This is a genomic window from Halovenus aranensis, from assembly GCF_900100385.1.
Taxonomy (GTDB): domain Archaea; phylum Halobacteriota; class Halobacteria; order Halobacteriales; family Haloarculaceae; genus Halovenus; species Halovenus aranensis.
Genome location: NZ_FNFC01000003.1, coordinates 55,445 through 245,199 on the forward strand (window position 1 = coordinate 55,445; position 189,755 = coordinate 245,199).

204 protein-coding genes, 5 tRNA genes and 2 pseudogenes (1 of these 211 cut by a window edge) are annotated in these 189,755 nt (G+C 61.7%); 101 read left to right on the forward strand and 110 right to left on the reverse strand.

The genetic code is table 11. From position 1 onward, the window contains the following. Positions 1–42: the 3' end of a helix-turn-helix domain-containing protein gene (locus BLR34_RS03765; RefSeq protein WP_092699597.1), read on the forward strand. It extends 666 nt beyond the left edge of the window; the window shows 42 of its 708 coding nt (coding positions 667–708); its start codon lies off the left edge, out of view; its stop codon occupies positions 40–42. A 5-nt stretch (positions 43–47) separates the two neighbouring features. Here BLR34_RS03765 and BLR34_RS03770 read toward each other — a convergent pair. Continuing rightward, a tRNA-Thr gene (locus BLR34_RS03770) sits at positions 48–121 on the reverse strand. Between the two features lie 233 nt (positions 122–354). Between BLR34_RS03770 and BLR34_RS03775 the strand changes: the two genes are divergently transcribed. After that, positions 355–1,293, forward strand: a complete 939-nt coding sequence (locus BLR34_RS03775; RefSeq protein ID WP_092699599.1) for an ABC transporter permease — start codon at positions 355–357, stop codon at positions 1,291–1,293. A gap of 2 nt (positions 1,294–1,295) precedes the next feature. Here BLR34_RS03775 and BLR34_RS03780 read toward each other — a convergent pair whose 3' ends face one another. The 7 genes from BLR34_RS03780 to BLR34_RS03810 all read right to left on the reverse strand — a co-directional run bounded on the left by BLR34_RS03780 (position 1,296) and on the right by BLR34_RS03810 (position 7,754). Then, positions 1,296–2,528 (reverse strand): ABC transporter permease, encoded by a 1,233-nt coding sequence (locus tag BLR34_RS03780; protein WP_092699601.1) that lies wholly within the window; start codon positions 2,526–2,528, stop codon positions 1,296–1,298. Between the two features lie 85 nt (positions 2,529–2,613). Further along, positions 2,614–3,078 (reverse strand): GNAT family N-acetyltransferase, encoded by a 465-nt coding sequence (locus tag BLR34_RS03785; RefSeq protein WP_092699603.1) that lies wholly within the window; start codon positions 3,076–3,078, stop codon positions 2,614–2,616. A gap of 32 nt (positions 3,079–3,110) precedes the next feature. Then, complete coding sequence (locus BLR34_RS03790) at positions 3,111–3,671, reverse strand: CBS domain-containing protein (protein WP_092699605.1); 561 nt, start codon at positions 3,669–3,671, stop codon at positions 3,111–3,113. Between the two features lie 107 nt (positions 3,672–3,778). Next, positions 3,779–4,540 (reverse strand): GTP cyclohydrolase III, encoded by a 762-nt coding sequence (locus BLR34_RS03795; protein WP_092699607.1) that lies wholly within the window; start codon positions 4,538–4,540, stop codon positions 3,779–3,781. Between the two features lie 149 nt (positions 4,541–4,689). Continuing rightward, entirely contained in the window at positions 4,690–5,388 is a 699-nt protein-coding gene (locus BLR34_RS03800) for an LppM family (lipo)protein (protein ID WP_092699609.1), read from the reverse strand. 67 nt (positions 5,389–5,455) lie between these two features. Then, complete coding sequence (locus tag BLR34_RS03805) at positions 5,456–6,532, reverse strand: archaeosine biosynthesis radical SAM protein RaSEA (protein ID WP_092699611.1); 1,077 nt, start codon at positions 6,530–6,532, stop codon at positions 5,456–5,458. 112 nt (positions 6,533–6,644) lie between these two features. Then, positions 6,645–7,754: a methyltransferase gene (locus BLR34_RS03810; RefSeq protein ID WP_092699613.1), complete on the reverse strand. Its 1,110-nt coding sequence runs from the start codon at positions 7,752–7,754 to the stop codon at positions 6,645–6,647. Between the two features lie 439 nt (positions 7,755–8,193). Here BLR34_RS03810 and rpl18a point away from each other — a divergent pair, with 439 nt between their 5' ends. The 8 genes from rpl18a (at position 8,194) to hisE (ending at position 14,688) form a co-directional block, all read left to right on the forward strand. After that, on the forward strand, positions 8,194–8,367 hold the full coding sequence (gene rpl18a, locus BLR34_RS03815) for a 50S ribosomal protein L18Ae (protein ID WP_092699615.1): 174 nt from the start codon (positions 8,194–8,196) through the stop codon (positions 8,365–8,367). Beyond that, positions 8,364–8,822, forward strand: coding sequence for a prefoldin subunit alpha (gene pfdA / locus BLR34_RS03820; RefSeq protein ID WP_092699617.1), 459 nt, complete (start codon positions 8,364–8,366; stop codon positions 8,820–8,822). Before rpl18a ends, pfdA begins: the two co-directional genes overlap by 4 nt. A gap of 9 nt (positions 8,823–8,831) precedes the next feature. Further along, positions 8,832–9,944: a signal recognition particle-docking protein FtsY gene (ftsY, locus tag BLR34_RS03825; protein ID WP_092699619.1), complete on the forward strand. Its 1,113-nt coding sequence runs from the start codon at positions 8,832–8,834 to the stop codon at positions 9,942–9,944. 50 nt (positions 9,945–9,994) lie between these two features. Continuing rightward, positions 9,995–11,191, forward strand: a complete 1,197-nt coding sequence (gene aroC, locus BLR34_RS03830; protein WP_092699621.1) for a chorismate synthase — start codon at positions 9,995–9,997, stop codon at positions 11,189–11,191. Between the two features lie 102 nt (positions 11,192–11,293). Continuing rightward, complete coding sequence (locus BLR34_RS03835; RefSeq protein WP_092699623.1) at positions 11,294–12,580, forward strand: halocyanin domain-containing protein; 1,287 nt, start codon at positions 11,294–11,296, stop codon at positions 12,578–12,580. A gap of 68 nt (positions 12,581–12,648) precedes the next feature. After that, complete coding sequence (locus BLR34_RS03840; protein WP_092699625.1) at positions 12,649–13,479, forward strand: proline dehydrogenase family protein; 831 nt, start codon at positions 12,649–12,651, stop codon at positions 13,477–13,479. A 276-nt stretch (positions 13,480–13,755) separates the two neighbouring features. After that, positions 13,756–14,361, forward strand: coding sequence for a pyridoxal 5'-phosphate synthase glutaminase subunit PdxT (gene pdxT / locus BLR34_RS03845; RefSeq protein ID WP_092699627.1), 606 nt, complete (start codon positions 13,756–13,758; stop codon positions 14,359–14,361). A 39-nt stretch (positions 14,362–14,400) separates the two neighbouring features. Then, positions 14,401–14,688: a phosphoribosyl-ATP diphosphatase gene (gene hisE / locus BLR34_RS03850; RefSeq protein ID WP_092699629.1), complete on the forward strand. Its 288-nt coding sequence runs from the start codon at positions 14,401–14,403 to the stop codon at positions 14,686–14,688. Here hisE and BLR34_RS03855 read toward each other — a convergent pair whose 3' ends face one another. From BLR34_RS03855 to BLR34_RS03865, 3 genes are all read right to left on the reverse strand, one after another. Then, positions 14,689–15,642 carry an electron transfer flavoprotein subunit alpha/FixB family protein gene (locus BLR34_RS03855; RefSeq protein ID WP_092699631.1) on the reverse strand — a complete coding sequence of 318 codons (954 nt, stop codon included), beginning with the start codon at positions 15,640–15,642 and terminating at the stop codon, positions 14,689–14,691. It abuts the gene before it with no gap. Continuing rightward, entirely contained in the window at positions 15,639–16,418 is a 780-nt protein-coding gene (locus BLR34_RS03860) for an electron transfer flavoprotein subunit beta/FixA family protein (protein WP_092699633.1), read from the reverse strand. The genes BLR34_RS03855 and BLR34_RS03860 overlap by 4 nt, the downstream gene beginning before the upstream one ends. A gap of 147 nt (positions 16,419–16,565) precedes the next feature. Then, positions 16,566–17,807 (reverse strand): helix-turn-helix transcriptional regulator, encoded by a 1,242-nt coding sequence (locus BLR34_RS03865; protein ID WP_092699635.1) that lies wholly within the window; start codon positions 17,805–17,807, stop codon positions 16,566–16,568. A gap of 189 nt (positions 17,808–17,996) precedes the next feature. Between BLR34_RS03865 and BLR34_RS03870 the strand changes: the two genes are divergently transcribed. After that, positions 17,997–19,214, forward strand: coding sequence for a DUF7094 domain-containing protein (locus BLR34_RS03870; protein ID WP_092699637.1), 1,218 nt, complete (start codon positions 17,997–17,999; stop codon positions 19,212–19,214). Positions 19,215–19,287: 73 nt separating this feature from the next. Then, the gene (locus tag BLR34_RS03875) at positions 19,288–19,746 is read left to right on the forward strand and encodes a type IV pilin domain-containing protein (RefSeq protein ID WP_092699639.1); all 459 of its coding nucleotides are present in this window, start codon (positions 19,288–19,290) and stop codon (positions 19,744–19,746) included. 5 nt (positions 19,747–19,751) lie between these two features. Here the strand turns inward: BLR34_RS03875 and BLR34_RS03880 are convergent, their stop codons facing one another. Then, the gene (locus BLR34_RS03880; protein ID WP_092699640.1) at positions 19,752–20,375 is read right to left on the reverse strand and encodes a methyltransferase domain-containing protein; all 624 of its coding nucleotides are present in this window, start codon (positions 20,373–20,375) and stop codon (positions 19,752–19,754) included. Between the two features lie 145 nt (positions 20,376–20,520). Here BLR34_RS03880 and ahaH point away from each other — a divergent pair, with 145 nt between their 5' ends. From ahaH to BLR34_RS03920, 8 genes are read left to right on the forward strand one after another with little or no spacing between them, the layout of a single operon-like run. Next, positions 20,521–20,853, forward strand: a complete 333-nt coding sequence (ahaH, locus tag BLR34_RS03885) for an ATP synthase archaeal subunit H (protein ID WP_092699642.1) — start codon at positions 20,521–20,523, stop codon at positions 20,851–20,853. Then, positions 20,840–23,008 carry a V-type ATP synthase subunit I gene (locus BLR34_RS03890; RefSeq protein WP_092699644.1) on the forward strand — a complete coding sequence of 723 codons (2,169 nt, stop codon included), beginning with the start codon at positions 20,840–20,842 and terminating at the stop codon, positions 23,006–23,008. Before ahaH ends, BLR34_RS03890 begins: the two co-directional genes overlap by 14 nt. Before the next feature lie 8 nt (positions 23,009–23,016). Beyond that, positions 23,017–23,265, forward strand: a complete 249-nt coding sequence (locus BLR34_RS03895; protein WP_092699646.1) for a hypothetical protein — start codon at positions 23,017–23,019, stop codon at positions 23,263–23,265. An 18-nt stretch (positions 23,266–23,283) separates the two neighbouring features. After that, entirely contained in the window at positions 23,284–23,865 is a 582-nt protein-coding gene (locus tag BLR34_RS03900; RefSeq protein WP_092699648.1) for a V-type ATP synthase subunit E, read from the forward strand. Continuing rightward, positions 23,862–24,923 carry a V-type ATP synthase subunit C gene (locus tag BLR34_RS03905; RefSeq protein ID WP_092699650.1) on the forward strand — a complete coding sequence of 354 codons (1,062 nt, stop codon included), beginning with the start codon at positions 23,862–23,864 and terminating at the stop codon, positions 24,921–24,923. The genes BLR34_RS03900 and BLR34_RS03905 overlap by 4 nt, the downstream gene beginning before the upstream one ends. Then, a complete protein-coding gene (locus BLR34_RS03910) occupies positions 24,920–25,255 on the forward strand; it encodes a V-type ATP synthase subunit F (protein ID WP_092699652.1) in 336 nt (111 codons plus the stop codon). Before BLR34_RS03905 ends, BLR34_RS03910 begins: the two co-directional genes overlap by 4 nt. A gap of 1 nt (position 25,256) precedes the next feature. Further along, positions 25,257–27,035: an ATP synthase subunit A gene (locus BLR34_RS03915; protein WP_092699654.1), complete on the forward strand. Its 1,779-nt coding sequence runs from the start codon at positions 25,257–25,259 to the stop codon at positions 27,033–27,035. 2 nt (positions 27,036–27,037) lie between these two features. Then, a complete protein-coding gene (locus tag BLR34_RS03920) occupies positions 27,038–28,453 on the forward strand; it encodes a V-type ATP synthase subunit B (protein ID WP_092699656.1) in 1,416 nt (471 codons plus the stop codon). 52 nt (positions 28,454–28,505) lie between these two features. On the opposite strand, the gene BLR34_RS03925 is transcribed toward BLR34_RS03920, so the two are convergent. Further along, entirely contained in the window at positions 28,506–28,685 is a 180-nt protein-coding gene (locus tag BLR34_RS03925; RefSeq protein ID WP_092699658.1) for a hypothetical protein, read from the reverse strand. Positions 28,686–28,803: 118 nt separating this feature from the next. Between BLR34_RS03925 and BLR34_RS03930 the strand changes: the two genes are divergently transcribed. Then, positions 28,804–29,022 (forward strand): hypothetical protein, encoded by a 219-nt coding sequence (locus tag BLR34_RS03930; RefSeq protein ID WP_092699659.1) that lies wholly within the window; start codon positions 28,804–28,806, stop codon positions 29,020–29,022. Between the two features lie 37 nt (positions 29,023–29,059). Continuing rightward, positions 29,060–29,734: a V-type ATP synthase subunit D gene (locus BLR34_RS03935; protein WP_092699661.1), complete on the forward strand. Its 675-nt coding sequence runs from the start codon at positions 29,060–29,062 to the stop codon at positions 29,732–29,734. Positions 29,735–29,780: 46 nt separating this feature from the next. Here BLR34_RS03935 and BLR34_RS03940 read toward each other — a convergent pair whose 3' ends face one another. Next, the gene (locus tag BLR34_RS03940; RefSeq protein ID WP_092699663.1) at positions 29,781–30,293 is read right to left on the reverse strand and encodes a DUF5817 domain-containing protein; all 513 of its coding nucleotides are present in this window, start codon (positions 30,291–30,293) and stop codon (positions 29,781–29,783) included. Positions 30,294–30,397: 104 nt separating this feature from the next. Between BLR34_RS03940 and BLR34_RS03945 the strand changes: the two genes are divergently transcribed. Beyond that, entirely contained in the window at positions 30,398–31,579 is a 1,182-nt protein-coding gene (locus BLR34_RS03945; protein ID WP_092699665.1) for an inorganic phosphate transporter, read from the forward strand. Between the two features lies 1 nt (position 31,580). Here BLR34_RS03945 and BLR34_RS03950 read toward each other — a convergent pair whose 3' ends face one another. After that, the gene (locus BLR34_RS03950) at positions 31,581–32,918 is read right to left on the reverse strand and encodes a hemolysin family protein (protein WP_092699991.1); all 1,338 of its coding nucleotides are present in this window, start codon (positions 32,916–32,918) and stop codon (positions 31,581–31,583) included. Positions 32,919–33,114: 196 nt separating this feature from the next. Here BLR34_RS03950 and BLR34_RS03955 point away from each other — a divergent pair, with 196 nt between their 5' ends. Genes BLR34_RS03955 through BLR34_RS03965 form a run of 3 tightly spaced genes read left to right on the forward strand, consistent with a single transcriptional unit; the run spans position 33,115 to position 34,536 of the window. Continuing rightward, on the forward strand, positions 33,115–33,423 hold the full coding sequence (locus tag BLR34_RS03955; RefSeq protein ID WP_092699667.1) for a glutathione S-transferase N-terminal domain-containing protein: 309 nt from the start codon (positions 33,115–33,117) through the stop codon (positions 33,421–33,423). A 3-nt stretch (positions 33,424–33,426) separates the two neighbouring features. Continuing rightward, on the forward strand, positions 33,427–33,948 hold the full coding sequence (locus BLR34_RS03960) for a redoxin domain-containing protein (protein ID WP_092699669.1): 522 nt from the start codon (positions 33,427–33,429) through the stop codon (positions 33,946–33,948). Then, positions 33,949–34,536 (forward strand): L-threonylcarbamoyladenylate synthase, encoded by a 588-nt coding sequence (locus BLR34_RS03965; RefSeq protein ID WP_092699671.1) that lies wholly within the window; start codon positions 33,949–33,951, stop codon positions 34,534–34,536. Positions 34,537–34,541: 5 nt separating this feature from the next. On the opposite strand, the gene BLR34_RS03970 is transcribed toward BLR34_RS03965, so the two are convergent. The 4 genes from BLR34_RS03970 to BLR34_RS03985 all read right to left on the reverse strand — a co-directional run bounded on the left by BLR34_RS03970 (position 34,542) and on the right by BLR34_RS03985 (position 41,332). After that, entirely contained in the window at positions 34,542–35,201 is a 660-nt protein-coding gene (locus BLR34_RS03970; RefSeq protein WP_092699673.1) for a CRISPR-associated protein Cas4, read from the reverse strand. Between the two features lie 42 nt (positions 35,202–35,243). After that, positions 35,244–35,516, reverse strand: a complete 273-nt coding sequence (locus BLR34_RS03975) for a DUF7854 family protein (protein WP_092699675.1) — start codon at positions 35,514–35,516, stop codon at positions 35,244–35,246. Between the two features lies 1 nt (position 35,517). Beyond that, complete coding sequence (locus tag BLR34_RS03980) at positions 35,518–40,767, reverse strand: LAGLIDADG family homing endonuclease (RefSeq protein WP_092699677.1); 5,250 nt, start codon at positions 40,765–40,767, stop codon at positions 35,518–35,520. Between the two features lie 64 nt (positions 40,768–40,831). Then, positions 40,832–41,332, reverse strand: coding sequence for a FlaD/FlaE family flagellar protein (locus BLR34_RS03985; protein WP_092699679.1), 501 nt, complete (start codon positions 41,330–41,332; stop codon positions 40,832–40,834). Positions 41,333–41,472: 140 nt separating this feature from the next. Here BLR34_RS03985 and BLR34_RS03990 point away from each other — a divergent pair, with 140 nt between their 5' ends. From BLR34_RS03990 to BLR34_RS04000, 3 genes are read left to right on the forward strand one after another with little or no spacing between them, the layout of a single operon-like run. After that, positions 41,473–42,366: a ParA family protein gene (locus BLR34_RS03990; RefSeq protein WP_092699681.1), complete on the forward strand. Its 894-nt coding sequence runs from the start codon at positions 41,473–41,475 to the stop codon at positions 42,364–42,366. Then, positions 42,363–43,268, forward strand: coding sequence for a chemotaxis protein CheW (locus BLR34_RS03995; RefSeq protein ID WP_092699683.1), 906 nt, complete (start codon positions 42,363–42,365; stop codon positions 43,266–43,268). Before BLR34_RS03990 ends, BLR34_RS03995 begins: the two co-directional genes overlap by 4 nt. A 39-nt stretch (positions 43,269–43,307) precedes the next feature. Continuing rightward, a complete protein-coding gene (locus BLR34_RS04000; RefSeq protein WP_092699685.1) occupies positions 43,308–43,724 on the forward strand; it encodes a hypothetical protein in 417 nt (138 codons plus the stop codon). Here BLR34_RS04000 and BLR34_RS04005 read toward each other — a convergent pair whose 3' ends face one another. Together BLR34_RS04005 and BLR34_RS16865 are read right to left on the reverse strand one after the other, a co-directional pair. Further along, entirely contained in the window at positions 43,725–44,048 is a 324-nt protein-coding gene (locus BLR34_RS04005) for a hypothetical protein (protein WP_092699687.1), read from the reverse strand. A 112-nt stretch (positions 44,049–44,160) separates the two neighbouring features. Beyond that, positions 44,161–44,319 carry a hypothetical protein gene (locus tag BLR34_RS16865; protein ID WP_176765233.1) on the reverse strand — a complete coding sequence of 53 codons (159 nt, stop codon included), beginning with the start codon at positions 44,317–44,319 and terminating at the stop codon, positions 44,161–44,163. A 119-nt stretch (positions 44,320–44,438) separates the two neighbouring features. On the opposite strand from BLR34_RS16865, the gene BLR34_RS04010 reads away from it, so the two are divergent. The 10 genes and pseudogenes from BLR34_RS04010 (at position 44,439) to BLR34_RS04055 (ending at position 55,462) form a co-directional block, all read left to right on the forward strand. Beyond that, positions 44,439–45,755 (forward strand): NAD(P)/FAD-dependent oxidoreductase, encoded by a 1,317-nt coding sequence (locus BLR34_RS04010; protein WP_092699689.1) that lies wholly within the window; start codon positions 44,439–44,441, stop codon positions 45,753–45,755. Between the two features lie 84 nt (positions 45,756–45,839). Beyond that, positions 45,840–47,084, forward strand: coding sequence for an NAD(P)/FAD-dependent oxidoreductase (locus tag BLR34_RS04015; RefSeq protein WP_092699691.1), 1,245 nt, complete (start codon positions 45,840–45,842; stop codon positions 47,082–47,084). A 47-nt stretch (positions 47,085–47,131) separates the two neighbouring features. Continuing rightward, the gene (locus BLR34_RS04020; protein WP_092699693.1) at positions 47,132–47,542 is read left to right on the forward strand and encodes a DUF7124 domain-containing protein; all 411 of its coding nucleotides are present in this window, start codon (positions 47,132–47,134) and stop codon (positions 47,540–47,542) included. 2 nt (positions 47,543–47,544) lie between these two features. After that, on the forward strand, positions 47,545–48,075 hold the full coding sequence (locus BLR34_RS04025; RefSeq protein ID WP_092699695.1) for a DUF5815 family protein: 531 nt from the start codon (positions 47,545–47,547) through the stop codon (positions 48,073–48,075). A gap of 59 nt (positions 48,076–48,134) precedes the next feature. Continuing rightward, positions 48,135–48,569 (forward strand): hypothetical protein, encoded by a 435-nt coding sequence (locus BLR34_RS16870; protein WP_092699697.1) that lies wholly within the window; start codon positions 48,135–48,137, stop codon positions 48,567–48,569. A 245-nt stretch (positions 48,570–48,814) separates the two neighbouring features. After that, positions 48,815–50,815: an ABC transporter substrate-binding protein gene (locus BLR34_RS04035; RefSeq protein WP_092699699.1), complete on the forward strand. Its 2,001-nt coding sequence runs from the start codon at positions 48,815–48,817 to the stop codon at positions 50,813–50,815. Positions 50,816–50,875: 60 nt separating this feature from the next. Next, positions 50,876–51,850, forward strand: a complete 975-nt coding sequence (locus BLR34_RS04040) for an ABC transporter permease (protein ID WP_092699701.1) — start codon at positions 50,876–50,878, stop codon at positions 51,848–51,850. Positions 51,851–51,852: 2 nt separating this feature from the next. Continuing rightward, positions 51,853–53,079: pseudogene (locus BLR34_RS04045) on the forward strand (ABC transporter permease). Positions 53,080–53,082: 3 nt separating this feature from the next. Then, the gene (locus tag BLR34_RS04050) at positions 53,083–54,123 is read left to right on the forward strand and encodes an ABC transporter ATP-binding protein (protein WP_092699703.1); all 1,041 of its coding nucleotides are present in this window, start codon (positions 53,083–53,085) and stop codon (positions 54,121–54,123) included. Further along, positions 54,116–55,462 carry an ABC transporter ATP-binding protein gene (locus BLR34_RS04055; RefSeq protein ID WP_092699705.1) on the forward strand — a complete coding sequence of 449 codons (1,347 nt, stop codon included), beginning with the start codon at positions 54,116–54,118 and terminating at the stop codon, positions 55,460–55,462. Before BLR34_RS04050 ends, BLR34_RS04055 begins: the two co-directional genes overlap by 8 nt. Before the next feature lie 22 nt (positions 55,463–55,484). Here the strand turns inward: BLR34_RS04055 and BLR34_RS04060 are convergent, their stop codons facing one another. Then, entirely contained in the window at positions 55,485–55,715 is a 231-nt protein-coding gene (locus BLR34_RS04060) for an Lrp/AsnC ligand binding domain-containing protein (RefSeq protein WP_092699707.1), read from the reverse strand. Positions 55,716–55,816: 101 nt separating this feature from the next. On the opposite strand from BLR34_RS04060, the gene BLR34_RS04065 reads away from it, so the two are divergent. Further along, the gene (locus BLR34_RS04065; protein WP_092699709.1) at positions 55,817–56,500 is read left to right on the forward strand and encodes a potassium channel family protein; all 684 of its coding nucleotides are present in this window, start codon (positions 55,817–55,819) and stop codon (positions 56,498–56,500) included. 2 nt (positions 56,501–56,502) lie between these two features. Continuing rightward, positions 56,503–56,733, forward strand: coding sequence for an Lrp/AsnC ligand binding domain-containing protein (locus BLR34_RS04070; RefSeq protein WP_092699711.1), 231 nt, complete (start codon positions 56,503–56,505; stop codon positions 56,731–56,733). On the opposite strand, the gene BLR34_RS04075 is transcribed toward BLR34_RS04070, so the two are convergent. The 4 genes from BLR34_RS04075 to twy1 form a co-directional block, all read right to left on the reverse strand. Beyond that, on the reverse strand, positions 56,730–57,242 hold the full coding sequence (locus BLR34_RS04075) for a DUF5813 family protein (protein ID WP_092699713.1): 513 nt from the start codon (positions 57,240–57,242) through the stop codon (positions 56,730–56,732). The genes BLR34_RS04070 and BLR34_RS04075 overlap by 4 nt on opposite strands. A gap of 182 nt (positions 57,243–57,424) precedes the next feature. Further along, positions 57,425–57,509 (reverse strand) — tRNA-Leu (locus tag BLR34_RS04080). Between the two features lie 60 nt (positions 57,510–57,569). Continuing rightward, positions 57,570–58,085 (reverse strand): peptidylprolyl isomerase, encoded by a 516-nt coding sequence (locus BLR34_RS04085; RefSeq protein ID WP_092699715.1) that lies wholly within the window; start codon positions 58,083–58,085, stop codon positions 57,570–57,572. Between the two features lie 105 nt (positions 58,086–58,190). Next, on the reverse strand, positions 58,191–59,165 hold the full coding sequence (twy1, locus tag BLR34_RS04090; RefSeq protein ID WP_092699717.1) for a 4-demethylwyosine synthase TYW1: 975 nt from the start codon (positions 59,163–59,165) through the stop codon (positions 58,191–58,193). A 97-nt stretch (positions 59,166–59,262) separates the two neighbouring features. Here twy1 and BLR34_RS04095 point away from each other — a divergent pair, with 97 nt between their 5' ends. Together BLR34_RS04095 and argS are read left to right on the forward strand one after the other, a co-directional pair. Further along, positions 59,263–60,354 (forward strand): aminopeptidase, encoded by a 1,092-nt coding sequence (locus BLR34_RS04095; protein ID WP_092699719.1) that lies wholly within the window; start codon positions 59,263–59,265, stop codon positions 60,352–60,354. A gap of 58 nt (positions 60,355–60,412) precedes the next feature. Next, on the forward strand, positions 60,413–62,164 hold the full coding sequence (gene argS, locus BLR34_RS04100) for an arginine--tRNA ligase (protein ID WP_092699721.1): 1,752 nt from the start codon (positions 60,413–60,415) through the stop codon (positions 62,162–62,164). A 71-nt stretch (positions 62,165–62,235) separates the two neighbouring features. Here argS and BLR34_RS04105 read toward each other — a convergent pair whose 3' ends face one another. Continuing rightward, a complete protein-coding gene (locus tag BLR34_RS04105; protein ID WP_092699723.1) occupies positions 62,236–62,403 on the reverse strand; it encodes a DUF1931 family protein in 168 nt (55 codons plus the stop codon). 292 nt (positions 62,404–62,695) lie between these two features. On the opposite strand from BLR34_RS04105, the gene BLR34_RS04110 reads away from it, so the two are divergent. From BLR34_RS04110 to BLR34_RS04130, 5 genes are all read left to right on the forward strand, one after another. Then, a complete protein-coding gene (locus BLR34_RS04110; RefSeq protein WP_092699725.1) occupies positions 62,696–63,769 on the forward strand; it encodes a metal ABC transporter substrate-binding protein in 1,074 nt (357 codons plus the stop codon). Then, entirely contained in the window at positions 63,769–64,506 is a 738-nt protein-coding gene (locus tag BLR34_RS04115) for a metal ABC transporter ATP-binding protein (protein ID WP_092699727.1), read from the forward strand. Before BLR34_RS04110 ends, BLR34_RS04115 begins: the two co-directional genes overlap by 1 nt. 101 nt (positions 64,507–64,607) lie before the next feature. Continuing rightward, positions 64,608–65,525 carry a metal ABC transporter permease gene (locus BLR34_RS04120; protein ID WP_368086069.1) on the forward strand — a complete coding sequence of 306 codons (918 nt, stop codon included), beginning with the start codon at positions 64,608–64,610 and terminating at the stop codon, positions 65,523–65,525. 78 nt (positions 65,526–65,603) lie between these two features. Then, complete coding sequence (locus tag BLR34_RS04125) at positions 65,604–66,437, forward strand: inositol monophosphatase family protein (protein ID WP_092699731.1); 834 nt, start codon at positions 65,604–65,606, stop codon at positions 66,435–66,437. A gap of 64 nt (positions 66,438–66,501) precedes the next feature. Further along, a complete protein-coding gene (locus tag BLR34_RS04130) occupies positions 66,502–67,650 on the forward strand; it encodes a DUF63 family protein (protein ID WP_092699733.1) in 1,149 nt (382 codons plus the stop codon). Here the strand turns inward: BLR34_RS04130 and BLR34_RS04135 are convergent, their stop codons facing one another. Continuing rightward, on the reverse strand, positions 67,651–69,348 hold the full coding sequence (locus BLR34_RS04135) for a YcaO-like family protein (protein ID WP_092699735.1): 1,698 nt from the start codon (positions 69,346–69,348) through the stop codon (positions 67,651–67,653). It abuts the gene before it with no gap. Positions 69,349–69,479: 131 nt separating this feature from the next. Here BLR34_RS04135 and BLR34_RS04140 point away from each other — a divergent pair, with 131 nt between their 5' ends. Beyond that, on the forward strand, positions 69,480–69,866 hold the full coding sequence (locus BLR34_RS04140; RefSeq protein WP_092699737.1) for a hypothetical protein: 387 nt from the start codon (positions 69,480–69,482) through the stop codon (positions 69,864–69,866). A gap of 149 nt (positions 69,867–70,015) precedes the next feature. On the opposite strand, the gene BLR34_RS04145 is transcribed toward BLR34_RS04140, so the two are convergent. From BLR34_RS04145 to BLR34_RS04160, 4 genes are all read right to left on the reverse strand, one after another. After that, positions 70,016–70,210, reverse strand: coding sequence for a hypothetical protein (locus tag BLR34_RS04145; protein WP_092699739.1), 195 nt, complete (start codon positions 70,208–70,210; stop codon positions 70,016–70,018). A 45-nt stretch (positions 70,211–70,255) separates the two neighbouring features. After that, the gene (locus tag BLR34_RS04150; RefSeq protein ID WP_092699741.1) at positions 70,256–71,305 is read right to left on the reverse strand and encodes an NAD(P)/FAD-dependent oxidoreductase; all 1,050 of its coding nucleotides are present in this window, start codon (positions 71,303–71,305) and stop codon (positions 70,256–70,258) included. Between the two features lie 70 nt (positions 71,306–71,375). Then, complete coding sequence (locus BLR34_RS04155) at positions 71,376–73,067, reverse strand: NAD(+)/NADH kinase (RefSeq protein WP_092699743.1); 1,692 nt, start codon at positions 73,065–73,067, stop codon at positions 71,376–71,378. Between the two features lie 47 nt (positions 73,068–73,114). Beyond that, on the reverse strand, positions 73,115–73,564 hold the full coding sequence (locus BLR34_RS04160; RefSeq protein ID WP_092699745.1) for a CBS domain-containing protein: 450 nt from the start codon (positions 73,562–73,564) through the stop codon (positions 73,115–73,117). A gap of 91 nt (positions 73,565–73,655) precedes the next feature. Between BLR34_RS04160 and BLR34_RS04165 the strand changes: the two genes are divergently transcribed. Together BLR34_RS04165 and BLR34_RS04170 are read left to right on the forward strand one after the other, a co-directional pair. After that, positions 73,656–74,996 carry a DUF92 domain-containing protein gene (locus BLR34_RS04165; protein ID WP_092699747.1) on the forward strand — a complete coding sequence of 447 codons (1,341 nt, stop codon included), beginning with the start codon at positions 73,656–73,658 and terminating at the stop codon, positions 74,994–74,996. Position 74,997: 1 nt separating this feature from the next. Continuing rightward, positions 74,998–75,411, forward strand: a complete 414-nt coding sequence (locus BLR34_RS04170; protein ID WP_092699749.1) for a GNAT family N-acetyltransferase — start codon at positions 74,998–75,000, stop codon at positions 75,409–75,411. Between the two features lies 1 nt (position 75,412). On the opposite strand, the gene BLR34_RS04175 is transcribed toward BLR34_RS04170, so the two are convergent. Further along, positions 75,413–75,676, reverse strand: coding sequence for a hypothetical protein (locus tag BLR34_RS04175; protein WP_092699751.1), 264 nt, complete (start codon positions 75,674–75,676; stop codon positions 75,413–75,415). 60 nt (positions 75,677–75,736) lie between these two features. Beyond that, positions 75,737–76,168: a cupredoxin domain-containing protein gene (locus BLR34_RS04180; RefSeq protein WP_092699753.1), complete on the reverse strand. Its 432-nt coding sequence runs from the start codon at positions 76,166–76,168 to the stop codon at positions 75,737–75,739. A 97-nt stretch (positions 76,169–76,265) separates the two neighbouring features. Here BLR34_RS04180 and BLR34_RS04185 point away from each other — a divergent pair, with 97 nt between their 5' ends. Beyond that, on the forward strand, positions 76,266–77,537 hold the full coding sequence (locus BLR34_RS04185; protein WP_092699993.1) for a HEAT repeat domain-containing protein: 1,272 nt from the start codon (positions 76,266–76,268) through the stop codon (positions 77,535–77,537). On the opposite strand, the gene BLR34_RS04190 is transcribed toward BLR34_RS04185, so the two are convergent. Together BLR34_RS04190 and BLR34_RS04195 are read right to left on the reverse strand one after the other, a co-directional pair. Next, the gene (locus BLR34_RS04190) at positions 77,538–78,680 is read right to left on the reverse strand and encodes a CBS domain-containing protein (RefSeq protein WP_092699755.1); all 1,143 of its coding nucleotides are present in this window, start codon (positions 78,678–78,680) and stop codon (positions 77,538–77,540) included. A 218-nt stretch (positions 78,681–78,898) separates the two neighbouring features. Beyond that, on the reverse strand, positions 78,899–79,384 hold the full coding sequence (locus BLR34_RS04195) for a DUF309 domain-containing protein (RefSeq protein WP_092699757.1): 486 nt from the start codon (positions 79,382–79,384) through the stop codon (positions 78,899–78,901). A gap of 98 nt (positions 79,385–79,482) precedes the next feature. Here BLR34_RS04195 and BLR34_RS04200 point away from each other — a divergent pair, with 98 nt between their 5' ends. From BLR34_RS04200 to BLR34_RS04210, 3 genes are all read left to right on the forward strand, one after another. Beyond that, positions 79,483–79,665 carry a hypothetical protein gene (locus BLR34_RS04200; protein WP_092699759.1) on the forward strand — a complete coding sequence of 61 codons (183 nt, stop codon included), beginning with the start codon at positions 79,483–79,485 and terminating at the stop codon, positions 79,663–79,665. Between the two features lie 174 nt (positions 79,666–79,839). After that, entirely contained in the window at positions 79,840–80,544 is a 705-nt protein-coding gene (locus BLR34_RS04205) for a glycerophosphodiester phosphodiesterase family protein (RefSeq protein ID WP_092699761.1), read from the forward strand. Between the two features lie 96 nt (positions 80,545–80,640). Continuing rightward, complete coding sequence (locus BLR34_RS04210) at positions 80,641–81,513, forward strand: universal stress protein (protein WP_092699763.1); 873 nt, start codon at positions 80,641–80,643, stop codon at positions 81,511–81,513. Positions 81,514–81,530: 17 nt separating this feature from the next. On the opposite strand, the gene BLR34_RS04215 is transcribed toward BLR34_RS04210, so the two are convergent. Further along, a complete protein-coding gene (locus BLR34_RS04215) occupies positions 81,531–84,542 on the reverse strand; it encodes a PAS domain S-box protein (protein ID WP_092699765.1) in 3,012 nt (1,003 codons plus the stop codon). A gap of 107 nt (positions 84,543–84,649) precedes the next feature. On the opposite strand from BLR34_RS04215, the gene BLR34_RS04220 reads away from it, so the two are divergent. Further along, positions 84,650–85,039 (forward strand): DUF6276 family protein, encoded by a 390-nt coding sequence (locus BLR34_RS04220; RefSeq protein WP_092699767.1) that lies wholly within the window; start codon positions 84,650–84,652, stop codon positions 85,037–85,039. Here BLR34_RS04220 and prf1 read toward each other — a convergent pair. Next, positions 85,036–86,274: a peptide chain release factor aRF-1 gene (gene prf1 / locus BLR34_RS04225; RefSeq protein ID WP_092699769.1), complete on the reverse strand. Its 1,239-nt coding sequence runs from the start codon at positions 86,272–86,274 to the stop codon at positions 85,036–85,038. The two genes, BLR34_RS04220 and prf1, sit on opposite strands and share 4 nt — an antisense overlap. 149 nt (positions 86,275–86,423) lie before the next feature. Between prf1 and BLR34_RS04230 the strand changes: the two genes are divergently transcribed. Beyond that, the gene (locus BLR34_RS04230) at positions 86,424–87,254 is read left to right on the forward strand and encodes a MinD/ParA family ATP-binding protein (RefSeq protein WP_092699771.1); all 831 of its coding nucleotides are present in this window, start codon (positions 86,424–86,426) and stop codon (positions 87,252–87,254) included. Between the two features lie 4 nt (positions 87,255–87,258). Here BLR34_RS04230 and BLR34_RS04235 read toward each other — a convergent pair whose 3' ends face one another. Beyond that, entirely contained in the window at positions 87,259–88,695 is a 1,437-nt protein-coding gene (locus tag BLR34_RS04235; protein ID WP_218120838.1) for a hybrid sensor histidine kinase/response regulator, read from the reverse strand. Between the two features lie 156 nt (positions 88,696–88,851). On the opposite strand from BLR34_RS04235, the gene BLR34_RS04240 reads away from it, so the two are divergent. Then, entirely contained in the window at positions 88,852–89,601 is a 750-nt protein-coding gene (locus BLR34_RS04240) for a ribonuclease H-like domain-containing protein (protein WP_092699773.1), read from the forward strand. Here the strand turns inward: BLR34_RS04240 and BLR34_RS04245 are convergent, their stop codons facing one another. Continuing rightward, the gene (locus BLR34_RS04245) at positions 89,602–90,597 is read right to left on the reverse strand and encodes an MBL fold metallo-hydrolase (RefSeq protein ID WP_092699775.1); all 996 of its coding nucleotides are present in this window, start codon (positions 90,595–90,597) and stop codon (positions 89,602–89,604) included. It lies immediately after the preceding gene. 247 nt (positions 90,598–90,844) lie between these two features. Between BLR34_RS04245 and BLR34_RS04250 the strand changes: the two genes are divergently transcribed. Next, a complete protein-coding gene (locus BLR34_RS04250) occupies positions 90,845–91,423 on the forward strand; it encodes an NADPH-dependent FMN reductase (protein ID WP_092699777.1) in 579 nt (192 codons plus the stop codon). Here the strand turns inward: BLR34_RS04250 and BLR34_RS04255 are convergent, their stop codons facing one another. Continuing rightward, on the reverse strand, positions 91,424–93,994 hold the full coding sequence (locus BLR34_RS04255) for an efflux RND transporter permease subunit (protein ID WP_092699779.1): 2,571 nt from the start codon (positions 93,992–93,994) through the stop codon (positions 91,424–91,426). 175 nt (positions 93,995–94,169) lie between these two features. Between BLR34_RS04255 and BLR34_RS04260 the strand changes: the two genes are divergently transcribed. Then, complete coding sequence (locus BLR34_RS04260; protein WP_218120839.1) at positions 94,170–94,808, forward strand: PH domain-containing protein; 639 nt, start codon at positions 94,170–94,172, stop codon at positions 94,806–94,808. A 16-nt stretch (positions 94,809–94,824) separates the two neighbouring features. On the opposite strand, the gene aroA is transcribed toward BLR34_RS04260, so the two are convergent. Further along, positions 94,825–96,120 carry a 3-phosphoshikimate 1-carboxyvinyltransferase gene (gene aroA, locus BLR34_RS04265; RefSeq protein ID WP_092699781.1) on the reverse strand — a complete coding sequence of 432 codons (1,296 nt, stop codon included), beginning with the start codon at positions 96,118–96,120 and terminating at the stop codon, positions 94,825–94,827. Positions 96,121–96,205: 85 nt separating this feature from the next. Here aroA and BLR34_RS04270 point away from each other — a divergent pair, with 85 nt between their 5' ends. Continuing rightward, on the forward strand, positions 96,206–96,706 hold the full coding sequence (locus tag BLR34_RS04270; RefSeq protein WP_092699783.1) for a CinA family protein: 501 nt from the start codon (positions 96,206–96,208) through the stop codon (positions 96,704–96,706). Here BLR34_RS04270 and BLR34_RS04275 read toward each other — a convergent pair whose 3' ends face one another. Beyond that, positions 96,707–97,222, reverse strand: a complete 516-nt coding sequence (locus tag BLR34_RS04275) for a nicotinamide-nucleotide adenylyltransferase (protein ID WP_092699785.1) — start codon at positions 97,220–97,222, stop codon at positions 96,707–96,709. It abuts the gene before it with no gap. Between the two features lie 171 nt (positions 97,223–97,393). Here BLR34_RS04275 and lonB point away from each other — a divergent pair, with 171 nt between their 5' ends. The 3 genes from lonB to BLR34_RS04290 are packed head-to-tail and all read left to right on the forward strand — an operon-like array spanning position 97,394 to position 101,763. Further along, positions 97,394–99,619, forward strand: a complete 2,226-nt coding sequence (gene lonB, locus BLR34_RS04280; RefSeq protein ID WP_245683174.1) for an ATP-dependent protease LonB — start codon at positions 97,394–97,396, stop codon at positions 99,617–99,619. Positions 99,620–99,621: 2 nt separating this feature from the next. Next, positions 99,622–100,431, forward strand: a complete 810-nt coding sequence (locus BLR34_RS04285; RefSeq protein WP_092699787.1) for a CPBP family intramembrane glutamic endopeptidase — start codon at positions 99,622–99,624, stop codon at positions 100,429–100,431. A 39-nt stretch (positions 100,432–100,470) separates the two neighbouring features. Further along, on the forward strand, positions 100,471–101,763 hold the full coding sequence (locus BLR34_RS04290) for a TIGR00341 family protein (RefSeq protein ID WP_092699789.1): 1,293 nt from the start codon (positions 100,471–100,473) through the stop codon (positions 101,761–101,763). On the opposite strand, the gene BLR34_RS04295 is transcribed toward BLR34_RS04290, so the two are convergent. The 4 genes from BLR34_RS04295 to BLR34_RS04310 all read right to left on the reverse strand — a co-directional run bounded on the left by BLR34_RS04295 (position 101,764) and on the right by BLR34_RS04310 (position 107,840). Continuing rightward, positions 101,764–102,741 (reverse strand): NOG1 family protein, encoded by a 978-nt coding sequence (locus BLR34_RS04295; protein ID WP_092699791.1) that lies wholly within the window; start codon positions 102,739–102,741, stop codon positions 101,764–101,766. It abuts the gene before it with no gap. A gap of 68 nt (positions 102,742–102,809) precedes the next feature. Further along, on the reverse strand, positions 102,810–104,678 hold the full coding sequence (locus BLR34_RS04300; RefSeq protein WP_092699793.1) for a heme-binding protein: 1,869 nt from the start codon (positions 104,676–104,678) through the stop codon (positions 102,810–102,812). A gap of 49 nt (positions 104,679–104,727) precedes the next feature. Beyond that, positions 104,728–106,503: a site-2 protease family protein gene (locus BLR34_RS04305; RefSeq protein ID WP_092699795.1), complete on the reverse strand. Its 1,776-nt coding sequence runs from the start codon at positions 106,501–106,503 to the stop codon at positions 104,728–104,730. A 77-nt stretch (positions 106,504–106,580) separates the two neighbouring features. After that, positions 106,581–107,840 carry an RNA-guided endonuclease InsQ/TnpB family protein gene (locus BLR34_RS04310; RefSeq protein WP_092699797.1) on the reverse strand — a complete coding sequence of 420 codons (1,260 nt, stop codon included), beginning with the start codon at positions 107,838–107,840 and terminating at the stop codon, positions 106,581–106,583. A 155-nt stretch (positions 107,841–107,995) separates the two neighbouring features. Here BLR34_RS04310 and BLR34_RS04315 point away from each other — a divergent pair, with 155 nt between their 5' ends. Both BLR34_RS04315 and asd read left to right on the forward strand, forming a co-directional pair. Next, a complete protein-coding gene (locus tag BLR34_RS04315) occupies positions 107,996–108,388 on the forward strand; it encodes a pyridoxamine 5'-phosphate oxidase family protein (RefSeq protein WP_092699799.1) in 393 nt (130 codons plus the stop codon). A gap of 111 nt (positions 108,389–108,499) precedes the next feature. Next, positions 108,500–109,537, forward strand: a complete 1,038-nt coding sequence (asd, locus tag BLR34_RS04320) for an aspartate-semialdehyde dehydrogenase (protein WP_092699801.1) — start codon at positions 108,500–108,502, stop codon at positions 109,535–109,537. Between the two features lie 32 nt (positions 109,538–109,569). On the opposite strand, the gene BLR34_RS04325 is transcribed toward asd, so the two are convergent. Next, the gene (locus tag BLR34_RS04325) at positions 109,570–110,481 is read right to left on the reverse strand and encodes a response regulator (RefSeq protein ID WP_092699803.1); all 912 of its coding nucleotides are present in this window, start codon (positions 110,479–110,481) and stop codon (positions 109,570–109,572) included. Positions 110,482–110,661: 180 nt separating this feature from the next. Here BLR34_RS04325 and BLR34_RS04330 point away from each other — a divergent pair, with 180 nt between their 5' ends. Next, positions 110,662–112,020 carry an NAD(P)/FAD-dependent oxidoreductase gene (locus BLR34_RS04330; protein ID WP_092699805.1) on the forward strand — a complete coding sequence of 453 codons (1,359 nt, stop codon included), beginning with the start codon at positions 110,662–110,664 and terminating at the stop codon, positions 112,018–112,020. Positions 112,021–112,029: 9 nt separating this feature from the next. Here BLR34_RS04330 and BLR34_RS04335 read toward each other — a convergent pair whose 3' ends face one another. Further along, entirely contained in the window at positions 112,030–112,566 is a 537-nt protein-coding gene (locus BLR34_RS04335) for a phosphopantetheine adenylyltransferase (protein ID WP_092699807.1), read from the reverse strand. A 331-nt stretch (positions 112,567–112,897) separates the two neighbouring features. Here BLR34_RS04335 and BLR34_RS04340 point away from each other — a divergent pair, with 331 nt between their 5' ends. Continuing rightward, the gene (locus BLR34_RS04340) at positions 112,898–113,104 is read left to right on the forward strand and encodes a hypothetical protein (protein ID WP_092699809.1); all 207 of its coding nucleotides are present in this window, start codon (positions 112,898–112,900) and stop codon (positions 113,102–113,104) included. A gap of 31 nt (positions 113,105–113,135) precedes the next feature. Here the strand turns inward: BLR34_RS04340 and BLR34_RS04345 are convergent, their stop codons facing one another. Further along, positions 113,136–113,570 carry a DUF6141 family protein gene (locus BLR34_RS04345; protein WP_092699811.1) on the reverse strand — a complete coding sequence of 145 codons (435 nt, stop codon included), beginning with the start codon at positions 113,568–113,570 and terminating at the stop codon, positions 113,136–113,138. Positions 113,571–113,732: 162 nt separating this feature from the next. Further along, positions 113,733–114,143, reverse strand: a complete 411-nt coding sequence (locus tag BLR34_RS04350; RefSeq protein ID WP_176765234.1) for a DoxX family protein — start codon at positions 114,141–114,143, stop codon at positions 113,733–113,735. Positions 114,144–114,302: 159 nt separating this feature from the next. On the opposite strand from BLR34_RS04350, the gene BLR34_RS04355 reads away from it, so the two are divergent. The 3 genes from BLR34_RS04355 (at position 114,303) to BLR34_RS04365 (ending at position 116,994) form a co-directional block, all read left to right on the forward strand. After that, positions 114,303–114,977 (forward strand): helix-turn-helix domain-containing protein, encoded by a 675-nt coding sequence (locus BLR34_RS04355; protein WP_092699815.1) that lies wholly within the window; start codon positions 114,303–114,305, stop codon positions 114,975–114,977. 89 nt (positions 114,978–115,066) lie between these two features. Continuing rightward, positions 115,067–116,101, forward strand: coding sequence for an ABC transporter ATP-binding protein (locus tag BLR34_RS04360; RefSeq protein WP_092699817.1), 1,035 nt, complete (start codon positions 115,067–115,069; stop codon positions 116,099–116,101). Further along, a complete protein-coding gene (locus tag BLR34_RS04365) occupies positions 116,098–116,994 on the forward strand; it encodes an ABC transporter permease (protein WP_092699819.1) in 897 nt (298 codons plus the stop codon). Before BLR34_RS04360 ends, BLR34_RS04365 begins: the two co-directional genes overlap by 4 nt. Here BLR34_RS04365 and BLR34_RS04370 read toward each other — a convergent pair. From BLR34_RS04370 to BLR34_RS04380, 3 genes are all read right to left on the reverse strand, one after another. After that, the gene (locus BLR34_RS04370) at positions 116,975–117,676 is read right to left on the reverse strand and encodes a phosphatase PAP2 family protein (RefSeq protein WP_092699821.1); all 702 of its coding nucleotides are present in this window, start codon (positions 117,674–117,676) and stop codon (positions 116,975–116,977) included. The two genes, BLR34_RS04365 and BLR34_RS04370, sit on opposite strands and share 20 nt — an antisense overlap. 49 nt (positions 117,677–117,725) lie before the next feature. Then, the gene (locus tag BLR34_RS04375; RefSeq protein ID WP_092699823.1) at positions 117,726–118,436 is read right to left on the reverse strand and encodes a DUF502 domain-containing protein; all 711 of its coding nucleotides are present in this window, start codon (positions 118,434–118,436) and stop codon (positions 117,726–117,728) included. Between the two features lie 66 nt (positions 118,437–118,502). Beyond that, the gene (locus BLR34_RS04380) at positions 118,503–119,975 is read right to left on the reverse strand and encodes a sulfatase-like hydrolase/transferase (protein WP_176765235.1); all 1,473 of its coding nucleotides are present in this window, start codon (positions 119,973–119,975) and stop codon (positions 118,503–118,505) included. A gap of 123 nt (positions 119,976–120,098) precedes the next feature. Between BLR34_RS04380 and BLR34_RS04385 the strand changes: the two genes are divergently transcribed. Further along, positions 120,099–121,454: a PQQ-dependent sugar dehydrogenase gene (locus BLR34_RS04385; RefSeq protein WP_092699999.1), complete on the forward strand. Its 1,356-nt coding sequence runs from the start codon at positions 120,099–120,101 to the stop codon at positions 121,452–121,454. A gap of 2 nt (positions 121,455–121,456) precedes the next feature. Here BLR34_RS04385 and BLR34_RS04390 read toward each other — a convergent pair whose 3' ends face one another. Further along, positions 121,457–121,900, reverse strand: a complete 444-nt coding sequence (locus BLR34_RS04390) for a hypothetical protein (protein WP_092699826.1) — start codon at positions 121,898–121,900, stop codon at positions 121,457–121,459. A 72-nt stretch (positions 121,901–121,972) separates the two neighbouring features. Further along, a complete protein-coding gene (locus BLR34_RS04395; RefSeq protein ID WP_092699828.1) occupies positions 121,973–122,947 on the reverse strand; it encodes an aldo/keto reductase in 975 nt (324 codons plus the stop codon). A gap of 87 nt (positions 122,948–123,034) precedes the next feature. Between BLR34_RS04395 and BLR34_RS04400 the strand changes: the two genes are divergently transcribed. Further along, entirely contained in the window at positions 123,035–123,232 is a 198-nt protein-coding gene (locus tag BLR34_RS04400; protein WP_092699830.1) for a DUF5800 family protein, read from the forward strand. Positions 123,233–123,235: 3 nt separating this feature from the next. On the opposite strand, the gene BLR34_RS04405 is transcribed toward BLR34_RS04400, so the two are convergent. Both BLR34_RS04405 and BLR34_RS04410 read right to left on the reverse strand, forming a co-directional pair. After that, on the reverse strand, positions 123,236–123,913 hold the full coding sequence (locus tag BLR34_RS04405; RefSeq protein ID WP_176765236.1) for a cytochrome c biogenesis CcdA family protein: 678 nt from the start codon (positions 123,911–123,913) through the stop codon (positions 123,236–123,238). Beyond that, complete coding sequence (locus BLR34_RS04410) at positions 123,910–124,479, reverse strand: TlpA family protein disulfide reductase (RefSeq protein WP_092699834.1); 570 nt, start codon at positions 124,477–124,479, stop codon at positions 123,910–123,912. The genes BLR34_RS04405 and BLR34_RS04410 overlap by 4 nt, the downstream gene beginning before the upstream one ends. Positions 124,480–124,619: 140 nt before the next feature. Here BLR34_RS04410 and mutS point away from each other — a divergent pair, with 140 nt between their 5' ends. Further along, complete coding sequence (gene mutS, locus BLR34_RS04415) at positions 124,620–127,286, forward strand: DNA mismatch repair protein MutS (RefSeq protein ID WP_092699836.1); 2,667 nt, start codon at positions 124,620–124,622, stop codon at positions 127,284–127,286. A 2-nt stretch (positions 127,287–127,288) separates the two neighbouring features. Here the strand turns inward: mutS and BLR34_RS04420 are convergent, their stop codons facing one another. The 7 genes from BLR34_RS04420 to BLR34_RS04450 form a co-directional block, all read right to left on the reverse strand. After that, on the reverse strand, positions 127,289–127,717 hold the full coding sequence (locus BLR34_RS04420) for a DUF5796 family protein (protein WP_092699838.1): 429 nt from the start codon (positions 127,715–127,717) through the stop codon (positions 127,289–127,291). Between the two features lie 57 nt (positions 127,718–127,774). After that, positions 127,775–128,074 carry a hypothetical protein gene (locus BLR34_RS04425; RefSeq protein WP_092699840.1) on the reverse strand — a complete coding sequence of 100 codons (300 nt, stop codon included), beginning with the start codon at positions 128,072–128,074 and terminating at the stop codon, positions 127,775–127,777. Positions 128,075–128,095: 21 nt separating this feature from the next. Beyond that, positions 128,096–128,800 carry a 7-cyano-7-deazaguanine synthase QueC gene (queC, locus tag BLR34_RS04430; protein WP_092699842.1) on the reverse strand — a complete coding sequence of 235 codons (705 nt, stop codon included), beginning with the start codon at positions 128,798–128,800 and terminating at the stop codon, positions 128,096–128,098. Next, a complete protein-coding gene (locus tag BLR34_RS04435; protein WP_092699844.1) occupies positions 128,797–129,522 on the reverse strand; it encodes a ribosome assembly factor SBDS in 726 nt (241 codons plus the stop codon). The genes queC and BLR34_RS04435 overlap by 4 nt, the downstream gene beginning before the upstream one ends. 150 nt (positions 129,523–129,672) lie before the next feature. Further along, complete coding sequence (psmA, locus tag BLR34_RS04440) at positions 129,673–130,437, reverse strand: archaeal proteasome endopeptidase complex subunit alpha (RefSeq protein ID WP_092699846.1); 765 nt, start codon at positions 130,435–130,437, stop codon at positions 129,673–129,675. A 2-nt stretch (positions 130,438–130,439) separates the two neighbouring features. Continuing rightward, positions 130,440–130,919, reverse strand: coding sequence for an Rpp14/Pop5 family protein (locus tag BLR34_RS04445; RefSeq protein WP_092699848.1), 480 nt, complete (start codon positions 130,917–130,919; stop codon positions 130,440–130,442). Position 130,920: 1 nt separating this feature from the next. Beyond that, a complete protein-coding gene (locus BLR34_RS04450; RefSeq protein ID WP_092699850.1) occupies positions 130,921–131,532 on the reverse strand; it encodes a class I SAM-dependent methyltransferase in 612 nt (203 codons plus the stop codon). A gap of 115 nt (positions 131,533–131,647) precedes the next feature. Between BLR34_RS04450 and BLR34_RS04455 the strand changes: the two genes are divergently transcribed. Then, positions 131,648–132,538, forward strand: a complete 891-nt coding sequence (locus BLR34_RS04455; protein ID WP_092699852.1) for a hypothetical protein — start codon at positions 131,648–131,650, stop codon at positions 132,536–132,538. 147 nt (positions 132,539–132,685) lie between these two features. Here BLR34_RS04455 and BLR34_RS04460 read toward each other — a convergent pair whose 3' ends face one another. The 8 genes from BLR34_RS04460 to nadA all read right to left on the reverse strand — a co-directional run bounded on the left by BLR34_RS04460 (position 132,686) and on the right by nadA (position 140,081). Beyond that, on the reverse strand, positions 132,686–133,771 hold the full coding sequence (locus BLR34_RS04460; RefSeq protein WP_092699854.1) for a glutamate--cysteine ligase: 1,086 nt from the start codon (positions 133,769–133,771) through the stop codon (positions 132,686–132,688). 103 nt (positions 133,772–133,874) lie between these two features. Then, entirely contained in the window at positions 133,875–134,570 is a 696-nt protein-coding gene (locus BLR34_RS04465) for an RNase P subunit p30 family protein (protein ID WP_092699856.1), read from the reverse strand. A gap of 1 nt (position 134,571) precedes the next feature. Further along, complete coding sequence (locus tag BLR34_RS04470; RefSeq protein ID WP_092699858.1) at positions 134,572–135,003, reverse strand: RNA-binding protein; 432 nt, start codon at positions 135,001–135,003, stop codon at positions 134,572–134,574. A gap of 6 nt (positions 135,004–135,009) precedes the next feature. Beyond that, complete coding sequence (locus BLR34_RS04475) at positions 135,010–135,198, reverse strand: DUF1918 domain-containing protein (RefSeq protein WP_092699860.1); 189 nt, start codon at positions 135,196–135,198, stop codon at positions 135,010–135,012. A 237-nt stretch (positions 135,199–135,435) separates the two neighbouring features. After that, a complete protein-coding gene (locus BLR34_RS04480) occupies positions 135,436–136,569 on the reverse strand; it encodes a citrate/2-methylcitrate synthase (RefSeq protein WP_092699862.1) in 1,134 nt (377 codons plus the stop codon). Between the two features lie 73 nt (positions 136,570–136,642). Then, positions 136,643–137,452: a carboxylating nicotinate-nucleotide diphosphorylase gene (nadC, locus tag BLR34_RS04485; RefSeq protein WP_092699864.1), complete on the reverse strand. Its 810-nt coding sequence runs from the start codon at positions 137,450–137,452 to the stop codon at positions 136,643–136,645. A 2-nt stretch (positions 137,453–137,454) separates the two neighbouring features. Continuing rightward, the gene (locus BLR34_RS04490; protein WP_092699866.1) at positions 137,455–138,966 is read right to left on the reverse strand and encodes an L-aspartate oxidase; all 1,512 of its coding nucleotides are present in this window, start codon (positions 138,964–138,966) and stop codon (positions 137,455–137,457) included. Continuing rightward, entirely contained in the window at positions 138,963–140,081 is a 1,119-nt protein-coding gene (nadA, locus tag BLR34_RS04495) for a quinolinate synthase NadA (protein WP_176765239.1), read from the reverse strand. Before nadA ends, BLR34_RS04490 begins: the two co-directional genes overlap by 4 nt. Before the next feature lie 177 nt (positions 140,082–140,258). Here nadA and BLR34_RS04500 point away from each other — a divergent pair, with 177 nt between their 5' ends. Next, positions 140,259–141,098: an MBL fold metallo-hydrolase gene (locus BLR34_RS04500; RefSeq protein ID WP_092699870.1), complete on the forward strand. Its 840-nt coding sequence runs from the start codon at positions 140,259–140,261 to the stop codon at positions 141,096–141,098. Positions 141,099–141,169: 71 nt separating this feature from the next. Next, positions 141,170–142,378 carry a coiled-coil domain-containing protein gene (locus BLR34_RS04505; protein WP_092699872.1) on the forward strand — a complete coding sequence of 403 codons (1,209 nt, stop codon included), beginning with the start codon at positions 141,170–141,172 and terminating at the stop codon, positions 142,376–142,378. 16 nt (positions 142,379–142,394) lie between these two features. On the opposite strand, the gene BLR34_RS04510 is transcribed toward BLR34_RS04505, so the two are convergent. The 7 genes from BLR34_RS04510 to BLR34_RS04540 all read right to left on the reverse strand — a co-directional run bounded on the left by BLR34_RS04510 (position 142,395) and on the right by BLR34_RS04540 (position 146,733). Then, on the reverse strand, positions 142,395–143,300 hold the full coding sequence (locus BLR34_RS04510; protein ID WP_092699874.1) for a DMT family transporter: 906 nt from the start codon (positions 143,298–143,300) through the stop codon (positions 142,395–142,397). A gap of 42 nt (positions 143,301–143,342) precedes the next feature. After that, a complete protein-coding gene (locus BLR34_RS04515; protein ID WP_092699876.1) occupies positions 143,343–144,053 on the reverse strand; it encodes an SDR family oxidoreductase in 711 nt (236 codons plus the stop codon). 45 nt (positions 144,054–144,098) lie between these two features. Further along, a complete protein-coding gene (locus tag BLR34_RS04520; RefSeq protein WP_092699878.1) occupies positions 144,099–144,554 on the reverse strand; it encodes a DUF5799 family protein in 456 nt (151 codons plus the stop codon). A 44-nt stretch (positions 144,555–144,598) separates the two neighbouring features. Continuing rightward, positions 144,599–144,997: an OsmC family protein gene (locus BLR34_RS04525; protein ID WP_092699880.1), complete on the reverse strand. Its 399-nt coding sequence runs from the start codon at positions 144,995–144,997 to the stop codon at positions 144,599–144,601. Between the two features lie 65 nt (positions 144,998–145,062). Then, positions 145,063–145,773, reverse strand: a complete 711-nt coding sequence (locus BLR34_RS04530) for a metal-dependent hydrolase (protein WP_092699882.1) — start codon at positions 145,771–145,773, stop codon at positions 145,063–145,065. Positions 145,774–145,849: 76 nt separating this feature from the next. Further along, positions 145,850–146,407, reverse strand: a complete 558-nt coding sequence (locus BLR34_RS04535; RefSeq protein ID WP_143414126.1) for a hypothetical protein — start codon at positions 146,405–146,407, stop codon at positions 145,850–145,852. Between the two features lie 95 nt (positions 146,408–146,502). After that, positions 146,503–146,733: a hypothetical protein gene (locus tag BLR34_RS04540; protein ID WP_092699886.1), complete on the reverse strand. Its 231-nt coding sequence runs from the start codon at positions 146,731–146,733 to the stop codon at positions 146,503–146,505. Positions 146,734–146,843: 110 nt separating this feature from the next. Here BLR34_RS04540 and BLR34_RS04545 point away from each other — a divergent pair, with 110 nt between their 5' ends. Next, positions 146,844–147,989, forward strand: a complete 1,146-nt coding sequence (locus tag BLR34_RS04545; protein WP_092699888.1) for a S1C family serine protease — start codon at positions 146,844–146,846, stop codon at positions 147,987–147,989. Between the two features lie 94 nt (positions 147,990–148,083). Here the strand turns inward: BLR34_RS04545 and rpsB are convergent, their stop codons facing one another. The 13 genes from rpsB to BLR34_RS04610 form a co-directional block, all read right to left on the reverse strand. Then, entirely contained in the window at positions 148,084–148,851 is a 768-nt protein-coding gene (gene rpsB, locus BLR34_RS04550; RefSeq protein ID WP_092699890.1) for a 30S ribosomal protein S2, read from the reverse strand. Further along, positions 148,848–150,050: a phosphopyruvate hydratase gene (gene eno, locus BLR34_RS04555; RefSeq protein ID WP_092699892.1), complete on the reverse strand. Its 1,203-nt coding sequence runs from the start codon at positions 150,048–150,050 to the stop codon at positions 148,848–148,850. Before eno ends, rpsB begins: the two co-directional genes overlap by 4 nt. Further along, positions 150,047–150,226, reverse strand: a complete 180-nt coding sequence (locus tag BLR34_RS04560) for a DNA-directed RNA polymerase subunit K (protein WP_092699894.1) — start codon at positions 150,224–150,226, stop codon at positions 150,047–150,049. Before BLR34_RS04560 ends, eno begins: the two co-directional genes overlap by 4 nt. After that, positions 150,226–150,426 carry a DNA-directed RNA polymerase subunit N gene (locus BLR34_RS04565; protein ID WP_092699896.1) on the reverse strand — a complete coding sequence of 67 codons (201 nt, stop codon included), beginning with the start codon at positions 150,424–150,426 and terminating at the stop codon, positions 150,226–150,228. Before BLR34_RS04565 ends, BLR34_RS04560 begins: the two co-directional genes overlap by 1 nt. 7 nt (positions 150,427–150,433) lie before the next feature. Beyond that, positions 150,434–150,832: a 30S ribosomal protein S9 gene (locus BLR34_RS04570; RefSeq protein ID WP_092699898.1), complete on the reverse strand. Its 399-nt coding sequence runs from the start codon at positions 150,830–150,832 to the stop codon at positions 150,434–150,436. Next, positions 150,826–151,260 carry a 50S ribosomal protein L13 gene (locus tag BLR34_RS04575; RefSeq protein ID WP_092699900.1) on the reverse strand — a complete coding sequence of 145 codons (435 nt, stop codon included), beginning with the start codon at positions 151,258–151,260 and terminating at the stop codon, positions 150,826–150,828. Before BLR34_RS04575 ends, BLR34_RS04570 begins: the two co-directional genes overlap by 7 nt. Further along, positions 151,257–151,607, reverse strand: coding sequence for a 50S ribosomal protein L18e (locus BLR34_RS04580; RefSeq protein WP_092699902.1), 351 nt, complete (start codon positions 151,605–151,607; stop codon positions 151,257–151,259). The genes BLR34_RS04575 and BLR34_RS04580 overlap by 4 nt, the downstream gene beginning before the upstream one ends. An 18-nt stretch (positions 151,608–151,625) precedes the next feature. Continuing rightward, positions 151,626–151,710, reverse strand: a tRNA-Leu gene (locus BLR34_RS04585). Positions 151,711–151,830: 120 nt separating this feature from the next. Then, complete coding sequence (locus BLR34_RS04590; protein WP_092699904.1) at positions 151,831–152,610, reverse strand: DNA-directed RNA polymerase subunit D; 780 nt, start codon at positions 152,608–152,610, stop codon at positions 151,831–151,833. Then, complete coding sequence (locus tag BLR34_RS04595) at positions 152,610–152,996, reverse strand: 30S ribosomal protein S11 (RefSeq protein ID WP_092699906.1); 387 nt, start codon at positions 152,994–152,996, stop codon at positions 152,610–152,612. The genes BLR34_RS04590 and BLR34_RS04595 overlap by 1 nt, the downstream gene beginning before the upstream one ends. Continuing rightward, positions 152,997–153,521, reverse strand: coding sequence for a 30S ribosomal protein S4 (locus tag BLR34_RS04600; protein WP_092699908.1), 525 nt, complete (start codon positions 153,519–153,521; stop codon positions 152,997–152,999). Then, a complete protein-coding gene (locus BLR34_RS04605; protein ID WP_092699910.1) occupies positions 153,521–154,030 on the reverse strand; it encodes a 30S ribosomal protein S13 in 510 nt (169 codons plus the stop codon). Before BLR34_RS04605 ends, BLR34_RS04600 begins: the two co-directional genes overlap by 1 nt. A gap of 20 nt (positions 154,031–154,050) precedes the next feature. Continuing rightward, a tRNA-Ser gene (locus BLR34_RS04610) sits at positions 154,051–154,133 on the reverse strand. 237 nt (positions 154,134–154,370) lie between these two features. On the opposite strand from BLR34_RS04610, the gene BLR34_RS04615 reads away from it, so the two are divergent. The 14 genes from BLR34_RS04615 to fen all read left to right on the forward strand — a co-directional run bounded on the left by BLR34_RS04615 (position 154,371) and on the right by fen (position 167,212). After that, positions 154,371–156,260: a response regulator gene (locus tag BLR34_RS04615; RefSeq protein WP_092699912.1), complete on the forward strand. Its 1,890-nt coding sequence runs from the start codon at positions 154,371–154,373 to the stop codon at positions 156,258–156,260. A 43-nt stretch (positions 156,261–156,303) separates the two neighbouring features. Then, positions 156,304–157,347, forward strand: coding sequence for an Mrp/NBP35 family ATP-binding protein (locus tag BLR34_RS04620; protein ID WP_092700001.1), 1,044 nt, complete (start codon positions 156,304–156,306; stop codon positions 157,345–157,347). Between the two features lie 100 nt (positions 157,348–157,447). Beyond that, entirely contained in the window at positions 157,448–158,548 is a 1,101-nt protein-coding gene (locus BLR34_RS04625) for a monovalent cation/H+ antiporter subunit E (RefSeq protein ID WP_092699914.1), read from the forward strand. Between the two features lie 56 nt (positions 158,549–158,604). Then, complete coding sequence (locus BLR34_RS04630; RefSeq protein ID WP_218120844.1) at positions 158,605–158,835, forward strand: cation:proton antiporter; 231 nt, start codon at positions 158,605–158,607, stop codon at positions 158,833–158,835. Beyond that, positions 158,835–159,206, forward strand: a complete 372-nt coding sequence (gene mnhG, locus BLR34_RS04635; RefSeq protein WP_092699918.1) for a monovalent cation/H(+) antiporter subunit G — start codon at positions 158,835–158,837, stop codon at positions 159,204–159,206. The genes BLR34_RS04630 and mnhG overlap by 1 nt, the downstream gene beginning before the upstream one ends. After that, positions 159,203–159,748: a DUF4040 domain-containing protein gene (locus BLR34_RS04640; RefSeq protein ID WP_092699920.1), complete on the forward strand. Its 546-nt coding sequence runs from the start codon at positions 159,203–159,205 to the stop codon at positions 159,746–159,748. The genes mnhG and BLR34_RS04640 overlap by 4 nt, the downstream gene beginning before the upstream one ends. Next, a complete protein-coding gene (locus tag BLR34_RS04645; protein WP_092699923.1) occupies positions 159,741–160,241 on the forward strand; it encodes an MnhB domain-containing protein in 501 nt (166 codons plus the stop codon). Before BLR34_RS04640 ends, BLR34_RS04645 begins: the two co-directional genes overlap by 8 nt. Continuing rightward, positions 160,234–160,665: a cation:proton antiporter subunit C gene (locus BLR34_RS04650; protein WP_218120842.1), complete on the forward strand. Its 432-nt coding sequence runs from the start codon at positions 160,234–160,236 to the stop codon at positions 160,663–160,665. Before BLR34_RS04645 ends, BLR34_RS04650 begins: the two co-directional genes overlap by 8 nt. Beyond that, positions 160,658–162,268, forward strand: coding sequence for a proton-conducting transporter transmembrane domain-containing protein (locus BLR34_RS04655; RefSeq protein WP_092699925.1), 1,611 nt, complete (start codon positions 160,658–160,660; stop codon positions 162,266–162,268). The genes BLR34_RS04650 and BLR34_RS04655 overlap by 8 nt, the downstream gene beginning before the upstream one ends. After that, the gene (locus BLR34_RS04660) at positions 162,265–163,914 is read left to right on the forward strand and encodes a proton-conducting transporter transmembrane domain-containing protein (RefSeq protein WP_092699927.1); all 1,650 of its coding nucleotides are present in this window, start codon (positions 162,265–162,267) and stop codon (positions 163,912–163,914) included. The genes BLR34_RS04655 and BLR34_RS04660 overlap by 4 nt, the downstream gene beginning before the upstream one ends. Beyond that, on the forward strand, positions 163,914–165,722 hold the full coding sequence (locus BLR34_RS04665) for a Na(+)/H(+) antiporter subunit D (protein ID WP_092699929.1): 1,809 nt from the start codon (positions 163,914–163,916) through the stop codon (positions 165,720–165,722). Before BLR34_RS04660 ends, BLR34_RS04665 begins: the two co-directional genes overlap by 1 nt. Before the next feature lie 62 nt (positions 165,723–165,784). Then, positions 165,785–165,997: a zinc ribbon domain-containing protein gene (locus BLR34_RS04670; RefSeq protein WP_092699931.1), complete on the forward strand. Its 213-nt coding sequence runs from the start codon at positions 165,785–165,787 to the stop codon at positions 165,995–165,997. Continuing rightward, positions 165,994–166,152 carry a DUF8143 family protein gene (locus tag BLR34_RS16875; protein ID WP_176765237.1) on the forward strand — a complete coding sequence of 53 codons (159 nt, stop codon included), beginning with the start codon at positions 165,994–165,996 and terminating at the stop codon, positions 166,150–166,152. Before BLR34_RS04670 ends, BLR34_RS16875 begins: the two co-directional genes overlap by 4 nt. An 82-nt stretch (positions 166,153–166,234) precedes the next feature. After that, the gene (fen, locus tag BLR34_RS04675; protein ID WP_092699934.1) at positions 166,235–167,212 is read left to right on the forward strand and encodes a flap endonuclease-1; all 978 of its coding nucleotides are present in this window, start codon (positions 166,235–166,237) and stop codon (positions 167,210–167,212) included. Here the strand turns inward: fen and BLR34_RS04680 are convergent. Genes BLR34_RS04680 through BLR34_RS04700 form a run of 5 tightly spaced genes read right to left on the reverse strand, consistent with a single transcriptional unit; the run spans position 167,177 to position 170,491 of the window. Next, complete coding sequence (locus BLR34_RS04680) at positions 167,177–167,866, reverse strand: DUF7546 family protein (RefSeq protein WP_092699936.1); 690 nt, start codon at positions 167,864–167,866, stop codon at positions 167,177–167,179. The genes fen and BLR34_RS04680 overlap by 36 nt on opposite strands. 12 nt (positions 167,867–167,878) lie before the next feature. After that, positions 167,879–168,085 carry a hypothetical protein gene (locus BLR34_RS04685; protein WP_092699939.1) on the reverse strand — a complete coding sequence of 69 codons (207 nt, stop codon included), beginning with the start codon at positions 168,083–168,085 and terminating at the stop codon, positions 167,879–167,881. Further along, entirely contained in the window at positions 168,082–169,803 is a 1,722-nt protein-coding gene (locus BLR34_RS04690) for a b(o/a)3-type cytochrome-c oxidase subunit 1 (RefSeq protein ID WP_092699942.1), read from the reverse strand. Before BLR34_RS04690 ends, BLR34_RS04685 begins: the two co-directional genes overlap by 4 nt. Continuing rightward, entirely contained in the window at positions 169,800–170,300 is a 501-nt protein-coding gene (locus tag BLR34_RS04695) for a cytochrome c oxidase subunit II (RefSeq protein ID WP_092699944.1), read from the reverse strand. The genes BLR34_RS04690 and BLR34_RS04695 overlap by 4 nt, the downstream gene beginning before the upstream one ends. Before the next feature lie 2 nt (positions 170,301–170,302). Further along, the gene (locus BLR34_RS04700; protein WP_092699946.1) at positions 170,303–170,491 is read right to left on the reverse strand and encodes a hypothetical protein; all 189 of its coding nucleotides are present in this window, start codon (positions 170,489–170,491) and stop codon (positions 170,303–170,305) included. A 111-nt stretch (positions 170,492–170,602) separates the two neighbouring features. On the opposite strand from BLR34_RS04700, the gene BLR34_RS04705 reads away from it, so the two are divergent. The 3 genes from BLR34_RS04705 (at position 170,603) to BLR34_RS04715 (ending at position 173,898) form a co-directional block, all read left to right on the forward strand. Beyond that, on the forward strand, positions 170,603–170,803 hold the full coding sequence (locus tag BLR34_RS04705; protein ID WP_092699948.1) for a DUF8131 family protein: 201 nt from the start codon (positions 170,603–170,605) through the stop codon (positions 170,801–170,803). 65 nt (positions 170,804–170,868) lie between these two features. After that, positions 170,869–173,286, forward strand: a complete 2,418-nt coding sequence (locus BLR34_RS04710) for a heavy metal translocating P-type ATPase (protein WP_092699950.1) — start codon at positions 170,869–170,871, stop codon at positions 173,284–173,286. 51 nt (positions 173,287–173,337) lie between these two features. Further along, positions 173,338–173,898, forward strand: coding sequence for a response regulator (locus BLR34_RS04715; protein WP_092699952.1), 561 nt, complete (start codon positions 173,338–173,340; stop codon positions 173,896–173,898). On the opposite strand, the gene BLR34_RS04720 is transcribed toward BLR34_RS04715, so the two are convergent. Beyond that, positions 173,899–174,429, reverse strand: a complete 531-nt coding sequence (locus BLR34_RS04720) for a multiprotein bridging factor aMBF1 (RefSeq protein ID WP_092699954.1) — start codon at positions 174,427–174,429, stop codon at positions 173,899–173,901. A gap of 87 nt (positions 174,430–174,516) precedes the next feature. Here BLR34_RS04720 and BLR34_RS04725 point away from each other — a divergent pair, with 87 nt between their 5' ends. Next, on the forward strand, positions 174,517–175,113 hold the full coding sequence (locus BLR34_RS04725) for a DJ-1/PfpI family protein (protein ID WP_092699956.1): 597 nt from the start codon (positions 174,517–174,519) through the stop codon (positions 175,111–175,113). On the opposite strand, the gene BLR34_RS04730 is transcribed toward BLR34_RS04725, so the two are convergent. From BLR34_RS04730 to hisC, 3 genes are read right to left on the reverse strand one after another with little or no spacing between them, the layout of a single operon-like run. Beyond that, positions 175,089–175,697 (reverse strand): CDP-alcohol phosphatidyltransferase family protein, encoded by a 609-nt coding sequence (locus tag BLR34_RS04730; protein ID WP_092699958.1) that lies wholly within the window; start codon positions 175,695–175,697, stop codon positions 175,089–175,091. The genes BLR34_RS04725 and BLR34_RS04730 overlap by 25 nt on opposite strands. Then, positions 175,694–176,218, reverse strand: a complete 525-nt coding sequence (locus BLR34_RS04735; protein ID WP_092699960.1) for an adenylate kinase family protein — start codon at positions 176,216–176,218, stop codon at positions 175,694–175,696. Before BLR34_RS04735 ends, BLR34_RS04730 begins: the two co-directional genes overlap by 4 nt. After that, entirely contained in the window at positions 176,215–177,288 is a 1,074-nt protein-coding gene (gene hisC / locus BLR34_RS04740) for a histidinol-phosphate transaminase (protein WP_092699962.1), read from the reverse strand. The genes BLR34_RS04735 and hisC overlap by 4 nt, the downstream gene beginning before the upstream one ends. A gap of 85 nt (positions 177,289–177,373) precedes the next feature. On the opposite strand from hisC, the gene BLR34_RS04745 reads away from it, so the two are divergent. Further along, a tRNA-Arg gene (locus tag BLR34_RS04745) sits at positions 177,374–177,446 on the forward strand. Positions 177,447–177,609: 163 nt separating this feature from the next. Here the strand turns inward: BLR34_RS04745 and BLR34_RS04750 are convergent. Beyond that, complete coding sequence (locus tag BLR34_RS04750) at positions 177,610–178,230, reverse strand: TetR/AcrR family transcriptional regulator (protein ID WP_092699964.1); 621 nt, start codon at positions 178,228–178,230, stop codon at positions 177,610–177,612. 318 nt (positions 178,231–178,548) lie between these two features. Here BLR34_RS04750 and BLR34_RS04755 point away from each other — a divergent pair, with 318 nt between their 5' ends. After that, positions 178,549–181,560, forward strand: a complete 3,012-nt coding sequence (locus BLR34_RS04755; RefSeq protein ID WP_092699966.1) for an MMPL family transporter — start codon at positions 178,549–178,551, stop codon at positions 181,558–181,560. Positions 181,561–181,574: 14 nt separating this feature from the next. Here the strand turns inward: BLR34_RS04755 and BLR34_RS04760 are convergent, their stop codons facing one another. Further along, positions 181,575–182,069 (reverse strand): cupin domain-containing protein, encoded by a 495-nt coding sequence (locus BLR34_RS04760; protein WP_092699968.1) that lies wholly within the window; start codon positions 182,067–182,069, stop codon positions 181,575–181,577. Positions 182,070–182,177: 108 nt separating this feature from the next. Here BLR34_RS04760 and BLR34_RS17495 point away from each other — a divergent pair, with 108 nt between their 5' ends. Then, positions 182,178–182,312 (forward strand): hypothetical protein, encoded by a 135-nt coding sequence (locus tag BLR34_RS17495; protein WP_281240901.1) that lies wholly within the window; start codon positions 182,178–182,180, stop codon positions 182,310–182,312. 188 nt (positions 182,313–182,500) lie between these two features. Further along, positions 182,501–183,919 (forward strand): FAD-binding oxidoreductase, encoded by a 1,419-nt coding sequence (locus BLR34_RS04765; RefSeq protein WP_092699970.1) that lies wholly within the window; start codon positions 182,501–182,503, stop codon positions 183,917–183,919. Here BLR34_RS04765 and BLR34_RS04770 read toward each other — a convergent pair. Genes BLR34_RS04770 through BLR34_RS04785 form a run of 4 tightly spaced genes read right to left on the reverse strand, consistent with a single transcriptional unit; the run spans position 183,916 to position 187,429 of the window. After that, the gene (locus BLR34_RS04770; RefSeq protein WP_245683175.1) at positions 183,916–184,431 is read right to left on the reverse strand and encodes a P-loop nucleotide/nucleoside kinase family protein; all 516 of its coding nucleotides are present in this window, start codon (positions 184,429–184,431) and stop codon (positions 183,916–183,918) included. The genes BLR34_RS04765 and BLR34_RS04770 overlap by 4 nt on opposite strands. Next, entirely contained in the window at positions 184,431–185,528 is a 1,098-nt protein-coding gene (locus BLR34_RS04775; protein WP_092699974.1) for a PhnE/PtxC family ABC transporter permease, read from the reverse strand. The genes BLR34_RS04770 and BLR34_RS04775 overlap by 1 nt, the downstream gene beginning before the upstream one ends. Continuing rightward, positions 185,525–186,313 carry a phosphonate ABC transporter ATP-binding protein gene (locus BLR34_RS04780; RefSeq protein ID WP_092699976.1) on the reverse strand — a complete coding sequence of 263 codons (789 nt, stop codon included), beginning with the start codon at positions 186,311–186,313 and terminating at the stop codon, positions 185,525–185,527. The genes BLR34_RS04775 and BLR34_RS04780 overlap by 4 nt, the downstream gene beginning before the upstream one ends. A gap of 27 nt (positions 186,314–186,340) precedes the next feature. Next, complete coding sequence (locus BLR34_RS04785; RefSeq protein WP_092699978.1) at positions 186,341–187,429, reverse strand: PhnD/SsuA/transferrin family substrate-binding protein; 1,089 nt, start codon at positions 187,427–187,429, stop codon at positions 186,341–186,343. A gap of 402 nt (positions 187,430–187,831) precedes the next feature. On the opposite strand from BLR34_RS04785, the gene BLR34_RS04790 reads away from it, so the two are divergent. Continuing rightward, the gene (locus BLR34_RS04790; protein ID WP_092699981.1) at positions 187,832–188,440 is read left to right on the forward strand and encodes an undecaprenyl diphosphate synthase family protein; all 609 of its coding nucleotides are present in this window, start codon (positions 187,832–187,834) and stop codon (positions 188,438–188,440) included. A gap of 3 nt (positions 188,441–188,443) precedes the next feature. Here the strand turns inward: BLR34_RS04790 and uppS are convergent, their stop codons facing one another. Continuing rightward, positions 188,444–189,364 (reverse strand): polyprenyl diphosphate synthase, encoded by a 921-nt coding sequence (gene uppS, locus BLR34_RS04795; RefSeq protein ID WP_092699983.1) that lies wholly within the window; start codon positions 189,362–189,364, stop codon positions 188,444–188,446. A gap of 55 nt (positions 189,365–189,419) precedes the next feature. Next, a pseudogene (locus tag BLR34_RS04800) lies at positions 189,420–189,755 on the reverse strand (IS4 family transposase); the annotation flags it as partial.

The following is a 189,755-nucleotide window of genomic DNA, read 5'->3' on the forward strand; positions in this document are numbered from 1 at the left end:
GACCAGGAGGAACTACTCGACGGACACAGAAACCTGCCCTGAAAAGAAGCCAGGGGAGGGATTTGAACCCCCGAACTCCCGATTACAAGTCGGGTGCTTGAACCGCCCAAGCTCCCCTGGCACATCTCACCTTTGCAGGGGCCCCTTTGAGTGTGTATCGCTTTTCCCTGACCGTGGTACTTGGTGTCGAACAGCACTGACGCACCGCTCGCCAGACTGTAGACCGCGAGGCCGGCGTCGTTGAGTGTCGTGTACACAAGGAACACAATTTTTATACCCGGACGAGGACACCCCGTGATAGGAGTCGGACATGTCGATTCCCTATCCGGCACACTACAGCACGGAGCCCTCCACATGAGTCGAACGCGATACATCCTCTACCGAACCGCATGGACCGCACTCGCGAGTATCGTTGTCACCGGGATTCTGTTTCTGGTCGCGCGAGCCGCACCAGACGTAAGCGAGGTCGAAAGTACCGGACTTCCGGCGCTGGAAATCGACAACGCCTTCTGGGACCCTGCCGACCCGCTGTATCTCCAGTATCTCGACTGGGTGAAGTCGTTGCTCACGCTCGACTGGGGGCGTTCGCTTCGGTTTGGCGACCCTGTAGGCGGGCTAATTGTCGAGCGCGCCGTCGTCACTGCCGCGTATCTCCTGCCGGCGCTCGTGTTCGGCATCACACTGGCCACCCTGCTGGGATATACGGCCGCCGCTACCCAGGGGCGGTGGTCTGACGGGCTGATACGGGGCCTTAGTTACGTGGTGTTTGCGGTGCCGAATTTCGTTCTCGGCATCGCGGTCTTCCGGTACATCACGCGCCAGGCCTACCAGATTGACGCGCAGTTTTACACTATCGAGGCAGGATTCAGTAACCGGTGGAACCTGTTTTGGCTTGCCGCGGCGGGAGTGATTCTTGGAACGCACGTGGCCGCGGCACAGATTCGCTACGTCCGGGCACAGAGCAGCGAACTCCTCTCCAAGAAGTTCATCAAGACACTGCGAGCAAAGGGCAGAGGGACAGTTGGCATCGCCAGACACGTCTTCAAAGCCGGCGCCGCCTCGTTTGCGTCGCTGTTCGTGGCCGAGGTGCTTGGCCTGTTGCTCGTGTCTGTGTTCGTCGTCGAGGCAGTCCTGGCGATACCCGGGCTCGGAGCGTTACTCTGGCAGGCAGCAGCGGTCAACGACGTTCCGGTGTTACTGGTGACGACCTGGCTGGTCGCGATGATTGTCATCCTCGCTAATCTCGCAGAAGACCTGCTTGCAGTCGCGCTGGACCCACGAATCGGGGACTGACGCTACGTTCGTGGGTCCAGTGCGTCACGGAGCGAGTCGCCCAGAATACTCACAGAGAGTAACAGCAAACACACCACGGATGCAGGGACGAGCACGATATGCAGGTGCAGAAACCAGTCCCAGGGTACCGAAGTTTGTCCCGCAGCGAACGGGTCTGCACTCGTCATGCCGGTAGCGCGGGCGAGTTCGTTCCCCAGTGATGGGATGACGGGATTGGTCAGAGAGAGGAAACTCAGCGAGGTTTCGTAGAGAACGAACTTCGCAAACAGAACAACAGCACCAGTGATGACGGTGTTCGACACGTTCGGGATGAGGTGACGGATGATTACTCGGGGTGTCCCAGCGCCAGAGATTTCCACTGCCTGCATGTACGGGTCTTCCCGGCGTTGAACGACCTCACTACGGACGGTACGAGAGATACCACCCCACGAGAGCAACCCGAAGACGAGCACCAGAAACGGGTATCCTCGCCCGACGACGAGCAACAGCAGGATGTATACGAAAAAGAACGGCACCGACCGCTGGATATCGACATAGCGCATCAGCAACTCGTCGGTCCGGCCGCCGACATAGCCTGCCGTGACGCCGACCACGATACCGAGCGTCGCGGCGATGACAGTCGCTGACACTGCGACCTTGAGACTCGTGTTTAGTCCCAGTAGCGTCGAGGTCACGAGGTCCTGTCCCCGGGGGTTCGTTCCCAGCGGAAACCGCATCGTCCCATGGCAGACGCCATCGACGATGTCGGCCTGACACCCGGGGAGATATATCTCACTTGTTTCGCCCCAGACCGGCGGCTGTAAGGGGAGGATTGGGCGGCTTTCGGCCTCGGACGTGATGAACGGAAACAGCGACCCGGCCGCGACGAGGAAACTGACGGCGCCGAGACTGACGACGGCGGCAGGCCGGTCTCGAAGCCGGCTGGCCACCCGAATAAGGCGTTCGGGGGCCGAGACGAGTCCCGGCAACAGGACTACGCCGAGAAATGCGAGCGAGAGGCCGTACAGCCAGCTAAGCACACCGGCATCGACACCGGCAACGACCAGACGTTCCTGTTCACGAACTACTGCGTGGACGGCCACGCCGATAAGCAGACAAAACAGGAGTACAGCAGTGGCTGGCTGGAGAAACTGCCGTACCTGCCATCCCTCGCCCGAGAGATGGGACGAGTCTGCGAGATAAGGCGTCGACTCCTGTGACTCATCGTCTGTCGAGGTGGTCGGTGGAGGGCTCATAGCTGAAGACGGGGATGTGTCCACTACCGGTGAGAGTTACCACGGTGTTAAATCTTGGTGGCTGGTCACAGCCGGCGAGGTCGTCTCACTCCTCGCGTTCGGAGATATCCTTTTCGAGTTCCAATCGATGTGGCTCGTAGCCGTGCCGCCGGTAGAACCGACGACCGGCCTCGTTTGCCGCCATCACGTCGAGTGTGACTACGTCGGCACCCTGTGTTTGCAGTTCTGTCTCTGCGTTACCCAGCAGTCGCGAGCCGACGCCGTCGTTACGGTAGTCTGGGTCGACATAGAGGTTCTCGATGAGTCCGCGGGTTACATCCTGCTCGTAGCCACCGACTTCGATGGTGAACATAATAAACCCGCGAATAGCCTCATCCCGTGCAACCAGTAACCGCCCGGTGGCGATGTGGTTACAGATAGACTCCCGAATCCGAGTCCGGTTTTCGGACACCAGGAGGTGTGACTCGAACCGCCGCTGGCTCTCCGCGAGGGAGAGCCACTGCTCGACGAGCCGTTCTGCAGCCGACAGAGAGGGCGTCAGTATCTCCATTGCGAGTACGCACCGCTACGGCGCGCGGACAGTTACATCGCCCGACAGTCAGAGCACAACAGCTGTCCGTTGAACGAGGAGAGGTCGCTGGCGAAGGTGCCACAGGCCTCACAGATGCTCTGGTCCTCGAAGCCGGTCCGCGTACTATCAGCTTCCATCTCGGCGCCGGCATCCGTGACAGCGCCCCCGCCGTCGCGGGATTCGACTGGTCCACCGAGGTCGCGGCCGGCGAGCAGGTCACGCTCTGAGAGGATACCCATCGGCTCGGGACCGGCGGTGACGACGAGCCGACGCGATTCGCGGGCAGACATCATATCGGCAGCAGCGTCCAGTCCTGTCTCGGGTGACACTGTGGGGACGCTCTCGGTCATCGCATCGCTGACGGCCGCTGTCCCGGGCTCGGGTCCGTCGACGACTAACGCGAGGACATCCTCCTGAGTCACCACTCCGACGAGTTCGTTCCCGCGCTGGACGACGGCCGTGTCGGCGTCGTTTCGCAGAAGCAACTCGACGGTATCGACGAGTTCGTCCGATTCACTTACACCGACGTACTCTCGGTCCATCACGTCCTGCACGGTTACGTCCCTGTTCATATGTGGTACTATTTAGCATACTCGGGGAAAAAGATACCTACAGCACGTTTATGTACACCACACACATAGCTGGTAGATTAGCGTGTCTATCCGGAGAGATGACCGTCTCAGAGGTCGAGTTCGACCGTCTTGCTGGCGGCACGACACTCTTCGAGTGCGTGTTTCGCGTCCATGCCGGCGTCGGAGGCGCTGGCCCCTCGACCGACGCCGACCTTGAGCTGGACGTCGACAGCCTCTTTGACGTGGTCGACGGCATCGCGGTAGGCGTCTCGGTCGAGGTCCGGACAGAGTGCGATAATATTGTCGCCGCCGACGAAAAACGACAGTGAATCGTGGGCTCGGCGCATATACTGCATCAGCTCCGCGTACCCTTGCTCGATGTTGATGAACGTATCGAACTCGTTAAGCTGGTCGGTGTATTTTTCGGTGGCGTTATCGACGTCAAAGTGTGCAACCTGCACATCCTCGTCAGTACGGAATTCATCGTCGATGGGACGGCCTTTGAGAATCTCTCGGCGGTGTTTGTCCTGTGCGCTGCCAGCCTCCTGGAGGAGTTCGGTCGCAGTGCCGAGCGCGTTCACTGGACTGCGCCCGGTCGCGACACCGAGACTCATCGTCACCGGATAGCGGTTCGAAATCGATTCCTGAATGCATTCGTGGGCCTCGATACCGATACCGTTCGAGATGGCGACCATGTTGTCGAACCGGGTGAAGAAAACGTAGCCGTCTCGATTACCGAACAGTTGCGAGAGGTCGGCATACAGCCGCGATTGAAGCGTCTGAAGGTCGACTTCCCGACGCGGTTCTGGTGTCACGGTCCAGGGACCGTAGTTGTCTATCTGAATGTGGGTGACCTGGGTGTTTGTCACGGGTACCTTCCCGTTTGGAACGCTCGGGTATCTTTCTTGGGAAACGTCTCTTTCTTGTGAAACGCTCGTTTTAGGCGTATAGAACCGTCAAGACTGGTATTTCACCGTCGACTAAATCACCGCACCACGCGAGAAGCGGGACCAGCCGACTATCGGCGCGTTCGCCTGGCAACTCCCAGGCCGAGAACGACAGCCAGACCGACGAGGCCGGTCAGGAGTCCGAATCCGGGGCCGGAGCCGTCGCTGTCGCCGGTCTGTTCGCTTGTTACCCGCAGTTCGGTCACGTTCTCGTGTTCGTCGCTGGTCCACGTCACGCTCGCTCCGTCGGCGTTCCCGTTGGTATCGGTAACCTCGCCGGGCATGTTCACGGTGTACTCCCACTGTACCTCGCCGAAGTCGGCAGACGCGCTACCGGTGTCCGTCTCGACACCTTCGGTGTCGACGTACGTGACTTCGCTGGCCTCCTCGTCGACGGTAATGGTCACGTTTTCGAGGCCGTCGGCGGTGCCACCCTCCGCAGTGTAGCCGACTGTGCTCTCTCCGTCGTCGCTAATCTCTACCGAGTCCCACGCACTCTCGTCTATCTCGTTGTTACCCTCGCCGTCGAAGAGGTACTGGCCGACGCTGTCGTACCCCTCCTGTTGGGCCTGTGCCTGTGCGCTCTGGTATAATTCTTCGCCCATGTCGATTTCGACGGAGAGCTGGTCGATACTCCCGTCAGACGCGATGTCCGCCTCGTAGGTGACTGTACAGCCTGCCAGCAACACGACGAACGCGAGCATGACGAGGGCCGCGACCGTTCGTGAACTGTCCTCAGTGTCCTCTCTGCATTGCTGTTTGTTTGTCATTTACACCCACAGAGTCACGTAGCAGATATATAATAGTTCCGCGGCGAGCGAGGAGGCAGGAGCGATATTATCGCGTGAGCGGCATCGAGTAGCTCTGTTCGCGGTCACGAACCGTCTCCCATGTCAGTTCACAGTCACAGGAGACTTGCTCGAAGACTGCCGGGTCCTGTCGGAGATTGAAATCTTTGATTGCCCGCTGGACACGGTCGTCGCACTCGCCACAGTTGTGCGGGCCACGGTCGCTGCCGTGGCCGACTGGGTCCGAAACGACGATAACGTCTTCATCGGCAGTCCCTTCGAGGACTGCGGCGACACTCCAGAGCCACGGCGGCCGGTAGCCGTCACCGAAATAGAGGTCTTCGACCATCGTATGCCGCTGAACGTTACAGGGATTCATCGAGACAGTGTGACAGCCCTCGACGCCAGCACACCGCTCGACCGAGCGCACCATATCCTCAATGGCCTCCGCCTCCGAGAGGAACGCGGGCTTCATGAGGAGGTATGCTTTGATACCGGCGTCACAGTCGACAGCGGCCTCGGCCGCCCGCTCGAACTCTGAGAAATCGAAGTACTTGTTGACACAGTCGTGGCGCACCCGGTCGGTCGCCGTCTCCAGTCCGATGGCGATGTCGGTTTCGATACCGTGGTCGGTGAAGTCGGTTATTTTCTCGCGGTCGACGAAGTCGGGAAGTGACTCGACAACCATGCGGTCGCGGTCGGCGAACGTCTCGGCGATGGCTTTCCGTGTCTCGGCGGGCACCTCGCGTTCGTCGAGGAACGAGCCGGACGTGTAGATCTTTACCTGTCCGGCGGGCTCGTCGGCGCTCTCTGCCTCGTGGTCGAGACATTTCTCGACCTGTGTCATCAGGTCCTCGTGGGCGACCGTGCCGCCGTCGACGCTCTCTGCGACGTAGCCACACATCGTACAGCCGCCGGCGCGGGCCCACCGACAGCCGCCGGTGTTGAGGATGATAGTCAGCGAGTCGTAGACGCCGTCTGGCGTGTTGTCCTCGTCGAGCCAGACCCGGGTCGGCTCGGTAGGGTCGTAGGTTTCGTCTTTCCGGGAGCGTATCTCCCGCATCGCCTGATTGTGGGCGTCCATCCCCTTGCCCTCCTCGTAGACCTCTGGGCTCGGCTTGCTCATTACCGACCGATAGCGGCCCAGGAACTAAACGCCCTGCGATTGAGTGCCCGCCATACCATCGACACCAACGGCGCGTGTTCGAACGGTACCGATTCCTGCGTCCGTCGTGACGCTACTCTGACTGAACCGTCACGACGGTGTGGTCCGTGCCGGTCTTTCGGCCGACGACTTGGCCGACCTGTTCGAGGTACGTGTCGAGGTTCAGCGTCCGGTGGTGGACGACCGAAAGCTCGCCGTCGGAACCGAGGACTCGCCCGACACCGGAGAACAGCTCCGAAAGGACGCCGCTTCCGGCGTGGGTCGGCGGGTTACACAGAACGCGGTCGACCGTGGTATCGACCCCCCGAAGACAGTCCGCAGTGAGGACTCGCCCGTCGACGCCGGTGGCGTCCAGTGTGGCCCTCGCGCAGGCGGTCGCACGGACGTTGTCGTCGGTCAGGATTACCTCGGCGTCGGCACTCGCCGCGGCGTATGCCCCGACTGGCCCGTATCCGCAGGCGAGATCGAGAACCGTCTCGCCGTCCTCGACGGTCGCTGTTTCGAGCAGGAGTCGCGTTCCGTCGTCGAGGTCGCCCGGGGAGAACAGCCCCGGCTCGGTGACCATCGTCAAGTCGACGCTGTCGACGCAGGCGGTTACCGTCCGGCGGGTAACGAACTCGGAGGCGTCGACGTTCTTGCCCCGGGTCGCTTCGAGGACTCGGCAACCGCCGTCTCGACGTACTGTTTCGACCGCCGTGGCGTGGTCCGCGAGACAGCGTTCGTATCGTTCCACTCCGGCAGTGCTGTCCCCGGCGACGTAGAGCCGTCCCCCATCGCGGAGTACAGAGAGCGCGTCGACGAGTCGCTGTTTTCCGACTGCAAGGGGAGTGTATGGATTCGGCGCGTAACAGACGGTATCGAACGTCTCTTCAAGGGCGGCTGGCCCGGCCAGAGCGATGTCGGCCGACGCGCCGTTTCGGTCGTGGTTCTCCCGAGCGATGCGGGCTGCTCGGGCACTGGTCTCGGTCATCCTGACAGTTCCCGCCGCGGCGTCGAGCACAGTCGGAACGACGCCGTAGTTCCCCTGAACGACGAGTACGTCGCCAAGTGACAGGTCCCACAGCGTGTCGAGTAACAGGAGTTCGGACGTGCGGAACGCATCGGAGGAGTGCAGTCCGTCGGCGGTACCGAAGCGATATGTGTCGGGGCCGTCGGTGACCTGTGCTTCCAGAGAGAGCGTCATGACCGACCACCTCCCTGCAGCCGGCAAGCGGACGGCCGTTCAGCGTGGGTCGGCCGGTTCGTGATTCGCGAGCGGTACGGTCGTGGTCGTTGCGTGAGTCGCATTGATGATGGGCATCGGTGGCTGGCAGTCTGCGTGCTGGACCTGCACACCCCAACGGAAGCGACTCGTCTCTGTCGTGAAAGGAGCGGCTCGCGGCAAAACAGCTACCGAAGGGTGCGCGAGCCAGTGGCCGAAAGCGTAACGCCACCCAGTCCGCGTCGGACGGCCCGGGTAACGCCCACAGCCGGCCAGCCGGTCGTCACCGCTTAGATGCGGAGAGACGACCTGGAGGCCCTGTTCAATGTGGATGAGTGTTTACGGGAGTGAAATTTATAGATTGTGGTCGGGCGACCCTCAAGTAGCAAGATTCTTCCCGCTACGTATCGGACCAAATTGTATGAGTGAATACACGGTCACTGGGCGCTGGAAGGCCCGGGATGGCTGGCAGACTTTCGAGAAAGAGCTCGAAGCAGAAAACGAGAACGTCGCGACAGAGCACGTCTACGCGAACTTCGGCTCGAAACACGGGCTCAAGCGGCCGCAGGTCGAAATCGAAGAGGTGTCACAATGAGCCTCGGTGGCGGCGGTGGCGGTGGCGGCGGGCAGCTACAGGAAATCGCACAGGCTATCGAAGAAATCGAACAGCAACAGGAAGTCCTGCAAGGCGAAATCTCCTCGCTGCAGACAGAAAAGAGCGAAATCGACGACGCCGTCGAAGCAATCGAGACGCTCGAGTCTGATTCGATGGTTCAAGTCCCGCTCGGCGGCGATGCCTACGTCCGTGCGGAGATCGCCGACATCGACGAGATTATCGTCGACCTCGGCGCTGACTACGCCGCGGAACGCGACAGCGAAGGTGCAATCGAGACCCTCAAATCGAAAAAGGAGCACCTCGACAGCCGCATCGAGGACATCCAGTCCGAAATCGAAGAGCTGGAGGCTGAAGCCGGCGACCTCGAAGACCGCGCTCAGCAGCTCCAGCAACAGCAGATGCAGCAGCTCCAGCAGCAACAGCCCGACGAGTAAGCTGGCGCCATGTTCGACGGACTCAAAGACAAGCTCGGGAGCTTCACCGAGGACGCCGAAGAGGATGTCGAGGTAGAGGACAGCGAACCCGACGACCCGGAAGCGGAGGTCCCCGAAGAAGACCTCGACTCAGAAGTACAGCCAGATGCCGACGTACAGGCTGAGCCACCGGTAGACGGCGAGCCAGCAGCGACCGAAGAGACAGACGAGGAGGCCGAACCCACGGACGACGGGCGCGGCTTCCGTGAGCGTGCCAAACTGCTGGCGACGGGCAAGACGGTCGTCGACGAGGACGACCTCGAGGACCATCTCGAAGAACTCGAGTTCGCGTTGCTGGGAAGCGACGTCGAGATGGAGGTCGCACAGGAAATTCTCGACGGCGTCGAGAAGAATCTCGTCGGCGAGACACGCCGTCGACTCTCCAGCACTGGAAATCTGGTGCGTGATGCGCTGCGGGAATCGCTGTACGACGTCATCAGCGTCGGGCAGTTCGAGTTCGACGAGCGGGTCACAGAGAGTGAGAAACCCGTCGTCATCATCTTCACGGGTGTCAACGGCGTCGGGAAGACGACCACGATTGCGAAGCTGTCACACTACTTCGAGGAACGCGGCCTCTCGACGGTGCTGGCAAACGGCGACACGTTCCGAGCGGGTGCCAACGAGCAACTCGAACAACACGCCGACAACCTCGGCAAGAAGATTATCTCTCACGAACAGGGGTCGGACCCTGCGGCGGTTATCTACGACGCCGTCGAGTACGCAGACGCGAACGACGTAGATGTCGTGTTGGGTGATACGGCCGGTCGGCTCCACACGAACGAGGGTCTGATGGACCAGTTAGAGAAAATCGACCGCGTCATCGACCCAGATATGACGCTGTTTGTCGACGAAGCGGTCGCCGGACAGGACGCTGTCAACCGCGCGACGGAGTTCAACGACGCCGCCGAAATCGACGGCTCCATCCTGACCAAAGCCGACGCCGACCAGCAGGGCGGCGCGGCAATCTCTGTCGCCTACGTCACGGGGAAGCCGATTCTGTTCCTCGGGACCGGGCAAGACTACGATGATATCGAGCGGTTCGAGCCAGACCGCATCGTCAACGAATTGCTCGGCGACGAGTAGCGGTTCCGCGGACGTGATGTTTTAGGTCCCGGGTTACCGAGTAGGTGGCAATGAACGGGAACCGGTTCGGCCAACTCTTTCAGGTAACGACTTTCGGCGAGTCCCACGGCGAGGCGATGGGCTGTACAGTGTCGGGCTGTCCGGCAGGCGTCGAACTCGACGAGAGCGATATCCAGACAGAACTCGACCGCCGCAAGCCCGGGCAGTCGATGATAACGACCTCGCGTGGTGAACCGGACAAGGTGTCACTCAACTCCGGGCTGCAGGACGGCTACACCACAGGGACACCGATAGGGATGGTCATACAGAACAAAGACGCCCGGTCGGGGAAATACGAGCCATTCGTCACGGCACCACGCCCCTCACACGGCGATTTCACCTACTCGGCGAAGTTCGGGACGCGCAACTGGGGTGGCGGCGGGCGTTCGTCCGCGCGCGAGACAGTAAATTGGGTCGCGGCTGGCGCGGTGGCAAAACAGGTGCTCGACCAGAGCGACCACGACATACAACTCAAAGCACACGTCAGCCAGGTCGGCGACATCAAGGCACCCGAGGTTAGCTTCGAAGAGATGCTCGAACACACCGAGGAAAACGACGTGCGGTGTGCCCACCCCGAGACCGCGGCGCAGATGCGCGAGGCAATCGACGAGTACCAACAGGAGGGCGACTCTATCGGAGGCGCAGTTTACTTCGAGTGTCGCGGCGTCCCGCGCGGGCTCGGCGCGCCCCGGTTCGACTCGTTTTCGGCCAGGCTCGGCCAGGCAGTGTTTGCTATCCCCGCGGTCACCTCCTTCCAGTTCGGAGCCGGGTGGGACGCCCGGACGATGCGGGGCAGCGAGCGAAACGAAGACTGGGAGTTCGACGACGGGTCGCGACAGGAGACGGTAAGTGAGGCGGGTGACCCAGTTCCGGAAGGCAATGACCACGGCGGGCTACAGGGCGGCATCACGACCGGCGAACCAATCTACGGCGAGGCGACCTGGCACGCTCCGACCAGTATTCCGAAGCGACAGGAGACCGTCGACTGGGAGACCGAGGAGCGAAAGGAGGTCCAAGTCGTCGGTCGGCACGACCCCGTGTTGATGCCCCGGGCAGTGCCGGTCCTGGAGGCGATGCTCCGGCTCGTCATCCTCGATTTCATGCTGCTCGGTGGATATATCAACCCCGACAGACTCGACGACAGGCCCGGAGAGTACGACACACCGTATCACCCCACGAGCCCACGTACCGACGGAGACCCGAGCTGAGGCTGCGACAACGCACGGGAGTCGGCCGATACCATTCTCGGTTCGCGAGGAAAACCGAAGCTTTCAATCAAACCGCGTAGTAACTCAAACACGACCAGATAAATGACGGACTTTGATAGCGACCGACGGAAGTTACTGAAGGCGGGCGGCGCATCGTTGGCGATGGGACTCGCCGGCTGTATCGGTCCCTTCGCAGACACCCAGGGTGTTCCCGGGACAGCCGGGGACAGCGAGGACGGTGGCGACGGCGGCGAAGACGGCGGTGACGGCGGCGGTATGTCGCCCCAAGAGAAGGTAGACCAGTATCTGGCCGAGGCAAACGGATACGAGGGCGAGGTCATGGACATGACAGGCCAGGATTCGGTAACTATCGAGAACGGCTCGAACGAGCCCGACTACGCCTTCGGTCCGGCCGCAATTCAGGTCGACCCTGGAACCGAGATTACCTGGGAGTGGGTCAGTGACGGTCACAGCGTGCGCGCCACAGAGGGTGCCGAGTTCGACTCCGGCATCGAGAACAGCGGCTTCACCTGGAGCAAGACCTTCGAGGAGCCGGGTGTCATCCTCTATGAGTGTCAGCCCCACGCTGCCATCGGCCAGCTCGGCGCTATCATCGTCGGTGACGGTGGCGGTGGCGGCGGTGGCGGCAGCAACGCCAAAGCCAAAGTCGACGAGTATCTTGCCGACGCCAACGGTTACGACGGTTCTATCGCAGACAAGACCGGCCAGGACGCAATTACCATCGAGAACGGCTCGAACGAGCCCGACTACGCCTTCGGTCCGGCCGCAGTCCGTGTCGATGCGGGAACCGAGATTACCTGGGAGTGGGTCAGTGATGGCCACAGCGTGCGCGCCACAGAGGGTGCCGAATTCGACTCCGGCATCGAGAACAGCGGCTTCACCTGGAGCAAGACCTTCGAGGAGCCGGGTGTCATCCTCTATGAGTGTCAGCCCCACGCTGCCATCGGCCAGCTCGGCGCTATCATCGTCGAGGGCGAAGGGTCCAGCGGCGACGGCGGCGACGGCGGCGACGGCGGCGGTGAAGCCGCCAGCCAGGTCGACGAGTATCTTGCCGACGCCAACGGCTACGACGGTTCCATCGAGGACATGAAAGGGATGGATGCAGTGACCATCGAGAACGGCGCGAACGAGCCCGACTACGCCTTCGGTCCTGCTGCGGTCCGCATCAGCCCCGGCACAGAGGTTACCTGGGAGTGGGTCAGCGACGGGCACTCCGTCACCGCGAACGAGGGAGGTGACTTCGACTCCGGCATCAAGAACAGCGGCTTCACCTGGAGCAAGACCTTCGAGGAGCCGGGTGTCATCCTCTATGAGTGTCTGCCCCACGCTGCCATCGGTCAGCTGGGCGCCATCATCGTCGAAGAGTAATCCGCTGTCCGTTCATTTTCGTCCTGCGAATAGCAGGTTTCAAGAACCGATAGCTCCCAGTAGATTGTATGATACCGCCGATTGCGAACAACTTCGTTGCCGGCGAGACACCAGACTCGGCACTGTCTCACGTCGAGGGCCTGAACGATGATGGCGTCGCTGGCATCCTCAATCTCCTCGGAGAGCATTACGAGGACCCGGCAAACGCCACCGAGGACACCGAGGAGTACATTCAGCTGGCGAGGATGATTGCCGACCGCGATGCAGACGCCTGCGTCTCGGTGAAGCCAAGCCAGTTGGGTATCGATATCAGCGGTGAGGTGTTCGAGGAGAATCTCGGCCGTATCGTGGATGCGGCGGACTGTCGCGTCTGGGTCGACATGGAAGACCACACGACGACGGACACGACGCTTGACGCCTACGAGAAATACACCCGGCAGACTGACGGTAACATGGGGCTCTGTGTGCAGGCGAATCTAAAACGCACCGGCGAAGACCTCGAGCAGCTCGCTGACCTCCCCGGGAAGGTCCGGCTCGTCAAAGGTGCCTACGACGAGCCAGCAGAGATTGCACACAAGGACAAAGACACTGTCGACGCAGTGTACAAAGACCTGCTCGAGTACGCGTTCAGGGAGTTCGACGGCGGAATCGGTGTCGGCAGCCACGACCCCGAGATGATATCCTACGCCAGGGAGCTTCACGAGGAGTACGGCACCCCCTACGAGGTCCAGATGTTGATGGGCGTCCGCGAGAGCGCACAGACAGAGCTGGCTGCAGAGGGTATCCCTGTCTATCAGTACATCCCCTACGGGAGCAAGTGGTTCTCGTATTTCTATCGCCGTGTCCGTGAGCGCAAGGAAAATCTCGCCTTCGCCGCGCGTGCAGTCCTGACCGGTTGAAAACATCCAGTTTTCTGGGCCGATAAGACGGCATTTCTCGATACTCTATTAGGAAATATAAGGGACAATCTTATACCCGTCCACTTATTCAAGGTTGGTATGGCACAACATAGTCCGAGCCGAGGAATGCTGTACAGTCACCCACCAGAGAACGCACGAGTCGAACAAGAGCCGACTGACGACGACTGAGGCGGGTTTTCTAAAGCAGCACCCTATCGCCGACAGAGGTATCGCCGTAACCGCGGCCTTTTTTTCCGGGTAGTCGTAATCTGAGATATGGCAGTCACCGCAGGGGTCGTGGCAGTCCAGGGTGACGTCTCGGAACACGCTCGGGCGATAGAGCGTGCCGGGGAGAGTCACGGACTCGACACGACCGTCACGGAGATTCGGACGGCCGGCACGGTCCCCGACTGTGACGTGTTGTTGTTGCCCGGCGGCGAGTCGACGACGATTTCGCGGCTGGTCCATCGGGAAGGTATCGCCGACGAACTCAGAGCACACGCTGCGGCCGGCAAGCCGATGCTTGCGACGTGTGCGGGGTTGATTCTGGTCAGTGCAGACTCGGGCGACGAGCGCGTCGAGACACTCGACTTGCTCGATGTGACCGTCGAGCGAAACGCGTTCGGCCGTCAGCGAGAGAGTTTCGAGGCACCGCTATCTGTCGCGGGACTCGACGAGACGTTTCCCGCAGTATTCATCCGCGCCCCTGCGGTCGAGAGTGTCGGCTCCGACGTGGAGGTGCTTGCCGCCTGGGACGGTCGTCCAGTCGCGGTCCGTCAGGGCCCGCTTGTCGGCACCGCATTCCACCCAGAACTGACGGCCGATTCTCGCATCCACGACCTCGCGTTCTTCGACGACGACACGGTCCGTTCGACAGTGTGATATCGACGCGATAAAGGGCTGGGACAGCAACGAACAGCCATGACCGACGACGTTCTCGACGAGGTGTTCGACGTCATCGAAGACCGAAAGGAGAACCTTCCCGAGGACTCCTACACTGCCTCGCTGTTTACACACGAGAAAGGCGAAAACGCAGTGCTAGAGAAACTCGGAGAGGAATCGACAGAACTCGTCTTGGCAGCAAAAGACGGCGACGACGAAGAACTTGCACACGAGGCCGCCGACATCGTCTACCACATGCTCGTCTTGCTCGCCATGCATGACGTGACCGTCGACGACCTCAGAGAAGAACTCGCAAAGCGGCGGTAGTTACTCGAACTGCTCGGTTAGCGCTGGCACGACATCGAAGAGGTCGTCGACGATACCGTAATCAGCGATATCGTAAATCGGGGCGCTCGGGTCGTTGTTGATGGCGATGATGGTTTCTGCGCCTTTCATGCCTGCGACGTGCTGGACTGCCCCAGAGATACCGACGGCGATGTATACCTCGGGCGTGACTTTCTTGCCCGACTGGCCAACCTGGCGGTCCTGTGGAAGCCAGCCGTTGTCGACAATCGGTCGGGACGACGAGACCGTCGCGTCGAGTGCCTCAGCGAGGTCGAAGATGATGTCGAGGTTGTCCTCTTCCTCGATACCACGACCGACTGAGACGAGCACTTCGGCCTCCGAGATATCGACGTCGCCGGCCCCGACCTCTTCGAAGCCGGTGACCGTCGAGCGGACCTGTTCCTCGTCGATGGCAGCATCGAACGCCTCGACCGTTGCAGAGCCATCGCCTTCTGTGGCGTCCCACTCGCCCGGTCGGACGGTCACGAACGCACGCTCGCTGTCGACTTCGACATCCGCTTCGGTCTTTCCGTTGTATAGCTCTCTCGTGACAGACAGGCCACCCTCGGCGTCTGCGTCGACAATATCAGTCACCAGTGGGTAACCGAGCGTCTGGGCAACGGCCGGTGCGTAGTCGAGCCCGTTGACGCTGTGGGGCGCGACGATGTACTGTGCGTCGATTTCGTCGGCAAGCTGCTCGGTGACCTGCCTGTAGATGTCGTGGTTGAACTCCTCGCCGCGGTCGACGGTGTGAATCGCGTCGACACCCTCGCGGTTCAGCTCGTCGGCGAAGTCGTCTACGTCGCCGCTGATTACGGCCAGGTGGAGGTCGCCATCGCTCCCGTCAGCGAGTTCGCGCCCCGCGGTGATGAGTTCGAAACTCTCGTCGCGGAGGTCGCCGCGTCGGTGTTCGGTGACTGCGAGAACGTCACTCATGCTTCCACCCCCTTCTCGCGAAGCAGCGTTGCAAGCTCTTCGGCGGTGTCGTCGGCGCTCCCTTCGAAGAGGTCGACATCGCTCTCGGTCTCGGGCTCTTCGAGCGAAGTCAGCGAGAGGACCGACTGGTCCAGTTCGACGCCGAGGTCTGCAGGCGACTTGACATCGAGCGGCTTGGACTGTGCCTGCCGGATGCCACGCAGGCTCGCATATCGTGGCTCGTTGATACCGGTCTGGATGGTCAACACCGCTGGCAGTTCGACCTCGGTCAGTTCCTCGACACCACCTTCAAGCTCGCGATGGACCGAGGCGACATCGTCTTCGAGGTCTAGCTGGTTGACAACTGCGCCCCACTCGTAGCCGAGCTCCGACGCCAGTGCGACGCCAGTCGAGCCAAAGGCCATATCGGCCGTCTGAACACCCGACAAAACGAGGTCGGGGTCTTCCTCACGGGCAACGCCAGCGAGCAGGCGGGCCTTCGTCGCGGAGTCGACCAACTCAACGTCGTCGAGTTTGTCGTCCCAGACACGGACAGCGCGGTCGGCACCTTTCGCCAGTCCCTGGCGAATCGTTTCCTCGGCGCGCTCCGGGCCGACCGTCACCGTAACAACCTCTACGTCGTCGTGAGACTCGCTTATTTGTACTGCCTCCTCGATGGCGTAATCGTCCCACTCGTTGAGGTCGTAGGTCAGGTAGCGGTCGTCGATGCTGAGGCCGTCGATCTCGAACTCGTCGTCGGCCTCGGCGACTTCCGATACTGTCACGAGGATTTTCATACACCAACATATGAGAACCGGCTCCGCATAAACGTTGTTAGTTCGCTCGTAAACCCCTGGAGAGTTTGTCGCAGTAGTATCTCACGGCCGAGGACGTACAAATGCCCTGTTTTGTGTAATGGTATGAACTGAAAACAGGAGGTCTGTTTACTTGTCGCCGATATCGGTGATGTCCTCGTCGGGGAACGAGATGAGGTTCTCTCGGCCGATGCGGAGCTTGTCGATGCGGTCTTCCTCATCCATCGAGGAGAGGAGTTGGGATACCTTCGCGTTCGACCAGCCAGTCTCTTTGACGATGGTCGCTTGCTTCATTCGTCCACCGTTCTCTTCGAGCAGGCGTTCGACCCGTTCCTCGTCGCTCAGTAGCTCAAGGTCAACCTCCTGGGTAGCCGCTGTGGCAGGCGCTGACTCTTCGACAGACGACTCTTCAGTCGCATCCTGGGATGGTTCTGTTTCGCTGGTTCCGAGTTCGGCCACAGCTTCTCGCACGCGTTCGGGACCGACGGCCATCATCACGCCGACGAACAGGACACCAACCGCGCCGAACACCGCGAAAGCGAGAGCAACCTGTCCAACCGAGAGTGTGCCGTCACTGCCGCCAGGGGTTGCCGGGCCGGTTCCTCCTGGTGTCGCTGTAGCTGTCGGCGTTACAGTCGGCGTCGTTTCGGTACCACCGGTCCCGAGTCCGATAACCGCCTGCAGCGTCTCGTTCGAGAACGACGCCGGTCCCTGCCAGCGCAGTGCCCCCCGGTCGGGGATAATCTCCGCGTCGTCGAATCCCAGCCCTTCGGGTGCTTCGATTCTGAGCGTCTGGTTCGGGCCAAGTCCTTGGAACCAGAGCCCAGCCTCTGTCTCGAAGACGTCGTCGAGATAGAGCTTGTTATCCTTCACGCGGGCAAAATTTTCCCAGGTAAACGAGAGAGTCAGCTCCCCTAGGTCGTCGCCGACTCTGCTCACACGTTGTGGGTTGACGATTCGAACGTCTCGGTCGGTTTCTGCATCGATTAGTTCGCTAGCGCGCTCAAACGCACCGAATCCGAGGTCTCTCCCCTCGACAGAACCGGATTCGAACTCCGCCGCGAGGTCGCTAAATACCTGTTGCTGGCGCTGCGTGGAGAGGTTGAAACGCTCTGTCACTTCCCACCGAGCGCTTCCATCGGTCTGGAGTTCGACCACAAACGTGGTGTTCGTCTCGATAATACTCGTGTTCACCGCAACGTTCGGCTGTGGTGGCTGGACACTGTCTGGTGGAGCCGTGCTGTCCGGCGAGTAGACGGACGGAGACGCACCGCCCACACCGGTAGCGAACGCACAGAGAGCGACCACCACGACAGTGCCAAGACAGAGAGCAGGGACCAAGCGGAGAGCATCACGAGACGGCTCGGGCATGTATCGGCCTATTGCCCCTCACACCAGAAAACCTTTTCTATGAAACGTTAGGGCGCTGTATAAACTGTCTAGACGCTCCTCACGGACGGAGAGTGAATACAATCCACACAGCACCGCTCGCTGTGGATGGTGCTGTTGTGGTATCTCTCCGCGACCTTTTTATATACCCGCCGGCAATACGTCACTAATATGTCGCGTCCCTCCAGGCTGTTGCTGTTATTCTGTGCGGGCACCCTCCTGTTGGCGGGAGGAGCGATCGCTACAGCTAGCGTCGACGAGCCGCTCTGGGAGTCGAGCCAGCTCACGAACAGTTCTGCTCACGTCGTCGAGGTGAGTAATTCGAGTAACTACCTCTCGCTCGACCAAGCAGACGTTCGACAAGAGCAGTACGAATCAGCGTCGCTAGATGTCGCAGGTGCTGTCCAAGGGGATGCACTTCGGCTTCAGGGAGAACAGCGAAAGCGTATCGTCCAGCAGCAGTTAGCCGATAGCGACGACAAGGCTGCCTTCCACCGTCAGCTACTGCAGGAAATCGAGAGCAGTACTCTGTCGCTTGAACAACAGAGACACCAACTCTACCGGCAGTATAGCAGCGGTGAAATCGACGGGACGCAACTGTTCAGAGAGGTCGTCCGCCTCGGCGTCACCGCTGAGCAGTACCGAGATATCACGGATGTCGTACAGGGCACGTCGATTTCGGAAGGATTCTCCCGGCAGTACTCAAATATCGAAGGAGATTCCTCGCTACTTCCGTCGGCAATACTTTCACAGATCGAGGGCCACCTGTCGACAGCCGATACAGGCACCATGTACGTGCAGGCGGGAAATCAATCCCTAATACTGGCCTCGGTCGAGGGAGACAGCTATATCAGGGAGGCAATGTTGCTGGGCGAACACGAGAGGGACGCACCAGAGCAGTTCGGCAGCGGCGGCGCCTCTGAGGCAGAAGACGCGTTCAACCGGGCTCAGAGCCTCTATCCGTGGACGGTCAGTGACGTATTTAATCCGACGCTCAGAGGGTTCGGCAACTCGTCGGTGTACCGGCTCACAGCGAGTCACACACACGGAACACTGCGAACGTACCTCGATGGCGCAACGACAAATCCGTTCTACGAGGTCCACGAGAAGAATCCGTTCGCAGTGCCGGTGACCGATTTCACGCAGACGACCAACGATGGACTCAGACTCGACGTCCAGGTGACGAACCCCACCGGGCCGATGCTGATCGAAGTCATCGAGACCGAGGACGTGATATACAATAATATCACAGTTTCTATCGACGAACAACCGGTCAAGACCCTGTCTTCAGGCGGCGACTTCTACACGGTACAGCCGGCCGGCTCGTTCGAGATAACGGCGAGGACAGACACCGGCCAGGAAGTCTCGGTCGCGATTTTCCCCGAGTGACAGCCGACCACGATGCCTCACAGCGTGACAGTCCAGCGAACGTTCAAATACGATAGCGACACCACCGGAGTGTATGCCACGGGCGGTAAGTCCTGTCGTCGGTGTCGTCACGCTCCTCGCGGTGACGATAGTGCTGTCGGCGACACTGCTCGGAGCGACGGCCGTCGACCTCTCTCCCCCCGGGCCGACCGCATCTCTCGACCTCACGGCCGACGCTTCGGCAGACAGAATCGAACTCGTACATCGCGGCGGTGAACCTCTCGATATCTCGACGCTCAAGGTGAAGGTATCAGTCGACGGTGACCCACTTGATTACCAGCCGCCAGTTCCGTTTTTTGCGGCCAAGGGGTTCCGTAGCGGACCAGAGGGAGCGTTCAACCCTGCAAGCTCGAATCGATTGCAGGCCGGGGAACAGACCAGTTTCGCCGTAGCGTCGACGAATGCACCGGAGATAACGAGCGGGGCGACGGTCTCGGTTACTCTCTTTTCGGGGAATAGAACGCTCCTCGAAGTAGAGACGACCGCGACCTGAGGGAGTTACGCCTCCGAGATGTGAGCAAGTGTCGTGATAGCCCGTGGGCTGTTCGGAGAGGCCTGCTGAATCGTATGTCCGAACTGCTCGAAGCCAGCCTCACGGAACATCCGGTCTGCCTCGGCCTCGTCGTAAAAGAGCATGATTGCGTCGGCGGCCTTCTGGAATAGCGTCGAGTCCGGGTAGTCGGGACCGACGACGAGAACCTTTCCGCCGGGTTTGCCGACACGGCGTAACTCTTCGAGTGCCGTCACCGGGTTAGGCCAATACTCGATAGAGCCAGACGACCAGACGATGTCGAATCGGTCGTCAGCGAAGGGCAGTCGCTCCGCGTCGCCCATGTGGAACTTGACCGGCCCTCGCTTGCCGAACTTCTGGTATGCCTTGTCGAGCTGGTGGGCGCTCTGGTCGAGACCGTAGACGTTGTCTGTCTGCTGAATCAGCCCTTCGGTCGCGAAGCCGGTACCACAGCCGACGTCGAGTACCGAATCTCCGGGCTGGATGTCGAGCATCTCGATTGCCTCGTCCCGCATCTCTTCGTTCCAGATGAAGGGGTTGATGCGGTCGTAGACTTGCGAGAGGTACCGGTAAAACAGCCGAGCGCGCTGTTTGTTTTCGAGAATACCCATCGTTAGGTAGTTGGCGCCCGTCTCTAATAATCTGGCGAAGTCGGGCGTGGACCAGCGTGTCAGAGACGTGTGCGTGCAGATACCACGCAAAAACCATTTCGCAACTACCAAATAGGCATTCTTGTTACACTCAGACGATTGAGGAATGCCCAACCAAGAGGTGTTACGACAAATCAAAGAGTCCGAAGCAGAGGCCGACGAGATAATCGAGGAGGCCGAAGCCGAGGCCCGCGAGCGCGTTGACGAGGCGCGAGAGCGGGCCGAGGAGATTCGCGAGGAGGCCAGAGCAGAAGCGAGAGAAGAGGCCGAGCAGCGAATCGAAACGGCCCGAGAAGAAATCGACGCCGAGCGCGAGGAAGTCATCGAAGCGGGCGAGTCGGAACGCGACGAGCTGGAGGAGGCAGCCCAACAGCACGTAGAAGAGGTGATAGAACACACGGTCGAACTGTTCACGGAGGCGGTACATGCTCAGACCTGAGCAGATGTCCAAAGTCTCGGTGACCGGCGCGAAGTCCGTCATGGACGAGGTCATCGAGACGATGCACGACCTGCACCTGGTCCACATCACGGACTACGATGGGTCCTGGGACGGGTTCGAACCAGGTGACTCACTCGAAGGTGCCGACGAAACTTCGAGTATGCTCGTGACCGTCCGGGCAATCGAGAGCACGCTCGATATCTCCGGAGACGACATTGGCGCGACAGGAAGCGTCAACCTCGACAACGCGGAGGAAAAGCTCGAGGAAATCCGGACCGAGATTAACGAACTCGACGACAGACGCGACGAACTTCGGGGCAGACAGCGCGAGATTCAGGAGCAACTCGACCAGATGGAGCTGTTCGCCGACCTCGGACTGGACCTCGACCTCCTGTGGGGGTACGACTCCCTGACCGTCCGGGTCGGGGAGGGTGATGCCGGTGCAATCGAGGCAACCCTCGCGGAGAGTGACGGTATCGACGCCTACGACGTGTTTAGCGGCGACGAAAGTGTCGCAATCTTCGCTCGCGAGCAGAGCGACGGCGCGCTCGAGGACGCGATTGTCGGTGTCCCATTCACGGCCTACGAAGTGCCGGAAGCCTCGGGGGACCCTGCCTCGAACGTTCAGGAACTCGAGCGCGAACACGAGCAAATCGAGACGAAGCTCGACCAGACCGAGAGTGAAATCGAGGAGCTACAGCTCGAACACGGCGAGTTTCTGCTCGCCCTGGAAGAGAAGCTCTCGGTCGACGCACAGAAGTACGAAGCTCCGCTTCGATTCGCGACGACCGAGCGCTCGTTCATCGTCGAGGGATGGGTGCCCACAGAACGATACGAGCAGTTCGTCTCCGAACTCGACCAGGCGGTCGGCGACCGCCTCGAAATCGAGGAAATCGAGCGTGCCGAGTACACGAGCAGCGGGCATACGGCCCACCACGAGGAGGCCGCGGCCGACGGCGGGCAGGAGGTCGCGACCGACGGCGGCACCGACGGCGGTGTCGTGACAGTCGACGACGAGCCGCCGGTCGTTCAGCGAAATCCCAACGTCATCGGTCCGTTCGAACTGCTGGTGAAGGCAGTCAACCGACCGAAATACTCGGAGTTCGACCCAACAATCGCGCTGTTCCTGACCTTCCCGTTGTTCTTCGGGTTTATGATCGGGGACATCGGCTATGGGCTGCTCTATGGCGCGGTTGGCTACGGAGTAATCCGAAAATTCGACTCACAAGGTCTGGTTGACTTCGGGAAAGTCGTCGCCTGGCTCGGCGTCTTCTCGATGGCGTTCGGTGTCCTGTACGGCGAGATACTCGGATTGCACTTCTTCGAGTGGTTCGGCGCGCACCCACCAATCGAGAAGGGACTCTCCGACAAGATGTGGGCCGAAGCCTGGCTAGTAGTCGCGGTTGTCGCTGGCTGGATTCAGATTAACATCGGCTACATCTTCAACTTCATCGAGGAATTCCAGCTTCACGGCCCAAAGGAGGCAGTCGTCGAAGCCGGGTCGTGGCTACTGATGTTGAACGGCCTCTGGGTATTCATCTTCAGTAAGCTCTTCGATGGGAGCAAGCCCCCATTCCTCGTCGGAACCGAAGCGACGTTCAACGGCCACCCCTTCGAACTCGGCTTCGCCGGCCTTCCGTCGATAGCCGGGTGGATTGGGCTTGGTGCGTTCATGCTCGGCATCGTGATACTGCTCACGGGGCCGTGGTTCGAAGTTGTGGAAGCGGTTGCACCGTTTACACACACGCTGTCGTACACTCGGCTGACTGCAGTGCTGCTGGCGAAAGCCGGGATGGCTCTCGCCGTGAACCTGCTGTACTGGGGAGCCTACAACGACGAGGAAGGCTTCCACTACATGTACGATTACGCCCCAGGATACGAGCCACACGGCGAGGAGGCCGAAGTCGTCTTCGGCGGCATCGCCAATATGGGGACAGAGATAACACTCGGACCGCTTCAGTTGGGACTCGAAGGTGCGTTGCTCGGACTGCCAGTACTGGTGCTGGGACATATAGTCGTCTTGGCAATCGGTGGCACAGCGGCTATACAGGCCATCAGGCTGGAGTACTTCGAGTTCTTTGAGAAGTTTTATGAAGGCGGTGGAAAGAACTACCAACCGTTCGGTTACGACAGAAGCTACACTACTGACAACTAACGAAAACCATGTTCGAAACACTACCTGACCTGTCGAACGCTGTACTGTCATCGTCACCTGCACTGACCAAGGAAGCTGCGGCTGCATTCTCGATCGGTCTGGCCGCACTCGCAACGGGGTACGCACAGCGAGGCATCGGGTCCGCCGCAGTGGGTGCCGTCGCCGAGGATGGCGACAACCTGGTTCCGGGCCTGATTCTGACGGCGCTTCCGGAGACGCTCATCATTATCGCGTTCGTCGCCACCTTCGTGGTGTAACGCCTCCTTACCAAACCTATGACTCTGGATACCGTCGTAGAAGACATTAGAGAGCAAGCCCGCGCGCGTGCGGAAGAGATTCGCGAGGAGGCTGACGCGGAGGCCGACGAGATAATCGAAGAGGCCGAAGCCGACGCCGAGGAGATTCGCACGGAGATTCTGGACGACGCGGAGCGCCAGATAGAACAGGAGCGTGAACAGCGGATGTCGAGCGCCAAGCTGGAGGCCAAACAGAGCCGGCTCGAAGCCCGTCGTGACGTACTCCAGTCGGTTCGTGACGACGTCGAGGCAGAAATCGAATCCCTGTCCGACGACGAGCGACGAGAGCTGACCGGAGCGCTGCTGGACGCGGCTGCTGCCGAGGTCGACGACGGTGCGACAGTCGAGGTCTACGGCCGAGCTGAGGACCAGGAGCTGCTCGAGTCGCTGGCTGCAGAGTACGACGGCTTCGAGTACGCCGGCGAGTTCGACTGCCTCGGTGGTGTCGTTGTCGAAAGCACCGAGTCGCGTGTTCGTATCAAGAACACGTTCGACTCGATCCTCGAGGAGGTCTGGGAGGACAACCTCCGCGAGATTAGTGACATGCTCTTCGAGCAATGAGTCAGGCAGGTACCTCGAATCCGGAGTACGTCAACTCCCGCGTCAGAGCGCGCAGAGCAGCGCTGTTCGGCGAGGAGGACTACCGAAAGCTCGTCCGGATGGGGACCGGTGAAATCGCTCGCTACATGGAGGAAACCGAGTACGAAGCCGAGATGAACGCACTCGGTGCTCGCCACCGAGGTGTCGACCTCATCGAGTACGCCCTCAACGAGAACTTGGCAAAGCACTTCGAGCAGTTGCTCGACTGGGCCGAGGGGACGCTGTACACCAGGATTGCGAACTACCTCCGGAAGTTCGACGCCTGGAACGCAAAGACTGCTATCCGTGGCGTCTACTCGGGCTCGGATGCTGAAGAAATCTCGACCGACTACATCCGCGCCGGCGAGTTCGACGACGGACTTCTCGACCAGATGGCCGCAGCCGGCACCGTCGAGGAAGTCGTCGAACTCCTCTCTGAGACCATCTTCGCAGAGGGACTCGACGCGGCATACGAAGAGTTCGACGAGCGTGACGTGCTGGTGCCGCTCGAAAATGCCATCGACAAGACGTTCTACGAACACCTGCTCGATGGCATCGACACGACGATGGTCGACCGGAACACGCCGGCAGGACTGTACCTGGACGTACTCCAGGCGGAAATCGACTTCCGGAACATCCGGAACGCACTGCGGCTGTCACGGACCGGGACCGACCTCGACCCAGAAGAGTACTACATCGAGGGCGGCAAGCTGTTCGAGTCGGGCGAACTCCGGCAGCTGGTCGGCAACTTCGACGAGTTCGTCGACTACATCCGCGAGAGCACGTACGGCGACGAGCTGTCGGGTGCACTCGCAGACCTAGATGCTGCCGAGAGCCTCATCCAGTTCGAGCACGCACTCGACTCGGCACTGCTCGAGTACTCGGACACCCTTTCGTACACGTATCCGGTGTCCATCTGCTCTGCACTCTCGTATGTCCTCGCCAAGGAGCGCGAGATAGAGAACATTCGGGCAATCGCTCGCGGTCGAGAGGTCGGTCTCTCGCCCGACGAAATCGAAGACGAGCTGGTGGTAACATGAGCGCGGGAAGTCAAGAAATCGCCGTCGTCGGAAGCCCAGAGTTCACAACCGGCTTCCGGCTGGCCGGCGTACGGAAGTTTGCGAACGTCCCCGACGACGAGAAAACCGAGGAACTCGACGACGCTGTCGCAGAGACGATGGCCGACGAGGAGGTTGGCATCGTCGTCATGCACGACGACGACCTCGAACACCTCTCGCGGGAGGTGCGCGAGGATGTCGAGAACAGCGTCGAGCCGGTGGTTGTCACGCTCGGGGGCGGTGCAGGTAGCGGCAATCTGCGCGAGCAGATCAAACGAGCAATCGGTATCGACCTGATGGAGGACGAAGACTAACATGAGTCAAGCAACAGATTCGGACGTCCGTGAAGACGGCGTCATCGAGAGCGTAAGCGGCCCCGTCGTGACAGCGGTCGACCTCGACGCGCGGATGAACGACGTTGTCTACGTCGGTCACGAGGGGCTAATGGGCGAAGTTATCGAGATCGAAGGGAACGTTACGACCATCCAGGTCTACGAGGAGACCTCCGGGGTCTCGCCGGGCCAGCCGGTCGAGTCGACGGGTGCACCCCTGTCGGTCGACCTCGGCCCTGGTATGCTGGACACTATCTACGATGGTGTCCAGCGACCGCTGGATGTCCTCGAAGACAAGATGGGCTCGGCCTTCCTCGACCGTGGTGTCGACTCCCCGGGTATCGACCTCGAAAAGACCTGGGAGTTCACCCCGGAACTCGAGGAGGGCGACGAAGTGAGTCGTGGCGACGTTGTCGGCACGGTGCCCGAAACCGAGAGTATCGACCACAAAGTGATGGTGCCACCGGACGCCCTCGAGGAGGGCGAGACGGCAGAGGTCGTCTCCATCGAGAGCGGGAACTTCACCGTCGAGGAGACGGTCGCCGAACTCGACACCGGCGCCGAGATTTCGATGCGCCAAGAGTGGCCGGTCCGCAAACAGCGCCCGGCCGCCGAGAAGTACACGCCGACGAAACCGCTCGTCAGCGGACAGCGCATTCTCGACGGGCTGTTCCCCATCGCGAAAGGCGGGACGGCGGCGATTCCGGGACCCTTTGGCTCTGGAAAGACCGTCACCCAGCAGTCGCTGGCGAAGTTCGCAGACGCCGACATCGTCGTCTACATCGGCTGTGGCGAGCGCGGCAACGAGATGACCGAAGTCATCGACGACTTCCCGGAGCTGCCGGACCCACAGACCGGGAACCCGCTGATGGCCCGGACCTGTCTCATCGCCAACACGTCGAACATGCCCGTTGCAGCACGTGAATCGTGCATTTACACGGGAATCACCATCGCGGAGTACTACCGCGACATGGGGTACGACGTGGCGTTGATGGCCGACTCCACCTCGCGGTGGGCAGAGGCGATGCGGGAGATTTCCTCGCGGCTGGAGGAGATGCCCGGCGAGGAGGGATACCCCGCATATCTCGCGGCCCGCCTCGCAGAGTTCTACGAGCGCGCCGGCTACTACGAGACCATCAACGGCAACGAAGGGTCGGTGACAGCAATCGGTGCGGTCTCACCGCCGGGCGGAGACTTCTCCGAGCCGGTCACCCAGAACACGCTGCGTATCGTCAAGGCATTCTGGGCGCTCGACTCCGACCTCGCCGAGCGCCGGCACTTCCCGGCAATCAACTGGAACGACTCCTACTCGCTGTACCGAGACCAGCTCGACGAGTGGTTCGAGAACAACGTCGACGAGAACTGGTCGAGCACCCGGCAGTGGGCAATCGACGTACTCGACGAGGAAGACGAGCTGCAAGAGATTGTCCAACTCGTCGGGAAGGACGCGCTGCCGGAAGACCAGCAGCTCACCCTGGAGGTCGCACGCTACCTCCGTGAGGCCTGGCTCCAGCAGAACGCCCTGCACGACGTCGACCGCTACTCGCCGCCAGAGAAGACCTTCCGCATCCTGGAAGGAATCAAGGCGTTCAACGACGAGGCCTTCGAAGCCCTCGACGCCGGCGTTCCGGTCGAGGAGATTCAGGACATCGACGCGCCGCCGCGCCTGAACCGTATCGGAACGACGCCGGACGACGAAGTCGAGGAGTTCGTCTCCGAAATCGAGGACGACATCGCGGAACAACTCCGGGAGCTGTACTAACAATGAAAGAGTACAAGACAATCACCGAAATCAGCGGTCCGCTGGTCTTCGCAGAGGTCGACGAGCCGGTCGGTTACGACGAAATCGTCGAAATCGAGACACCCAGCGGCGAAACCAAGCGCGGACAGGTACTGGAAACGAGCGACGGGCTCGTCTCGATTCAGGTGTTCGAGGGAACCGACGGCATCGACCGCAACGCGTCGGTCCGGTTCATCGGCGAGACGCTGAAGATGCCCGTGACCGAGGACCTCCTGGGTCGCGTCCTCGACGGGTCGGGCCGTCCCATCGACGACGGTCCCGACATCGTCCCCGAAGAGCGACGGGATATCGTCGGCGCAGCAATCAATCCCTTCTCGCGGGAGTACCCCGAAGAGTTCATCCAGACGGGCGTCTCGGCTATCGACGGTATGAACACGCTCGTCCGGGGACAGAAACTCCCCATCTTCTCCTCGTCGGGGCTTCCCCACAACGACCTTGCGCTCCAGATTGCCCGCCAAGCAACCGTCCCAGAAGAAGCAGAGGGCGACGGCGAGGACGACTCCGAGTTCGCAGTCATCTTCGGCGCGATGGGGATTACCCAGGAAGAGGCAAACGAGTTCATGGACGACTTCGAGCGCACCGGTGCGCTGGAACGGTCGGTCGTCTTCATGAACCTCGCAGACGACCCCGCAGTCGAGCGGACGGTCACGCCGCGGCTGGCGCTTACCACGGCAGAGTACCTCGCCTTCGACAAGGACTATCACGTGCTGGTCATCCTGACGGACATGACCAACTACTGTGAGGCCCTGCGCGAGATTGGCGCGGCCCGCGAGGAGGTGCCGGGCCGCCGTGGTTACCCTGGATACATGTACACCGACCTGGCTCAGATTTACGAGCGGGCCGGTCGTATCAAAGGCGAGGAGGGGTCGATTACGCAGATTCCCATCCTGACGATGCCGAGCAACGACATCACGCACCCGATTCCGGACCTGACCGGATACATCACCGAGGGGCAGATTATCGTCGACCCCGACCTGAACTCACAGGGTGTGAAGCCACCGGTCAACGTCCTGCCCAGTCTCTCGCGGCTGATGGACGACGGTATCGGCGAAGGGCTCACCCGTGGGGACCACGGCGACGTGTCCGACCAGTTGTATGCGGCCTACGCAGAGGGTGAAGACAAGCGCGACCTCGTGAACATTGTCGGCCGCGAGGCGCTGTCAGACCTCGACAACAAGTATCTTGACTTCGCAGACCGCTTCGAGGACGAGTTCATCGAGCAGGGCTTCGAGACGGACCGCGACATCGACTCGACGCTGGATATCGGCTGGGACCTGCTCTCGATGCTCCCCAAGGACGTCCTCAGCCGTATCGACGAGGACCTCATCGACGAGTACTACGAGGAAGAAGGCGAAGCCGAAGAAGTCGCTGCCGACTAACTCTCTGCCAGTTGCTCTTTTGACTGTGGTTGTGCGAAACGATAGCTGTGTCTCACATCAGTGCTGTCTCGCGGTCGGCCTGCCAGACAGCAAGGATGCCGAGCACCACAGCAAGCCCGAGGAACGAGTAGCCGACAACTGCCGGAAGTGAATCCGACAGTAACAGACTCGCACTTGTCAGCCCCAGTCCAACGACCGAAAGCACAGCCCATGTTTGGGTGCTGTCGCTCATATGGCAGCGTACTACTGACAGATTCTAAATATCTTCTTATTTTCGAGCCACCACTGGATGTTGATAAGCGGCGGCGCGAAGGGTGATTCTAAGTGCGAGTGGGCGGTAGAAGTTGCAAATGAACGAGACAGACCCGGTGATGCGAGCCGCCAGAAACGGATTTGCCGTCTTGATGGTCGCACTCTTGGGGTCTTGGGCCTACGGCTTTAGGACCGACGGTGGTCCGACCCAGCGACTGTTCGATTTGCTGTTGCTCGGTGCGCTCGTCTACTGGGTGTCACAGCTATACTACAGCAGGCAGAGTCAGGACGGCAACGGTGCGGACAGCCACGACTGAAAACGGTTAACTGGCTCGGTACACAACCAGGGAGCAAATGGCCAAGGACGTCAAACCCACGCGGAAGAACCTCATGGAGATAGAAGAGCGCATCGAGCTATCCGAGCGTGGGCACGACACGCTAGAGAAAAAGCGTGACGGCCTCATCATGGAGTTCCAGGAGATTCTCGACCAGGCACAGGACGTTCGGTCGGGACTGGAAGCAGATTATCAGGAGGCACAGCGCGCTATCGACATGGCGCGTGCGATGGAGGGCGACGTTGCGGTCCGCGGCGCTGCGGCCGCACTCAAAGAGCACCCCGAGATTACCACCCAGTCGAAAAACATCATGGGCGTCGTCGTGCCACAGATTGAGTCGAGCAAGGTCCAGAAGAACCTACAAGAGCGGGGTTACGGTGTGCTCGGGACGAGCGCCCGCATCGACGAAGCCGCCGAGGCCTACGAGGAACTGCTCGAATCAATCATCCTCGCAGCCGAGGTCGAGACGGCGATGAAGAAGATGCTCGACGAAATCGAGACAACCAAACGCCGCGTCAACGCTCTGGAATTCAAGCTACTGCCGGAGCTACAGGAAAACCAGGAGTACATCGAACAGAAGCTCGAAGAACAGGAGCGTGAAGAAATCTTCCGCTTGAAGAAAATCAAAGACAAGAAAGAACAGGAAGCCAAGGAAGAAGCCGAGGAAGAGGCCGAACAGGTCGCCGTCCAGTAAATCCCGGTTATTCGTCGCCCGACATGAGCGACGGGAGACACTGCAGTCAGAGGAGCCGATACTGCCCTCGACTTTCCGAAATCTCGCCGGCCCTGACGAGTTTCTCCAGTGCTCGCTCGGTGTAAGACTCGGGGACACCTCTGTCGCTTGCGTAGGCGATGATATCCCCAGCAGTGGGTTCAGAGAGTGTCCGTACCGCCTCGCGAACGGTTTCCTTTCGGCTCTGTGTCCCTCCGGAGTCTGACTCTGCACGCTGTATCTCCTCGGCATCGAGTCCAGATTCCATCAGATACGTCTCGTCGTCGATACCGCTGTCCTCGACTTGGTCGTCAAGTTCGGTAAAAGAGTCTAACTCGGCAAAGGCATCGCCGTGGCCCTGTCGTGTCGCCAGCATCGAGGACCGGACTTCGCGTGCGTGGTCTTCGTCGTCCGTTGTCACAAATTTACGTCGCTTGTCGTGACTGCGTGTCTTTCCACAGCGCGGGCACTGACTGGTTTCGGGATTGCCTTCGACAATCCAGAGCGCACTACAGGCGTCACAGCCGACGACGGCGTACATACCTGATTCTACCTGCGTGCGGAGGGATAAATCAGTCGACGCACGGAGTCGGTTGGCCAGTCGACCAGCACCCTCTTGCCACTCCGTGATATAATGCCGGGTAGATGGTCGCAACCGGTGGGTTAGTGACGCTGGCAGTGTCCGGAGTAGCGAGTCTGTTCATGGCCTGGGCTATCGGTGCCGGGTCGTCGGGGTCGACGCCGTTTGCGCCAGCCGTCGGTGCAAACGCTATCTCAGTGATGCGAGCCGGATTCCTAGTCGGTATTTTGGGCCTGCTCGGCGCGACACTCCAGGGGGCAAACGTAACAGAGGCAGTCGGGACTGAACTCGTCGGTGGGGTCGAGCTCTCGGCAGTGGCGGCGACGATTGCGCTGTTGCTCGCTGCTGCCCTCGTCGCTGTCGGAATCTTCACCGGCTACCCCATCGCGACGGCGTTTACCGTCACCGGAGCCGTCGTCGGTGTCGGGATGGCAATGGGAGGCGACCCCGCGTGGGGAAAATACGCCGAAATCGCCACGCTCTGGATAGGGACGCCGTTCGTTGGCGGCGGCGTGGCATACGCAGTCGCAAGGCTGCTGCGGGCAGACAGCATCGCCGAATCGACCGCGATTCCGGCACTTGGCGGCCTTATCGGCATAATACTTGCCAACGTCCAGTTCGTCTTTTTCGCCCCCGGAGACAAACAGGGGTCGTTTGCCGACGCCATGAGTAGTCAGTTCGGCGGCGGTACGCTTCCGTATCTCGGGGCGGTGATACTCCTCGCCGTGGCAGTCTGGGGGCTGTTGTCCTATCAGGTCAGGCACAATCCCACCCGCGCGCAGCGACAGTTCTTGCTTACACTGGGTGGGCTCGTCGCATTCTCGGCGGGCGGAAGCCAGGTTGGGCTGGCGCTGGGCCCACTCGTGCCGTTGCTCGGTGACTTCGACATTCCGCTCACGTTCGTCCTCGTCGGGGGTGGACTCGGACTGCTAATTGGTTCCTGGACAGGTGCGCCGCGGATGATAAAGGCGATTTCACAGGACTACGCCGCACTGGGACCCAACCGGTCGATTGCCGCCCTCATTCCGTCGTTCGCGCTGGCACAGACAGCCGTCTTCTTCGGTATCCCCGTCTCGTTTAACCAGATTATCGTCTCGGCGATTATCGGCAGCGGCTTTGCCGCACGGGACGGCACCGGCGAGGTCAGCGCGAGGAAAATCGGATACACAGTGTTCGCCTGGGTTGCATCACTCGCAGGCGCGCTCGTGCTCGGATACGGACTGTTTAGCCTGACGACGCTGGTCTGACCTACAGTTCCTGTTCTTCGGGGTCGGGTTTGCTGTCAGGTTGCTCGTAGTCAGCCAGACCGGCGATCCGGGCTTTCAGAATTCGCGTGTTTTCGACCTGTTCGACCAGGATTTCTAGGCCGTCGTACTCGATAGTCTCGCCCTGCTCGACGAGTCGGCCGGCTCTGTTGAACACGAACCCGGCGATAGTCTCGAACTCCTCGCCTTCCGGCAGGAAAATATCGAGGACGTCGTTGACCTCATCGATGTTGACTTCGCCTTTGACGACTGCAGTGTCGTCGTCGACGCGTTCTATCGGCTGTTCCTCACCACCTTCGAGGATTTCGCCGACGATTTCCTCGACGAGGTCTTCCATCGTCGCCAGCCCTTCGGTCGTCCCGAACTCGTCGATGACAATGACCATGTTAATACGGTTGTCGCGCATCTCCTGGAGCAGGTCGTCGACGTTTTTCGACTCTGGAACGTGCAGCGTCGGCTCGACGATGTCTTCCAGTTCGATGCCGTCTGTCCCGCTGTAATGGCGGTTCCGGACGAGTTCGTTGATGTGGACGACGCCGATGACGTTGTCGAGTTCGCCGTCGTAGACAGGGAGTCGCTCGTGACCGCTCTGGATGCAGGTCTCGATAGCCTCGTCGATGGTCGCGCTCTTGGCGACAGCAGTCATATCGAGGCGAGGCGTCATGACCTCCTTGACGATGGTGCGGTTAAACCGGAGGGTCCGCTGGAGCATCTGGCGCTCTTCCTCGTCGAGAACCCCCTCGCGCTCGCCGGTCTCGATGATTTCACGGATTTCGTCCCGGGTGACATATCCCTCTTCGATAGCCGACTGGCCGCCGGTGAGTTTGTTCACTAACCGCGTCAGGTAATCGAACAGGATGACTAGCGGAAGGAGAACGTACTCGGCAAGTTTGAGGAACGGAGCCGTCCGAAGCGCCCAAGGCTCTGTGTTGTCGATGGCGTAGGATTTGGGGGCGCTCTCGCCAAAGAGCAAGACGAGCGCTGTGATACCGAACGTCGAGACGAGAACGGCGATGCTCTGACTCGCCAGAAAGTAGCCGAGTATCCCCGTCGCAATCGAGGACATGGCGATGTTGACCAGGTTGTTGCCGACGAGAATCGTCACGAGCAGACGGTGTGGGTCAGATTTCAGGTCTTGCAGGGACTCCGACCCACGCCGGTTCTCCTCGACCATCTTCTCGATGCGGTGGTCCGGAAACGCGAACATCGCAATCTCGGAGGACGAGAAGAACCCCGAAAGGGCGAGCAAGACGAGGAGAATCAGTACACCGATACCAGCAAAATACGGGTCCGGGATTTCGAGACCAAACACCTCGACCATCTGGAGCGCCGGTTCGAGTAACCGCTCTGTGTCGAAGACAGCCTGGGCGACTGGGTCAGGATTTCCGACAGGGCGTAGGCTATCCATCGACCCGGACGTTGACAGGCGCGAGGATTAAGTCTTGTCGTCGTGGCCGAGTTAGCCGGTCTCTGTCGCGTGCGAAGGGTTTAGGCAACCAACGACCGTAACAGTGGATATGAGTCAGGAACCACTCACGCTCTACCGACTCCAAGCGTGTCCATACTGCGAGCGGGTCGTCCGCGTACTGTCGGAACTGGACCTCGACTACCAGTCCCGGTTTGTCGAACCACTCCACTCGGAACGGAACGTCGTGAAACGGTTGACCGGCGTCCGGACTGTTCCTGTCATCGTCGACGAGAACACCGGCGTGACGATGGCCGAGAGCGCGAACATCGTCGACTACCTCGAGCGAACGTACGGCGACGAGGGACCACTGGCAGAGGGAGCGACGACACAGGCTGCGGTTTCTGACGGGGGTGCCTGACCCATGGATTTCGATGTCGTCGACCTGCCGGCCACGGACCACCCAACAGTTGGTGAGGAGGCACCTGATTTCACCCGGCCGCTCGTCAACGAGGAGTACTGGGAAGACACGTCGCTGTCGGCGCTGCTCGACTCGGGACCAGTTCTCCTGGTCTTTCACTCGATGGACGGTGCGTTTCCGGCGACGTACCTCTGGAACGAACTCAGAGACCGTCGGTTCGACGACTACGAGCTGACGGTCGTCGGGCTCTCGATATCCTCGCCGTACGAACACAAGTCGTTCATCGACGAGCAGGGAATCGAAGACACGGGTTTCCGGCTCTTCTCGGACCCCAGCAACGAGGTTGCCCGCTCTTATGACATCGAGTACAGTCTCGACGGAATGGAGGGAATCAGCGAGCCACGACCCGCCGTATTCCTCATCGATGCCGGTGGAACAATCGGCTACACCTGGGTCGCAGAGGAGTGGCCGGCGTTTCCCGACTACGACGACCTCGAAGACGCGGTCGAAACGGAGCTTGCCTGAATGGTCACCGACGAGTTACAGACGGCGGCCGACGCGATAGCAGCCGGTGAGGTCGTAGTCTATCCGACGGAAACAGTCTACGGACTCGGGGCAGACGCGCTGGACTCGGCGGCCGTCAAGCGTGTCTTCGAGATAAAAGGGCGTGACCGCTCGAAACCGGTGTCGATGGCCGTTCCAGACATCGATACTGCCGCCGAACACACTCGACTGGGCGATCGGGAACGACGGTTCGCCGAACAGTTCCTCCCCGGTCCAGTGACGCTTGTCGTCGAGCGAGGCCCGACGGTTCCCGATGTCTTGACTGCCGGCCGCGACAAGGTCGGAATCCGAATCCCGGACCACGAGGGTTCGCGAGAGCTAGCACGCCGAGCCGGACCGACTACCGCAACGAGTGCAAACGTCAGCGGACACGGAAGCGCTCGTCACGTGACGGCAGTCAGCGAGCAGGTGCGAGACGCTGCTGCCGTCGTCATCGACGGCGGAAAGACACCAGGTGGCGGGTCGACAGTCGTCGACGTCTCCGCGGGCGAGATTCACCGCCGTGGGGCCGACGCGGCCGCTATCGAGGCCTGGCTCGGAGAGAACTGACCGCGTTATCCGCCAAGGAGGCTGCTGAGTGAGCGCGTGCTGACGCCACACTGGTCTCGATACTCACAGGCCCCACACTTCGACCGGTTGCTCGTCTTCGCCGGCGGTCCGTCGATTGCCGATACCGTGCGTCTGGCACTGCGGTAGGCGGCTGTCCGCCGTGTGTCGATATCGATTTGCCGAACGACACCGTATCCCGGATATTCGGCGACGGCGCGGTCGACCGATAGCTCTCGTTCCCAGGAAAGGGCTTTCGCCGCGGCGACCAGTCTGACGCTCTGTGGTTCCCAGACACCTTGTTCGGGTGGCTCGCCGCCGAAGACGAGCGACGGCGTCGGCATCTCAGCCTCCAAAATCTTGTGTACCACCCCATAACAGTCACGTCCCCGCAGAAAGACGTCGCGGTCGGTCGGGTTTACGAGTTCGTCCCAGTAGTCGATTCTCGCCCGTGCACAGCCGAGATTGGCGCGGTACTGTGTCGGCGTGACCGCGACCGGTGCCTCGGCCAGTGCACCCTCGACCGAGCGGAGGCGGTCGTACTCGAAGGCGAGTTCGCGCCGGCGTTTGACTCGCTCTGGCGTCTCCTCGGTATCGGCGTCTCGCTGCCGATAGTAGAGTTTCCGAGGACAGTATGCAGCGGTTTCGACCTCGCGGAACGCGTGCATATCGTGCGTGGTCCCGTACCCGGATATAAACCTCTGGACTCCTTATTCGATGGGCTCGACCTGGAACTCGCCCGGGTCGTCGAGGAGGTCAGTGATGTTCTCGCGGGCTTCGTGGCGCGAGGTGGCGACGACGACGAGGCCATCGACCGACCCGTCGCCCCGTGCGCGGTAGGCGGCAGCCTCGGGCTGGAAGTCAGTTGCGTAGGTGCGTAACACGCCGCGAACCTCGCGTTCGAGCTCCGGCAACGAGAGGTCGTCCTCCTCGTATCGGGTGAGTGCGTCCTCGATGTTGCGAAGCGTCGAGATTCGGTCCATCTCAGGTCGTGCGAAGGTGGTCGGTCCGTGGCTCGTAGACCTCGCCTTTCTGTTTGAGCTTCTCGATTTCGTGTTCGGCCTTGCTCGTCTCGATACCCTCCTCCTCTGCGCGCTCGATTATCACGTCGACGGGCGCGCCTTCGTCGTACTCGTCTTCGATTGTGGAGATGAGGTGTTTGATGTTCTTGATGCGGTCGCGCTGGCTCTTTGAGGTGCCCGTCTCGATGACGTCGGCGTCGAACTCTCCGGTTTCGGGGTCCATCCCGATATCTTCGAGACAGTACCGGGTGATAGCGGTGGCACGCTCGGCGTCCTCTTTCTCGACGGTGTCCGAGAGCCGGACCCGTGCACTTGCCTCTGCTAGTCGGACCAGCGCCTCGAGTTTTCGGGCCGTGACTGGGACCGCTGCGTCTTCGTCTGCGCCCCGAGAGCGAAGCTGGACGTAGAAATCCTGTATCCGACTCTTTGCCTCTTCTGTCATCGTCGGATAACAGGTCCGTTTCGCGTAGGCGACGTACTTGCGCAACAGCTCCGCGTCGATAGTCGGCGCAACGTCTTCGGTGACGTTCTCGACCTCCTCTTCGGTGTACTCGGAGCTGGTCATGTGCTCGCGGTGCGTGTTCAGCTCTCCGGCGTAATTGGTCTTGAGGATGTGTTCTGCCAGCTCTGCGTCTTTCTCCTCGTTGGGGTCGTCTGTCACCGTGAATATGAGGTCGAACCGCGAGATGAGCGGCGGTTCGAGGTCGATTTGCTCGCCAATCGGCTCGTACTGGTCGAACCGCCCGTAGGTTGGGTTGGCGGCACCGAGCAACGAACACCGTGATTTCAGCGTAGCGTTGATGCCAGCCTTGCTCACGCTGATGGAGTTGTGGAGTACGACGCCCTCGCTGACGAACGTATTGGTCGGTTCGACTGTGACATCGTACACCCAGTCACAGTCGTATTCGCCTTCGTTGGAGACTGTCTCAACATCCGTAACACGGTAGTACCGAAGGTCACATCGACGTTCGAGAGCGTCGGCACGACGCTCGAATTCTGTGAGTGCCGCTTCGATGGTCTCACGTGCAACATCAGTAAGTTCATCGCGTCGGTTGGCGTCGTATCCGCCGTCTTCCGCGTAATGGACAGTACTAGTTGTCTCACCGATGCGTTCGGCCAGGTTACGGGCAGACCATCCGATTGCTGTGCGGACCTCTGATAATGTCGTTGCGTCGGTCAGGTCCTCTCGTATCTCCGCAAGGCGTTCGTGTAGCTTGGTGAGTTCGGCCTCGACCGTCTCGACTCGCACCCCGAATCCTTCGTCGAGGTGTGGGCGAACGTTCCCGGTCAGCCGGAGACCCAGCAGTCGCCTGAGTTCCCGAATTTCTCGGGCTGCGCTCGTTGGCAACACGTCGTGGTGTCGCGGCGTCTCGTTGCTCCGCTCGACGAACGCCTGTGCGTCCTCGTACCGGTCGTCGGCCTGCTGGACGACCCGTTCGACGAACCGTTCTGTCGAGTCGCCCATCACGTAGACTTTCCACGTGTTTTCGGCAGTGTCACGATGGATACGCGATGCAACGCCGATTTTCGAGAGCGCGTCCGCGTAGTCTCTGGCTAGCCCCGCTGATGCCGTGGAGAACGCCATCGCCTCGCTCTCGACGCCCCCATCTCCAGCGAAGGCCCCGACCAAGAACCGGCGAATCTCCTCTTCCGAGGCACCGAGAACTGCTGTTGGGATGCGCTTGTCCCGCGCAGTGTGCATCAGTTCGGGAACGTTCTCCTGGAACCAGCGGTAGAGCTTCGTGGACACCCACCGTTTGGTGACAGTCCCAGCCGCGTTCGTCGTGTCAGTACTCTCTATCCCGAACACGTTACCCATCAGTTCAGCCGCCCGAGAAAGCAGGCGTTCATCCTGATTCGAGAACCCGATTTCGTGCGCAGAGCCCGCGTACGAGTGTCCCTCTGCAGTGAGTAGGCCCAGAATTTCGGCGAGGTCTGCCGACATCTGTTCGGGAAGTTCGACATCTTTCTCCTTGCCGAGGCACTGTTCGGGTGTCAGCTCCACAGGTTGTGTCGAGTTTGGAAGTTTCCGAGGCGCCGGGACGAACGCTCCCTCGTCTATATCGCGCGCTTCGACGGTCCCGACCTGTCCCTCGTCGTCAACGAACATCGGGTGCTCGGGCGTCACGAGTACACTCCGGCCGTTCGAGAACGTGACTCGGACGAACTTGTCAGGCGCTTTGTGCCTGCTGACCCTGTCGACGGGTTGTTTCTCGACCTCGTTGCTCTCGAAGTCGACTGTGTGGACGCCGATGTCTTCGACTGGAAGTATTTCACAGTCGACTCCATCGACGACATCATCTGGGCGAGCAGCCATCTTCTCGTCGACGAACTCGCCGATTTCGACCCGCCGACCGTCTGACAACAACACCTCCGTATCGGGGTGATACGACTGCTGTTCCAGCGCTTCGTGCATCGCGCTCTGATCTTCCGAGCGCATCTTATCGAGCTCGTCGACAGCCGCAATCCCCTGGTCTGCGAGCACGAGTGCGCCGGCTTCGAGAGTCCACTGCTGGCCGTCGCCGAAGTCGTCCCGGACCGCAGCGGCCGTCAGCCCTGCCGAAGAGCTACCCTTCCCGGAGGTGTACACCGAGCGAGGGGCGATGTTTTTGACGTACTGGAGCATGGCGGAATTGTGCGACACAATGCCATTCGATATGTAGTTGTGGGTTCCCGCTACTTCGAGGTCATAAACCCAGTCGTAGTCAGGTTCGACTGCCTCGATTGATTCGATGGAATCCCATCTGACATCTGCCTCAGCGAGCCTCCGAAGCCGCTCGACCGCTCCTGTAACTGAAAGAGCTTCGTCGATTTTTCTCGAGACCACGGCCCGTGCATCCTCCACCTGTCCTCCATCAGGAGCGACATCGTTACGTTCATGGTAACTAATCGCGCCCTGTGTGACATCCATCCCGGCGGCCAGGGCACACTGTGAGATGTTGAGTTCTGCTCGAACGGATTCGAGCTCACTCCAATCACCGTCCCCGACGCGTTTCCGTGCTTGCTGTAACCACTCGATTCGCTCCTCAAAGGAGTCTATCACCGTAGTGAGGCCCTGACGACTCGGGTTTCGGTCACCTCGCTCGTAGTGCTGGTATGTCGACCGTGGCAGGCCACATTCTGACTGGGTCAAGCAAAGCGAACCACGAACTTTCCGGAGAAGGTCACCAACCCCCGGGACGACATCGGTGTTCGTGTTTTGAGGAGTTGGCGCGTGTTCAGAGGCTGCTTCCGATTTCCGTCGGGTAACAAAGCCAATCGACGACACGTAGGTTTCGAAGCCACGACCGCTTATCCGGAGTCGGTAACTGTCGTTTTGTCTCTGTTTCAGCGAGCTGTCGATACCAGCCGAACACAACAGCAGTCTTACATCCTCTAAGAGGCCCTCGCTCTTTGAAGCGACTGTCAGTTCGCGTTCGTTCGTCGATACGTGACCCTCACTGTCGATGTATGCCTTCAGGAAGGCGCTTTGAATATACTCTGGTGCCCGAAGAATCGCTTCCGGAACTCGTTGTTGCTCTGATGTCTCGAGTATCTTCGGCTCCAACTGTTCGAGAAACCTCACAAATTCGCTGGCCGAGCATCTCACGACGTTGGCCGGCGTTCTGTCGCGACCCTCGTATTCCGAGTATGGAACTCCGAGACGTTCGTAGCTGTGCTTGACATCGGAACGGATCTCCTCGTCTGCGTTTGTAATTCTCACGGAGCCGGAGTTCTCTTCGTCTAATTCTACATACCCCTCCGCGACAATATACCCGATGAGACGTGCGAGCCACGGGGTCCAAACATCCGGCAGATCCACAGTTACTGCGTTGTTTGCCTTCGAAGATCGATACTCGACATCGAGAGTGGCTTCTGACCCGGATGGGGCGTGTGCCGGTGTTGCGACGAAATCCCCCTCGTCAAGTTCCTCTGCCCGTTCGGCGGTAAACTGCCCGCCTTTTTGAACGAATAGCGGGTGAGATGGCGTCACTTCCAGCCCTCGTCCCCGCGCAGTGCGAACGCGATACATTTTCTCAGGAGCTTCACGCTTCCATACTTTTGTTGCGTTTCGCTCAGAGACCGTCCCGTCTTCGGATAACGAGGGGACAGCGACATCTATCTCCGAATAGTAACCGTCGTCAATTTCGACCGGGTCATCGAGGTTGTTTTCGACGAACTCTCCAATCTTTACCCGAGACCCATCAGCTAACCAGATGTACTCCTCTCCGGACATACACTTCCCCGTTCCAGGATCCCCGATGAGGAGCATATGGAGGTCACCACGCGTGCGCGACCCGTCGGGGAGGTGTTTGGTGACCCCAGAGAAAAGCTGGAAAATCATCGCCCGCTTTTCTTTCTGGTAGCCGTAAATCGAGGGCGCGATAGACTGTTCCATCTGCTCGTAGATGTCGGGCTCGTTCGAGAGTTCGATAATCTGGGTCTTGTCCTCGTCGGTGATGTCCATCTCCTCGAACTGCTCGTCCTCGATTTCGACGGTCATCCCGTCCATGTAGAAGTCGAACATGGCGGATTTCTCTCGTTCTGACCCCTGCTGGTCGAGTTTCAACACGCCGGTAACTTGAACGTGGTCGCCGGCCGTGACCTCGCCGGTGATATCGTCCTCGATGTCGATATCGACGCTCTGTGGAGTCTCACCGCCACGCAGCCCCTCCGGAGACTCCTGTACTCGGAGCTTCTGTGCGTCGATAAACTCGGACTGGTCGTAGTTGATACGGAAGGGCCCCTGTCGCTCACAGCCCTGACACTCGTGGGGTTCCTGGAAGTCGCCGCCTTCCTGTGGAATTCTGCTCAGCGTCCCACAGCGCTGGCACTCGAAGGCGGCGGTCGTAATCTTCGGACGCACATCGGTCGCCTTCCGGACGATGCCCTGAATCGCGATGAGCATGCCGCGGTGGTCGGCCCGAATCTCGCGGATATCGGTCTGGTTTGGGAGGCCGGTGACGCGGACGTGTGCCTGCCCCAGCGAAACGTCGACCGGAAGGTCGTAGAGGCGGAGTGCTTCCTCGGCGTACTCCCGGAGCTGTTCGGGCTTGTTCCGGAAGTCGTCGGCCACCGCCGGGTCGAACCGATAGAGGTCGCCCCAGTCGATGTACAGCGATTTCTGCTCGTTGGGGTATTTCTGTGCCAGTTCGCCGATTTCGTTGCGGTAGTAACTCCGGTAGAATTCCTCGAATGTGTCGATGAGTTCGGTGTTGTCCGCGCGTGCCATCTGCTGGACTGTGGTTGTGCTCGCTCCCGTAAGAAGGTTCGCAAACCCCGGACTGAAAGTGAAGCTACGTCATCGAGGCGAGCTTTGCGATGTAGACGAGACTGAGCAGGTGGTCGTCGATATCGAGTGCCGTCCCCTCAGAGCCGGTCTCCTCTTCGAGGCCGAGCAGGTAGTCGTTGAGCGTCGACTCGCAGTCTTCGGTAATCCAGCCGACAGCTTCGTAGTAGTTGAGCGCCTCGACGGCCCCCTGATAGCCGGCGTGAAGCAAGAGAAATTCGAGCCATTCGAAGACGAGGTTCTCGCCGCCGTAGTGTTCTGGAAGACCGTCGAGATACGGTTTCTCAGCGTCGTTTGTCGCTTCGAGCGGGAGGAGTTCACGATAGAGCCCCGCTCTGTAGGAGGTCTGGCCGCCACCACCGCCCGAGGGCGTGCTACCGGCGTCGAGGCCACTGGAGGGACCGATGTCGGCCTCGTCGACATCGCGCCGGTCGCCGGCGTCACCACCTCGCTCCCGGGCCATCTTCCGGAGCTCGTTGAGGTCGTAATCGCTCGGATTGATGCTCATTGAATACTGTATCGCGTCGGGCTATTGTAAATGTTGTCGATGGGTAAGACGACCGTCTGACGGGACAAGCGGGTTCTTGTGAGTGAGAATTGGAAACGTATTTTTATTACTACGGGTCACATCCGTCCCAACACGAGACGATGACAGGTGACGACACCGGGCCAGCCCGTTTCTGTGTGACGAACGCGAAAGGAGGTACCGGGAAGACGACAATCGCAATCAACGTTGCGGGGGCGTTGAACCAGCGTGGTCGGGACGTTCTGTTCGTGGATGTCGACCCACAGGGGAACGCGACAGAGGGCCTGGGGTTACTGGAGGCCTACGACGCCTCGCCACCGACGCTGTTCGACGTGCTCACCGATGTGGACACGCGACCGAACGTCGGTGACCTCGTCGTCGAACACGAGGAAATGGACGTGCTTCCGGCGAACATCGACCTGCTTCACGCGGAACACGAGCTGACACTGGCAGACGTGATGGCACAGCTGCAGGGAAACAGAGCGGCACTCGACGCGCTCGAAGAGCTGACGCTGAACGTCGAGGCCGACGATATCGAGGGGCCACACGCACTGAATGTGCTGTCGGCAGCACTCTCTCACATCGAAGACGACTACGATTACGTTATCGTGGACTCGCCGCCGTTCTACGGCAAACTCACGGACGCGAGTATCTTCGCGACCGGGAACGTACTCGTCCCGGCACTGACCGAAGCGACCTCCGAGCGGGCAATCGAACTGCTCATGCAACAGATTGCCGCCCTGGAGGACCACGTCGATATGACGGTAAACACGGTCGGTGTCGTCGCAAACCGCGTCGAGCAGACCAACGAGGACGAGACAATGATAGAGTGGCTCAACGAAGTGTACCCCGAGACGCCCGTCTGGGAGGTGCGCAAGCGGGTTGCACTCCAGCGGGCGTTTTCGGCCGGGAACTCGGTATTCGAGTACGACCCGTCGGTCGACATGGCCGACGTGTTCGAGACGATTGCGGCAGAACTCGACAGGCAGTTCGACCGTCCCGAGGTGAAACCATGAGTGACAACGACGACGACGAACGACTGGACCGGGCGAAACGTATCAGGAAAATGCGCGAAGGCGACAGCCGAGACGCAGCCGAGCCAAGCGGCGACGGAGGCGAACCGACCGACTCCGGCAGAGACAGCGAGACGGAGGCGCCGTCGAGTAAGACGACCGACGAGGCCGAGACGAGCGAGAGAGACACAGCGAGCGAGGAGCCCGAAGAGATGGATACGAACACCGACCTCGACGGCGACGCAGGTGAGGGTACCGACGTGCCCGACGTGAACGTCCCAGAGACTTCGACAACGGACGAGACAACTGCCGACAGCCCCGATACAGAGGACGACGTCAGTGCACCGCTGCCGGACACCGAGCAGCTAGAGGAAGCGCTGGAGTCTTCCGAGGCGACGGCCGACACTGCCACACCAGAGGAGGTAGCCGACGCTGACACCGCGACCCCCGCCGGAGCGCTCGACGACGAGGAAAACCACGAAGACGAGACGCGCGTTCTCGAATTCAAGCTCGGCGACGAGTACTACTGTCTCGATATCGACTACATCGAAGAAATCGTCAAAGAAGAGAAAATTACGCGAGTCCCGAACACGCCCGAGTACGTTGAGGGCGTCGTCGACCTCCGCGGGCAGATTACGACGATACTCAATCCGAAAGTGACCATCGACAAAGACGACGTCTCGCCCGGTGGGCTGATTATCGTCTTCGACTCGGAGTCCTTCGAGGACCAGGGACACATCGGCTGGGTCGTCGACGATGTACGGCAGGTATCCCCGATTACCGACGACGATGTCAACGAGCCGCCGGTACAGGAAAACTACATCAACGGAGTCATCGACCGCGACGAGGACGAGCAGTTCGTCATCTGGGCCGAGCCCAGTATGGCGATGGAGGAAGCCGAGTAACCGAAACGGTTTGGCGTCCTCGTCTCCAACGACAGGCAGATGGCCGAGTTCAACCTCCACGTGAGCATCGACCCCGAGGCGCTCGGGGCGGACTCACTCGAATCGTATCTCGACGAGTACATCGACGAGTCACAGAAAGTCGCGTTTGCAGATGTCGACGCACCGCAGGCAGACGACGATACGCTCGATGAAACGCTCGAAATCGAGGGCATCGACGGCTTCGCATCGCTGTACACCGAGCTTCGAGACAACGACGACCCGCTCGAACTCGGGCTCTGGGGCCCGACCGCCGAGCGGTTTCCGGTGCCGGTACAGCACTACGCGCTCCAACAGATTTCGAACCCCGACGCCTACGAGTTCCACGCGGTCGACAACAAAGTGACCCTGGTCGTCGCCGACCAGCAACAGCAACTCCAGCAGCTTCGACAAGAAGTCCCGCCACCGGCGCTTGGGTGACTACGCCCAGGCGTCGGGAAGTTCGCTCTCGTTGTCTGCAATCAGTTCGATGAGCGGCCGGATATCGTCGAACTCTGGGCCTTTGGCTACCTCGTTTTGTTCTCTATCCCAGGTGATGAAGCCGTATTCGGCGAGTTTCGGCAGGTGGACGTGCTCCATCTCGACGAGACGTTTGACTGCGTCGGTGTGTTCGACCGAGAGATCTGGTGAATCGTCCTGTGGATTGTGGTCTAACAACCCAAGCAAAAGCTTCCGACGCTGGACGTGTGCCAGCGCGTCGAGTGCGTCGTCGAACTGACCTTCGCTGTACTGCTGGTTGCTCATACGAGACCGTACACGACAGCCATACATCAAACCAGCATAATTTCACAACATCCGATTGTTTGAGGAACTGAGTGAACCGTGCCGGGGACCCCGCCACGACCGGCTGCAAGCCTCACTCGGCGTCTGTGAGGAAATCTGGGGCCGGAAGTATTATCTTTTTGTCAGTCCCAAACAGCGCGAACAACCCAAACAGCGCCGGTTCGTCTGCGACGATACCGAACACACCGAAGATGCCGAAGACACCGAGCCGGCGTATTCGAACTGTGACCATAGAGGAAGGTTACTAGTCCAGGATACATATTCAGGCGGTCGTTTTCAGCGGTCTGGAAAGCCAATCTGTCCGCTCGAAGAGTCACAACACATATCCACGAGAGGGCAGAACTGCCACCAATGATAGGTGTCGTCGGCGGGGGAGTCGCCGGGCTTGCGGCCGCCCACAGGCTGCAGGAACACGGCTACGACGTGCGCGTCTTCGAAGCGAGCGACCAAGTCGGCGGCCTCGCCGCGGTTTACGAGACCGCAGGCGACCCCATCGAAAAGTTCTATCACCACCTGTCGAAATCCGAGGAGACCATCGTCGAACTCGTCGACGAGGTGGGGTTAGGAGACGACCTCGAATGGCGGTACGGCTCCGACGCCTACTACGTCGACGGCGTCGCTCACCCGATGGACAAACCCTGGGAGATACTCGCCTACCCGCATCTCTCCTTGTACGACAAGTTCCGGCTGGGGATGCTCGTCCTCGATATCGACGTGCGCGGTGGCATTCCGTCGTTCGATACCTACGAGCGTCTGGAGGATTTCGAGGACGTTCCCGTCAAGGAGTTTATTCTCGACCACACCTCACAGGGCTGTTTCGAGCGGTTTTTCAAGCCGCTTTTAGAGGCAAAGTTCGGCGACCGTTGGGAAGACGTCAGCGCGGCGTGGCTGCTGGGACGAGTGAAATTTCGGGGCGAGCGAGATATTCTTCGCGGCGAGATTCTGGGCTACCTGCAGGGTGGCTTTGGCACCCTGCTCGACGCACTCGTCGACAGCGTTGGTCAGGAGAACATCCAGACTGGCACCCGCGTAACCGACCTCGACGTGACAGGTGGCGTCGTGACCGGGCTCGAAACGAAGTCTCGGTCGACCGGTGTCGACCGCCACGATGTCGACGACGTGGTCGTTGCGGCGATGCCGAACGTCCTCGAAGGGTTGACCGGCTACGAGTGTGCTATCGAGTTTCAGGGGACCATCTGTTCGGTCCTCAGCCTCTCCGAGCCACTGATGGACACCTACTGGCTCAACATCGCAGACGAGTCGCCGTTCGGTGCACTCATCGAACACACGAACTTCGTCCCACCAGAGCGCTACGGCGGCGAACACCTCCTCTATGTGGCTCGGTACATCCAGGACCTGGAGACGCCTCTCTGGAAGAAAGACGACGACGAAATCGAAGCGCTATGGCTCGACGGCATCGCAGACTTGTTCCCACAGTTCGACCGCGAGATGGTCAACTGGATACAGACGGCACGGAACCCGCGGACTGCGCCAATCTACGAGCGTGGCTACCTCGACATGGTCGTCCCATACGACCTCGGAAAGGCGGTGGCCGATGGACTCTACTACGCGGGGATGGCAAGCCGAGCCCAGTATCCCGAGCGGTCGCTCAACGGTGGTATCGTCGCCGGGTTCGAGTGTGCCGACCGCATCGCGGGCGAACGCTGAATTCTCACAGATTCGTTATTATCCTCACAATTGATAAGCAAGATATAGCAATCCACATTAACCCTGACCCGTAACCTCCGGTATATGAGCACGTCGCACGTCATCGTCGGCGATGGGATTGCCGGTAGCTCGGCCGCCGAGACCATCCGTGAGGAAGACCCAGACGCGGAGATTACGGTCATCACGGACGAGGGTGAAGCGCTGTATAACCGTATCCTCATCAAGGAGTACGCCAAAGGAAAGCTCCCCGAAGCGCCGATTTCGATTCACGAGCCAGAGTGGTACGAGGAGCGCGATATCGACCTGGAGCTGAACACGTACGTCGTCAACGTCGACTCGGACGCTCACACCGTCGAAACACACGAGGGCGACGTCTACGAGTACGACAAACTCCTTATCGCGACAGGAGGGACGCCAGCACAGCTTCCTGTCGAGAACTCTGATGCCGACGGCATCAATCACTTCTGGACGTTCCAAGACGCACGCGAGATTCGGGGGAACGTCGAAGATGCCGGCAAAGGCGTCATCGTCGGCGCCGGGCTGCTCGGCATCGACTTGGCGGCAATCAGTGGCGCACAGGGGCTCGACGCCTACTACATCATGCGAGGTAACCGCTGGTGGCGGTACGGCCTCTCGCTCGACGGTGCCGAGATTATGCACGACGCGCTCGAAGAGATTGGCATTACGCCTGTCTTCGAGGCAGGTGTCGACCGTTTCGAGGTCGACGACGATGGCCACGTCGAGGCGGCAGTTACCCCCGACGGCGACCGCTATGACTGTGACTGGGCCGGCGTCGCCATCGGTCTAGATTTCAACACGGAGTGGCTTCAGGGCTCTGGCGTCGAATGTGACGATGGCGTCGTCGTCGACGAACACATGTGGACCGGCGTCGAAGATATCTACGCCGCAGGCGACATTACCCAGTTCCACGACGTTATCCTCGGCGAGCGCACCCAAAACGGGGCATGGGGCTCGGCGAAAGAGCAGGGTAACATCGCCGCAAAGAACATGGTCGATGACTCCCGCGAGGAGGTCTTCCGCTGGGTGCCGACCTACTCGATTACACACTTCGATTTCCCGTTTCTCTCGTTTGGACACCCCACCATCGGCGACGACGAGGCCGAGCGCAAATACAGCGACACAGAGTGGCGGCGGCTGGCGTTCAAAGACGGCAAGCTGGTCGGCGGCGTCCTCATCGGCGACCTCTCCCAGCAGTCCACCTACAAGAAACTCATCCGTGAGGAATGGGACGTTGCGGACAGAAAGGAACTTCTGCTCGAGGAAGACGTCGACCTCGACCGTCTCGAAGGCGCTATCGAAGCCAACTAGGGAACGGACCGACGCCCTTTTTTAATAGGTGCCCTCCATTCGGACATATGAACGGCGGAAACAGCGACATGACCCTCGCGTTCGAGCTGGAGGCACTCAAACAGCTCCGGAACCCCGACAGCGTGTTCACCGACGCGCGCCAGTGGACCGAATACGTCGGCGTCATCTCTGACAAACCGACCTACGTCGTGACGAACTTCACGCGGAAACACCGCATCAGACAGGACTTTTTCTCCGGGCCACGGACTCGCGAGGAGAGTCTGAACAACATCAAAGCGCAATTCGACAGCGACAGACACGTCTTCGTCGGCACGACCGACGAGGACGAAACACTGGCGGAGGAGACCGACTGGGAGTACGTCGGCGTCGAGGCCGCCGCACAGGCCGCAGACTGGCAGCTCTCCCTCGAGGAGGCGACGACAGAAGTCGAGGACGACGGCCACGACGACTGGCCCTGACGATGGCCGAACCCGGAATCCCTGGCGAGAGCGACGGGCTCGAACTGCCCTGCGGTGAGACGGTCGAACCCACCGATTTCGACATCGGGATGCGGGAGTTCCGGTGTGCGTGTGGCGACAGCCACGCAATCGTGATGGATGTCCATCCGCTAGCCAGGTTCGTCCCCGAGTTTCTCGTCGACACGCTCAGAGAGACGGTAACAACTGACGACGACTTCGAGGAGTTCGGCACGCCGCACGCGATGGCGATGGTAGGCGAGGAGTTCCCAGAGAAGCTGGCCAGCGCCGACTGCTCGACTGAGGGCAGTGTCGGCTACGCGCTGCTGTGGGTGTCAGCCTTCGACGCTCGCCGCCTTCACGAGATTGTCGTCGAGTTGTTACTTGAGCTGATGGACCACGCCATCAGCCACGCCGAGAACGACGCCATCGAAGCAGAGTTCGAGCAGTATATGGCCGAGTTCGACCTCGAGACGTTCGTCGAGCTGTACCGCAAGGAACGCGAGTTCGAGGACGAACACGATTCGGCAATCTGACAGCTGTAGCCATTGTGGACACCCCGCATGTTTATACTGGAGGAAAATGTATCCCCGCTATGCCAGAACGAAGGCAGTTCCTTTGTGGGGTTGCAACGGCAGCCACGGTCGGGCTCGCAGGATGTTCCGGCGGTGGCGGCGACGGCGGTGACGATGGTGAAGACAGCGGAAATGGCGCGGTTCCAGCTAACATAGCTTTCGACGGTGACGCCGGCGAACACCTCGAACTCACCCCCACGGCTCGGTTTGAAAACAAGGAGTTTGGCGATACGATGATTGTCGAGGGAACAGCCCAAAATACGGCCGATAACCTCCGTCTGCACGTCGAGTTGGTCGTTGAGATGGAACGATATCTCAAAACCGGGACCGCTTCGAAATCGATAGAGCCGGGTGGAAGCTGGGAGTTTACAATCGAGTTGTCCGACGTTGATCCCGACCGAATCGATGAGTATACACTCAGGGCCACCTACACTGACCCGCCTGAAGAAGTCTGATAAACAGACGACAGGTACTCCCAGCGCACGCCAGCGATAGGTCGTCCAATCGGCCCGAGTATTTCCATGCAGTTGGCAAGAAAGGGCCCGAAAGAACGCGAGGGTCGTGTATTTCGCTCCCAATCGACGATGGAGATGGAGACCGCGTGCTTGTGGCACACACACATGTTGGGTGGAGGACAATTCTGCATGTTTTATCATACGGTACCAAAACTCTTATTGGGTGTGGTTTCCCAAACCGTGATATGCCGCAACAACACGGTCAAATCGAATCAAAGGGATACCTCAATCGTCGTCAGTGGCTGTCGATGCTTGGCGTCGGCAGTACCGCTGCCATAGCAGGCTGTCTGGGTGGCGGAGACGGCGATGACGGAGAAGATGGCGAAGACGGAAGCGATGGAAGCGACGGAGAAGACGGAAGCGATGGAAGCGACGGAGAAGACGGAAGCGATGGAAGCGACGGAGAAGACGGAAGTGACGGAGAAGACGGCGACGATGAGATGGAAATGCCCGAGGTGCAGGGCTCGTACATTACGGCCACCTCGACCGGATTCGAGACCCTCAACCCGTTGTACAACAACACTGACGGTGCCGCGACGGCCATTGGACGGACACTCGACCAAGGCTATACCTTCGACGAGAACGGCGATTACTTCCCACTGGTGTACGACATGTCCACGGAGGACGGGAAGGTGTGGACATTCGAAGTCCGCGACGGGCTGGAGTTCAGTGACCCGTACGGCCAAGTGACCGCGGAGACGTTCGTCTACCAGATTCAGGAACTCCACCAGACCGACTGGGGTAACACGCCATCCGCAGTCGACTGGCAGGATGTCACCGTCGAGCAGACCGGCGAGATGACGTTCCAGGCCGAGCTTGAGACTTCGAACGTCCTCTGGCCGAGGACGTATGCGCCGCTGCTGTACCCGATTCCAATCGACATCATGAAGCCCTACGTGGAGGATGAAGATGCCAAAGGGCTCGAAGAAGAGCAGGAACTGCTCGAACTCGGCTTCACCGGGAATCTCGGGCCGTTCACGCTCGATGAGTGGGAACGCAGTGCCGGCACCACCTACAGCCGCAACGAGAACTACTACCTACAGAACATCGACGAAGGTCCCGAGCTGTTCAACAACGCCCCGTACTTCGAGAGTGCAGAGATTCGCATCATCTCGGAGCAGTCCTCGCGACTGGGCGCACTCGAGACGGGCGAAATTACTCGTGCAGCAGTCCCGCCGGAACGTGTCTCTGAGTACGACGCCATGGACAACCTCAAAGTCCTCCAGCAGCCACAGTCGTTCAACACCGGTGGCCTCATGGCGGTCAACATGCGTGATAACGGGTGGAACGCCGGCCCCGGTAACCTGTTCCGTCACATCCCGTTCCGTCAGGCACTCGCCTCGGCAATCAACAAGCGCGAGCTCATCAAAGGTATCCGGTACGGCTTCGGAGAGCCACACTTCACGTGGCAGCCGCGCTTCTCCAAGTGGTATCCGGGTGACGAAAACCTCACGCTGTGGGGGGTCGACGATAACTACGGCGAAGACGTCGCCAAAGAGCTCGCCCGCGAAGCATTCGAGATGTCCGACCACGATTACGGCTTCGACGGCGGACAGCTCGTCGGGCCCGACGGGAATCAGGTCACCCTCGAGCTGTACGCACTCGCTGGCTCCGAGACTCGCATCCAGACCGGTGAGTTCATCAGGGACGAACTCGCGGACAACCTCGGAATCAACGTCTCCGTCGAGTCGATTGAGGGCGTGACGTTCGCGAACAACTACTGGAGTACCGGTCAAGACAACGTCGCCGAGAACGGCATCACCCGCGAAATAAACGGAAAAGAGGTTACCTGGGACGGCCCCGTACCGGGTCCATCGAACCCCGGTCCCCGCGAGTACCACCCGAGTGAGTCGTGGGACTTGTCGATTATCTACGGACTGAACACGTACCCACTGAACCCGCTCACGAATGAGGCGTTCTTCGATGGTGCCGCCTGTTCGTACAACCCGGTCGGCTACTATCCAGAGTTCGACGCGAAGTCCATCTTCGAACAGATGCGTAACGCGAGCAGTCAATCCGAGATTCAGGAGGCCGCAAACGAACTGTTCCGGAACGTCAACGAGGAGATGCCCTACATCACCATCATGTTCCCGGACGGACTGCCCGGCATGAACGCAGACCTGGTTGGCCCGACCGAGAGCTTCTTCAGCGGCTGGGACTTCGGTGCCTGGTACTTCGACAGGTAATCAGTAGAGAACAGAAACGCGCGCAAACAACTTTTCGAACCTCCACATACTCAGTACAACATGGGACTTGGACGTTACGTCGCACTACGGGTTGCGTGGGCAGCAGCCGTCTCGATGATTATCGTGACGATTGCGTTTCTGCTGATTTCGTTCTCACCGAATCCGGAGATACAAGACGCAGTACGGTCAGCATCGTTACAGGGTGAGAACCCAGCAGAAGCACGCGAACGGATCAAGGAACTCCGCGGCCTCGACCAGCCGCTGCATGAGCGGTACCTCGACTTCATGCAGAACGTGTACACACTGGAGTGGGGCTGGTCAGATTCCAGGAACCAACCGGTCGAAGAGGCGTTATTGGAGTCAGTGTACTACACAGCACAGTACTCCATCCCCTGGACCATACTGACGGTATTGATTGGGCCGCTGGTAGGGCTGTACTCGGCTGCAAATATGTACAGCTGGAAAGACCACGCCGCGACAGGCTTTGCCTTCGCGGGCTGGGCAATGCCGAATTTCTTCTTCGCCATCATCCTGTTGTTGGTCTTCGGCATCTGGCTCGAGTGGATACCTATAACATACAACACCGACGCGGCGGTGTTTAGCCTCGAGAACGCTAGACAGTTGTTCTTCCCGGTGTTTGTACTCGTAACCGGGTCGATAGCGGCGACAATGCGTGTTGCGCGAAACGAGTCTGCGGAATTCATCAACGCCGACTTCATGAAGACCGCGAAGGCGAAAGGTGTCTCACCGTTCCGGGCCTACGCATACCACGTAATGCGACCGACTCTGGTCCCGCTCTCGACGACGTTGGTGGGACAGTTACTGGCAGTCTTCCTCGGGTCATCACTGCTCGTCGAGTTCGTCTTCTCCATTCCCGGACTCGGCCGAACGACGTTCGATGCCCTGGTAGCACAGGACACGAACCTCGTCCTGGGGTCTGTCCTGATATTCACGTTCATCGGGGTCGTCGGCAATCTGCTAGAGGACCTGGTGTTCACAGTGCTCGACCCGCGTATCAGCTACGACGATAGATAACCATGGCAACGAAAAAACCAGACCAATTCGACAAGGTCAACTGGGACGACGTCACGAGTTCGAACCAGTTCGCTATCTCGACGAACTTGAAGCTGCTGCTGACAGCGGCTATTCCGATGGCCTTGGTGTCAGTGTTCAAGTGGCAGGCGGTCGGCGAGCGTGAGAATACGTTCGCGGTACTCGCCGAGACGGTTGGGCTCTCGTCGGTGTACGACACAATCGGCATCGAGTTCGACCCGACATACTTGGACCTCATGTTCCTGTTCACCATCGTCCTGTTCGGGACACACGTGGTCCTCCCGATGTTCCAGAGCCCACGGATGGCGAAATACTACTACCGGCGCTTCATCCAGAACCGGCCGGCAGTGGTGAGCCTCGTCTGGCTCGCCTTCGTCTTCGTCGGCGGAATTATCGGGCCGTTTTTCATCCAACAGCCCTCACAGGACGTTCTCCACGCGTTGCAGCCGCCTGTCGGGATGACGATAGATATGCAGAGTGTCCCCCAGTGTCTTGGGACTGTCGAGAACGGCATGTGCCATGGAACCTGGGAGCATCCCCTCGGAACTACGCGTGGCGGGAAAGGTGTTCTCGCAGGCGTCGTTCACGGGATGACCATCAGCATGAAAATCGCGTTCATCACGACGACTGTCGTGGCTGCGTTCGGTATCACCTTCGGTACCGTGAGCGCGTTCGCGGGCGGTTGGGTCGACGAGACGATGATGCGGTTTACCGACATCATCCTCTCGTTCCCGACGTTCATCATGTTCCTGCTCATCCTCTACATCTTCGGTGCGAGCCTCGCCATGTTCATCTTCATCTTCTCGCTGTTCGCGTGGGGTGGCATGGCGAGATACGTCCGCAGTAAGGCGCTGTCAGTTAGTGAAGAGGAGTTTATCAAGGCGACCAGAATCAGTGGCGCGAGCAGATTCACCATCGTCAGGCGCCACGTCATCCCCAACACTGCCAGCAGTATCGTCACCTAGCTCACGCTGTCGGTGCCGGGCTTCCTGCTGGCCGAGGCACAGCTTGCCTTCCTCGGTCTGGGCGACCCGACGCTCCCCTCGTGGGGGACGCTGATTTCATCGGGCCGAGACTACCTCGACCTCGCACCGTGGATTACGGTCGTGCCGGGGTTCGTCCTCTTCCTGACAATTCTGGCGTTCAACTTCGTCGGGGACGCGGTCCTCGATGCAATCAACCCCGAAGCACAGACGGAGTCGGAGGGCTAACCAATGAGCGACGAGCCACTACTCGAAGTTGAGAATCTACGGACGACGTTCGACACAGACCAGGGAGAGCTAATTGCAGTCGACGGTATCGACTTTAGCATCGAGCAAGGCGAGACCGTCTGTATCGTCGGCGAATCTGGCTCCGGCAAGACAGTTGCGACGGAGTCGATTACGCGCATCGTCCCGATTCCGCCCGGCGAAGTCGATGGCTCGGTCCGATTCAAGGGCCAGGGCCTGCAGTCGATAGACGACGAGGCGTTGCGAGATATCCGCGGGGACCAGATAGCGCACATCTTCCAGAACCCCCAGGAGGCGATGAACCACGTCTACACTATCGGCTGGCAGATTGTCGAAGGACTAAAAATTCACCAGGATGTCACCGACGAGGAGGCAAGGGCAAAAGCCGTCGAGTTGCTCGACAGGGTCGGTATCGCCAACGCGAGCGCCCGATTCAACGACTACCCCCACGAGTTCTCTGGCGGACAGAAACAGCGGGCGATGATAGCGATGGCGCTGGCGACAGACCCAGACCTGCTCATCGCCGACGAGCCGACGACCGCCCTGGACGTGACCGTCCAGGCACAGATTCTCGACTTGCTCAACGAACTCCAAGACGAGTTCGGCATGAGCATCCTTCTGGTGACCCACGACCTGGGTGTCGTCGCCCAGATTGCTGACCGGGTCATCGTGATGTACTCCGGGAAAGTGATGGAGCGCGGTGATGTCTACCAGATATTCGAGGAGCCAGCACACCCGTACACGCAAGCACTCATGAAGTGTCTCCCGGAGTTCGGCGGCAACGCCGGTGGAATTCAGGGGACACTCCCCGACCCGACGGACCCGCCAGACGGCTGTCGGTTTGCTCCGCGGTGTGAACACGCCGCCAGCGACTGCACGGTCGGCGACCAGCCGGCCGAAATCGAGATAGAGCCGGGCCACCTGGCGTCGTGTATCTACTACCAGCAGGGGTACGACAGTTCCGTCGTACAAAACGACGACCTTGGAACCAACGCGAACGAACGAACGGAGGCTGCCGATGACTAATAGTGAGCCGATTCTACAGGTCAACGATTTGAAAAAGCACTACCCAATCAAACGGGGACTGCTCAACCGAGAAGTTGGAGCTGCAAAAGCTGTCGACGGCATCAGCTTCGAAATTAATCCCGGAGAGACTGTCGGTCTCGTCGGGGAGTCCGGCTGTGGTAAGTCGACGGCCGCAACGTCGATTATCCGTCTCGAAGACCCGACCGACGGCGAGGTCATCTTCAACGGTGGCGACAGACAGGGTGCATCGCGAAACGGCGACGGGACCCACCCCAACGACGTTACAAGATTCAACAAACGCGAGCTGAAGAGATTCCGTCGGGAGGCACAGATGATATTCCAGGACCCGGCTTCGAGTTTCAATCCGCGGATGTCTGTCGGGCGGGCAGTCTCGGAGATGCTCGAAATCCACGGGATGAAAGACAAGCATCGCCGCCGAGCGATTGTCGAAGACCTGCTCGAGCGTGTTGGCCTCTCTGCAGAGGACTACGACCGGTATCCACACGAGTTCTCGGGCGGCCAGAAACAGCGTATCGGCCTCGCCCGCGCGCTCGTTCTCAACCCCGACCTGATTATCGCAGACGAGCCGGTCAGTGCGCTCGACGTTTCGATTCAGGCGGAGGTTCTCTCGCTCATCGACGACCTCCAAGACGAGTTCGGTCTCTCGCTGCTGTTCATCAGCCACGACATGGGCGTTATCAAGTCAATCTGTGACCGGGTGGCTGTGATGTACCTCGGCGAAATCGTCGAGATAGGCGAAGTCGAAGAGCTGTTCAGAAATCCACAGCACCCCTACACCGAGGAACTCATGTCGGCAATTCCGAACCCGGACCCGCGAGACCGCAGCGAGGGCATCTCGCTGTCCGGAACAGTACCGAGTCCGACCAACCCCCCGAGTGGGTGCAAGTTCCACACGCGGTGTCACAAGGTCGTGCAGTCCGACGAGTTCGACCTGGAACAGGAGGCCTGGCAGCAGTTGCTCACCTTCCGACAGCAGGTCTCGATACAGGGGGTCGATGTCGACGAAATTCGGGAGAACGCGCTCCTCGGCCGGTCTGAAGAAGAAATCACAGATAGTGTGCTCAAATCAGAGGTTCGCAAGGAGTTCGACCTACCGTCGGAGCTCTCTGACAGAGAGGCAGAGAAGACACTCGATAACGCGCTCGACAGCATTATCGCGGACGACTTCGAATCCGCGACTGAAACCCTACAGTCGACGTTCACAACTCCGTGTGAAGAGATAGAGCCTGAGTTCACCGACCACGGCGACGGGCACCGCTCGGCGTGTATCCGTCACAGAAACGAAATCCAGTCGATGGAACTCGCGGCCGACGACTGACCCGCGTGCCGTTTACGCGGCGTTACTCCAGACAGATGTACGTCCGCGTATCGACAACGCCATCGAGGTCGTTCAGGTCGGTCGCAACTGCGTGGATGACCTGATACACTTCCTCACTCTCTGCCTCGACGATGATATCGTACTGACCGGCGACGACGTGTGCCTCTATGACGGCATCCATCTCTCGAATCCGGTTCTGCAGGTCGGCTGACTTGCCAGCCGCCGTCTTCATCATAATAAATGCCCGTACCATGCTACCCCTATAATACACCACACCCAATCAAAAGTGTTCCCCCGGGAGTGAACGGTAGGGCGGTGAATAGCTTTATTCCCCCGGTCGTCGTAACGAACGGTATGCGATTCGTTATAGTTGGCGCTGGGCGCGTGGGGTTGCGGACCGCGCGTGCAGTTCGCGAGAGCGGCCACGACGTGATTATCGTGGAACAGGACGTGGAGAAAGCAGAGCGCGCACGGGAGGACGACTTCGAGGTTACCGAGGGTGACGGCGCGCTGGAGGGGACCCTCGAAGCTGCCGGCATCGAGGACGCCGACGCGCTAGGTGCGTTGACGGGTGACCTCAACACGAACTTCGCGGCCTGTACAATCGCCAACCACTTTGGCTGTCGCACGGTCATGCGAATCGACGAGGACTACCGCGAAGACATCTACCGGACGTACGTCGACGAGGTAGACGAAGTCATCTACCCCGAGCGGCTGGGGGCTATCGTCGCCAAGAACGCACTGGTTGGCGGCAACATTCGCGCGATTGCCGACATCGAACAGAACCTCCAGCTCGTCGAATTCACGATCAACGACACCGCTCCGATGCACGGCTACTCGCTTTCGGAGCTCGAACTCCCGGGGAAAGCGACGCTGCTCGCCATCGGCACGAACGGCGAAGCGCTACGTGTCCCGACGCCTGACGACACGCTCGATGCCGGCACGCAACTGGTCATCCTGTCGGACTCGGAGAATATGGACAACGTCAGGAGCATCATCGTCGGCGAGGACACGACGACTGCACGCGGAGGTGCATGAATATGGTTATGGCATACATCATGGTCAAGGCTCACACCGGTGAGGCGGACAGACTCAAAACTGACATCGAAGCGGTGGAAGGTATCGAGCGAGCACACATCGTGGCCGGCGACGTCGACCTCATCGGCGTCGCGGACGTCGAGTCACCGGCGGCGGTGAAAGACGTGGCTGCGGCCGAAATCCAGTCGATAGAGGGTGTCAGTACGACACAGACGTATATCGCGATGGACTAAAGCGGCGTCCCGCCGCTCGTCTCGCCCTGGCTCGCGTCAGCTAGCAGGTCTGCCACTGGTGGCTGGTAGTCGTAGCCGGGGACGACGCCCTCGACGTAGGTTCCCTCCACAAACTCGACGAATGTTTTTGTGACATCGACGGCTGTACGTGGCGTTCCCAGCGTGAACTCGAAGGTGACGACCACACTGTCTCCGCGTTTTTCGACGCCGAACTCGTCAAGTTCGACTGTCGTCCGAGTGGCCTGTGGCGCAGATTCGAGGCGTCGCTCGAGCGTCTCGAACCAGTCGGTCGCCACCGTCGGTCCGACTTCGTCGGCCGTCGCCGCCCGGAGTGTCGGGGCTGTGACTTCGACCGTATAACAGGACGGTTCGGCTGTCTCGTCGACAGTCACTGTGCCTTCGAATACTGTCGTGGTAACCTCGAATCCGTCGTCGGTCATTTCCAAGGCGTCGTGTGTCGTTACGGCGCGAGACAGTCGTTCGCTGGTCGTTCGGGACTCGTCTGACATTATCGTTACGTGGTCGCGGTCGGTCAAAAGTCCACGCTTTGGAGGCTCCGGCGGGGCTCGAATGGAGGCGTGACGTGTTTCGGTGGGAAGTTACCGCCGGTCGTGCTCGCGCCGTTGTGCGCGTCTGTCGCAGTTCGAATCACAGTTGCTTACCTGTCGCTCACGGATTATTCGCATCAGAATGCGAGGGCTGGGATTCGAACCCAGGGACCCCTACGGGAGCGGGTCTTAAGCCCGCCGCCTTTGGCCTAGCTCAGCCACCCTCGCGCATATTCCTCTCGCTCAGGCAGTCAAAAAGGGGTTACGGATACTACTCGCCAGCGCCGACTAGTTTCCGTGGATTTCGACCGATTCCAGGTGAATCGGTGAGGTTGGCTTGTCACTGCCGTCGGTGTCTGCGTTGCCGATTGCCTCGACAACGTCCATACCGTCGGTGACCTCGCCGAAGACGGCGTGTTTATCGTCGAGATGAGGCTGTGCGTCGAGTGTGATGAAAAACTGCGAGCCGTTCGTGTCCGGGCCGCGGTTAGCCATCGAGACCTTGCCGGGACCGTCGTGGCGCAGTTCGGAGTGGAACTCGTCGTCGAACGTATAGCCCGGGCCGCCGCGACCGGTTCCGGTCGGGTCCCCGGTCTGAATCATGAAGTCCTCGATGACGCGGTGAAACGCCACGTCGTCGTACAGCGGGCCGTCGACCGTCTCGCCGGTTTCGGGGTGTTCCCACTCTTTCTCACCTGTCGCGAGGCCGACGAAGTTCTCGACGGTGTTGGGCACTCGCTCGTCGAAGAGGTCGATTTCGATGTCGCCTTCTGAGGTGTGCAGCGTTGCACTGAGTTCGCTCATACCAGACGGAGGGCTGCTGGACTGAAAGACGTGCCGATTGCAGGCCGAGCCGTCACTGTGCCGTCGGCACGCTCGTGATGCCTTTCTCAGGTCGCTCGCGGACTCTTACTGTGCCAGCGGGTCGCGTTCCCAGAACTCGCTCGATTTCTTCAGCTTGGGCACCCACGTGTCGCCGTCCCGGGCCAGCATCGCCACCCGGGAGGCCGGGACCTGCTTGAGTTCGTCGTGTGGGAGATACTCCTGGAGCTGTTCGGCGAAGTCGACGACCGCCTCGTGTTCGGGCATCGAGTCGCGGTCGAGACGACCACGGGAGTGGCCGACGTGCATGTACGCCTTGAGCTCGATGAAGTCGGCACGCGCGCGTGTACACATCGCCGCGTACCACTCCGGATGGTGCATGTTGTGACCGTCGATGAGCGTCGTCCGGATGACCGTCCGCGTGTCGTCTTTCTCGGCCAGCACGTCGAGGGTCTCGATGAGCCGTTCCCAGGCGTCGTCGTCGACGGCCTTGACCGTCTCGTCGAAGGTCTTCCTGTCGGCGGCATCGACCGAGACGTACAGCTGTGTCGGGTCACAGTCGGCCAGCACCTCGGGTTTGGTGCCGTTCGAGACGAGAAAGGTCGTGATGTCTCTGTCGTGAAACTCCTCGATGAGTTCGGGGAGATAGGGATACAGCGTCGGTTCGCCGTCGAGGGAGATGGCGACGTGACGGGGCTCCATCGCCTCGTCGAACCGCTCGCGGGGCACCTCCTCGTTGCCGCCAAAGCCAGAGAGCAGTTTCGTCTGTAACTCGATGGAGGCATCAGCCACTGCCGCGGGGTCGTCCCACTCCACGTCGCCGAGTTCGTAGGCGTGTCCCGCGTGGTCACGCCAACAGAAGACACACCGCTCGTTGCATTTGACGACCGGCGTCATCTGGACACAGCGGTGTGATTCGATGCCGTAGAAGATGTTCTTGTAACACTTGCCCTCGCCACGGAGGGCGTTTTTCGTCCACCCGCAGGTCTGGACAGCCGTGTGGTTGTCGTTGTGGTAGCTCGGGTCGTCTACCTGTTTCGGGCCACCCTCTGAATCGCTCATTGATTCCAAGAGGCGCCTCCACGGGCTAAAACGTTCCTCTCCGTGCCGAGGATGGTGTATCGCTACTGTTAAGCGACCGCTGGGCCGATACCACGCTATGGACCCGCGAGTCCGCGAACACGCCGAGATTATCGTCGACCACTCAGTAGATGTACAGGCAGACGACGAGGTTATCCTGCAGGGAGACCCTGTCGCAGAAGACCTCATCGTCGCCATCGCCGAGTTATGTGGCAAACGAGGGGCCAACCTCTCGACGCGCATGAACAGTTCACGCGTGTCTGCGGCCTACCGCCGTGCCCTCGATGTCGACGACATCTCACAGTCGGATGTCTCGCTGGCGGCGATGGAAAACGCCGACGTCGTCATCATCATCCGAGCAGACGAGAACACGAACGAGATGGGTGACATCGCCCCAGAGAAGAGTTCCGCCCTCGCCCGTGAAAACGAGGAGCTGATGGAGGTCCGGATGCAGAAACGCTGGGTCGGAACCCAGTATCCGGCCCCGGGCAACGCCCAAGACGCCGAGATGAGTACCAACGAATACGAGGAGTTCGTCTGGGATGCCGTCAACAAAGATTGGAACGCTGTCCGGGAACACCAACAGCAGATGGTCGAGATTCTCGACCCCGCCGAGAAGGTCCGCATCGTCTCCGGTGACGAGACCGACGTGACGATGTCTGTCGCCGGTAACCCGACGCTGAACGATTACGGCGAACGAAATCTCCCCGGCGGCGAGGTGTTCACTGCGCCGATTCCCGACAGCGTCGAGGGAGAGGTGCTGTTCGACAAGCCGCTGATGGCCCAGGGTCGAGAGATTCAGGACGTGTATCTCCAGTTCGAGGACGGCGAGGTCGTCGACTACGACGCGGCTAAAAACGAGGATGTCCTCTCGGCAGTGCTTGAGACGGACGACGGTGCGAGCCGCCTCGGCGAACTCGGTATCGGCATGAACAGAGACATCGACCAGTTCACCTATAACATGTTGTTCGACGAGAAAATGGGCGACACGGTCCACATGGCGCTGGGTCGGGCCTACGACGACTCCGTGGGCGAGGGCAATGAGGTAAACGACAGCGCGATGCACATGGACATGATTGTCGACATGAGCGAGGACTCCCGTATCGAGGTCGACGGCGAAGTCGTCCAGCGCGACGGGACGTTCCGGTTCGAGGACGGCTTCGAGGCATAGACCGGGCCGAGATATCGCCAGAGGCAAATAGACGCCGGCGAGTATGCCCGCCTAGAGCATGTTCCTCGCGATGCGTGGCGAAGTCGAAGCCGAACTCGAAGGCACGCTCTCGGCGCTCGGGTTCCCCACAGACGACCGCGGTATCGAACAACCGCCGGACGACGTCGACGCCGTGTTGGCATCGAGCGTCGCCTTCCGGCTGGCCGGCGAAGCCGGTGCACCACCGCCGAAGGTCGCCGGCGACATCGTCGCGGAGTTCGACGTTGACGCCTGTCAGTATATCGAGACTGTCGAGGCGAACGGGCCGTATGTCAACTTCCTCCCCAGCGACGCGTACTTTTCTGACACGGTCGAGGCCGGCCAAGACGAGGAGTACGGAGCTTTGCCGGACCAAGAGACGAGCGTCGTCGTCGAACACACGAGCGCGAACCCGACCGGGCCGGTCCACGTCGGTCGGGCACGGAACCCAATTGTCGGTGACGCCCTCGCGAATCTACTGGAGTACGCCGGCTACGACGTCGACCGCCACTACTACGTCAACGACGCCGGCCGTCAGATGGCCGTGTTCACCTGGGCCTACGAAACCTTCGACGAGGATGAGCTGCCAGACCCCGAGCGCGACCGCATCGAGTACGACATGGTGCGGTACTACCGGAAAGGCAACACCGTCCTCGAAGAGGGCGAGGAGGAGACTGTCGAAGCGGCCGAGGCCGAGATACAGTCTATCATGCAGGGGCTCGAATCTGGCGACGAGGAGACCTACGAGCGTGTCGGCGAGGTCGTGGACTCGGTGCTGGGTGGGATGCGTGAGTGTCTCGGACGCCTACCCGCCGAGTTCGACGAGTTCGTCAAAGAGACACGGTTTATCCGCGACGGCTCGACCGAAGACATCGCGACAGAACTCAAAGAGAGTGAATACGCCGTCTACGAAGACGACGCCTGGCAGCTCGAACTCACCGAGTGGGACATCGACAAGAAGTTTGTGTTCCTGCGTTCCGACGGGACCTCGCTGTATACGACCCGCGACCTGGCCCACCACGAGTGGAAGTTCCAGCAGTACGACGAGGCGGTGACGGTCCTGGGTGAAGGGCACGGGCTCCAGTCCCAGCAGCTACGGGCTGCACTCGAGATTCTGGGCAACGACACCGAGATGCTCGACCAAGTGCTGTACGGCTGGGTCAATCTGCCCGGCGGCGAGTCGATGTCGACCCGGGAGGGGACGGGTATCATGCTCGATGACCTGCTCGACGAGGCAATCGAGCGCGCCCGGAACGAGGTCGAAACCCGACTGGACGACCGAATCCGCCAAGACGACCTCACCGAGGCTGATATCGAACGCATCGCCCGGCAGGTCGGTATCGGCGCGGTCCGGTACGATATCGTCGCGAAACAGCCGACGAAGGCAATCACCTTCGAATGGGACCGCGCGCTCGATTTCGAGGCACAGTCTGCGCCGTATGTCCAGTACGTTCACGCGCGTGCGTGTGGTATTCTCGACGAGGCCGACGGGACGCCCACGGCGGAGAGAGATGCGACGCTGCTGGATAGTGCCCCCGAGCGCGACCTCCTGCGCGAAATCGCACGCTTCCCTGCGGTCATCGAAGAAGGTGCTATCGAGCGGACGCCACACATCGTTGCGACCTATACCCGAGATTTCGCGGAGGCGTTCAACGCCTTCTACAGAGAGTGTCCGGTCGTCGATGCACCCGAAGACGTACGAGACGCCCGGCTCGCACTGGTCGTCGCAGCGCGGAACACGATTGCCAACGCACTCGATGTACTCGGCGTCGACGCGCCGGAATCGATGTAACAACTCGGCGCTGTTGCTACCGGGTTATGTGAAAATGTTGCCCTGTGAGGGGCAAAAACGACGGAACCTGCTTACAGGTCGCGCGGCTGCACCGTCTTACGGTCGTTTGCCTCCGCACGTCGGGCTGCGTCTGCGAGAAGGTCTTCGACCTCCTCGTCGAGGGCATCGTAGAAGTCCGACGCAACGTTCATATCATCCAACTCTTCTTTCACAGCAGCTTTGACGATTAGGTCTGCCATACAGGGGAATTTTCCAGAGGGTTGTTTATAAGTTTTCCCGTTTTCTTGCGTTCTGGCCGCTCTGCGGGGAGTTGCGGCAAAACTGTGTGCTTGCTGTTCCAAACGAGAACGTGTGTCATAGGCTAGGAACGACCATCGACAGACTACCTAACAAGTCAGTAACAAGACAAGCAAACAGCACGGTCTCACCCATCGCTCACCCGAACCCCATCTCGCTTCCGACCGTGTTATGAACATTGCATCATTTCAACCGTAAGTTTATTATAAATTACTACTAGATTAATAACTACACATGGAAGTTACCAGACGGAAGCTGCTGTCCGGAGTAGCTGGCTCGGCAGCGTCGGGCCTGCTGGCCGGCTGTGTCGGCGGCGATTCGGGCAACGGTTCGGGGGCAACGACTGCTGAAGCTTCGTTTTTCGTGTTCGGAGATATCACGACACAGGTCGCCGGCGACACGGCCGAGGGGAGCCTCCTCGTCCCCGTGGGCCAGCACGGCCACGGCTGGGAGCCCGGCGCGAGCGTCCGGCGGGACATCCGCGAGGCGGATCTGCTCGTACACGGGATGGCTGGATTCCAGCCCTGGGTCGACAACATCAAGACAGACCTGGAAGCAGACGACGCAACCGTTCAGGCTATCGACATCAGCCGTGACGTAAGTCTGCTCGAAGCAGGTGCCGGCGGACACGACCACAGCGGCGACGGAGACCACCAGGGCGAGGACAGCGACCATCACAACGGTGGGGAGGATGGCGACCATCACGGCGGCGAGAACGGTCATCACGATGGCGGTGAAGGTGGAGACCACCACAACGACAGCGACAGCGAGAGAGGGATGGACCCACACTTCTGGATGGACCCGCTTCGCCTGAAAACAGCCGTCGACACCGTCAGCGAGGGACTCGCCGAGGTCGACCCGGGAAACGAGGACACCTACGCCGAGAACGCCGAGTCGTTGAAAGGCGACCTCGACGACCTCCACGAGCAGATAGAGACGACCGTTGCCAACGCATCCAAGAACACACTCCTCGTCGCAGGCCACAACTCGTTCCAGTACTTCAGCGCCCGCTACGGTGTCGACGTCGCGGCGCTCACGAACGTCTCACCGGACGACAGACCGACTCTCTCAGACAGGGAGCGGGCCCAGGAGGTTATCGACCGACACGGTCTGCAGTACATTTGTGCCGACCCAATCGAGTCACAACAGGCGGCCACCCAGCTTGTCGAAGACACCGACGCCGAGGAGGTGCTGTCGCTGACAGCGATGCCAGGGCTGACCGACGAGTGGGAGAGCGAGGACTGGGGGTACGTCGAGATCATGAAAAACGTAAACCTTCCAACCCTCGAACGAGTACTCGACGCATAATGGCCGTCATCGAAGTCCGCGATGTCAGGTTCGCCTACGCCGACCGGCCGGTCGTCGACGGTGTCTCACTCGCCGTCGAGGCGGGTGAGTTTCTCGGTCTCGTCGGGCCTAACGGCTCCGGGAAGACGACGCTACTCGAACTGATGATTGGCCTCCGTCAGCCAGACAGCGGCTCTGTCTCCCTGTTTGGGGCCCCAGCAGCGAGTGCGACACACGGCGACCGTGTCGGCTACGTCCCACAGGACGTTGCGAACGCTAAAAACGAAATGCCCATCACCGTCAGGGAAGCGGTCCGGATGGGCCGCTACCCACAGAAGCTCGTGGGTCGCTTCTCCGAGACAGACCGCACCGCGGTCGAGGAAGCCCTCGAACGGGTCGAAATCACTGACCTCGCCGACCGGCGTGTCGGGCGATTGTCGGGCGGACAGCGCCAGCGCGTCTTCATCGCCCGCGCGCTGGCAGCCGACGCGGACCTGCTCGCACTCGACGAGCCGACCGTCGGCGTCGACGCAGAGTCCCGAGGGGCGTTTTACGACCTGCTCAACGAACTCAACGAAGACGGAATGACTATCGTCCTCATCGAACACGATATCGGCGTAGTCACGACACACGCGTCGAAAATTGCCTGTCTCAACCGCGAGCTGTTCTTCCACGGCGACCCTGAGACCTTCGCCGAGACCGACGCGCTCGGGGACGCCTACGGCGACGCACAGTCGATTCTCCAGCACAATCACTAACGATGGTACTGTTATACACACTCTTTGCCAGCGCTCTCAGCACGCAGACGGCGGTCGACCGCGGCGTCGAGGTCGTCCTCGACGACTTTTGGGGTAGTCTCATGGACGCGTTGGCCGACGTGACTGGCATCGACGTACTCGGGTTCCCGTTCATGCAGCGGGCCTACCTGGCGGCACTCTGTATCGCACTCATCGGCCCGCTCGTCGGAAGCTTTCTCGTTCACCGAGAGATGGCGATGATTGGCGATACGCTCGCTCACTCGGCGTTTGCCGGTGTCGCTGCCGGGTTGTTCGTCAACGCCACCTTCGCCGTGACGGTACCACCCCTGTTGACCGCGCTCGTCGTCGCGGCCGCCGCCGCGCTTCTCGTCCAGACACTCGTCGACTACACCGGGGCCTACCACGACACCTCACTCGCTATCGTCCTGACGGGCTCGTTCGCAGTCGGGAGCGTCCTCGTGACGGCGACTGACGGCGGCATCGCCGTGGGAATCAACGCCTATCTCTTCGGGTCGCTTGCCACAGTCACACGGGTTAACGCCGCGATTTTGCTGGTATTGAGTCTCGTTGTCGGCGTGTGTGTCTCGGTCGCGTATCGGCCGCTCATCTACATCACGTTCGACGAGGTGGGCGCTCGGGCGGCCGGCATCAGCGTCACCCGGTACAATCAGCTCCTCGCAGTGCTGACTGCGGTGGTCGTCGTCGCCGCGATGCAGATTATGGGTGTTATCCTGGTCGCGGCGATGCTCGTCGTCCCCGTGGCCGCGGCTACCTCGGTCCGCGGGTTCAAGCGGTCGGTCGCCGGTGCCGTCTGTGCCGGTCTCTTCTCGACAGTGACCGGCGTCACAGTCTCGTATCACTACGATGTCGCCGCCGGCGGGACAATCGTGCTGGTGGCTATCGCCGTCTACGCCGCTGTCACCGTCGGCGTGCGCGCCCGGCACCGCCTGTCGGTGAGACGGGGGACGGCGACGACGAGGACGACGACAGCACCCGACGGCGGGAGCAGCGACGAATAAGGCCAGGAGACCCGGACAAAAGCGATGTCTCGGGTCGGTTTCGTAGTGCCTATCACGCAGCACTCGTGAAGGGGAGGTATGACAGACGAATCACATCGGGCGGCGGTAGCCGAGCGAGCAGCCCGCGCCGGTGGCGTCGTCGCGCGAGGGACGTTTCGAGACGGGGTCGAACCCGAGAGAAAGGGTGACAAAAACGACCTGGTGAGTATGGCCGACAGAGACACACAGCTACAGGTCATCTCGACCATCTCACAGGAGTTCCCGGGTGCGACGCTGGTCTGTGAAGAAGACGTCGAGCCCGTAGACGCAGGCAACGACCTCTCGCTCGTCGAGAGCGTCCCGGAGACGGGCGATGCATGGGTCGTCGACCCCATCGACGGCACCGGGAACTACCTCCGGGGTATCCAGTTCTGGGGCACGGTCGTCGCGGCTGTGACAGACGGCGAACCGGTCGCTGTCGCGACCTACATGCCGGCACTCGAGGACATCTACACCGCTGGTCCCGAGAGTGTCACTCGCAACGATACGTCGATGCAGGTGAGCGACCGCGAGGACCCCGAAACGTTCGCTGTCGGGTTCAACGGCTGGTGGCCGGTCACCGGCCGTAGCGAGTGGACGCCGCTGTTCGAGGGCACAATCGAACAGTTCGGCGATGTCCGTCGATTCGGTGCGATGCAGGGTGTCCTCGCGCTCGTCGCCGCCGGCAGCCTCGACGCGGCGTTCATGCCGACGCGCCCACAACCCTGGGACTCGCTGGCCGGTGTCCACCTCGTGCGGGAGGCCGGTGGGGTCGCGACCGATATCCACGGCGGCCGCTGGCAGGTAGACAGCGAGGGACTGGTCGTCTCGAACGGGAACGCCCACGAGCGGCTACTGGAGACGATTCAAAACGGCATCGGGCTGGAAGCCTGACCCCGCGTGTGTCGCTGCGCACGAGACCGGAATCTAAAAACCGCCGGCCCACCGCCTTGCCAGTATGAACCTGCTGGACCGATACGACGTGAGTCCCGAGTTGGCGTGGGTGGCGGCGTTCCTCAGTGGCGTGGTCGCCCTCGTCGGCGGCGCGCTCGCGTTCCCACAGCGCGTATACGACGAGGTTCTCTGGCGGTATTTCATCGGCCCCGTTCGCGTCGATGCAACAGAGTACGACTGCCTCGTCTACGACAAAAGCAGCGCCGAAATACTGACCCCCGAGAGCACGTCGTGTCTCGCCGACGCCAACCAGTTCGTCGTCACAGAGGGGTACACCGTCACCTCCACGGCAGGCTACATCGCGATTCTCGTCTTCATGCTCGCGGGCATCTACCTCCTGCTCGACCGCTTTAGCCTCCGTCCCTACCGTGGATTTTTCTACTCGCTGTTCCCGTTCATGCTCTTTGGGGGCGTGTTGCGAACCGTCGAGGATAGCTTCATCGCGGCACTGGACGCCGGCGCGACGCCCGGCCTGGAGTATCCAGTTAGCGCGCTCCTCATCAGTCCGTTCATCTATTTCACTGTCTTCGCTATCGCGCTCGGCGCGTTCCTGCTCGGCAAGTTCCTCCATGGCCGAGAGATAACCGACACCTGGACGCGACCGATTGCCGGCGCCGGGACGGCTATCCTCGCTGTCTCGTTTGTCTATCTCGTCTCGCTTTCGCTGACGACCGACTACGTATCACTGTACCCGGGCATCCTCGCGGTCACACTCGGGGTTGCGACGCTGTGTACCGCCGGCGTCTACGTCCTCGCTGACAGATGGGCCCCCTGGGTACACGAGGGGACCGGTCGGATGGGACTGGTCGTCATCTGGGCACACGCCGTCGACGGTGCGGCGAACGTTCTCGCCAACGACTGGACCCAGATATGGCACGGCCTCGATTACGGCGCAAAACACCCGTTCAATCAGTTCGTGATGAACACGACAAACAGCCTCCAGGGCGGAACAGAGATTCTCGGCACCTACGTCGGCGAGGCGTGGCCGTTCCTGCTGGTGAAACTCGCAGCCCCAGTGTTGATACTCGCGCTGTTCGACGAGCAGTTCATGGACGAGAGCCCGCGGTTTGCTGTCCTCTTGCTCGGTGCGGTCGTCGCGGTCGGTCTTGGCCCCGGGACGCGCGATATGGTCAGAGTCGCGCTCGCTATCTGATTACGGGAACGGGTGGTGGTCATAGTCGAGTCGCGGCGAAAACCCAAGCTCTCCTGGCACGCGGCTGGCTCGCTCACCGAAGTAGATGTCGCCGAAACACATCGGCTGTGCCTCGGGAACCGTGACACGCACGGCCTCGAACCCGAGGCGCTCGACATCACGGGTCGTCGTCCGCACCGCGTAGGCGCTGAGCCCGGCGTCGGTGACCCGTGCGACGACCTCGTCGAGTGCCTGTGCGCCGGTCGGTATCTCTGCTGGCCCGACAGAGTGTGCTGGAATTGTCGCCTCGGTTTCGACATACGCCCTGGCAGTGTCGGGAAAGCGCGCGTAGCGTCCGATTTCGCCGAGCGCATCGCGTGCCGCGTCTTCGCCCATCCCGTCTAACTCCATCCAGTTCTGGAGGGCCTCGGCGAGGGCCGACCGGGCGGCGGCTGATACGTCCAGGTCCGCATCGGAGCCCAGCGCGAACCGAGGCCAGGCGTCACGGTGAACCGCGACGGCGACGACCGGCACGTCGATATCTTGCGTGACGAGCATCGGTGTCACCGAGAGGTCCTCAGAGCGCGCGCGTTCGGTCATCGTCCCGAACACCTCGTCGTCGATATCGAGTTCGAGCGGGTCGAACGTCGAGTACCACGACAGCATCGTCGCGTCCCGTTCGACGACCTCGTACAGCCCCGACAGCAGTGCTTCAATGTCGCTGTTGCCCAGACCCAGCCCGGTCGTAATCGGGGGTCTGTAGCGACGTGACGGCGGCGGGAAGTGGACGAACTCCGCAGGGAGCATTGCCTCCTCGCGCGTCGAGAGGTCTTCGCCTGGCACCCACTCGATTTCGGCGCCGTCGGCCTCGTCGCGGGTGACGAACGAGGCCGGCTCGACCGCGTTCGATATCTCCGCTGGTGTTCCCGTCTCGAAGCTGTCGACCCGGTAGATACCGGCGCAGTAGCGTTCGAGCGCCTCGCCGAGGGCGCGCATGAAGGCGCCGTCCCAGTCTGGCGCGACGCCGGCGGCGTCACGCGCCGCGCTCACGTCGCTGAACCCTGCGGTGTCACAGCTCTGGGCCAGATAGTACGGGACCGGGAACGACTGCGCCTCGCCGACTTCTTGCACGATGCCGAGCATGTCGTCGAAAGCGCGCTCTGCACGCGTCAACGAGTCGTCTAGGTCGCGCTCGATGTACTCCCGCGGGAGGTCACGGTCCCGGCCTGTGTCACAGGCACAGTTCGGAAGGGGCAGAAACTCTCGTTCGTTGAACGGAACGACGACGACGCGACCGAAGATGTCGGCATCAGACTCGACGGCGCGAACCGCCTCTCTTCCCGCGACCGCTCCGGCGAACCGACTGGTGTGTGGTGCCGGGGCCGCCGCTGGCTCTGCCTGTGGGTCGAGATTGGCGTTGACGCGCCCAGAGAGACACTCGTAACAGCCCGTCTCGGGGCCGAACCCGGCGACAGCGGCGTCGACGATGGGGATGCCACCGACGCCGCCGAGTTCGACCGCGACCCACTGGAGGCCAATCTCGAGTGCGCGTTCGTTGACCAAATCGAAGCGGTCGTCGCCGACCTGGCCGACGACCACCGCCAGTTCTAAATCTGCCAGTTCCGTCCGGTCACGACGCTCCGTGTCGACACCCACGTCGCCGAGTGCCGCCTCGGCCGCCGCGGCTGCCGGCCCACTACCGACGATACCGACTGTCATGCCCGTGACGACGTAGGGACAGACCAAAAAGTCCCGGGAGAGCAGTGTCCCCGCGAGATGGACGGCCCACTTAAAGCCTGCAGTATCCCAGGCCAACCCCTATCCTGCTACCGGAGCCACTGTCTCCTACGATGTACGACATGACCGCAGACCGAGAGAACAATCGCCTCTACATCGACCTGGCAGGGCGGATGGATGCCGAGGAAATCGAAGCAGCAGCCGAGGCGGCCGTCAGTGAGGCAGAGACACTCGACGACGAGTTCGATATCATCAACGACCTGTCGGGGTTCAAGCCACCGTCGCCCGAAGCGGCCGAGCCAATCAAGGACGCACAGGGAACGCTCAGAGAGATGGGCGTCGACCGAGTCGTCCGCGTCATCGACGAGGACACGAGTACAATCGTCTTGCACGCCTTCGAGCGGCGGTCGACGGATGTCGGCTACAGCGGCGAGCGCGCGGACTCGGTCGCCGAGGCCGAGCGCCTTCTGGACACCCACGAGATTGCTGGGTATACGTAGCGCGGACCCAGTGTGTCGAGAACCGCTCTTTCGACAAGCGCCTCGTCGTGATTGTTTCGAGTGGTCGATGTATTGAGACGTTCCGCTGTCTGTTACACGCCATGACACAGCGATATCCGCGACGAGGAACTGAGCCGCGATAACCAGTATCAGTTGAGCGTAAGGTAGCGGTGTACTTCGAGCAGCAAGACCACCAGCAACAGCGCAAACGTGGGCCACCAGATGAGTGCCCCGAACGAGAACACGCCGAGAAACGTCGTCACGGCGCTGGCCGCGAGCGCGACCGCTGTGAGCGCGTAGACAAGAACGTACCCCATTCGCTCTAGGAGGATATATCCCTGCATCGTGGTGGGCGTCTATTCGCCCGGTAGTAAAATAAGTATCAGTTATCAGTCGTCGTCAGCCGTCGCCTGTGGGGCCGCAGTGTCGCGCTCGGGGACGTCTTCGAGGTATTCGTCGGCATCGAGAGCCGCCTTGACGCCCATCCCGCCGGCGGTGGCCGCCTGCTGGTAGTGGTGGTCGACCACGTCGCCGGCCCCGAAGATGCCGCCGACACCGGTCCGGGTCTGGCCGCCGCCGTCGCCGCCCTGTACCGTGACATAGCCCGTCTCGTCGAGTTCGACACCGGTGCCTTCGAAGTACTCGGTGTTTGGCGTGTGGCCGATTGCGTAGAAGACGGCACCCACGTCCATGTCGAGGGTCTCGGTCCCGTCGTCGTCCAGATTGTCTTTCGGGTACCCCGACTCGTTTTGGGCGAGCGTGACGTGGTCGACGCCTTCCTCCTGTGAGCCGTGGATTTCGAGCAACTCGGTGTTTCGCAGGATATCGATGTCACCGTCCTCTGCTTTCTCCTGAACGCGGTCGACCCAGTGGGCTTCGGCGCGGAACTCCTCGCGTCTGTGTGCGATGTACACCGTGTCCGCGAACTTCGTGAGGAAAGTCGCTTCCTCCATCGCTGCGTCGCCGCCGCCGACGACAAGCATGTCCTCGCCCTTGAAAAAGGCGCCGTCGCAGGTGGCACACGTCGACAGTCCGTATCCCATCAGTTCGTCCTCGCCGGGAACGCCGAGCGTCCGGGCGCTCGCGCCGGATGCGGCGATGAACGCGTCGGCCGTGTAGGTGTCGCCGTTTGCACACTCGACGCGAATCCGGCCGTCGTCGAGTTTCGTCACGGACTCGACGACGCCGTGGTCGATGTCGGCCCCGAACTGGGTCGCCTGCTCTTTCATCTTGTTGATTAAATCCGGCCCACTGATGGCGTCCGGGAAGCCGGGATAGTTGGCAACCTCGGTCGTGAGCGTGAGTTGACCGCCCGGCTCGTCGCCTTCGAGGACGAGCGGGTCGTTGTTCGCACGTCCGGCGTAGATAGCCGCCGACAGTCCCGCGATTCCTGTACCAGCAATGATGAGCCGCCGGTGTTGGGCAGGTTCGTCTGTCATTACCCTATCTAGGGGTATCGCCGGTTTGTAAATTGCGCTCTCTTGTCCCAGCCAGACACAACCGTCCCGGTCAGAAGCCGTCCTCGGGGAACGCTTCGAGCAGGGCGCCGTGGAGCGAGCCGTTCGAGGAGAGCAACGACGCACGGGTACCGGTGTCTTCGAGTCGAAGTTGGTAGTCGCTGCCGTCGGCGTGTGTCGATTCGCCGCCGGCCTCGCGGAGGATACACAGCCCCGCGGCGACATCCCATGGGTAGGTGTCGTACTCCCAGTGGGCGTCGGCGCTACCGGCGGCCACATAACAGAGATGGAGCGAGGCACAGCCCAGCCGTCGGACGCCACGGGCCCGCCGATAGAATCGCTTGAGGAACTCGCCGGTCGGGTCATAGCCCGAGAGCAGCATGCTCTCGTCGATGCGAGCGCGGTCAGTCGGCTCGATTGGCGTCTCGTTGCGGTACGCACCGTTGCCCTGGACGGCGTGGAACAGTTCTCCGGTGACGGGGCTGTAGACGACGCCAACGACCGGTGTCCCGGCACGCACCAGCGCAATAGCGACAGTGAAATTCGGATTACCGTGGACGAAGTTGCCTGTGCCGTCGATAGGGTCGATGACCCACGTGTACGGTCCAGAGCCGGCGTTGACAGTCCACCCTTCGGAGAGAATCGTGTGGTCGGGAAACGCGGAACTCACGATGGACGTAATGATACGTTCGCTACGGGAGATGGCCGCCCCGACGAGTTCCTCGCTGACCAGCCCGGAGTCAGAGCGCTCGATACGGTCGTAAATCCGCCTTGCGGGTCTACCGGCGGCGATAGCGGCCTCTCTGGCCACGCCGCTTGCAGTCGTGAGCAGGTCGGTTGGGCCAGCGGCAGGCTCGCGGTGGCTCGTGTCGGTGCGCTGTTCGACGTTCCAGCCGAGTTTCGAAGTCAGGGCATCCATCATCGTCTCGCTGAAGGAGCTTCTGACCAGATAGGCGGGCGTCTCCGCACCGGTGACCGTGACTCTCGTCTCGGCGGGGACAGCCCGTTCGGGCCGGGAGCCGTCGACAGAGAGCCGTATCTCGCCCGTCGGAACGACCGTAATCTCGGATTCGGCGTCGACGACGAGCGGTCGGACGCCCGCGTTGTGTGTATGAAGGGGCGTAATCTGGAGGGTTTCGTTGTCGCCCGGAAAGTGAATCGGACCGCCCGAGGAGAGCGCCATCGCAGTCGACCCCGTCGGCGTGTTCACGAGCACCCCTTCGCCCTCGTATCTCCCGACGTACTCGCCGTCGACAAAGACTTCGAGTTCGCATTGGCCGGTTTCCTCTCGGTTCGAGTTCGGTCGATGTGTGAACCTGTCGGGCCCATCGAACTGGATTTCGTTGATGCCCGTCTCGTCGATATCGTCGGTCACGACGCGAGCCTGCAGGTGCTCCGTAATCGTCGCCTCGCCGCCGAGAATCTCGTCGAACGTCTCCGGGATGGCATCGGGAGCGGTGACAGTCAAGAACCCGAGCGTCCCGGTGTCGATGCTGAGAAACGGTATCTCGCGCGGCGCGAACTCCTCGACTGCGCGCAGGAACGTGCCGTCACCGCCGACGACGACACCGAGCACGTCGCCGCCAGTGATGCGGTACTCCTCGATTGTCTCGCCGACATCGTAGGTCACGAACGCCAGCCCGTGGTCTGCGACGGCCGACGCGACCGAGTCGACGACCTCGTCGGTCCCGGGCGCTGCGATGCAGACGACGCGCTCGGTCGTAGCCAGCCGGGACCCTCTCATTACCGTGGCTGATGGTTCCGCCGTGGATAAGTCGTTTGCCCTCGGCGTCAGTCGTGGTAGTACTCCATACCGGAGCGCTCGTAGGCCGGCGAGGAACTCCGAATCGCGGTCCCGACGTGCTGGAGTTCCATCCCGAGCAGGACGACCACGTCACTCAGCGAGATGATGCCGGCGAGTTCGCCGTCTTCGACGACAGGGACGCGTCTGAGTCCCTTCTGTGAGAGCAGTTCCACCAGGTCGTACACTCCGGCGTCGCCTTCGATTGTCGGCGTCTCCTCGTCGACGACCTCGACGATATCCGTCTCCTCGGCGTCGAAGGTCTCGTCGAGGACGGCCATCGCGAGGTCGCGGTCGCTGACGAGTCCGAGCGGTTCCTCGTCATCGACGACGACGACGCTCCCCACGGCTTCGCCGTGCATCCGCCGGATGACGGCAGCAACTGACTCCCCCGGCCCCACGGTCACCACGTTCGTTCGTGCGATGTCTATGACTGCCATATATCCATTTCACGGCTCTGCCCTACAAGCCTGACGCTCCTTGACAGACGGTTCGGAAAGCGTAAGTGCCGGTCGGGAATATCGGACGACTGTGACAACTGCAGTCCGGCGTGCAGCCGCGTTCGCGCTGGTCGGCTGTCTCGCGCTCGTCGGGCCGTGGGTCCTCGGTGTCGAGGAGCCGGCCGTCGCCACTGTCGCTGCGATTGGGCCATTCTTAGCAGTGGCAGCCGGCGCGCTCTGGCTCGACTCCGAGACCGTCCTCTTCGAGCTGTTCGCCCGGCCAGCCGACAGACGCAACGGAACGCTCTACGGGCTAGCGGTGTTCTCGCTGGCGGCCGCAGGCCTGGCGACGCTCACCGTCGGCTTCGGGATGCCAACCTCGGTATACGTCGGAACCGTTCTCCTCTTAGTCTTTGGCAATCTCGCCGCCCAACTCGTCCGTGCCTACCGGTACGAGCAGGTGCGGGCGACCGCAGGGTTCGTCGTCGGCGGCTTTGTTGCCGCGGCAGCGGGCCAGTTGACGACCGTCCAGCTCACGGCGGAGTCGGTCGGCGTCCCGCTCGTGACCTTCCTCGCCGCGAGCGGGGCACTGTTTGCCGCACTTCTCCAGCAGATGTTACACCGGCGCGACGACGCGATGGTGCTCGTGGCTGTGGCACTGATGCTCTGGCTGTTTTCGACGCTGCCACTCGATATCACGACGACGCGCATCGCGGTCGCACTCGGACTGACGCTCGTGCTCGGCTACGCCTCGTACACGCTCGAAACCGCGTCATTGGCCGGGATGCTCACTGGCGTCCTGCTCAGTCTGCTGACGATTGTTCTCGGGGATTACGCCTGGTTTGGCATCCTCGTCGCCTTCTTCGGTATCGGAGGCCTCGCCTCGAAGTTCCGGTTCGACCGCAAACTCGACCGCGGCGTCGCACAGGAAAACGAGGGGGCCCGGGGGACCGGCAACGTGTTAGCAAACTCGCTGGTCGCGCTGGTGGCCGTCCTGGCTGGTGCCGTGAGCACGGAGTACGGCGTCTCCGAGTCGGTGTTCTTCTATGCCTTTGCGGGTGCTGTCGGGGCCGCACTCGCCGATACGCTCTCCAGTGAAATTGGCGGCCTCTACGACAACCCACGGCTCGTGACGACACTCGAAGTCGCCGAGCCGGGTGTCGACGGCGCAGTTACCTGGCAAGGTGAACTCGCTGGGCTCTGTGGGGCGAGTATCGTCGCCGCAATCGCCTGGTTCGGCTTCGACGGCATCACGCTGCTGGGCGCGGGAACTATCGTCTTCGCCGGCTTCGTCGGCATGACCGTCGACAGTTTCCTTGGTGCGACCATCGAGGGGCGCTTCCTCGGTAATCAGGGCGTTAATTTCTCCGCGACGGTCGCCGCTGCCATCGTCGGCGCGGGGCTGGCGGCCATGCTTGACCTGCCACTCTGACATGGTTACCATTCGAGACGGACGGCCGACCGACCACACGAAACTGCGCACCATCCAGGAGAATGCGCTGTCTGCGTCGTCTCCTGGCCTGCTGGAGAGTGGTACACGCGGTCCGCTCGGGCTGGTCGTCGCAGACGACAATGGCCCCGTGGGGTACGTGCTCGTTCTGGAAAGCAAAGAGACGGCACTCTTGCTCGAACTGGCCGTCGCCTCGGCTCGGCAGGGTGACGGAATCGGGTCAGCGCTCCTCGAAGCGGCGCTCGCCCGGGTCGAAGCTGAGACAGTTCGGCTGACAGCTCACGCGGCAGACAGCCGTGTCCACCGGTTTTACGAGCGCCACGGGTTCGAGCGCAGAGACGTTCTCGACGGATACTTCGAGTCAGGCGACGGTATCGTCTTCACGAAACAGCTATGAATTAAGGTCGTAGCGGAAGTGGCGCGTGTCCGTCGGTTCGCATCACCTCACGGTTCCGGTCGGGCCACTCGAACAGCCGCTCTCGGAGGTGGTCACCGTCCTCGGTTTCGGGGTCCCACAGGCCAAGTACCGCCGTAATCGTCAGCACAGACCAGCCACCGTAGCCGACGAACACCGTCACTGGAACCATCACCACTATCGAGACCGAGAGTCGTACGAACCGTTCGGCGGCGCCGAGTTCTTCCTCGTCTAATTCAGTTGACATACACCAGCTACGCGGGAAATCGGGTTACGCATAGACTCCGTGTCTCAGGTGTAGAGACAGTCAGAATTCGACGACGACGCGGCCTTCCATGCCGGTTCCGGCCTCTGGACGGTAGTGAGGAATACAAAAGTAGGGGTACGTCGCTGCCTCCTCGAAGGTGAATGTGAACTCGTCGTTCGGTGAGAGGCCGCCGCCCCCACTGTTTTGCCACGCCGAGACGGCCTCGCTCTGTGAGTCGAAGTCGCCGGACGACCAGAAACCGACCGAGTCCGGCGTTGCGTTCTCGAAGGCGGTCACTGTGTGGGTGTGTGAACTCGTGTTGATGAAGGTGACAGTCGTTCCGGGTTCGACTCGTATCTCTTTGGGCCGGAACTTACTGATAGTCATTCCCACTTCGTTCTCGCCGGTCGGGTCCCCGCCCACGTCGAGACAGCCGGCGATGCCGGCTGCAACGCCACTTCCGACGGTCGCTATGAATCTCCGGCGCTCCATATCTGTGTCTCAGGAGTGCATTCATATAGGCACCACGGTTTTTCTGGCCCCATGAGAAAAGGAAACGCCTTTGCCCGAAACCGACACAGATGGAGACATGAGCAACGGGGACAGCGACGACGGCTCTGAGGATGCGGATGTCGACCCTGCCGACCCCGCACCCTTCGAATCGCGACTCGACGAGGCCGCAGATGCGGTCGAGGCCGCCGAGACCGAGGCGGCCCTCGACGACGCCGATGAACTCGTCGACGAAATCGAAGCGGACCTCGAAGACGTGACCTTCGCGGTCGAAATCGAGGACGAAGACGCCGAGAACGAAGAGAAAGCAGAGAATCCGCGCGACAAGTTCGAGGACCGCATCTCCTCGCTACGAGACGATATCGAAGACCAGCGCGGCCCCTACGTCGAGGAGGTCGCCGACGCTCTCGAGAGTGCCGAATCGACAATCAAATCAAGCGAGTGGGCAAAGGAGGGTGTCCCCGAGGTCGTCGCGGCCGTCGAGTCGTACGTCGACACCGCGACGGTCGTCCTCTCTGGCTCGTACGGCGAGATGGGAGAGACACCGGAGGCGGCCGCAGAGACTCTTGTCGCAGTCCGAGAAGACATCACCGACAGCGGATTCCACCCCGATACCGACGAGAGCGAGATTCAGGAACTGCTCGAAACCGCCGAGGAGCTAGAGAGCGACCTCGAAGACGCGACGCTGTTTGGCGACCTCAAAGTCCGCGAACAGCTCCGACGTGAGGGGTTCTACGACGTACTCGAATCCGAGAACCGGAAGGACTTCCCGCCGGAGTGGACCGCGGTCAAGCTCTACGAGAAACGCGGTGAGGTCGAACCGATTCTCTCCGCGTTCGACAAGCTGGACTCGGATTTCATGCAGGAGAACATCCTCGACGCGCTCGAACACATCGCGCCCGAAGAAGCCTACGAGGAGGTCCAGGGGCTCGCACAGCGCCGGAACACCCAGGCTGTGCGTATTCTGGGCCGTATCGGCGACGAGCGTGCCTGTTCGACGCTGCACAACTTCCTGGGCGGCGGCGACGTCAAACTCGAAAAGACGACGCTTCGCGCACTCGGGATGATTGGTAACGAGGAGTCCACACCGGAAGTTGTCGAGCGCCTGGGTGCAGACAGTCCCGAGGTTCGCTCGGCCGCGGCCCGGTCGCTCGGACTCATCGGTGACACCCGTGCTATCGACCCGCTCGCCGACGTGCTCTCGGCCGACTCGGCAGACGAAGTGCGCGCGAGTGCAGCCTGGGCGCTCAACCAGATTGGCACTGAGCGGGCCCTCGCCGAAGCCGCAGCGTACGCTGACGACCGCTCGTATATCGTCCAGACGGAAGCAGAGAAAGCGGCGTCGAGCTAGCTACAGTTCGCCGAGTTTGCGGAGAAGCTGTCCCCTGTATTCCTCGTCGGCCTGGACGCCTTTGAGTTCGAGGACGCGCCGTTCTAGTTTGTCGATAGCGACACGGAAGGCGTTCTCTGCGCCGTATCCTTCGCCGGAGCCGGCGACCTGGCCGCGGTTGGTTCGCAGCCGAATCTGGGCCTGAATAAGCGGGGTCCCGCGTTTGGTCTCTTTGTGCCGGTGGAACCGGACGTGCGCGTGCTGGACCTGCATCTTCTGGTATTTCTGGGCGACCTCCTCGATTTCCTGGCGGATGGCATCCCGCGAGAGCGCCTCGATGAGGTCGATGTTCGTAATCTGAACGTCCATATGCTCCTGCTCGGTGTAGGTGAGCGCCCGCAGAACGTCGGTTTTCGTGATGATACCAGAGACGAGACGGTCGTCGTCGTCGGGCGTGACGACCATCCCGGCGTAGTCGTTGTCCAGCATCTGGCTGACGGCGTCGTCGACGGTGTCCTCGACGGTCGTCGTCGCGACGGGGCTGTTCATGATGTCGTATACCGGAATGTCCAGAATCCGGTCACGGTCGCCCGAGCGGTCGCCTTTCTGCTGGCGCTCCATGCCACGGACGGCGAAGTCTGCGATGTCGTGAGTGGTGACCATCCCAGCGATATGGCCCGCGTCGTCGAGCACCGGAAGCCGCGAGATGCCGTGTTCTCGGAGCAAGCCGATAGCGCGACCGATGTTGGTGTCTTCGGTGATTGTGATGACATCCTCCGTGTAGATGTCGCCGACGACGAGTGTGTCGAGGTTGTCCAGTACGGCCTCCAGAATGGCGTCTTCGGTTACGATTCCCCAGAGACTTTCGCCCTCGAAGACCGGCGCGATTTTGGCGTTGCTCTCGACGAGGACGCGTGCGACCTCACGAACGTCCTCGGTTCGGCCGACCTTGGGGGCAGAGCGGACCAGGCCGCGGACCTTCGCCTCGTCTTTGACGTGGGACTGGACGAGTTGACGCTCGTTGATGACACCTTCGTACTCCCCGTCTTCGGTGACGATGATGCCCTTCGGGTTGTCTCGCTCGAAGAGAGACCGAATCTTCCCGAGTCGTTCGTCAGCATCGACTCCCTCGTAGTCTGTTGTCGCGATATCAGCAATATCCATGGTTCTGCGTTGAGTTCGACGCGCGAGGTTATCAAACTTGGTTTCTTTATCATCCCGTGGGGACCGCGCCGGAGACGTTATGTCACGGCCGGGGCATCGTCCAAACTCACAGCGATTATTGCGGTCCGTTTCCTTACCTCATCACGAGACGAGTCGTATCACGTCGTGTGAAATTGGGCTGTTGCTGTCACGGCGGTAACGACTCGCAATAATCGCTATCAGTCCAGGTCCTCGGCGTAGGAGTAGTCCTGTGGGCGCGCCGTCGGGTGGGTGCTGTCGAGTGGTATCCGCCACTCATCCAGCAGCGTCGGCTCGGTCTGTGCGTTCGTCAGTGTCGTCTTGACGGCAAGTACATCGACACCGTAGTAGTCGGCGGGCACGCCGTGGAGGTATCGAAGTGCCGTCTCGAACAGCGACCGCATCCCGTCGTCGTTCTCGAAATCAGCGTGTTTGTACGCCCCAGCGGCGACCTGAACCATTCCATGAAGGAACGCGCTCTCTGTCGACCCGCGCCCGTAATTGTACCACTCGGCCTCGAGACAGTCGTGTGCCTCGTGGTAGGCTCCGGAGTTGTAGAGACGGACCCCGTGGACGACCGCGCGCCGCAAGGTTTCGTGTTCCCAGCGCTCGTCACGGCAACGCCATCCCGTCGGCGCGCCGGCCGCCGGCGGTCCGACGCTGTCGTCTCGCGTGTGTTCGTCCACAATCCGTCTTTTTGCGTGGTCTCACGTAACTTCCTCGCCCAGAGCAGCGTGAACTCTATATAGAACCACAGACACAGATATAGCTGAGGTCGTGATAGATGGCACTGCCTCGAACAGCACCAAGCTCGTGGACAGAGAGTCTCGACATCCCGAACGGACCGTTCGAAACGCGCGGTGACGACTACATCAGCGCCGAGTACACCAACGGCGTGCTCGAAATCAGGCCCCCGATTGCCGTCGACGGTGCCGCCACTGGCACCGAAATCCAGATTCAGCGCTAAGGCCACACGCTGACCACCAAGCGTGCGAACCGTTGTCTAGGTGTCGTGTTTCTGTCACCGGCATCCGAATTCTGCATTCAGGCGGTCTTAGAGAGTCTTTTACCGGTATATTCGTCGCCAATTTTATTCCGTTACTTACACATAACTGGGGTTTGTGAGTCCACACACGTTCGAATGGACTGGCTCAGAGAACGACCAATTGCTCACCGCGGCCTGCACTCAGACCGGGTACCCGAGAACTCGCTCCCGGCTTTCGAGAAGGCGGTGTCGGCAGGTTACCCGGCCGAACTGGACGTCCGGGTGACTGCAGACGGCGTTCCTGTCGTCTTTCACGACCGGAAGCTCGACCGCCTGACCGACAGTACCGGCGCAGTGCGTAACACGCGGTGGGAAGAACTTGCCGACTGTACGCTTCTCGACTCCGAAGAGACGGTCCAGCGGCTCGATACGGTCCTCGATGTTGTCGATGGGGAAGTGCCCCTGCTCATCGAGCTCAAAAACACGAATCGCCCCGGTAAACTGGAACGCGCGGTCGCGAGTTGTCTCGACGGCTACGATGGTGACTTCGCCATCCAATCGTTCAATCCGCTGGTTCTCTGGTGGTTCCGTCGTCACCGCTCGGAGTGGGCCCGCGGCCAGCTTGCACCGCTCGCGCTGGGGAGTGGGCTTCTCTCCCGGACGGTGCTGAAGTATCTCGTTCCGAGTGTCTACACGAACCCCGACTTCGTCGGCTACGGCTGTAATCTGCTCCCGAAGCTTCCGTTCTCTCGGGGAAACAAGGAGCGACACGTCCTCGCCTGGACGGTCCGCAGCGAGGACACGCTCAATCAGATCGAGCCCCACGTCGACAACGTGATTTTCGAGGCAATCCGGCCCTGAACGTCCTGTCCCGGTTGGGCCTGCTGGAGTTGTCCGGTAGCCAGTAGTCTCTCGGTGACCGGCTACTATTTTGTGTCTGCCGAGGGTAGATTGCGTATGTTCGACCAGATTCTCTTCCCCGTCGACGACAGCGAACAGACCGCGGCCGCGACCGACCACGCGCTCGCAATTGCGGCCGAACACGACGCGACACTCCACGTCCTGAACGTGGCAGACACGAACCAGTTGAGTCTCGCCCGCGTCCAAGGCGACGTCGTCGACGCGCTGATGACAGAGGGCGAGCGTGCCGTCGAAGAGACTGCCAGCCGCGCCCGACAGCACGGCGTGACAACGGTCACTGAAGTCATCCAGGGCCAGCCCTACACGACCATCGTCAACTACGCTGCCGACCGCGATATCGACCTCGTCGTCATGCCCACACACGGCCGCCAGAAGCTAGAGCGGTTCCTGATGGGGAGTACGACCGAACGCGTCTTACGACGGTCGGAGGTCCCGGTGTTGACGGTCCGCCCCGATACCGACAGTATCCCCGAGTACCCATACGACTCGGTACTGGTCGCGACTGACGGCAGCGACGCCGCCGGAGCGGCCACCGAGGTTAGTATCGACCTCGCTATGCACGCCGGGTCGGCGTTGCACGCGCTCTCTATTGTCGCAATTTCGGGGCTCGGCGACGACGTGCTAGATGACGAAGGGTTCACTGCCGTCGAAGAGGAAGCACAGGAGGTGGTCGACGACGCCATCGAACGGGCCGACGAATCCGGCGTGGTCGAGTCGAACGGGGCTGTCGAGCACGGCATCTCTATCTACGAGGAGGTGATTTCGTACGTCGAAGACAACGGTGTCTCCGCCATCGTCGTCGGCACACAGGGTCGCTCCGGCGTCGAGCGCTACCTGCTCGGGAGCGTCGCAGAGTATCTCGTCCGGACCGCACCGGTTCCGGTACTAACCGTCCAGACCGAAACGTAAACCCCGGCGAGAGGAGTTTATCGCGACATCTCGACGCCGGTGATGTCCAGCTTGAGGCCGCCGTCTGTCTCTGCGATAGCGACGTTCCAGTCGTGGGCCTCGGAGATTCGGCTGACGATAGCCAGCCCGAAGCCAGTTCCCTCGTCTTCCGTCGTATAGCCGGGCTCGAACAGTTTGTCAGGGTCGTTGGTGTCGATACCTGGTCCGTCGTCTTCGACGTAGAGATGGTCCTCGCCGCCCGTGCCGACGCGGATGGTAACGTCGGGGCCGCCGTGGTCGATGGCGTTACTGATGAGATTCTCGAACAGTTGTTTCACCCGGTCTCTGTCACAGTTGATGCGAACGTCGTCTTCGACGACGACCGTCGACTCGTCCGTGCCAACCATATCGTGACACGCCTGGAGAACGTCAGCGACCGGGACGAACTCAGTATCAGAGACCATCTCGCCCTGGCGCGCCAGCAGCAGCGTCTCCTCCAGCAACGTCTCCATTCGGTCATGTGCGCGTTCGAGGTCCGAGATATGCTCGCTGTCGCAGTCGAGTGCCAGGAGTTCTGTCCGGGTTTGAGCGACGTTCAACGGGTTCCGGAGGTCGTGTGCGATGATGCCTGCGAACTCGTCGAGGTGCTCGTTTTGCCGTTCGAGGCGTTCCTCGCGCTCGACTCGCGCGTTGATGTCGTTGTAGACGGCGAACCCCTCGACTGCAGCCGTACTCTGAGATGGAATATTCCGGAAATTGAACACCCGTTGGCCGTCTGCTGTCCGACGACGGACCTGCCTGTCGAGCAGGTCTCCCTCCTTGACGCGTCGGTCTATCTCCTTTGCTTCCTGCGCCTTTTTTGCCGGAACAATCAGGTCGTCAATCGGCTGTCCGAGGGCTGTCGCCTCGTCGTAGCCGAAGGTTTCCTCGAAGGCGTCGTTGACCGCGCTGACGTGTGGCACACCGTCGTCGTAGGCGTACGACACCGTCGGTTCAGGAAAGTTCTCGAACAGCGCAGAGAAGCGACGCCGCTCCTCGCGCAGCCGTTGTTCCTGTGTCTTTCGCTCGCTGATGTCCCGAGACGTGATGACATGACCCTCCGGCGGCTGCTGGTCGTCTGTTCGGAATTGGGATTCGAGCCAGACCCAGCTGCCATCGGCATGTCGCATGCGGAACTCGACGCTCTGTATGCCGCCGTCTGCTTGTTCGAGGCCGTCACGAAACTGCTCGCGAACGTTGTCGCGGTCGTCTGGATGGACGTACTCGAAGACCGACTCGCCGACCAGCGCGTCGGGGTCGTACCCCAGTACCGGGTCGACTGCCGGGTTGTGATACGCCACAGTCCCGTCCTCGGCCACGAGCGCGATGATATCGGTCGTACCGCGAAGAAACGACTGTAGCCGTTCTTTGACTTCAGTTATCTCTTGACGACGCTCTAAGCGGTCCAGTGCCGCCTCCGCGTTCGCGACCAGCACGGAGGCGATTTCGATATCTGACCGGTCGAACACGCCGGGTTCCGGGTCGCAGATGGTGACGACTCCATGGTCGCCCATCGGGAGGTACATCGCTGACCGAATCGGTTCTCGGTCGTGGACGTCGTCGATTTCTTGCACGTTGTCGAACCGCAGGCGTTCGTCGTTCGTGTAGACCTGTGCGTGTGGACTGTCTCCATCGAGCGAGTACCGCGGCCGGTCGCCGAGCGCGTCGCGTACCTCTGGCGTGAGTGCTGCTGGTTCGAGCACAGCGTCCTCCGGCTCGACGAAGCGGACGGCAGTATAATCGTACCCAAGGATGTCCTTCGCCGCATCTGCGGTGAAATCGGCGACAGTCTCGCGGTCTGTCGCTTCCATCAGCTTTCTGGTCCCGTCGTGTAACAGCCTGAGCTGTTCGGCTCGCTGGTGTTGCTCTGTGATGTCCCAGCCGACGCTGATAACCCCGTTGTACTCGTCGCTGACACCCTGTAACGGGTGTGCATCCCAGTGGATTCGGCGCTGGTCACCGTCGGCGGTCGTAATTGTCGTCTCGTATCCTTCGAGTGTGTCACCCTGGCGGAGGATGTCGGTCGAGTGGTCGATAACTTCCTGCCGGTCCGCCTCGTCGGGGTACAGCAGCTCCAGCCACTCGTCGCTCCCGAGCATGTCCTGGGCGTCGTATCCCGATATCTCCGTCGCTGCGCGGTTCCAGACCAACACGTTTGCGGCCTCATCGATGACTGAAATCCAGACGTTCGCGTTCTGGATAATTGCCTCCCTGAACTGGTTTCGCTCCCGGAGTTCAGCTTCCCGCTCTCGCTGAGCCGTGATATCTGTGAAAACGAGCTGTGCGGCCGGATTACTGTCGAACGTGACCGGAACGACGCTCCCGCGAACGGTCCGTCCGTCACCCTCGACTGTCGCCAGCCGAAACTCCCGTGTTGCTGTTGGCTCTCTGGCGTCGACCGCGTGCTCGATGGCAGCCCGCTGTTCGTCTCTGTCTCCGGGGTGAACGAAATCGGTAATCGTCTCTCCGGCTGTCGCTTCGGCGGCGGTCACGCCCAGCACATCCTCTGCACTGGTGTTGAGATATAGAATCACCCCGTTGTCGCTGACGACGGCCATCGGGACCGGTGCGTTCTCGATGAGTGTCTCGTATTCCTCTGTTCGGCGCTCGGAGGTGCGATTTGCCTCGCGTGCGGTGACGGCGTTGTCGATGCGATTGGCCAGCAGCGCATACTGGTCGAGGTTCCCCTCTTTCTGGAGATAATCGGTCACGCCAGCCCGAATTGCCTCGCTGGCTATTTCCTCGGAGCCTTTGCCGGTGAACAGAATAAAGGGCAGGTCCGGATAGCGTTCCCGTATCGCTTCGAGAAACTCGATACCGTCGGTCGCTCCCATGTCGTAGTCCGAGACGACACAGTCGATACAGTCAGTCTCTAAGACCGCGAGCCCTTGTTCTGGCCCTGTCGCGCTGACGACCTCGAATCGCTCGTTTTCGTCTGCCAGCAGGTCAGCCGTCACCTCCAGAAAGCCCGCGTCGTCATCGACGTGAAGAATCCGTACGGACGACCCCATTGGCCACAATCAAGGCACGTATCTTATAAATGTATTCTGCTCAATAGGGAACAGGTAATTCCAGGGCAGAACTGAACGGTTTTGCCCGTCGGGGCGCTATCCCGGCTATGCACTGTCCGAACTGTGAAAGCGAGCTAGTGGCTTTTGCGGTGCCGCAAGCGTATCAAGACCATCTGCCTGGGTCGGAGTCGGCCGCCGGACTCTGTCCTCAGTGTCTGTCGCTAGAGCCCGGCACCGAGCCGTCGGGGGACCCCGAATTCGGCCGCATCAGCGACGCGTTTCCGACGACAGCCGAAGCGGCACTCCCGCTGGCGTTGCTGGTAGGTCTGTTGTCGAATCTGGCCCTCTATCGGAACGAAATATCGACGTTGCTCGAAGCCGTCGAAAAAGCCGGGACAGACCCGCTGCTCGTGTTGGACAGGCTCGACCGCGACCCGTCTGTCGAGACAGACATCGACCTGTCGGGCCGGCGACGGCAGCTCGAACAGCTACTTTAGACGCCCGTCGAGTACCGGAGCAGGCCGGCAACTCCGCCGAAGGCGTTCAGGAGCTGTTCGCCTTTCTCGAAGTCCGTCGAGATAAACAGCGTCTCCGTGCCGCGCTGGTCGGCGATGTTCATCAGATGGTCGATAGCGTCCTCGCGCTCCCACTCGGTGACGGTCTCGCCGCTGGGGCAGTCGAGTTCGTCAGGCTGTTCGGTCGTGTCGACGAACTCGACTTGTTCCCGGCCGTCACAGTCGTAGACGAGAACGTCTTTGCGGAGGTCTTCGCTGATGAGGAGGCGGTCGACAGCACCCATGATGAGGTTCTCGCGAGTCGGGCCGAACCCGTAGGTAGCACACTCGCCGTCGTGGAGTTCCTCGAAGAACTCTTCCATCAGCTGTTTGTCCTGGAGGACCTCGTGCTCCGCGAGTACCTCGTCGGCCGCGTCGACGAGGTCGTACAGTCCAGACTCGTCGGTGTATGCCACGTCGAACTTGCCGAGGACCAAGTCCTGTAGCTCGTGGTGGAGGTAATCACCGTCGAGGAACTCGTCTTTCGTCGGTGAGGGGCCGCCGACGAGAATGCCGTCCATCTCGTGGCGCTTGGGGACGAACAGTTCGTCGGCCATCCCCGCCACTTCCTGATAGAAGTTGTCGATTGCTTCCAGCCGGAGGCGGGCGAACCGCTGTGCTGACTGACCACCTTTCCGCTGTTTCCCGGGGACTAGCGAGGACGCAGACTTGACAGGCTCGACGCGCTTGCCCTTGAGCCAGCCAACGTTTGCCTCCCGGCGGTCGAGGACAACGAGACCGAAAAGCCCCTTATCGAGCAGCATTTCCTCGAGTGGCCCGGTCAGGAAATTCGAGTCACAGTGGTAGCGAAACGACTGAATCGAGTTCGGTGGGTTCTCCAGCACCTCGGTCACCATCTTCGTCCGGCCGCCGCCGCTGTCGACGGCTCCGGAAAACAGCACCATCCCGTTTTCTGGGGGCTCCTTGTAGTATTTCAGTCGGTCTTTGATGCTCTTGAGCGCATCTTGCACGTTCGTCCGCGTCTCTTTCGATTTGATGTTGCTCGCTTCCGAGTGTTCCTGCGTGACGTGTGCAACCACATCGCTAATCAGTCGCTCCGGCGGCACGTAGATAGTGACGAGCTGGGTACCAGACCCCTCGTACTCCTTGAGTTCCTCGATGACCTTCCGAAACTCGTATTTTTGTTTGTCGGACTGGTCTGTCTCGGACGTACTCATTATCTACAGTTGGTGAGTGGTCTGTAAGTAACTGTTGACCTCGTGTCAGCGACAGGACGGCCCGCGTCGGTGGTACAGTTTGCTCTGTACCGGGACGCGAGACGAGTGGGTTTATATCTCGGGCGTGTGTTACACGATACAATCAAACGATGGCAGGGTACGTGCTCACGATTGCTGGCGGGAAAGGCGGGGTTGGCAAGACCACAACAGCCATCAACCTCGGTGCGGTGCTCGAAGAGGGCGGGTACGATGTCGTGGTCGTCGACGCCGACCTCGGGATGGCGAACCTTGGCGAGATGCTCGGTGCGACCCACGAGACGACCATCCACGACGTACTCGCCGGGAACGCGACGGTGAGCGCAGCATTGACCGACACCCCGGGCGGACTGACGATTATTCCCGGCGAGCAGAGCCTCGAGGCGTTCGCCGACGCCGACCCCGCGAAGTTGCGGAAGGTCATCAAGACACTTCAGAACACATTCGACGTGGTGCTGGTCGATACGGGTGCGGGCCTGAGTCACGAGACGACGGTTCCGCTCGGTCTCGCAGACGGTATCTTGCTCGTGACGACCCCGGACGACGTGGCCGTCAACGACACCACAAAGACCGCCGACCTGGCCGAGCGCGTCGACGGTCGGGTTATCGGCGTCCTCGTGGCGCGGGTGACCCGTGAGACCGACGTTCCTGCTATTGCCGACTCGTTCGAGCAGCCGATTCTGGGCGTTATCCCTGTCGACCACGAGGCGACGCGTGAGGAGCCACACATCGTCAACGCACCGGGCAGCAACTCTGCTTCGGCGTATACGAAGTTGACGAAACAGCTCGAACGAGTCTTTTTCGAGGGCGCAGGCGGCGACGAACTCGAACACGTCTTCGAGGAGTCGTGGTTCACCGACGAGCCCGATGAGTCGACCGAGGACGCCGACAAATCAGACGACGACGAGGACTCTGACGGCGTCTTTGGCGGCCTGTTCGGCTGACCGCTCAGCGGGCCGCAGACACAGCCTCGCTGGAGGTGCCGTCGTCGACAGTGACGTTTCGGAACTCGAAGCGTGCGCCGCCGTCGTCGCTCTCTGAGACTGTCAGTTTCCAGCCGTGTGCTTCGCTGACGCGTTTGACGATCGCCAGGCCGAATCCGCTCCCGTCGCTCGCGGTGGTATACCCTGGCTCGAAGATGTTTTCACGTTCTTGTGCGGGGATTCCAGGCCCGTCGTCAGCGACATAGAACCCATCTTCGAGCGGTTTGACGGCCACCCTCACGCCTTCGTCGGTGTGTTCGACCGCGTTCCGGAGCAGATTCTCGACGAGCGGTTTGACGCGCTCGGGGTCACCTTCGATTTCGAAGGGCTCGCATTCGAGCGTGTCTGCCGGTCGGCTGAACGTCTGCCAGGCTCGTGAGACGATTGTGTCGACATCGACGGCCATCGTGCAGTCGACGACGAGCCCTGTCCGGGCCAGTGTTCGCACCTCGGATAGCATGTCTTCCATGCGGTTCAATGCCGAGTCGACGCGCTCGAAGTCCTCGTCCGTACCGGAGTCGTGGGCCAGTTCGAGTCCCGCTCGCGCCTGCGTGAGCGGGGTTCGCAGGTCGTGTGAGACAAACGAGATTATCTCTTCGAGGCGCTCGTTCTGTGTCGCCAGCTTCTCTCGTCGCTGTTCCTGCTGTGAGATGTCCTGTAAGATACCGACCGAGCCACGGAACTGGTCATCAAACGGCAGTGCTGCCATGTGGTCGCGACACGGGATTGTATCGCCGCCTTTGGTGTGGATGTCGACCTGGAACTGCTTGCGGTCGGAGCCGGTACTCGAGACGATGTCTCGTAGCGACTCGTTCGCGCGCTCGACACCCTCGGCAGTCTTGATGAGTCCGGGCGGGCTTCCGAGAATCTCCTCGCGGTCGTAGCCGACCATCTCGACGAAGGCATCGTTGACGTACTCGAAGGTTCCCTCCTCACCGACGACGTAGATGGGATAATCGAGCGCCCGGAGCACCGTCGCGTACCGCTCGGACTCGACTTTCGCCCGGTGTTCCTCGGCCGCGTGTTCGACGCGGTGGATGAGCCGCTGGAGCTGCTCGGGACCTCCTTTCTGGAGATAGCCGGTCACGCCGGAGTTTATCGCTTTGCTCGCGATTTCCTCGCTTCCCTTTCCGGTGTACAGGATAAACGGTACGTCAGAATGCGTCGCACGAACATGTTCCAGAAACTCCAGCCCGTCGATTTCGGGCATCTCGTAGTCACTGACGATACAATCAATCTGTGTCGACGCGAGTGTCTCCAAACCATCCTTTGCGTCGGTAGCCGTCAACATCTCTACACCAGGGAGTTCACGCTCGAAGTACGTCTCGACGACGTTGAGCTGCGTAGGGTCGTCGTCGACGTGGAGTATCCGCGCGTCAGTCGCCCGATAATGGTCCGGCACGAGTAATCACCTACTCTCTCTATGAATGTCTCCCATATCCCCGTGTTCCCTAACTAAGTAGTGAGTCTGTCAGTGAAACACGACTGCAGTGTCAGAGAACACGAGCAGGTGAGGCCTTCCAAAACCGTTAGTACCGTCGCCCTCTCACTCACTCGGGTGTACGTCGAGAACTGCTTTCTGGGAGCCGAGGGCGTCGGCCAGACCATCGAGCAGCGGCTCTGGTCGCAGGGAATTACCCACTGGGAGAGATTCGAGCCGACCGTCGACGGAGTCGGCCAGACCCGTACCGAGCGCATCGAGTCGTTTATCGACGCCGGCGAGCGTGCGCTCGACCGCGGCAACGTCGAGTTTTTCGACCAGCGGTTCCCCGACGGCTGTCGCTGGCGGCTATACGAGTCGTTCCGCGATCAGGCCTGCTTTTTCGATATCGAGACGACCGGCCTCGACCATCAGACGAGCGTCGTCACGACGGTGACACTCCATCAAAACGGTGACACCCACACACTCGTCAGGGGCGACGACCTGACAGACGAGAACCTCCGAGCGGCCTTCGAAGACGCCGGGCTGTTGGTGACATTCAACGGCGCGCGCTTCGACGTGCCGTTTCTGGAGTCGTCGTTCGACGTGTCACTCGACCACCCGCATATCGACCTGATGCCCACCGCCCGACAGGTCGGTCTCTCGGGCGGATTGAGCGAAGTCGAGCGAGCGCTCGGTATCGGTCGCGACCTCCCTGACGTTGACGGCAGAGAGGCCGTTCGGCTGTGGCACGAACACGAGCGCGGCGTCGACGGGGCGCTCGACCGTCTGGTCGAGTACAACCGCGAGGATACAGTCAACATGGTTCCTGTCCTCGAATCGCTGGTCGAGCGACTCGACGACCAGACGTTCCCCGAGCAGCCGTAACTACACGTCGAGTGGCCAGCGGTCGTCTTCCCGTCTGTCGAGTTGGTCGGCGACGCCGTCGGCGAGTTGGTACTCGGTGCCGTCTCGGTGGATATACCCCTCGCGTTCGAGATGCTCCAGATGAGCGTAGGACTCACCGGGGCCGTGGAGGATGTGGATGCTGTGGAGTTCCCCGAACAAGTCGTCGCTGACAGTCCACGTGTCACACGGGCCGTGGCGTCGGAGTGCATCGAGGACACGGTAGGAGCGCTCCTCGTGGTGGTCGATGATGTACTCGGCCCGGTCTGTGGGGTCATCGATGACAGAGCGGTGGCCCGGCCAGGCCCGGTCGTAGTCCGCGCTGGCAATCGCCCGGAGTGTGTCGACGTACTGGTCGAGCGGTCGCTCGACCCGGACATCGGCCCCGCCGACGTTCGGCGTGTACTTCGGGAGCAAGGCATCGCTGCTGAGTACGTCCGTGCCCTCGGTCCCATCGTCGAGTTCGAACAGACACAGGCCTACCGAGTGTCCCGGTGCGTGAACGACGTTTAGGGTCGTCTCGTTGACCTGGAACGTGTCGCCGTCGGCCATCGTCGTCACGTCTGGCGGTTCGTCCTGCCAGGCAACGCTGTCGAGTACCTCCATGACGGCGTCCTGTTTCGCGTCTGGCATCCCCCACCGGTCGAAGTAGTCGGTCTGCGTATCGACCATCGCCTCCCAGGCCGCCTCGTCGCCACCGACGAGTGGCGCGTCGGCCTCGTGGACGTAGACGGTGGCACCGCTTTCGTTCTGTATCGGCCCCGCGAGCCCGCGGTGGTCGCCGTGCCAGTGACTCAGAAAGATGCGGTCGACATCGCCGACCGCAACGCCGTGGTCGTCGAGTTGCGATTCGAGTTGGTCGTAGGTGCCGGGTAGACGGTCTCCGGTGTCGACTAGCACCGTCTCGGAACCATCCGCGAAGAGATAGGCGTTGTTGTTGCCCTCGAACGTCTTGTTCGTGAGCGCGATGCGTTCCATGCCCCCGTTTCGACGACCCGCCAGAAAAACGTCGCGCTCCGCCGCGTCTGACGCACGGCTGACCCACGTCAGCCAACTGTCTGCCCCACGTTTATCACCCTCACACACCAAGCTCAGATACTGATCTCCGTCAGCCTGTCTGGCACTGGGGATGCGTGTGACACTGAGAGCGGGGATCAGGCGCCAGTCTTCTGGCTTTCGTCGGGTCAATCACAGAGCATTTAGTGTGGGTAGACAATCGAAAGACATGTCCACACAACCACACGTTGTCGCGCTCTGTGGGAGCCTCCGCGACGAGAGTCACACGCGCACCGCACTCGGGCACGCGCTCGACGGCGCGCGAGACCGCGGTGCATCGACCGAACTACTCGATCTCCGAGAGTACGACCTGCCCGTGTTCGACCCAGACGACAGCGACGCGGGCGACGCCGAGAGGCTTCGTGAGGCAGTCCGTGGGGCCAGTGCAGTCATTCTCGGGACGCCGATGTATCACGGCTCGTATGCGGCACCGCTAAAGAACGCTATCGACTACTGCGGCTTCGACGAGTTCGAGGAGACGACCGTCGGCCTCCTCGCTGTTGCAGGCGGGAGCTTTCCTACAGGTGCGCTGGACAGTTTGCGGACGGTCTGTCGCGCGCTCGACGCGTGGACGCTCCCCCATCAGGTCGCCATTCCCTCGGCCTACGACCAGTTCGAAGACGGCGAGTTCGTCGACGACTCGCTCGAAAGCCGGACGCGGGTGCTCGGCCAGCGCGTCGTCGAGTACGCACGAATCGAGCCGAACCCGCCGTCCTTCGAAAGCGAACAGAACGCCGGCGGCGACTGATTACCCGCCCAGCCGGTCGACGAGTCGCTCACGGAGGACAAACAGCGCCGGCAGTACCGTCACGACGGCGACGAACGCAAAGATGATAGCGCCGGCGGTGACGGTTCCGAACCGCCGCAATGGCGGCGACAGCGAGAGCGCGAGTACGCCGAACCCAGAAGCGGTCGTCGCGGCACTGGCCAGCAACGCGCCGCCGGTGCCGGTCGCTGTCGCCTGCAGTGCTTCCTCTATCGTCTCCCGCTGTTCGCGTTCGGCGACAAACCGCTCGCCAGCGTGGATGCTGTAGTCGACGCCGAGGCCGATTGCCAGGCTCGTGATGACGGCCGTTTCACTGTTGAACGGGATGTCGAGCAGCGCCATCGCGCCCAAGAGCCAGGCGAGTGCGATGACGACCGGTACCACGACGACGATACCCTGTGTCGGCGACCGATACCGGACCCAGAACAGGACCGTAAGGAAGCCAAGAATGACCACGAGCGTCACCGCAAACGCCTCGACGAGTGTCGCAAGCAGGGCGTCTTGCAGGACGGCTTCGGTGACTGGCGGCCCAGTGGCGACGGCACTCAGCGAGACGCCACCGGCGTTTGACTCGACCGCAGTCGCGAAGGTGCGCGTGTCCTCGGCAATCCGCTGTGTCGACTCGCTGCTGCGGACACTGAGCAGGAGGCGAGCGGATGTGATGTCGTCACCGTCACGACTCAACACGTCGGCAGCCGCCCCCTCGTCGGCCGCAAACAGCGCGCGGTAGACCACTTCGACGGTTTCGTCTGGGAGCATATCCCCGTCGGTGTCGTACTGTCGGACGGTCGCTGCGAAGGTCGCGTTCTCTGCTGCAACCTCTCGAATCACAGTGTGTGGCCCCTCGACCGCACCGACGCCGTCGGGCCTGCGCTGGACTGCACTGTCTGCGGTGACGGCCCGAGTCGCCTCGTCTGCGGCCGTCAGCATCGCTGGCGAGGTGACATCACCACGTATCAGCACGGTCGACTGCCCGCCCTCGCCTCGGAGCTGGAAGTTCTCACTCAGGTAGTCGAACTCGTCGCTGATAGTGTAACTGCCCGGCTCGAACGGACCCGGGAGGTACTCGGCCCAGTCGGGTGCGTCTTGCGGGAGGAAATCAGCCTGATTGAACTCGGTGTCTATCGAAGTCGCGCCGACGGCGCCGCCGGTCGTCAACAGGAGCGCAACGGCAAGGACAACGAGCGGTGCCCGCGTCGACACAGCCGAGACGCGACCGAGAGCGCTGTTCACGATGCCACGACCCGTGCCAAATGCTGGCTTGTCCCGCGAGCGACCGAACCGGCCTTCGAGCAGCCCGTCGACCTCGATTTTCAGTGCTGGCAGGAACGCGCCGAAGGCGACGAACGTCGCGAAGATACCACCAGAACTCAAGATAGCGAAGTCCTGAATGGCCGGGAGCGGGCTCACCACGTTCGAGAGGAAACCGACGCCCGTCGAGAACGTCGCCGCTGCGAGTGCGAGGACGACACTCCCCAAACCGAGCCCCATCGCACCACGAATCGCACCGACACTGTCTGCCGGGAGGTCTGTGTCGACCTCGAGTGTCCCCTGTCTGGCCTCGCGGTAACGCATTACGACGTGGACCGCGTAGTCGATAGAGAGACCGATGAGCAAGAAGGGGACAGAGATGAGGATGACGTTCATCGGCACCGCGAGCCAGCCCATGAGTCCCTGGAGCCACACCAGCACGACGGCGATGCCAAGCACAGCGAGGACGATATCGGTCACGTCCCTGTAAGAGACGCCCAACACGAACAGAATGAGCACGAGTGCGAACGGTGTGATGATGGCGAAGCTGTCGCCGGTCGCGTTCGAGGAGGCTTCGTCGCTAACGCCTTGCCCGAAAACGAAGGCGTCGTCGAAGTAGTCGTCGGCCAGCCCGTCGATAGCTACCTGTGCGTCGTAGGCGGCCAGCGGTTCGGCGTTCTCGCCGCTGTCGTCGACCTGTGAGATGAACGTGAGCCGTGCCTCTGCGGTCGTCGACCCTGGCTCGTAGCCCTGAGGAAGCAGGGCGTAGGGGTCTGCGTCGCCGAGAATCTGCTGGGCCCCTTCGGGGTCAAGAACACGTGCCAACAGCGCCTCGAACTCGCTCTCGCTGAGGGCGTCGAGGGCCTCGCGCTGTGCGTCGAGCGGGGGCTGCTCGGTCGGTGGTGCCTGGTTGTCGAGGGCAACTGCCGCCGTCCCAACGACGTTCTCGATGCCGACGATGCCACGTGCCGCCAGTGTCGATTCGACAGCCGGGTCGTTCTGGAGTGCCTCCTGAAGTCGCAGCCCCGCCAGCAGAGACTCCTGAGTTAGCACGTCACCGTCCTCGTCTCTGACGACGAGCTGTGCGGCGACCGTATTATCGGTCGCGTAGTTGCTGTCGATAAAGTCAGCGGCGTCGAACTCCTCGGAGTCGACCTCGAACTCGCCGACACCGGCGTCTCCCGGGTCGCCCATACCGGCCCCTGCACCGATGAGCGCCGTCACGAGCACGACAGCGAGGATGACGAGTCTGCTGTGTGTCGCTACCCACTCCGCGTACCGGTGTGAGTAGCCGCCGTTCATGGGTGTTCCCCTCGTGAAACGACGGCTGTGGGGCCAGCCCGACGAGTCCGTCTATCCATAGCGCCACGATGGTCGCTGGGAACTATATCCTTGTGGGTCGCCCCGCCCGGTTGCCGCCATGCCGCAGTGCAGGGAAAAATCTAACACCCTTACTTTCGAACCGGGTTGCTGTAGCATGGCACCAGATGACGATAGCTGGGGAAGACAGAACAGTCAGGGGCAGAACCAACAGTACGACGACGGGGACAGTCGAGGACCCGGCCAACAACGACAACAGTTCGAACCGCAGGGGCGCAAACAGCAAAACGGCGGGCAACAGCGGCAAACTCAACGGGGGTCGGTGCCGTTGCTCGACGGCGAGGAGGTCATTCTGGACGCCAGACCCGCGTGGTCGGCGTATTTCAAGCTCCTCCTGTTGGCCGGGCTCTTCTTCGTGGGGAGTGCTATCGCGCTCGACGGCAGTGCCGGGCTGGGACTCGGAGTGGTCGGAGCAGGAATTATCGTCGGATACGTCTACTACCTCCGGAAGCGCCGGCGGTACGTCGTGACCGACCGGCGTATCATGATTCTGACGGGCATCTCCTCGAAGGCGACTAACGAGGCGTGGATGGTCGACATCATCGGGCTCCAGACCGGTTCGACGTTCCTCGAACGGCTCCTCGGTCACGGTCACGTCAAGGCCACGCGCCAGATTGGAAACACCGGCTACGGCTTCTTCGGTGGCCTCACCTTCGGTGGTATCAACAACTACGAGGAGGTCGCACAGATTATCCGCAAGCAGCAAAACCAACACAAGACCCGCGCCAGCCGATAGCGCCCGCGGGCCGTTTTTACTCGCTTCGAGTAAGGGTTGCGCCGAGTCCTGCCAGCGCTTCGAAGAAGTCGGGGAACGAGACATCGACGTGATTCGCACCCGTGAGAGTCGTCTCGCCGTCGGCAGCGAGCCCGGCGACAGCCAGAGCCATCACGATACGATGGTCGCCACGACCGGCCAGGGTTGCACCCTCAAGGGTGCTGTCACCTCCCTCGATGACGAGTTCGTCTTCGGTCTCCTCGACGGACGCCCCCATCGTCGAGAGCGCGTCGGCCGTCGCGGCCACCCGGTCGGTCTCCTTGTACCGGACGTGCTCGCAGTCGGTGAGCCGCGTGGTTCCCTCGGCCGTCGCGCCGAGAACCGCAAGCGTGGGAAGCAGGTCTGGCGTGTCCGCGACGCTGGTCTCGATTCCAGACAGCCGGTCCGCGGTCACATCGAGTTCGCCCGCCTCACGGTCCCACTCGATATCTGCCCCCATCGCTCCGAGCAGGTCGACGATAGCCTCGTCTCCTTGCTGGCTCGGGTAGACACCGGTGACAGTCACGCCGTCCTCGCCGGCGATTGCGCCGGCGGCCAGTAGATACGACGCCGACGAGAAATCCCCTGGCACGGTGTAGGCGCCATCACGCAGTCGGTAGCGCTGGCGGCCGCCGACGGAGAACCCATCTCTTGTCCGGCGAGCCGAGATGCCGAACGCGTCGAGCAAATCGAGCGTGATATCGACGTAGGGTGCAGACTTGAGTTCGGTCTGGAGCGAGATGTTGACCCCCGCATCGGTCGCCGCACCGGCAAACAGCAGTGCGGTGACGAACTGCGAAGACACGTCGCCAGGTAGGGGTGCACTTCCGCCCATGAGCGGGCCGCCAACGACAAGCGGAGCCTGTCCGTTCTCGCGGGTGCTCTCGGCTCGTGCCGCGAGCTGGTCGAGTGCACGCAAGAGCGGTCCCTGCGGACGGCCCCGCAGCGAGCCGTCACCGGTCAACACCGTCAGCCCGTCGACAAGCCCAGCCGTCGCCGTCGCCAGGCGCATTGTCGTCCCGGAGTTGGCGCAGTCGATTACGTCGTCGGGAACGCTCGGCGCGCCGTCGAAGCCGGTAATTTCGAGCGCGCCGGTCTCGGCGTCGCGGGTCACGTCGCCGCCGAAGGCTTCGACAGCGCGGATGGTCGCTCGCGTGTCAGCACTCAACAGCGGGTTCTCGACGGTGGCACTGTCGCTGTATCCCCCGGCCAGAATCGCGCGGTGGGTGTAACTCTTCGAGGGCGGGGCCTGTGCTGTGCCCGCGACCGTCGACGGCTCGATTGTCACGTCCATGTCGGTTCCGTTGGGGTCTGCGACTATGAGCGTACCGCACTGGGACAGCCGCGGGATTGATGCCAGTGGTCGCCGAAGACGGCGTATGGACTCCTCGCTAGCACAACGGGTCGGACAGCGGCTCCGGGAGAGAGACCAGACACTCGCGCTCGCCGAGTCCTGTACCGGGGGGCTACTCGCGTCGACACTCACCGACGTACCTGGGTCCAGCGACTACTTCGACCGCAGCATGGTCACCTACTCGAACGCCGCAAAACAGGAGCTACTGGGCGTCTCTCGGGAGAGTCTAGACACACACGGCGCGGTTTCCGAACCAGTCGCCGTCGAGATGGCTGCGGGCGCTCGAGACACGGCCAGCACGACCTGGGGTGTGTCGACGACCGGCATCGCAGGCCCCGGCGGCGGTACCGACGAGAAGCCGGTCGGAACGGTCTGTATCGGTGTTGCATACGCCGGGCCGTGGGGAAGTGACACCTCGACTGCAGAGGCCGAGCGCTACGAGTTCGACGGCGACCGCGCGGCGTGTAAGGCGCAGTTCGTCGACCAAGCCCTGTCGGACCTTCTGTCGGCGCTCGAAACGCGATAGTCAGCGGTCTCTGCTGACGGCCTGAATGCGCTGAATACCGTCTATCTCGTCGAGTACGTCGACCACAGCGTCTGGGACGTGTGACTCCCACTCTCCGCCCTCAACCATCCGCTCGCGGAGTTCGCTCCCTTTCAACACGTCGCGGTTGTACATCGGCGTCTGCCGGACCTCGACGCCGGCCTCGGTGAACAGCCGGACGACGAGCGGATTGTTCGAGAACGCGATATCGAACCGCGGTGCCATACTCTCGACGTGGCTCACCCAGACCGCGTTCCGATTCAGGTCCTCGATGGGAACCGTGTAGACGGTCGTGTCGATGTCCATCGCCTCGATTGACTTGGTCGCCATCATGATGCGCTCGCCGGCCGTGAACGGGTTTCGGACGGTGTGGGAGTCGCCCGCGCTCCCGATACCGAAGACGAGTTCCTCCACCTCGTCGACGATTTCGGCGACGAGCTGTGCGTGCCCGTCGTGAAACGGCTGGAACCGGCCAATTACCAGACCACGTGTCGTCATTGCCTGTACCGAAACGGGGGAGTTTCTTAAACCCTGTCTCACACCACAGACAACCAACCCGAATCAGCAAATCCGGCTGCCGTCATGTGGTTTTTGCGTGCTCAAGGAGGTTACAAGGGGAGAAAGTATATCAGTAGACAGCACTTGTCCAAAAGTGGTAGCAACGATTGTATGAGTAACGACAAAGACGCTCCAGATAACGAGCGGGAGACGGACGCCCCGGAGGGGCACGCAGCGCCGTCTCCGAACGGAGACAGCCCTGCCGACGACCGGTCAGGCGAGGAGGCCGACGGTTCACGTCCGGCCGAGGACCGCCTGCCAGGTCGGCGAGAGGGCGAGCGCGACGCCGGCCGTGACGGGGCCGGTAGTCCCGACGACGTGTGGGACGACCCCCCACGGAGTCCAGACCCCAATGGAGTTGACCGCGACAGCGAGGAGTACGAGACAGAAATCGACGAGGTACTCGGTAGCGATGTCGACGAGGACATGGAGATTGACGAGGAAATCGCCGAGGACGACCTGCTCGGCGGGCTCCAAATCGACGCCTCCGACGAAATCGAGGTGCCAGACAGGCTCGTCGACCAGGTAATCGGTCAGAGCCACGCCCGCGATATCGTCCTGAAGGCAGCCAAACAGCGCCGTCACGTGATGATGATTGGCTCGCCGGGAACCGGAAAGTCGATGCTGGCCAAGGCGATGAGCCAGCTCCTTCCACCGGAGGATTTGCAGGACATCCTCGTCTATCACAACCCCGACGACGGCAACGAGCCGAAGGTTCGAACCGTCCCGTCGGGCAAAGGCGAGCAGATTGTCGACGCCCACAAGGAGGAAGCCCGCAAGCGCAGCCAGATGCGCCGCTTTATCATGTGGGTTCTTATCATCCTGGTGTTGGGTTACTCGCTCATCATCATGGGCCAGATTCTGCTCGGTATCATCGCCGCAGGTATCGTCTATCTCGTCTTCCGGTACATGTCACGGGGCAACGACGCGATGGTCCCGAACATGATTGTGAACACCGCAGACCAGCAGACCGCGCCCTTCGAGGACGCGACCGGTGCCCACGCCGGTGCACTGCTGGGCGACGTTCGCCACGACCCGTTCCAGTCTGGCGGCATGGAGACGCCCAGCCACGACCGCGTCGAGCCCGGCGCGATTCACAAGGCCAACAAGGGCGTGCTGTTCGTCGACGAGATCAACACGCTCGACATCCGGTCACAGCAGAAGCTGATGACCGCCATCCAGGAGGGCGAGTTCTCGATTACGGGCCAGTCAGAGCGCTCCTCGGGAGCGATGGTCCAGACCGAGGCCGTCCCCTGTGACTTCGTGATGGTCGCGGCCGGGAACATGGACGCGATGCAGAACATGCACCCCGCGCTTCGTTCGCGTATCAAGGGATACGGGTACGAAGTGTACATGGACGACACCATCGACGACACGGCCGAGATGCGCCGCAAGTACGCCCGCTTTGTCGCCCAGGAAGTCGAGAAAGACGGGCGGCTACCGCATTTCACCCGCGACGCAATCGAGGAAATCGTCCTCGAATCGCGCCGTCGCGCCGGTCGCAAAGGCCAGCTAACGCTGGAACTGCGCGACCTGGGTGGTCTCGTCCGCGTTGCCGGCGACGTTGCCCGCGCCAAGGACAAGCAGTACACCGAACGCGAGGATGTCGTCGAGGCCAAGGACCGCTCGCGCTCTATCGAGCAACAGCTCGCCGACGAGATGATAGAGCGCCGCCGCGAATACGGCACCACGGTCGCAGAGGGAAGCATGGTCGGCCGCGTCAACGGTCTCGCCGTGATGGGCGAAGACTCGGGCATCATGCTCCCCGTCGTGGCCGAAATCGCCGACGCTCACGGTCCCGGCGAGGTCATCGCCACGGGGAAGCTCAAGGAGATGGCCGAGGAGTCCGTGATGAACGTCTCGGCGATTATCAAGAAGCTGTCCAACGAGGACATCACCGAGAAGGACATCCACATCCAGTTCGTCCAAGCGGGCCAGCAGGGCGTCGACGGCGACTCCGCGTCGATTACCGTCGCGACCGCCGTCATCTCGGCGCTCGAAGACATCCCCATCGCACAGAACGTCGCCATGACGGGCTCGCTGTCGGTCCGGGGCGACGTGCTTCCGGTCGGCGGTGTCACGCACAAAATCGAGGCCGCAGCCAAGTCCGGCTGTGACACGGTCATCATCCCGAAAGCCAACGATCAGGACGTGATGCTCGAAGACGAGTACGAGGATATGGTCGAGGTCATCCCGGTCTCGCACATCTCGGAAGTGCTCGACATCGCGCTCGACGGCGATGCCAGAAAAGAGTCGCTGGTCGACCGCCTCAAGTCGATTACCGGCAGCGCACTCCACGGCGAGGTCACGCCGAGCGGCAACCCGAGCCCGCAGTAGCTGTGCCGGCCTGGGGGTCGTTTCTCGTCGTCTCGTTCGTGACCGTCGGAACGGTTCTCGTTCTCGCGCGCCGCTCACAGGACACTATCGACCAGGTCACACCACAGAGCGACGCGGCTGTGCCGACCGCGGTGTCGGACCTCTCGGTACGTACCGATGTGAGTGAGTCGGCGGTCCGGTGCCCACCGACACAAGTGGGAGACGACACCCCGGAGACCGTTCTTACCCCCCGGCTGTTGCTCGCAAACGTCGTCGTCACGCAGGGGGCGGTCGCGCTCGTCATCGCGCTGTCGGCCTGGTATTTCGAGATACCTGGCGACGCTATCGGTGTCACCGCCGACGTGCGCGCAGCTGTGGTCGGCGTCGTCTTCGGTGCTGTCCTCTGGATGGCGAACGAGCTTGCGACGACAGTCGCCGACGCCGTCGGCGCGTCGTACGACGAGGGAGTCCGACAGTTACTCGCGCCAGACTCGACCGGCGGCTGGGCCGTTCTCTTCGGGGTCGCGTTGCCGCTTATCGCCGTCTCCGAGGAACTGCTCTTTCGCGCGGCCCTCGTAGGCGTTCCGGCCGACGGCTTCGGGCTCAACGCGTGGGTCCTGGCCGGCGTATCTTCTGTTCTGTTCGCGCTCGGCCACGGCGCGCAGGGGCGGGTCGGCGTCGCCGTCACGGGCACGCTCGGGTTCGTTCTCGCCGCGGGCTACGTCTACACCGGGAGTCTGTTGGTGGTCGTCACCGCACACTACGTGCTCAACGCAGTCGAGTTTCTCGTCCACGAACTCCTCGAAGTCGACGTTCTCACACCGGGACGGTGACCCCCTGAACTATACTTCTGGGGACCGCGAGGGGAGAACGTGCGACTGGTTCAGGTCATCATCCCCTCTGGCAAACGCGAGGCGCTGCTGGCTCGTCTCGACGACGAGGGTATCGACTACGTCGTGACCGAGGAGACCAGCGGCCGGGAGTTCGATAGTATCGCGTATATCCCGCTCCCGACAAACGCCGTCGAGCCGACGCTGGATAGCCTCAGAGAGGCGGGCCTGGGCGAGGATACGTTCACCGTCGTCCTCGACGCGAACACCGTCGTCTCGCGGCGCTTCGAGGCACTCCAGGAAGAATACGCCGAAGAGCAAGACGAGGACCGCATCGCCAGAGACGAACTCGTCTCGGCGGCGTCGAGTCTCGCCCCCTCGACCTCGACGTACGTCATCATGACAATCGTGAGCGCGGTCGTCGCGACCGCTGGCCTCCTGCTCGATTCGGCTGCCGTCGTCGTCGGGTCGATGGTCATCGCGCCGCTGGTCGGGCCAGCCCTCTCGGCGAGTGTCGGCACCGTGGTCAACGACAGCGAGATGTTCCGCCGCGGCGTGTGGCTTCAGGTGGCGGGCCTGGGACTGGCTATTCTGTCTGCGTTTGCCTTTGCCTCTCTCGTCCGGCAGGTCCATCTCATCCCGCCGCTGACAGACGTGACGACGGTGCCCGAAGTCCAGGAGCGAGTCGCGCCGGATTTCCTGATGCTCGCCATCGCTATCGGGGCGGGCGTCGCCGGTATCGTAAGTCTCACCAGCGGCGTCTCTGCGGCGCTCGTGGGCGTGATGATTGCCGTTGCACTCATTCCGCCGGCGGCGACGGTTGGCATCGGCCTCGCCTGGGCACAGCCACAGGTCAGCCTCGGTGCCGGGGTGTTGTTGCTCGTGAACGTCCTCTCTATCAACCTCGCCTCGCTGGTCGTCCTCTGGTACAAGGGGTACCGCCCGAAACAGTGGTTCTACCGCGACGACGCACGGAACGCGCTGCTCAAACGCGGTGCTACGTTGCTGGTAGCTATCCTCGTCCTCTCTGCATTTCTGGGTGGTGTCACGCTCGACTCCTTTCAGCGCGCCTCGACAGAGGACGCGATTCGAGCCGACGCCGAGACCGCTGTCGAGCAGTTCGGGCCGGAACAAAATATCGAGGTGTTGGCTGTGGACGTCGAGTACCCTCGGGCGCTGCCCTTCCAGAACCCCGACCGCGTGGTAGTGACAGTCGGCGTTCCGCCGGGTGAGTCGGCCTCGGGGCTGGCCACGCTCATGCAGACAGAGATGCGCGAAACGACCGGGACAGACCTGGCCGTCGAAGTGCGCTACATCCAGACCGAGCGCGGGTAGTCACTCCTCGTCGATGGGGAGTTCGGGCTCGTAGTCGACGGCCTCGATAGCGGCCATCAGGACGCCCTCGACGTTGTCGTCGTCTCTGACACTCATCATCTGGTCGGCATCCTCGAAGACCTCGCCCTCGACGCGGTCGCGCTTGTTAAAAACCGACAGTACGGGAACGTCGAACTGCGCCTCGATGTCGTCACGGAGCGAGCGCTGGACATCGAGCGGGTAGCCACAGTCGACGCTGGGGTCGAGTACCACCAGCACGGCGTCGGCGGCGTGTTCGAGCGCGCTCACTGCCTGTGATTCGACCTCGTTGCGCTCGTCTGCCGGTCGGTCGAGCAGTCCGGGCGTGTCGACGAGCTGGTATCGGATGTGGCGGTGTTCGACGTGGCCGACGTGGACCTGTGTCGTCGTGAACGGGTAGGAGGCTTCCTTGTTGCTGGCCCGGGTTACGTCGTTGACGAAGGATGATTTGCCCACGTTGGGGTAGCCGGCGACGACGATAGTCGGCTCATCGGGCCGGATGTCGGGCAGGTCCCGAAGCTGTTCGCGCGCATCGAGCAGGGCTTCGAGGTCGTCTTCGACCTCCTCGACGACGTCTGCGAGGCGAGCGAACGCCTGTTTGCGGTGTTTTTTCGCCAGGTCGACGTCGCTGTTTCGCATCTTCGACTCGTACTCGTGGCGGATGTCGGTGGCTTTCCGGCTCGCCCAGGTCACTTCGTTCAGGTGTTGCCTGAGCGCGTCCACGTCGACGATAGCGTCGGCGAGATTCACGTAGAACGGATGCAGTCGGTCGAAATCCGGCCAGCCCGAGACGACATTTTCGAGATTGTCCGAGATGATATTCGTTGCAGTCAGCAGCATCGACTCCTGGGCGTCGTGGCCGGATTTGGCGCGGCCAGCGCGTGCCGCCCGCGAGAATGCCTGGTCGACGAGTTCGTCGGCCAGCGGCGACGTCGGGAGGCCCTCGAATGGTTGACTCATTGGTCAGTCGTAGTTCGTCGGCCCCTAAAACCCGTTCGCTCTCGGCTTGCAGCCGTCTCAGGCGGCCGTTAGGCCAGGAAGACGTGGCGTGGCTGGTCTGCGAGTACTTCGCGGCCCCAGTCGAGGGTCTCGGCGAAGGCGTCCGACTTGAAAAAGCCCATCGCGTCCTCTTTCGAGTCCCACCGGCTGGCGATGAACATGTCGTTCTCGTCGGTGGTGTTTGCGAGCAACGCGGTGTCGCGGTGGCCGTCCATCTCTTCGAGCAGCCCGTGGACCTCCTCGAACGTGTCGGCGAACTCCTCGCGATACTCCGGTTTGACGGTGTAGAACATGCCCATCGTCTCGAAGCCGTCGCCCTCGTCAGCCCAGCCGATTTCCCCGGGCAGGTCAGCGAGGTAGTCGCTTGCCGTCTCGGCGGCGTCTGCAGTGTCCCAGTGACTGACGACCGCGGCAGTCTCGCTGTCGGGGTCGTCGTAGACGGTCGTCCCGCGGTGGGTGTCGTAGCGGTCGAACCCGTCACTCAACTCGGCCACCTCGTCTTCGAGTGTCTCCAGGTCGGCGTCGGAGTACAGCACCAGCGCGAAGATGTCCTCGCCGTGGGGTTGGCCGCCGTAGACGTCGAGGTCGTCGAGCGTCTCCCGGATGTCGGCAGACTCCTCGGCCGTGTGGCTCGATTCGGTGTCTGTGTCGCCGCCCTCGACGGGGCCGCCGTAGCTCTCGCCGACGCCGGGCAGGTCTTGCAGGAAGCCAAAGGCCGTGTCTGCGGCCCGCTCGGCGTCCCAGACGCTGACGATTGCCGAGCGGCCGCCCTCGGCCCGGACCCGCGTGCGGATGTGTGAGTCGTAGTGCTCGAAGTTACCTCTGAGCCCGTCGACTTCGTCGCTGAGTTCCTGCGCGTCAGCGTCCGAGTACAGGACGAGCGCGTAGCCGTCGCGCTCGAAGTCCTCGCCGGCGTGAATCCCGACCTGACCGAGCCGGGTCTCCATGTCGTCCACATCGGTCCAGGTGGCGTCGGTCTCGGCCATCGGCGGCTTGCCGCCGGAGCTCTCCTCGTCTTCCTCGGCCTCGTGTTCCCCCGTGGCATCCTCGGGGTGGGTTGGAACCGACTCGGGGTCCTCGCTGTCGGTCGTCTCGTCGTCCTCGTCTACGGGGACCGGCTCGCCCGCGAGCAGCGCCGGCAGGTCTGTCGGTGTGATGCGGCGGCCGACGTAGAAGCTCCCAAACTCGGCGAACTGCGAGGTGGATGGGTCGAAACGCATCTCGTAGAGCAGGTCTTTCAGGTCCGTGAGGTCGTCGCCCCAGAGGGTGACACCCCACTCCCAGTCGTCGATGGCGATTGCGCCGGTAATCATCTGAACGACTCTGCCGCCGTACTCGCGCCCGATGTCGCCGTGAGCCTCCATGTGCTCGGCCCGCTCCTCGAAGGACAGCTCGTACCAGTTCTGCTCGGGCTGGCGGCGCTTGTCCATCGGGTAGAAACAGACGTGGGTCGTCTCTGGAATCGTCGGGTACAGCCGGGTTCTGATGTAGTTTGCGAGTCCCGAGTTCTCGTCGAGGTCGCCCTCGAAGTAGTCACGGGCCCGCTCTGAGTAGCCCGACGCTTCGGTCACCGAGACGAACGACGTCTCGCGCTCGGTGTACTCAGCGAAGGCTGTGTTCTCGAACCCGCGCTCCAGCGCGCCGATATGCGCTGTCGACGGTCGGAGATGCAACACGAGGAAGTCGGCCTTGTGACCCAGCATCGAGTAAATCGCGGTCGCGCCGTCCTCGGCGTCCTCGACGGCCATCGTCGACTCGAAGTGGTCGGTAGCCTCGTCGAGAATCCGCTCGCGCTCGTGCTGTGGGGTGTCACGCCAGGCGTCCCAGTCGATGGTCCGGAAATCGTGCAGTGCGTACCATCCCTCGTCGGTCGGCGGCGGGTCGCGTGGTTCTGGCATAGGTAAGGCTAAGGATAGCGGCGTTGGAAAGGTTTCGTTTCGGTGCCGGTCAGGTCAACAACAGCGGCCCGAACAGTAACACCGCAAGCGCGGCAATCATCCCGAGCGTCAGTGCCACCGTGACCACCGTCACAATTTCTCGGCCATAAGAGGTGGGGAGCCGAGAGGCAATCGATTCCGTGGCCGCCCGGAGGATGTGTCCGCCGTCGAGCGGGAACGCCGGGATACAGTTGAAGATGGCGAGATTGAAATTTATCCACCAAGTCCAAAAGAGGAGACTGAGCGCGGCTAACAGACTCCCGCCGAAGGCCGAGAACGGTCCCTCGACGACGAAGAACCCGGAGACACTGGAGGTGAAGCCGGCGAAGTTGTACGAGAAGCCGTCGACGATGAGCGTCGCAAACGGCAAGACGAGCAACTGGACGTGATACCAGAGGAACCCAGAGACCGCAGAGAAGTCCTCGGGCACCGCGTCCCCGCCGAGCATCGCGAGGAAGTTCTCGGCCGGATACGGGTCGATACCGAAGTCGTTCACCGAGATGCCACTGTAGCCGTCGGCCGCGGCGACACCGAGACGCGGGTTGGACGGGGAGCCACCGACAGTCACGTTGTACGACGTTCGGTCGCCGTCGACGAAGGCGTCGACAGTCACCTCCGTCCCCGGCGCGAGGCTGTCGATGTGGTCGCCAAACGCCGAGGCATTTGTGACTCTGGTGTCGCCGATGCGTGTGACGATGAATGAGTCGTCGGTTGGGGCCCCGGCGGACTCCATCGGTCCGCCGGAGTCGACGTGGAAGATGTACGCCCCGAGCGGAAGCGTCTCGTTCCCGCGGGTCGTCTCGATGGCCGCGACGGTCCGCCCCTCGACGGCGCGCACGAACTCGCCTTCGGTACTCACGGCCGTCCCGTTGACCGTCTCGATAATCGGCTGCTGGTCGCCGCCGAGCATGATTCCGGGAACCGCGTCCGACACCGCGCCGGTAATGAGCAGTCGCCTGTCGACGGGCACGTCCTCGGCGTCTCGCCGCGAGACGGTCACCTGTTCTGCGTCGGTGTCCGCAAGATGGTCCTCGAACTCCGTCGCGTTCTCGACCGGCGTACCGTCGATGTGCGTGATGACATCGCCACGTTCGATGCCGGCATCTGCCGCGCCCGAGCCGGCGAACGTGTCTCCGACAGCGGCCCCAGGAGCGGCCGTCACGAAGCTCGTCAGCACCACGAGGCCGACGAGGGCTATCGCCGTGACGGCGAAGTTGTTCGTGATACCGGCGGCGAACATCCGAGCCTGTGCGCCGCGGTCGGCGTCGCGTTGGTCGTCGATATCGGGCTCGACGAACGCACCCAGCGGGATGAAGCCGATGAGGGCAATCCCCATCGAATCAATCTCGATGTCGTCCACTCGACAGAGCAGGCCGTGCCCGCCCTCGTGGACGACGAGCCCGACCAGCAGCCCGAACAGAATCTCGGGGGCCGCCGACAGCGGGAGGAAGTCGTTGACGCCGGGGATGACGAGAACGTTCTGTGGGCTCTCGATGGCCGCCGTCTCGGGTTGTGTGATGATAGCGGGAACCGAGAGGGCAACGACGATGCCGGCCAGCACCATCACCACCAGCGCGATACCGACCCCGATATTCCCCCAGGCGCGCCAGAAGCGCTTCGGACTGGCCAGCCGGTCGAGAAACTGGCGACCACGCCTGGTCTTGATTGTCAGCAGCGGGCCACTGACCCGGATGTAATCCGGCAGATAGCCGTAGGCCCGCAGTGCCATCGCGATGACCGTGTAGATGACGAGGCCGACGAGTACGCCGGTCAGCAAATCTACCATTGTCTATGATGAAGCCCTCTCGGAAAAAGAGGGTTTGGATAGCTGCCGACACCGCCACAATCACGCCCAAACTTGAGCTACCCACCGGTAAACGGGTGGGATTCTTCAGCATGGACTCCCGTTCTGGCCGAAACCTCGGCAGGTGATTTATACTCACCGTTCACGTTCAACATCCCGCTGTTCAAGCGAACGCCCAAGGGTTCGCCTTCGTCGCCCCCAGTTTGGTTGCGACGAAGATACCGCAAGCCGATATTTTTAGCCGCGTTGTAGTCAGCGTGGTTTTCGTAGCCGCACTTCTGACACTTGAACGACTCACCGTTACGGTTGTCCGGGTGCGTGAACCCACAGTGTGAACATCGACGGCTGGTGTTCTCCGGGTCAACCTGCGCTACATTGATACCGTACTCGGCGGCTTTGTATGCAACGTACTCGTACAGGCGATTGAACGCCCATTTGTGGCCCCACGACGCACCAGTGCGTTCCCGAATGTCCGTCAAGTTCTCGAACGCAATCACAGAACAGTCGTGGTCGCAGGCTTTAGCCACCAACTCGTTCGCTATCCGGTGTAGCGTCATTTTGAACCGACCTTCCTCTTTGCGTCCGACCGCCTGCATGTTCTTGTGTGCCCAGCGTGTTCCACACGCTTGCAGGTCGCCACGGCGCTTCTCGTACTCCCGTCGCCAATGGTCAAACTCGTCTCCTGTCCAGAACGTGCCCGTCGAGGTGACGGCGAGGTTGTTCACGCCGAGGTCAACGCCAAGCACCGTTCCGTGCGTGGTCGTTGCCTGGGCCGACGTGTCAGACTCCACTTCCTTCTTGCAGTGGATGTGAAGTTGCCACTCGCCGTGCTTCCAGTGTAACTCTGCCCCGGTCGTCTCGTACTCGTCAGAGAACAGGTATTCGGCGTGGGGCGTGTCGCTATCCTTGTCGGGAAGCACGTAGTCGGCTTCAATTCGACCGTCAGTCGTAGCGAGACTCACGTAGTCGTCGTAGAACGTCGCGGTACGGTGGTCGTAGACGACATGTGGCGCAGTCATGTGCGGTTTCGACGCCTTCTTGCCGTTCTTCCAGCGTGCAACCACGCTTTTGCAGGCTTCAGCGGCCTTGTTTCGAGCCGCTTGGACAAGCCCCCCGTTGAATCCGTCTGTGGCTTCTCGCACGTCGTCGTAGGTTTTATCCTCCAGCGTAGTCTTGCTGGTGGTGACGTATTCGCCTCGGAAGGCGTGGTCTACGACGTATTGAGCGCACCAGAGAAACGTGTCTACGGTGTCTTCGAGAAGCGCGGCATCGGTACTATCCACGTCAAGCGTGACGGGGACGGTACGCCGCACTTCCATATCTTATATGTAGAGGTAGTGCTTCTTAAACATTGGGGAGTCGTCCTGCTACAGTTGCGTGGTTTGATTCCCAGTCGTCGGCTTCATCCCACCCCTAAGGGGGTGGGTTTTCGCCTTGCATTCTCTATAACTGTCCGGCCCACCAGAATGAGAGTATGCCAGCGATTCCCGACGACTTTCACGACCTGTTCGAGAAACCGACGTTCGCACACGTGGTAACGATGCTCCCAGATGGCCGGCCACACACCACACCAGTCTGGGTCGACTACGACGTTTCGGACAACCGACTCCTCGTCAACACCGAGCGTCACCGGCGCAAGGCACAGAACGTGGCCGAAAATCCCGACGTGTCGGTCAGTATGACCGACCCCGACGACCCGTACCGATTCCTCTCGGTTACCGGGACAGTCGTCGAGACGACGACCGAGGGTGCACGCGACCACGCCGACGAGCTTGCCCAGCGCTACATGGACGACGACTACCCGAGCGAGATACAGACCGAGCGACTCTTGCTCCGTATCCGGCCAGACGATATCTTCCACAACTGACGCCAGCTATCCGGAGGACAGACCAGGAGCCGCGAGGGGTGCCGCGCCGACCCGCGACAGATGTGGACGGTTTCCAAACTGTTTTGATGCGCGTCCCACCTACGACAGGCTATGTCAGTAGCTGTCGGCATCCTCGGCGCGACGGGCGCGGTCGGACAGCGGCTCGTCCAACTGCTCGCGTCACATCCCGAGTTCGAGATTGAAACGCTCACGGCGAGCGAAGCGAGTGCGGGCGAGTCCTACAGCGACGCCGCGAAGTGGCGAATCGAGTCGCCGGTTCCGGACGGAGTCGGGGAGATGACCGTGACCGAAACGACGCCGGAAGCGGTCCCCGAGGACCTGGACCTGTTGTTTTCGTCGCTGCCCTCGGCGGTTGGCCGCGAGGTCGAACCCGCGTTCTGTGAAGCAGGCCACGTCGTCTCGTCGAACTCGTCGAACCACCGGACAGCCGAGGACGTGCCACTGACCGTCCCAGAAGTAAACGGCGACCACCTCGACCTCATCGAGGTCCAGCGCGACGAGCGCGGCTGGGATGGCGCGCTCGTCAAGAACCCGAACTGCTCGACGATTACGATGGTGCCGCCGCTCGCTGCACTCGACGACGCGTTCGGTCTCGACCAGGTTACCGTGGCGACGCTACAGGCGGTGTCTGGGGCGGGCTACGACGGTGTCACGTCGATGGAAATTATCGACAACGCCATCCCACACATCGGCGGCGAGGAGAACAAGATGGAGACCGAATCACGGAAGCTGCTCGGCGAGTTCGACGGAGCTGGTGTGTCGTGGCACAACGCCCGCGTCGAGGCTTCCTGTAACCGGATTCCGACGCTCGACGGTCACCTCGAAAACGTCTGGGTCGAGACGGCACGGGAGGCCACCGTCGAGGCGGCAATCGACGCCATGGAGTCCTATCCCTCGCTGGAGCTTCACAGCTCGCCGGACCAGCTCGTCCACGTCTTCACAGACCCCGAGCGCCCACAACCCCGGCTCGACCGGACGCTCGAAGGCGGCATGAGCATCGCGGCCGGAGGCCTCCAAGAGACCGACGATGGGCTGCAGTTCAACTGTCTCGCACACAATACGTTGCGCGGGGCTGCGGGGGCGTCGCTGTTGAACGGCGAACTCCTGCTCGACCGGGGCTATCTGTGACAGGTTTCGTCGCTGTCTAAACAGGTAGCACACTAGTAGTCGGCCACTTCGGCCCTGAGGTCCAGATTGTGGATTCCGTAACCGACGTCGTCGGCAATCTCTATCAACACCAGTTCCTCGTTCTCGCTGATGACGGTGCCGGGCTGTGAGTACAGGTGGAGTGTTCCGTAGGTGGTGTCGTTGTACATCACCGGAACGACAGCACACTCGTTGTACGCGACATCGGGCTCTCGGGTGAGTTCGGGCGGGAGGTCAGGGTCCTGGTCGACCACTATCCGTGGCGTCGTGACGGCGGTTCTGGTCCGCTCACAGGCATCGGCCAACCGAATCGAGGTGAGAGAGGGGGCATCGACACCGTGGGAGGCGTGTGGCGTCAACACGCCGTCGTCGTATCGCGTCAGCCAGACGAAGGCGTACGCGTCGCTGCTGTGTAACTGATAGCATATCGACCACTCCAGCCTGTCTCGGCGCTCTTCTCGTACCAGGGCACGGTTCACCTCCCGAACGGTCTGTCGTACCCGTTCCAGCCGTTCCAGACGTTGTTTCGACCGATAAGCGTCGACAGCGTTCTCGATGCGGTTTGCAAGCACTGTGTACTGGTGGGAGCCGCTGCTTTTTTGCAGGTAGTCTGTGACGCCTGCCGAGATGGCCTCGCTCGCTACTGTTTCGCTTCCTTTCCCTGTGAAGAGGATAAACGGGAGGTCGGGAAAGTCCTCACGGACCTGTTCGAGAAATTCGATACCGTTTGTTTCCGGCATATCGTAGTCAGAGACCACACAATCGACGTGCTCGTTTTGCAGGTGTGCCATCCCCTCCGTCGGAGAACACGCCGTCGTCACACTGAACTGCGCCGATTCTCGTGTCAAGAACGTCGGCGTCAGCGCCGTGAACGCGGTGTCGTCGTCGACGTGGAGGACTTCGATTGTGTCTCCCGATGTTCCCATTACCCCTCGATTAAGCTCTCTATCACTTATATTTCATCCACAGAATAAGTTACTTGGAGAAACCATTTTTGTCTCATTGCCCAAGTGTGACAGTGCAGATTGCCGACGCGTTTGGCACCCACAGGGCGGTGCTCGGAGTCGATGGCAGGGAATATAAACGCCGGGCGAGTGACATGGCATATGGAACGCATCGACGTTGCGGTCGTCGGCGGCGGTCCGGCGGGAACCTCGGCAGCGTGGCAGGCTGCTACACACGGTGCCGAGGCGGTCGTCTTCGAAAAAGGAGTTCCGCGGGCCGACCGCGACGGTATCGGCCCGGACTCGACGGACGCGGCTGGTCTTCTCGACTACTGGGTCGACCTGATGGATTTCGACCCCGAAGAGATTCCTGACGACCTCATCCTCCGTCGACTCGACGGTGCCGACTTCATCGGCCCGTCTGCAACGCTCTCACTGGATAGCACCGGCATCGACTCCTCGTATCCACATTTTGGCTGTGCTTTCCACCGTGCGCGCTTCGACGACTGGCTCCGCGAACGCGCCGAGGACGCCGGCGGTCGCTACGAGGTCGGCGACAGCATCACCACCGTCGAGACCCACGAGGACGACGGCTACAGCCACACGCTGACGCTCTCGGGTGGGAAACAAGTCGAAGCCGAGTACCTCATCCTGGCCGACGGTCCACAGCGGACGGTCACCGTCGACGCGCTCGACCAGTTCACGGCTGACGGCCACTCGATTGCCGATGTGCTCGACCCCGCGTCGGCCAACCACATTGCATACCAAGAACACCGGGAGGTGCCCGAGGAACTGTACGACCCGCACCGGCTGAAGTTCTGGTGGGGCGTGATGCCCGGACACACCGCCTATCCTTGGGTGTTCCCCAACGACGGCAACGTCGCCCGTATCGGGTTGACGATGCCTATCGGCCTGGACATCGACGACTACGACCACCGCAAGTGGGCACTGCTTCGGGCCGACGACGAGAAGATACCACAGGGGCGGACCTACATCGAGCGGCTGTTAAAGCGAGAGTACCCCGAGTACGACCTCGATGACTTCCCGCTCGTCGAAGAGCGCGGGAAGCGAAACGGCACCGAAACCTACGCTATCTCCTCGACCCGGCCGATTGAGTCGCCGACCAAGGCGAACATCGCCGTCGTCGGCGGCGCGATGGGCGGTACCTCTGCATTCCACGAAGGCGGGGACCACGTCGCTGTGCGGACCGGAAAAATCGCCGGGCAACTGGCGGCACAGGGGCATTTAGAGCGGTACAATACCGAGTGGAAGTCTGCACTCGATACGGAGTTCCTCCGCAACGTCACGATGGCAGACCTGGTCGAAGAGTACGAGCCTGCAGACTGGGACCGCGCCTTCGAGACCGCAGGCACGATGACCGATGGCGGAGAGCACTCGATACTCGGCATGCTCAAGTCAGGGTTCTCTGGAATCAAGCTTTTCCGGGAGTACCAGCGGCGAAAGCGCAAGTTCGCTGGCAGCGACTACGTCCAGTTCAGCGAGTCAGAGTACACGGTCTAGGACGGCTTCTCAGTCTTCTTTCGACGCGTCTTCGAGCAGTCGCCCGTGTTCGTCGACCTCGCCGTTGCGGATGCGTGTGCTGCTGATACGAGTGCCGTCTTCGGCGACGACAAACGGCGCAGTGTGAATCTCCAGGCGCGGCAGGTCGTTCGCGGCGCGAGTCTCGTTGAGTTCGTAGGCGCGACGCTGGGCCTTCGCCTCCGGCGAGACAACGAGCGCGTCGGCATCGGGCCGAGAGGCTGCAGGGCCGTGTGTGTCTTCGAGTCTGACGATTTCGTAGCTCGCGGTGTAGGTGTCGGCGAGCTTGGTCAGCTCCCCGTCGAGCCTGTCCCGACGGTCGTCGAACGGACCGAGTTGTGCGGCGTGGTCGGGGTCGCTCCGTGTCTGTTTGGCGACAACCGAGTCCGTGAGACCGACGATGACGTGACCGTCACCGGCCCCGTCGTGGCTCGCCGTCTGGAACGCGGTATGCAACAGCGCCCGGTGGCCGTTGTGAACCGGCGTGAACGTGCCCCCGAGGATTGCAATCCGTTCGTTTCGAGTCACAGTTCCCTCATATACAGTGGACTGTCCTATACGTACTGGTTCGGAACGAAACTCGCAGCGTTCATGTCTCCGCGGCCGCAACTGTCGGTTGCGTGCCCCAGTCCCCGCCCGAGTAGACCCACACGGGTGCGATGACGCGCGGCGAACCCGGGCATGCGACAGGCCGGACGGCAACGTCCACCGATTCGGAGCGTCCCGCTCCGACGCCCGCACGAGGGTTAGCCGGCTGACGCGGCAAACCGCCACGGAATGACGCCGGTCGTTAGTGTTCGGGCGCATATTTTCGACGAGACAGATACATTCTTTACTCGACAGAACGAACTTCGACGACGTGAGTGAACAGACAGAGGGTCCTTCGGAGTGCCCGAACTGCGGTATCAGTTGGGAGAGACACGAACCCGCAGAAGCACAGGTCAAGCCCGCTCGCACCGCGCAGTTCGAGATGACCTATTACACCGAGACGGAGGCGGGCAACTGGCAGTGTCTCCGGTGTGGACACGTCGGTCCCGACCCTGACTCACACGCGGGAGACAGGTGAATTGTAGAGATTCCCCATTGTTCAGGCTGGCTCAGTGCGACTCGTCGATTACGTCCAACAGCTCCGAGGTCTTCTGTGAGCCGACGACGACCGACTTCTCGTTCTCTCGAATGATTTTAATACCATTCCCCCGCGTTGTCATGTAAGCCACCGTGTTCGGTGTCCACCGCACTCCAATTCCACCGTAGGTGAGCAAGCCAAATTGTGTGCGCTCGACGCCCTCTATCTGCTCGAAGGGGAATCGTCGAAACGAACGGTGAACCGGTGCGAGCCGCACGTAAATCCCATCGGTACGGACCTCTGTTATCAGCTGTATGGAGTACAAAAACGCCGCGACCAGCAGTACAATTACTCCCCCAGCCACGGAATTGAACACGAATACGGGGATGGTAGTCAGCACAAGAAAGCCCCAAATCCACGGTTGTCGCATACGCTGTGTTTCGCGGAACGGTGGCTCGTTAGCCATAGAGAAGTGTGGGTGGGAGTATATTTTAAACTAGCGTATATTTGGACACTTGTCTACCCCAGAACAGGAGTCGGTGGGAACAAAACAGAACTCGATGTCAGACCACACAACGATACCGCTGGTTTGTCACCGGATTACGACGAGTAGTGCCCGGAAGGTGGCTCAGGCACTCTCGGGCTTGGGTTTCGTGTACCAGAGCGCGAGCAGGATTAACACGCCCTGGAGCGGGAGTCGCCCCCAGCGAACGACCGCAGAGGGGTCGCCGCCGCCGGGCATGCCGTCGATGACGACGCCGCTCGTTGCCATGTAGATGTTCGCAGGGTAGACTGCCAGCAGGAGTGCCACGGTCCCCCAGGCGGCGTAGTACCGCGTCCGGGGAACCAGCAGTCCCACGCCGACAGCAATCTCGGCCAGTCCGGAGAGATAGACCAGGGCGAGTGGTGCCGGAAATATCGGCGGGATGATCTGGGCATAGAGGTCCGGAACGACGAAATGTAAGACGCCAGCGACGACGTATGCCGGCCCCATCAGGTATAGTATCGGCCGCTTGAGACGATGAACAACCGAGGTCATTGGTAGTTCTACGCCACATGAGACTGAAACAGTTTCGTCTCCGCGTAGCCAAACGCGACACAATCGGTTCGCTGCCGCAGTAAATCGAGCCAGCGTCACACCGGACCGTCATCTCTTCTGACCGAAACGCACAGTAGTGACGGTGTTCCAACAGGATCTATGGGACTGCTGGCCGAATACGAGATTACCTGCGAGGGACTGCCGTTCGTCGTCATCGCCCGAGAAGTACCCGAGGCGACCCTGGAACTCGAATTTCACCCCAGTGAGACGCAGTACACTGCCTTCCTCGTTCGAGTAACCGAGGGGCCTGCCGGTGCGGTCGAGGACGCGTTCGACTCGGGCGCGTTCGTCGCGGAGTACGTCCCCGTCGAACGAGAGGAGGAGACGCCGTGTTACCGCGTTCAGCCGGCGGTGTCGATGGGTGACCAGCTCGGGGCGTACGTCGACGACGTGTCCGAGCTCCAGGCGCTGGCGGCCGCCGACGCGGACATCGACCGGATGCGCGTCACGCAGACGGGCTGGATTCAGAGCGGTTGGTTCGCCGACCGGGAGACGCTGGACAGATTCCGGTCGTTCTGGCAGCGAAACGGGACGTTCACGCTCCGGCGACTCTCTCCAGCCGGTGACGCCGGGGACGCGGACGCCGGTCTCACCGGTCGCCAGCGCGAAGCACTGCTGACCGCCCACGAGATGGGGTACTTCGAGATTCCCCGGACGGCCTCGCTCGAAGAGGTGGCGTCTGAACTGGATATCACGGCGTCTTCGCTCTCCGAGCGGCTCCGTCGCGGACAGTCACACCTCGTCGACACTGTCGTCTCCTACAGCATCGAGTAAGACACCCGACAGCCCGCCACAGCAGTTTATAAACGGCCGCACGACTGAGAGAAGCGGCTACCCGAACGCCACTCGGATGACAGTCTGTTATGCCAGGACAGCCATCTCACGACGGAACAGAGACGGAACTCGCAATCGACGCACAGGACGTTCACGTGACCTACGCGGACGGGACGACAGCCGTCCGCGGCGCCACGCTCCGGGTCGAACGCGGTGAGTTCTTCGGCTTTCTCGGTCCGAACGGTGCGGGCAAGACGACGACAATCAAGACGCTGGTCACACTGTTGCATCCGACAGACGGCTCGGTCCGCATCAACGGCTACGATACGGTCACGGAGCCACAGGCGGTTCGAGAGTCGATTGGCTACATGGCACAGGAGACGAGTATCGACAGAGAGCTCTCGCCCAGGGAGAATCTCCAGCTCACCTGTGAGCTGTACGGTGTGCCCGAATCCGAACGCGAGGACAGAATCGCGGAACTGCTCGACCTCGTCGACCTCGAAGCTGTTGCGGACACGCGCTCGGAGACGTTCTCGGGCGGCATGAAAAAGCGCCTCGACGCCGCGACGGTGCTGGTCCACCGGCCGCCGGTCGTCTTTCTCGACGAGCCGACGACCGGCCTCGACCCGGAAGCTCGCCTCCGGCTGTGGGAGTATTTCGAGCGCATCAACGAGCGGGGGACGACAGTGTTTCTCACGACCCAGTACCTCGAAGAGGCCGACCAGCTCTGTGACCGGCTCTCTCTCCTGCAGGACGGACAGGTCATCGCGACCGGCGGGCCCGAACAGCTCAAATCTGAGGTCGGTGTCGATGTCATCGACCTGAGGCTTGCAGATGCGACCGACGAGGCCAAGCAACACGCAACGCAGGTGCTTCAGCGTCTCGACGCCGTCGGGGACGCGACCGTCGCGACGACCACCGGCGGCGTGACAGTCAGGTCACCGGCGGTCCGCGAGGCGGCCAGCGAGGTGTTTGCTGCACTCGACGACGCCGGCATTGCTGTCGAGAGCTTCGACGTCCGTTCGCCGACGCTTGATGACGTGTTCCTCGCGCTGACCGAGGGCTCCACGGAGGAGTCGCCGGCCACTGGCGTGGCCTCGCTCGGGACGGAGGTGGTACAATGAGCGACCAATCGGCGAATGCGGTCCAGAGAGCGTCCGCCAACAGCCCGGCGACGGACGTGCGGGTCAGCTTCAAGCGCTGGCTCGTCAAGACCGCGCGCAACCCCTACGTGACGTTCACGTCGCTCGTCCAGCCGATTATCTTCCTGGTCCTCTTCGTCGAGGTCTTCGGAGCCGTTTCCGAGGGCGCACTCGCGGAGGTGTTCGCCGGCGATATCAACTACGTCACGTATCTGACGCCGGCTATCGTCATCATGTCGACGCTCTCCTCGGCCGCGGTCTCCGGCATCGGACTCGTCGACGACATGGAGGAAGGCATGTTCGAGAAGGTGCTCGTCTCCCCGATGAACCGGAGCGCGATGTTTCTCGGGAAAGTGCTCTCGGAGGTGGCGCGCATCGTCGTCCAGACGACGATTATCCTGGTGCTCGGCTACGTCCTGCTGGCGGTCAAGACGGGCGACTCCGTCGACGCGTACCTCCAGACCGGCGTCGCGGGATTTCTCGGCGTCATCGGCGTTACCGTCGTCTTCGGTGGCGTCTTCATGGCGTACTCGAACATCGTCGCGCTGGTGACCCGCGACCAGGAGGCGACCATCATGCTCGCCAACCTGCTCACGTTTCCGCTGGTCTTCGTTTCGAGTGCCTTTCTGCCCCTCGAAGTGTTGCCCGGCTGGATAGAGACGGCCGCGGTGGCCAATCCCATCACCTACGGCGTCGACAGCGTCCGTGCAATCATGCTCGGCGAGGACGTGATGACCGTTCTCGACGTGACGGCCTTTGGCGGGTTGTGGAACACGGTCGTGCCCTCGATTGCTGTTCTGGTCGGATGTCTGTTCGTCCTCGGCGGATTCGCCGTCCGCCTCCTCCGGCGTGCTGCTAGGGCGGACGTGCAGTAACTCCTCGGTACCGCCAACCGACCAACAGACCCACCGTGGCACAGAGCAGGAGAACCGACTCGATGTGGCCTCCACTCGCCACGAGATAACAGAGACTCGCCGCGACGGCACCACCGAAGACCTGCCCGAGCGAGAAACGAGGCCCACTCGCCCGGAGGCCAAGCGCCAACACGCCGGCACCCAGGGCGATGCCCGCGACCACGTCGACGAGGTAGTGGACACCCAGCGCCACGCGACTGACGCTCACGAGCGCGACGACCGCGCCGGCGACGCCGAACCGCTGTCGCCGCGTGCCGAGGGTCAGAACCACCGCAAGGCCGATATAAGCGACCGTAACACTCGTCGCGTGGCCGCTCGGAAACCCATAACCCGTCGCGTGGGCCGCCCCCTCGTAGAGGGGTTCGACGGCCGACGGAAGCGGTTCCGGGTCGAGCCACTGCTCGTTCGGGCGAGCCCGTCCGAAGAGGTGTTTGAGCGTTCTGTAGAGCCCAACCGCAACTGCGAGGAGACCCATCACAGACAGAATATCGCGTCGTTGCTCGCGTTGTGTCACCAGCAACGAGACGAACAGGACGGCGAGAAACCAGGCGTCACCGAGTTGCGTGACGAGGGCGGCTACGAGCGCTACCCAGTCCGGCAGTGTCGTCTGGATAGCGTCGACGGCACCGACTCCGCGGGACATACACCTGCTCTCGGTGTCGATACCAATAACGGTGGCTGTTTGCCGGTGCTCAGCTCCTGTCGTCCATCTCGCTCTCGTCTGGCGCGCGCTGTTCGAGGGATTGGACCGCCGCTTCCGGCGACATGTCGACGGCAGCCGGCACCGGCCCCGAGCGCTCGGAGCCAGCGCCGGTCGTCATCAGGAGGCCCATCCCCTGCCGAACCGAGAGGTCGACCTCGTGAATCTCGTCTTCCGGAACGAGTACGAGTCGGCCGCTCGCGGGGTTCGGGCTGCTTGGCAAAAAGACGTTGTACACCGTCGCCCCAGCGACCTCGCTGACTTCGTTCGGACTCTCGCTCGTTATAAGGCCGATTGTGTAGACATTCTTCCGTGGGAACTCGACGAGCACGAGACTGTCGTAGGAGGTCTCGGCGCTGGAAAATGACTTCGAAATCTGACGGACGGTGGTGTAGACCGTGCGAAAAATCGGGATGAGCGTCACCGACCGCCCGAGACTCCCGAACAGGCGCTGGCCGGTCTTCTTCTGGGCGAGGAAGCCAAGCGCCGTGATGATGAACACGATGAGCAACGCGGCAATCACACGGGCGACTACCTCGACGTTTGCCGTATACGAGGCCAGACTCGTCCCCTGGACAACGGGGTCGATAACTTGGAAGGCGAAGCCGCTCAACAACTGCAAGACATACAGCGTGATAACAAGCGGTGTGACGAGAACAATTCCGGCGATGAAGCTGTCCCGGATGCCGCTCCTGAGTGACATACGGGGAACCACCGAAGCGGGCTTAGATAAAGATATTTATAATTTTGTTGCCACGATACCAGCGCGTCAGCGGATGTAGCCCAGGTCTTCGAGTTGCTCTTCGAGATTCTCGTCGATTTCAGTGCGCTGTTCGGTCAGCACGTCGCTATCTGTCAGACTGTCGTACGCGGTGGCGACTCTGTCGTGTTCCTCGGTCGAGACGACCGTCGCCTCGCCGGGGGCGTCGATGTCGACTGTCACGAAGTGGTCGTCTTTCTGTGCGTACTTGCGAACGGTGCCATCGTCGTCCTCGTAGACCGCCCGCCACGGACCGACGTAGGTCTCGATGTCGTCGATAGAGCTGTATTTCGGAATCTTCGCCTCGGGAAGTCGGAACGTCGAGGTGAGGACGGTATCGCGCTCAGTCAGCGGGTCGTCTGTCGCCGCATCAGCGGCTGCAGTCCGAAGCAGGGCAGGCGTGTCAGTTAGTGACACTACTGAGTCCACCACGCGGCCGTCGTCTTGCTCTGGGTAGTTGACGACGAAAGGGACGTGAGTCAACACTTCGTGGACGCTCCACTTGTGGTCTTGAACCCGAACGCCGTCGACGAGGCGACTGTGCTCGCCGAAGGCCTCGCCGTGGTCGCTCGTTATCACAACCAGCGTATCGTCGAGCAGGCCTCGGGACTCCATCTGGTCGATGAGGTCTTCGAGGATAGCATCGGCCTGCAGTATCGTTCCGTCGTACAGCGCTTCGAGCGCCTCGAGCCGGTCCCAGCCGGTGCCGTTGAGCGTCTCCCAGACGCTCGGTTTGTCCTCGCGCTGGATGCGCCAGTTCTCCTCGTCTGCCCACGCGTCGAACTCGGCTTTGGGCTCGTACGGCGAGTGGGTGTCCATCAGGTTGAGACAGGCCGCCCAGGGGCCGTCACGGTCGGCCTCCCAGTCGAGAAAGGCGTCAGTGAAGGCCTTACCATACAGCGTCTTGTAGCCCGAATCCGGCCCCTGGCTGTCGTCGGTGTCGCCGGTGAGCCGGCCAGCCTGCCTTGTGACGCCGCCGTAGAGGCGTCCTAACGGACCAGTCGGCAGCGAGTCAAGCCGGCCTGTCAGTCGAGATACTGCGTCGTACCACCTGAAATACACGCGTTCGAGCGCCGAGCCATCGATTTTGTTCTCCAGTCGCTCGGCCAACGGATACGCCGGTTCGTGTTTGTATTCGAAGGCCGCGCCGAGATTCGACGCGTTCGAGACGATGCGGTTGTTCGTAAACAGGCCCGTCTCGTAGCCGTACTCGGTCTGTAGCTCGCGCCAGATGGTCCGGTCGACATCTATCTGTGCGGTGTGTTCGAAGGCCTCGTGTTCTTCGACGTGGGCCCCAGTGAACATGCTCACGTGACTCGCGATGCTGTGAATACCTGGGGCTCTGGCCTGGGTGTACACCGTCGACCGGTCTGCGAACGCGGAGAGAAACGGCGTCGTCTCCCGGTCGTAGCCGTGTAGACTCGTGTTTTCGGCCCGAACGGAATCGAGGATGACGAGCAGGACGTTGTTCCGTTCGCTCACGCCAGAATCATCGCTACCGGCCCTGATAAACGCACGGATTCGCCGAACACGAGAGTCAATGGAGTGTCGAAACGTTATTTGGGCTTCTGTCCCGAGTATCGGCTTGATGGAAGGGTCCGATACATGAAGCGACGGCAGTTTCTCAGCCTCGGCGCAGGCGCGGGCATGGCAGGGCTGGCTGGGTGTACGCTCGGGACCGGCACAGACAGCGCCCGGAAGAAGGGGCCGACGGTCGCCCTCGAAGACGTCGTCACGGGCGTGACGTTCCCGACGGGAATGGTATTTCTCCCCGACGACAATCGGCTGGTTGTCGAGCGCACCGGGCAAGTTCTCCGCCACACAGATTCCGGGCTCGCGGAGAAACCGTTCGTCGACGTGAGCGACCGGATGGCCGAAATCGAGGGCGAGCGCGGCCTCGTCGGTATCGCGCTCCACCCCGAGTTCGCGGAGAACCGGCGGTTGTTCCTCCGATACAGCGGTCAGCTCCCCGACTCGATGTCGGCCGACGAGTACTCGCATATTGGCGTCGTCTCCGAGTTTCGGGCCAACGAGGAGCTGACCGGCGTCGTCGAGGGCTCCGAGCGCCGAATACTCGAAGTGCCTGAACCCGGGCCGATGCACAACGCAGGCGCACTCACGTTCGGCCCAGACGGCTACCTCTATGCCGCCTTTGGCGACGGCCAGCGGACGAGCTTCGAAGAGGGGAAATCCTGGTGGTACGACCAGGGACAGGCCGCACAGAACATCACCGACAATCTGCTTGGAGGGATTCTCCGTCTGGACGTGGACAACACAGAGGGAGACAAAGAGTATGCTATCCCCGAGGACAATCCGCTTGTCGGCGAGAAAGGCCGTGACGAGTACTACGCCTGGGGCTTTCGCAACCCGTATAAAATATCCATCGACGAGGGTCGACTGTTCGTCGGCGATGTCGGCGAACACACGCGTGAGTCAGTGTATCTCGCCGAGAAAGGGGCAAACCACGGCTGGCCCATCAAAGAGGGGTCCTCGTGTGCCCCATCGACCTCGATTGGGCATTCGATAGCCGACAACCCGCTCAACGTCTTCAACCCAAAGACCTGGCAGGCACTGACCAACCGCGTCTCGCCGGTCAAGGCGTGTGCGACGCCGAAACACGCAAAAGGCGAGATACGCGACCCAATTGTCGAGTACCAGCGGTCGGGCTCGCGGGCGGTCACCGGCGGCTACGTCTACCGCGGCGGGCGTATCTCGGAGCTACAGGGACAGTACGTCTTCGGCGACTACATGCAGCCGGCTCCACTGTTTGCAGTCGACCCCAGCCACGACGGCAGCAAGCCGTATCCCGTACAGGAACTCGTCGTCGAGGGGACCGACAGCGGCCGGCTGAACAGCAATGTCCTCTCGTTTGCCCGTGACCCCGACGGCGAGGTCTACGTGCTGACGACGAACTTCGAGCGAGGGAGTGGACTCGTCCGGCGGATTGTCCCGGCGAACTGACCTTACCCGCGCAGTCGCGGCCCGAGGACTGTCGCGCCGACGACGTTACCAACTCCACAGACGAGACTCCAGAAAACAACCGCACCGACGACCAACAGTGGGCTCTCGACTGCTGTGAGCACCGGCCCACCGAAGGCAGCCAGTGCGAGAACGAAGACGACAATCGGCGTTGTGCTGGCAGCGAGTGCCGGCGCGGCAGCCAGCCCGTCCCTGACGCCAGTCCAGAGACCAACGACAAACAGCGGGACGACGTACATCACGACGAGTGCGATGACCTGTGTCACGACACTGTCGACGATGAGCCCGTCCCGAACGAACAACACACCTGCGACGGCGCCGAAACAGACTGCCATCGCGACTATCGTTGCGAGGGCCGGCAGCGCGCCAAACCGCAGCAGATACTCCCTGTCGGTCTCTATCCCGGGTCGGTGCCAGCGCTCGAACATGCCGAGATGGTTTGGGAGTTGCGCACTTTACTCTGCCGTCTCGGACAACAGACTATCAACCGAGCGACCGGTTCACTCGTGGCCACTCACCGGGACGGGCTCATACGGAGCCTCAAGCCACTCGATGTCGCTGTCCGACAGCGAGATGTCGAGCGCGGCGACGGCCTCTTCGAGGTGTTCGATGCTGGTCGTCCCGACGATTGGCGCGTCGACCCACTCCTTGTGCAGCAGCCACGACAGCGCAATCTGTGCCATCGTCGCGTCTTTCTCGTCGGCGAGTTCCTGGACGCGCTCGTTGACTTCGCGGCCGTTCCCCTCGAAGTAGGGGTGTTCTCTGGCGTAGGAATCTGACTGTCCGCGCGTCGTCGCGTCGAACGCCTCGTGTGGCCGCGTCAGATACCCGCGAGCGAGCGGGCTCCAGGGGATGACGCCAACTGTCTCCTTCTGACACAGCGGGAGCATCTCGCGTTCTTCCTCCCGATAGAGGAGGTTGTAGTGATTTTGCATCGTCGCGAATCGCTCCAGGTCGAACTGGTCGCTCGTGTGCAGTGCCACAGCAAACTGGTGTGCCCACATCGAACTCGTCCCGACAGAGCGGGCCTGTCCCCGACGGACGGCGTCGTCGAGCGCGCGCAGCGTCTCCTCGATTGGCGTCTGCTCGTCCCATCGGTGGGTCTGATAGAGGTCGACGGTCTCCATGTCGAGCCTGTCGAGGCTCGCGTCGAGTTCCTGCTCGATTGCTTTCCGGGAGAGTCCACCGGAGTGTAGATTGTCGTCGTCCATCTGGAAGTAGCATTTCGTCGCGACGACGGCTTTCTCGCGGTGACCCGCAAGTGCCTCCCCGAGCACCCGCTCTGACTCGCCGTTCGAGTACATGTTGGCGGTATCGAAGAAGTTGATGCCGAGGTCGAGTGCCCGTTCGATGATGGGATAGCTCTCCTCCGGGTCGAGCACCCAGTCGCGCCACTCTGAGGTGCCAAAGCTCATACAGCCCAGGCAGATGCGGCTGACTTCCATGCCCGTCCCGCCGAGTGTCGTGTACTCCATGGCCGACTACTCGACCGCAACGCCCCAAAAAGTTGCCCGTGACTGCTCATCTACAGACTTTTATTTACAGTTGGCTAACACAGGGATATGACTGCTCTCTCGTTCGACGAGGACGGCGTCGACGTTGTCTATCAGGGGACGGACTTCCGACTGGAGAAAGCGCTCATCGAGGACGCCATCCAGAAAGAGTACCCCGACGTGACCGACCACGAGGTACTCCAGATTATCGAGGAAGACCCCTCGCTCTCGGGTGAACCCAGACGAGTCGGTGACATCCTGCAGTGAGTATCAGCCGGCACCTGGCACCACTTCGAAGACGGCCCAGAGATAGTAGCCTGAAACAGCCAGTAAGACCGCACCAGTCGCGCGGTTCACCTGACTGCTGTACCGGGCGAGTGTCGTCGTCACCTGCTGGCTGAACGGCTGTGAAAGCAGCGCAAAGGCCAACAGCGGCGCGCCGATGCCCAGGCCAAAGGAGAGAAATCCGAGCATGCTCTCGGCGTGTGTGTCGTACAGGACCGGCGTCCGGGCGAAAAACAGCGCAATCGTCGCCGGATTGCAGGGGATGACGATTGCACCGAAAAAGAACCCGTAGCTGAACGCCGAGGCGGTCGGATACCGGGATTGGGGCGGGTCGATGACGGGCAGTCGTGAGAATCGCTTCGGGTCGACCACCAACACGGCCCCGACCAACGCGAGCAGGCCGAACGCGAGCGGAGAGACATCCTCGACAACCGTGTTGACAGACTCCGCCAACACGAAGGTGAAGACGACGCCGACGGCAGCCATGAAGGTGAGGACACCAGCTACCACGAGCAATCCGAGGACGGCAACAGAGCGATTCCCCTCGTCGCCGGTGCTGGCGAGATACGCGATAAAGGCCGGATAGAGCGGAATCACACAGGCGGCAGTCAGCGGCGTCGCGACACCGAGCGCGAAGTGTTCGACCAGTCCCGAGAGCGTCATCGACAGTTCTCGTCCAGCGCGGACTCGATTTCGCTCGCCGAGACGCCCTTGTCGAGTTCGGTCGTCGAGCCGTCGGGACAGATCAGGATGACCGGCGACTGCGGCGCAACGGCGACCCGCTGGCCGAACTGGTCGACGAGGCCGCGAGTCATCTCTGCGGGGGCGACGGCAAACCGCCAGCCGAAGCCGTTCTCCTCGGCGTGACTCCGCAGGTCGTCGGGGTCGTCGTTCTCATCGATAGTGACATCGACGAACGTCACCTCGTCGCCGTTTCTGTCGTAGGCGTCGGCGAGCGAGCCCTGCTGTCGTCGACAGGTCGAACACCACGTCGCGAACGTGTGTAAGACGACGGGCTGGTCGACTTCCGCAATCGAGAACTCCTCGTCTGTCGTCGCGTCGGTCAGCGTCACTGACTGCCACTCTGCTGGCGTGTCACTCCCGTCACCGCCGTTCGTGTCTGCACCGTCGCTATCGCTGCCGTCGCTGCCGCCACCGATACAGCCGGCCAGCGCGGCGGTTGCACCCGCGGCCAGCAGAACGCGTCGCCGAGTCCGTTTCTCAGTCATTGGTCTCAGTTAGACCGGCATCTCTAAACCAGCGGTGGGGCTGTGTATCACCGATGCACAGGCGATAGCCTGTGCCAGAGGGCCGCCGCCCGGAGCACCGACCCGTGACGTTTTAATCGGAGACGCACACAGGGTGGGACATGACTACAGCCGGTGGCATCGTCGGCGAGTTTTTCGATTTGAAGCGCGAGACAGACGCCGACCTGCTGGCGATGCAGTGCGGTGACTTCTACGAGTTCTTCGACGAGGATGCCGAGACCGTCGCTTCTGAGTTGGACTTGAAAGTCTCACAGAAGTCCTCACACGGGTCCTCGTACCCGATGGCTGGCGTTCCGGTCGACGACCTCACGCCGTATCTGACTGCACTCGTCGAGCGCGGGTATCGCGTCGCCGTCGCAGACCAGTACGAGACAGACGACGGCCATGCCCGCGAGATTACGCGCGTCGTGACGCCCGGAACACTCATCGAGACGAGCGATGCCGACGCGCAGTATCTCGGTGCAATCGTCACTGACGACGAGGACTACGGCGTCGCCTTCGCCGACGTGACGACCGGCCAGTTTCACGTGACACAGTGTGAGGGTGACGGCGCAACCGACGAACTTCTGACGGAACTGTACCGGTTTGACCCGGTCGAACTCCTGCCCGGTCCGACGCTTCGCACCGACGACGGCCTGCTCGCAGACCTCCGCGAGCGGACAGACGCGACGCTCACGCTCCATGCGACCGACGCGTTTGCCCCCGGCCGGGCACGCCACCGCGTCCGTGACCACTTCGGCGAGGAGACACTCGACAGCGTCGGCGTCGTCGACGACGAACTCGGAGTCCAGGCCGCCGGCGCAGTCCTGTCCTACGTCGAGGACAGCGGCGCGGGCGTGCTGGCGTCGGTGACCCGATTGCAGGCACACGGCGCTGGCGACCACGTCGAACTCGACGCGACGACACAGCGTAATCTCGAACTGACAGAGACGATGCAGGGTGACCGAGACGGGAGCTTGCTCGATACCATCGACCACACCGTGACGAGCGCAGGCCGGCGCTTGCTCGCGGAGTGGCTGCGTCGGCCCCGGCAGTCCCGTGGTGAGTTGCGACACCGGCAATCTGCCGTCGCGGCACTTGCTGAAGCGGCGATGGCCCGTGAGCAGATACAGGAGATACTCGACGGCGCGTACGACCTAGAGCGGCTGGCCTCGCGGGCGGCCTCTGGCAGTGCGAACGCCAGGGACGTGCGTGCCGCCGCCGAGACGCTGGCATTGTTGCCGGAACTGGTCGCTGTCGTCGAGGAGACCGATCGACTCGCCGACTCCGCGCTCCCGGAGGCGCTCTCGCGGCCAGACCGCGAGGCTGCCCGGGCGCTCGCCGAGGAACTCGACGCCGCTATCGTCGAGGACCCGCCCGGGACTATCACGCAGGGCGGTATCATCAGCGAGGGGTACGACGATGAACTCGACGACATCGTCACACGCCACGAGGAGGCACTATCTTGGATAGAGACACTTCCCGACCGTGAGAAGCGCAAACACGACATCACGCATCTCTCGGTCGACCGCAACAAGACAGACGGCTACTACATCCAGGTGGGGAACAGCGAAGTCGAGAACGTCCCCCCCGAGTACGAGCAGATAAAGTCCCTCAAAAACAGCGAGCGGTTCACCATTCCAGAACTCAACGAGCGCGAGCGAGAGATTCTCCGGCTGGAGGAACAGCGCCACGGCCTCGAACGCGACCTGTTCGAGGAGTTGCGCGACCGCGTCGCCCGGCGCGCCGAGACACTCCAGGCTGTCGGTCGTGCGCTCGCGGAGGTCGACGTGTTCACCAGCCTGGCGACACACGCCGTCCGGAACCACTGGAGTCGGCCCGAACTGTACGACGACAACAGACTCGACATCGAGAGCGGTCGCCATCCCGTAGTCGAACAGACGACCGAGTTCGTCCCCAACGACGTACGGATGGACGACGACCGTCGCTTTCTCGTCGTCACCGGACCCAATATGAGCGGGAAATCGACCTACATGCGCCAGGCCGCCCTCATCACTTTGCTGGCACAGGTCGGGAGCTTCGTGCCGGCCCGGCGCGCCGAAATCGGGCTGGTCGACGGCATCTACACCCGAGTCGGGGCGCTCGACGAGCTCGCACAGGGGCGCTCGACGTTCATGGTCGAGATGCAAGAGCTGTCGAACATTCTCCACTCCGCGACCGAAGACTCGCTGGTCATCCTCGACGAGGTGGGCCGTGGCACCGCAACATACGACGGTATCTCTATCGCCTGGGCGGCGACCGAATACCTCCACAACACTGTTCGGGCGAAAACACTGTTTGCGACGCATTACCACGAACTAACCTCTCTCTCGGAGCATCTCAGCCGCGTCGAAAACGTCCACGTCGCAGTCGACGGCGAGCCAAGTGGTGACTCAGAGGACGTGACGTTCCTTCGGACCGTCAGGGACGGTCCGACCGACCGGAGTTACGGCGTCCACGTCGCGGACCTCGCTGGGGTGCCTGAGCCGGTCGTCGACCGCTCGCGGGAGGTACTCGCGAAACTCCGAGATGAGAAAGCCATCGAAGCCAGAGGCGGAGACACCGAACCGGTCCAGACGGTGTTCGACCTGGAATCGGGCCAGTTCCGTCAGGAGGGCGACGACGGCCGACACGAAGCCAACACCCATGACGAGCCCGCGGAGCCAACCGTCAGCGAAACCGAAAAGCAGGTCCTCGATGCCGTTCGGGAACTCGACGTGACCGAGACGCCACCAATCGAAGCCGTCCAACAGCTCAAAGAGTGGCAGCGTGAACTCGACGGGAGCTAGCGTCAGGGGTCGGCCGTCAGTTCGTAGGCGTACTCTGCGAACTGGTCTTCCTCGAAGACGAACACGCGGCCGTCGACGAATTCCTCGTCGACGTCGATTTCGTACCGCAGGTCGTTTCGCGTCGCCTCGACGCCGGCGAACAGCGTCCGTGTCTCTCCCTTGTCGAGAATCACGCGACCGACGCCGGACGTTTCGAGGATGTCTCCCTCCGTCGTCCGCTCGTCGACGTAGAACAACACGCCGCTGGTCTCGGACTCGTCGGTCACGAGGACGTGGGTATCCTTTCCGGGTGCCGTCGTGTGTGGCGTCGGCTCGGGGTCGGGGACACCGTGATAGAACACTTCCCGGTCGTCGAGGTACTCGACGACGACGCCACCGTCGACCAGCCGAACCGGAAGCGTCGCCGGCGCAACCTCGGAAAACGTGGTCATACCACCGCCTAACGCGCTCGGAAATAAAACAACGTCCTTTCCACCGAGATGATACCCTCACTCGCCGGCAAGTTCCTCGTCAGTCGGGAAGAGGCTGTGTTTGACGAGCCAGTAGACGACGCCAGCACCGACGATGCCAGCACCAAAGGCGACCGGCTCCGGAAGGCCGGGAAACTGCTGGAGGCTGCCAACAGCGAGTGCAACGCCTGTGAGGGCCGCTGCGCCGACGCCGACGGCGTACTGCTGTTGTCTGAGTTCCTGTGACTGTGGAGTCACCGCCGGTGTCTCCGGTTGGTCGTCCCGTGGCTCCGTGTCCTCGGAAGTGTCCTCGGCGCTCTGTCCGTCGCCAGCACTCATTGCCGTTGGTATGCAACCGTGTCAGAAGTGCGTTTCGTCGCCGTCTGCGTACGACGGGCGCGTCTCGTAGGCAATCGGGTCGCGCTCGCCGAGGCGCTGGAACGCCTCCAGTCGGTACGCACAGGCCTCGCAGGTGCCACAGGCAGGTTTCTCACTCCGGTAACAGCACCAGGTCTGCTCAAATGGAACGCCGAGGTCCAGCCCGCGTCTGGCGATATCCGTCTTCGAATCGTCGGCGAAGGGCGCGACAATCTCGACCGTTGTCTCGGGTTTGGTCCCCCTGTCGACGGCCGACTGAAACGCCTCGAAGAAGGCCGGTCGGCAGTCCGGATAGCCCGAGAAGTCCTCCGAGTGTGCGCCGATAAAGACGGCCGCACAGCCGCGAGCCTCGGCGGCCGAGACGGCCATCGAGAGCAGGTTCGCGTTCCGAAATGGGACATACGAGTCTGGCACCTCGTCGCTGTCGCGGTCGGCGTCTTGGACTGCCACCTCGTCGTCGGTGAGACTCGAGGCCCCCAGGGTCGCGAGGTGGTCGGTCTCGACGTGGATGAACTCGGGAGCGTCGACTTCGTCGGCCAGCGACTTCGCGCAGTCGAACTCGCTGTCGGCGGTCTCCTGGCCGTAGGAGGTGTGCAGGAAATGCGGCTCGTAGCCGCGGTCGATGGCCTCGTAGACGGTGGTCGCGCTGTCCATCCCGCCCGACACCAGCACGACCGCACCCGTCATCGGGTCTTGATGTCGTCTTTATCCTCGATAATCTGTGTCTCGGCCTCGCCGCTGGAGACCTCGTTGACGAGGTCGTAGAACTCGTTTTGCAGGCCGGCCGGGAACTCGATGACGCCGACCCACGAGCCGTCGGCCTGCCACTCCTCGTCTTCGAGTTCGCCGAACTCTCTAACTTGTGCCTGCCCGCTGCCGGCGTACTCGGGCGGTAGCTGGGTGGCAACGGTGACCGTCTCGAAGCGAATCGGGATGACCGGCCGCAGTTTGTCGAGCGCCTCGTCGACCTGGTTCTCGACCCGCTCCATCGGGTCGACCCGGAAGTCTGTCTCCTCCAGTGCCGACTCGATGCGCTCTGGCGGATGGGGTGCGTTGTCCATCTGCGGGTTGACAGCGTTGCGTGCAATCTGGTTGATGAGGGCTTTGCGCTTTTGTTCTTGCATCTCGCGGCGCTGCTCGGCCGTTATCTGTATCTCGCCTTCTTTGATGACTTCCGGGATAATATCGAGTGGCTCGGTCGTGTCGAACACCTCTTCGAGCGCGTTCTCGGGTGGTCGGTCGCCGCTTGAGGCATCCTCGAAGACGTCCTCGGCCGCGATAACGTCTTCCAGGTCTTCTTCGAACTCGTCGCGCTTGATGTCGAGTGCTGCGTCGGGGTCGACCAGTACCTCGAACCGCTGGCCGTGTGATTCGAGTCGCGCCGTAACTGCGTCGTCGAGTGAAATCATGTTCGGATATTTTGGTGGGCTGTTTAAATGTGTTTGTGAACGACTCTCCCGGATGGCTGTGACTGACCGGCAATCGCCACGGGCCGGAAAGCAGTTCGAGGCAGCATCCGCTGGTCGATTCTGAGAGAAGACAAAGGCCGCGGGTCGGCGTTACTCTTCGGTGTCTTCGTCGTCGCTGTCGTCGCTCGCCAGCAGGTCGAACGATTCGAGATACTCCGTTTTCTCGTCTTCGGTGAGCTGGTGGAACGTTTCGGTCTCGGCGCCGATTGTTGCCATGCCGATTCCTTCGGGGGTAAGCTCGCCGTCGTTGACAGAGGCGAGTGCGTCGAGCGCGAGCTCGATACCGCCGTCGAGGTCGGCATCCTCGTCGTAGTGGTCTTCGAGGTACTCGCGGATGTCGCCACGGTCGGAGCCAACCGCCAGAGCCTTCCACTCGTAGGGAGTACCCGAGGGGTCGGTCTCGTAGAGCTTTGGCTCGCCGTCCGCGATGCCCGCGATGATGAGTGCAACACCGAACGGGCGTGCACCGCCGACCTGGGTGTACTGCTGGATGTAGTCGGTGACCTCCTTGGTCAGCGTCTCGACGGCAATCGGCTCGCCATAGCGCAGCTCGTTAATCTGGGTTCGGCGGCGAGCAAAGTCGATAAGCTGGCGGGCGTCGGCGACGTGGCCGGCGCTCGCGATGCCGATGTGGTCGTCGGCCTTGTGGATTTTCTCAACGCTGTCGCGTTCCATCAGCGGCGAGCGGATGCGTTTGTCCACCGCCAGCACGACACCGTCGTTCGTTCGGACGCCGATACTTGCTGTGCCGCGCTTGACCGCTTCTCGCGCGTACTCGACCTGATAGAGGCGACCGTCTGGGGAGAAGATGGTGATTCCCCTGTCGTACGCCTGCTGTTGGTTTTGACCCTGCATAGTTACTCGGTGTCGAGGTTCGTCGCGCCCACAGGACCGTCTTCGGTCTCGATATCGATACGCCCGTTTCGGACGACGACAGACCGTTCCGCTCCCTCGAACACGACGTGTCTCTGCTTCGGTTCTATCGGTCCGCGACCCATATACTTTTCCTCACAGGCTCGGACGGTCCCGCTGGTTCCACGCACATGGACCCCGACCTGACTCCCTTCGACGCTGTCGAGACAGGCCACGACCGCCCGCGCCCGGTCGACGCCGCCGCGACGAACCCGGACGACCGCTTCCCCGTCGCCGTCGGCATGCTCGAACCGCAACACCGACAGGTCGAGCGCTGCGCTGCCAGTATCCCCGAGCAAGTTCTGTGCGCTGTACCAGAGTGCCCGCTGGAACCCATCGCGCGTTACTGTCTCATTGGCCCACGTCTCGATGACGACCGCAAGATATCGCCACCGCGGCTGGAGGTGTTTCGGGAGGTGTTTCATCTCATGCGATTTCGTGACGCTGTGCGACCAAGACGCCGACCTGTTCGTGGACCTGTTCGACCGCGGTGAGAACGAAGCCGGCGTCGGTGAATGCGTCAGCCAGTACACCCACTGTCGCCGGGTCATCGACCTCGGGTGAGTAGAATGGCTCGTCGGGGTCTGGTGCACCGAAGAACATCACGTCGCCGAGGACCACCGTGTCTGCGCCGAGGTCGCACAGCAGCGCGATAGCGTCGCGTTTTTCGGCATCAGAGAGGTGATGCATCGCGAAGTTCGACGTGACGATATCGACATCCTCGGGAGCGTTCGGCTCGCGGAAGCGTCCCTCGCCGAACTGGACGTTATCGAGGCCGCGGTCGGCGGCCTTCATTCGTGCCTCCTCGAGCATCCCCTCGCTGATGTCACGGCCGACAACCTCGTCGGCATCTTCGGCCAGCGCGAGCGCGATGGCACCGGTTCCGGTCCCCAAATCGAGCACCACGTCGTCTGTGTCTGGGTCGGCGTGACCGACGACGAGCGAGACTGTCGCCTTGTACTCCTCGCTTTTGCTCGAATCGTACTCCGGGGCCTGCTTGTCGAACCGCTGGGCGTGTTCTTCGAGTGTCCGTTTCATAGCGGTCCGTTTGCTCCCCTCCCCAATCAAGGATGCGACTGCGGCGGGCCGGCTCGGCATATGGTACCACTGGGGATAGTTTGAATACAGTGCCAGGCAGAGGCTAGGACAGTCAATGGACGCACAAGACATCTCGGCTGGCGGTATCATGGGGGCGGGGTTCGTGCTGGTGGTGCTCCAGCTATTCCAAGGCGTACAACAGCTCGATGGCTTCCAGGGAACTGACCTCTATGTCGTTTTCACCTTCGAGACGGTCCCGTTCGTCGTCGTGAGTATGGCGCTGATGTACGTCGGCTCGTGGCTGCTCACGCGAGCAGACCTCGACGAGGAGTTGCCCCGCGTCGTCGCGTGGGGTGCCGGGAGCGTCGCGCTGTTTGGCTCTGTCGCCGCGTTGCTGGTGTTCAGCCTGCAGGTAACCCTCGCCGGAGATACGCTCGAACAGGCGCCTTATATCGTCGTCAACCTCGTCACCGTGGGAGCACTCGCCGGCGTGCTCGTCGGAATATACGACGCCCGCAGTCGCATTCGCCAGCGAGAGCTCCAACATGAACGCGACCGTGTCGAACTGTTCGCGAACAAGGCCGCCGACATCAACAACTACGGCCGGGCACTCAACCGCAGCGAGTCCGTCGAGGAGGTGAGTTCACTCTGTCTCGAAGCTATACAGACCTTCCTCGGCCTGACAGACCTCGCGTTTGCCGTCGTCAACGACGAGGTGCATTTCGTCGACGACACGACTGTCGGTCTCGAGCAGGAGACGCTCACTGACCTGATTCGAGCGTCCCGGGAACAGGAACAAGCAACCGCCGTCGTGCACGACGACGTGGCCGCGATGACGTTCAGGGTGACCGACAACGCCGACGGCACGTCCGTCATCGTCGCGCTGACCGAGGACGGCAGTGTCGGCGGCGAAGATGTACAGCTTCTGGAGATGCTGGTATCACACGCCGCGACTGCACTCGACCGGATTCACGAGAGGCAGATGCAGGCGAGCAACTCCCGCTGACCACTCGCTCGGCCGTTAGTTTTCACTATTGATAACTGGAACCTCCGATTGATATAATATCGAGCCTCCGAAAGGAAACATTGCTGCCCGCAGACGCGGGGGTGCGGGGGATGTGGCACCAACAGCAGCCAACACATCAGAAATTTATCACTGTTTCTCGGTAAGAAGTAGCGACTCGCAGAGTCCGTCGACACCCATCTCGGCTCGTATCTGGCGCTGTTGTTGTGCGCCGCTGCCGCGTTCGTACAGTGTCCACAGCGAGGGGACATCAAGTCGGTCGGCTTCTCGTTCGACGAGTTCTTCGAGTGGCACAGCCTCCTCGAAGCTGCGGTCGAGCAACGCGGCGTCGTGGCCGTGTCTGAGGGCTCGCCACTTGTTCTCGTCGAGCAGCTCCCGGCGATGGCGGCGGCCCGTTTCACCGTCCTCGTACCGTTCACACAGGTCGACGACAGCGGCGTGTGTGTACTCGACGAAAGCAGCGACGCGGTCGGGGTCGTGTTGGCCGTCGGGGACGCGAACCTCGACGGTCCCGTGGCCGGTGTGGGGCCGAACGTCGTACCACAACTCACCGCGGTCCGCGATAGAGTCCGTCCCGAGCATCGTCGTCTCGAACGCCTCGAACTCCGCGTAGGAGTCGAATGTCGTCGGCACCCCGGTGTTCGGGAGTCCCTCGAAGATGCGCGCACGGGCTGACTGGAGACCGGTGTCGAACCCGTTCCAGTACGGCGAGTTGACCGAGAGCGCGAGCATAAGCCCGAGATGCCACCGAATCTCGTTTGCAACCCAGACGGCCTTTTCGGGGTCGTCGACGCCGACGTGGACGTGGAGTCCTGCAGTTGTATTCCGGTGTTGGGTGTACTGGATGCGCTCAAGCTGTGACCGATAGCGTGGCTTCTCTGCGTGTTCGAGTTCGCGCCACCGCGCGAGCGGGTGCAGCCCCGCACCGGCAATCTGGAAGCCCTGTCGCTGTGCGTGGTCGACCAGCGCCTCGCGGACCGCACGTAGGCTCTCGTCGGCCTCGCTCACGCTCTCCAGCCGTGGTGTCTGTGTCTCGATGACACATTTGAATAGCTCGTGGTCCAGGCGACCATCGAGGAGGTCTGGCGGGTCGCTCTCGTAGACCAGCTCGTCGCTCCCGGCGGTCGGCCGTCCGGCCGCGTCGACGACGTAAAACTCCTCCTCGACACCGAGGGTCCCCATCCGGCTGAAGTTGTCGGCATCGCCGCGTTCCATCTGGTCGCGGATTGGATTCGGCGACGCTAAAGTATTCCCCTTGCGGGAGGGTGTGCGTGCCGTGTGCACGACCGAAGACTGCGACGCCGTCCCCCGGTTGGTGTCACTCGTCGTCGACGCGTCTGACTCCTCGCTGGACGAAGCTATCAGACTGTCGATGCCTGTTGCGCTCGACGAGGCGACCCCACTCTGTGAGTCCCTCACGAATTTGTTCGGGGGTGAAGCCAACGGTGTCGCCGACGGCCTGTAGCTCCCGCGGTGCCCGAAGCTGGAGGTGTGACCGGGCGTCGGCGCTGACGACGTAGGGCACGTCGTAGTACTCGACGATTTCCCGCAGCTTTCGCAGGTCGCTGAGTGTCTGGACGCGCGTCCCGCCCGCGTCCCGGAGGATGCCTCGAAGAGTGAACTCGACTCTGACACCGTGGTCGATAGCCTCCTGTGCGAGAACGTGGTTGAAGTCGCCGTCGCCGGCCATCGGATGTGCGAGCACGTCGACAGCGGACTGTTCGACCGCAAACCGGTTGAGCGTCGGCGTTCCGCCGTGAACGACGACCAGTGTGGTGTCCTCGCGGTGTGAGCCGATGTACCCGCTCGCCGTACTTGGGTCGTCAGCGCGAATCTCGACGCCAGTCACCACGTCGATATCGTACTGGTCGGCGACGGCGTCGGGGTCGTACGACGCCGGCTCGGAGCCGTGGTTGCGGACCACGAGTCCCTCGAACCCGTACTCGCTGGCCGTCAGGGCGTATCGCGCGACCGTGCTGTCGCCGTCCGGGTGGGCGTGGACTGCCTCGTACATATCACAGGGACTCGAGCATCGACGCCACGTTGTCGATGGCGTGTTCCTTTTTCGCCGGGTAGGCTTCGACCTTCGCGCGGAACGTGATGCCGTCACCGCGCTCGACAGCGCCGTTAAACGCCGCCTGTTTTGAGAGAGTCAGGAAAAACTCCGTGTTCTCGGTCACGCGCTCGTCGAGTTCGTCTTCGACCTGCGCGAACTCCTCCTCAGGGAGGTCTTCGAGCGATTCGAGAACAGCCCGCATCTCGTCTGCGTTCTCGACACGCGCCGAAAGAATGAGAATTCGGTCGCCGTGATGGCCCGTCGAGTCGGCACGCGTTATCTCGAACTCCTCTGGAAGGAACAGCCGGAGCGCGTCTTCGACCCGTTGGTCGTCCTCCGTGGCATAGCAGAACGTCCGGAGGTCGATGTAGTGAAACGGGACCGAAGACATACTACGTCAGTCCTCGTCTTCGGCGACTTCGAGCGAGTCGGCAGGGACGCCGTGTTCCTTGCCGTCCTCGAAGGAGACGGTGTAGTTCTCGTCGCCGAACATCGTCTCGGAAATCTGTGTGATTTCGCCGACTTCGCCGTCGTAGTCGCTGTGCTGGTCCTCGAGTACAACCGTATCGCCTTTCTCGAAGCTCATGTCCCCGGATTATCCGTGCCGGAATAAAAAGTGACTGATACGGACCGCCAGGAACACGGCAACGGGCGCGGCTCCGGCGCCTCGGTATGACACTCTGTTCGGGGACCGCTTCTTATACGCCGAACAGGCGCAATACCACGGCCTTCAGGCCGTGGATACGCGCCGTCAATTAGTGAACTCCCCTTCCCAACTCGCCGCCTTCGTCGGCACCCTGAGTCAGGGACTTCCCGCTTGGAACTACCGTTCCGCTCGCGGCGTCCACGTCCGGTCGTGTGTCCCGGCATATCGGCCCCGCGGCCGGATGATACGGTTGTCGGCGAGCTGTTCGAGGGCGTGAGCCATCCAGCCGCCGACGCGTGCAGCAGCGAAGGTAGTTGTGAACAGGTCGCGGGGAATTCCGACGCCGTTGAGCAACGCAGCAGTGTAGTACTCGACGTTGGTTTCGAGCGAGAGGTCCGGCCGTTCTTGTGCGAGCACGTCGGCCGCTGTGCGCTCGAAGGTGGTGACTGTCTCGAAAAACGCCGAGTCGCCTGCCTCGTCGTAGAACTGCTCGGCGGCTGTCGAGAGTACCGCCGCACGCGGGTCCCGAACGTCGTAGACGCGGTGGCCAAAGCCCATCAGCCGCTCGCCGGCCTCCAGTGTGTCTCTGACGTAGGACTCGGGTTCGCCGCTCTCGTGGACCTCCTGCAGCATGTCCAGAACCGGGCCGGGTGCGCCGCCGTGGAGTGGACCCTTGAGCGTCCCGACAGCCGCGGTCGCCGCCGAAATCACGTCTGACTCCGTCGAGACGACGACCCGCGCGGTGAACGTCGAGGCGTTCAGTCCGTGGTCGACGACTGTGTTCAGATACGTTTCGAGCCCGCGGACCGACGCCGCGTCCGGCTCGTCGTCGTTCAGCATGTAGAGATAGTTCGCCGCATGACCCAGTCCGGGGTCGGGGTCGACCGGTTCGGCTCCCTGTCGGTACCGCCAGTATGTCGCGACAATCGTCGGGACGACCGCAATGGCGCGTTTTGCCTTCTGCTCGGGGGCAGTCGCGTCATCTCCGAGCGTCGCCGCGCCGAGGCCCATCCGGAGAGCGTCCATCGGTGGCTCCTCCTCTGTGACAGCCCGTTCGAGCAACGCCCGCGTCTCGTCGGTTATGCCGCGACGCGTCGCGAGTTCGTCCCGGAACGACTCGTATTCCGCCTCTGTCGGGAGCCGGTCGTTCAATAGCAAAAACAGGGTTTCCTCGTACGTTGCGTTCGTGGCGAGTTCGCCGACGGGAAAGCCCGCGATGAACAACTCGCCGTTTGCGCCGTCGATGTCGCTGAGGTCCGTCTCTGTGACGGTGACGCCTTCGAGACCGCGATGAATCTGTTGGCTGTCCATGACCTGCCGTACCTCTCTTATTCATTTAACACCTTTCATCGACAGAGAACGACAGTAACCCGCCGACACACGGTCAGCCCGTGCGAAAGGAAAAGTCGAGCGTCGAAGCCGAATGTGTCAGCGACCCCATCGAGATGACATCGACACCTGTGTCGGCGTAGGCGGGCACATCGTCGATGGTGATGCCGCCACTCGCCTCCGCGAGGGTGTCCGTCGGGAGCGACGCGACGCCGCGCTCGACGGCCGCAGGCGAGAGGTTGTCGAACAGCACGATATCCGCTCCGGCCGCAGCCGCGCGCTCGCCGTCTTCGGGCCGTTCGACCTCGACTTCTATCTTGGTCGCAAACGAGACGCGCTCGGCGAAGTGCTCGATTGCCCCGTCGAGACCCATCTCCGCGACGTGGTTGTCTTTGACCATCACCATATGCGAGAGGTCCAGCCGGTGGCTGTCGCCGCCGCCGGCGACGACGGCTCGTTTCTCGACGCCCCGGAGTCCCGGTGTTGTCTTGCGCGTGCCGGCAATCTCGACGCTATCAGAGACCTCACGGGCGGCATCGACAGCCTGGCGTGTCCGGGTTGCGATGCCCGAGGCGTGGCCGGCGATATTGACCGCGACGCGTTCGGCCCTAAGCACGTCTGTCGCTGCCCCCTCGACTGTTAGCACGGTCTCGCCGGCGTCGATGTGGTCCCCGTCTGAGACAAGGGGGTCGACAGCCACGTCGAGATACTCGAAGACGCCGGCCGCAGCGTCCAGGCCCGCCACGACGCCGGATTCGTTAGCGACTAGTCGGCCGGTCGTCTCGCCGGGCACTTCGTTGGTTACGTCGTGATGGCCCAAGTCTTCGCGGAGCCACCGTTCGATTTGTATGTCCGTGACCGGCATGGTTACTGCTCAGTCGCTGGCTCCGGCGTCTGTGCCTCGCTGTTCGCCTCAGTGAGGTAGTGACACCCCACAGACTGCTCGTTTTCTGCCGCCGCACGGGCGATCAACAGCGCGACCACCGATGCCGACCGAAGCTCGTACAGCGACCGCGAGGTTCGGGTCCGAACGTAGGCGTCAACCTCTCCCTTGAGCCGGCGCAATACGCTCTGTGCGCGCTTCAGGCCGTCTGTGGACCGCTCGATGCCCACCTGCTCGTTCATAACGCGCTGAAGACGGCCGAACTTCTGGCGGGCAAAATTCGACGGCAGGTCGGGGTCTCGCTCCAGTAGCTCCGGGGGCTCGATGCGGTCGATGTCGCTTCCAGCGGCGTCCTCACCCGCACGCAGTCCCCAGACGAGTCCTTCGAGCAGTGAGGTGCTCGCCAGGCGGTTCGCACCGTGGACGCCCGTGCAGGAACACTCCCCGACGGCATAGAGGTCCGAAAGGCTGGCCCGCCCGTACTCGTCGACGTCGACGCCGCCACAGAGGAAGTGCTCTGCCGGCGAAACCGGGATTCCCTCCGTCCAGTCGATACCGTTCTCGTCGCATTTGACCGCGAGCTCCGGGAAATGTCCCGCGAAATCGAACGTCGAGACGTCGAGGTAGACCTCGCCCGTCTCCTCTCGTTCTGACTTGACCGCCCGGGCGACCACGTCCCGCGGCGCGAGTTCGGCGTCCTCGTGGTACTCGGGCATAAACCGCGTCCCGTCGGCGTTACGCAGGAGGCCGCCCTCTCCCCGGACCGCCTCGCTGACGAGGAAGGTTCCCTCGTCGGTAGTACAGGCCGTCGGGTGGAACTGGACGAACTCCATGTTGGCGACATCGGCACCCGCGAGTGCAGCCATCGCCACGCCGTCGCCGGTCGCGCTCTCTGGGTTCGTGGAGTTGGGGTACAGCGCACCGATGCCGCCGGTGGCGAGCACAGTCGACCCGGCAAAGGTCGGTGCCCAGTCGCCGTCCTGTTCGAGTAGTGCGCCGTAGACCTGCCCCTCGTGGCGCAACAGCTCCAAGGCGGCGGTGTCTTCGAGAATTTCCACGTCCGTCTCGTCGGCGACGTAGTTAAGGAAGGGGACGTGGATGTGTTTGCCGGTCTCGGCGTTGACGTGGAGTATGCGAGGCTCCTCGTGGGCGGCCTCCCGGCCGTAATCGAACTCTTCGCCCTCGGTATCGAACTCGATACCGACCGTCTCGACGAGGACCTCGCGCACCGCCTCGGCGGCGTCCTCAACGAGTACGTCGACGGCGGCCTCGTCGGCGGTCCCGCTGGAGGCGTCGATGATGTCCTGTTTGAACTGGTCGGGGTCGTCACGGGTGACTGCGATACCGCCCTGTGCCCACCAGGTCGATGCCTCTTCCGGTCGCTCGGCTTTCGTCGCCAGCGTCACGTCCGCTCCCGCCCGGTCCGCGGCGAAGGCGGCCGCGAGACCGGCGATACCGGCACCGACGACGAGTACGTCTGTCTCGCGCTCGTTCATATTTCGAGCATCCTATCGAGTGCGACCTGCGCGAGTTCTTTCTCACCAGGCGCGACCTCGATGACGTTGCGCTCGCGGCCCTCGATGAGCTCTTCGAGCACCCACGTCATGTAGTTGGGGTCGATCTGGCGCATGGCGTTGCAGTCCATGCAGGCGTCCCCACACAGCGGCAACACGTTCACCTCGGGGTGCCACCGCGAGAGGTGGTTGGTCAGGTGAATCTCGGTGCCGATGGCCCAGGTTTCTCCGGGGTCGGCGTTTTCGACGGTTTCACAGATAGTCGAGGTGCTTCCGACCACGTCTGCGGCCTCGACGACTTCGCGACGGCACTCGGGGTGGACGACCACGTTCGCCTCGGGGTTATCGGCCCGAATCTGCTCGATGTGGTCTTCGCGGAACCGCTCGTGAACCTGGCAGTATCCTTCCCAGAGGATGATGTCGTTCTCGACGGCCTCGGCGGCGTCGCTCTCGGGGTCCCAGGGGTCCCACTCGGCAGTCTCGTTTTCCATCCCCAACCGGTGGGCAGTGTTCTCGCCGAGATGTTTGTCGGGCAAGAAAAGCACCTTGTCGCCGCGCTCGAAGGCCCACTCGAAGGCCCGATGCGCGTTCGAGGAGGTACAGACCAAGCCGCCCTGTTCGGCACAGAACGCCTTCAGGTCGGCATACGAGTTCATGTACGTGATTGGGATGATGTCCTCGTCGGTCATCGACGTGAGTTCAGCCCAGGCAGTGTCGACCTGGAGCGCCTCTGCCATGCCCGCCATCGGACACGACGCCTCCATACTCGGGAGGATGACCGTCTGGTCGTCGTCGGTGATGATGTCGGCGGACTCGGCCATGAACGTCACGCCGCCGAAGATGACGTACTCGGCGTCGGCCTCGGCGGCCGCCTTGCTCAGCTGGTATGAGTCGCCGACGAAGTCCGCGTGTTCGACGATTTCCCGGCGCTGGTAGTTGTGGCCGAGGATGAGAACGTCGTCACCCAACTCGTCGAGCGCCGCCTCGATGCGTCGCTCGCGCTGGTCTTCGTCGAGGTCGCGGTAGGCCGGCGGCAGTTGTTCTAGATTGTCGTACTTGAACAGACTGAGGTCAGTCTCGAAAGCCGCAGTTTCCATTTCTGGCACACGTGGTCACCCAGTAGTAACTAGAGTCTATGGATCGGACTTTTGAAAAGATTTTGTATTCAATGGCCCCGTCCGGTGACTCAGGTTGTTCCGTAATTGGTAGGAACGGGTATATTTTCGTCGTTGCTGTCCGAAACGCTTACTCCCTGGTCAGGGGCACGATACCGTATGGACGAGGTCCACAGCGACTGGGGCGACTGGCTCCCACAGGCAGTCGAGACGGCCGACCCCGAGGGGGTTCGCCTCTGGTATCTCGGGTGTAACGGGTTCGTACTCAAAAGTTCCGGCGGTACGACAGTGTACATCGACCCGTACCTCGGGACGGGTGACCCGCCACGGACGGTCCGGATGATTCCGGTCCCGTTCGACCCACGGGACGTGACAACAGCCGATGCGGTACTCGCAACGCACGAACACTCGGACCACGTCCACGGGCCGAGTCAGGCACCGATACTCGCACAGACCGGCGCCGAGTTCTACGGTTCTGCTCCCAGCCTCGAGGTCGCCGACGAGCAGAACTGGACCGACAACTGGGACGTAGCGCCCGACCAGTTGACCGAGGTGACCGAGGGCGAGTCGTTCACCGTCGGCGACCTCGAGATTCACGTCGAGTCGGCACACGACCCCGACGCCGACGGAGAGGTAGCCTACGTCATCGAACACGAGTCGGGGACGTTCGTCCACGGCGGTGACGCCCGTCCCGGCGGGTTCGCGTCGATTGGCGAGCAGTACGATGTAGACCTAGCAGTCCTCGCGTTGGGGTCGGTCGGGATGATTCCCGACAAGGAGACCCGCGAGCCAAAACGGACGAAGTGGTACAGCGACGAGAACATGGTCATCGAGGCCGCGACCGAACTCCAGGTCGACCGACTCGTCCCGACACACTGGGACATGTGGAAAGGGTTGACCGCCGACCCGACCGCGCTCGTCCACCACGCCAGGCGCTTTGAGTACCCTCGCCGCGTCGAAATCACCGAAATCGGAGATACGGTCGACCTTCCACCGTAGTGTCAGATTCAGACAACGCCTACGTTTTCTGGTAAACAGGTTTAATACCGTTCCCAAACCCAAACGAAGGTATGAGCGATTCACAAGGGTACGAGGAAATCGTGCTTTCCTCGGATGGGGTGAACGTGGTCAAACGGTTCGAAGAGAACGAGTTCCCCGTGCCGGCAATTGCCTTCGAGTTCACGTCGAACCGTGACGAAGATGTCAATATCGCGCTCTCGGACACAGTTCCCGAGGATATCGAGGTCGAGGACCTCGGCTTTCACCCGGAGTACGGCAGCGAGTACTGGGTTATCGACGACGACAGTATCGTCTTCGAGCGCGACCTAGAGCCTGGAGAGACGTACACGACGGTGTACGGTATCCGTGCGACCGGGAGTGACAACGTCGAGAAGTTCCTGACCGAGCCGACCCTCGAATCGGTCGACCCGCCCCTTCCCGACGACGCCTCGGAAAACGTCGTTCCCGAGAGCGACGGCGACGTTATCAAGGAGGCAATTTCGGGAGACGGCGAGATTCCCGGGCTCGAAGAAGAGGACGAAGAAGACGAAGACGAAGACGAAGACGTGGCGAAACTCGACCTCAAAGACCCCAACGACTCGGCAACAGACAACGGGGCTGACGACACCGCCACGGCACCCGCCGTCGAGGGTGGTGTCGTTGCCGCGATGGCGGCCGAGATTCGACAACAAAACGTCTCAACGGAGGACCTGAAGCTGCTTCGGCAGGCATTTGCGGCCGTCGAGGAAGAGGGCGCGACCGCGGCGAAGGTCGAACAGATTCAAGACGATGTCGCCGACCTGCGGGCCTACACCGGTGCTTTAGAGGAGTTCCTCGACGAGAACGGCACCGCACAACAGATTCTCGACGAGTTCGAGGGCCAGCTAGAGTCGTTCGAGTCGCGGCTCTCCTCGGTGCAGTCCTCGACCGACGACAACGCCGAACAGGTCGCGGCAGTCGCCGAAACCGTCACCGGGTTCGAGGACGACATCGCGGCGCTCGATGACGATGTCGTCGCGGTGCGCGAGGAGATGGACTCGCTGGCCGACGAGGTGGAAACGGTATCCACGGACGTCGACGAGGCGACGGACAAGATGGACAGCGTCGACGAGGAACTCTCGGAGTTCGACGCGACTCTCGAGAGTATCCAGTCAGACATCGAGGAACTCGAAGCCGCGGTCGACGACGGCGACATGGCCCAGCGCCTCGACGATATCGAGCAGAGCATCGACGACCTGCAGACGTGGCAGGAGCAGATTAAATCGACGTTCGGCGGGTAACTCGCCCGGTTCGTGGCTACTCTGTTTCTCGACGTCGCCGCTCGCGTTCGATAGTCGTGAGTGCGATGCCGACGAGAACGACGACGCCGCCGAAGACGGTGAACTCTGTGGGGGCCTCCGCCAAGAACACGAAAGCGAGAATCGTCGCACCGACCGGCTCACCGAGCATCGAGACAGAGACGACACTCGACTCCAGATGGGCGAGGACCCAGTTGATGACAGTGTGGCCCAGCAGGCCAGGGCCAGCCGCGAGTCCCAGAAAGATGAGCCACTCGTGAGTCGGATAGCCGGTCAGGTCGCCGCCCTGGACCAGTGAGAGAACGAACAGACAGGCCGTACAGACGCTGTAGACGACCACTACGTAGGGCACCAACGAGACGCGCTGTCGTAACGAACGCCCGGCAAGCACGTAACCGGCCGCCATCAGCGCACCGAACAGAGCGAGTCCATTGCCGAGTAGCGGCCGCGGGCCGACGAGAACGCCCCCGAGAAAGTCGCCCATCGACATGATGCCAATCCCCGCGACAGCGACCAGAATGCCACCAACCATTCGGCGATTGATGTACTCAGAGAGCAACAGCCAGGCACCCAATGCGACAAACAGGGGCTGGGACTGGACGAGTGTAACGCTGGCGGCGACGCTCGTCCACTCCAGGCTCTCGAACCAGGAAGCGAAATGCAGTGCCAGCGCGACCCCCGAAAGCGTCGCAAACCCCAGGTCACGACGCCGTATCAGCCGGAACTCCTCGCGGTATCGCCAGAACGCGACCGGTAACAGCGGGAGCGTCGTGAACAACACCCGATAGAAGGCCGCGACAGCAGAGGGAGCGTCACTCAGTTCGACGAGAATAGCTCCCGTGCTGATGGCGACGATAGCGACAGCCAAACCGGCGAACGGAATCTTGTTTCGGCCCGTTGACACAGCACCCTGTCCGACCGCGGGCGTGATACGGGTTTCGGAAACTCAGGCCTCGCCGTAGACAGGGACGGCTGCGCCGCTGGTGACACTGGTCGCGTCGCTACAGAGCGTGAGAAACGTCTCCGCGATATCCGCCGGGTCGACCCACGAGGAGTGGTCGGCATCGGACATCATCTCGCGGTTCATCGGCGTGTCGATGACACTCGGCATGACAGCGTTGGCCCGCAGTTGACCGCTGTTTTCCTCGGCGATAGTCTCGGTCAGCAGGCGAATGCCCGCCTTCGTCGCCCGGTAGATACCGTCTCCCTCGCCGCCTTCGAGCGAGGAACGGGCCGACACGCTGACGATAGCCCCCGACTGCTCACGGATGTGTGGAATCGCGTGTTTCGACGCGAGGAACATCGTCTTCAGGTTCACGTCGAAGAGGAAATCGAACGTCTCGCCGTCGGTCTCGTCGATTGGACTGCCGCCACGCCAGGTTCCCGCAATGTTCGCCAAGTAATCGAGCTGTCCGTGCGTTTCGACAATCTCGTCGACTGTCTCTGCGACGGTCGCCTCGTCGGTAAAGTCGCCCTCGTAGAAGTCGACTCTGCCGGGCTCGTCGAGCAGGAAATCATCGTCGTCGGGCCCCACTAGGTCGGCCCCACAGACGGTCGCGCCTGCGTCCAGAAACGCCTCCGCGACGGCACTGCCGAGTGCACCGCCGACACCAGTTACCAGAACGACACTGTCGCCGAACTCGAACGTTGCGGACATATCTCTGTCGAGGGCCTGGACACGCATAAAGTTCGGGCGCGGCCGTCACTCGCCGCCTGCGGCACCTGCACAGAGGCTCTCCCAGCGGCCTTGCTCTTCGAGAAACGCCTGCAGTTCGTCGGCGTACTCGTCGACGAGAGCGGTCGCGGATTCGAGGCGGTTCTCGTCGATGCCGTCGTCTCCGCCGTCGCTACCGAACAGTCCACGAATCTTCCCGAGAACGCCGTCACCGCCGCTACCGCTGTCCTGTTGTCCCATAGGTGCGCCGCCCATCCCCTGGGGCATGTTCTCCAATTCGGGGAGGATATGCTCTACCTGGTCGGTGTCGGCGACCAGTTCGGCTTGTGCTGGGTCCTGCGGGTTCTCGATATCGAACTCGACTGCTGTCATAATGAGGCCCCACTGCTGGTTAGTAAACTCGGAGGCGACGATGCGGTCGTTGAACTGCTGGTCGACCTGCATGCGTGCGCCCGCGAGTTTATCCTGCCATCCGTTGCTCATGCTTGCCGGTACGACAGGCATCCCTATGAGCGTTTTCCACCGAGCTACAGGTCTGCGCCGTCAGTGACCGTGATGTCGGCGTGGAGCCCCTCGCGGAGCGCGGAGTGAACGTGGCAGATGTCTTCTGCCCGCGCGACGACATCGTCGACAGAGTCGCCGAGGTCTGCCTCGACGTGAATCTCGAAGGAGATGCTCGTGAGGTCGTCCCCGTCGTCGAGTTCCGCCGAGGACTCGACCTGTACTGTTCCAAGGTCTTCGAAGCCCTCCTTGTTGGCGCCGACGCGGAACGCCGGGATGAAACAGGAGGCATAGTCCGCGACGAGTGTCGCGTTCGGGTCGGGGCCGTCTTCACCGGTCGCGTCGATAACCAGGTCGAAGTTCCCGACGACGCTTTCGGTTGTGTAACTCTCTTTACACGTGCTCGTGACGTTGATGTCAGACATCACCTGATGTTAGACCCCGAGCCTCAAAACTGTGTGTCTCCCTACAGTATTTGCAGCAACAGGCGCTACAGTTCGAAAGTCTCGTCACCGTCGAGAACGACAGCCTCGGCCGCTGAAGCGTTCGTCTCGACGTACTGTTCGAACTCTGCGGTGTCGATTTCTATCGGCGGGAACGAATCGTAGTGCATCGGGAGTGCGTAGTCGACGCCGAGCCAGTCGGCGGCAATCGATGCCTGGTGTGGGCCCATCGTGAAGTGGTCCCCTGCCGGCAGCGCCGCGGCGTCAGGGTCGAGATACTCGCCGATGATGTCGCGCATCGAGGTCATCAGGGCGGTGTCGCCAGCGTGATAGAACGTCGTCGACTCGCCGTCCTCGGTGGGGTGTGCATCCGAGATGACAAAGCCTGCCGGCATCCCGCCCGAGAACTCGTAGTCGGTCATCAGCCCGTTCGTGTGGTCGGAGCGATGCATCGTGACGAACGCGTCCCCGAGTTCGAGCGTACCGCCGATGTTGAAGCCGATAGTGTTCTCCTCGTCGACATCGAACTCGTCGGCGACGAACCCCGTTAGTTCTGGTGTCGCCGCGACCGTCGCATCACCGAACGCACCGACATCTGCGATGTGGTCTGCGTGTCCGTGTGTCAGCAGGACATAGTCCGGGTCGAGGTCAGACGGCTCCATCGAGGTCTTCGGGTTGTCGAAAAACGGGTCGATGAGCAGGCTGGTCGTCCCGAGTTCGACGTGCCACGTGGAGTGGCCGTGCCAGGTGAGTTCCATTGCATGCGAGAGTTCTCACGAAATCCACTTAAGCTATGGTGTCCGGCTTACCGTCACCTGTCGACAGAGCGGTCGATTATCGCCACGACTCGTGCATCGCCGCGGCGAGGTCGAGAGCTGTCTGTTCCTGTTCGTCGACCGATGCTTGACTGTTGGAGAAGACGACGTTGCCAATTGCGTTTGCGTCTCGGAAGATGACCTGTGAGTCGTTGTTATTAGCCGTTCCCCCAATCGCCTCGACGGCAATCGAGCGGGATTCGTAGCCAAACCCAAACTGGAACGGGGAGTCGTCAAATGCCTTGCGGGCTTCCTCGACAGTGTCGTACAGTCTGACCGTACTCGCACACACCTGCAGGCCAACGTCCTCTTCGCCGGAGGGTACTGGGCGAAACAGCGCAACCGCGTCCTTATCGCGAAGTATCGACTCGTTGTCGAGGATTTCCCGCCCGAATCCGTTTTCGGCATCCCCCTCGCGCCACTCACGGTCGGTCTTGTCGGTGAGTGTTTCGGCATCGGGCAGTAGTGACTCCGGACTCGTATCGAACGGTGAGTCATCATCACCCTCTGTCGAGACGCCGTCGTCGCCACCCCCCAGTCCGAGACAGCCAGTGACGGTGGCCGAAAGCGATACCATTGCCGTTGTGAAGAAGGCACGACGTGACTGTTGCACGGGTGATTGGAAGGGGAGAGATTCGATAAAAAACACGGAGGGTCACACTCTCGTTTCAGTTATCGACCCGTCGCTGCGGTTACCCACTGTTCGATCTGCCGGTTGAGCGCCCAGAACAGAATCACGACCATAACGACCACGGCAAGCGTGACGACCGCGCCGAGATATATGTCGTTGTCGGCAGGAAGTCCAACGAGTAACACGAGCGTGCCGGCAAGTACCATCTCGATGGCACAGCGAATCCCCGGGAGGAGAAAGCCAGGCGTCTCGTCGCCGCGTTTCGTTGCCATACCTCGGGTTGCGGGGCCCGGTGTAGTAGCTTTTTGCCTTCGCAGACAGTCTCGTCCGGAGAACTGTCTGGTGCCCGGTTATTTATTGGCCTCGCGCCCCTGATTTCGATATGGACCAAGACGTTTCTCGTCGCCGCCTTCTCGCAACGGCCGGGTCGGTGTTGTCGGCAAGCGTCGCAGGATGCGCGTTGCAGGCCCCCGAAGAGATTTCCCCCACAGAACGCTCCCCAGAGAGCGAAGACCTCGGAGACTTTCCAGACGAGTTCGACACTCCCGAACAGCGCGTCGACAGCCCGCCGTCGACATCCGAACAGACTGCGGTGTACCAACAAGTCGTCGACTCCGTCGCTGCGGTCGAGGTGCGCACGCCACAGGGCCCGGCTGGTGGGTCTGCCTGGGTTTATGACGACTCGTATCTCGTTACAAACGACCACGTCGTCGCGCTCGCTGACAGCACCTACGTCCGTTTCAGGGATGTGGGCTGGCGCGAGGCCTCGATTGTCGGATCAGACCCACACAGCGACCTCGCAGTCCTCAACGTCGAAAACAAGCCCGACAGCGCAACGTCGCTCTCGCTCGTCGACGGGCCGAAAGCGGTGGGTACGCCCGTCGCGGCAATCGGGAACCCCTACGAACTCTCCGGTTCGTTCTCGACGGGCGTTATCAGCGGCCAGGACCGAAACATCCAGGTCCCCGGACGGGATTTCAGTATCGCAGACGGTATCCAGACTGACGCCGCAGTCAACCCCGGCAACAGCGGCGGCCCGCTCGTGACCTACGACGGCGAGGTGGTCGGTGTCGTCAGTGCTGGCCGCGGCCAGACTATCGGCTTCGCCATCTCGGCGGCGATGGTCGATCGAGTCGTTCCGGAACTCATCGACGACGGCGAGTTCGACCACTCGTATATGGGCATCCGGCTGCTCGACGTGCGGCCGGCCCTCATCGAGGCAAACGACCTCTCTGTCTCCTGGGGAGTCTACGTCCACAGAATCGCCAACAACGGCCCGTCAGACGGTGTTTTGCAGGGCACCGACGAACAACGGAATGTCAACGGTCGGAGCGTCCTCGTCGGTGGCGACGTTATTGTCCGCATGGACGACTGGCCGATTCCGAATCAAGAACGACTTTCGGCATTTCTCGCCCTCGAAACCGACCCCGGCGACACTATCGAGGTCGAGGTCGTCCGCGACGGCGAGCGCCGGACCGTCCCGCTGACGCTCGGCACACGGCCGCCGGTCGAGAACCGTCCGCAGTAACACGCGCTACCACTCCAGCCCCATCGCTGGTGTCGGTATCTCTAGACGGTGAGCAGTGTGTCAAAAGCGTGTCGCGTCAGGCGAGACCCGAGACTCAGATGTCGCTCTCGAAGTCGTCGAGCGAGTAGGCAGGCTCGGCGCCACGGCGGTCGAGCGTCTCGTTGGCGAGCAGCCAGTAGACGACCGACAGTGCCTTGCGGCCCTTGTTGTTGGTCGGGACGACGAGGTCGACGTTGCTCGTGGTATTGTTCGAGTCACACATGGCGATGACGGGGATGCCAACCGTGATGGCTTCCTTGACCGCCTGTGCGTCGCCGATTGGGTCGGTCACGACGAGCACGTCTGGCTCGATGTAACCGTCGTATTTGGGGTTGGTCAGCGTCCCCGGGATGAAGCGACCGGTCCGGGCGCGAGCGCCGACTGCTTCGGCGAACTTCTCGGCCGGGAACCGGCCGTACTGGCGCGACGACGTGACCAGAATCTGTTCTGGGTCGTAGTTCGACAGGAAGTTCGCGGCCGTCCGAATCCGGCTGTCTGTCATCGACACGTCCAGCACGTAGAGGCCGTCGGTCCGTACGCGGTGGATAAACCGCTCCATGTCGGCGGTTTTCTGCTGGGTCCCGATGTGGACACCGGAGCCGAGGTAGTCCTCGACCGGAATGAGCAGGTCGGCGTCCTCGTCGGACATCACGTCCTCGTCGAGTGTGGTGTCGTCTTCCGTGTCTGTCTCTGCCGCGTCGGGTGCGGCGGTCTGTTCGTCTTCCGTCTCGGTCTCGGGGGCCTCGTCGGCCGTCTCCGCCTCCTCGGCGGCGTCGGGCTCGACCTCGGACTCCTCGAGACCGTCGTTTTCGTTTTCACTCATGCGTTGTGTTCAATCCTGATGAGTTCGTTCAGCTTCGCCGTCCGCTCCCCGCCGACCGCGCCAGTCTTGATAAACGGCGCGTCCGTGGCGACGGCAAGGTGGGCGATTGTCGTGTCTTCAGTCTCTCCACTCCGATGCGAGATGACCGGGTCGTACCCGTTCCGTCGAGCGCGTTCGACCGCGTCGACGGTATCCGAGAGCGTTCCAATCTGGTTGGGCTTGATGAGGATACTGTTTGCTGCCCCCATCTCGATGCCACGCTCGAGGCGGTCGACGTTCGTCACGAAGAGGTCGTCGCCACAGACCAGTGTCTCGGTACCGACGCGCGCTGTCAGTTCGGCGTACCCCTCGAAGTCGTCCTCGTCGATGGGGTCCTCGACGTACACTAGGTCGTGCTCGTCGACCAGTTCGGCGATGTACGCGAGTTGTTCGTCGGTCTCTCGGACGGTCTCGCCGTACCGGTAGACGCCCTCTTCAGCGTCGTACAGCTCTGCTCCGGCAATATCGAGGCCAATGCCGATCTCGAAGCCAACATCGTCCTCGACGATTTCGGTGGCTTCGGAGACGATGTCGAATGCCTGTTCGTCCTCGATAGACGGTGCCCAGGCGCCCTCGTCACCCTTGCCACAGGCCAAACCGCGCTCGTCGAGTACGTCACCGACGGCGGCGTGGACTGCGGCGTTAGCGAAGACGGCCTCCTCGACGGACGGCGCGCCGACGGGGGCGGCGAGGAACTCCTGAATGTGGGTTGCGTCTGCGGCATGCTCGCCGCCGCCGACGACGTTGCCAAGCGGCGTCGGGAACGTGTCGCCACGGAACGTGCCCCCAAGATGCTGGAACAGCGGCGCACCGAGTACGTCGGCGGCCGCCTTTGCGGCAGCCATCGAGATGGCAACTGCGCTGTTTGCGCCGATCTGTGAGAAGTCGTCCGTCCCGTCGGCCCCGCGCAGCGCCGCGTCGATGTCACGCTGGTTGCCAGCGTACACCTCGCCAACGAGGCGCGGAATCGCCAGTTCGCGTGCGTTAGCGATTGCCTCCCCGACCGGGAGTTCGATTGCCTCGTACTCGCCGGTGCTCGCGCCAGACGGCGCTTTCGCTCGTCCGAAGCCCCCACTTTCCGTCCGAACGTCTGCCTCGACCGTCGGGTTACCGCGTGAGTCGAGTACCCGCCGAAGGCGGACGTCCGTAACGAGTGTCACGCACGGTCACCTCGCCGCACGGTAAATGGGAGAACGTCTGCGTCGTACTCCTCGGCGGCGATGAGAATCGGCTCCGTCTGCTCTGTGTCGACGAGCACCGGTGCGCCGTAAGCCACCTGCAGGGCTCGTGCGCCGATAATGCGAGCCTTCTCGTAGCGGTTGTCTGGTTGCGCCATTATTGATAGGGTGCGACGATGTCGACGAGGTCTTTGTGCGAGACCATCATTCGCCGGCAGCAGTGCCGTTCGATTCCCAGGTCGTCGAGCACTTTCTCCGGGTCCTCGGGCTCGCTTGCCTCTCGCGTGCGATGTTTAAACTCCTCCCAGTGTTCACCGACGACCGTTCCACACGTGAAACACCGGACTGGTACCATCATGGGTGTATCACCGGTAGGATTTCTGATACCGAGCGCGCGCACCGGGACCGCCCCACTTCTTGGCCTCGCGCTGGCGGACGTCGTTGACCAGCAGCGACCGGTCGAACTCCATGTACGCGTCACGGAGCTCGGCGTCGTTAGTGTGCTGGACGATACCGCGGGCAATCGCCGTTCGTGCGGCGTCGGCCTGCCCCATCACGCCACCACCCTCGACGGTGATGTCGATGTCGACTTCCTCGCGAAGGGGGTCGTCGATGACACGGAACGGCTCCAGAATCTTCAGCTGGGCCGACTCCGGGTCGTACAGCTCGACCGGCCGTCCGTTGATGCGGACCTTGCCGGTCCCTTCACGGACGGTCGCTCGCGCGATTGCCGTCTTCTTCTTTCCTGATGTGTTCGTTACCATGTTACGTTCGCTCCGAGTTCTTCGCTCACGTCTCCCAGGGAGACGAACTTGATGTTCGAGAGCCTGTCCAGTGACGTATCATCGAGCACCTCCGCCTCATCGTACGGATTGCCGACGTAGATGCGGATGTTCTCGAACGCCTCACGGCCGCGTGACTTCTTGTACGGCAGCATGCCACGCACCGCCCGCTTGAAGATGCGGTCCGGACGCTTGGGGTAGTACGGTCCGCTGTCGGACCCAAGCTCGCGGCGTTTGATGTACGTCTCCATGGTGTCCTCCTCGCGGCCGGTAATGACCGCTTGCTCGGCGTTGACGACCGCAATGCGTTCGCCATCGAGCGCGCGTTCGGCGACCTGCGAGGCGACACGGCCCATGATGCAGTCGCGGGCGTCGACGACGATGTCAGCCTCGAATTCGGCGACGCTCATCGAATCACCCGTACGTTCGCTGCTTCCGGATTGTCTTCGAGAATCTGTTCGAGTTTCATTGTCTCACCGACCTGGTCGATTTTTGTCTTCGCAGTGCCCGAAAAGTCGACTGCGGCAACGGTGACCTCCTTGCTGAGGGCACCGCTGCCGAGCACTTTCCCCGGCACGACGACTGTCTCGTCTTCCTGTGCGTACCGCTCGATGCGGCCCAGGTTGACCTCTGCGTGCGTCCGCCGCGGCTTCTCCAGTCGCTCGGCGACATCTTCCCAGACGTCGCTGCCGGAGTTCCGGGCAGCCGACTTCAGGTCGGCGATGAGACTGTTGAGTCTCGGGTTTGTCTTGCTCATAACCTACCTCCTGAAAAATGCAGGGAGCAGGATTTGAACCTGCGGACCCCTACGGGACAGCGCCCTGAACGCTGCGCCGTTGGCCTGACTTGGCTATCCCTGCGCGCAATTGTTGGTTGGTCTGTCCCCCACAAACCCGTTTCGGTCTGTCGGTCCACGCCGCTCTCCAGCGCGACCCGACGGGCCGGTGTATACGTCGGCATGTGGGGGAATCCTGTCATTGTTACAGCTGTACCGTCTCTTTGAGCTCCGCCGCGCGCGATTCGAGCGTTCCAGCCGCCTGCCGGACGAGGTCGTCGACGCTGAACGAGCCGTCCGTTTCCACGTCGAAGACGAACGCATCCTGCACGTCGCGAACGGCAAGCTCCTTGTCCGGGTAGCGATTGGTGAGGTCGTTGTCGAAGGCGTCGGTCGACACGAGTTCGCCGTTCTCGGCGTCGGCGTCGGCGTGTTCGGCCGCCTGTTCTTCGATGACGCCCCGGAGGATGTGGGGGTCGCCGTCGTCGAACTCGCTTTTATCGCCGGTGACTTCGACAGTCTGCAGGTGTCGGTAGCCGACCGCCACGCCACCCTGATGTTTGGCGTGTTCACGGCCGGTGTCGAGTACCGCATCGGCCTCGAACTCCAGGCGCTGGCCCTCCTTGAGGTCGATAATCGGGATGTGCTCGTCCGCGACAGACACCATCTCGTCGCTGGAAACGATATCCCCAGAGTACGCCGTGTCGGGACCAGACACGTCGAGCGAAAGTGTCACCTCGTCGCCGATTTCGAACTCGCCGGGCGGCGTCGTCAGCGGCACGAGTCCGAGCCGGAGGCCGATTTGCTCGTCGAACATCACGCTCGAGTTCTCGACGACCCGAACGGTGTCGATACTGAACGTCGGCACGTCGGCGATCATCGCCCGCCGGATGCCGTTGGCAAAGGCCGGCGTAATCGGACGGACGACAAAGCGTGCGTGTCGTTCACTTCGGTCGACGAACTGGACCTCGTACTCGGACATGATTAGAAGCCCGCGTTCTTTGGACCGCGGGTACCATCGTGTGGAATCGGGGTCACGTCTTCGATACGGCCGATTTCCAGCCCGGCACGAGCCAGCGCACGAATCGTCGCCTGTGCGCCCGGCCCGGGGTTGGTCTGCTGGTTACCGCCAGGACCGCGAACGCGGACGTGGACGCCTTCGACGCCCTGGTTGAGAACGTTCTCGGCGACTTCCTCGGCCATCTGCATTGCGGCGTACGGCGAGGCCTCGTCACGGTTCTGCTTGACGACCGTTCCGCCACTGGATTTAGCCAGCGTCTCGGCACCGGTCTGGTCCGTGATGGTGATGATGGTGTTGTTGAACGATGCGTGCACGTGGGCAATGCCCCAGATACTATCTTCGTCTGCCATTTATTGGTCCTCCCCTCGTTCCGGATGGAGTTCGTCACTCAGCGCCGAGGTCTCGTCGAAGGCGACGGCGTCTTCCTCGCTGACGTAGACCTTGTACGACGGTCGCTGAACGCGCGAGCCGTTGACGGTAATGTGGCCGTGCGAGATGAACTGTCGCGCCTGACCGACGCTGTTTGCGAGCCCGTTGCGGTAGACGACTGTCTGCAGGCGGCGCTCCAGAATGTCGGTCACGTCCAGTGACAGCACGTCCGCAAGCGACTCCTGCTCGTCGAGGATGCCGAGGCGCTGGAGACGCGTGACGAACTCGGAGTGCTCGGCCTCGGCGACGCTCTCATCACCGCCGGCCGCGCCCAGTGCGTTCCGTGCCTCGCGGCGGTACTGGCGCAGTTCAGACTCCGCTCGCCAGAGCTCCTCTTTGTTTTTGAGACCGTATTTGCCAAGCAGGCCAGACTCCTCGGCGATACGCTCGTCCTGGTAGGGGTGGTTCGGTGTTTCGTAGAACGTCGTGTTGCTTCCGAGTGCCATTATTCCTCACCACCGTCTTCTTCGGCTTCTTCCTTGATTGCCTCGACGTTGACACCGATGGTGCCCTCGGTACGACCCGTGGACTTTGTCCGCTGTCCGCGGACTTTCTGACCGCGCTTGTGTCGAACGCCCTTGTAGGAGTCGATCATCTTCATGCGGTTGATGTCCTGCTGTCGGGTCAGCTCGAGTTCGTTGCCGATTTCGTGGGTGGTCTCACCGTCGAAGAAGTCGTTCCGGTGGTTGGCGAGCCAGTCCGGAACCTCGTCGGCGAACCCTTCTACGAGGTCGACAATCTCGTCAATCGTGTCGTCGTCGAGTGCACCGAAGGTGGCGGTTCGGTCGACGCCGGCCTTGTCGGTAATCACTCGCGCCGCACGGTGTCCGATACCTTCGAGCTCTGTCAGGGACCGTTCGACCGATTTGGTCCCGTCGAGGTCGCTCTGTCCGATGCGGACAAAGTAACGAATGTCGTCGTCCTCGTCCGCGTTCTCTGGTTGTTGTTCACTCATGTGTGAGTCGGTGTGATGCACGTCGTGGCGGGGATTCGAACCCCGGAGGCATTACGCCACATGGTTAGCAACCATGCGCCTTGGGCCACTTGGCTACCACGACACGCGGAACTCGCGTTTTTCACGCTGCCTTACTTGCGCCCATCGGGTGGACTCGGGGAAGCGCACCCCTACACGATTCTACTTCACTGTCTCCCCCGCGTCTATTTAAACACAACGAATTGCTCGTCTCATGCCTATCGGTGGTCCGGGCAAACGGTCCCTCGACGCGGCCAAAATAGCTGTGAGTCTCTGAGTGAGACCGTCTATTTTTAAGTGATACGAGTCGAATGCAACCGTAGTGACTGACGCGATTCGTCTGTTGCACGTCGACGACGACCCGGAGTTCACTGAGCTGACGGCGGAGTTTATCGGCCGCGAATTCGACGCATTCGACACGGTACAGGCAGTTGACGCCGAGGAGGGATTGGCAGTGCTTGATGAACAACCGGTCGACTGCATCGTCAGCGACTACAAACTTCCGGGAATGGACGGCATCGAATTTCTCGAAGCGGTACGGGCAAACCACCCCGAGCTGCCCTTTATTATATTCACCGGCAAAGGGAGCGAAGCGGTCGCCAGCGAAGCGATTTCTGCGGGCGCGACAGACTACTTCAGGAAAGAACGTATCCAGAACCAGTACGACCTCCTTGCGAACCGGGTGATGAACGCTGTCAGTGCGAGTGAGGCCAGACAGCGCGTCAGAGAGCGAACGCGAGAGTATCGAATGCTGGTCGAGAAGACGCCGGTCCCGCTGCTTGTCGTCGGCGAGGACCACCAGATACGGTACGTAAACCACCATGCAGTCGACACCTTCGGTGCCGAGGAGGAAGCCGACCTGATTGGCAAGGACGTGTCGACGTTCGTCCCCGCTGAGGATACCGCTGCTCACGACCGGCTTGATGCAGCGATAGATGACCGCGAACCCGCCGAGTTTACAGAACACGAGTTTCTCGACATTGAGGGGAATACGCGGCACGGTCGTGGGTCGGTTGTACCGGTCACGTTCGGTGGCAGGCCTGCAATACAGGTCGTCATCTCAGACATTACAGAGCGGAAACGACAGGAGCGTCGGGTGAAACGGCACCAAGAGCAGATTACACAGCTGCATGAAATTGGTGTCGAAGTCGCCGGCTGTGAGAGCAAACAGGAGGTTTACGAGCTGATGGTCGACGCAGCCGAGAGTATTCTTGATCTGGACCTCTGTATCGTCGACAGCGTCGAGGACGGCCAGCTGGTCGCACGGGCGACCTCTTCGGGGCTGACAGAGTACGAGGAGGCCCCGGTCGAGGAGGCCGGTATCGCCGGTAAGGCCTACCGGACCGGCGAGTCGTATCTGGTCAACGACAGCGACGACCATCCGGCAGCCGACCCCGTCGGCGAGTTCGAGTCCGCGATTACGGTCCCAATCGAAGATTTCGGCGTCTTCCAGGCGACGGCCACAGATTCCGATTCCTTCGACGAGCGCGACATCGAACTGCTCGAACTGCTTGTCGGACACGTTCGCGAGGCGCTGGTCCGCCTCGACCAGGAGAAACGCCTCCGCGAGCAACGCGACAGGCTACGGCGAGAGAACGAACGGCTCGACCAGTTCGCCAGCATCGTCAGCCACGACATTCGCAACCCGCTGAACGTGGCACAGCTCCGACTCGACCTGGCCAGAGACGAGGTCGACAGCGACCATCTCGGTGCTGTCGCCGACTCCATCGACCGTATCGAGACGCTGACCGAAGACCTTCTATCGCTCGCGCGCATGGGCGAGACGATTACAGACTCGGCGCCAGTCGACCTGGAGGGCGTCGTGAGTGGCTGCTGGGACAACGTCGACACGGCAGATGCGACGCTCTCTGTCGTTGAGGGGACGCGTATCGAGGCAGACGAGACCCGTCTCCAGCAACTCGTCGAGAATCTGTTCCGGAACGCCGTCGAACACGGCGGCAAGGACGTAACCGTCAGGGTGGGGCTTTTAAGCGGCGGAGACGGCTTCTACGTCGAAGACGACGGAGAGGGCATGTCGCCGGAGGCCCGCGAGCGCGCGTTCGATACCGACTTTTCGACCCGCGATGAGGGGACTGGATTCGGGCTGGCAATCGTCTCCCGAATCGCCGAGGCACACGGCTGGTGTGTCACGGCGACGGCGGGTGACGACGGCGGTGCCAGATTCGAGTTTCGGGGCGTCGAGACCGTCTAGCATGGAAATCCTTTTCGCTGGACCGACCTGAGAGACGGCTATGATGACGCCCGACGAGATTCGAGAGCGCCTTCGAGCGGTGGAGGACCCGCATCTGGGCGACGATATCGTCTCCCTGGGGCTGGTCCGAGAGATAGCTGTCGACGACGAAGCCGAGACGGTGCAGGTAACACTCGGGCTCGGTGCACCGTATTCGCCGACTGAAACGTCGATAGCGGGCCGCGTTCGAGACAAGATTGACGGGACAGGTTACGATATCGACCTCACGGCGACAGTCGACAGGGGTGTCGACCCCGAAGAGACAGTACTCCCGAACGTCAAGAATATCATCGCCGTCGCATCGGGGAAAGGCGGTGTCGGCAAAAGTACCGTTGCGGCGAACCTCGCGGCCGGGCTCGCAGACCTCGGAGCACGTGTTGGCCTGTTCGACGCCGACGTGTACGGCCCGAACGTCCCACAGATGATGGGTACCGACGACCAGCCACAGATCACCGAAGACGAAACGATGCTCCCTCCAGTCGCTCACGGTGTCGAAATCATGAGCATGGAGTTCCTGCTCGACGAGAGCGCCCCCGCAATCTGGCGAGGTCCAATGGTGCACAAGGTACTCACCCAGCTCTGGGAGGATGTCGACTGGGGGCGTGGCGGCCACCTCGACTACATGGTCGTCGACCTGCCGCCGGGGACCGGCGACACCCAGCTGACGATGCTCCAGAGCATTCCAGTCTCCGGAGCGGTCATCGTGACGACGCCACAATCAGTCGCCCTCGACGACGCACAGCGAGGGATGGAGATGTTCGGTGAGCACGAGACTCCCGTCCTCGGCATCGTCGAGAACATGTCTACCTTCGTCTGTCCCGACTGTGGCGGCCGCCACGACATCTTTGGCTCCGGCGGCGGCGAAACGTTCGCCGAGGAGACCGACATGCCCTTCCTCGGGTCGATTCCGCTCGACCCGGCAGTCCGCACGAGCGAGAACCCGGTCGTCCTCGGTAACGACGAGACCGCCAGCGCAGTCACCGAGTTCGTCGAGACAACCGTCGACATGCAAGGCGTCGTCCACCGTCGGCGAGAGTCCTCCCAGTGACGGGACGAAACGAAATCGTTTTCGTCCGCCCCCACCCAGCACCGACAACGAGTTACTTCCATGCGATACCTATCATTTCGACAACAGAGGTGTGAGGCAGGTGTCGGATAACCGACTGCTCGTCCCCGTCGCCACCTCGTCGACGGTCCGCCAGACCGTCGAGTACGCCGTCAGAACGGCACTCGATGGCGAGGGTGACGGGTACGTCCGATTCGTCTACGTTCACTCTCCAGAAGTGTCAGACGATAGACTAGACGACCAGAGGGAGTCAGATGTCGAGACAATCAGTGAGTTACTCGACCGCATCACCGTCTGGGCCGAGGAAGACGCCGGCGACCACGCCGGAGAGTTGACCGTCGAGACCGACCAAATCGGGGCTAATAGGTATCTCTTCAGTCCCAGCGACGTTGGAGCTGCGCTGGCCGAGACAGCGGCAGAGAACGACATCGGCCGGGTCGTCCTCGACCCTGAATACGACCCCGGCGTCGGGTCGCCGTTGCTCCGGCCGCTGGAAGTCGAGTTGACGCGGCTGACCGAGATTCCAGTCGAAGAGGCGCCGGTCCAGCGGCAGGTTCGGCGCCGCCCGCTCGTCTTACGGTCGTCGCCGCTGCAGGCCGGCACGCTGGTGTTCGTCTCGTTCGTCTTCTATCAGATTCTGGGCGGCACGTTCGACGCTTTCGACCTCGTGACCGGTGCAGTGTCGGCGACAATCGTCGGCGTGAGTCTCGCCCGTATCACATTCAACCACGACCCGTCAATCGCCTGGCTGGGTCGACTGCTCCGGATGGTCATCTACGTGCCGTACCTGTTCGTCGAGATCATCAAGGCAAACGTTCAGGTCGCGGCCGTGATACTCGACCCCCGGCTCCCGATAGACCCGCGTCTCACGCAGGTGAACGCAGCGGTCTGGGGCAGTGTTCCCGTGACGACGCTGGCAAACAGCATCACGCTCACGCCCGGCACACTCACCGTCCGGGTCGAGGGACGGACGCTGACGGTCCACACGCTCGTGGCCGGCCCACGAGAGGGGTTGTTCGACGGCGGCCTCGAACGGGCAGTCCGGTTCGTCTTCTACGGCCGGAGTGCGATGAACATGCCAACCCCCCGAGAGCGAGGCGATACCGAAGTGCTTCAACAACCTGAAGACGCCGACACACCGACCGAGGAAGCCGTCGAGGCCGACGGAGGTGACCAGCAGTGATACCAGATTCGGGTGACCTCGTGACCGACGTGTTCCTGATTGCAGCGGCGCTGTTCATGCTGCTCGCGGTCGCGATGTTCTATCGTGCAGTCAAAGGGCCGACGACCCAGGACCGGGTGCTCGCAGTGAACGTGCTCGGAACCAACACCGTGGTCATCCTCGCGTTACTGGGTGCGGCACTGGGTGAGCCATCGTTGCTGGATATCGCACTCGTCTATGCGCTGTTGAACTTCCTGATGTCGGTCGCCATCTCGAAGTTCACCGTCGAACAGGGGGGTGTCCTCTGATGGTCGACGTCCAGAGCGTGGCCGTGATAGTGCTTGTCGGCCTCGGCCTGTTTTTTACGTTTGTCTCGACGGCGGGCGTGTTGCGCCTGCCGGACGTCTACTCCCGGGCACACACCGCCTCACAGGCGGATACCCTGGGTGCCGGCTTTACACTCGCGGCCGTCGCGCTCGCGCTCGGCCTCGAAACGGGTTCGTACAAAACGGTATTGCTGTTGTTTTTCATCTTCGTCACGAATCCGACGGCCGCACACGCCATTTCGCGTGCCGCCGAAGAAGACGGTATCGAGCCGTGGACGACAGACGACGACCGAACCGACGAGGAGCTTTACCGTGATTCCAAGGTCGAAACCGACGGAGGTGAGAACGAATGATATCCGCGTTCGAGGCAGTACTGTTCGCGTTCGTCCTGACGACAGCAGTCGCGACGGCGCTCTTGCGAGACATCCTCGCAGTTATCGTGGTCTTTGCCGCATACAGCCTGGGGATGGCGCTGTTCTATGCCTTCCTGCTCGCTCCAGACGTGGCGATGACAGAGGCCGCAATCGGTGCCGGTGTGACGACGCTGTTGTTGTTGCTCGCGCTGGTCAAAACGAGCCGCCCGGACCTAGAGACCCGCTTCGAGCGCCCCAACGTGTCGGCGCTGGTCGTCTTCGGAGCGTTGTTCCTCGTGCTGGCGTCGACGCTGAGCGAGTTCCCCGCCGTCGGGTCCGCCGAGGCACCCATCTGGGACAATCCGGCGGTGACACAGTACTACATCGAGAACGCCTACGCCGACACCCACGTCGAAAACGCGGTGACGGCCGTCCTGGCCGGCTACCGTGGGTTCGATACCTTCGGCGAGGCCGTCGTCGTCTTCGCCGCCGGTATCGCCACACTCACCGTCCTCCACCGGGAGGTGTTCACCCGTGAGTAGCGCCGACGGGGGTCCGCTTGGTGACGCTGGCTCGACGTACATCGAGAGTCAGATAATTATGGTGACAGTGCGCGTCATCGCGCCATTTGCCTTTACCTACGGGCTCTTTCTGATGTTTCATGGCTCGGGCTCGCCGGGCGGCAGTTTCCAGGGCGGCGCTATCATTGGCGCGACAGTGCTGATGATTGCGTTTGCTTTCGGCATCGAGCCAACGCGGGACTGGATACGTAACCGAACTGTCGTCGCGCTGGCCGCGGGCGGTGTCACTGCCTTCGCGCTGGTCGGCCTCGTCCCGATACTACTCGGTGGAAACTTCCTCGAGTACGAACGCTACAAGACGGAACTTGGCATCGAGGCCAAGTACGGACTCGAAGCCATCGAAATCGCCGGTGTCGCCCCTATCGTCGCCGGCGTCATCGTGGGGCTGTTCTTCCTGCTCGCCGCTGGAGCGATGCAGGTCTCGGTCTCAGAGGAGGTGTCGAGCGATGAGTAGGCTCGTCTCGGCAACGGCGGGGGTCACGGGAACGCCGCTCGTGACTGATATCCTGACCAACCAGTACACGTATCTGCTCTTTGCCCTGTTGCTCGTAATTGGACTGTACATGGTCGTCGCCAGCTCGAACCTCGTCAAGAAGATTATCGGGCTAAACCTGTTCCAGTCGGCCATCTTCCTGTTTTTCGTCTCGACAGCCTACCTCGGGGAATCGGGCGGCGAAAGCGGGCAGGCGCCGATTATCCCGAAGAAGGCGGTGGCCTACGACCCGTACGCCAGCCCGCTCCCGCAGGTCATCGTGCTGACGGCCATCGTCGTCGGCGTGGCCCTGACTGCGGTGGGGCTCGCGCTGGTAATCCGCATCTACGGCGAGTACGGCACACTCGACGAGGAGACGCTCAGGGAGGTGCGTGCAGATGACTGAAGAGCTGCTTCCCGTTCTGCTGATTGTGGTCCCGATTCTCGGGGCGACGCTCCCGCTCGTGCTCGGGTTGTTCCGGGAACGGGTCGGCTGGGCGGTCGCGGCCGGCACGCTGTCGGTCGAGGCCGCAGTAGCGACCTGGCTGGGATACGCCGTCTACATCGGTGACCAACGGGTCGTCCACGTCCTCGGAGGCGAAACCTTCGGGCGCAAGGAGGTAACAGTCGGCGAGTTCGACACAGAAGGGTTCATCGTCGGCATCGAGTTGGTCGCCGACGCGCTCTCCGGGCTGCTCGTGGTTCTGGTGGCGCTGGTGGCACTCGCGGTACTCGCGTACGCTCGGCGCGCAGGCCCACGCCGGAACGCCTTTTACAGCGCGTATCTGCTGTTGACCGGCGGGCTGATGGGGCTCGTGTTGACTGGCGACCTGTTCAATCTGTTCGTCTTCCTCGAAATCGTCGGGCTGATGACCTACGCGCTGGTCGCGAGCGACCGCTCCGGGGCGTCGGCGGTCGCGGCGCTGAAATACCTCATCATCGGGACCACAGGGGCGTCGATGTACCTCGTCGGTGTCGGGTACCTGTTCGTCCGGACGGGGACGCTCAATATGGTCGATGTCTCGCGCGTGCTCGCGGGCGAGCCAGCGTGGGTCGAGAACGCGCTGTACAGCGAGCCACTGGTCGTCGCAAGCTTCGGCTTCATCGCCGTCGGTCTGGCGACGAAGGCGGCGATTTTCCCGCTACACACCTGGCAGCCGGACGCGTACTCCGAGTCACCGGACTCGGTGACGGTGCTCATCTCGGCGCTCGTCTCGACGACAGCAGCGTACGCGCTGGCTCGCATCACCTGGGTCGTCTTCTCACCGGACTTTTTCGCGGCCAACCCCAGGACTGTCGAACTCTTGTTGGCCATCGCGGCAGTCAGCGTCGTCGCCGGGAGCCTGCTCGCAGCGATGCAACGCCGGGTCAAGCGGGTGTTCGCCTACTCCTCGGTGGCACAGTTCGGCCTCATCGTGATGGCTGTCGGCACCGCGGTCCATCCCGCGGCGGGTGACCAGGCGACGCAGTTTGCGGTCTACGGCGTCGTCGTCCACCTCATCGGCCACGCAGTCATCAAGGGCGGGCTGTTCGCGGCCATCGGCGCATTGAATTCAAGTGCCGGCGCGCGATACGTTCGTGAGTACGCCGGCCTCGCAAAGCAGCGCCCGTTCCTGTCGGGGAGTCTCGCAGTCCTCGGGTTCAGTCTCATCGGTGTGCCGCCTGCTGTCGGTTTCGTCGGCAAGTGGTACATCGGACTCGCAGCCGTCGAGGCCGAGCTGTGGCCGCTGGTGTTCGTCGTCTTCGCGAGTACGCTGTTGACGCTGCTGTACGTCGCACGGTTGTTGGAGAAGCTGTATTTCACGCCGCTCGCGGCGGAGACAGACACCGAACCCAGACCGGCGGTCGCCGCCGACGGTGGCGGCTCGGTCTCTTATGGAATGGTCGCGCTGGCTGTGCTCGCGGCCGTCCTGGCCGTCGGGCTCGGATTCGCGGGGGCTGAGTTGACAGACGCGGTGCAGCCACTCGTCGAAGCAATCCAGGAGTCGTCGCCGGAGGTTCATCCATGACAGAAGCAGCCGTCACTGACATCCGGCCGCTGGCTGCCGTCCTCGTCTCGGCAGTCACGGTCGTCTTGATTCTCGCGTCGCATCGTTACCCGAACGTCCGTGAGTCGTGGTCGGTACTCGCGGCCCTGACCAAGTTCGGCATCATCGCGAGCATGGTCCCAGGTGTACTCGACGGGACCGAGTACCAGGCCTCGCTCGGCGAGTTCGTTTTCGACATCGAGTTCTCGCTTCGGGCCGACGCGCTGGGGATGGTCTTCGCGCTGCTTGCCAGCTTCCTGTGGATTTTCACGGCCTTTTACGCTGCGGGTTATATGCGCGGGCTCTCGGAACACAACCAGACCCGATTTTTCGCCGCCTTCGCGGCCAGCCTCTCGACGGCCGTCGGCGTCGCATTCGCCGAGAACCTCCTGACGATTTTCGTCTTTTACGAGCTTCTCTCGGTCGCCACCTACCCCCTCGTCGCCCACGACGAGACCGAAGAGGCGCGGACCGCCGGCCGGAAGTACCTCGCCTACACCTTCTTTGGCGGCGGCCTGCTCGTACTGGCGGGCACTGCCCTGGTGTTCGCGATGGCCGGGACGACGGAGTTCGGCCAGACGGCCGCCGACCTCGCGGATGCGAACACGGCGCTTGCGCGGGCGGCCTTCGGTCTGCTCGCGGCTGGCTTCGGCGTCAAGGCCGCACTGATGCCGGCTCACTCCTGGCTGCCCGACGCGATGGTCGCGCCGACGCCGGTCTCCGGGCTGCTTCACGCCGTGGCCGTCGTCAAAAGCGGCGTCTTCGGCATCGCCCGACTCGTCCTCGAAGTGTACAACCCTGAACTCGTGGGCGAACTCGGTGTCGGCATCGTGCTGGCTATCGTCGCCGCAGTGACCCTGACCGTCGCGAGTATCATCGCGCTCCGGGCCGACCGGCTCAAGCGCCGGCTGGCGTACTCGACGATCAGCCAGCTCTCGTATATCGTGCTCGGGCTCGGGCTCGCTGGACCGGCCGCCGTCGCCGGTGCCGGGCTGGAGAACGTCATCCGGGGCGGCCTGCTCCACATCCCGGCACACGCGTTCATGAAGCTCACCCTGTTTTTCTGTGCCGGTATCATCCACGTCGAGACCCACACCGACTACATCAGCGAGATGGACGGTATCGGGAAACGGATGCCGCTGACGATGGCCGCCTTCGCCGTTGCGGCCGCCGGGATGGCAGGCATCCCGCTGGTTGCCGGCTTCGTCAGCAAGTGGTTCATCCTCATCGGCGCTGTCGAGGCCAGCCAGTCCGTGTTCGCGGTCGTCTTACTCATCTCCGGCGTGCTCAACATCGCGTACTTCTGGCCTATCGTCTACGGGGCCTTCTTCGAGTCCCACGACAGCGCCGATTCGAAGCCTCTTGTCGAGGGACCGTTTGGCGGCCACCTCGCTGACGGCGAGCCAGTTCCCGACGGCGGTGACGAGACCGCTCACGAGGAAGGTCACCACGGCGGTCCGGGGCCGGGCGGCTGGGACCGTGTCGGCTGGACCGGCGGTGAGGGGTCGTGGCTGATGCTCGGCCCGATTCTCGCCATCGCCACCGGCGCGGTCGTCCTCGGCGTCGTTCCCTTCGAGGCGGTCTTCCTCGACCTCATCGAGAGTGTCGTCCAGGGGGTGGCTGCCTGATGTTGTACGAACTCGCGCCGCCGTTTGCGCTCGTGTTGGTCGCCGCGGTGCTGGCGGCCGTGTTGCCACGGACGCCCGGTCACGCCGTCGGGGTGCTTGCTACCGGTGCGGTCGCGGCCCTCTCCTGGATTGTTCCGGAGGGGACCTACATCGATGTCGACCTGTTCGGTGTCTTCGACGCCGTCGTCTACAACGTCGACCCGTTCTCCAGGCTGATGGGCCTCATCTTCGGTTTCATCGGCGCGGCGGCGGTCCTCTACTCGTATGCCAGCGACGCGGACGGGAGCCAGACCGCGATTGCCCTCTCCTATGTCGGGACCAGCCTCGGCGCAGTTTATGCCGGGGACTGGCTGACGCTGATTTTCTTCTGGGAGCTGATGGCGGTCACCAGCACGCTGCTCGTCTGGTACTACGGCGGGCGTGCGGTCCGCTCTGGCTTCCGGTATGCCGTCTTGCACGGCATCGGCGGCAGCCTCTTTCTCGCCGCTATCGTCTGGCACTACGCCGAGGTCGGGACCGTCGCGTTCACCGGCGGCGGCATCACCGCTGGTGTCCCTGCAGCGCTCGCGGCCATCGGTATCGGAGTCAACGTCGGCTTCGTCGGCCTGCACGCCTGGCTACCCGACACCTACCCGAGCCCACACTTCGCGGCGAGTGTCTTCCTCTGTGTGTTCACCACGAAGACCGGTGTCTACGGGATGTACCGCGCGTTCCCCGACGGCCACCTCTGGATTGCCTACATGGGCGGCGCGATGGCTGTCTTCGGCGCGTTCGCAGCACTACTCCAGTCGGATATGCGCCGGCTGCTCTCCTATCACATCCAGTCACAGGTCGGCTACATGGTCGCTGGCGTGGGGCTTGGTGGGGCGGCCATCGGCCACGGCGGCAAATACTACCACGAACTGGCGACCGCCGGCGCGTTCGGCCACGTATTCAACCACATCCTCTACAAGGGACTGCTCTTTATGACCGTCGGCGTCATCATCTACCGCACAGGCAAAGAGAGTCTCGACCACATCGGCGGCCTCGGGCGACACATGCCCCTGACGGCAATCACCTTCGCCGTCGCCGCACTCTCTATCGCCGGGTTCCCCGGCTTCAACGGCTTCGTCTCGAAGGGGATGATTATCGGTGCCGCAGACAAGAAACACCTCGAAGCACTCTGGTACCTGCTACTTATCGGCGGTGTCGGAACCTTCCTCTCGTTTATCAAACTGGGCTATTTCGCCTTCCTCGAAGGTGAGTACAGCGGGACGGTCGAGGACGCAAATATCGGCCAGAGCATCGCGATGGTATCGGTGGCGGGCCTGTGTGTCCTCTTTGGCCTCGTGCCGGGCCTGCTGTTCGACATCCTCCCGGTGAGTGCCGAGGCCTACGAGTACACCACGTACACCACCGGTCACGTCGCCGAGGGTCTCGTTCTCGCCTTGCTCGGACTGGTCGGGTTCGCAATCCTGCGCGGCCCGCTCCATCACGTCGGCAGAGTGCCCGACATCGACGCGGTCTACAACCGCGGGTTCTTTTATGGCGGCCGAGTTCTGGTCGTCGGCGTAACGGAACTGTACGCGCTCCTCGACCGCGGCGCTGTTCGTTTCGTCAGCGCCACGTACTGGGTCGGTGCCAACCCGACACTCGCCGTGCTTCGAGTCTCCCGGCTCCTGCCACAGTCGTTCCAGCCAGCTTGGACCGAGGAGCAGCCACAGACCGACGGCGGCGCACCCTCCCGGCTGTATATCCGCGCCGGTATCGGGACCTCTATCCTGTTGTTGGCGTCGGTCCTGACTGTCGTGCTGGTCGTCGTGCTCTGAGTTGGCACGGCTCCGATGAAATGCGCATAGGTATGTAAGCGACCGACGTGTCAAGCGACGCTATGGTCTCTGACACGGAGAAATGCTGTCCGAGGTGTGGTCACACAGAAACAGAGGTCGGCGAGATTTCGACGACCGGCGGCGGCCTCTCGAAGATGTTCGACATCCAGACCAACTCGTTCAAGGTCGTCTCGTGTCTGAACTGTGGCTACTCCGAACTCTATCGGGATACGACGAGCGGCACGAGCGATATCGTCGATGTCTTTCTCGGATGACGGGCGCGCCCGTTTTCGCATTCGCCTTGCTCATCGGGCTCGGCGCTCCGCTCCTGTTGTACCTGTTCGTCCGGAGTGAACACGACAAAGGCGAGACGATGGACCGAGAGGCCACAGAACAGGCCGCCCGGCGCGATACGCGCAGTCGGGAGTAATCCCCCAGTCCGCGGAGACGGGTCCGCACAGCGCCCGCGCGGACCAAAAGCTGTTTCGCCGTTCCGACCGCAGAGGTAATCAATGGGAAACGCAGACTTGCGTGATATCGCTGTTCTGGGCGAGGTATCGTTCGGCGATATCGGCGATTCGGTCATCGCCGTGGACGCACACAACTGGCTGTATCGCTACCTGACCACGACGGTCAAGTGGACCAGCGACGAGAAATACACCACGAGCGACGGGACCGAGGTGGCAAACCTCGTCGGTGCCGTCCAGGGACTCCCGAAGTTCTTCGAACACGACCTGACGCCGGTGTTCGTCTTCGACGGCGCAGTAACCGACCTCAAAGCCGAGGAGGTCAAAGAGCGCCGCGAACAACGCGAACAATACGAGAAAGCGCTCGAGGAGGCCCGCGAGGAAGGCGACCAACTCGCAGTCGCCCGCCTCGAATCTCGAACCCAGCGCCTCACGGACACTATCATAGAGACGACGAGGGGACTGCTCGACCGCCTCGACGTACCCGTTGTCGACGCCCCCGCCGAGGGTGAGGCCCAGTGTGCCCACATGGCGCGTCGTGGGACCGTCGACTACGCCGGGACCGAGGACTACGACGCGTTGCTCTTTGGCGCACCCTACACCCTTCGACAGCTCACCAGCAGCGGCGACCCGGAGCTGATGGACCTGGAGGCAACACTCGACGAGCGCGACCTGACCTGGGAGCAACTCGTCGACGTTGCGCTCCTCTGTGGGACCGACTTCAACGACGGCATCACGGGAATCGGGCCGAAGACAGCCGTCTCGCTCGTCACCGAACACGGCGACCTCTTCGGTGCGCTTCAGACGCGAGACGAGCACATCGACAACGCCGACCGCCTGCGGTCGCTGTTTCTCGATCCCGCCGTCGAAGACGTGACCGTCGACACGACAATCGACCCGGACGTGGAAGCCGCCCGCGAGTACGTCACCGAGACGTGGGAGGTCGACGCCGGCGAAGTCGAGCGCGGCTTCGAGCGTATCGAGCAGTCACTCGTCCAGACCGGCCTCGGAGACTGGGCCTGAGGTCGGAACCGCGACCGCGAGCAAGAGAACTGTCGCAACGAACACCGCCGTCGAGATGTCGTACGAGAGCGACCCCGGCTGGTACGCGAGCGTCGACCCGGTGAGGACACCGACAACTGCGCCCACGAGCGGGAGCGTACAGCTCACGCAAGCGAACAACCCCAGCAGGCCGGCCACCGCGCCGCGGGCGGTCGCTGCAACCGCGCGGTAGACGCCGTAGGCAAGGGCCAGATAGCCGACGACCTCGAACGGAATGAGTGCTGTCTGGACCGGTGGGAAAGATGCAAGCAACACGGGTCCCCAGCCGGGGGGTGCGACTTCGACGGCAACGTCGGTCGTCTCTGCACCGAGGGTGACGAGGCCACCAAGCACGGCGAGAACAGAGAAGTACCCAACCCCGACGGCGAGGGCGGTCCACTGTCGTGACGGTGCCTGTCCGCGGTACCGGAGATAGAGAACGAACCAGACCGAAAGCGCCGTCCAGATGAGGGGGACGACCGCGCGACTCGGGTCTATCGCCGTTCCGGTGACAGCGACGTGCCCGACAATGAGGGCGGTTCCGACGGCGAGCACTGCCAGCCCAACAAGAGCAGGCGGCGCTGTCACCAGCCTGAGCGCGCGGTCGACACCGGGATTCTGTGTGACAGTGCTCATAGAGACGTGTCCTTACGTGCCCGCGACCTGTTTGCTGTTGGTTTTCGGCAACAGGAGCAAGCCGACGAACATGGCCACGAGCAAGAGGCCGGCGACCGGGAAGTACACCGACAGTGGTAGCTCGAAGCCGAGCATGCCGAGGACGGTCCGCCCCTCGACGACGAAGACGATACCAAAGGCAAGCGCGACGAGCAGTCCGGCGGGACTGGGGCGGTTCATGCCACCACCCCCACAAACGGACTGACAGCGAACTCATAGGCCGTGCCGACGAGCGTTCCGGCCGAGCCGAAGAAGCCGTTGGCCGAGACGATAGAGGCGAGTGGCAGGGCGTAGGTCAGCAGTATCAGGACCAGTGCGATAGCGGTCCACAGGCGGAGATTCTCCAGCACGATCGGTGCGTTCTCCGGCCCTGAGAGTGCTTCGGGAATCACGCCGTTGTCCGGTGCAGGGTTGCTCGCGACATCGAACCACGAGAGGAACAGGTGTGCCATGAACAACAGCAGTGACACCGTCAGTATCACGCTGCCAAGCGCAATCTGGAAGTGAAGCTCGCTAATCGAGCCGAGTGCGGTGTCGAAGGTAACACCGTCGTAGAACGGTTCGGCGGTCCGGCGTGGCTCACCGGCGAGCCCGATGCGATGCATCGCGTTCCCCATGAAGACCATACCGAGGAACCAGAGGAGAACCTGCACGAGGCCGAGGCGCTGGCTGAAGACCCCGTTACCGGTAATCTGTGGCAGGAACCAGTAGGTCGAGGCCATGAACGTGAGCGCCACGGCGGTACCGACGGTGAGGTGGAAGTGACCGGGCACCCAGAGGGTGTTGTGAATGACGTAGTTCAGGTTCATGCCCGCGTTGACCATTCCGGAGAAGCCAGCGGCCGCGAACATCAGGCCCGCCAGCGCCATCCCGGTAAAGGCTGGCTTATTCCACGGGAGCGAACGCAGCCAGCCGAGACGGCCCGTGCCGCCGCGCTGTCTCGCGCCGTGTTCCATGCTGGCGACGACGGTGAAGGCGGTCAACAGACTGGGTAACAGCAGGAACATCGTGTTCGTCATCGCGACGAACTTGAACCCTTCCGCGATACCGGGGTCGACGTACTGGTGGTGAATCCCGGTCGGCACCGACAACAAGAGGAACAACACGAAGACGATACGCGCGAGCGGGTCACTGAACAGCCGACCGCCGGCCAGCTTCGGCAAGATGACATACCACATCATGTACGCCGGCATCAGCCAGAAGTAGACGACCGGGTGACCGAAGAACCAGAACAGCGTCCGCGTCAGCAGCGAGTTGACACTGTCGACGAGACCGAGCGACCACGGCAAGATGAAAAACAGAATTGCGGCGGCGACGCCGATAGTGGCGAGATACCACATGAGCATCGTCGTCATCACCATGAACGCGCGCAGGGGCGTCCGCTCACCGGGGTGTTCTTTCTTCCAGGCCCACCACGAGCGGAACCAGTCGACACCGGCGAGCCACGTGCCGATGACGAAGGTGACGAGGCCGATGTAGAAGATAGGGTGAGCTTCGAGCGGCGCATAGAACGTATAGAGCACGTCGGCTTCGAGGTTCGTCGCGTCAGTGAAGCCACCGAGGATAGCAGCCGCAGCCATCACGGTGCCGGCCACCATCAGGAAATACCACAGCTTCGTGAACCGGATGTCCTCGGCTGACCTATCGAGGCTGTCCGTGACTGCCCACTGGAAGAAGCCAACAAGGAAGTAAATAGTAAACAGAAGCACCATCGAGACGCCGTGTAGCGTCAGGACGGTGTAATACGTCGAGTCCTGCACAATCTGGAGGAAGCCAGTCCGGTGCAGCCCCTGAATCAGCCCCATGATACCGCCCAGGAACAGAGCGAGAAACGAGCTGGCGAGGGCGGCCCGGACAATCCACGCCTCTTCCGGATACCTATCGACGAAGAGGTTCATGAGTCAACACCTCCCCACTCGTCTTCGGGAACAACCGAGAGGTTGCCGGCCATCTCGTGATGGAGACTGCCGCAGTATTCGTGGCAGACGAACCCATACTCGCCGGGCTCGTCGAATTCGGCCGTTATCTCAGAGACTTGCCCGGGAATAATCATGGTGTTGAGATTCGAGTCGACCAACTTGAATCCGTGTGTAACGTCGCTTGCCGTCATGTAGAACGTCACCGTACTTCCGGCGGGTATCTCGATTTCACTGGGGATGAACGACGGGTGGACTGCAATCATGTTCACCTCGTAATGCGATTCGTTCACCTTGTGGACGCCAGTGTCACCGAACCGTTCGTGGCTACCGAGGTTATCGGGGTCGACAGTTCCACCGCTGTCGTCGACCATCTCGACACCGACGCCGACAGCGCCGTAGGTAATCGTGCCGATGAAGCCGACGATGAGCAGGAGCGATGCTGCGAACCAGATTGTCTCGTATCTGTGTATCTCCATAGTTACATCACCGTGGGGCCCTCTCCGAGGAACTCGACGAAGTACATGAAGACCCACAGGAGCGCAATGATAACGAAATAAATCCCGATCAGCGTCAGCGTCCCGTAGGGATCGTACTCGTCGTGTCCGATCTCTGTCTCAATCTCCCCGTCCCATGCGTCCGCGGAGGCGCTTTCAGTTCCCGAATCCATAGTCTGTCGTGTGGGTTAGAACATCTTAAATTAGTATCCCCGACCTGTTTCCCACACGCTGGGAATAGCGGTGTTTTTTTAGACTCACGCTGTCATAGAGTACAGCTACCAATGGCACTCTCACCACGACGTGTCGGTTTGCTGTCACTGTTGGCACTGGTTCCAGTCGGCATCTTCCTGGTTGGTTCGGTGAAGCTTGCGCCTCTCGCCGCTGGGCTCACTGCACTGAACGTCGTCCTCATCACCACGTCGCTGTATCACCTCTTTGGCGATGCGCCGACTGACCTCGGTAAGGACAGCCTGCCGGTCTGATGGCCGTCGCCAGCGGGACAGTGTACAGGGCCGGTCGAATCGAGTGAGGAGAAACTTGTTCGTCAATGACAACCTGCACACTCTGTGACTTGCCGGCCGAGGACGGCATTACTGCGTCCGACGTAGACGGGGAATTCTGTTGCCGTGGCTGTCTCGAAGTGTACCGCAGACTCGGCGACGTAGATGTCTCCGAAGAGGAGGTACTCACCCAGGAGACAGACCGAACCGAGCAGTCCCACCCCGACACAGCGGAGACGGCATATCTGGCCGTCGACGGCATGCACTGCTCGACCTGTGAGGTGTTCCTCGAATCGGAGGCCTGTCGGCGAGACGGCATCTACGACGCCGAGGCAAGCTACGCGGCAGAGACGATCAAGCTCGTCTACGACCCCGAGGAACGAGCCGAGGGCGACCTCCTCGATGTCGTCTCCGGAATGGGGTACCACGCCCGCAAACGCGACGACCAACCCTACCAAGATGCCGGCGCGGTGAGTCGGCTGCTCGTCGGTGGCATCTTCGGGATGATGGTGATGACGTGGTACGCACTCTTTTTGTACCCGACGTATTTCGGCTACGACCCGGTCGTCGAGTTCGGGCAGTTCGACGGACTCTATCTCTACAGTCAGTTCGCGATTATGACCGGGATTATCATATTCTACACCGGCCGGCCGATGCTTCGGGGGGCCTACGTGAGCCTCCGGGCCGGGCGGCCAAACGTCGACCTGCTGGTGACGATTGCCGCACTCGCGGCGTTTACCTACAGCACTGCCCGGCTGCTCGTCGGTGGGACCGACTTCTATTATGACGTGAGCATCGTCGTCGTGCTCGCGGTGACCGTCGGGAACTTCTACGAGGAGCGAATCAAACGTCGGACCGCGGGCCTGCTCGCGGACCTGACGGAACTCCAGGTCGAAGAGGCGACACTCGAAGACGGCGAGACGATTCCAGTCGAGGAGATTTCGTCCGGAGACCGACTCCGTGTGGCACCTGGCGAGCGTGTTCCCGTCGACGGCACCGTCGAGGAAGGGACAGCGGCGGTCGACGAGTCTCTCGTCACCGGCGAGTCGATTCCCGAGACGAAGCGACCCGGAGACGAAGTCAGGGGCGGAACCGTGGTGACCGATGCCCCGCTGGTGGTGACGGCCGGTCCCGAGGGCGAGAGCACGCTCGACCGTGTGGTCGAACTGCTGTGGGACATCCAGGCCACCCGACCCGGCGCACAGCGGGTCGCCGACCGGCTGGCGACGGTGTTCGTTCCGCTGGTGTTAGTTCTGGGGGCGGGTATCGCGGCGTGGCTACTTCTCACCGGGTCTTCCCCGCGGGCCGCAGTCCTGACCGGGCTGACCGTCCTTATCGTCTCCTGCCCGTGTGCGCTCGGGTTGGCGACACCGCTCGCTGTCGCCTCGGGCCTCCAGTCGGCAGCGAGTAACGGCATCGTCGTCGCCACGCCAGAACTGTTCGAGCACGCGGGCGAGGTCGACACGCTCGTTCTCGACAAGACGGGGACGATTACCGACGGCGAGATGGCAGTCACGACAGCGACGAGCATCGACGGCGACGAAACAGACCTGCTCGCCCGGGCAGGCGCTGTCGAACAGTACGCCGAGCATCCGATTGCAGAGGCGATCGCCGAGACGGCGGACGATACGCGTCCGTCGGTCGACCTCGACACCTTCGAGTCTGAGACCCGCGGGGTCTCCGCGGTCGTCGACGGCGAGCGGGTCCTCGTCGGGCATCCGACGCTCTTTCGTGACCGAGACTGGACGGTCCCGGTGTCCCTGGAGGAGCCGCTGTCGGCCGTCCGCGAGCGTGGCAACGTCCCGGTCGTCGTCGGCTGGGACGAGCGTGCTCGCGGGGTCGTTGGAGTCGGCGACACCCCGAGAGAAGATTGGGAAGTCGTCGCGGAGTCGTTCGAGGACTGTGACGTCGTCGTGTTGACCGGCGACGACGGCGCGGGCGTCGAGCGGTTCCGCGACCACGAGGGGGTCGACGACGTGTTCGCGGGCGTGCCCCCGGACGGAAAAGCCGAGACCGTCCGACGGCTCGCGGCGACCGAGACGGTCGCGATGGTCGGTGACGGCAGTAACGACGCGCCCGCGCTCGCGGCGGCAGATGTGGGGATAGCGCTCGAAAGTGGCACTCAACTTGCGACCGACGCCGCCGACGCAGTCGTCCTCGAAGGCGACCTCCATCGCGTCCCTGCGGTCTTCGACATCGCATCCGGGACAAAGCGCCGGATTCGCGAAAACCTCGCGTGGGCGTTTCTCTACAACGCGATCGCGATTCCGCTGGCACTGGCACAGGTCATAAATCCGCTGTTTGCGGCCCTGGCAATGGCGACGAGCAGTCTGCTGGTCGTGGTGAACTCGGCGCGGACTCCCACAGACGCGACAGACACGCGGTCCGCGGCCGAGGCGCCAACAGAGGAGACCGCCCCCGCTTCTGGACAGACCACGGGCGTCGGTGACGCCCAGGGCGTCTGAGGCAATGGTGGGATTAATACGGTTGGTATCATAATATGGAGACAGACACACGTGACAGACGCGCTTGACCGCGACGCACATGTTCTCATCGTCGAAGACGAGGAGGACCTCGCAGATATGTACGCCGCGTATCTGAAAGACGAGTTTACAGTGAGCGTCGTCTACGGCGGCAAAGCGGCCATCGAGACGCTCGACGAGACGGTCGATATCGTGTTACTCGACCGGCGGATGCCGGTGGTCACCGGAAACGAAGTGCTGGCTCACATCGAGGAACAGGGGTTCGAATGCCGCGTGGCGATGGTGACGGCGGTCAACCCCGACTTCGACATTATCGACCTCAGAATCGACGATTACCTCGTCAAGCCGGTCTCACACGAAGATATTCGGCAGACCGTCGAGCGAATGCTCAAACTCGAAGCGTACAACGAGCACATGCAAGAACTCACTTCGAAGAAACTCAAGCGGAACGTCCTCGAAGTCGAGAAAACGCGAGCACAGTTGAGCGAGAGCGAGGAGTTCCAACGTCTCAACGAGGAAATCGACACATTAGAAGACGAAGTCGACTCGATTACCGCAGACCTCGACCCCGAAGGACTTCAGCGCTCGCGGTAGTCAGGAATCTTTTCGTTCGACGACATCGCCGAGCGTGTAACCGCCGGTAGCGTCGTCGCTTTCCCACTCGGTCTCGTCGCCTCCGCCACTCGTCGTCAGTGAGATATCGAGTCCGCGCTCCAGTTTCTCCCGCACCTCGTCTGCAGGAAGTGTCTCGCCGTGTTCGAGCTTCCGGATGAGACTGGCCTTCTCGTTGAGCTGTTTGGCGAGCTCGTCCTGTGTCAGGCCGGCGCTCTCACGAGCGTTTCGGATGCGCTCGTCGTAGTCTGGCGCTATCTCGTCCATCTCGTCGTAGATATCGCGGCGGCGGCCGCCACCCGTAGAGGTGCCACCGGTGCTGGTAGAACTGCTCGAGTCAGAGGAACTCGAACTACTCGTCGAGTATTTCGTCGACGTCGAGGACGATCCGGAGTCAGTCTTGACTTCGGTCCCGAATTCGGTACACTCGTCACAGACATCGAGTTCAGCCCCTTCGATCTTGACGCGGTTCGGACTGGCTGTCTCAGTCCCGCACATCTCACACTGGACCATATCTGCCTCTTGTATGTCCCGTCGCATAAATGGTGTGCTCGGATGTACCTCCGATACACCTTTTGGCGTCGGCGTTCCGGTCTCGGTATGGAGTTTGCCATTCTCGTCTACGACGGCTTCGACGACCTCGATGCGTTCGGTCCCTTCGAGGTGTTCAGTCACGCACAACGTGCCGGTGCTGACCTCCAGGCCGGGCTGTACACGCTCGAAGCAGCCGAAACCGTCGAGACAGCACACGGCCTCACCGTCAAACCTGACGGCGCCGTGCCAGACGCCCCCGATGTCGTCGTCGTACCGGGCGGGGGCTGGTCGACTGAGCGCACGGCGAGTGCGCGTGGTGAGTACGAGCGTGGGGAGATTCCCGAGGCGCTCGCGACCTATCACGAACAGGGAGCCGTAGTCGCCTCGGTCTGTACCGGCGCGATGTTACTCGCGAAGGCGGGCCTCACTGACGGTCGGCCGGCTATCACTCATCACTCGGCGCGTGCGGACCTCGACGCGAGCGGTGCCGAGATAGTTGCCCAGCGTGTCGTCGATGACGGCGACATAGTGACTGCTGGTGGCATCACGTCTGGCATAGACCTCGCACTGCACCTAGTCGGACGAGAGTTCGGCACAGAGATAGCCAAGCGCGTCGCCGAAACGATGGAGTACGAGCCTCAGGACAGTTCCTGCATCGAGTAGTAGAATCGCTGGGCAGCGGTCAGGTGACCGACGACAGCGAAGACAATCAGAAGTAAGCCGACGAGACCCACGTCGAACACAGTCATCTCGACGAAGGGAGCGAGGAGCGTAACCGCAGTCACGAGTGCGAGTCTGTCCGCGCGTCCGAGCAGGCCGCCGTAGACTCGCTCGATGCCGACGGCCTCTGCCTGCGTGCCGAGATACGAGGTCATCAACACGCCCGTGACGGCCACGAACCCGAGGAGGTAGTTCTCGATGCCGGTCGCGAGTCCACCGACGATGAGGATATCGGCATAACGGTCAAGCACGTGGTCGAACATATCACCCGAGAGCGATTCGACACCGAGTTCGCGCGCCAGCCCGCCGTCAAGCAGGTCGAGGATACCGTTGAGAACGACCAGAACGGCTCCGAGCAGGTAGAGAACCGGCCGGTCTCCCGCAAGTGCGAACGCGCCGCCGGCTGCACCCGCGACAAGGATGGCGACCACGCTGACCAGATTCGGCGTTAGCCCTACCCGCACCGCTCCCGTCACCAGAGGCTGCATCATCCGGTCGGCAAGGTCCCTGAACGCACTCAGTGTCATAGGTACTCAGTGTACGAGACAGTGCCCGCACTGGGTTCGCGGCGTCCGTCGACGACGGCGGTAATCTCGCGTGCGACCGCCTCGGGCGACAGGTCTGTCGTCGCTATCTCGTAGACCCTGTCTGTGCCGTGTGTCTCGACAGCCTCGGTGAGGACGACATCGAGGGCTTCGCTTTCGGCGTTTTCGGCCCGTGACTCCGCTTGTTTATCCCGCTGTGCGAGGCGTTCCTCCAGTGTCTCGGGATGGCAGCGACAGACGACAACGCGGTCGGCGTCGAAGTGGTGAGCGAGATGTGATTCGAAGACAACGTTCTCGCGGCCGGCCAGCCACTCACTGACGGCCTCGAAGTCGACGATTGCCGACTCGCGTTCCTCGTCGTACCCTGTCGTGAGCGACTCCCGGTCGATGACATCGTTGAGGTGGACCACCGACATCGACTCGTCGAGGTCGCCAGCAGCCGCCAGCCGCTCGACGGCCGTGGTCTTCCCCGTGCCGGGCGTCCCGGTGACGGCGACTCTCACCTATCAATCACCTCGTTCAGCGTGTCGACGGCCTCGGGCGTGCTCTCGCGGGTGCCACAGGTGATGCGGATGCACTCGGGAAGGCCGAAACTGGAGCAGTCTCGGATGATGATTCCCTCCTTCTGTGCCTCGGCAGCGACGCGTTCGGCGTCGCCGACTTCTGCGAGGACGAAGTTCCCACCGCTCTCCCAAGTCGGTGCGTCGAGCGTGTCGTGGATATACTCTCGCGCCCACCGCGCCGTTTCGACGGTCTTCTCGACGTGTTCGTCGTCTTCGAGTGCTGCAAGCCCGGCCCGGCAGGCGGGCAGGTTCACGGCAAAGGGAGTGTTCACGCGGTCGTAGGCGTCGGCCCAAGACTCCGGGACCAACCCGTAGCCCACCCTGAGACCTGCAAGGCCATACACCTTCGAGAAGGTTCGAAGGATTGCCACATCGTCGCGTTCTTCGACCAGGTCGCGAGCCGGCGGTGCATCGGTAAACTCGGCGTATGCTTCATCGACAATGACGAGTGTTTCCTCGTCTGTCTCCTGAGCCACCGTTTCGATGTCTTCGTAGGACATCTCGGAGCCAGTGGGGTTGTGTGGCGTCGTCAGGTAGATAATCCGGTGGTCGTCGTAGGCCGCAAGCACCGTCTCGGGCGTCTGTGCGAAGTCCTCAGCCTTCGAGAGCGTGTAGTTGTCGACGACGCCGTCGTGGTACCGGGCACTCATCGCGTAGTACGCAAACCCCGGCTCGGGAACGAGTACCCTCTCCCCTGGGTCGAGGAAGGCCCGCCCGAAGTAATCGAAGACACCGTCGCCGCCGGGACCGAGCCAAATCTGTTCAGTCTCCACATCCCACCGGTCGGCCAGCGCAGCCGCAAGGTCAGTATGTGCTGCCTTTGGATAGGTGTGGACTGACTCGGCGGCCGACTGAACTGCCTCGATGGCCCGCGGACTGGGGCCGAAAGGGTTCTCGTTCGAGGACAGTTTGACGAGTTCGTCGGGGTCGAGCCCGAGGTCGCGCGCGACTTCGTCGATGCCCCGTCCCGCCCGGTAGGGGACGTGCTCCGACAGGTCCCGTGGTTCCATGCCCGAAGGATACGTTCGACCGTTCTTAAGCGTGGTTATCCCGGGATGAAAACGATTTTTTCACCGCGGTACCCAGCCTCGGCCAGGGCGTGTGGCCTAGCGGATAGGGCGAGGGGTTCCTAACCCCTCGATCGCGGGTTCGAATCCCGCCACGCCCGTGTAGCGAACATCGTGAGCGAACCGGCATGGACGGAATTCGAAGTAGGGAGCTCGAGCGCAGCGAACACGTCCGACAGAGGGTCGAATCCCGCCACGGCTGTGTAGGGGGGAGCGACGACCGAACCGTCAGGGTAGTTTGAGACTTGCCTCCACAAAGAGGAGTCAGTCGGCGTCTGTGTCGTCTCGGAGGAGGCAGTTTCGGATATATCGCTCGAACTCACTCCGGCACGCTTCGAGTACCGACTCGTTGCTGGTGACTTTCTGTGTCGCCGTACCGACGAACATAACCTGAAACATGGCCGCAGTTTCTTCGGGGTCCACCTCCTGGAACACGCCTTGCTCGATACCAGACCTGATTAGATATTCGACGTGTCTGGATGTGAACCGGTCGGTGCGAGTGAAATACTCTCGGTATCGCTCGTCGTGTGCGGCTTCGGCCCGGAGTTCGACCATCGCTCGCGAGAAATCTTCGTCGGTCAAGATGCCACCGGACAGAAACATCGTATCGAGCACCAGCTCGATGTGCTCGTCGGCCCCTTCGCCGGTCCGGAGTGGAAACTGCTCTTCGGCCTGACTGAGCATGAACTCCAGAAAGTCGAGCAGGAGTTCGTCTTTTCCGTCGTAGTGGTGATACAGCAGCGACTTGCTCTTTGGAAACTTATCGCTAATTTTCTGAATTGTGATATCGCTGTACCCGTGTTCACAGAAGGCCTCGTAGGTGGCTTTCAGTATCTCTTCGCGCGTATCTTCGGGCTCCTCGAAAAACGAGACGGAGTCGTTCATCGTTCTGTATCACCCCTGGTCCTGCGTCGGCTGGCACCCTTCTCTATCGAGACGAGTACTGCCCGTTCGTTGAGACCCATCTAGCAGAGCTACTGTGTTCATTGGTCTTTAGCTTTGTGCTCCGTATGTAAAATACTGACTGAATAGTTAGTTACAGTGCTTACAGCAACCTTGATATCAGGTGCTATCGGCGTCAGTATACAAAAGGCATATATGCAGACTGAATAAATGTTCAATCAAGATGCGAACGAGTGAACGTAGCGAGCCAGACCACAGTCAGTTGGCAGGTCGTCACGACACAGCGGAGGGGAGCAGTGGATGAGCGTCCCAGACCGCCTCTCGGAGATTGTTACGGGACACAGTCGGGCAGTTATCGCCCTCATGTTAGTCGTAACCGTCCTCGCAGGCGCGGGAGCGGGGATGGTCGAACAGTCGTCGTCACTCGACCAGTTCCAGAGTGACACCGAAGAGGCAGAGAAGCTGACCTACATCGAGGATAACTTCGCGACCGGCTCGGAGAATACCTCGACTGCACAGGTCATCGTGCGGGGCGAGAATACACTCTCGAAAGACTCGCTAGTCGAGACACTCCACCTGCAGCAGTCGTTCCGAGAGAACGAGACAATCAGTCAGACGCTGTCGACAGAGCGTCCGACAGTTGGCGTCGCGAACCTGGTAGCAACGTCGGCCATTCTCGGCGAACAACGGCAGGAACTCCAGTCACTTGCCACGGAGTTCGAGCAGCTGAATGCGACGGTACAAAAGGAGCGGGCTGCACTCGCACGCCGACAGGCAGCGCTGAACACCACGCGACAGGCGCTCCGGACCGCGCTCGAATCGCTTCAAGAAGACCAGGCCACATCGCCACGCGAGACGTTCGAAGGGGTTCGCGAGCGTACCGCAGTGGAGCTTGACGAGACGCAGTACGATACGTTCAACCGCTCTGTCCAGTTGTTGCGGCGTGCCACCGACGAGGCAGAGATCGAGCGCGCGTACAAACAGGGCACGCAAGGCGTTCTCGCCGACGAGTACGAGACGCTCGAACAGCGCAGCCAGCAACTCGAAGCGGACGGAGAGCGGTTGCGGGCGCTTGGGTCCGAACTCGAACAGCGTCAGTCGAAGCTGGAGAACACGTCCCCCTCGATTGGCGACCAGATTGAGGCTATCGAGTCCCTGAACGCGACACAGTACGAGCGCGCGCTCATGTCGGTGCTGGGGGGCGACTCGAACGGCCAGCTCAGTGGGCTCGGATTCATGCCCACCGACTACGAGCCGGGTTCGGCGAGCGCGAACGCGACCATGCTCCTTGTCACTCACCAGACGAGCGGCGAGGGACAGGCAGGGGCAGCGTCCCAGCAGCTTATCGACGCCCAGCTGACGATGCAGTCGATGTCGACCGACCAGATTGGGGCCGGTGACTCCGAGGTCATCGTCTTCGGGACCGGCATCATGAGCGACGAAATCAACAATTCGATGGGCGACAGTCTGGCGATTGTCGGGCCGTTGGCGCTTATTTTCGTCGTCGTTGCGCTGGTCGTCGCCTATCGGGATTTCCTCGATATCCTGCTTGGCCTGTTCGGCATCGGTGCCGTTCTCATCTGGACGTTCGGGTTCATGGGCTGGGCCGGCATCGACTTCAATCAGATGTTCATCGCGGTACCAGTCCTTCTCATCGGACTCTCTATCGACTACGCCATCCACATCTTCATGCGCCATCGCGAACAGCGCCAGGAGAATGGCGCATACAGCGACGACGACGTTCGCGGCTCGATGCGGACGGCGCTGGCCGGCGTCGGGATTGCGCTCGTCCTCGTGACGGCCACGACCGCAATCGGCTTCCTCTCGAATCTCACGAGCCCGGTCCCGCCAATTCAGGACTTCGGTATCGTGAGTGCAGTCGGTATTACCGCCGCGCTGTTGATATTCGGTATTCTGATTCCCGCGGTGAAAATTGAGGTCGATAGCGTCCTCGAAAACCGCGGCATCTCCCGGCAAAAGCGCGCGTTCGGGACGGGCAACGGGCGGTTCAGTAGCGTCCTCTCGGCCGGCGCAACCGCCGCGAAGAAGGCACCGGTCGTCATCCTCCTCCTCGCATTGCTCGTGAGCGCAGGCGGTGCGTACGGTGCCAGCCAGGTCGATACCAGCTTCAATCAGGAAGACTTCATCGCCGAGGACCCGCCCGCGTGGACGGACAATCTCCCCGAACCGTTCGCACCGGGCGAGTATTCGATGAAAGAGAACTTGGAGTTCGTCAATCAGAATTTCGTCCGCGAGGACTCACAGGCACAACTCCTCTTTGAAGGAGACGTGACAGACCCAGAGACGTTACAACGTCTGTCAGACGCACAGCGTGACGCAGCCGAGAGTGATGTTGTCGTCACGCTGTCGGGTGGCGGGGCAGACCTACAGGGGCCGTTACAGACCATGCAACAGGTCGCGGCCGAGAATGAGACGTTCAACGCCACCTTCACCGCGGCCGACACCGACGGCGACATGGTGCCAGACCAGAACGTCGAGCAGGTCTACGACGCGCTCTTTACCGTTGCCCCACAAGAGGCGGGGAACGTCATCTACCGGTCTGACGACGGCTATCAGGCTGTGCGGATGGTCGTCTCGACCAGCGGCACCGCCGCAATGAGTGACGTGCGAAGCGAGATGGCAGCGATCGCCGACAACTTCGACAGCGGCGGGCTCGAAACGACCGCGACCGGACAGATAATCCTCTTCGATATCGTACAGGACCAACTGTTCGACACGGTCGTCGAGAGCCTGCTCATCACGCTGGTCGCCGTCTTCGCGTTCCTGATGGTGACTTACCGGATTACCGACGGGAGTGCGATGCTGGGCGCGGTAACGCTGTTGCCGGTGTTGTTCAGCGTCACGTGGATTCTCGGGACGATGTACGTCCTCGAAATCCCGTTCAACGTCATGACCGGCATGATTACGAGCCTGACCGTCGGGCTCGGTGTCGCCTACAGTATTCACATGAGTGAGCGGTACAAGCTCGAACTCGACCGAACCGGGTCTGTCTGGGAAGCAATGTCGCGGACGGTAACCGGGACCGGCGGCGCGCTACTTGGCAGTGCTGCGACGACTGTCGGCGGCTTTGGCGTGCTCGCCTTCGCCATCCTGCCACCCCTCCAGCAGTTCGGCATCATCACGGGGATGACCATCATCTACGCGTTCCTCGCGAGCGTGCTCGTTCTCCCCAGTCTGCTCGTCCTCTGGACGAAATACTTCGGTCCGGCGGCCTCGTTCGAACTCTCGCCCGAAGAGACGGCCACGCCGACTGCAAGCGACGGCGGTCGACCGAACGAGCGCGAGGAGTAACGCAGCGAGACTACTCAGGGGACCGTACCGTCCATCGGCCCCTGGTACCATCGTCCCGTCTCAGTTCCACAGTCCGTACAGCGCGCAACGACGGCAGATTCGTTGTCCGCGCTGTCGAGGCTGTTGTCGGTCTTCTGGTCGCAGTGCTGGCAGTAACGCAGTGTGACCTGAGTGCCGGACTCCTGGGGTGCACCGAGTGCCAGTGCAACGACCGTCTCGTCGCCGTAGTTCCAGCCCCGCTGGAACTCTTCTCGCCCGAATCTGATGAGTTCGCCGGCGCCGACTTCGACATCACCGTCGTCGGTCTCGAACGTCGCCGTGCCGTTCTGGATGTAGAACACCTCTTCCTGGAGTTCGTGGCTGTGGTAGGCGAACGCGAAACTGTCGCCAGGTTCGAGTTCGTAGTAGTTGAGCGCGACATCTGTCAGACCGAGCGCGTCGGTGAGTCGGCATATTCGGGCTGCTGGCTGGATGCTGTTCTCGAGTTCGTCGATACTGACTGTCTCCATACGGTCGCTTCACGACCGAGCGGTAAAATCTATCCCCGTCGCCGGTGGAGGCGAGACCGGGGCAATGTTTATTACTACGCTGTAGCAAGGTCAGGCTGTCTCTGAGTTATGTCGAACGACACCGACCACGCCAATCAGCCGTCCGACGACCTCGAAGATCTCGAATCTTACTACGACGACCTCGACGACGGTGCTGGCTGTGTCGAGATATGGGAACATATCGACGACCGTCGGGACGACTGACGGTGACTCAGGCAGGCCGTACCCGCGGGCACAGAGTTTGGTCGCCACCTCTCGTGGATTCTGGCAGAGCCGTGTCAGTGAGACGGTTCGCGGTGGTGCCCGGTCGACTGCTGGCGGTCAGTTCACACTGAGGCGACAGCCGTCTGTGCGGGGAAACAGTATAGTGTCGCGAGCCAGAGGTGTAACCAATGACTGAGTACCTCCGTGAGATATTGAGTGAGCGGCAAGTCTCGACGACAGAGGACGCCCGAGCCGAACACAGCGGGGACTGGGCCACACTCTCGGAGTGGGTCACACCAGACCCTGTCGAGCCCGACGTGGTAGTCTATCCCGAAACGACTCCAGAGGTCGCGGCGGTGCTCGAAGCGGCCACCGAGCGCGGAGTTCCCGTTACGCCGTACGCCGCCGGAACGAGCCTGGAAGGGAACCCCGTCCCGGTCCACGGCGGAATCAGTATGGACTTGACACGGATGGATAGCGTACTCGACATCCGGCCCGAGGACTTCCAGATTGACGTCGAGCCGGGGGTCATGGGGCCAGCAGTACAGGAGGCAGCCGGCGACCACGGCCTTTTTTTCCCGCCACTCCCCTCTTCGGGCGATATCTCGACAATCGGCGGGATGATTGCGAACGCCGCGAGCGGGATGGAGACGGTGAAATACGGCGAAGTGGCAGACTGGGTACTGGAACTCGAAGTCGTTTTAGCCGATGGCTCGGTCATCACGACCGGGTCGAAAGCACCCAAAACGTCGGCGGGATACAACCTCCGTGACCTGTTTGTCGGGAGCGAGGGAACCCTGGGTGTCGTGACCCGGGCGACACTCGAACTCGCAGGACGGCCGGCACAACAGCGGGGCGGACGCGCTATCTTTTCGACGCTGGCGGACGCGACAGCCGCGGTCAAAGACGTGGTCACCGCTGGGGTCGACGTAGCGAAAATAGAGCTGATGGACACCACCGCCGCACAGATGTCGAACGCCTACACCGGGGCGTCGCTCCCGGACGCGCCGATGGTCTTTCTGGAGTTTCACGCCGACCACAACGTCGACGACGAGATTACATTCTGTCGGGACGTTATCGAAACACACGACCCAGAGACATTCGAGACTGCGAGCGACGACCGAATGGCCGACCTCTGGGAGGCACGAACCGAGCTGGCGTACGCGCTCTCGGAGTACGACCCGGACCGCCAGCCACTCCATGCCGGAGACGTGACAGTGCCAATCAGTGAGTACGGGTCGGTAATCGAGTACGCCAAACAGCGCGGCGACGAAGCCGACCTGCCCGTCGCCTGTTTCGGACACGCCGGTGACGGTAACATCCACTACGCCGTGCTCGTCGACGACGATGACGACGGGGAGGTCGAGCGCGGCAAGAGGGTCTACGCAGACGTAGTCGACCGAGCGATAGCTGTCGGTGGGACCGCAACCGGCGAACACGGCGTCGGCCGGGGCAAGCGCCGGTACCTCGTCGACGAACACGGTGAAGCCACGGTCGAAGCGATGCGTGCAATCAAGCGGGCGCTCGACCCGACAGACACGCTCAACCCCGGCAAGATGTTTCCCGAAACGGCAGACGACGGCCGGCTCCGAGAGCCAGAGAACTAGGGACAGAGAGTGCCAAACAGCGAGTCGACCTGTGCTCGCGTTCGCGACAGCGACTCGGAGTTGTCGACTTGGTCGTAATCGAGTTCGAGCGGGTCGAACTCGTCTTTGAACTGCCGGTAGATTGCGGCGTCAGCATCGCTGATATCGTCGCGTGATTCGATTCGGTGTTCGACGACAGCAGGGTCACAGACCACTCGAATCAGCTGGAACTGGACGCCGACGTTCTCGGCGAGTCGTTTCGTTCGCTTCCGGTGGGCGTCGTCGGCAAAGGTTGCATCGAGCACGACCGGCTCGCCGTTCCGGAGATGGCGTTCTGTTCGGGTAAACAGCTCGTCGTAGACGCGTTCACGCTCAGCGTCGGTGTATTCCGGGTCGTCGATAATCTCTTTTCGAATGGCATCAGTCCGCAGTCGCACCGCGTCCAGACAGTCGGTCAGATACGAGGAGACGGTCGACTTACCGACCCCCGGGAGCCCACAGACCGCAACCACTGCGTGGCCGTGTTCGCCCATCATTTCAGCAGAGATTCACTCATGCGGTCTGGGAAGCCGGTAATCAGTTCCCAGAGACCCATCTTCTGTTCGTCCGAGCGCAGGCGCGAGCGGAGTCGCTGACTGAAGATTTCGACAGAGATGACAAGCACGAAGATACAGATGAGTGTCGCCATCACGTGGTCGAAGTTGAACAGGCCACGCTCAACGTCGACAACCTCACCGAGTCCGCCAGCGCCGAAGGCACCGAGCGTGACTGCGATGCGAACGTTGATTTCGAGGATGTACAGCGTCCAGGCGATGAAACTCGTCCGGACCTGGCTTATCATCCCGAAAAAGACCCGCTGTGGGTAGTTCGCACCGGCCATGTCCATGGCTTCGATTGGCCCTTCCTCAATTTCTTCGAGTTCGTCGACGAACAGTCGGCCAAGATTTCCGACGGTGTCGACGGCGATTGCGAACGTCGCAGATGCGGGGCCGAGCCCGGCGAACGGAATCAGGATAAGCAGCCAGATAATTGCCGGAATCGACCGGATGGCCGACATCGTCCCACGGAACAGGAAGTTGAACGGGAACGGAGTCACTCGCTCTGACCCGAGAGTACCGAAGGTCAACGCGAGCGGGAACCCCATAATCGTCCCGGCAAGCCCCATCGCGAGTGTGATGCCTGCCTGCCCGAACATATCGAACATTCCGAGGCCGTCGAAGAAAAACGCCATCGGGTCGCCGAACAGTTCGAAGAACTTGTCCGAATCAAAGATGAGGTTGTTCTCCAGAATGTAGTCGAGATACTCGCCGAAGTCGATGAACGGAACGACGCCGAAGTAATCGGTCGTCGGGAAGAAGTCACCGAGACTGTCGATAAAGAAGTCAATCTGATAGTTTTCGTCCGGCAGCCGAACCGCAAAGATTGCCTGTACGAACAGAAATCCGACAACGCCAATCGTCGCTAGCCAGCCGAGCGCTCGGCGTTTTCGCGCCCGCCGTATCTTCTCAAGTGCGCCAGCGACCTCTTTGTCGGGTGACTGCTCGTCATCTGGCGTCTCCGGCGGCGTCTGTGTGGCCGTGCCGCCGTCGGCCTGGAGTGTGTCGCTCTCGGAGTCAGTGTCGTCGGTCATGGCGCCACCTCTTCGTCGAGCGATGTGGCCTGTTCATCCGCCGTCGTGCCGACGAACATACCTTCGGTTTCGATGTCACCGTAGATGTCGTCCACGACGTCGATTGTCAGTTCATCGCGGTAGCCGTCGAATACTTTCTTACCGTCCCGCAGTCCGATGAAACGCTCACCGAACTTGCGTGCAAGATTGACCTGGTGGAGGCTGCTCAGTGCAGTCAGGTTCCGGTCTTCGGCGGCAGTCTGGAGATACCGCATCACCTGCTGGGCGCTGCCAGGGTCGAGACTCGAGACCGGTTCGTCGGCCAGCAAAACGTCGGGCTGTTGTACCAGCGCGCGTGCAATCCCGACGCGCTGTTGCTGTCCGCCGCTCATCCGGCGTGCCTTCTGTTGGGCCTCATCGAGCAGGTCGACAGTCTTGAGAGCCTCCAGTGCCTGCTGTTTTTCGGCAGTATCCTGAACCCGAAGAAAGCTCTTGAGAAAGCCATAGCGTGTGATAGAGCCAGAGAGCGCGTTGCCGTAGGCCGACATGTCGTCGATAATGTTGTGCTGCTGGAAAATCATCGCCACCTCCTTGCGTGGTCCGTGGACTGGTGTGCCGTCGACCAGGATTTCGCCTGCTGTCGGCTCCGTGAGCCCTGACAGACAGCGGAGCAAGGTCGATTTTCCAGAGCCGGACACGCCGAGCACGACGACGAACTCGCCATCCTCGATGGTGAACGATACGTCGTCGAGTGCAACGGTCTCTCCGTACTCTTTTGTCAGTTCGTCAACTTCTATTCGGACCATAGATAGTTCTGGTGGGTGCGGAGTTACTTAGATGTCGCCGACTTCGACGTCGAGCTGGCTGAGAACCTCCTCAATTGGCTCGTAGTCTGATTCGGAGCCCTCTTTGATGTTGGTGAACCAGAGTTCCTCGCCGTCGTAGTCATCACCGTGGGTGAACGCGTCTCCGCCCGGTTCTGCGTTGATGAGCGTGGACTCGACCTCAGAGCGGATGTCTCCCTCCCAGTCAGCACGGGCCATGATAGGCGCACGCGGGAGCGGTGCAGAGACCGACAGGAGGTTGAGCTGTGGGTCCGCTTCGCCAGCCCCGTCGTACTCGGCAGAGAGTTCGGAGAACTTGTCGGACATCTCGTCGAACTGCTTTTGGGGTACGTGGGGTGCTGTCGAGAACGCGCCGGTCGCTGCGGCAGCAATCGACGGGTCGTTGACCATCTGTTTCCGTGCCGTCGTGTGGTCGGAGTAGCGAGCCGTGAACGCCGGCGGGTCGCCCTGCGGAGCCGAACCAACGTCGAGCCCTGCCTTCTGAAGCATCAGCATCGGAACCAGCGTTCCCGAGGTCGACGTCTGTGCACCGAAGGCAATCGTCTCACCTTCGAGGTCAGAAAGCTGTTCCATGCCGCTGTCTGTCGTCGTCGTGATAAGCGAGAAGTACTTGTCCGAGCCGTAGGCCTCTCGGATACCGACGACATCGGCGATACCGTCGGTCGCTGCCGGGACGAACGGAGACGTATCCGCGAGCTCGACGCCGCCACGTCGCAGCTCCTGTGTCGTCGCCGTGTAACTTGCTGCGCGAACTGGTTCGACCTCGACCGGAAGCTCGCTCTCGAGGTAGTCGAAAATCGGCTGGTACTGCGCCTCGATTTTCACGTCTGCCTCTGCCGGATTGAGCGCGAACCCTATCGTCGACGTCGTGTCTTCGGTGGTGTCTCCCCCGTCGCTGCTGTCACCGCCGTCTTCGCCGTCTGCCCCGTCACTGCTATCACTGCCGTCGTCGCCGTCACTGCCGTCGTCGCCGTCATCCCCACCGATACAGCCGGCGAGGAGACCGGTGCCCGCAAGTCCTGTTGTTGCGATGAATTTGCGACGCGTTTCTTTCCGGTTGGCACGCTTATCTGCCATTCTGGATAATACCTCTTGTCCGCCACCAATATATCTTTCTAATATATTACCTCTGTCAGTCGTTTTTATGTTGTTGTCTACCGAGTGGTATTGGTAGGGGGTATCAATATATAGCACTATATACAATCTGCCATCTGTGGGAGTTTGTTACTAGATGCCGTTATGCCGTCGTCATGCCGCCACCAGACAGGATATAGAACGTTCGTTCGGCCAGTTGTACGACCCCGTAGGCTGTGCTCTATCGCCGGCTACAGAGATTGCCGGCGACACTATGGCCACAGGGTTGAAAGATTACTGTGCGTATCACGGAGTACTATAAGACACTATTTATTTCGACACCGCAAGAACAGCATCTGTGTTGAGAGCGGAGGTATTTTGCCCTCGCCCCTCACAGCCTCAGCCGTGGGACTGTACGACAGGTACCTCGCTAGCCGTGTCCGGTTCGCCGGTCAGAGCCTCCCAGAGACCGTCGCGCTCGTCATCACAGAGCGTGACTTGCTGGAAGATGGCGCGTATGAAACGATGTCACAGTTTCTGGCGTGGGCGTTCGAGTACGGAGCCAAACAGGTCGTCGTCTACGTCAGTGTTCTCGACGAGGAGGCAATTCCGACCCTCGAAAGCGAGTTTCAGCGGGTCGAAACGCCTCGGGAAGTCGCCGTTCGGACCCCGGATGACGGCAGACAGGTCGAAACACCCGTCCAGGTGAGTATCGGTCTTGGCGGGAAACACGAGTTTGCCACCGCAGTCCAGGGCATTGCGGCCGACGTCGACGCCGGCCATCTCGACCCCGAGGACGTGACCGAAGAAGACATCGAGGAGCGACTCATCTTCCCGACAGCGCCCGACTTGGTCATCAAGACCGGCGCAGAGCGCCTCTCTGATTTTATGATATGGCAGTCGGTGTACTCGGAGCTGTATTTCACTGACGTGAACTGGCGGAATTTCAGAAAGCGGGACTATCTTCGCGCACTCAGAGATTATCAGGACAGACAGCGACGGTTCGGCGAGTGAGCGTCAGTCGGCAGGTTCACTCTCAGTGGGCTGACCCGGTGGCTCTTGTTCCGCAACCGGAAGCGCATTCCGGAATCGCCGGAACGTCTGTCTGGCGTCCGGACAGGTGTCTGGTCCGAGCACATGGAGTAACTCCTGTGCGCGACGCGCACGCGACTGTCGCCACATTCGCTCGCGGTGTTCGTAGGTTCGAATCGCCCGAAGGAAGTCGATTTTGCTGAACTCCGGCCAGTACGGCGTCGAAAAGTAGACAGCAGCCTCGTTGCCGTTTGCCTGCCAGGGCAGGAAATTCGAGGTTCGCTCGTCGCCACCGCTCCGAAGGATGAGGTCGACGTCACGAGTCGGGCCCTCGTACAGTGCGCTTTCGACAGTCTCGACCCCGATATCGGCCGGTTCGAGGTCGTTATCGTCGACCTGTCGGGCGATATTGCGCGTCGCAGTGAGCAACTCCGCGCGCCCACCGTACGCGAGTGCGATGTTGAGATGGAGACAATCGTAGTGTTCAGTTTGGTCTTCGGCGTAGTCGATAGCCTCTCGAACCCGCTCAGGGAGGCGCTGTGTCTCACCGATAGCGCGGATGTGGACACCCTGTTCGTGGACGCGGTCGGCGTCGGCGAACTCCCGGAGCTTCGAGGCAATGAGGTCGAACAACTCTTCGCGCTGCTGTTCTGGCCTATCGAAGTTCTCCGTCGAGAACGTATACAGTGTCACCTCTTCGACCCCGAACTCGTCACACCACTCCAGAAGCGCTTCTGTCGTGTCCGCTCCTTCCCGGTGTCCCTGTGTTGGGTTTTCACCTTGCTGGCTTGCGTACCGACGGTTCCCGTCCTGAATGACGGCGACGTGAGTGGGCGTGCTTGAAATCTCGTGTTCGAGGACGCGTTCGTAGAGCGACTCGAGCCACTCACGCGGACGTGCAACCATTCTCTCACCTGATTTTTCGGGTGACTGAATAAGAGTTTTGTGCATTGGTCTTTAGCTAAGCCTCACCTCTAGGTTGTGTAGCGGTAACGAGTCTCTCTTGTAAGATCGGTCGTTGCTGGTGAATCTTCTGCGCATCTTCGATCAGTCGTTCTAACAGCGGTGGCGGCGAGTAACCGAGGTACTCACCCAACTCGTGGAGGAGGAGTTGGGCGTGCGACCGGAAGGTCGCCGCCCAGCGTTCTGGTGGAAACACGATCTCGTCATCTGCGACAACGGTGAGCAGATCCAACAAATCACGGCTCACTAACAGCGACAGCAACGCTGCGTACAGCAGAATCTCGACAACATGGGATTTGCTCGTAGTGAACTCATCCAGTTCGTACTGCGTCTT

What these genes read in the sequence shown, in the direction of transcription:
- BLR34_RS04000 (WP_092699685.1), top strand. Translation starts at nt 43,308, where the DNA reads ATGGCCGAGTTCAACCTCCACGTGAGCATCGACCCCGAGGCGCTCGGG.
- BLR34_RS04750 (WP_092699964.1), bottom strand. Translation starts at nt 178,230, where the DNA reads ATGAACGACTCCGTCTCGTTTTTCGAGGAGCCCGAAGATACGCGCGAA.
- BLR34_RS03995 (WP_092699683.1), top strand. Translation starts at nt 42,363, where the DNA reads ATGAGTGACAACGACGACGACGAACGACTGGACCGGGCGAAACGTATC.
- BLR34_RS04125 (WP_092699731.1), top strand. Translation starts at nt 65,604, where the DNA reads ATGACAGACGAATCACATCGGGCGGCGGTAGCCGAGCGAGCAGCCCGC.
- BLR34_RS04220 (WP_092699767.1), top strand. Translation starts at nt 84,650, where the DNA reads ATGCACTGTCCGAACTGTGAAAGCGAGCTAGTGGCTTTTGCGGTGCCG.
- BLR34_RS03875 (WP_092699639.1), top strand. Translation starts at nt 19,288, where the DNA reads ATGCCACGGGCGGTAAGTCCTGTCGTCGGTGTCGTCACGCTCCTCGCG.
- BLR34_RS03775 (WP_092699599.1), top strand. Translation starts at nt 355, where the DNA reads ATGAGTCGAACGCGATACATCCTCTACCGAACCGCATGGACCGCACTC.
- BLR34_RS04025 (WP_092699695.1), top strand. Translation starts at nt 47,545, where the DNA reads ATGGCCGAACCCGGAATCCCTGGCGAGAGCGACGGGCTCGAACTGCCC.
- BLR34_RS03950 (WP_092699991.1), bottom strand. Translation starts at nt 32,918, where the DNA reads ATGGTCGAGGTGTTTGGTCTCGAAATCCCGGACCCGTATTTTGCTGGT.
- BLR34_RS04570 (WP_092699898.1), bottom strand. Translation starts at nt 150,832, where the DNA reads ATGGTAACGAACACATCAGGAAAGAAGAAGACGGCAATCGCGCGAGCG.
- BLR34_RS03915 (WP_092699654.1), top strand. Translation starts at nt 25,257, where the DNA reads ATGAGTCAAGCAACAGATTCGGACGTCCGTGAAGACGGCGTCATCGAG.
- BLR34_RS04070 (WP_092699711.1), top strand. Translation starts at nt 56,503, where the DNA reads ATGGTTATGGCATACATCATGGTCAAGGCTCACACCGGTGAGGCGGAC.
- BLR34_RS03940 (WP_092699663.1), bottom strand. Translation starts at nt 30,293, where the DNA reads ATGTACGCCGTCGTCGGCTGTGACGCCTGTAGTGCGCTCTGGATTGTC.
- BLR34_RS04500 (WP_092699870.1), top strand. Translation starts at nt 140,259, where the DNA reads ATGGACGAGGTCCACAGCGACTGGGGCGACTGGCTCCCACAGGCAGTC.
- BLR34_RS03805 (WP_092699611.1), bottom strand. Translation starts at nt 6,532, where the DNA reads ATGAGCAAGCCGAGCCCAGAGGTCTACGAGGAGGGCAAGGGGATGGAC.
- BLR34_RS04530 (WP_092699882.1), bottom strand. Translation starts at nt 145,773, where the DNA reads ATGGAACTCACCTGGCACGGCCACTCCACGTGGCACGTCGAACTCGGG.
- BLR34_RS03970 (WP_092699673.1), bottom strand. Translation starts at nt 35,201, where the DNA reads ATGCACGCGTTCCGCGAGGTCGAAACCGCTGCATACTGTCCTCGGAAA.
- prf1 (WP_092699769.1), bottom strand. Translation starts at nt 86,274, where the DNA reads ATGAGTACGTCCGAGACAGACCAGTCCGACAAACAAAAATACGAGTTT.
- fen (WP_092699934.1), top strand. Translation starts at nt 166,235, where the DNA reads ATGGGAAACGCAGACTTGCGTGATATCGCTGTTCTGGGCGAGGTATCG.
- BLR34_RS04565 (WP_092699896.1), bottom strand. Translation starts at nt 150,426, where the DNA reads ATGATGGTACCAGTCCGGTGTTTCACGTGTGGAACGGTCGTCGGTGAA.
- BLR34_RS03840 (WP_092699625.1), top strand. Translation starts at nt 12,649, where the DNA reads ATGATACCGCCGATTGCGAACAACTTCGTTGCCGGCGAGACACCAGAC.
- BLR34_RS04710 (WP_092699950.1), top strand. Translation starts at nt 170,869, where the DNA reads ATGACAACCTGCACACTCTGTGACTTGCCGGCCGAGGACGGCATTACT.
- BLR34_RS04210 (WP_092699763.1), top strand. Translation starts at nt 80,641, where the DNA reads ATGTTCGACCAGATTCTCTTCCCCGTCGACGACAGCGAACAGACCGCG.
- BLR34_RS04215 (WP_092699765.1), bottom strand. Translation starts at nt 84,542, where the DNA reads ATGGGGTCGTCCGTACGGATTCTTCACGTCGATGACGACGCGGGCTTT.
- BLR34_RS04520 (WP_092699878.1), bottom strand. Translation starts at nt 144,554, where the DNA reads ATGAGCAACGGATGGCAGGATAAACTCGCGGGCGCACGCATGCAGGTC.
- BLR34_RS04155 (WP_092699743.1), bottom strand. Translation starts at nt 73,067, where the DNA reads ATGAGAGGGTCCCGGCTGGCTACGACCGAGCGCGTCGTCTGCATCGCA.
- BLR34_RS04575 (WP_092699900.1), bottom strand. Translation starts at nt 151,260, where the DNA reads ATGAGCGTCGCCGAATTCGAGGCTGACATCGTCGTCGACGCCCGCGAC.
- BLR34_RS04400 (WP_092699830.1), top strand. Translation starts at nt 123,035, where the DNA reads ATGACTGCTCTCTCGTTCGACGAGGACGGCGTCGACGTTGTCTATCAG.
- BLR34_RS03945 (WP_092699665.1), top strand. Translation starts at nt 30,398, where the DNA reads ATGGTCGCAACCGGTGGGTTAGTGACGCTGGCAGTGTCCGGAGTAGCG.
- queC (WP_092699842.1), bottom strand. Translation starts at nt 128,800, where the DNA reads ATGACGGGTGCGGTCGTGCTGGTGTCGGGCGGGATGGACAGCGCGACC.
- BLR34_RS04720 (WP_092699954.1), bottom strand. Translation starts at nt 174,429, where the DNA reads ATGGTCCAGTGTGAGATGTGCGGGACTGAGACAGCCAGTCCGAACCGC.
- BLR34_RS04650 (WP_218120842.1), top strand. Translation starts at nt 160,234, where the DNA reads ATGAGTAGGCTCGTCTCGGCAACGGCGGGGGTCACGGGAACGCCGCTC.
- aroA (WP_092699781.1), bottom strand. Translation starts at nt 96,120, where the DNA reads ATGGACGTGACAATCGAGCCGTCGACGGTCGCGGGCACAGCACAGGCC.
- BLR34_RS04230 (WP_092699771.1), top strand. Translation starts at nt 86,424, where the DNA reads ATGGCAGGGTACGTGCTCACGATTGCTGGCGGGAAAGGCGGGGTTGGC.
- BLR34_RS03785 (WP_092699603.1), bottom strand. Translation starts at nt 3,078, where the DNA reads ATGGAGATACTGACGCCCTCTCTGTCGGCTGCAGAACGGCTCGTCGAG.
- BLR34_RS04700 (WP_092699946.1), bottom strand. Translation starts at nt 170,491, where the DNA reads ATGGATTCGGGAACTGAAAGCGCCTCCGCGGACGCATGGGACGGGGAG.
- BLR34_RS04175 (WP_092699751.1), bottom strand. Translation starts at nt 75,676, where the DNA reads ATGTCAACTGAATTAGACGAGGAAGAACTCGGCGCCGCCGAACGGTTC.
- BLR34_RS04490 (WP_092699866.1), bottom strand. Translation starts at nt 138,966, where the DNA reads ATGAACGAGCGCGAGACAGACGTACTCGTCGTCGGTGCCGGTATCGCC.
- BLR34_RS04160 (WP_092699745.1), bottom strand. Translation starts at nt 73,564, where the DNA reads ATGGCAGTCATAGACATCGCACGAACGAACGTGGTGACCGTGGGGCCG.
- psmA (WP_092699846.1), bottom strand. Translation starts at nt 130,437, where the DNA reads ATGCAGGGTCAAAACCAACAGCAGGCGTACGACAGGGGAATCACCATC.
- BLR34_RS04515 (WP_092699876.1), bottom strand. Translation starts at nt 144,053, where the DNA reads ATGTCCGCAACGTTCGAGTTCGGCGACAGTGTCGTTCTGGTAACTGGT.
- BLR34_RS04730 (WP_092699958.1), bottom strand. Translation starts at nt 175,697, where the DNA reads ATGACACTGAGTGCGTTCAGGGACCTTGCCGACCGGATGATGCAGCCT.
- BLR34_RS04295 (WP_092699791.1), bottom strand. Translation starts at nt 102,741, where the DNA reads ATGAGTCAACCATTCGAGGGCCTCCCGACGTCGCCGCTGGCCGACGAA.
- BLR34_RS03810 (WP_092699613.1), bottom strand. Translation starts at nt 7,754, where the DNA reads ATGACGCTCTCTCTGGAAGCACAGGTCACCGACGGCCCCGACACATAT.
- BLR34_RS04785 (WP_092699978.1), bottom strand. Translation starts at nt 187,429, where the DNA reads ATGGCAGATAAGCGTGCCAACCGGAAAGAAACGCGTCGCAAATTCATC.
- BLR34_RS04775 (WP_092699974.1), bottom strand. Translation starts at nt 185,528, where the DNA reads ATGACCGACGACACTGACTCCGAGAGCGACACACTCCAGGCCGACGGC.
- BLR34_RS04315 (WP_092699799.1), top strand. Translation starts at nt 107,996, where the DNA reads ATGCCAGCGATTCCCGACGACTTTCACGACCTGTTCGAGAAACCGACG.
- BLR34_RS04690 (WP_092699942.1), bottom strand. Translation starts at nt 169,803, where the DNA reads ATGAACCTCTTCGTCGATAGGTATCCGGAAGAGGCGTGGATTGTCCGG.
- BLR34_RS04410 (WP_092699834.1), bottom strand. Translation starts at nt 124,479, where the DNA reads ATGACTGAGAAACGGACTCGGCGACGCGTTCTGCTGGCCGCGGGTGCA.
- BLR34_RS03890 (WP_092699644.1), top strand. Translation starts at nt 20,840, where the DNA reads ATGCTCAGACCTGAGCAGATGTCCAAAGTCTCGGTGACCGGCGCGAAG.
- BLR34_RS04395 (WP_092699828.1), bottom strand. Translation starts at nt 122,947, where the DNA reads ATGGAGTACACGACACTCGGCGGGACGGGCATGGAAGTCAGCCGCATC.
- BLR34_RS04085 (WP_092699715.1), bottom strand. Translation starts at nt 58,085, where the DNA reads ATGAGCGAACTCAGTGCAACGCTGCACACCTCAGAAGGCGACATCGAA.
- lonB (WP_245683174.1), top strand. Translation starts at nt 97,394, where the DNA reads ATGAGTAACGACAAAGACGCTCCAGATAACGAGCGGGAGACGGACGCC.
- BLR34_RS04020 (WP_092699693.1), top strand. Translation starts at nt 47,132, where the DNA reads ATGAACGGCGGAAACAGCGACATGACCCTCGCGTTCGAGCTGGAGGCA.
- BLR34_RS04405 (WP_176765236.1), bottom strand. Translation starts at nt 123,913, where the DNA reads ATGACGCTCTCGGGACTGGTCGAACACTTCGCGCTCGGTGTCGCGACG.
- BLR34_RS04595 (WP_092699906.1), bottom strand. Translation starts at nt 152,996, where the DNA reads ATGGCAGACGAAGATAGTATCTGGGGCATTGCCCACGTGCACGCATCG.
- BLR34_RS04390 (WP_092699826.1), bottom strand. Translation starts at nt 121,900, where the DNA reads ATGTTCGAGCGCTGGCACCGACCCGGGATAGAGACCGACAGGGAGTAT.
- mnhG (WP_092699918.1), top strand. Translation starts at nt 158,835, where the DNA reads ATGGTCGACGTCCAGAGCGTGGCCGTGATAGTGCTTGTCGGCCTCGGC.
- BLR34_RS04460 (WP_092699854.1), bottom strand. Translation starts at nt 133,771, where the DNA reads ATGGAACGCGGCGATGCCGACAACTTCAGCCGGATGGGGACCCTCGGT.
- BLR34_RS04540 (WP_092699886.1), bottom strand. Translation starts at nt 146,733, where the DNA reads ATGGCAACGAAACGCGGCGACGAGACGCCTGGCTTTCTCCTCCCGGGG.
- nadA (WP_176765239.1), bottom strand. Translation starts at nt 140,081, where the DNA reads ATGGAAACTGCGGCTTTCGAGACTGACCTCAGTCTGTTCAAGTACGAC.
- BLR34_RS03985 (WP_092699679.1), bottom strand. Translation starts at nt 41,332, where the DNA reads ATGAGCATCAATCCGAGCGATTACGACCTCAACGAGCTCCGGAAGATG.
- BLR34_RS04310 (WP_092699797.1), bottom strand. Translation starts at nt 107,840, where the DNA reads ATGGAAGTGCGGCGTACCGTCCCCGTCACGCTTGACGTGGATAGTACC.
- BLR34_RS03880 (WP_092699640.1), bottom strand. Translation starts at nt 20,375, where the DNA reads ATGGGTATTCTCGAAAACAAACAGCGCGCTCGGCTGTTTTACCGGTAC.
- nadC (WP_092699864.1), bottom strand. Translation starts at nt 137,452, where the DNA reads ATGCCGGTCACGGACATACAAATCGAACGGTGGCTCCGCGAAGACTTG.
- BLR34_RS16865 (WP_176765233.1), bottom strand. Translation starts at nt 44,319, where the DNA reads ATGGTCACAGTTCGAATACGCCGGCTCGGTGTCTTCGGCATCTTCGGT.
- BLR34_RS04110 (WP_092699725.1), top strand. Translation starts at nt 62,696, where the DNA reads ATGGAAGTTACCAGACGGAAGCTGCTGTCCGGAGTAGCTGGCTCGGCA.
- BLR34_RS04665 (WP_092699929.1), top strand. Translation starts at nt 163,914, where the DNA reads ATGTTGTACGAACTCGCGCCGCCGTTTGCGCTCGTGTTGGTCGCCGCG.
- BLR34_RS03925 (WP_092699658.1), bottom strand. Translation starts at nt 28,685, where the DNA reads ATGAGCGACAGCACCCAAACATGGGCTGTGCTTTCGGTCGTTGGACTG.
- BLR34_RS04055 (WP_092699705.1), top strand. Translation starts at nt 54,116, where the DNA reads ATGACTAATAGTGAGCCGATTCTACAGGTCAACGATTTGAAAAAGCAC.
- rpsB (WP_092699890.1), bottom strand. Translation starts at nt 148,851, where the DNA reads ATGAGTGAAAACGAAAACGACGGTCTCGAGGAGTCCGAGGTCGAGCCC.
- BLR34_RS04190 (WP_092699755.1), bottom strand. Translation starts at nt 78,680, where the DNA reads ATGGATATTGCTGATATCGCGACAACAGACTACGAGGGAGTCGATGCT.
- BLR34_RS04095 (WP_092699719.1), top strand. Translation starts at nt 59,263, where the DNA reads ATGGACCCGCGAGTCCGCGAACACGCCGAGATTATCGTCGACCACTCA.
- BLR34_RS04655 (WP_092699925.1), top strand. Translation starts at nt 160,658, where the DNA reads ATGACTGAAGAGCTGCTTCCCGTTCTGCTGATTGTGGTCCCGATTCTC.
- BLR34_RS04270 (WP_092699783.1), top strand. Translation starts at nt 96,206, where the DNA reads ATGGACTCCTCGCTAGCACAACGGGTCGGACAGCGGCTCCGGGAGAGA.
- BLR34_RS04325 (WP_092699803.1), bottom strand. Translation starts at nt 110,481, where the DNA reads ATGGGAACATCGGGAGACACAATCGAAGTCCTCCACGTCGACGACGAC.
- asd (WP_092699801.1), top strand. Translation starts at nt 108,500, where the DNA reads ATGTCAGTAGCTGTCGGCATCCTCGGCGCGACGGGCGCGGTCGGACAG.
- BLR34_RS04640 (WP_092699920.1), top strand. Translation starts at nt 159,203, where the DNA reads ATGATATCCGCGTTCGAGGCAGTACTGTTCGCGTTCGTCCTGACGACA.
- BLR34_RS04475 (WP_092699860.1), bottom strand. Translation starts at nt 135,198, where the DNA reads ATGAGCTTCGAGAAAGGCGATACGGTTGTACTCGAGGACCAGCACAGC.
- BLR34_RS04760 (WP_092699968.1), bottom strand. Translation starts at nt 182,069, where the DNA reads ATGGAGACAGTCAGTATCGACGAACTCGAGAACAGCATCCAGCCAGCA.
- BLR34_RS04250 (WP_092699777.1), top strand. Translation starts at nt 90,845, where the DNA reads ATGTCCACACAACCACACGTTGTCGCGCTCTGTGGGAGCCTCCGCGAC.
- BLR34_RS04205 (WP_092699761.1), top strand. Translation starts at nt 79,840, where the DNA reads ATGGACTGGCTCAGAGAACGACCAATTGCTCACCGCGGCCTGCACTCA.
- BLR34_RS04060 (WP_092699707.1), bottom strand. Translation starts at nt 55,715, where the DNA reads ATGGTACGGGCATTTATTATGATGAAGACGGCGGCTGGCAAGTCAGCC.
- BLR34_RS04150 (WP_092699741.1), bottom strand. Translation starts at nt 71,305, where the DNA reads ATGACAGACGAACCTGCCCAACACCGGCGGCTCATCATTGCTGGTACA.
- BLR34_RS04180 (WP_092699753.1), bottom strand. Translation starts at nt 76,168, where the DNA reads ATGGAGCGCCGGAGATTCATAGCGACCGTCGGAAGTGGCGTTGCAGCC.
- BLR34_RS04455 (WP_092699852.1), top strand. Translation starts at nt 131,648, where the DNA reads ATGGACGCACAAGACATCTCGGCTGGCGGTATCATGGGGGCGGGGTTC.
- BLR34_RS04005 (WP_092699687.1), bottom strand. Translation starts at nt 44,048, where the DNA reads ATGAGCAACCAGCAGTACAGCGAAGGTCAGTTCGACGACGCACTCGAC.
- BLR34_RS03780 (WP_092699601.1), bottom strand. Translation starts at nt 2,528, where the DNA reads ATGAGCCCTCCACCGACCACCTCGACAGACGATGAGTCACAGGAGTCG.
- BLR34_RS16870 (WP_092699697.1), top strand. Translation starts at nt 48,135, where the DNA reads ATGCCAGAACGAAGGCAGTTCCTTTGTGGGGTTGCAACGGCAGCCACG.
- BLR34_RS04105 (WP_092699723.1), bottom strand. Translation starts at nt 62,403, where the DNA reads ATGGCAGACCTAATCGTCAAAGCTGCTGTGAAAGAAGAGTTGGATGAT.
- BLR34_RS16875 (WP_176765237.1), top strand. Translation starts at nt 165,994, where the DNA reads ATGACGGGCGCGCCCGTTTTCGCATTCGCCTTGCTCATCGGGCTCGGC.
- BLR34_RS04375 (WP_092699823.1), bottom strand. Translation starts at nt 118,436, where the DNA reads ATGTCACTCAGGAGCGGCATCCGGGACAGCTTCATCGCCGGAATTGTT.
- BLR34_RS04370 (WP_092699821.1), bottom strand. Translation starts at nt 117,676, where the DNA reads ATGTCCCGCGGAGTCGGTGCCGTCGACGCTATCCAGACGACACTGCCG.
- mutS (WP_092699836.1), top strand. Translation starts at nt 124,620, where the DNA reads ATGACTACAGCCGGTGGCATCGTCGGCGAGTTTTTCGATTTGAAGCGC.
- BLR34_RS04620 (WP_092700001.1), top strand. Translation starts at nt 156,304, where the DNA reads ATGACGCCCGACGAGATTCGAGAGCGCCTTCGAGCGGTGGAGGACCCG.
- BLR34_RS04560 (WP_092699894.1), bottom strand. Translation starts at nt 150,226, where the DNA reads ATGGCGCAACCAGACAACCGCTACGAGAAGGCTCGCATTATCGGCGCA.
- BLR34_RS04075 (WP_092699713.1), bottom strand. Translation starts at nt 57,242, where the DNA reads ATGTCAGACGAGTCCCGAACGACCAGCGAACGACTGTCTCGCGCCGTA.
- BLR34_RS04605 (WP_092699910.1), bottom strand. Translation starts at nt 154,030, where the DNA reads ATGAGTGAACAACAACCAGAGAACGCGGACGAGGACGACGACATTCGT.
- ftsY (WP_092699619.1), top strand. Translation starts at nt 8,832, where the DNA reads ATGTTCGACGGACTCAAAGACAAGCTCGGGAGCTTCACCGAGGACGCC.
- BLR34_RS04470 (WP_092699858.1), bottom strand. Translation starts at nt 135,003, where the DNA reads ATGTCTTCGGTCCCGTTTCACTACATCGACCTCCGGACGTTCTGCTAT.
- BLR34_RS04040 (WP_092699701.1), top strand. Translation starts at nt 50,876, where the DNA reads ATGGGACTTGGACGTTACGTCGCACTACGGGTTGCGTGGGCAGCAGCC.
- BLR34_RS04425 (WP_092699840.1), bottom strand. Translation starts at nt 128,074, where the DNA reads ATGAGTGCTGGCGACGGACAGAGCGCCGAGGACACTTCCGAGGACACG.
- BLR34_RS04770 (WP_245683175.1), bottom strand. Translation starts at nt 184,431, where the DNA reads ATGGGCGAACACGGCCACGCAGTGGTTGCGGTCTGTGGGCTCCCGGGG.
- BLR34_RS04660 (WP_092699927.1), top strand. Translation starts at nt 162,265, where the DNA reads ATGACAGAAGCAGCCGTCACTGACATCCGGCCGCTGGCTGCCGTCCTC.
- BLR34_RS04330 (WP_092699805.1), top strand. Translation starts at nt 110,662, where the DNA reads ATGGAACGCATCGACGTTGCGGTCGTCGGCGGCGGTCCGGCGGGAACC.
- BLR34_RS04600 (WP_092699908.1), bottom strand. Translation starts at nt 153,521, where the DNA reads ATGGCACTCGGAAGCAACACGACGTTCTACGAAACACCGAACCACCCC.
- BLR34_RS04120 (WP_368086069.1), top strand. Translation starts at nt 64,608, where the DNA reads ATGGACGCGTTGGCCGACGTGACTGGCATCGACGTACTCGGGTTCCCG.
- BLR34_RS04450 (WP_092699850.1), bottom strand. Translation starts at nt 131,532, where the DNA reads ATGAAACGGACACTCGAAGAACACGCCCAGCGGTTCGACAAGCAGGCC.
- BLR34_RS04525 (WP_092699880.1), bottom strand. Translation starts at nt 144,997, where the DNA reads ATGTCTGACATCAACGTCACGAGCACGTGTAAAGAGAGTTACACAACC.
- BLR34_RS04305 (WP_092699795.1), bottom strand. Translation starts at nt 106,503, where the DNA reads ATGGTAGATTTGCTGACCGGCGTACTCGTCGGCCTCGTCATCTACACG.
- BLR34_RS03860 (WP_092699633.1), bottom strand. Translation starts at nt 16,418, where the DNA reads ATGAAAATCCTCGTGACAGTATCGGAAGTCGCCGAGGCCGACGACGAG.
- BLR34_RS04755 (WP_092699966.1), top strand. Translation starts at nt 178,549, where the DNA reads ATGAGCGTCCCAGACCGCCTCTCGGAGATTGTTACGGGACACAGTCGG.
- BLR34_RS04780 (WP_092699976.1), bottom strand. Translation starts at nt 186,313, where the DNA reads ATGGTCCGAATAGAAGTTGACGAACTGACAAAAGAGTACGGAGAGACC.
- BLR34_RS04260 (WP_218120839.1), top strand. Translation starts at nt 94,170, where the DNA reads ATGGCACCAGATGACGATAGCTGGGGAAGACAGAACAGTCAGGGGCAG.
- BLR34_RS04385 (WP_092699999.1), top strand. Translation starts at nt 120,099, where the DNA reads ATGAAGCGACGGCAGTTTCTCAGCCTCGGCGCAGGCGCGGGCATGGCA.
- BLR34_RS04245 (WP_092699775.1), bottom strand. Translation starts at nt 90,597, where the DNA reads ATGGAACGCATCGCGCTCACGAACAAGACGTTCGAGGGCAACAACAAC.
- hisC (WP_092699962.1), bottom strand. Translation starts at nt 177,288, where the DNA reads ATGGAACCACGGGACCTGTCGGAGCACGTCCCCTACCGGGCGGGACGG.
- BLR34_RS03905 (WP_092699650.1), top strand. Translation starts at nt 23,862, where the DNA reads ATGAGTCAGGCAGGTACCTCGAATCCGGAGTACGTCAACTCCCGCGTC.
- aroC (WP_092699621.1), top strand. Translation starts at nt 9,995, where the DNA reads ATGAACGGGAACCGGTTCGGCCAACTCTTTCAGGTAACGACTTTCGGC.
- BLR34_RS04345 (WP_092699811.1), bottom strand. Translation starts at nt 113,570, where the DNA reads ATGGCTAACGAGCCACCGTTCCGCGAAACACAGCGTATGCGACAACCG.
- BLR34_RS04135 (WP_092699735.1), bottom strand. Translation starts at nt 69,348, where the DNA reads ATGACAGTCGGTATCGTCGGTAGTGGGCCGGCAGCCGCGGCGGCCGAG.
- BLR34_RS04200 (WP_092699759.1), top strand. Translation starts at nt 79,483, where the DNA reads ATGGCACTGCCTCGAACAGCACCAAGCTCGTGGACAGAGAGTCTCGAC.
- BLR34_RS03865 (WP_092699635.1), bottom strand. Translation starts at nt 17,807, where the DNA reads ATGCCCGAGCCGTCTCGTGATGCTCTCCGCTTGGTCCCTGCTCTCTGT.
- BLR34_RS04435 (WP_092699844.1), bottom strand. Translation starts at nt 129,522, where the DNA reads ATGATTTCACTCGACGACGCAGTTACGGCGCGACTCGAATCACACGGC.
- BLR34_RS03855 (WP_092699631.1), bottom strand. Translation starts at nt 15,642, where the DNA reads ATGAGTGACGTTCTCGCAGTCACCGAACACCGACGCGGCGACCTCCGC.
- BLR34_RS03920 (WP_092699656.1), top strand. Translation starts at nt 27,038, where the DNA reads ATGAAAGAGTACAAGACAATCACCGAAATCAGCGGTCCGCTGGTCTTC.
- BLR34_RS04365 (WP_092699819.1), top strand. Translation starts at nt 116,098, where the DNA reads ATGAGCGACCAATCGGCGAATGCGGTCCAGAGAGCGTCCGCCAACAGC.
- BLR34_RS04630 (WP_218120844.1), top strand. Translation starts at nt 158,605, where the DNA reads ATGCTGCTCGCGGTCGCGATGTTCTATCGTGCAGTCAAAGGGCCGACG.
- BLR34_RS03965 (WP_092699671.1), top strand. Translation starts at nt 33,949, where the DNA reads ATGGTCACCGACGAGTTACAGACGGCGGCCGACGCGATAGCAGCCGGT.
- BLR34_RS04130 (WP_092699733.1), top strand. Translation starts at nt 66,502, where the DNA reads ATGAACCTGCTGGACCGATACGACGTGAGTCCCGAGTTGGCGTGGGTG.
- BLR34_RS04705 (WP_092699948.1), top strand. Translation starts at nt 170,603, where the DNA reads ATGGCACTCTCACCACGACGTGTCGGTTTGCTGTCACTGTTGGCACTG.
- BLR34_RS03910 (WP_092699652.1), top strand. Translation starts at nt 24,920, where the DNA reads ATGAGCGCGGGAAGTCAAGAAATCGCCGTCGTCGGAAGCCCAGAGTTC.
- BLR34_RS04275 (WP_092699785.1), bottom strand. Translation starts at nt 97,222, where the DNA reads ATGACGACACGTGGTCTGGTAATTGGCCGGTTCCAGCCGTTTCACGAC.
- BLR34_RS03895 (WP_092699646.1), top strand. Translation starts at nt 23,017, where the DNA reads ATGTTCGAAACACTACCTGACCTGTCGAACGCTGTACTGTCATCGTCA.
- BLR34_RS04010 (WP_092699689.1), top strand. Translation starts at nt 44,439, where the DNA reads ATGATAGGTGTCGTCGGCGGGGGAGTCGCCGGGCTTGCGGCCGCCCAC.
- BLR34_RS04350 (WP_176765234.1), bottom strand. Translation starts at nt 114,143, where the DNA reads ATGACCTCGGTTGTTCATCGTCTCAAGCGGCCGATACTATACCTGATG.
- BLR34_RS04535 (WP_143414126.1), bottom strand. Translation starts at nt 146,407, where the DNA reads ATGGTATCGCTTTCGGCCACCGTCACTGGCTGTCTCGGACTGGGGGGT.
- BLR34_RS04360 (WP_092699817.1), top strand. Translation starts at nt 115,067, where the DNA reads ATGCCAGGACAGCCATCTCACGACGGAACAGAGACGGAACTCGCAATC.
- BLR34_RS04035 (WP_092699699.1), top strand. Translation starts at nt 48,815, where the DNA reads ATGCCGCAACAACACGGTCAAATCGAATCAAAGGGATACCTCAATCGT.
- BLR34_RS03975 (WP_092699675.1), bottom strand. Translation starts at nt 35,516, where the DNA reads ATGGACCGAATCTCGACGCTTCGCAACATCGAGGACGCACTCACCCGA.
- BLR34_RS03835 (WP_092699623.1), top strand. Translation starts at nt 11,294, where the DNA reads ATGACGGACTTTGATAGCGACCGACGGAAGTTACTGAAGGCGGGCGGC.
- BLR34_RS03935 (WP_092699661.1), top strand. Translation starts at nt 29,060, where the DNA reads ATGGCCAAGGACGTCAAACCCACGCGGAAGAACCTCATGGAGATAGAA.
- BLR34_RS04185 (WP_092699993.1), top strand. Translation starts at nt 76,266, where the DNA reads ATGAGCAACGGGGACAGCGACGACGGCTCTGAGGATGCGGATGTCGAC.
- BLR34_RS04355 (WP_092699815.1), top strand. Translation starts at nt 114,303, where the DNA reads ATGGGACTGCTGGCCGAATACGAGATTACCTGCGAGGGACTGCCGTTC.
- BLR34_RS04685 (WP_092699939.1), bottom strand. Translation starts at nt 168,085, where the DNA reads ATGAACCGCCCCAGTCCCGCCGGACTGCTCGTCGCGCTTGCCTTTGGT.
- rpl18a (WP_092699615.1), top strand. Translation starts at nt 8,194, where the DNA reads ATGAGTGAATACACGGTCACTGGGCGCTGGAAGGCCCGGGATGGCTGG.
- BLR34_RS04765 (WP_092699970.1), top strand. Translation starts at nt 182,501, where the DNA reads ATGACTGAGTACCTCCGTGAGATATTGAGTGAGCGGCAAGTCTCGACG.
- BLR34_RS04140 (WP_092699737.1), top strand. Translation starts at nt 69,480, where the DNA reads ATGTACGACATGACCGCAGACCGAGAGAACAATCGCCTCTACATCGAC.
- BLR34_RS03900 (WP_092699648.1), top strand. Translation starts at nt 23,284, where the DNA reads ATGACTCTGGATACCGTCGTAGAAGACATTAGAGAGCAAGCCCGCGCG.
- BLR34_RS04505 (WP_092699872.1), top strand. Translation starts at nt 141,170, where the DNA reads ATGAGCGATTCACAAGGGTACGAGGAAATCGTGCTTTCCTCGGATGGG.
- BLR34_RS04050 (WP_092699703.1), top strand. Translation starts at nt 53,083, where the DNA reads ATGAGCGACGAGCCACTACTCGAAGTTGAGAATCTACGGACGACGTTC.
- BLR34_RS04145 (WP_092699739.1), bottom strand. Translation starts at nt 70,210, where the DNA reads ATGCAGGGATATATCCTCCTAGAGCGAATGGGGTACGTTCTTGTCTAC.
- BLR34_RS04480 (WP_092699862.1), bottom strand. Translation starts at nt 136,569, where the DNA reads ATGGACAGCCAACAGATTCATCGCGGTCTCGAAGGCGTCACCGTCACA.
- BLR34_RS04115 (WP_092699727.1), top strand. Translation starts at nt 63,769, where the DNA reads ATGGCCGTCATCGAAGTCCGCGATGTCAGGTTCGCCTACGCCGACCGG.
- BLR34_RS03990 (WP_092699681.1), top strand. Translation starts at nt 41,473, where the DNA reads ATGACAGGTGACGACACCGGGCCAGCCCGTTTCTGTGTGACGAACGCG.
- BLR34_RS04420 (WP_092699838.1), bottom strand. Translation starts at nt 127,717, where the DNA reads ATGACCACGTTTTCCGAGGTTGCGCCGGCGACGCTTCCGGTTCGGCTG.
- twy1 (WP_092699717.1), bottom strand. Translation starts at nt 59,165, where the DNA reads ATGAGCGATTCAGAGGGTGGCCCGAAACAGGTAGACGACCCGAGCTAC.
- pfdA (WP_092699617.1), top strand. Translation starts at nt 8,364, where the DNA reads ATGAGCCTCGGTGGCGGCGGTGGCGGTGGCGGCGGGCAGCTACAGGAA.
- BLR34_RS04580 (WP_092699902.1), bottom strand. Translation starts at nt 151,607, where the DNA reads ATGAGCAAGACAAACCCGAGACTCAACAGTCTCATCGCCGACCTGAAG.
- BLR34_RS03955 (WP_092699667.1), top strand. Translation starts at nt 33,115, where the DNA reads ATGAGTCAGGAACCACTCACGCTCTACCGACTCCAAGCGTGTCCATAC.
- BLR34_RS04695 (WP_092699944.1), bottom strand. Translation starts at nt 170,300, where the DNA reads ATGGAGATACACAGATACGAGACAATCTGGTTCGCAGCATCGCTCCTG.
- BLR34_RS03800 (WP_092699609.1), bottom strand. Translation starts at nt 5,388, where the DNA reads ATGACAAACAAACAGCAATGCAGAGAGGACACTGAGGACAGTTCACGA.
- BLR34_RS04255 (WP_092699779.1), bottom strand. Translation starts at nt 93,994, where the DNA reads ATGAACGGCGGCTACTCACACCGGTACGCGGAGTGGGTAGCGACACAC.
- BLR34_RS03790 (WP_092699605.1), bottom strand. Translation starts at nt 3,671, where the DNA reads ATGAACAGGGACGTAACCGTGCAGGACGTGATGGACCGAGAGTACGTC.
- BLR34_RS03960 (WP_092699669.1), top strand. Translation starts at nt 33,427, where the DNA reads ATGGATTTCGATGTCGTCGACCTGCCGGCCACGGACCACCCAACAGTT.
- BLR34_RS04300 (WP_092699793.1), bottom strand. Translation starts at nt 104,678, where the DNA reads ATGCCAGAACCACGCGACCCGCCGCCGACCGACGAGGGATGGTACGCA.
- BLR34_RS03930 (WP_092699659.1), top strand. Translation starts at nt 28,804, where the DNA reads ATGAACGAGACAGACCCGGTGATGCGAGCCGCCAGAAACGGATTTGCC.
- ahaH (WP_092699642.1), top strand. Translation starts at nt 20,521, where the DNA reads ATGCCCAACCAAGAGGTGTTACGACAAATCAAAGAGTCCGAAGCAGAG.
- argS (WP_092699721.1), top strand. Translation starts at nt 60,413, where the DNA reads ATGTTCCTCGCGATGCGTGGCGAAGTCGAAGCCGAACTCGAAGGCACG.
- pdxT (WP_092699627.1), top strand. Translation starts at nt 13,756, where the DNA reads ATGGCAGTCACCGCAGGGGTCGTGGCAGTCCAGGGTGACGTCTCGGAA.
- BLR34_RS03870 (WP_092699637.1), top strand. Translation starts at nt 17,997, where the DNA reads ATGTCGCGTCCCTCCAGGCTGTTGCTGTTATTCTGTGCGGGCACCCTC.
- uppS (WP_092699983.1), bottom strand. Translation starts at nt 189,364, where the DNA reads ATGGTTGCACGTCCGCGTGAGTGGCTCGAGTCGCTCTACGAACGCGTC.
- BLR34_RS04170 (WP_092699749.1), top strand. Translation starts at nt 74,998, where the DNA reads ATGGTTACCATTCGAGACGGACGGCCGACCGACCACACGAAACTGCGC.
- BLR34_RS04725 (WP_092699956.1), top strand. Translation starts at nt 174,517, where the DNA reads ATGGAGTTTGCCATTCTCGTCTACGACGGCTTCGACGACCTCGATGCG.
- BLR34_RS04680 (WP_092699936.1), bottom strand. Translation starts at nt 167,866, where the DNA reads ATGAGCACTGTCACACAGAATCCCGGTGTCGACCGCGCGCTCAGGCTG.
- BLR34_RS04545 (WP_092699888.1), top strand. Translation starts at nt 146,844, where the DNA reads ATGGACCAAGACGTTTCTCGTCGCCGCCTTCTCGCAACGGCCGGGTCG.
- BLR34_RS03980 (WP_092699677.1), bottom strand. Translation starts at nt 40,767, where the DNA reads ATGGCACGCGCGGACAACACCGAACTCATCGACACATTCGAGGAATTC.
- BLR34_RS04670 (WP_092699931.1), top strand. Translation starts at nt 165,785, where the DNA reads ATGGTCTCTGACACGGAGAAATGCTGTCCGAGGTGTGGTCACACAGAA.
- BLR34_RS04465 (WP_092699856.1), bottom strand. Translation starts at nt 134,570, where the DNA reads ATGTACGAGGCAGTCCACGCCCACCCGGACGGCGACAGCACGGTCGCG.
- BLR34_RS17495 (WP_281240901.1), top strand. Translation starts at nt 182,178, where the DNA reads ATGTCGAACGACACCGACCACGCCAATCAGCCGTCCGACGACCTCGAA.
- hisE (WP_092699629.1), top strand. Translation starts at nt 14,401, where the DNA reads ATGACCGACGACGTTCTCGACGAGGTGTTCGACGTCATCGAAGACCGA.
- BLR34_RS04065 (WP_092699709.1), top strand. Translation starts at nt 55,817, where the DNA reads ATGCGATTCGTTATAGTTGGCGCTGGGCGCGTGGGGTTGCGGACCGCG.
- BLR34_RS04445 (WP_092699848.1), bottom strand. Translation starts at nt 130,919, where the DNA reads ATGAAACACCTCCCGAAACACCTCCAGCCGCGGTGGCGATATCTTGCG.
- BLR34_RS04015 (WP_092699691.1), top strand. Translation starts at nt 45,840, where the DNA reads ATGAGCACGTCGCACGTCATCGTCGGCGATGGGATTGCCGGTAGCTCG.